The 230,686-nt window shown below is 38.1% G+C and carries 207 protein-coding genes and 9 tRNA genes (2 of these 216 cut by a window edge); 78 read left to right on the plus strand and 138 right to left on the minus strand.

All coding sequences use genetic code 11. From position 1 onward, the window contains the following. From rfbD to F960_RS15865, 4 genes are all read right to left on the minus strand, one after another. On the minus strand, positions 1–771 hold the 5' portion of the coding sequence (gene rfbD / locus F960_RS15850; protein WP_004867423.1) for a dTDP-4-dehydrorhamnose reductase. It extends 123 nt beyond the left edge of the window; 771 of the gene's 894 nt are visible here — the first part of the coding sequence; the start codon lies at positions 769–771; the stop codon falls past the left edge of the window. Positions 772–773: 2 nt separating this feature from the next. Beyond that, entirely contained in the window at positions 774–1,835 is a 1,062-nt protein-coding gene (gene rfbB, locus F960_RS15855; RefSeq protein WP_004867424.1) for a dTDP-glucose 4,6-dehydratase, read from the minus strand. A 240-nt stretch (positions 1,836–2,075) separates the two neighbouring features. Continuing rightward, the gene (locus F960_RS15860) at positions 2,076–3,116 is read right to left on the minus strand and encodes an ELM1/GtrOC1 family putative glycosyltransferase (RefSeq protein WP_004867427.1); all 1,041 of its coding nucleotides are present in this window, start codon (positions 3,114–3,116) and stop codon (positions 2,076–2,078) included. Between the two features lie 284 nt (positions 3,117–3,400). Further along, positions 3,401–4,069 carry an SGNH/GDSL hydrolase family protein gene (locus tag F960_RS15865; protein WP_004867430.1) on the minus strand — a complete coding sequence of 223 codons (669 nt, stop codon included), beginning with the start codon at positions 4,067–4,069 and terminating at the stop codon, positions 3,401–3,403. A 216-nt stretch (positions 4,070–4,285) separates the two neighbouring features. On the opposite strand from F960_RS15865, the gene F960_RS15870 reads away from it, so the two are divergent. Next, complete coding sequence (locus tag F960_RS15870) at positions 4,286–4,963, plus strand: hypothetical protein (protein WP_004867433.1); 678 nt, start codon at positions 4,286–4,288, stop codon at positions 4,961–4,963. Positions 4,964–5,012: 49 nt separating this feature from the next. On the opposite strand, the gene F960_RS15875 is transcribed toward F960_RS15870, so the two are convergent. From F960_RS15875 to F960_RS15910, 8 genes are all read right to left on the minus strand, one after another. Further along, complete coding sequence (locus F960_RS15875; protein ID WP_004867435.1) at positions 5,013–5,993, minus strand: glycosyltransferase family 4 protein; 981 nt, start codon at positions 5,991–5,993, stop codon at positions 5,013–5,015. Between the two features lie 2 nt (positions 5,994–5,995). Then, positions 5,996–6,805, minus strand: a complete 810-nt coding sequence (locus tag F960_RS15880; RefSeq protein ID WP_004867437.1) for a polysaccharide deacetylase family protein — start codon at positions 6,803–6,805, stop codon at positions 5,996–5,998. A 204-nt stretch (positions 6,806–7,009) separates the two neighbouring features. Continuing rightward, a complete protein-coding gene (locus tag F960_RS15885; protein ID WP_228134749.1) occupies positions 7,010–8,443 on the minus strand; it encodes a phosphoethanolamine transferase in 1,434 nt (477 codons plus the stop codon). 197 nt (positions 8,444–8,640) lie between these two features. Next, positions 8,641–9,525: an ELM1/GtrOC1 family putative glycosyltransferase gene (locus F960_RS15890; RefSeq protein ID WP_004867441.1), complete on the minus strand. Its 885-nt coding sequence runs from the start codon at positions 9,523–9,525 to the stop codon at positions 8,641–8,643. 81 nt (positions 9,526–9,606) lie between these two features. Further along, the gene (locus F960_RS15895) at positions 9,607–10,533 is read right to left on the minus strand and encodes a branched-chain amino acid transaminase (RefSeq protein WP_004867443.1); all 927 of its coding nucleotides are present in this window, start codon (positions 10,531–10,533) and stop codon (positions 9,607–9,609) included. A 27-nt stretch (positions 10,534–10,560) separates the two neighbouring features. Further along, positions 10,561–13,311, minus strand: a complete 2,751-nt coding sequence (gene glnE, locus F960_RS15900; protein ID WP_004867445.1) for a bifunctional [glutamate--ammonia ligase]-adenylyl-L-tyrosine phosphorylase/[glutamate--ammonia-ligase] adenylyltransferase — start codon at positions 13,309–13,311, stop codon at positions 10,561–10,563. A gap of 156 nt (positions 13,312–13,467) precedes the next feature. Next, positions 13,468–14,754, minus strand: coding sequence for a sensor histidine kinase (locus F960_RS15905; protein ID WP_004867447.1), 1,287 nt, complete (start codon positions 14,752–14,754; stop codon positions 13,468–13,470). A gap of 361 nt (positions 14,755–15,115) precedes the next feature. After that, a complete protein-coding gene (locus F960_RS15910) occupies positions 15,116–16,366 on the minus strand; it encodes a sensor histidine kinase (RefSeq protein WP_004867448.1) in 1,251 nt (416 codons plus the stop codon). Between the two features lie 828 nt (positions 16,367–17,194). On the opposite strand from F960_RS15910, the gene F960_RS15915 reads away from it, so the two are divergent. Continuing rightward, a complete protein-coding gene (locus F960_RS15915) occupies positions 17,195–19,432 on the plus strand; it encodes an NADP-dependent isocitrate dehydrogenase (protein ID WP_004867450.1) in 2,238 nt (745 codons plus the stop codon). Between the two features lie 247 nt (positions 19,433–19,679). Here F960_RS15915 and F960_RS15920 read toward each other — a convergent pair. Then, positions 19,680–19,766: transfer RNA gene (locus tag F960_RS15920), tRNA-Leu, on the minus strand. Positions 19,767–19,944: 178 nt separating this feature from the next. On the opposite strand from F960_RS15920, the gene queA reads away from it, so the two are divergent. The 5 genes from queA to secF all read left to right on the plus strand — a co-directional run bounded on the left by queA (position 19,945) and on the right by secF (position 25,838). Beyond that, entirely contained in the window at positions 19,945–20,979 is a 1,035-nt protein-coding gene (gene queA / locus F960_RS15925; RefSeq protein WP_004867452.1) for a tRNA preQ1(34) S-adenosylmethionine ribosyltransferase-isomerase QueA, read from the plus strand. Positions 20,980–21,375: 396 nt separating this feature from the next. Next, positions 21,376–22,506 carry a tRNA guanosine(34) transglycosylase Tgt gene (gene tgt, locus F960_RS15930; protein WP_004867455.1) on the plus strand — a complete coding sequence of 377 codons (1,131 nt, stop codon included), beginning with the start codon at positions 21,376–21,378 and terminating at the stop codon, positions 22,504–22,506. 100 nt (positions 22,507–22,606) lie between these two features. Beyond that, on the plus strand, positions 22,607–22,936 hold the full coding sequence (gene yajC / locus F960_RS15935) for a preprotein translocase subunit YajC (RefSeq protein WP_004867457.1): 330 nt from the start codon (positions 22,607–22,609) through the stop codon (positions 22,934–22,936). Between the two features lie 51 nt (positions 22,937–22,987). Beyond that, complete coding sequence (gene secD, locus F960_RS15940; protein WP_004867459.1) at positions 22,988–24,868, plus strand: protein translocase subunit SecD; 1,881 nt, start codon at positions 22,988–22,990, stop codon at positions 24,866–24,868. Positions 24,869–24,875: 7 nt separating this feature from the next. Then, positions 24,876–25,838: a protein translocase subunit SecF gene (secF, locus tag F960_RS15945; RefSeq protein WP_020846800.1), complete on the plus strand. Its 963-nt coding sequence runs from the start codon at positions 24,876–24,878 to the stop codon at positions 25,836–25,838. A 92-nt stretch (positions 25,839–25,930) separates the two neighbouring features. Here secF and F960_RS15950 read toward each other — a convergent pair whose 3' ends face one another. The 21 genes from F960_RS15950 to F960_RS16050 all read right to left on the minus strand — a co-directional run bounded on the left by F960_RS15950 (position 25,931) and on the right by F960_RS16050 (position 47,412). Further along, positions 25,931–26,575 (minus strand): 4'-phosphopantetheinyl transferase family protein, encoded by a 645-nt coding sequence (locus F960_RS15950; protein ID WP_004867463.1) that lies wholly within the window; start codon positions 26,573–26,575, stop codon positions 25,931–25,933. A gap of 82 nt (positions 26,576–26,657) precedes the next feature. Next, positions 26,658–28,067 (minus strand): ribosome biogenesis GTPase Der, encoded by a 1,410-nt coding sequence (gene der / locus F960_RS15955; protein WP_004867465.1) that lies wholly within the window; start codon positions 28,065–28,067, stop codon positions 26,658–26,660. A 195-nt stretch (positions 28,068–28,262) separates the two neighbouring features. Further along, positions 28,263–29,411, minus strand: coding sequence for an outer membrane protein assembly factor BamB (bamB, locus tag F960_RS15960; RefSeq protein ID WP_004867466.1), 1,149 nt, complete (start codon positions 29,409–29,411; stop codon positions 28,263–28,265). Beyond that, entirely contained in the window at positions 29,411–30,112 is a 702-nt protein-coding gene (locus F960_RS15965) for a YfgM family protein (protein ID WP_004867468.1), read from the minus strand. Before F960_RS15965 ends, bamB begins: the two co-directional genes overlap by 1 nt. 25 nt (positions 30,113–30,137) lie before the next feature. Beyond that, positions 30,138–31,427, minus strand: coding sequence for a histidine--tRNA ligase (gene hisS / locus F960_RS15970; RefSeq protein ID WP_004867470.1), 1,290 nt, complete (start codon positions 31,425–31,427; stop codon positions 30,138–30,140). Next, positions 31,424–32,539, minus strand: coding sequence for a flavodoxin-dependent (E)-4-hydroxy-3-methylbut-2-enyl-diphosphate synthase (ispG, locus tag F960_RS15975; RefSeq protein ID WP_004867472.1), 1,116 nt, complete (start codon positions 32,537–32,539; stop codon positions 31,424–31,426). Before ispG ends, hisS begins: the two co-directional genes overlap by 4 nt. Positions 32,540–32,561: 22 nt before the next feature. Beyond that, positions 32,562–33,356, minus strand: coding sequence for a helix-turn-helix domain-containing protein (locus tag F960_RS15980; RefSeq protein WP_004867473.1), 795 nt, complete (start codon positions 33,354–33,356; stop codon positions 32,562–32,564). Next, positions 33,347–34,159 carry a type IV pilus biogenesis/stability protein PilW gene (pilW, locus tag F960_RS15985; RefSeq protein ID WP_004867475.1) on the minus strand — a complete coding sequence of 271 codons (813 nt, stop codon included), beginning with the start codon at positions 34,157–34,159 and terminating at the stop codon, positions 33,347–33,349. The genes F960_RS15980 and pilW overlap by 10 nt, the downstream gene beginning before the upstream one ends. A 38-nt stretch (positions 34,160–34,197) precedes the next feature. Further along, entirely contained in the window at positions 34,198–35,430 is a 1,233-nt protein-coding gene (rlmN, locus tag F960_RS15990; RefSeq protein ID WP_004867477.1) for a dual-specificity RNA methyltransferase RlmN, read from the minus strand. A 123-nt stretch (positions 35,431–35,553) separates the two neighbouring features. Further along, the gene (ndk, locus tag F960_RS15995) at positions 35,554–35,985 is read right to left on the minus strand and encodes a nucleoside-diphosphate kinase (RefSeq protein WP_004867479.1); all 432 of its coding nucleotides are present in this window, start codon (positions 35,983–35,985) and stop codon (positions 35,554–35,556) included. A gap of 123 nt (positions 35,986–36,108) precedes the next feature. After that, positions 36,109–36,306, minus strand: coding sequence for a Fe-S cluster assembly protein IscX (gene iscX / locus F960_RS16000; protein WP_004867481.1), 198 nt, complete (start codon positions 36,304–36,306; stop codon positions 36,109–36,111). 177 nt (positions 36,307–36,483) lie between these two features. Continuing rightward, the gene (locus F960_RS16005; RefSeq protein WP_004867483.1) at positions 36,484–37,035 is read right to left on the minus strand and encodes a phosphatase PAP2 family protein; all 552 of its coding nucleotides are present in this window, start codon (positions 37,033–37,035) and stop codon (positions 36,484–36,486) included. Positions 37,036–37,054: 19 nt separating this feature from the next. Continuing rightward, positions 37,055–38,356, minus strand: coding sequence for a glycosyltransferase family 4 protein (locus F960_RS16010; protein ID WP_004867485.1), 1,302 nt, complete (start codon positions 38,354–38,356; stop codon positions 37,055–37,057). A 178-nt stretch (positions 38,357–38,534) separates the two neighbouring features. Further along, a complete protein-coding gene (locus tag F960_RS16015; RefSeq protein ID WP_004867489.1) occupies positions 38,535–39,347 on the minus strand; it encodes an XAC2610-related protein in 813 nt (270 codons plus the stop codon). A gap of 173 nt (positions 39,348–39,520) precedes the next feature. Next, a complete protein-coding gene (locus F960_RS16020; protein ID WP_004867492.1) occupies positions 39,521–39,931 on the minus strand; it encodes a hypothetical protein in 411 nt (136 codons plus the stop codon). A 14-nt stretch (positions 39,932–39,945) separates the two neighbouring features. Continuing rightward, on the minus strand, positions 39,946–42,228 hold the full coding sequence (locus F960_RS16025) for a fimbria/pilus outer membrane usher protein (RefSeq protein WP_004867495.1): 2,283 nt from the start codon (positions 42,226–42,228) through the stop codon (positions 39,946–39,948). A gap of 4 nt (positions 42,229–42,232) precedes the next feature. Next, positions 42,233–42,952 carry a fimbrial biogenesis chaperone gene (locus F960_RS16030; RefSeq protein WP_004867496.1) on the minus strand — a complete coding sequence of 240 codons (720 nt, stop codon included), beginning with the start codon at positions 42,950–42,952 and terminating at the stop codon, positions 42,233–42,235. A gap of 87 nt (positions 42,953–43,039) precedes the next feature. Next, positions 43,040–43,606, minus strand: a complete 567-nt coding sequence (locus F960_RS16035) for a hypothetical protein (RefSeq protein ID WP_004867500.1) — start codon at positions 43,604–43,606, stop codon at positions 43,040–43,042. A 467-nt stretch (positions 43,607–44,073) separates the two neighbouring features. Beyond that, the gene (gene ilvC / locus F960_RS16040; protein WP_004867502.1) at positions 44,074–45,090 is read right to left on the minus strand and encodes a ketol-acid reductoisomerase; all 1,017 of its coding nucleotides are present in this window, start codon (positions 45,088–45,090) and stop codon (positions 44,074–44,076) included. Between the two features lie 106 nt (positions 45,091–45,196). Beyond that, entirely contained in the window at positions 45,197–45,688 is a 492-nt protein-coding gene (gene ilvN, locus F960_RS16045) for an acetolactate synthase small subunit (RefSeq protein WP_004867506.1), read from the minus strand. Next, complete coding sequence (locus F960_RS16050) at positions 45,685–47,412, minus strand: acetolactate synthase 3 large subunit (RefSeq protein WP_020846802.1); 1,728 nt, start codon at positions 47,410–47,412, stop codon at positions 45,685–45,687. The genes ilvN and F960_RS16050 overlap by 4 nt, the downstream gene beginning before the upstream one ends. A gap of 553 nt (positions 47,413–47,965) precedes the next feature. Here F960_RS16050 and F960_RS21615 point away from each other — a divergent pair. The 7 genes from F960_RS21615 to F960_RS16085 all read left to right on the plus strand — a co-directional run bounded on the left by F960_RS21615 (position 47,966) and on the right by F960_RS16085 (position 57,813). Further along, on the plus strand, positions 47,966–48,379 hold the full coding sequence (locus F960_RS21615; RefSeq protein ID WP_004867512.1) for a DUF4124 domain-containing protein: 414 nt from the start codon (positions 47,966–47,968) through the stop codon (positions 48,377–48,379). 156 nt (positions 48,380–48,535) lie between these two features. Then, the gene (leuS, locus tag F960_RS16060) at positions 48,536–51,160 is read left to right on the plus strand and encodes a leucine--tRNA ligase (protein ID WP_004867513.1); all 2,625 of its coding nucleotides are present in this window, start codon (positions 48,536–48,538) and stop codon (positions 51,158–51,160) included. Between the two features lie 206 nt (positions 51,161–51,366). Further along, on the plus strand, positions 51,367–51,909 hold the full coding sequence (locus F960_RS16065; protein ID WP_004867515.1) for an LPS-assembly lipoprotein LptE: 543 nt from the start codon (positions 51,367–51,369) through the stop codon (positions 51,907–51,909). Between the two features lie 32 nt (positions 51,910–51,941). Beyond that, positions 51,942–52,931, plus strand: coding sequence for a DNA polymerase III subunit delta (gene holA, locus F960_RS16070; protein ID WP_004867517.1), 990 nt, complete (start codon positions 51,942–51,944; stop codon positions 52,929–52,931). Positions 52,932–53,046: 115 nt separating this feature from the next. Beyond that, a complete protein-coding gene (locus tag F960_RS16075) occupies positions 53,047–54,393 on the plus strand; it encodes a MacA family efflux pump subunit (protein WP_004867518.1) in 1,347 nt (448 codons plus the stop codon). A gap of 2 nt (positions 54,394–54,395) precedes the next feature. Then, a complete protein-coding gene (locus F960_RS16080) occupies positions 54,396–56,387 on the plus strand; it encodes a MacB family efflux pump subunit (protein ID WP_004867520.1) in 1,992 nt (663 codons plus the stop codon). Positions 56,388–56,397: 10 nt separating this feature from the next. Further along, positions 56,398–57,813: an efflux transporter outer membrane subunit gene (locus F960_RS16085; protein ID WP_004867522.1), complete on the plus strand. Its 1,416-nt coding sequence runs from the start codon at positions 56,398–56,400 to the stop codon at positions 57,811–57,813. Between the two features lie 307 nt (positions 57,814–58,120). On the opposite strand, the gene F960_RS16090 is transcribed toward F960_RS16085, so the two are convergent. The 5 genes from F960_RS16090 to orn all read right to left on the minus strand — a co-directional run bounded on the left by F960_RS16090 (position 58,121) and on the right by orn (position 62,130). Further along, positions 58,121–58,357, minus strand: coding sequence for a hypothetical protein (locus F960_RS16090; RefSeq protein WP_004867524.1), 237 nt, complete (start codon positions 58,355–58,357; stop codon positions 58,121–58,123). Between the two features lie 438 nt (positions 58,358–58,795). Beyond that, complete coding sequence (locus F960_RS16095) at positions 58,796–59,392, minus strand: hypothetical protein (RefSeq protein ID WP_004867527.1); 597 nt, start codon at positions 59,390–59,392, stop codon at positions 58,796–58,798. A 280-nt stretch (positions 59,393–59,672) separates the two neighbouring features. Continuing rightward, entirely contained in the window at positions 59,673–60,473 is an 801-nt protein-coding gene (locus F960_RS16100; RefSeq protein WP_004867530.1) for an enoyl-ACP reductase FabI, read from the minus strand. A gap of 145 nt (positions 60,474–60,618) precedes the next feature. Continuing rightward, positions 60,619–61,365 carry a Bax inhibitor-1/YccA family protein gene (locus F960_RS16105; protein WP_004867531.1) on the minus strand — a complete coding sequence of 249 codons (747 nt, stop codon included), beginning with the start codon at positions 61,363–61,365 and terminating at the stop codon, positions 60,619–60,621. Positions 61,366–61,569: 204 nt separating this feature from the next. Next, a complete protein-coding gene (gene orn, locus F960_RS16110) occupies positions 61,570–62,130 on the minus strand; it encodes an oligoribonuclease (RefSeq protein WP_035373467.1) in 561 nt (186 codons plus the stop codon). Positions 62,131–62,250: 120 nt separating this feature from the next. On the opposite strand from orn, the gene rsgA reads away from it, so the two are divergent. From rsgA to secB, 4 genes are all read left to right on the plus strand, one after another. Then, positions 62,251–63,312 carry a small ribosomal subunit biogenesis GTPase RsgA gene (rsgA, locus tag F960_RS16115; protein ID WP_004867535.1) on the plus strand — a complete coding sequence of 354 codons (1,062 nt, stop codon included), beginning with the start codon at positions 62,251–62,253 and terminating at the stop codon, positions 63,310–63,312. Between the two features lie 89 nt (positions 63,313–63,401). Continuing rightward, positions 63,402–63,809: a rhodanese-like domain-containing protein gene (locus F960_RS16120; protein WP_004867538.1), complete on the plus strand. Its 408-nt coding sequence runs from the start codon at positions 63,402–63,404 to the stop codon at positions 63,807–63,809. Between the two features lie 18 nt (positions 63,810–63,827). Then, positions 63,828–64,085, plus strand: a complete 258-nt coding sequence (gene grxC, locus F960_RS16125; protein WP_004867539.1) for a glutaredoxin 3 — start codon at positions 63,828–63,830, stop codon at positions 64,083–64,085. Between the two features lie 31 nt (positions 64,086–64,116). Next, on the plus strand, positions 64,117–64,575 hold the full coding sequence (secB, locus tag F960_RS16130; protein WP_004867541.1) for a protein-export chaperone SecB: 459 nt from the start codon (positions 64,117–64,119) through the stop codon (positions 64,573–64,575). Positions 64,576–64,641: 66 nt separating this feature from the next. Here the strand turns inward: secB and F960_RS16135 are convergent, their stop codons facing one another. The 4 genes from F960_RS16135 to coaBC form a co-directional block, all read right to left on the minus strand. Beyond that, entirely contained in the window at positions 64,642–65,028 is a 387-nt protein-coding gene (locus F960_RS16135) for a cytochrome b562 (RefSeq protein ID WP_004867544.1), read from the minus strand. A gap of 169 nt (positions 65,029–65,197) precedes the next feature. Then, positions 65,198–66,049, minus strand: coding sequence for a methylated-DNA--[protein]-cysteine S-methyltransferase (locus F960_RS16140; RefSeq protein WP_004867547.1), 852 nt, complete (start codon positions 66,047–66,049; stop codon positions 65,198–65,200). A gap of 145 nt (positions 66,050–66,194) precedes the next feature. After that, positions 66,195–66,584, minus strand: coding sequence for a cytochrome b562 (gene cybC / locus F960_RS16145; protein WP_004867549.1), 390 nt, complete (start codon positions 66,582–66,584; stop codon positions 66,195–66,197). A 153-nt stretch (positions 66,585–66,737) separates the two neighbouring features. Next, on the minus strand, positions 66,738–68,003 hold the full coding sequence (gene coaBC / locus F960_RS16150; protein WP_004867553.1) for a bifunctional phosphopantothenoylcysteine decarboxylase/phosphopantothenate--cysteine ligase CoaBC: 1,266 nt from the start codon (positions 68,001–68,003) through the stop codon (positions 66,738–66,740). A gap of 113 nt (positions 68,004–68,116) precedes the next feature. On the opposite strand from coaBC, the gene radC reads away from it, so the two are divergent. Together radC and F960_RS16160 are read left to right on the plus strand one after the other, a co-directional pair. After that, complete coding sequence (gene radC, locus F960_RS16155) at positions 68,117–68,806, plus strand: RadC family protein (protein WP_004867556.1); 690 nt, start codon at positions 68,117–68,119, stop codon at positions 68,804–68,806. 79 nt (positions 68,807–68,885) lie between these two features. Then, the gene (locus F960_RS16160) at positions 68,886–69,797 is read left to right on the plus strand and encodes a bestrophin family protein (RefSeq protein ID WP_004867559.1); all 912 of its coding nucleotides are present in this window, start codon (positions 68,886–68,888) and stop codon (positions 69,795–69,797) included. A gap of 121 nt (positions 69,798–69,918) precedes the next feature. On the opposite strand, the gene F960_RS16165 is transcribed toward F960_RS16160, so the two are convergent. Next, positions 69,919–71,571 carry an acyl-CoA dehydrogenase family protein gene (locus tag F960_RS16165; RefSeq protein WP_035373488.1) on the minus strand — a complete coding sequence of 551 codons (1,653 nt, stop codon included), beginning with the start codon at positions 71,569–71,571 and terminating at the stop codon, positions 69,919–69,921. 77 nt (positions 71,572–71,648) lie between these two features. On the opposite strand from F960_RS16165, the gene F960_RS16170 reads away from it, so the two are divergent. Continuing rightward, positions 71,649–72,266, plus strand: a complete 618-nt coding sequence (locus F960_RS16170) for a TetR/AcrR family transcriptional regulator (protein WP_035373470.1) — start codon at positions 71,649–71,651, stop codon at positions 72,264–72,266. A gap of 452 nt (positions 72,267–72,718) precedes the next feature. Beyond that, positions 72,719–73,348, plus strand: a complete 630-nt coding sequence (locus F960_RS16175; RefSeq protein WP_004867567.1) for an EcsC family protein — start codon at positions 72,719–72,721, stop codon at positions 73,346–73,348. 51 nt (positions 73,349–73,399) lie between these two features. Here F960_RS16175 and katG read toward each other — a convergent pair whose 3' ends face one another. The 9 genes from katG to hcaE all read right to left on the minus strand — a co-directional run bounded on the left by katG (position 73,400) and on the right by hcaE (position 83,644). Beyond that, the gene (katG, locus tag F960_RS16180) at positions 73,400–75,583 is read right to left on the minus strand and encodes a catalase/peroxidase HPI (RefSeq protein ID WP_004867569.1); all 2,184 of its coding nucleotides are present in this window, start codon (positions 75,581–75,583) and stop codon (positions 73,400–73,402) included. Between the two features lie 437 nt (positions 75,584–76,020). Beyond that, positions 76,021–77,025 (minus strand): MBL fold metallo-hydrolase, encoded by a 1,005-nt coding sequence (locus F960_RS16185; RefSeq protein WP_042072617.1) that lies wholly within the window; start codon positions 77,023–77,025, stop codon positions 76,021–76,023. Between the two features lie 131 nt (positions 77,026–77,156). Continuing rightward, on the minus strand, positions 77,157–78,095 hold the full coding sequence (locus F960_RS16190) for a cation diffusion facilitator family transporter (protein WP_004867573.1): 939 nt from the start codon (positions 78,093–78,095) through the stop codon (positions 77,157–77,159). Between the two features lie 264 nt (positions 78,096–78,359). After that, positions 78,360–79,583 (minus strand): 3-phenylpropionate/cinnamic acid dioxygenase ferredoxin--NAD(+) reductase subunit, encoded by a 1,224-nt coding sequence (gene hcaD / locus F960_RS16195; RefSeq protein ID WP_004867575.1) that lies wholly within the window; start codon positions 79,581–79,583, stop codon positions 78,360–78,362. A 10-nt stretch (positions 79,584–79,593) separates the two neighbouring features. Beyond that, positions 79,594–80,553, minus strand: a complete 960-nt coding sequence (locus F960_RS16200) for a 3-carboxyethylcatechol 2,3-dioxygenase (protein WP_004867578.1) — start codon at positions 80,551–80,553, stop codon at positions 79,594–79,596. Between the two features lie 67 nt (positions 80,554–80,620). Continuing rightward, entirely contained in the window at positions 80,621–81,436 is an 816-nt protein-coding gene (gene hcaB, locus F960_RS16205; RefSeq protein ID WP_004867580.1) for a 3-phenylpropionate-dihydrodiol/cinnamic acid-dihydrodiol dehydrogenase, read from the minus strand. A gap of 2 nt (positions 81,437–81,438) precedes the next feature. Further along, positions 81,439–81,762 (minus strand): 3-phenylpropionate/cinnamic acid dioxygenase ferredoxin subunit, encoded by a 324-nt coding sequence (gene hcaC, locus F960_RS16210; protein ID WP_004867582.1) that lies wholly within the window; start codon positions 81,760–81,762, stop codon positions 81,439–81,441. Next, positions 81,762–82,280: a 3-phenylpropionate/cinnamic acid dioxygenase subunit beta gene (hcaF, locus tag F960_RS16215; RefSeq protein WP_004867585.1), complete on the minus strand. Its 519-nt coding sequence runs from the start codon at positions 82,278–82,280 to the stop codon at positions 81,762–81,764. Before hcaF ends, hcaC begins: the two co-directional genes overlap by 1 nt. Beyond that, the gene (gene hcaE / locus F960_RS16220; RefSeq protein ID WP_004867589.1) at positions 82,277–83,644 is read right to left on the minus strand and encodes a 3-phenylpropionate/cinnamic acid dioxygenase subunit alpha; all 1,368 of its coding nucleotides are present in this window, start codon (positions 83,642–83,644) and stop codon (positions 82,277–82,279) included. The genes hcaF and hcaE overlap by 4 nt, the downstream gene beginning before the upstream one ends. 283 nt (positions 83,645–83,927) lie before the next feature. Between hcaE and hcaR the strand changes: the two genes are divergently transcribed. Together hcaR and F960_RS16230 are read left to right on the plus strand one after the other, a co-directional pair. Beyond that, on the plus strand, positions 83,928–84,833 hold the full coding sequence (gene hcaR / locus F960_RS16225) for a DNA-binding transcriptional regulator HcaR (RefSeq protein ID WP_004867592.1): 906 nt from the start codon (positions 83,928–83,930) through the stop codon (positions 84,831–84,833). A gap of 277 nt (positions 84,834–85,110) precedes the next feature. Further along, on the plus strand, positions 85,111–85,791 hold the full coding sequence (locus F960_RS16230) for a DUF1345 domain-containing protein (RefSeq protein WP_004867595.1): 681 nt from the start codon (positions 85,111–85,113) through the stop codon (positions 85,789–85,791). Positions 85,792–85,861: 70 nt separating this feature from the next. Here the strand turns inward: F960_RS16230 and F960_RS16235 are convergent, their stop codons facing one another. After that, positions 85,862–86,722, minus strand: coding sequence for an alpha/beta fold hydrolase (locus F960_RS16235; protein WP_035373494.1), 861 nt, complete (start codon positions 86,720–86,722; stop codon positions 85,862–85,864). Between the two features lie 272 nt (positions 86,723–86,994). Further along, positions 86,995–88,263, minus strand: coding sequence for an OprD family outer membrane porin (locus tag F960_RS16240; RefSeq protein WP_004867600.1), 1,269 nt, complete (start codon positions 88,261–88,263; stop codon positions 86,995–86,997). A 522-nt stretch (positions 88,264–88,785) separates the two neighbouring features. On the opposite strand from F960_RS16240, the gene F960_RS16245 reads away from it, so the two are divergent. Then, positions 88,786–89,334 carry a DUF2239 family protein gene (locus F960_RS16245; RefSeq protein ID WP_004867602.1) on the plus strand — a complete coding sequence of 183 codons (549 nt, stop codon included), beginning with the start codon at positions 88,786–88,788 and terminating at the stop codon, positions 89,332–89,334. Between the two features lie 54 nt (positions 89,335–89,388). Here F960_RS16245 and dmpG read toward each other — a convergent pair whose 3' ends face one another. The 4 genes from dmpG to F960_RS16265 form a co-directional block, all read right to left on the minus strand. Beyond that, positions 89,389–90,408 carry a 4-hydroxy-2-oxovalerate aldolase gene (gene dmpG / locus F960_RS16250; protein WP_004867605.1) on the minus strand — a complete coding sequence of 340 codons (1,020 nt, stop codon included), beginning with the start codon at positions 90,406–90,408 and terminating at the stop codon, positions 89,389–89,391. Between the two features lie 10 nt (positions 90,409–90,418). Beyond that, the gene (locus F960_RS16255; RefSeq protein ID WP_004867607.1) at positions 90,419–91,321 is read right to left on the minus strand and encodes an acetaldehyde dehydrogenase (acetylating); all 903 of its coding nucleotides are present in this window, start codon (positions 91,319–91,321) and stop codon (positions 90,419–90,421) included. Positions 91,322–91,347: 26 nt separating this feature from the next. Then, the gene (locus tag F960_RS16260) at positions 91,348–92,157 is read right to left on the minus strand and encodes a 2-keto-4-pentenoate hydratase (protein ID WP_004867609.1); all 810 of its coding nucleotides are present in this window, start codon (positions 92,155–92,157) and stop codon (positions 91,348–91,350) included. Between the two features lie 455 nt (positions 92,158–92,612). Then, a complete protein-coding gene (locus tag F960_RS16265) occupies positions 92,613–93,281 on the minus strand; it encodes an HAD-IA family hydrolase (protein ID WP_004867611.1) in 669 nt (222 codons plus the stop codon). A 178-nt stretch (positions 93,282–93,459) separates the two neighbouring features. Between F960_RS16265 and F960_RS16270 the strand changes: the two genes are divergently transcribed. Further along, positions 93,460–93,672 carry a hypothetical protein gene (locus F960_RS16270; RefSeq protein WP_004867614.1) on the plus strand — a complete coding sequence of 71 codons (213 nt, stop codon included), beginning with the start codon at positions 93,460–93,462 and terminating at the stop codon, positions 93,670–93,672. 216 nt (positions 93,673–93,888) lie between these two features. Here F960_RS16270 and F960_RS16275 read toward each other — a convergent pair whose 3' ends face one another. Further along, a complete protein-coding gene (locus F960_RS16275; protein ID WP_004867615.1) occupies positions 93,889–94,824 on the minus strand; it encodes an RluA family pseudouridine synthase in 936 nt (311 codons plus the stop codon). A gap of 828 nt (positions 94,825–95,652) precedes the next feature. Between F960_RS16275 and F960_RS16280 the strand changes: the two genes are divergently transcribed. The 4 genes from F960_RS16280 (at position 95,653) to F960_RS16295 (ending at position 101,520) form a co-directional block, all read left to right on the plus strand. Beyond that, complete coding sequence (locus F960_RS16280) at positions 95,653–99,060, plus strand: Rne/Rng family ribonuclease (protein ID WP_004867618.1); 3,408 nt, start codon at positions 95,653–95,655, stop codon at positions 99,058–99,060. Between the two features lie 187 nt (positions 99,061–99,247). Then, complete coding sequence (locus F960_RS16285; protein ID WP_004867622.1) at positions 99,248–101,089, plus strand: long-chain-acyl-CoA synthetase; 1,842 nt, start codon at positions 99,248–99,250, stop codon at positions 101,087–101,089. 130 nt (positions 101,090–101,219) lie between these two features. After that, positions 101,220–101,295: transfer RNA gene (locus tag F960_RS16290), tRNA-Lys, on the plus strand. Positions 101,296–101,444: 149 nt separating this feature from the next. Beyond that, positions 101,445–101,520, plus strand: a tRNA-Lys gene (locus tag F960_RS16295). A 167-nt stretch (positions 101,521–101,687) separates the two neighbouring features. Here F960_RS16295 and F960_RS16300 read toward each other — a convergent pair. From F960_RS16300 to F960_RS16345, 8 genes are all read right to left on the minus strand, one after another. Continuing rightward, on the minus strand, positions 101,688–103,166 hold the full coding sequence (locus F960_RS16300; RefSeq protein ID WP_035373473.1) for a surface lipoprotein assembly modifier: 1,479 nt from the start codon (positions 103,164–103,166) through the stop codon (positions 101,688–101,690). Between the two features lie 339 nt (positions 103,167–103,505). Further along, positions 103,506–104,231, minus strand: a complete 726-nt coding sequence (locus F960_RS16305; RefSeq protein ID WP_004867627.1) for a Slam-dependent surface lipoprotein — start codon at positions 104,229–104,231, stop codon at positions 103,506–103,508. Between the two features lie 382 nt (positions 104,232–104,613). Continuing rightward, on the minus strand, positions 104,614–107,862 hold the full coding sequence (locus tag F960_RS21620) for a TonB-dependent receptor (protein WP_004867632.1): 3,249 nt from the start codon (positions 107,860–107,862) through the stop codon (positions 104,614–104,616). Positions 107,863–107,937: 75 nt separating this feature from the next. Further along, complete coding sequence (locus tag F960_RS16320) at positions 107,938–108,822, minus strand: FecR family protein (protein WP_004867635.1); 885 nt, start codon at positions 108,820–108,822, stop codon at positions 107,938–107,940. Then, positions 108,800–109,366, minus strand: a complete 567-nt coding sequence (locus tag F960_RS16325; protein ID WP_004867636.1) for an RNA polymerase sigma factor — start codon at positions 109,364–109,366, stop codon at positions 108,800–108,802. The genes F960_RS16320 and F960_RS16325 overlap by 23 nt, the downstream gene beginning before the upstream one ends. A gap of 123 nt (positions 109,367–109,489) precedes the next feature. After that, the gene (locus tag F960_RS16330) at positions 109,490–109,909 is read right to left on the minus strand and encodes a YbaN family protein (RefSeq protein ID WP_020846809.1); all 420 of its coding nucleotides are present in this window, start codon (positions 109,907–109,909) and stop codon (positions 109,490–109,492) included. 30 nt (positions 109,910–109,939) lie between these two features. Next, positions 109,940–110,536: a biliverdin-producing heme oxygenase gene (locus tag F960_RS16335; RefSeq protein ID WP_004867643.1), complete on the minus strand. Its 597-nt coding sequence runs from the start codon at positions 110,534–110,536 to the stop codon at positions 109,940–109,942. A gap of 642 nt (positions 110,537–111,178) precedes the next feature. Then, complete coding sequence (locus F960_RS16345; protein ID WP_004867647.1) at positions 111,179–111,796, minus strand: hypothetical protein; 618 nt, start codon at positions 111,794–111,796, stop codon at positions 111,179–111,181. Between the two features lie 329 nt (positions 111,797–112,125). Here F960_RS16345 and F960_RS16350 point away from each other — a divergent pair, with 329 nt between their 5' ends. Next, positions 112,126–112,392, plus strand: a complete 267-nt coding sequence (locus tag F960_RS16350) for a PspC domain-containing protein (protein ID WP_004867650.1) — start codon at positions 112,126–112,128, stop codon at positions 112,390–112,392. Positions 112,393–112,548: 156 nt separating this feature from the next. Here the strand turns inward: F960_RS16350 and F960_RS16355 are convergent, their stop codons facing one another. Then, positions 112,549–113,652, minus strand: coding sequence for an HPP family protein (locus F960_RS16355; RefSeq protein ID WP_004867654.1), 1,104 nt, complete (start codon positions 113,650–113,652; stop codon positions 112,549–112,551). Between the two features lie 467 nt (positions 113,653–114,119). Between F960_RS16355 and F960_RS23045 the strand changes: the two genes are divergently transcribed. The 4 genes from F960_RS23045 (at position 114,120) to F960_RS16385 (ending at position 119,455) form a co-directional block, all read left to right on the plus strand. Beyond that, positions 114,120–114,353 (plus strand): hypothetical protein, encoded by a 234-nt coding sequence (locus tag F960_RS23045; RefSeq protein ID WP_020846810.1) that lies wholly within the window; start codon positions 114,120–114,122, stop codon positions 114,351–114,353. Positions 114,354–115,849: 1,496 nt separating this feature from the next. Beyond that, positions 115,850–116,836, plus strand: a complete 987-nt coding sequence (gene glyQ / locus F960_RS16375) for a glycine--tRNA ligase subunit alpha (RefSeq protein WP_004867665.1) — start codon at positions 115,850–115,852, stop codon at positions 116,834–116,836. Beyond that, a complete protein-coding gene (glyS, locus tag F960_RS16380) occupies positions 116,836–118,905 on the plus strand; it encodes a glycine--tRNA ligase subunit beta (protein ID WP_004867667.1) in 2,070 nt (689 codons plus the stop codon). Before glyQ ends, glyS begins: the two co-directional genes overlap by 1 nt. A 73-nt stretch (positions 118,906–118,978) precedes the next feature. Then, the gene (locus tag F960_RS16385; protein ID WP_004867670.1) at positions 118,979–119,455 is read left to right on the plus strand and encodes a hypothetical protein; all 477 of its coding nucleotides are present in this window, start codon (positions 118,979–118,981) and stop codon (positions 119,453–119,455) included. Between the two features lie 153 nt (positions 119,456–119,608). Here the strand turns inward: F960_RS16385 and F960_RS16390 are convergent, their stop codons facing one another. Then, positions 119,609–120,619, minus strand: a complete 1,011-nt coding sequence (locus F960_RS16390; protein WP_004857039.1) for an IS30 family transposase — start codon at positions 120,617–120,619, stop codon at positions 119,609–119,611. A 657-nt stretch (positions 120,620–121,276) separates the two neighbouring features. On the opposite strand from F960_RS16390, the gene F960_RS16395 reads away from it, so the two are divergent. The 3 genes from F960_RS16395 to F960_RS16405 all read left to right on the plus strand — a co-directional run bounded on the left by F960_RS16395 (position 121,277) and on the right by F960_RS16405 (position 123,895). Then, positions 121,277–122,110, plus strand: coding sequence for a hypothetical protein (locus tag F960_RS16395; protein ID WP_004867673.1), 834 nt, complete (start codon positions 121,277–121,279; stop codon positions 122,108–122,110). A gap of 523 nt (positions 122,111–122,633) precedes the next feature. After that, positions 122,634–123,017 (plus strand): hypothetical protein, encoded by a 384-nt coding sequence (locus tag F960_RS16400; RefSeq protein ID WP_004867677.1) that lies wholly within the window; start codon positions 122,634–122,636, stop codon positions 123,015–123,017. A 257-nt stretch (positions 123,018–123,274) separates the two neighbouring features. Then, complete coding sequence (locus tag F960_RS16405) at positions 123,275–123,895, plus strand: hypothetical protein (RefSeq protein ID WP_004867680.1); 621 nt, start codon at positions 123,275–123,277, stop codon at positions 123,893–123,895. Positions 123,896–123,974: 79 nt separating this feature from the next. On the opposite strand, the gene F960_RS16410 is transcribed toward F960_RS16405, so the two are convergent. Beyond that, positions 123,975–124,928, minus strand: coding sequence for a 2-hydroxyacid dehydrogenase (locus F960_RS16410; RefSeq protein WP_004867684.1), 954 nt, complete (start codon positions 124,926–124,928; stop codon positions 123,975–123,977). A 187-nt stretch (positions 124,929–125,115) separates the two neighbouring features. Here F960_RS16410 and F960_RS16415 point away from each other — a divergent pair, with 187 nt between their 5' ends. Both F960_RS16415 and F960_RS16420 read left to right on the plus strand, forming a co-directional pair. Continuing rightward, complete coding sequence (locus F960_RS16415) at positions 125,116–125,559, plus strand: hypothetical protein (RefSeq protein WP_004867686.1); 444 nt, start codon at positions 125,116–125,118, stop codon at positions 125,557–125,559. A gap of 46 nt (positions 125,560–125,605) precedes the next feature. Then, positions 125,606–126,001, plus strand: a complete 396-nt coding sequence (locus F960_RS16420) for a hypothetical protein (protein WP_154650777.1) — start codon at positions 125,606–125,608, stop codon at positions 125,999–126,001. Here the strand turns inward: F960_RS16420 and F960_RS16425 are convergent. Continuing rightward, positions 125,998–127,260: a hypothetical protein gene (locus F960_RS16425; RefSeq protein ID WP_035374258.1), complete on the minus strand. Its 1,263-nt coding sequence runs from the start codon at positions 127,258–127,260 to the stop codon at positions 125,998–126,000. The genes F960_RS16420 and F960_RS16425 overlap by 4 nt on opposite strands. Positions 127,261–127,538: 278 nt before the next feature. Here F960_RS16425 and F960_RS16430 point away from each other — a divergent pair, with 278 nt between their 5' ends. Both F960_RS16430 and F960_RS16435 read left to right on the plus strand, forming a co-directional pair. Further along, on the plus strand, positions 127,539–128,312 hold the full coding sequence (locus F960_RS16430) for a class I SAM-dependent methyltransferase (RefSeq protein ID WP_035374276.1): 774 nt from the start codon (positions 127,539–127,541) through the stop codon (positions 128,310–128,312). A 23-nt stretch (positions 128,313–128,335) separates the two neighbouring features. Beyond that, positions 128,336–128,866: a hypothetical protein gene (locus tag F960_RS16435; RefSeq protein WP_004867693.1), complete on the plus strand. Its 531-nt coding sequence runs from the start codon at positions 128,336–128,338 to the stop codon at positions 128,864–128,866. Positions 128,867–129,003: 137 nt separating this feature from the next. Here the strand turns inward: F960_RS16435 and F960_RS16440 are convergent, their stop codons facing one another. Both F960_RS16440 and F960_RS16445 read right to left on the minus strand, forming a co-directional pair. Continuing rightward, a complete protein-coding gene (locus tag F960_RS16440; protein ID WP_004867694.1) occupies positions 129,004–129,429 on the minus strand; it encodes a protease inhibitor I42 family protein in 426 nt (141 codons plus the stop codon). A 163-nt stretch (positions 129,430–129,592) separates the two neighbouring features. Further along, the gene (locus tag F960_RS16445) at positions 129,593–130,153 is read right to left on the minus strand and encodes a hypothetical protein (RefSeq protein WP_004867697.1); all 561 of its coding nucleotides are present in this window, start codon (positions 130,151–130,153) and stop codon (positions 129,593–129,595) included. Between the two features lie 231 nt (positions 130,154–130,384). On the opposite strand from F960_RS16445, the gene F960_RS16450 reads away from it, so the two are divergent. Beyond that, on the plus strand, positions 130,385–131,014 hold the full coding sequence (locus F960_RS16450) for a class I SAM-dependent methyltransferase (RefSeq protein WP_004867698.1): 630 nt from the start codon (positions 130,385–130,387) through the stop codon (positions 131,012–131,014). A gap of 76 nt (positions 131,015–131,090) precedes the next feature. On the opposite strand, the gene F960_RS16455 is transcribed toward F960_RS16450, so the two are convergent. Continuing rightward, on the minus strand, positions 131,091–131,558 hold the full coding sequence (locus F960_RS16455) for a Holliday junction resolvase-like protein (protein ID WP_004867701.1): 468 nt from the start codon (positions 131,556–131,558) through the stop codon (positions 131,091–131,093). 130 nt (positions 131,559–131,688) lie between these two features. Between F960_RS16455 and F960_RS16460 the strand changes: the two genes are divergently transcribed. The 3 genes from F960_RS16460 to sodC all read left to right on the plus strand — a co-directional run bounded on the left by F960_RS16460 (position 131,689) and on the right by sodC (position 134,233). Next, positions 131,689–132,333 (plus strand): ParA family protein, encoded by a 645-nt coding sequence (locus F960_RS16460; protein ID WP_004867703.1) that lies wholly within the window; start codon positions 131,689–131,691, stop codon positions 132,331–132,333. Positions 132,334–132,450: 117 nt separating this feature from the next. Continuing rightward, positions 132,451–133,575 carry an AI-2E family transporter gene (locus F960_RS16465; RefSeq protein WP_004867706.1) on the plus strand — a complete coding sequence of 375 codons (1,125 nt, stop codon included), beginning with the start codon at positions 132,451–132,453 and terminating at the stop codon, positions 133,573–133,575. A gap of 106 nt (positions 133,576–133,681) precedes the next feature. Continuing rightward, positions 133,682–134,233 (plus strand): superoxide dismutase family protein, encoded by a 552-nt coding sequence (sodC, locus tag F960_RS16470; protein WP_004867708.1) that lies wholly within the window; start codon positions 133,682–133,684, stop codon positions 134,231–134,233. Positions 134,234–134,339: 106 nt separating this feature from the next. Here the strand turns inward: sodC and F960_RS16475 are convergent, their stop codons facing one another. Then, positions 134,340–135,743, minus strand: coding sequence for a DUF2252 family protein (locus F960_RS16475; RefSeq protein ID WP_004867710.1), 1,404 nt, complete (start codon positions 135,741–135,743; stop codon positions 134,340–134,342). Between the two features lie 220 nt (positions 135,744–135,963). Between F960_RS16475 and yccS the strand changes: the two genes are divergently transcribed. Together yccS and F960_RS16485 are read left to right on the plus strand one after the other, a co-directional pair. Next, positions 135,964–138,114 (plus strand): YccS family putative transporter, encoded by a 2,151-nt coding sequence (gene yccS / locus F960_RS16480; protein WP_035374271.1) that lies wholly within the window; start codon positions 135,964–135,966, stop codon positions 138,112–138,114. 158 nt (positions 138,115–138,272) lie between these two features. After that, positions 138,273–138,557, plus strand: coding sequence for a DUF3817 domain-containing protein (locus F960_RS16485; RefSeq protein WP_004867716.1), 285 nt, complete (start codon positions 138,273–138,275; stop codon positions 138,555–138,557). Positions 138,558–138,682: 125 nt separating this feature from the next. Here F960_RS16485 and F960_RS16490 read toward each other — a convergent pair whose 3' ends face one another. Beyond that, positions 138,683–139,561: an EamA family transporter gene (locus tag F960_RS16490; protein WP_004867719.1), complete on the minus strand. Its 879-nt coding sequence runs from the start codon at positions 139,559–139,561 to the stop codon at positions 138,683–138,685. Between the two features lie 116 nt (positions 139,562–139,677). Beyond that, positions 139,678–140,910 (minus strand): phosphoglycerate dehydrogenase, encoded by a 1,233-nt coding sequence (gene serA / locus F960_RS16495; RefSeq protein ID WP_004867722.1) that lies wholly within the window; start codon positions 140,908–140,910, stop codon positions 139,678–139,680. A gap of 406 nt (positions 140,911–141,316) precedes the next feature. On the opposite strand from serA, the gene F960_RS16500 reads away from it, so the two are divergent. Together F960_RS16500 and F960_RS16505 are read left to right on the plus strand one after the other, a co-directional pair. Next, positions 141,317–142,726, plus strand: coding sequence for a D-2-hydroxyglutarate dehydrogenase (locus F960_RS16500; protein ID WP_004867727.1), 1,410 nt, complete (start codon positions 141,317–141,319; stop codon positions 142,724–142,726). 94 nt (positions 142,727–142,820) lie between these two features. Further along, on the plus strand, positions 142,821–143,195 hold the full coding sequence (locus F960_RS16505) for a hypothetical protein (protein ID WP_004867728.1): 375 nt from the start codon (positions 142,821–142,823) through the stop codon (positions 143,193–143,195). A 64-nt stretch (positions 143,196–143,259) separates the two neighbouring features. Here F960_RS16505 and F960_RS16510 read toward each other — a convergent pair whose 3' ends face one another. After that, positions 143,260–143,838: a hypothetical protein gene (locus F960_RS16510; protein WP_004867731.1), complete on the minus strand. Its 579-nt coding sequence runs from the start codon at positions 143,836–143,838 to the stop codon at positions 143,260–143,262. Between the two features lie 149 nt (positions 143,839–143,987). On the opposite strand from F960_RS16510, the gene F960_RS16515 reads away from it, so the two are divergent. Together F960_RS16515 and craA are read left to right on the plus strand one after the other, a co-directional pair. Next, positions 143,988–144,752: a nucleotidyltransferase domain-containing protein gene (locus F960_RS16515; RefSeq protein WP_004867734.1), complete on the plus strand. Its 765-nt coding sequence runs from the start codon at positions 143,988–143,990 to the stop codon at positions 144,750–144,752. A 241-nt stretch (positions 144,753–144,993) separates the two neighbouring features. Beyond that, positions 144,994–146,223 carry a chloramphenicol efflux MFS transporter CraA gene (gene craA / locus F960_RS16520; protein ID WP_004867736.1) on the plus strand — a complete coding sequence of 410 codons (1,230 nt, stop codon included), beginning with the start codon at positions 144,994–144,996 and terminating at the stop codon, positions 146,221–146,223. 112 nt (positions 146,224–146,335) lie between these two features. Here the strand turns inward: craA and F960_RS16525 are convergent, their stop codons facing one another. Next, entirely contained in the window at positions 146,336–147,772 is a 1,437-nt protein-coding gene (locus tag F960_RS16525; protein ID WP_004867739.1) for an SEL1-like repeat protein, read from the minus strand. A gap of 214 nt (positions 147,773–147,986) precedes the next feature. Here F960_RS16525 and F960_RS16530 point away from each other — a divergent pair, with 214 nt between their 5' ends. Beyond that, entirely contained in the window at positions 147,987–148,850 is an 864-nt protein-coding gene (locus F960_RS16530) for an EamA family transporter (RefSeq protein WP_004867742.1), read from the plus strand. A 99-nt stretch (positions 148,851–148,949) separates the two neighbouring features. Here the strand turns inward: F960_RS16530 and F960_RS16535 are convergent, their stop codons facing one another. Then, positions 148,950–149,765 carry a sulfite exporter TauE/SafE family protein gene (locus F960_RS16535; protein WP_004867744.1) on the minus strand — a complete coding sequence of 272 codons (816 nt, stop codon included), beginning with the start codon at positions 149,763–149,765 and terminating at the stop codon, positions 148,950–148,952. Between the two features lie 6 nt (positions 149,766–149,771). Further along, complete coding sequence (gene truB, locus F960_RS16540; protein ID WP_004867746.1) at positions 149,772–150,680, minus strand: tRNA pseudouridine(55) synthase TruB; 909 nt, start codon at positions 150,678–150,680, stop codon at positions 149,772–149,774. Positions 150,681–150,828: 148 nt separating this feature from the next. Here truB and F960_RS16545 point away from each other — a divergent pair, with 148 nt between their 5' ends. Further along, complete coding sequence (locus F960_RS16545; RefSeq protein ID WP_004867748.1) at positions 150,829–151,857, plus strand: lipase secretion chaperone; 1,029 nt, start codon at positions 150,829–150,831, stop codon at positions 151,855–151,857. A 128-nt stretch (positions 151,858–151,985) separates the two neighbouring features. After that, positions 151,986–152,957 carry an esterase/lipase family protein gene (locus F960_RS16550; protein ID WP_004867750.1) on the plus strand — a complete coding sequence of 324 codons (972 nt, stop codon included), beginning with the start codon at positions 151,986–151,988 and terminating at the stop codon, positions 152,955–152,957. A 73-nt stretch (positions 152,958–153,030) separates the two neighbouring features. On the opposite strand, the gene rplS is transcribed toward F960_RS16550, so the two are convergent. From rplS to F960_RS16595, 9 genes are all read right to left on the minus strand, one after another. After that, positions 153,031–153,405 carry a 50S ribosomal protein L19 gene (rplS, locus tag F960_RS16555; protein WP_004867752.1) on the minus strand — a complete coding sequence of 125 codons (375 nt, stop codon included), beginning with the start codon at positions 153,403–153,405 and terminating at the stop codon, positions 153,031–153,033. 143 nt (positions 153,406–153,548) lie between these two features. After that, positions 153,549–154,289, minus strand: a complete 741-nt coding sequence (gene trmD, locus F960_RS16560; protein ID WP_004867754.1) for a tRNA (guanosine(37)-N1)-methyltransferase TrmD — start codon at positions 154,287–154,289, stop codon at positions 153,549–153,551. A 42-nt stretch (positions 154,290–154,331) separates the two neighbouring features. Further along, the gene (gene rimM / locus F960_RS16565) at positions 154,332–154,880 is read right to left on the minus strand and encodes a ribosome maturation factor RimM (RefSeq protein ID WP_004867756.1); all 549 of its coding nucleotides are present in this window, start codon (positions 154,878–154,880) and stop codon (positions 154,332–154,334) included. Positions 154,881–154,908: 28 nt separating this feature from the next. Further along, the gene (gene rpsP / locus F960_RS16570) at positions 154,909–155,166 is read right to left on the minus strand and encodes a 30S ribosomal protein S16 (protein WP_004867757.1); all 258 of its coding nucleotides are present in this window, start codon (positions 155,164–155,166) and stop codon (positions 154,909–154,911) included. A gap of 145 nt (positions 155,167–155,311) precedes the next feature. Then, positions 155,312–155,764, minus strand: a complete 453-nt coding sequence (locus F960_RS16575) for a type IV pilin protein (RefSeq protein ID WP_004867758.1) — start codon at positions 155,762–155,764, stop codon at positions 155,312–155,314. Beyond that, the gene (locus F960_RS16580) at positions 155,758–156,213 is read right to left on the minus strand and encodes a type IV pilin protein (protein ID WP_004867762.1); all 456 of its coding nucleotides are present in this window, start codon (positions 156,211–156,213) and stop codon (positions 155,758–155,760) included. The genes F960_RS16575 and F960_RS16580 overlap by 7 nt, the downstream gene beginning before the upstream one ends. Before the next feature lie 9 nt (positions 156,214–156,222). Continuing rightward, a complete protein-coding gene (locus tag F960_RS16585; protein WP_004867766.1) occupies positions 156,223–159,996 on the minus strand; it encodes a PilC/PilY family type IV pilus protein in 3,774 nt (1,257 codons plus the stop codon). A gap of 13 nt (positions 159,997–160,009) precedes the next feature. Further along, positions 160,010–160,774 (minus strand): hypothetical protein, encoded by a 765-nt coding sequence (locus F960_RS16590; RefSeq protein ID WP_004867770.1) that lies wholly within the window; start codon positions 160,772–160,774, stop codon positions 160,010–160,012. Next, positions 160,764–161,630 (minus strand): PilW family protein, encoded by an 867-nt coding sequence (locus tag F960_RS16595; protein WP_004867772.1) that lies wholly within the window; start codon positions 161,628–161,630, stop codon positions 160,764–160,766. Before F960_RS16595 ends, F960_RS16590 begins: the two co-directional genes overlap by 11 nt. A gap of 88 nt (positions 161,631–161,718) precedes the next feature. Here F960_RS16595 and F960_RS16600 point away from each other — a divergent pair, with 88 nt between their 5' ends. Then, positions 161,719–162,465, plus strand: a complete 747-nt coding sequence (locus F960_RS16600; protein ID WP_004855273.1) for an IS5 family transposase — start codon at positions 161,719–161,721, stop codon at positions 162,463–162,465. Positions 162,466–162,521: 56 nt separating this feature from the next. Here F960_RS16600 and pilV read toward each other — a convergent pair whose 3' ends face one another. The 3 genes from pilV to ispH all read right to left on the minus strand — a co-directional run bounded on the left by pilV (position 162,522) and on the right by ispH (position 164,561). Then, entirely contained in the window at positions 162,522–163,028 is a 507-nt protein-coding gene (pilV, locus tag F960_RS16605) for a type IV pilus modification protein PilV (protein ID WP_004867774.1), read from the minus strand. Further along, complete coding sequence (locus F960_RS16610; RefSeq protein WP_020846498.1) at positions 163,029–163,448, minus strand: pilus assembly FimT family protein; 420 nt, start codon at positions 163,446–163,448, stop codon at positions 163,029–163,031. A gap of 162 nt (positions 163,449–163,610) precedes the next feature. Continuing rightward, positions 163,611–164,561 carry a 4-hydroxy-3-methylbut-2-enyl diphosphate reductase gene (gene ispH, locus F960_RS16615; protein ID WP_004867778.1) on the minus strand — a complete coding sequence of 317 codons (951 nt, stop codon included), beginning with the start codon at positions 164,559–164,561 and terminating at the stop codon, positions 163,611–163,613. 133 nt (positions 164,562–164,694) lie between these two features. Between ispH and gmk the strand changes: the two genes are divergently transcribed. The 6 genes from gmk to bfr all read left to right on the plus strand — a co-directional run bounded on the left by gmk (position 164,695) and on the right by bfr (position 169,603). Beyond that, the gene (gene gmk / locus F960_RS16620; protein ID WP_004867781.1) at positions 164,695–165,315 is read left to right on the plus strand and encodes a guanylate kinase; all 621 of its coding nucleotides are present in this window, start codon (positions 164,695–164,697) and stop codon (positions 165,313–165,315) included. Positions 165,316–165,447: 132 nt separating this feature from the next. Next, complete coding sequence (gene rpoZ / locus F960_RS16625) at positions 165,448–165,729, plus strand: DNA-directed RNA polymerase subunit omega (protein WP_004867784.1); 282 nt, start codon at positions 165,448–165,450, stop codon at positions 165,727–165,729. Positions 165,730–165,953: 224 nt separating this feature from the next. Further along, positions 165,954–168,059: a RelA/SpoT family protein gene (locus F960_RS16630; RefSeq protein ID WP_004867786.1), complete on the plus strand. Its 2,106-nt coding sequence runs from the start codon at positions 165,954–165,956 to the stop codon at positions 168,057–168,059. A 77-nt stretch (positions 168,060–168,136) separates the two neighbouring features. Next, on the plus strand, positions 168,137–168,523 hold the full coding sequence (gene ridA, locus F960_RS16635) for a deaminase RidA (RefSeq protein WP_004867788.1): 387 nt from the start codon (positions 168,137–168,139) through the stop codon (positions 168,521–168,523). Between the two features lie 167 nt (positions 168,524–168,690). Beyond that, positions 168,691–168,885: a bacterioferritin-associated ferredoxin gene (locus tag F960_RS16640; RefSeq protein ID WP_004867789.1), complete on the plus strand. Its 195-nt coding sequence runs from the start codon at positions 168,691–168,693 to the stop codon at positions 168,883–168,885. A 241-nt stretch (positions 168,886–169,126) separates the two neighbouring features. Continuing rightward, complete coding sequence (gene bfr / locus F960_RS16645; protein ID WP_004867790.1) at positions 169,127–169,603, plus strand: heteropolymeric bacterioferritin subunit Bfr; 477 nt, start codon at positions 169,127–169,129, stop codon at positions 169,601–169,603. A gap of 71 nt (positions 169,604–169,674) precedes the next feature. Here the strand turns inward: bfr and F960_RS16650 are convergent, their stop codons facing one another. The 16 genes from F960_RS16650 to tpiA all read right to left on the minus strand — a co-directional run bounded on the left by F960_RS16650 (position 169,675) and on the right by tpiA (position 182,911). After that, a complete protein-coding gene (locus tag F960_RS16650) occupies positions 169,675–171,312 on the minus strand; it encodes a PglL family O-oligosaccharyltransferase (protein WP_228134711.1) in 1,638 nt (545 codons plus the stop codon). A gap of 138 nt (positions 171,313–171,450) precedes the next feature. After that, complete coding sequence (locus tag F960_RS16655) at positions 171,451–171,939, minus strand: pilin (RefSeq protein ID WP_004867794.1); 489 nt, start codon at positions 171,937–171,939, stop codon at positions 171,451–171,453. Between the two features lie 180 nt (positions 171,940–172,119). Beyond that, positions 172,120–172,680: a TPM domain-containing protein gene (locus tag F960_RS16660; RefSeq protein WP_004867795.1), complete on the minus strand. Its 561-nt coding sequence runs from the start codon at positions 172,678–172,680 to the stop codon at positions 172,120–172,122. Next, positions 172,674–173,765, minus strand: a complete 1,092-nt coding sequence (locus F960_RS16665; RefSeq protein WP_020846499.1) for a TPM domain-containing protein — start codon at positions 173,763–173,765, stop codon at positions 172,674–172,676. The genes F960_RS16660 and F960_RS16665 overlap by 7 nt, the downstream gene beginning before the upstream one ends. Positions 173,766–173,795: 30 nt before the next feature. Then, positions 173,796–174,383 carry a LemA family protein gene (locus F960_RS16670; protein WP_004867803.1) on the minus strand — a complete coding sequence of 196 codons (588 nt, stop codon included), beginning with the start codon at positions 174,381–174,383 and terminating at the stop codon, positions 173,796–173,798. 61 nt (positions 174,384–174,444) lie between these two features. Continuing rightward, positions 174,445–175,305, minus strand: coding sequence for a tetratricopeptide repeat protein (locus F960_RS16675; protein ID WP_004867805.1), 861 nt, complete (start codon positions 175,303–175,305; stop codon positions 174,445–174,447). Positions 175,306–175,717: 412 nt separating this feature from the next. After that, positions 175,718–176,116: a ribosome-binding factor A gene (locus tag F960_RS16680; RefSeq protein ID WP_004867808.1), complete on the minus strand. Its 399-nt coding sequence runs from the start codon at positions 176,114–176,116 to the stop codon at positions 175,718–175,720. Beyond that, a complete protein-coding gene (infB, locus tag F960_RS16685; protein ID WP_004867811.1) occupies positions 176,116–178,821 on the minus strand; it encodes a translation initiation factor IF-2 in 2,706 nt (901 codons plus the stop codon). The genes F960_RS16680 and infB overlap by 1 nt, the downstream gene beginning before the upstream one ends. A gap of 10 nt (positions 178,822–178,831) precedes the next feature. Further along, on the minus strand, positions 178,832–180,316 hold the full coding sequence (gene nusA / locus F960_RS16690) for a transcription termination factor NusA (RefSeq protein WP_004867814.1): 1,485 nt from the start codon (positions 180,314–180,316) through the stop codon (positions 178,832–178,834). Between the two features lie 37 nt (positions 180,317–180,353). Next, positions 180,354–180,878, minus strand: a complete 525-nt coding sequence (gene rimP, locus F960_RS16695; protein ID WP_004867819.1) for a ribosome maturation factor RimP — start codon at positions 180,876–180,878, stop codon at positions 180,354–180,356. Positions 180,879–181,104: 226 nt separating this feature from the next. Continuing rightward, positions 181,105–181,181: transfer RNA gene (locus F960_RS16700), tRNA-Met, on the minus strand. A 95-nt stretch (positions 181,182–181,276) separates the two neighbouring features. Beyond that, positions 181,277–181,353: transfer RNA gene (locus F960_RS16705), tRNA-Met, on the minus strand. A 77-nt stretch (positions 181,354–181,430) separates the two neighbouring features. Further along, positions 181,431–181,507, minus strand: a tRNA-Met gene (locus F960_RS16710). A gap of 36 nt (positions 181,508–181,543) precedes the next feature. Then, positions 181,544–181,628: transfer RNA gene (locus F960_RS16715), tRNA-Leu, on the minus strand. Positions 181,629–181,681: 53 nt separating this feature from the next. Next, complete coding sequence (gene secG / locus F960_RS16720) at positions 181,682–182,107, minus strand: preprotein translocase subunit SecG (RefSeq protein ID WP_004867821.1); 426 nt, start codon at positions 182,105–182,107, stop codon at positions 181,682–181,684. 12 nt (positions 182,108–182,119) lie between these two features. Then, positions 182,120–182,911 carry a triose-phosphate isomerase gene (gene tpiA, locus F960_RS16725; RefSeq protein WP_004867825.1) on the minus strand — a complete coding sequence of 264 codons (792 nt, stop codon included), beginning with the start codon at positions 182,909–182,911 and terminating at the stop codon, positions 182,120–182,122. A 289-nt stretch (positions 182,912–183,200) separates the two neighbouring features. On the opposite strand from tpiA, the gene pilB reads away from it, so the two are divergent. The 4 genes from pilB to coaE all read left to right on the plus strand — a co-directional run bounded on the left by pilB (position 183,201) and on the right by coaE (position 187,742). Continuing rightward, positions 183,201–184,904: a type IV-A pilus assembly ATPase PilB gene (gene pilB / locus F960_RS16730; RefSeq protein WP_004867828.1), complete on the plus strand. Its 1,704-nt coding sequence runs from the start codon at positions 183,201–183,203 to the stop codon at positions 184,902–184,904. Positions 184,905–184,977: 73 nt separating this feature from the next. Next, positions 184,978–186,204 carry a type II secretion system F family protein gene (locus tag F960_RS16735; RefSeq protein ID WP_004867833.1) on the plus strand — a complete coding sequence of 409 codons (1,227 nt, stop codon included), beginning with the start codon at positions 184,978–184,980 and terminating at the stop codon, positions 186,202–186,204. A gap of 35 nt (positions 186,205–186,239) precedes the next feature. Then, complete coding sequence (locus tag F960_RS16740; protein ID WP_004867834.1) at positions 186,240–187,100, plus strand: prepilin peptidase; 861 nt, start codon at positions 186,240–186,242, stop codon at positions 187,098–187,100. A 21-nt stretch (positions 187,101–187,121) separates the two neighbouring features. Beyond that, positions 187,122–187,742: a dephospho-CoA kinase gene (gene coaE, locus F960_RS16745; RefSeq protein WP_004867837.1), complete on the plus strand. Its 621-nt coding sequence runs from the start codon at positions 187,122–187,124 to the stop codon at positions 187,740–187,742. A gap of 65 nt (positions 187,743–187,807) precedes the next feature. Here the strand turns inward: coaE and F960_RS16750 are convergent, their stop codons facing one another. The 4 genes from F960_RS16750 to F960_RS16765 all read right to left on the minus strand — a co-directional run bounded on the left by F960_RS16750 (position 187,808) and on the right by F960_RS16765 (position 191,481). After that, positions 187,808–188,734 (minus strand): DMT family transporter, encoded by a 927-nt coding sequence (locus tag F960_RS16750; RefSeq protein ID WP_004867840.1) that lies wholly within the window; start codon positions 188,732–188,734, stop codon positions 187,808–187,810. A gap of 55 nt (positions 188,735–188,789) precedes the next feature. Then, the gene (gene rlmB / locus F960_RS16755) at positions 188,790–189,539 is read right to left on the minus strand and encodes a 23S rRNA (guanosine(2251)-2'-O)-methyltransferase RlmB (RefSeq protein WP_004867843.1); all 750 of its coding nucleotides are present in this window, start codon (positions 189,537–189,539) and stop codon (positions 188,790–188,792) included. 171 nt (positions 189,540–189,710) lie between these two features. Beyond that, complete coding sequence (gene ppnP, locus F960_RS16760; protein WP_004867845.1) at positions 189,711–190,034, minus strand: pyrimidine/purine nucleoside phosphorylase; 324 nt, start codon at positions 190,032–190,034, stop codon at positions 189,711–189,713. A 133-nt stretch (positions 190,035–190,167) separates the two neighbouring features. Continuing rightward, a complete protein-coding gene (locus tag F960_RS16765) occupies positions 190,168–191,481 on the minus strand; it encodes a tetratricopeptide repeat protein (protein ID WP_004867847.1) in 1,314 nt (437 codons plus the stop codon). A 149-nt stretch (positions 191,482–191,630) separates the two neighbouring features. Here F960_RS16765 and recN point away from each other — a divergent pair, with 149 nt between their 5' ends. The 3 genes from recN (at position 191,631) to ruvX (ending at position 194,828) form a co-directional block, all read left to right on the plus strand. Next, positions 191,631–193,292, plus strand: a complete 1,662-nt coding sequence (recN, locus tag F960_RS16770; protein WP_004867849.1) for a DNA repair protein RecN — start codon at positions 191,631–191,633, stop codon at positions 193,290–193,292. 503 nt (positions 193,293–193,795) lie between these two features. Next, positions 193,796–194,350 (plus strand): YqgE/AlgH family protein, encoded by a 555-nt coding sequence (locus tag F960_RS16775; protein ID WP_004867851.1) that lies wholly within the window; start codon positions 193,796–193,798, stop codon positions 194,348–194,350. Between the two features lie 46 nt (positions 194,351–194,396). Continuing rightward, a complete protein-coding gene (ruvX, locus tag F960_RS16780) occupies positions 194,397–194,828 on the plus strand; it encodes a Holliday junction resolvase RuvX (RefSeq protein WP_004867853.1) in 432 nt (143 codons plus the stop codon). Positions 194,829–195,002: 174 nt separating this feature from the next. On the opposite strand, the gene F960_RS16785 is transcribed toward ruvX, so the two are convergent. Then, the gene (locus F960_RS16785; protein ID WP_004867856.1) at positions 195,003–196,883 is read right to left on the minus strand and encodes a potassium transporter Kup; all 1,881 of its coding nucleotides are present in this window, start codon (positions 196,881–196,883) and stop codon (positions 195,003–195,005) included. Positions 196,884–197,003: 120 nt separating this feature from the next. On the opposite strand from F960_RS16785, the gene F960_RS16790 reads away from it, so the two are divergent. Then, a tRNA-Ser gene (locus F960_RS16790) sits at positions 197,004–197,093 on the plus strand. Positions 197,094–197,637: 544 nt separating this feature from the next. Here F960_RS16790 and F960_RS16800 read toward each other — a convergent pair. From F960_RS16800 to F960_RS16835, 8 genes are read right to left on the minus strand one after another with little or no spacing between them, the layout of a single operon-like run. Further along, a complete protein-coding gene (locus F960_RS16800; protein WP_004867859.1) occupies positions 197,638–197,919 on the minus strand; it encodes a gamma-butyrobetaine hydroxylase-like domain-containing protein in 282 nt (93 codons plus the stop codon). Next, complete coding sequence (locus F960_RS16805; protein WP_004867860.1) at positions 197,909–198,901, minus strand: HEAT repeat domain-containing protein; 993 nt, start codon at positions 198,899–198,901, stop codon at positions 197,909–197,911. Before F960_RS16805 ends, F960_RS16800 begins: the two co-directional genes overlap by 11 nt. A 4-nt stretch (positions 198,902–198,905) precedes the next feature. Continuing rightward, positions 198,906–199,736: an ABC transporter ATP-binding protein gene (locus tag F960_RS16810; protein ID WP_004867862.1), complete on the minus strand. Its 831-nt coding sequence runs from the start codon at positions 199,734–199,736 to the stop codon at positions 198,906–198,908. Next, positions 199,736–200,584 carry an ABC transporter permease gene (locus tag F960_RS16815; RefSeq protein ID WP_004867863.1) on the minus strand — a complete coding sequence of 283 codons (849 nt, stop codon included), beginning with the start codon at positions 200,582–200,584 and terminating at the stop codon, positions 199,736–199,738. The genes F960_RS16810 and F960_RS16815 overlap by 1 nt, the downstream gene beginning before the upstream one ends. Before the next feature lie 47 nt (positions 200,585–200,631). Beyond that, the gene (locus tag F960_RS16820; protein ID WP_004867866.1) at positions 200,632–202,086 is read right to left on the minus strand and encodes an ABC transporter substrate-binding protein; all 1,455 of its coding nucleotides are present in this window, start codon (positions 202,084–202,086) and stop codon (positions 200,632–200,634) included. Positions 202,087–202,099: 13 nt separating this feature from the next. Further along, positions 202,100–202,345 carry a 4Fe-4S dicluster domain-containing protein gene (locus F960_RS16825; RefSeq protein ID WP_004867867.1) on the minus strand — a complete coding sequence of 82 codons (246 nt, stop codon included), beginning with the start codon at positions 202,343–202,345 and terminating at the stop codon, positions 202,100–202,102. Between the two features lie 33 nt (positions 202,346–202,378). Next, complete coding sequence (locus tag F960_RS16830) at positions 202,379–204,115, minus strand: fumarate reductase/succinate dehydrogenase flavoprotein subunit (protein WP_004867870.1); 1,737 nt, start codon at positions 204,113–204,115, stop codon at positions 202,379–202,381. Between the two features lie 16 nt (positions 204,116–204,131). Further along, positions 204,132–204,872: a GntR family transcriptional regulator gene (locus F960_RS16835; protein ID WP_004867871.1), complete on the minus strand. Its 741-nt coding sequence runs from the start codon at positions 204,870–204,872 to the stop codon at positions 204,132–204,134. Positions 204,873–205,303: 431 nt separating this feature from the next. On the opposite strand from F960_RS16835, the gene F960_RS16840 reads away from it, so the two are divergent. From F960_RS16840 to F960_RS16850, 3 genes are all read left to right on the plus strand, one after another. Continuing rightward, positions 205,304–205,531 carry a hypothetical protein gene (locus tag F960_RS16840; protein WP_004867873.1) on the plus strand — a complete coding sequence of 76 codons (228 nt, stop codon included), beginning with the start codon at positions 205,304–205,306 and terminating at the stop codon, positions 205,529–205,531. Between the two features lie 468 nt (positions 205,532–205,999). Next, positions 206,000–206,491, plus strand: coding sequence for a tetratricopeptide repeat protein (locus F960_RS16845; protein WP_004867874.1), 492 nt, complete (start codon positions 206,000–206,002; stop codon positions 206,489–206,491). A gap of 161 nt (positions 206,492–206,652) precedes the next feature. After that, positions 206,653–206,728, plus strand: a tRNA-Thr gene (locus tag F960_RS16850). 92 nt (positions 206,729–206,820) lie between these two features. Here the strand turns inward: F960_RS16850 and F960_RS16855 are convergent. From F960_RS16855 to F960_RS16865, 3 genes are all read right to left on the minus strand, one after another. After that, entirely contained in the window at positions 206,821–207,681 is an 861-nt protein-coding gene (locus tag F960_RS16855; RefSeq protein WP_004867879.1) for an SAM-dependent methyltransferase, read from the minus strand. A gap of 6 nt (positions 207,682–207,687) precedes the next feature. Further along, a complete protein-coding gene (locus F960_RS16860) occupies positions 207,688–208,986 on the minus strand; it encodes an FAD-dependent oxidoreductase (RefSeq protein WP_004867881.1) in 1,299 nt (432 codons plus the stop codon). Positions 208,987–209,405: 419 nt separating this feature from the next. Further along, positions 209,406–209,870, minus strand: a complete 465-nt coding sequence (locus F960_RS16865) for a hotdog fold domain-containing protein (RefSeq protein ID WP_004867882.1) — start codon at positions 209,868–209,870, stop codon at positions 209,406–209,408. Positions 209,871–210,046: 176 nt separating this feature from the next. Between F960_RS16865 and F960_RS16870 the strand changes: the two genes are divergently transcribed. Next, positions 210,047–210,670: a TetR/AcrR family transcriptional regulator gene (locus F960_RS16870; protein WP_035372913.1), complete on the plus strand. Its 624-nt coding sequence runs from the start codon at positions 210,047–210,049 to the stop codon at positions 210,668–210,670. A gap of 326 nt (positions 210,671–210,996) precedes the next feature. Here F960_RS16870 and F960_RS16875 read toward each other — a convergent pair whose 3' ends face one another. The 6 genes from F960_RS16875 to aptA form a co-directional block, all read right to left on the minus strand. Next, positions 210,997–211,869 carry a pirin family protein gene (locus tag F960_RS16875; protein WP_004867889.1) on the minus strand — a complete coding sequence of 291 codons (873 nt, stop codon included), beginning with the start codon at positions 211,867–211,869 and terminating at the stop codon, positions 210,997–210,999. 159 nt (positions 211,870–212,028) lie between these two features. Beyond that, on the minus strand, positions 212,029–212,592 hold the full coding sequence (ahpC, locus tag F960_RS16880; protein ID WP_004867890.1) for an alkyl hydroperoxide reductase subunit C: 564 nt from the start codon (positions 212,590–212,592) through the stop codon (positions 212,029–212,031). 152 nt (positions 212,593–212,744) lie between these two features. Further along, the gene (locus F960_RS16885; protein WP_035372915.1) at positions 212,745–214,694 is read right to left on the minus strand and encodes a lipase family alpha/beta hydrolase; all 1,950 of its coding nucleotides are present in this window, start codon (positions 214,692–214,694) and stop codon (positions 212,745–212,747) included. Positions 214,695–214,852: 158 nt separating this feature from the next. Beyond that, the gene (locus F960_RS16890; protein WP_004867896.1) at positions 214,853–216,244 is read right to left on the minus strand and encodes an amino acid permease; all 1,392 of its coding nucleotides are present in this window, start codon (positions 216,242–216,244) and stop codon (positions 214,853–214,855) included. A gap of 96 nt (positions 216,245–216,340) precedes the next feature. Next, positions 216,341–217,897 (minus strand): CoA-acylating methylmalonate-semialdehyde dehydrogenase, encoded by a 1,557-nt coding sequence (locus F960_RS16895; protein WP_004867900.1) that lies wholly within the window; start codon positions 217,895–217,897, stop codon positions 216,341–216,343. A 114-nt stretch (positions 217,898–218,011) separates the two neighbouring features. Further along, positions 218,012–219,388, minus strand: a complete 1,377-nt coding sequence (gene aptA / locus F960_RS16900; RefSeq protein WP_004867904.1) for an omega-aminotransferase AptA — start codon at positions 219,386–219,388, stop codon at positions 218,012–218,014. A 102-nt stretch (positions 219,389–219,490) separates the two neighbouring features. Between aptA and F960_RS16905 the strand changes: the two genes are divergently transcribed. Further along, the gene (locus F960_RS16905) at positions 219,491–220,405 is read left to right on the plus strand and encodes a LysR family transcriptional regulator (RefSeq protein WP_004867910.1); all 915 of its coding nucleotides are present in this window, start codon (positions 219,491–219,493) and stop codon (positions 220,403–220,405) included. Positions 220,406–220,484: 79 nt separating this feature from the next. Here the strand turns inward: F960_RS16905 and F960_RS16910 are convergent, their stop codons facing one another. From F960_RS16910 to F960_RS16925, 4 genes are all read right to left on the minus strand, one after another. Further along, a complete protein-coding gene (locus F960_RS16910) occupies positions 220,485–221,945 on the minus strand; it encodes a flavin-containing monooxygenase (protein WP_004867911.1) in 1,461 nt (486 codons plus the stop codon). 419 nt (positions 221,946–222,364) lie between these two features. Continuing rightward, entirely contained in the window at positions 222,365–222,955 is a 591-nt protein-coding gene (gene ssb, locus F960_RS16915) for a single-stranded DNA-binding protein (protein WP_004867914.1), read from the minus strand. A 51-nt stretch (positions 222,956–223,006) separates the two neighbouring features. Beyond that, a complete protein-coding gene (locus tag F960_RS16920) occupies positions 223,007–224,371 on the minus strand; it encodes an MFS transporter (protein ID WP_035372917.1) in 1,365 nt (454 codons plus the stop codon). Positions 224,372–224,593: 222 nt separating this feature from the next. Continuing rightward, complete coding sequence (locus tag F960_RS16925; protein WP_004867917.1) at positions 224,594–225,670, minus strand: DUF475 domain-containing protein; 1,077 nt, start codon at positions 225,668–225,670, stop codon at positions 224,594–224,596. A 227-nt stretch (positions 225,671–225,897) separates the two neighbouring features. On the opposite strand from F960_RS16925, the gene tenA reads away from it, so the two are divergent. Together tenA and F960_RS16935 are read left to right on the plus strand one after the other, a co-directional pair. Next, positions 225,898–226,569, plus strand: coding sequence for a thiaminase II (tenA, locus tag F960_RS16930; RefSeq protein ID WP_004867920.1), 672 nt, complete (start codon positions 225,898–225,900; stop codon positions 226,567–226,569). A 176-nt stretch (positions 226,570–226,745) separates the two neighbouring features. Next, a complete protein-coding gene (locus tag F960_RS16935; RefSeq protein ID WP_004867922.1) occupies positions 226,746–227,273 on the plus strand; it encodes a hypothetical protein in 528 nt (175 codons plus the stop codon). Between the two features lie 31 nt (positions 227,274–227,304). On the opposite strand, the gene F960_RS16940 is transcribed toward F960_RS16935, so the two are convergent. Both F960_RS16940 and F960_RS16945 read right to left on the minus strand, forming a co-directional pair. Beyond that, positions 227,305–227,646 (minus strand): GlpM family protein, encoded by a 342-nt coding sequence (locus F960_RS16940; RefSeq protein ID WP_004867924.1) that lies wholly within the window; start codon positions 227,644–227,646, stop codon positions 227,305–227,307. 91 nt (positions 227,647–227,737) lie between these two features. Beyond that, positions 227,738–228,100 carry a DUF1304 domain-containing protein gene (locus tag F960_RS16945; RefSeq protein WP_004867926.1) on the minus strand — a complete coding sequence of 121 codons (363 nt, stop codon included), beginning with the start codon at positions 228,098–228,100 and terminating at the stop codon, positions 227,738–227,740. Positions 228,101–228,350: 250 nt separating this feature from the next. On the opposite strand from F960_RS16945, the gene uvrA reads away from it, so the two are divergent. Then, positions 228,351–230,686 carry the 5' portion of an excinuclease ABC subunit UvrA gene (uvrA, locus tag F960_RS16950; protein ID WP_004867928.1) on the plus strand. Its footprint extends 496 nt past the window's final position, so the window shows 2,336 of its 2,832 coding nt (coding positions 1–2,336); it begins with the start codon at positions 228,351–228,353; its stop codon lies beyond the right edge, outside the window.

Genomic DNA, 230,686 nt, shown 5'->3' on the forward strand with positions numbered 1-230,686 from the left:
AGTTGGATATGCTGTAGTCGCGATTGGATGAACCTGCTTTAATGGAAATTCAGCGCCAATTAATCTTGCTTGCTCAAAAATATAACGCGCATATTCATACCAGGACACTGTCCCGCTTGCAACAAGATGATAAATACCTTGCTTATGATCATCTCGCATAACCTGAGCTATAGTATGTGCAGTAATATCGGCTATTAATTCAGCAGAAGTTGGAGCACCAATCTGATCATTAATAATAGACAATTCTTCTTTTTGTTGTGCCAAATTCAGCATCGTTTTTAAGAAATTTTTACCTTTGACTGCAAACACCCAAGATGTTCTGAAAATTAAATATTTACACCCCGACTGCTGTATAGAAGCTTCACCAAGCGCTTTTGTTTTACCATAAATATTTAATGGATCTATTTTATCCATTTCATGGAACGCTACATCACCTTGCCCATTGAAAACGTAATCCGTTGAATAATGAACAAATAATGCATTGATTTTATGACATGCCTGAGCAATATATTTAACGGCTTGATGATTAATTAAGTCTGCTTGTTCCTGCTCTTTTTCAGCCAAGTCCACTGCCGTAAATGCAGCTGCATTGATCACGACATCAGGAGAAATATCTAAAATAGACTGGTACACTTTTTCAGGATTACTTAAGTCTCCGCAGAATCCATCAACCTGACTTCGATCTAAGGCAATCACCTGCCCCAGTGGTGCTAAGGCTCTTTGAAGCTCCCAACCGACTTGCCCATTTTTTCCTAGCAATACAATTTTCATAATTAACCTTTATATTGCTGATTGAGCCAAGATTGATACTCACCACTTTTGATATGGTCAACCCATTCTTGATTATTTAAATACCATTCAACCGTCTTTCGAATCCCTGACTCAAAAGTCTCTAAAGGCTTCCAACCCAATTCATCATAAATCTTTGATGCATCAATGGCATATCTCAAATCATGACCGGGGCGATCCTTCACAAATGTAATTAAATTTTCATAGGACTGATGAGATTCTTGTGGTCTCAACTGATCCAAAATATGACAAATCGTTTTTACAACTTCAATATTTTGTTTTTCATTATGCCCACCAATATTATAAGTTTCCCCAACTTTTCCTTCAGTGACGACCTTATATAAAGCTCTCGCATGATCTTCAACATATAACCAATCACGGATTTGTTCACCTTTCCCGTAAATTGGCAATTCTTTACCATTTAGCGCATTTAAAATGACTAAAGGAATCAATTTTTCAGGAAAATGGAAAGGACCATAATTATTAGAACAATTTGTTACTATAGTTGGCATTCCATAGGTTCTATGCCATGCACGTACTAAATGATCGGAACTCGCTTTACTTGCTGAATAAGGAGAACTCGGAGCGTAAGAGGTATCTTCAGTAAATAAATCATCGGTTCCATCTAAGTCACCATATACTTCATCAGTCGAAATATGGTGAAAACGAAATGTTTCTTGACGATCTTTATTTAAATTTGACCAATAATGACGACTTGCTTCAAGTAACTGATATGTACCAACAATATTAGTTTCAATAAAAGCCCCAGGTCCCAAAATAGAACGATCAACATGTGACTCTGCAGCCAGATGCATAACAAAATCAGGCTGAAACTCTTCAAAAAGTTGATCCAAAGCAGCACGATCACAGATATCTGTTTGGCTAAACTTGTAACGTGAGTCTTGTGAAATTTCTTTTAATGATTCTAAATTTCCTGCATATGTCAATTTATCAACATTAAGCACTTCATTATTTGTATTCTCAATAATATTTCGAATCACTGCTGACCCGATAAAGCCAGCACCACCCGTAACAAGAAACTTCATATCCAAATGACTCAAAAAAAGGATTCTTCGACTATTATACTATAACGATGTTAATAGATACTTCACAGAAATAGTAAATATAATCAAATTATAATAAAAGAAAATTACACGCCCAAATAAACTAAATACAATCAGTATATTCAATAGTAATAAAACATCACACTCTGAGTAATACTTAACAATGACTAAATATATAAAATGATCGTCCTTAGTCGAATATCAACAATACACTTAAATATCTTATACATCTTTCAATCTATTTTCAAATAATTCATATAAGCTATTTGCATGATTTATATAGTTAAATTCTTTCAAATCATCAAATAAACTATCACCATCTACCAAGCCCATTCGCAACCATCCATTTGAAATTTTATCTTCATAAAAAAGCTTAAACTCATCATTCATATCAGTACTGTCAAACTTTGCAATAAACAAAGGTTTTCCTAACATCAAACTTTCACTTACCATGGAGGTAGAGTCAGGCGAACAAATCAGCATATTTGCAGCATACATTAAATCTTTAATTGGAGTTTTATCACCTTCCCCGACTAAAATCAGGTGAATATTCTTATATTGTTTTAATACATTCTTCAAAGATTGCTCAAAGTTTTTCGGCGTCCTTCTTGAAGTCGACACATAGAAAACATCAGCTGCAAACTGTTGTGCTAACTTTTCTAGCATAATAATCCATTCTTCTACAGAACCAATGCTGACATCATGTGAATTAGCACCGATCAGTACACACCAAACTCCTATATTTTGATCTAAACCTAGTCTTTCTCTTGCAAGCTTTTCATCTGTTGCCAAGTCAAAACTTAACAGCTTATTTGGTGCAATAGGATAATATATATAAGGTTTTTTTTCTGATTTGGTTTTATCAATTGTAAATACCACATCAAAAGCCGATTCTGGCATACCACGTAAAGAAGTTGCTATCACATTTTTTACATGGACACCGACAGATACTAGATAAGATTTTAATACGGCATTCGGCAATAAAGTATCACCTCCAGCAGATACAATATAGGCAATCTGATCAATGTCTAAATGCTCAAATTGTTCCACATCAAATAACTGGCCTAATAACCACTCTTTAGGAAATAAATTGAGGGAGAACTTAAATATAATTTTTTTAAATCTAGAAATCTCTTTTATTTTTATAAACTTAACATCAAAAACTTGATCTTTATTGAGGATTGTAGTTATTCCTAAAGACTGAGTTTCGTGTCCTGAACGACCATCGGTCAATATAATAATTTGTTTTTGATTGGTGTTCATTGGTCCCCTCTTAAGCAACTATGCAAAACTTGTCAGTTCACAGCATATAAGTTATTTATTTATCACAACTTAAATGCTGCTTTTAAAATCAAAGTTAACTAATCTTTGTTACGCATAATTTAAAAAACTAATTAGATAAAATCAATGAGATTTTTAACTCAATTTTTCATCTAAAAAGTTTTTAAGTTTTCTACTTAAATGGGGCAAGCTTAATCAATTTTGTTATTTTATATAAGTATTATTGTTTTATAATAATCTAACAATGAATAATATAATTAACCATTTTATATTGAGGTCATAGATTTTATTTTATCTAAACACTCGCCTGCAATTATATTTTGTCCTTGCTTAGATAAATGGGTTGAATCATCGTAATTTTTCTTCATATCTTTCTTTAAAATTTCATAATTTTTTACATGAAAAATACGTTTATTATCACTTAATTCTTCCAATATTTCATTGTATTCCATGATACGTTTTTCTCTGGTCATATCACGGTTTGGATAAGTATCTATCAATAGAATAATCTTTGCTTGACTCTTACTCAGCATATATTGCAAGTTTTTTCGATACTCGTCTTTAGGCACAACATTGATACTTCCAACCAATTTGTGCCATTTGAATTTTCTCGCAATTTTCTTAATTTTTTTAACGATTTTTCGAAAAAATTTACGGAAAGGGCTATCGGGATAATAAAGCACAAATGGTGAACCCTTAAACGTCAACCAAGAATCTACACCACCATATTGGATACTTAACACATCCGCATCTTTACAATTTTTTAAATCAAAAAATTGCATCCCTTCACGTGTACTGCACATCGTATAACCATAGTTTTCTAGGCTCCACCCCATACTTTCTGCAATTTGTTCAGGGTAGGCACAGCCCATATTGTTTACTTCTCCAATGGTGTTACATCCACCGAGAGCTACGTATCGAATATTCTTCGTCACAACAACCTCAACTTTAAAATAAATTCTTAAAAACTTAAAATCCAATTAATAAATTCTTAAATTTAACCACAAATGATATTGTTTTTAAATAATTAATGAATAAATATAGTAATAAAAATCAAAATATGAGAATTTTATAGTTTTTATTTCACTCAAATTTTTGCTAAATTGCTTATAATGCTATAATTATTTTCATAATTTTTTTGAGCCTTAACTATGAAAGAGATGTTTGGACTATCTTCGGAAACCTACCATGTTCACCAAGAAAGTTTAAAACACTTAGCGATCATAGATGTAGCACCACATTTGGATATTCAAAGCTTAGCGTGTGATGTCGTGGTATTGTTGGCTTGTGAACAAAATCAATATAAAGACAGTATCATTTATCTAAAAGAACCCAATATATTGAAACAAACACGCCTAAAAACCCGTTTTGCATTTCAAACCAATGGTTTTTTATTTGATTTTTTTGGCTCATTTATTAAAAAAGTACGTTCTACAAGACAAAATTTTAGTTCAGAAAACTATCGCATTTTACTCACAGATATTATTGATCATCAGCTAGAAAGAAATATTAAGACGCCAGAAACGGCTTATAATTGGACTAACCGTCGCTGGCGCTTAGATGAAGATAAACGTCAAGAACGCTACGATAAACTCTATCATTCATTTCAAGAAAATGGCTACGATTTCAATTACCCGATGCACATCATGCTATGTCGCTCTATGGGTGTAAAAGATAAATTAAATCAAGGACATCATCGCATTATGTTCTGTAAAATGCTCAACATAGATGAAGTCAGCACTAAATTTATTAGCTCTGCTTATATGCCACCCATTTTTCAAAGTTTTTTCAAAAAATTTATCCAGCTGATCCACTATAAGCAAGTCTAAGATATCTAACTTTTTGAATGAAGTTTCAACTTTATTCAATAAATATATTTTAAGATTTTAATCTTTGATACAGGCTTAGGGTATGCTCGATCATCTTGTTAAAGCTAAGTTTTTCTTGAGCTTGTGAAAAAGCCATTTCAAATTTCTGCTCTATCTTATTTTCACTTAAATAATCATGTATTAATTGATTTAAAGCTGGCACATCATGTGGTGCACAAATAAATTGTTGCGGAATAAACTCTGGCAAAACACCAACATCAGTACCGATAACAGGACGCTTTAGCAATAAAGCTTCACTTAAAGTATAAGGTCCACCTTCACGAAATGATGAAATAATTAAAGCTTCAGACTGGTTTATTTGCTCATGGATATGATCTGAATATCCATACAATTTCACACGATCATTCAACTGATATTGATCAATCAATTGCTGCAATTTTGACTTTTCCTCACCATCCCCAACGATTAACAATTCATGTGAAATATCTTTCCAGGCTTCAATCAACACATCAAAACCTTTCACTTCATTTAAACGCCCAATTGCAATAAATTTTCGATTTCTTAGCCACGGCTTTGCCTGTTCAGTTAATGTCACGCCATTGTGGATCACCGTCACTTTTTTGGGTAAATTGATCTCATCAGCTAAGCGTTGACTCACAACAATAATTTGGTCGAAAGCCAAATATGCATTGATATTACTTTTCAATCCATGCATCGTCACGACACTTGGAAAGTTGAAGTTTTTCAGCATGTTTTGTAAAAATTTTGCTGTTTTTGAAGCATGCGCATGCAAAACATCTGGTTGAGACTGCAAAATTTTCTGCTTTAATCTCATCTTTGTAAATGGATTATAGCGACTACCGCTAAGATCCATTTCAATAAAATTAACCTTAGAATCAACTTGATCACGATATCGTAAATGCGCAATTAAACTTACTTGATGATCCAAAGACAAACCATTACTCAGTTCAATCACATGCTTTTCCAAGCCACCATCTTCGGCACTTGCCATCACCATCGTTATGCGCATGCTTATCCCTCACGTTTGCCAAGTTTTAAACGGAGTTTGACAGCAAACATGCCATCTTTGCCACTTATTTTTATTCGTTGTAATTGCCAAAAATCAGGGGTTAAATCATCAATTCCCTCTTTTGTCGTTACGGCATTGCGATATCCTGCTTGTTTTGCCATCTCTACATCACGGTCAGAATAAATACCAAATGGATAAGCAAAACTGGTCACTTCTTGCGAAGTCATTTGCTCTAACTGCTGCTTAGACAGACTTAATTCCTCTAAACATTGTTGATCTGTCAATTTTGCCAAATTTGCATGGCTCATTGTATGAGAACCAATTTCGACCAGACCCGTATTTGCTAAAAAATGGACCTGCTCATCACTTAATTTAGCTTCGTGCATCAACTCACCACTATTATGATGTGCTTTTTTATAGGTTGACCAATCACGATCATGACGATCTACCACCACATAAATAGTTGCTTTTGCTTGGTATTTTTCTAAAATTGGATAAGCATTTTCCAGATTATCCAAGTAACCATCATCAAATGTAATCGCCACTGTTTTTTCTGGATGATTGCCCCAATTTTCACGTAATTCATGCATCGTAACAAAATGAAATCCCTGCTCTTTCATATATCGAATTTGCTTTTCAAATTCGGCAGGCTTCACTCTTAATTTATTAAATTTTGCCCCATCAATATGCTCACGAATCATGTGATACATCAATATTCGTGGACGTTTATAATCAATCGACGGCTTCCACCACGCATATTTATAACTAAACGCAATGAATAAAATAAGCAAAATGATAAATATATAAATCACGTGATTGACCTAATAAATTTTAAATACATGACTAGAAGTCTATGTTGCCACATGCATAAAATCTTTAAAAGTAAGGATTTGATGCTTTATCACAAGTCCTATCGTTAAATTGCATATTTATAAAATAGATCACCTCGCTTTTTACAGTGAGTTTGCACGTTTGAGCTAAAAAAATATGACAGGCTCGATTTTTGTTTACACAAATCATTCTCTTAATTCATTATATTTAAGATATTTATCCCAGTTAAACACCTGAACATCTCGATTGTTTCTAATTTTTTCTAAACTACGACCACTTTGTAAATACGGTGTTTCTATCCCCAAAATTGACGCATAAATATTGAGAAAATCATAAGCACTCACTGTTTTATACAAATAATGCTTACGTTTAGCATCACTGGTTAACTGGAAAAATGGAACTCTATAATTAGACTTGGTATCATTATCCACATAATAACTATCATCCGTTACTGTCATACCATGATCAGAAAAATAACTGATCGAAAAACTTCTGTTTTGTTTTTTTAATATTTTATAGCTTTGCTCTATAAAAGAATCTAGCTTATTAATACTTGATAAATAGCAGTTTATTGTCTCTGGATAATTACCATACTTTTTCGCTGAACCAAATAAACGATCGCAAGCTTGAGGATGTGAGCCCATCATATGAATAAAAATCACATTATTTTGATGACTATTTTTCTGTAAACTCTCTTCTAACAACGGAATTAATTCAAAATCATCAATATTTTTAGACTGATAACTTCCATGTTTCAGATAAACTTGCTGATCTGCATGAATGGCTATTTTTGAAATAGGGGTATCATTTTTCCCCATAAACCCCTGATTTGAAAGCCAAACAGTATTATATTGTGCTTGTTTCGCTAAACTAACGACATTCATCGCAATATTAATATCATCATTTTTTTGATCAACCATTGCCAAGGTTCTAGATAAACTTGTTACAGTATTCGGCGCAGTTGAAATATATTGATCAACAATAGTCAGTGGCATGCGGTCTAAAAATGGTGTCGTTTTCTCTTTAAAGCCATACAACGACAAATAATCTCGGTGCACACTTTCCCCAATGATAAAAATTTGATTTTTATATTTGGGATTTACATGATTTACTTTCCAATCTACTTTTTGGCTAAAATCCTTTAATAGATCTTGTTCTTCTTTTTTATATAAATAAGTTGCTTTTACGGTTTGGACTAAAAAAACATTAAATACATTAAAAATCAATAAAAAATATAGAAATTTATGCCTAAAATTCAACTTGAAACAAGTCTTATATTTAAAAATATAAAAATAGGTCAACCCCAATAAGAGCATTGAATAACCAATAAATTTATAATTAATATTTGATAAAAACTCTATTACTTCAGCATGATCTGTCTGGAATAGTGATGCAACAATTCCCAAAGACATATGCCCTTGTAAAAAGCCCGTTGAACTCGCAATATAACCACAGAAAAGCATAATCGTGGTAATAAAAAACCATTTTAATCGTATGGAATGGCTCTGCTGAATAAAAATTAAAAAAATGGTATTAATCACTAAACCGATTAAAAAATATAAGAATTCCTTCGCTTCAAATAAGGACTCCCAATACCCCAAACCAACCCCAAAACCCAAAGAAAGAAAAAATGGGAAAAAATATAATTTAAAAATAGACGTACACATGAATCAAGGAGAGTGCAAATTTGGCGCATTATTGCATACATTTTTTTGCTTTCCTACGCACCCTTTTTTGCATTATTTTAATTTTCACATGATTTAAAAACATTTAAAATCAATAAGTTTCACATTATTATTACTTAAATAAATATGATTTATAGCAACTGCTTAGCGATACGATCTGCTTCACGAAATAATGCAGCAGCTGGTAATTTTTCAATTTTGGTCGTATCCGAAACAAGATTTTGTTGAATAATATGATCTACTGATTCTGTAATCCTGTCATTTTTAATTCGATCAATTTTAATCACGCCAACACGGCATCCTGCTGTTAGTGCTTCAAAAATCATCGAAATACTATCTTCGGTTACCCAAACGGCTTCGGCCTTTTGCATCTCTTCGAAGATCCATCCTTGCGGGGTTTCCTCCACAGGAAAAATAGATAATTTATTTGCATATTCCTGTGATTTTAAACTTAATAAAAACGCATTCGGCGTGCGTCGTGAGGTCGTTAAAATGATTTCTGAACGTGTATTTTCGTATACAATTTTTTTAATCGCATCTAAAACTTTTTCATTATTCCACTGATGGCGCTTAGAAGAACCACCGAGTGCAATCAAAATTCGATTGGATTGATGACCCTGTTCATTAACAATTGGATTTAATGCACCTTTAGTTGTAATCACCTGCGCTGAAGCTTGAACATCATCATGTTCAGGAATAATGGCATAATCAAACCAAGAAAATGGAAAATTTGGCTTCATCAGGATTACAGTTTTTGCTTTGGAATATACTTTCCCTAAAAGTAGCACTCTTAACTGGGTATGACTTCCCACTCCAAAAATAAAATCTGGTGCTTGGCTAATACTTGAATTTGAATGCTTAAAAACACTGATTAAAAGGCTAAAAATATCCAACTTTTCAACTGAAACCTCCTCAAAAGTCACATCCTCTGCACTTTGTCTTTGCATTGCTTTATATAAGCCTAATGCTTGAGAACGATGTCCAGCTTTTCCATCACTCACATAGACAATGTGCATATATTTTCCTTTTAGAGCTTGATTTCAAAAATAAAAAAAAGGCGAAACATCAGCTTCGCCTTTTTATCTTAACCGATCAACTTATTTTACGTAAGTTAACCAATGAGCGTATTTAGGATCTTTACCTTGAACAGCATCAAAGAATGCTTTTTGAATTTTCTCAGTAATTGGACCACGACGACCTTCACCGATTTGACGATCATCGTATTCGCGGATTGGTGTCACTTCAGCAGCTGTACCTGTAAAGAATGCTTCATCACCGATGTAGAATTCGTCACGAGTAATACGGCGTTCAATCACTTCGATACCCAAGTCTTTTGCAATCGTAATCACAGTTTGACGAGTAATACCATCAAGAGCACCACCAGCAAGATCAGGTGTATGTAATGCGCCATCTTTAACTAAGAATACGTTTTCACCAGAACCTTGACATACAAAGCCTTGTGGATCCATGAGCATAGCTTCGTCATAACCCGCTTGTGCAACTTCTTGGTGAGCCAAGATTGACACAGTATAGTTACCTGATGCTTTTGCTTTACACATAGTCACGTTTGGATGATGGTGTGTAAATGATGAAGTTTTAACACGAATACCTTTTGCCATCGCGTCTTCACCAAGGTAAGCACCCCAGCCCCATGCAGCAACAGCAACACGAATCGTGTTATCAGTTGCAGCGATACCCAATTTTTCTGAACCGATAAAAATAATTGGACGTAAATAGCAAGATGCTAATTTATTTTCACGTACTACATCAATTTGAGCTTGCTCAATTGCTTTTTGATCAAATGGAACTTTCATTTGATAAATTTTTGCAGAGTTAAGCAAACGTTTTGTATGATCTTGGAGACGGAAAATCGCAGTTCCATTAGGAGTTTCATAGGCACGGACACCTTCAAAGACACCCATACTGTAATGTAATGTATGAGTTAAAACGTGAACTTTTGCTTCACGCCAGTCAACCAATTGTCCATCTTGCCAAATAAAACCATCACGATCAGCCAAGTTCATGGCACACACTCCAAATTTTTTACACAATTATTCACTTTCCAACGCGAAAGTCGCTGTTGGATCAATTAATCTTTGCCACAACTTGCAAACGACCTCTCGGGTATCGTGCCAATCCATAGCGTTGACTTGCATATTATGATTTGCAAGTGCTAATCGGTGGCTCTCGGCTCGTTCACTGAGATAAGCTTGAATCAATGCGGATACATCGTCGCTGGATAAGCAACCTGCTTTTTTGGCATCTTCAAGGATTCGTACATTGTCGGAATAATGGGCGAGATCAGGATTCGTCCCACTCCAGGCTAATACAACATACTGTGCCATAAATTCTATGTCAACGATACCACCTGCATCTTGTTTTAGGTGAAAAATTCCATGTTTTTTTTGTTCTTTAGATGAACCCAAGTGATCTTTCATCTTTTGACGCATATTTAAAACTTCTTGTCGTACTGTTTCTTCATCTCTTGGTAAAGTTAAAATACGGCAACGTAAAGATTCAAAAGTATCTCTTAAGGTCTGTTCACCTGCGATAGATCTCGCTCGAACCAAAGCTTGATGTTCCCAAACCCAAGCACTTTTGAGTTGATATTGTTCAAAGGCTTTTAAGCTTGTGACCAATAAGCCCGCTTCACCCGATGGACGCAAACGTGTATCTATTTCATACACTCGTCCATCTAAGGTTTGTGTGGTCATGAGTGACATAAATTTTTGTGCAACACGCATCGCAAATTCAAATCCGCTGATTGCTTTAGCACCATCGGTATCGGCTTGTTCATCCATATAATGAATAAAAACTAAATCCAAATCAGAACCATAGCCCAATTCAATTCCACCGACTTTGCCATACCCCACAACTGCAAATGCCATATGATCAAGTGAACAACGCTGACCATTGGCATCTAAAGGATAACCATTTTTCTTGGCAATCATTTGATAAGCAAGATGCAAAGTTGCTTTCACCGATACTTCAGCAATATCTGTTAGTGCATCAGACACTTTCATAAGTGGGCTTTCTGCCAACACATCACTCGCAGCGACGGCAAGCACATTGGATTTTTTAAATAATCGCAATACACGCATTTGATCTTCAACTTGATCAATTTCGATGCGAAGGAGCTGTTGGCGCAGTGAATCTTCAAGATCTTGACGTTTTGGCAATTCAAAATCCATAGATAAAAATTCATCTAAAAGGACTGGATAATGCGTCAATTCCTCACAAATCCAAGGGCTGACCGTTGCCATCTTAACCAAACGCTGTAAAGCACCTTTACTTTCGATCAACATGACTAAATACACAGTACGGCGCATCACCGATTCAACCAGAGGCATCAACCGAAGCAGTGCGATTTGCGGCTTGTCCGATTGTAAAATGGCTTCTATTAAATGTGGCCAAAACTCTTTTAAACGCTGAACTGCTTTGGCAGGCAATTTTTTAATAGCATGACCATGCCAAAACTCATGGATCAGATTTTTAGCGCCATCATCGAGCACTTCATCAAGTTGTTTTTCTAACTGACTAAAGCTTTCAGTTGGAGAATCTAAGCCTTTTTCTTTGATTAAATGTTCAAATTGGAAGGTTACTTTAGTGCGCTTTTCATTTAATACATCTAGAAATTTTTGCCAACTATCAAAGCCCAATGTATCCACAATACGCTGGCGCAAATCGTCTTCTGTCGGTAAAGATTGAGTTTGTTGATCATTTAAAGCCTGAATTGCATGTTCTACACGACGTAAAAACAAATAAGCATCTTCGAGATCTTCTACAGCTTGTTGATCCAACAAACCGACCTCACCTAAATGTTTTAAACTAATCAAACATTGACGGTCTTGTAACTCAAGTTTTGAACCACCATAAATCAACTGAAATACTTGTACGATAAATTCGACTTCACGAATTCCGCCTGCACCTAGCTTGATATCATCTGCGATATTACGACGTGCGACCTCACGTTCGATCATCGCTTTCATTTCACGCATTGCTTCAAAAGCAGTGTAATCGACATATTTTCGAAACACAAAAGGACGCGTCATTTCCAACAATTCTTCGCCTTGCTCATCGCCCGAAACAACTCGTGCTTTAATCCATGCATAACGCTCCCATTCACGTCCATGCTGGCTGAGATATTTCTCAAATGCGATATGGCTAATCGCTAGTGGTGAACCATCACCCCATGGACGAAGTCGCATATCTACCCGAAACACAAAACCATCTGCAGTAATATGTTCCAACAGATAAATGATTTTTTGTCCCCACAAAATACAAAATTGTTGAACATCAATGCATTTTCGACCATTGGTTTCACCTTGTTCATCAAAGGCAAAAATAAGATCAATATCACTGGATAAATTGAGTTCTTGAGCACCCAATTTACCCATAGCAATCACGATTAAATCTTGTAAATTTCCACTATAACCAATCGGTTCTCCATGCTTTGCAATCAGTGGAATACGTGCAAAATCTTTGGCCGCACAAATACATGCATCAGCAAAATCAGACAACTCGCGTGTCAAAGTGATAACGTCAGTTAATTGATTGGCATCTTGCCAAATCCAGCGAAACATCAAACGCGCACGTAAAATCCGTAGCAAACGCATCCACATGGATTCATCTGAAATATCCAATAAAACTTCATTGACTTGTTGCTGAATTTGCTCGGTCGAAAGCGACTCTAAAAATTGATCTTTTGCATAATCTTGTTCTAATAATTCTCGGTGTAATCCTAAAACTTGTTCTGCATACTGACTTGCACGTAATGTTTTTTGCAATTGTTCAGCGTTCATTGAAAAAAGCCTTAACTGATAAATCTTATAATTTTATTTATATCAGTTGGCGAGGAAATTGGGGAATATTTTTATCAAATAAAGAATAAAATAGAGCAACATCAAATAAAGCTCTATGCTAAAAAATCAGGTTACTTGATTTTATCAATGGCTTTTTTAAGTTTCGGTCTCGATACGTTCAGATTTTAGATTTAAATCCTTAGTCAACAAAACTTGATGTGTGGCATTTGCCTTAGGCAAAGAAACTTTAAACGTTGTGCCACAACCCTTTTTTGAACTCACAGAAATATGACCTTTATTCATATCGACAAAACGCTTACATAACACCAAGCCAAGCCCTGTACCGCGCTCACCGATCGTTCCTTTATAGCTGGCTTTAATCTGGGGTTCAAATACGCTTTTGATCTGCGCTTCATTCATCCCAAGCCCAGTGTCTTGAACTGTAATTTCTACACCTTGATCTGTCTGGCAAGCTGAAATGATAACTTTGCCAGTACCATCGGTCTTGGTAAATTTTAAAGCATTGGAAACCAAGTTTTGGATCACCGAAGTAATCATATTGATATCGGCGAATACGGTTAAATCCGCTGGAATTGTTTCAATTAATTCAATATTTTTCTTTACAGCCAAAGTATTTAATACATCATAAACGATCTGAGAAGCTTGCTTGACTTTAAAATTGATCGGGTGATAAACAAAACGACCGCCCTCTGCGATCGCCCAATTCAGCAAATTTTCCAATAAGTTATAAGTAGAATAAATCGTGTCATGCAAATAATCTGCGATATTTTGCAAACTTTCTGCATCTAAAGATTCACGTTCATGTGCCAAGACGTCAGAAAAACCAATTAATCCATGGAATGGTGCACGTAAATCATGTGCGATAATTTGAAAAAATTTAGTTTTACTATAATTTAAAGCACGTTGTTCTTCATATAACTCATAAAAATTTTCAGATTCAGAACGTCTTTGCAAAATAGAAATCAAACCAGAAGTCAGTTCTTCCAGTAAATCTTTTTTCTTTTGAGTAAACTCGTCATCACGATCGTCGAAAAATGTGACTTGACCAATAGACTCACCAGTATCCAGTTTAATATCAAAACATAATAATCGCTTATGTTCAGCCCCTAAATTATGCATATACAAAGATAATTTTCCATAATTTTCATGACTTTGATCAATCATCAAATGACCTTGAAAATATGGAGATAATTTTTTTCGATTCGCTGCAATATAGGCTATGAAATCACATTGCTCTGATGCAGACCAAAAATAAGGCTCATCATGAAATGAAAACATCGCATTATTGATATCTAAAATACCTCGAGCAACACGTAAATATCGCTCAATTTTATTATCTGTTGTATAAACCCCCAATAATAAAGAGAATTTGCAAGCACTGAGTTGGTCAGGCTGATCAATTGCTTTGAGTTGCGATCTCATTTCACCACTCCATTTTTTTGCTATAGCTTTATTGAGTTATTATTGCGGATAAACAGATAACCTAACCAATATAACAATATTAATATAAAAATAACATACTTTTACATGAAATATATTTTTTTAGAATTCAAATAATATGAAAAATACGAATTACAAATAAAAAACCACTTAACAAATTGATTTATATTTAAGTTTTTACTAAATATTGATTTTTAATTATTTAAATTAATTAAACAAATAAAATATTCACCATATAAATCAATGAAATTAATGAACAAGACAATTAAAATAATCTAAATATGAAAAGATAATCATAAAAACCGATTTATAAAAATATTTTTAAATAAACAAAATGAATGTTTTAAATCTCATAATCAGTATGCGTCGAAGCACTTGGCAAGGACACAATAAATGTTGTTCCTACACCAATTTCTGATTCAACATCAATTTTGCCATGATTTAAATCTAAAAAATGTTGGCATAAAACCAAGCCTAAACCTGTTCCCTTTTCCCCAGATGTGCCTTTTTGGCTGACTTTAATATTATGTTTAAATAAGTTTTTGACTTGTTGACCAGACATTCCCAAGCCACTATCACGAATCATAATTTCAATATGGTGATCATTTTGTCGAGCTTTAAGCTCAACAACACCAGTTCCATCAACATGCGTAAATTTAAGTGCATTTGACACTAAATTTTGAATCACCGAGGTCACCATATTTATGTCAGCAATCACATAAAATTGCTCAGAAATATCCAAACTGAGTTTGATATTTTTTTTGATAGCCAATGGATTTAAAATTTTATAAACGATCTCTAAAACCTGACTTAATCTAAAACGGATCGGATGGTAAACAAATTGCCCATCTTCAGCCATTGCCCAATTAAGTAAGTTTTCCAATAAATTATATGTGGACTGCGCTGTATCATGTAAATATTCACTTATTTGCAGCACATCTTTTTGCTCTAAGGTATCACTTTCCTCAGCCAAAACCTCAGAAAAACCCAGTAAGCCGTGAAATGGTGCTCGTAGATCATGTGCAATAATTTGGAAAAATTTTGTTTTACTTTTATTGATCGCAATTTGCTGTTCAAATTGTTCGCTCAGGATCGAATTTTCAAATTTTAAAGCGATAAACTTCACAATCTGCTGAATAAATTCAGCCACCAATGCAACATCTTGATCTTGAAAATATGTATTATTTTGATCAAAGAATGTGACTCGACCATAACTAAGACTATGTTTTTTTTGTCTTAAATCAAAAGATACGATACGACCATGATGTACACCTAATGTTTTTACATAATCTGAAAAATGCGTATAGTTTGGATTGCCTTGATCAATCACAAGTGTTTGTTCGAAAAAATTTTGTTGATCGATATATTTTGATTTTATTGATTTATGCATTGCATGAAATTGATCGGCATGGTCAAACCAAATATAAGGTTCATCATCAAAAGCTAATATTGCATTTTCAGTTTTTAATATACCCCGAGCCAGTTTTAAAAATCCCTCAAGCTCATTATCTGGGGTAAAAACATCGAGTAAAATCGCAGTGGGACAAGCACTGAGTTGTTCTGCATATTTAAGATCTATCAGATTCAATTTCATTACACACTCAATACAACTTTAATTTGTCCAAACCCAATGACTTATATTGTATTTTTGCCAAAGAAATGCGTTTAGAAGTTTATCAATTTTTCCCGTGTAAATAGCACTACACGACCCTTAGTGTATAGTAAAAAAATTACTTTAAAAAGAACTTAAATTTGCTGAAAATACATGATTAATCCTATTTTTGTCATTGTTATTTTTTCGCGGCTTGTTTATAACTGCCCTATAGTCGTTATATGCAAAAACAGCATGCATTTCGCTGTTTAGAATGATGACAAAGTTAGCTAGCATGCCCCTTATCATTCAGTGTAAGAAATACAATAATTATGGTAAAAATGAGTCCTATTCTCTAAAAATCGCCTGCCGAGTTTTAAAAAGAAATTTTCAGCATTTCCAAGTTTGGATAATTTATTTTCATGATACCCAACATGTCCTAGGAAATTGATACACCGTTTTGAAAATTATTCAGACTATTTTTTATACAAATTAAATCTCAAGAACCACCTTAATTAATTGATTCATATCAGTTATAAGGCATTTCTTTGTGAAATCAGCTTTTATTGAAGATTATGCCATTTACTCCTATTTCACAGTCGAGATATGCTGTGCAAAGTCGAAATTAAAGAAAATTTCACGTAGAATATTGACATTAGTGAACAATGCTGTTTTGTACAAATTGTCAGTAAAAGCATGATGAAAACATAGTGCTTTGGCTGTGGTGTAACAAGCACCAAAACTTTATATGTTTTATTTAAACAAACCGGTTCGCGGGACTGGGTCAAAAGTTCAGTCCCAACATAATCAATCTGAAGCAAGGGGCTACATATGGCTGGTGGAAAGTCAACTATCATCTACACTCTGACCGACGAGGCGCCATTGTTGGCGACTTATTCGTTACTACCGATCATTGAAACCTTTACTAAGCCTGCTGGCATCGAGATCGTCAAAAGTGACATTTCTGTAGCGGAACGTGTGCTTGCAGAATTTAACGACTATCTTAGCGACGAACAAAAAGTTCCAAACAACCTTGCAGAGCTTGGTCGTTTAACTCAAGATCCTGATACAAATATCATCAAACTTCCAAATATTAGTGCATCTGTAGGTCAGTTGACTGCTTGTATTAAAGAGCTTCAATCTAAAGGCTTTGCACTTCCTGATTATCCTGAAAATCCAACGACTGATGCTGAGAAAGAAATTAAAGCTCGTTATAGCAAATGTCTTGGTTCTGCAGTAAACCCTGTTCTTCGTGAAGGAAACTCTGATCGTCGTGCACCTGCTGCTGTAAAAAATTACGCGAAAAAACACCCACACTCTATGAACGAGTGGAAACAATGGTCGCAAACTCACGTTTCACACATGACTGAAGGTGACTTCTATCATGGTGAAAAATCAATGACGCTTGACCGCGCTCGCAATGTAAAAATGGAATTGATCACGAAAAGTGGTGAAACCATTGTTCTTAAACCAAAAGTTGCATTACAAGACGGCGAAATCATTGATTCAATGTTCATGAGCAAGAAAGCACTTTGTGATTTCTATGAAAAAGAACTTGAAGATTGCCGTGAAGCAGGAATTTTATTCTCATTGCACGTGAAAGCGACAATGATGAAAGTTTCTCACCCGATCGTATTTGGTCACTGTGTAAAAATTTACTATAAAGAAGCTTTTGAAAAACACGGTAAATTGTTTGATGAGCTAGGTATTAACATCAATAATGGTATGGCTGGTCTATACGAAAAAATTGAAACTTTACCGACTTCTTTACGTGAAGAAATCATCGAAGATTTACACGCGTGCCAAGAACACCGCCCTGCACTTGCAATGGTTGATTCTGCTAAAGGTATCACTAACTTCCATTCACCTAACGACATCATCGTTGACGCATCTATGCCTGCAATGATTCGTGGTGGCGGTAAAATGTGGGGTGCTGATGGTAAACAGTACGATTGTAAAGCGGTAATGCCTGAATCTACTTTCGCACGTATTTACCAAGAAATGATCAATTTCTGTAAATGGAATGGCAACTTCGATCCACGTACTATGGGCACTGTACCTAACGTTGGTTTGATGGCGCAAAAAGCTGAAGAATACGGTTCTCACGATAAAACTTTTGAAATCACAGAAGCGGGTATCGCAAACATCACTGACCTTGAAACAGGTGAAGTGTTGATGTCTCAAAACGTTGAGCAAGGCGATATTTGGCGTATGTGTCAAGTTAAAGATGCGCCGATCCGTGACTGGGTTAAACTTGCTGTAACTCGTGCACGTAACTCAGGTATGCCTGCAATCTTCTGGCTTGACCCGTACCGTCCACATGAAAATGAATTGATCAAAAAAGTTGAAAAATACTTGGAAGATCATGACACTGCTGGTTTAGATATCCAAATCATGTCACAAGTACGTGCGATGCGTTATACGCTTGAACGTGTTGCTCGTGGTCTAGATACAATTTCTGTAACTGGTAACATCTTACGTGATTACCTCACTGACTTGTTCCCAATCATGGAACTTGGTACTTCTGCGAAAATGCTTTCTATCGTTCCATTGATGGCAGGTGGCGGTATGTACGAAACTGGTGCAGGCGGTTCAGCACCTAAACACGTACAACAATTGGTTGAAGAAAACCACTTACGTTGGGATTCTCTTGGTGAATTCCTTGCGCTTGCAGTGTCTTTAGAAGAGCTTGGCATTAAAGAAAATAATGCTCATGCAAAACTTCTTGCAAAAACACTTGATCAAGCAACTGGCAAGTTACTCGACAATGACAAATCTCCATCACGTCGTACTGGCGAATTGGACAACCGTGGCAGCCACTTCTACCTAGCGATGTACTGGGCTGAAGCACTTGCAGCACAAGACGAAAATCAAGAATTGAAAGCTAAATTTGCTCCACTTGCAAAATCTTTAGCTGAAAATGAAGACAAAATCGTTTCTGAGCTTTCAGCTGTTCAAGGCCAATCAGTAGATATCGGTGGTTACTATGCTATTGATCCAGCAAAAGTAAGCGCGGTAATGCGTCCAAGTACTACTTTGAATGCAACACTTGATGCAGCAAATGCATAATATTCAATAATAAAAAAGCCAGCGTTCACGCTGGCTTTTTTATGTCTACTCTTTTTCTGTCTGTTATAAAATATGATTAAACTCAGCCCCAAAGTGAAAATAGCCCACTAATAATATTTTTATTTTACAAGTTTGAGTAAAACCACATTCGAGTCCACCCCTCGGACTCGAACTAAATTTCAGGCAATAAAAAACCCCAAGACTGAATGTGCTTGGGGTTTTTCACAGAATCTCATGATTCTTAATTTGGTCCCGAGGGTCGGACTCGAACCGACACGTCATCGCTGACAGTGGATTTTGAGTCCACCGCGTCTACCAATTTCACCACCTCGGGAAGTGATGTGGCTATAATAACGTTTTTGAAAATGATGTCAACGACAAGTTTTCACATTTGTTTATTTTTAAATCATAAAATGTTTTTTTGCTGTTTAAAGCATCAAAATCAGCCATAAAAATGAAAAAAGACTATACTAGCAAGCAATTTCAATCTGTACCTTTGATTTAAGCTTCTTATGCAACTCTCTGATTTTAACTTTGACCTCCCTGATGAACTCATCGCTCGTTACCCTCTTGAAACTCGTAGTGCATCGCGTTTATTGCATTTAAAAGCAGATGGACAGTACCAAGACCACCATTTCACCGATATTTTAGATATTTTTGAACCAGGTGATCTACTCGTGCTCAATGACACAAAAGTCATGAAGGCTCGCTTAAAAGGCAAACGAGCAACGGGTGGTGCTGTAGAGGTTTTGGTTGAACGTATTTTCGATCAGACGATTGCACATTGTCATATCAAGGCAAGTAATGCACCTAAAGCTGGCGCAGAGCTGTTCATCGGTCCTGACGAAGTTAAAGTTACTGTGACTGGCCGTCATGAAAATTTATTTGTGGTGGAATTTTCACAACCGATTTTAAATGTTTTGGATCAATATGGTCAGCTCCCTATCCCGCCTTACTTCAACCGAGAAGCTGAGGCAATTGATACTGAGCGTTATCAAACTGTATTTAATGATCCGACCAAGCTTGCCAGTGTCGCAGCTCCTACAGCCAGCTTGCACTTTGACCAAGATCTACTTCAAAAACTTGAACAAAAAGGCGTGCAAAAAACTTTTGTGACCTTGCATGTCGGTGCAGGGACTTTCCTTCCTGTACGTACCACAGATATTGAAAATCACATCATGCACAGTGAATGGTGTGAAGTATCAGAGCAAGCAGCGCAGTTGATTGCTGAAACCAAAGCTCGTGGCAATAAAGTCATTGCAGTCGGTACAACAGCAACTCGTGCAACAGAGAGTGCAGCGCAGGCTTGTGGTGGTAAAATTGGTGCATGGACTGGGGATACTCAAATCTTTATCTATCCTGGCTATCAATTTTGCGTGGTAGATCGTCTGATTACCAATTTCCATTTACCAGAATCTACTTTATTGATGTTGGTATCTGCACTTTCCAATCGTGACAATATTTTAAATGCTTATCATCATGCAGTTGCATCGAAATATCGCTTTTTCAGTTATGGCGATGCGATGCTTATCGATAAAGCATTGTAAAATATTAAAATACAAAAAATAACGATTGATTTATAAGTTTTTAAATGCGCCTGATCTTTTATTTTAGACAGGCGCATTTTTTATCATGTCACTACGGCTCGCTTGATTTGCATTTTCAAACGACACCCTGCCCATTTTATAGTTTCAAAAAATCTTGCAAACTTTGCATTTTTTAAGCATCTATTTTGCTAGAGATAAAGCAAATTTTGAGCATTCATCTGCTCACAAGTTTTTTGATTTTTAAATTGATAGAAAAACATGAATTTTTTGTATAAATGTCATTAAAAATTCGCTTAGAAATAATACAAGCCTAGCATTTAAGCCCATAATCAAGGAAAATAGAGCGCTTTAGCAACACATCAGCGAACTGTTTTTTCGCCTTGATTTGGATACTTTATGAAGTTTGAAAAACTGGGTCAGTCGGGTCGTGCCCGTCGTGGTCGTTTAACTTTAGAACACGGTGTCGTTGAAACACCTGTGTTTATGCCTGTCGGTACTTATGGTACGGTCAAAGGCATGCTCCCACGCGATATTGAAGAGATCAAAGCGCAAATTATTTTAGGTAATACTTTCCATCTTTATCTACGCCCAGGTCTTGAAGTCATCAAAGAACACGGTGGCTTACATGAGTTTATCAAATGGGATAAACCTATTTTGACTGATTCTGGTGGTTTCCAAGTCTTTAGTCTTGGTGCAATGCGTAAAATCAAAGAAGAAGGTGTGACTTTCCGTTCTCCGATTGATGGTTCAAAAGTTTTTTTATCTCCTGAAATTTCTATGGAAATCCAAAAAACTTTGAACTCAGATATCGTCATGATTTTTGATGAATGTACGCCATATCCTGCGACACATGAAGAAGCTGAAAAATCGATGCAGTTATCGCTTCGCTGGGCGAAACGTTGTAAGACTGCACATCATGACACCTTACAAAATAAAAATGCTTTATTTGGCATTATTCAAGGTGGCATGTATGAAGATTTACGTGATGTGTCATTGAAAGGTTTATTGGATATTGATTTTGATGGTTATGCCATCGGTGGATTATCTGTAGGTGAGCCAAAAGAGGAAATGATCAAAGTTCTTGATTATCTCCCAAATAAAATGCCACAAGACAAACCACGTTATTTGATGGGTGTTGGTAAACCAGAAGATATCGTTGAGGGCATCCGTCGTGGTGTCGATATGTTTGACTGTGTGATGCCTACACGAAATGCCAGAAATGGACATTATTTTGTGACTGACGGCTTGGTTCGTATCCGTAACAGTAGATACCGTCATGATCAAGGTCCGCTTGATCCACATTGTGATTGTTATACCTGTAAAAACTTTACTCGTGCTTATCTATTCCACTTGGAAAAGTGTGGCGAAATGCTTGCCTCGATGTTAGGCACCATTCATAACTTACGTTATTACCAACGCCTTACTGAAGATATTCGCGATGCATTAGACAATGGGACTTTTGATGACTTCGTTGCCGATTTTTATGGTCGCCGCGGGCTTGAAGTTCCAGCTTGTCCACAAGATTGAACTTTCAGCATTTGCGCTTCGCAAAAAGACAATGTAAATTGCTGATCATGTTTATAGAATTGTCAGAAATTGACTTAAATTTTTAGTTTAGGAAATTGTAATGAGCCTTTTTATTTCTAATGCGTATGCTGCGCCAGCGGCACAACAAGCACAAAGCCCGTATATGAGTATTTTAATGATCGTTGTTTTTATCGCGATCTTCTATTTTCTTATCTGGCGTCCTCAAGCAAAACGTGCGAAAGAACATCGTAGTTTGATCGATAGTTTAGGTGTAGGCAGTGAAGTTGTTTTTGCTGGTGGCTTAATGGGTCGTATTACAAAACTTGAAGGTGATTTTGCAGTCGTTGAACTTAACAAAGGTAATGTTGTTAAAATTCAACGTGCAAGTGTGATCTCAGTTTTGCCTGAAGGCACATTAGATAATCTTTAATCATAATGAGTCGTGCTTACAGCACGACTTTTCATTTTAAGAAGAAAGCGAATGCGTTACCCAGCATGGAAATATATACTGATCATCGTGGTTCTGATTATCAGTACATTATACGCACTGCCTAGTTTGTATCCAGATGAGCCTGCGGTTCAGATTTCTGGTGCCAAGGCAGGGACTCAAATTGATCAAAGCGTATTACAAAAAGCAGAGCAAATATTAAAAACTGACAATATTGCCACTCACGACAATACCTTTACCAATAATGCTGCCCTTCTTCGTGTAAGTTCATCTGACGCCCAGCTTAAAGCTCAAGACGCTTTACGCCGAGGTTTAGGTGATCAATATGTTGTTGCATTAAACCTTGCTCCAACAACACCAGAATGGTTGCAAAAAATTGGTGCTAAACCAATGAAACTTGGTTTGGACTTACGTGGTGGTGTTCACTTCTTGCTTGAAGTTGATATGGATAAAGCCATCGCTCAGCGTATGGAAACGTCTGCAACTGATATCCGTCGTGAACTTCGTGACAACAAAATCAATTTTAATAGTTTGTCATTGAACAATAATGCCATCACTATTCAATTTGCTAACAATAATGATCGTTCAGCTGCGATGGACTTTTTACGTCGTAATGGCAACGAATACATTCAGCAAGCGATTGCAACAACTGATGGCTCTACACTTCGTTTGACTTATAACGATACACGTAAACAAGAAATTCAATCTTATGCATTGAACCAAAACTTGACCACTTTACGTAATCGTATTAATGAACTTGGTGTTGCTGAAGCATTAGTACAAACCCAAGGTAGCAACCGTATCGTAGTTGAACTTCCGGGTGTGCAAGATACTGCTGAAGCAAAACGTGTCCTTGGTCGTACTGCGAACCTAGAATTCCGCTTAGTTGCAGATCAAAATGATCAATATGTGATTGGTCAACCAACACCTCCGGGAACTGAAGCCTTTGCTTTTGAATCTTTGGACAGTGGTCGCCAACTCTTGTTGAATCGTAACCGTATTTTGACAGGTGAACGTGTTCAAAATGCACAAAGTGGATTTGGCCAAGATACTGGTGGTGCTGAAGTTAATATTACTTTGGACAGCGCTGGTGGTAAGCTCATGGCAGATGCAACTCGTCATGCTGTGGGTAAACGTATGGCTGTTTTGTTTATTGAAAATAAACAAAAAATCAGCTATGTCACAGATCCAACTACTGGTGCAAAAACAGAAGTTCGCACACCATATACAGAATCTGTTGTAATCAATGCAGCAACCATTCAAGCTGTTTTAGGTTCTCAATTCCGTATTACAGGTCTTGCGTCGCCTCAAGAAGCTTCTGAGCTTGCATTGATGCTTCGTGCAGGTGCTTTAGCTGCGCCTATGTACTTTGTTGAAGAACGTGTGGTTGGTCCTAGCCTTGGTCAAGAAAACATTGATAAAGGTGTTTTATCGACTGTGGTTGGTTTCATCCTCGTTGCGATTTGGATGGTGGTATTCTTCCGCTTGTTTGGTCTGATTGCAGACTTTGCCCTTGTCGTAAACTTAGCCATGATTTTGACAGTTATGTCGTGGATCGGAGCATCTCTCACCTTGCCAGGTATTGCGGGTATCGTCATTACCATTGGTATGGCGGTCGATGCCAACGTTCTGATCTGTGAGCGAATACGGGAAGAAATAAAATGGGGCGCCTCGCCTAAGCAGGCGATTGTTGCAGGTTATGATCGAGCGTATAACACGATTTTCGACTCTAACTTAACCACATTCCTCGTTGCATTCATCTTGTTTGCGGTCGGTACAGGTCCAATCAAAGGCTTCGCTGTAACCTTGATGATCGGTATTGTTTGTTCGATGTTTACTGCAATTACAGTTACTCGTGCAATCGTACAGTTGATCTATGGCAAACGTCGTAACTTGAAAAAGTTGAGCATATAGGAGATCTATGATGACTGATGTGACTCAACCTAAAAAGAAATACGGTCGCCCAGATGACGAACGCATAATTGACTTTATGAAGATTGCCAAACCTGCGGCAATCATCTCTATATTGTTAACGATTGCAAGTATCTTCTTTATTGCAACCAAAGGTTTAAATCTAGGTCTAGATTTTACAGGTGGTATTTCTGCTGAAATTAACTACCAAAAACCAGCAGACCAAAAAGTAGTGACCGACACTTTAGCCAAAGCTGGTTTTAAAGATGCAGTGGTACAAACACTTGGTACAAATAAAGACTTACTGGTTCGTATGCCACCGCAAGATGTCAAAGTTGAAGATTTAAGTCGTACTTTGACTCAAGCCGTTCAATTGCCTAACAACACCGCTACCGTTCACAAAGTGGATTCTGTTGGTGGTCAAGTTGGTAATGAGCTTTACATTCGTTCAGCAGGTGCAGTGGCTTTAGCTCTGATTCTCATGCTGATCTATGTAACGATTCGCTTTGAATTTAAGCTTGCTGTGGGTGCTGTTCTATCGTTATTCCACGATATCATTGTGACTATTGGTATTTTTGCCATGATGCAATGGCCGTTTGACTTAACTGTATTTGCAGCGATTCTTGCATTACTTGGTTTCTCGTTAAACGATAATATCGTGGTATCGGATCGTATCCGTGAAAACTTCCGTAAAATCCGTGGTGCAACACCTCGTGAAGTCGTCGATATTTCTTTGACTGAAACTTTACGTCGTACTATCCACACCTCTGCAACCTTATTGCTTGTTGTATTGGCAATGATGTTCTTGGGTGGTGATGGCTTGCATTGGTTCTCGATCGCAATGTTTATCGGTGTATTTGTAGGAACTTACTCTTCTATTTATATTGGTACTGCATTTGCGCTTTGGCGTGGTCTGAACCGTCAAGACTTTATTGTTCAAGTTAAACCAGAATTTGAAGATGACATTCCATAATTTTTAGATTTCATTTTTAAATCAAAAAAGCCAGTAATCTCATTTACTGGCTTTTTTTTATGAATCAACTTTAAGAATCAATCCAATCTCAATTATCCCTGTACAATCTGAATCTTCGGAAATGCAAAACCTCGACAAGACAAGTCTGCTTGCCAAGCGACTGTAAGCATGGCATGTGGCAAAGTAAAATTTTGATAGGCAAAATGCCCAATCATTTGATGATCACACATTCCCCCATCTTGCTCAGGATGAATATGCGTATTTAGCTCATTTAAACTCAAACGAATACCAATGCCTGATGCTTTTAGCACCGCCTCTTTAGTCGTCCAAACTTTAAACCAATAATCCAACTCAAAATCGAGCGATTTCCAGTTATCCCATTCTTCGGGATGAAAAGCGTGTTTTGCCAAAGCTTCAAAACGCACTTTACGATCTAAATCTTCTATATCAACCCCTAAATCTCGGATTTTGTCACTGGTTGCTAGAGCATAGTGCTTTTGACTATGTGAATGGTTAAATGAAAATTGAGGAAAATCGGGTAAAAATGGCTTACCAAATTCAGTTTTGGCAAACTGATCTAAATCAATTGCTTGATCAAGAAATGTGGTTAATAGCTGATTGCGGTATTGGTATATAGCTTGCTTTTGTTGTTGAATATATTGCTTTCGATCAGTCGTCGCGATGCTTGGCACAATTTGCTCCAATGGGCTCACATCAACTCGAATGATTCTACTCACAGCGCATTATCCTGATATTTTCTATCATCATAAAATAAAAAAACCCAAAGATCACTTTGGGTTTTGCTTCGAGATTTAAAAATTAACGTTTAAATTTCTTTTCAGCTTTTTTGAACTTCTGTACATAACGACGTTTACGCGCAGCCACTCGCTCATCAACTTGAGTCTTACGACCTTCAAATGGGTTTTCAGAAGTTTTAAAGTCAATACGGACTGGCGTACCTTCAAGCTTATACACTTTACGGAAGACATTTTCCAAATAACGACGATAATCTGCAGGTGTTTTATCAACCTTATTACCATGAATAACAATCGTTGGTGGATTTTGTCCGCCCATATGCGCATAACGCATTTTGATACGACGACCGCTAATCATTGGTGGCTGATGGGCATCAGTTGCATCATTTAAAATCTGTGTCAATTTCGCAGGTGAAACTTTTAAATGAGATGAATCATAAGCACGGTGGATCGAAGGATAAAGCTCTCCAACACCTGTGCCATGTAAAGCTGAAATCAAATGGATACGAGCCCAAGGAATAAAGTCAAAACGACGTTCTACATCAAGCTTACATTGTTTACGATCGTATTCACTCATGTTATCCCATTTATTAATGGCAATAACCATGGCACGACCTGCTTCAAGTGCATAACCAATGAGATGCAAATCTTGCTCAACAATCCCTTCACGTGCATCAATTACTACCACAACAACATGCGCATCTTTCATTGCTTGTAGTGTTTTCACAACCGAGAATTTCTCGATCATTTCATCCACTTTACCTTTACGGCGCACACCTGCAGTATCAATCAAAGTATATTGACGACCATCGCGTTCAAATGGGATATAAATTGAGTCACGCGTTGTTCCAGGTTGGTCAAATGCCACGACACGATCTTCACCGAGCAAACGGTTGACCAAAGTCGATTTACCTACATTTGGACGACCAATAATTGCCAAACGCAAACCTGTTGCTTTGTCGTGCTCTTCTTCACTTTCATCTTCAGGAATATCTTCAAGAACATCCTCAAGCATTTGCTGTACGCCACGACCATGACTCGCAGCAACTTGCAATGGTTCACCCATGCCCAGTTTAAAAAATTCAACTAAAGCAGCTTCTGCGTGTACACCATCAACTTTGTTGGCAACCAAGAATACTTTTTTGCCTAAAGTACGCAATTCACGTGCAATTTGTTCATCGGATGCAAGCAAACCTGCACGCGCATCTACAACAAAAATAATAATATCGGCTTCATTAATCGCAGTTTTTGACTGCTCCGCCATATATGAATCAATACCACCTTCATTTTCGCCAATACCCCCAGTATCAACAACAATGAAAGATTTATTTTGGAATACAGCATCACCGTATTTTCGGTCACGAGTCAGCCCAGCAAAGTCTGCAACGAGCGCATCGCGGCTTTTGGTAATCTGGTTAAATAACGTCGATTTACCGACATTCGGACGTCCAATAAGGGCGATTACGGGTTTCATAGATTAACCTTAATTCAAGATCAGCCAGTTGGACTGGTCTGAACATCAGATAAATTGGAGGGAAAATGGGACAAAGCCCTTTGTCTTTCGACAATTCAAATAAAAAACACGGGGTATTGACGATTCAAACCCCGAGTCCTAAAAAATTTATTTGCTTAGTTTAACACAAGACTCAATAAATTTGCTGTATCAAGCTTAACGTTTCTGCCAGATCGTCATCGCACCTTTACTGGTCGCTGAATAAAGCTGAGCATCAACTACACGTAAAGTACGGACTTCACCACTTGATTTAGCTCGACCAAGCAATTTACCTGTATCTGGATCTACAAGATGTAAATAACCATCAAGATCACCAACGACTAAACTATTATCAAAGAATACTGGATTGCTGAGCTTGCGGTTAAGCAACTCTTCATTGCTCCAAACTTTTTGACCTGAAGCCAAGTCATATGCTTCAATCTTACCATCGCTTGTTGAAACAAATACTTTCCCTTCTGCAACTTCTGGTCCAACTAAGCTACTGGTATCTTCACTCCAAGCAACACGCTGTGAAGCCATATCAAGTACAGTCACCTGCCCTTGATAGCTCACGGTTACCACATATTGACCAGAAACAACGGGTTGACCATCAATATCAATCAAACGTTGTATATCAGAACGCCCATCCGATACTGCGACACGGCGTTGGAAACGCGGAATACCTGTCACGGTATCAATACCGTAAATATAAGCATTTGCACCTGCAACAAGTACGGTACGAGGATCAAGCGCTACAGGAGTTGCTTGTCCACGCAGACTAAGCTGCGGATCTGGCATCTTGTAAGTCCACGTTTGCTCACCAGAAGCAATATCATTGGCGAAAATAGTGCCATCATTTGCAACGGTAATCACACGATCATTTTGTACAAATGGAGCACTAATGATTGCACCTGAAAGTTGTGCAATCCATTTTTGCTGACCATTTTCTTGATCTAAAGCATATAAATGACCTTTTGCATCACCAACAAATAGCATGCCATTTGCAGCAGTAATCCCTGAAGTTAAGCCATGTTTATTGACTTTAACTTTCCAAAGACGTTGTTTGCCTTTATAGGCTTCAACTTCCCCTTTAGGATCAATAGCAAAAATAACACCATTTTCAGTATCTAAACGCAAACGGAGTGGATCAATTTTATTGGTTTGCGAAACATTGATCGAAAATACAGGTGCCAAACTTTGGCTCACTGCAATTTTTGGTAGTGGATTTGGCTTAACTTCTTTTTCTTTTGCTTTATGACTCGAACAACCTACTAAAGCAGTTGTTAAGATTGCAAGGGCAAAAGGTATTTTATATTTTCTATCCATCAAGATTCATCCACTTGAGTTTGTATAACTGGGCGTTCAAAATCAGGATCATCAACTAAAATGCCAACACTTTCGAGTTTAATTTGTAAAATTTGACGATCTTGTTTACGTTCTAGCACTGCGTTCCATGCACTTTGATATGCTTTTTTAGCATTTTCAATATCATTTTTAGCAACATAAGCATCACCTTTAGCTTCTTCCACAGTTGCTTTAAATGCGGGATCTGTAACTTCTGCCAAGGTTTTGAGTGCAGCATCATTTTTATTTTGCGCAAGCTCAGCATCTGCAAGACGGATTTTTACAAGAGATAACAAACCTTCATCTTTAATCGAAGAATTTGCTACTTTTTTCAAAGCATTCTCTGCTGCTGCATAATCACCTTTGTCATAAGCCAGTTTTGCAATCACAAATTGACTTTGGATCGCATGCACTGAGTCTGGTGATTTTTCAGTGATTTTGTTTGCTGTAGCAGAAAGCGAATTGAAGGCATTGGCATCTGTTCCTGCAGAACGTGCATCATCCATCAATTGCTGTACTTGAGCTGTATGCTTTTGCTCTTTTCCTGCACCGCGCTTCTGCCAGTACTGCCAACCGAAAAAGGCAATCAACGCGATTAAAATCCCCGTAATGATTGATGAACCATATTTCTTGGCGAAGGATTTTGCATTATCAAGTTGTTCAGTATCAGTTAATGAACTCATCTGATTGTCCTTTTCGATCTGCTAATTAGGCAAGTTTTTCTATTATAAATTTAACAATATCAGCTACAGCGACTTCGCTTTGATCTGCTGTTGCTAACTCTTTTACGCTTAGTCTTTGGGCTTCCCACTCACGTTCACCCAAAATTAACGCCAATAAAGCACCTGATTGGTCTGCTTTTTTCATTTGGCTTTTCATACTGCCTTGTGAACCTGTCTTTAAACGGATCGAACTATTTGCCGCTTCAAGTTGGTTGCGGATTTGTTCAGCAAGTACAAGTGCCTTACCTTGAGAGGCAGGATCAGCCAATAAGAATACTTCACAATCACGAACTGGCGTATTATCTTCTACTTGTTCAAGAAGTAAAAGTAGGCGTTCCATTCCCATTGCAAAACCAACAGCAGGAACAGATTGATCAGCCTTTCCTTTTAACTGACCAACCAAACCATCATAACGACCACCAGCACATACTGTACCTTGTGAACCCAAATGGGTTGTAGTCCATTCAAATACAGTTTTATTGTAATAATCTAAACCACGAACCAATTTTTGGTTAATCACAAATGAAATACCAGCATCAGTCAAATATTGTTGTAACTGATTGAAATGGCTTAAGCTATCTTCGCCTAAGAAATCATGCAATTTTGGTGCATTGACTAAAATTTCTTGGGTACGTGCATCTTTTGAATCCAAAATACGAAGCGGATTGGTTTCTAAACGACGTTGAGAATCTTCATCCAACTCATGCTTATGATCAGTTAAAAATTCAACCAATGCAGCACGATACTGTGCACGCTCGTCAGACTCACCTAGCGTATTTAACTCAAGTTGAACCTTGTCAGAAACACCCATGCGTTTCCACAAACGTGCAGTCATCATGATCAGTTCAGCATCTTGATCAGGCGTTGCTACACCAAAAGTTTCCACACCAAATTGATGGAACTGGCGATAACGACCTTTTTGTGGTTTTTCATAACGGAACATTGGACCGATATACCACACACGCGGTGTTGCACCACGAAGCAAGTTATGCTCAAGCATGGCACGTACGCACCCTGCTGTCCCTTCTGGGCGTAGAGTCAATGATTCTGGCGGATTACTTTTATCTAAAAAGGTATACATTTCCTTTTCAACGATATCAGTTGCATCACCAATCGAACGCTTAAACAAATGAGTCTGTTCAACAATCGGCAAACGAATCTGCTGATAACCATAAGCATCCATCAATGCTGACAAATGATGCTCAAGACGTCTCCACGCTGGCGTTTGCGTTGGGAGAATGTCATTAAAACCTTTGATTGCGACTATTGAACTCATGATGAACTACGAATGATCTCTTTAGATTTAGCTTCTTCAAGCTCTTTAACACGTTGACGAACCATTGTTTCGATTTCATCAACTAACTGATTGGTATCAATTAAATGGCTTTTTTCACCATTTCTATAAACCAGTGAACGAGGTGCAGCACCTACAACACCGATGTCAGCCTCTTTGGCTTCACCCGGTCCATTCACTTTACAACCAATGACTGATACATCCATTGGTGTACGAATATCTTCTAAACGCTCTTCTAGCGACTGCATGACCTTGATCACGTTAAATTCTTGGCGTGAACAACTTGGACAAGCAATAAAGTTAATCCCGTTAGAACGCAAACCTAAAGACTTGAGGATATCAAATCCAATTTTCACTTCATCTTCAGGTTCTGCTGCAAGCGAGATACGCATAGTATCGCCAATCCCTTCCATGAGCAATCCACCGAGTGCGATCGCAGATTTTACCGTACCTGTACGATAAATACCCGCTTCTGTTACACCTAAATGCAAAGGATTGTCAATTTCTTTGGACAATAAGCGATAAGCATCCATGGTTAAAAATACATTGGAAGCTTTAACCGATACTTTAAATTCGTGATAATCGAGACGATCCAAGATATCAATATGACGTAGAGCTGATTCAAGTAAAGCAGCGCCTGTAGGCTCACCATATTTCTTTTGTAAATCTTTTTCGAGCGAGCCAGCATTGACCCCTATACGCATCGAAATGTCATGATGTTTTGCCGCAGCAACCACTTCACGAATTTTAGCTTCAGAACCGATATTACCTGGGTTGATACGTAAACAATCCGCACCCAAATCTGCGACACGTAAAGCAATTTTATAATCAAAATGAATATCAGCAACCAACGGTACTTGTACACGCTTACGAATTTCACCAAACGCTTCTGCTGCTTCCATTGAAGGCACCGAAACACGCATGATATCCGCACCTGCATCCGCACAGCGTTGAATCTGCGCAACCGTTGCAGCCACATCACAAGTTTCAGTATTGGTCATACTCTGGATACTGATCGGAGCATCGCCACCAACATAAACTGAACCTACTCGAATCTTACGAGTAGGACGACGTTTAATCGGATTTTCTATCATTGTATCGCTCGACTATTCAATTTTAACGTGACAAACGGAATTCTGCTTTTCCATTGACTGTATACGGCGACAATGAAATCTGTTCATTGTTAAGACTTAATGACACTGCTTTAGCGTCATCAAGACGAATTTGGAATGGTGAGCTACCATGTAAAGTCAAGGTTGAATCTTGACGACCTGTTGCCAAAACTTTACCAGTACCATCTACGATTTTCACAGAAGTCGGTTGGTTAAAATTCAAGACCAATTGATCACCCGCTTCTGAAGATGCACCACCATCATTCATCGCCATGACTTGAACATCTGATTGTTGTGGTTTGGCATCCGTAGCTGCTGATTTTTTAGCAGACCATTTTTGGATTCCTGTTACCACCAAGAATAAAATCACCAAAACCGCCAAAGCGATCAAACCACGTTTTACCCATTTACGGTTACGTTCGCTATTTGATCCTGGCAATTTACCCATGATTTTAATTGGGGAGTTGTTTAATGCATGATTTGGCAATAAACCTGTATCATTTTGATAAATCTCATCAAAACGTTGAATCAAGATATTGGCATCGACATTGAGGTATTTCGCATATGAACGATAATAACCTTTAATAAATGTCGCTTCAGGCAAAGCTTTATAATCATCCTGTTCCAATGCATTCAGTGTTTTTAACTGAATTTTCAAATCCTTCGCAACAGATTCAATATCGCGGTTTTGTGAAACACGAATTTGTCGCAAGTACTCACCCGGACGTTGAACATTTCCTAAAGCATTAGGTGCTACGCTTGAACCAGTAGATTGCTGTGAATTAGGATTTACTTCCATACGGCCTCAGTTGTGTACTGTAATTTCATATAACGTTGATATTCTTGACTATCAGGGTACAAGGCTTTGAGTTGATTGGCCAAAACCTGCATTCCCATCTGATCACCATTGGCACGCGCTAAACGCATACCTAACCAGAGCGCTCTTGCACTTTGGTTATTTTGACCCACTGCTCGGACATATTGTTCATACAATTGTGTCGAAGCAGAAGTCTTTTTTTGTAGATAAAAAATATCTGACAACTCTAACATTGATACGATCGAATCGCGATTCACTTGTAAGGCTTGTTTGAATGATTTTTCAGCATTTGCAATATCAAACAACTTTAAATAAACCCGACCCATATTTTCATATGCTTTATATCGCTGATCATACCCTAAAGTAGCGCCAGCAATATTAAATTGGTTAATCGCCTCATTATAACGCTTTAGCTCATATAAATAAGTACCATAATTATTTCGAGCCTGCGCATTTTTTGAGTCTACAGCAATTGCACGCTTAAAATAAGTCTCCGCTTTTTCTAAATTTAGCTGACTACCCTCATGCTGCAACAATACGCCCATTAACATATTAGCTGTTGTATCTCTCGAATCAACCTCTAAAGCTTGATCTAACGCACGTTTTGCAGCATCAAAATCGCCAGAACGTATATATTCCGCGGCAAGCTGCGTTCTTACTTTGACAGATTTCTCTGGATCTTTTTGGCTGATCGAACCAGAGTGTGACGTTTGACAAGCCTGTAACACAACCCCAAGTATACAAACTGTAACCAAAACAGTAAGTTTTTGTGTCTGCTTCTTCAAAATATTACCCCCAAATAAACAGAGGTAGTTAAAAATTACTACCCTTCTGTACGAATAATCTCGCTTTTCTCAGCGATTTTCTTTTTCCATTGTTCAGCACGACGCGTACGGTCAGCAACCTGCCCAACCAATTGACCACATGCTGCATCAATATCATCACCACGTGTTTGACGAATCGTACACACAAATCCAGCATCAGATAAAGTTTTTTGAAATGCAATAATTCGGTTTCGACTAGAGCGACCGTAAGGTGCATGCGGAAACGGATTGAACGGAATCAAGTTAATTTTACTTGGTAAATTTTTTAATAATTTCAATAATTGCTGTGCATGTTCAGGATGATCGTTGACACCATCAAGCATGACATATTCGATTGTGACGTGTTTGCGTGAGCTTTCATTGCCATCTTTGCCGATATAACGCTGACAAGCTGCAATCAATTGTTCCAAAGGATATTTTTTATTGATCGGAACCAATTCATTTCGTAATTCATTATTTGGCGCATGTAAAGAAATCGCCAAGGCAACATCAATATCTTGAGCCAATTGATCAATTTTAGGAACGACGCCTGAAGTTGATAATGTGACACGGCGTTTAGACATGCCATAAGCAAAGTCATCTAACATAATCGACATTGAACTGAGCACTGCATCATAGTTAAGCAATGGTTCACCCATGCCCATCATGACCACATTGGTCACTGAGCGTTCACGCTCAATCACAGGCACATCTTCCATATAGGAAAGGTTTGCCATCCAAAGTTGACCGATAATCTCAGCTTGAGTCAAATCACGTTGAAAGCCTTGTTTACCTGTAGAACAAAATGAACAATCCAAGGCACAACCGACTTGTGACGAAATACACAAGGTTTTACGTGAACCTGTTTTGTCCTCAGCAGGAATCAATACGGTTTCAACCAATGATCCATCACCATCACCAACACGGAAGACCCACTTACGAGTACCGTCTTTTGAATAGTTACGGTGTACCACTTCTGGTGCTTTGATTTCACAAATTTGTTCTAGTTTCGCACGCAATTTCCCTGAAATATTGGTCATTTCAGCAAAATCAGTCACAAAAAATTGGTGTATCCATTTCATCACCTGTCCTGCACGGAATTTTTTTTCGCCCATTTCTTCGAAAAATTTTTCCATTTCAGCACGCGACATGCCGAGCAAATTCACTTTCTGAACTGCGTCCTGAGATGTAGATGATGGCGCTTTTGTATTTTCATCAATAGTCACAGATGAAATCACGGCTTCAGAACTCATGAGAATTACCTAAACAATGTCTGGGGGATAAATAGATTAGCTCACAATTTGAGCAAAAAAATATTGAGAGAATAAAAAAACCAGACAAGCATTATAACACTTATCTGGTTTTTAAACTGCCGATTAACGAGTACGTGGGCAGATTTCTGTTTGAGCGAAGAAGTAGTTAACTTCACGATCAGCAGATGCAACAGAGTCAGAACCGTGAGCAGCGTTTTCGTCGATGCTTACAGCGAAGTCTGCACGGATAGTACCAGGAGCAGCTTCTTTAGGGTTAGTAGCGCCCAAGATTTCACGGTGAGCAAGAACAGCGTTTTCGCCTTCAAGAACTGAAACTACAACTGGACCAGAAGTCATGAAAGATACTAAGTCAGCAAAGAAACCACGTTCTTTATGTTCAGCATAGAAGCCTTCAGCTTCAGCTTGAGACAAGTGTTTCATTTTAGTTGCAACGATTTTTAAACCAGCTTTTTCAAAACGAGCAAAAATATCACCGATGTGGTTTTTGCCTACAGCATCAGGTTTAACGATAGATAAAGTACGTTCAACAGCCATGATTGGCTCCTTTGAGTTTTTTAAAGGTAAAAAAATTTTGCGCATTATACCGATTTCATGCGGAACTATCAGCTTTGCAAATGTAAAAATTTTGACTTTTTGTCAGATTTTAACGATTTTTTATTAGAGTTCATCGATCCAAGCCATTTGAATGGCTTCTAGAAGACCTTCAGTTGACTTGGTTGGGTCATCGCTAAACTCAGGTAAAGCACAAATCCAAGCATGCATATCTGTAAAACGTACCCATTGTGGATCGACATCTGGATGCGCTTCAGAAAGCTCGATTGCAATATCAATAGTATCTGTCCAACGTAAACCCATAAGTCTTCCTAAACAATAAAAGGGAAAGCATTACTTTAGCAAAATTGCAGTTTTGTTTGAAGCACAATTGAGTTCATAGTGCGTAAAAGCCTTGATGGGTCTGCTTTTCATTGAAGCAATGCCAAAGCTCGTACTCAATGATTCTCCCCAAAGAGAGAAAGCTTTAATACCAAGCAATCACAAGGCTAGATCTAAAAATGGTGCAAAGGCAATGATACCACTGGCAACCGTTGCACCAATTACCGCACCTACAAGGACATCGGTCGGATAATGTAGCCCAAGCACCATTCTCGAAAGTGCAACCAAAACAGTAAATGGCACCATAATAATCAAGAGTATAGGTAGCATATAACCTAAGACAATGGTTGCCATTACCGCATGCAAGGTATGACCAGATGGAAAACTAAAATGATCCAATGGTCGCTCACCCAACACGATCACTTGATGAACTTGATAAGGTCGAGGACGTACTGTTTTGTGCTTCAAAAATTTGTAAATAGCTGTCCCGATAGAACCTGCCAAAATCACATATAAAATCTGTATCCCATAATCCAAACCATGCGCATACCACACTGCAAATAACATGGCATACCAAAATGGACCATCACCGAGGCGACTCACTATTTTAAAAAATAATGAGACTCTTTGTGAATGGGATAAGTGATTTAAATAAAGACAACCTTTCAGGTCTAAATCGAGTATTTTTATTTTTGCATTTTTAAAATTCATTTTTCTCTCCGAAAGCAATCTAAGTGACCATATATGTTTCCTGAACCACTTGGTATAACGCTTGTTCGAGTTGCTGAACTGGGTGTTGCCACCCAACTTTTTGTACAGCCTGCATTGCATCAGCTCCCATTTTTTTCAGTACTTTCAGTTCTGGGAGTTGATAAATAGCTTGCATAAATTGTGCCGTGTCACCTAGAGGACACAGCCATCCCATTTTTTCAGGAACGACATGTTGTTGAGCGCAGGCATAATCATAAGCAACGATGGGCAAACCACTGGCCATGGCTTCGAGGACCACATTTCCAAAGGTTTCTACCTGACTAGCAAATAAGAAAACATCTGCACTAGCATAGGCTTCAGCTAACTGTTGCCCTGTCAAATTGCCAGTAAAAACAACTTGATCTGCACCTTTTTTGTGTTGCAAACGATCTCGATCAGGACCATCTCCGACCAAGACCAGTTTGATTTTTTTAAATTGGCTTACTGGATTGAGGACATTTTGCATAGCGTAAAATGCGTCCATTAATACATCGACTTCTTTTTCAGGCGATAAACGTCCGACATAAAGCATGACTGTGGTATCTGCATCTACGCCCCATTTTTTTCTTAAACTTTCAGAGCGATGTTTGGCAGAAAAACGCTCTACATCAACACCGCGCCCAACCACCTGCATTGGACAATGAATCCCAAAATTGCGCAGTGCATCATAAGTGCCCTGACTTGGCACACAGGTCAATGCAGTATTGTTGTGGAACCAACGCAGATAACGTTGTACTGGTTTGACCATAAATGCCAAATCAAAATAACGACTAAAATCTTGAAATGGCGAATGAAAACCACTGGAAATTGGAATATTTTTAGATTTTGCCGCCTGCAATGCCGTCAGACCCAAAGGCCCTTCCGTGACTATATGTACAACATCTGGATCAAATGCGCCTAAGGCATTAGAAACTTTAAGATATTGAGGCCAGCCAAATTGCAAACTTGGATACTTAGGAATGGCTTGTGCATTGACCAAACATTCTCTATACGGACTAAAATCAACGCATGGCGCTTTTTGCGCCGGACGAACCAACAAAATTTTGTGTCCACGTCGCTGCAAGCCTTTACACAGTTGCATCAGAGATAAAGCCACGCCATTGATTTCTGGAGGCCAGGTTTCTGTCACGATGGCAATTTTAAGTCGAAGTCGAACTAATTCATTTAAATCATTCAATTTATTGTGAGAAATTTCACACTGTTTATTCTTTAAATAAAATTTAAATTGTTCTGGAAAATTAAGGTTTTTTTCTAATAATGGATCAATATAACGACTATTCACTCAGATCACCGTTCAGTGATTTTTATTAAATTTTAAAGGAATTTTCTTACATTTTTATGTTTATTCAATGACACTTTTTTGACAAAAAATATCGAAATAAAATTGATATATTCGATATTTTTCATCAATTTAAATAAAATTTATTATCGTTTTTTAAATCTACAATAAAGCCTAGACTTTAGGGCAAAGCTTTGAGTAAGCCATTCTCAACTTGATAAATTCGACCTTCACCAAAATTAATTTGCTGATTAACACCATCTAAATGTGCAAAACCTTTGATACGATCCAATTGTGGAGAGTGTTGAAATTGCTTGGTTTTAGGATTGTAAATCCAATAAATATAACGATTGTCTTCAACTTTTTGTTGGTTCGACGCATCACCTAAAACCAAATCAAAATAACCATCAAAGTTGATGTCTTTATAATCAACCGAGTAAGAAAAGGCTGAAAACCCATCGAGTTGTTGAACCTTTTGGTTATTCAGTTTATTGATGACATCCACACGTTGAATCAAAGTTGCATGCGTTTCAGGATCTGTTTTACCATAAAATTTAAAGATAAATGCAGGTTTATTTTCCACTTTAACAGCAGGTTCAAAATTTAGAAAAACTGAAGAATGCTGACTTTGATCAGCTAAAGTAGCCGTCATATAACCCGTATTTGCATTAAGATGTGCATCAATTTGATAGAGCCCATTTGCAGCATCACCCACTTCTGGATCAAATGACTTTAAGTTGATCTGATTGCCTTTTTGCAGCCCTTCAAAACTGACTCCCTTCTGAGTTTGAAGGTTGAAAAGTGTACCGTGCGGATTCCATTTTCCTGCATAAAGTGAAAGAAAATACTGACCATCTGTCGAGCGCAACATACGTTGCATACTGATTGTCACCGATGGAATCGGTTCAAGCACTGTGTCAGTTGGCGCAGCCAGACTCCCCTGAGCAAAGCCCAAACTCATGATGGATGCAAACATAAAGTATTTCAATTTCATCAGCGATCTCTTAACCGACTTTATGGCAAATGCCACTAATACGATCTAATTTATCATAAATTAAATCCAGCAGAGTCTATGCCCGAAAGAGCATTAAAAAAAGAGGCTTTCTAAAAAGAAAACCTCTTTGATTATTTTTCAATTATTTTGATGCCGTTATAAGTTCTGCCTGATTAAAAGTTAAGATTTACAAAAAGCAGATCACGATATTCGCCAGCAGGTACCCGAATATTTGGCGTATCCAACAACTCAACAATCACTGTAAATTTATTTCGTCCTGCTGAAATGGGACTCAAAGGGACATTCCACATATTGCTATTTGCCCCCAAAATACTCATTCGTGTTTTTAATGCATTATTTGACGAATCCGTCACAACACTATCCCCTTGTGGTGAACGTAAATTTAACGCGCTAAATTGAACGGTATAATTTTGCTCACAACTTACAATAAAAGACGTGGCTGATTGACCTCGAAAAGTTGCAGGCAAATGCATCACTGGCTCAGTAAAACTCCCCATCGTACAAGCGCTTGCAAAGCTCTGTGTACTCAAAATACTGAGCAACAAAATACTGAAATATTTCATTTTGCTCTCCTCAATTACTGACATAACAAATCAATCACCTGCTTTGCATCTGATGCAGGTCTTGATCTCAAATCCAACGAGGCATGACAGCTTTTATTTCCGGGCATTTTAATCAAAAGATCATATTTATCTTGTTTTAAACCATAGAGATAAACCTTAGCTTCGCCATCGATTGGATAATATTCTGGGTCATCACCAACATAGACCTCCGTTGCTCTTTCAAAGTGATGATTTTCTGCATCGTGTAAACGTACAATCGCCATTTGTGTGTGATAAACAGGAAAATCCACATAATATCCGCGCTGATTTAAAGTAATAATTCTTTTTTTCTCAACATCTACTTTTTCATCAAGTGGCAGCTGGTTTTGATTAAAGGAAATATCATAATTCACATAAGGAATAATATTATGTACAAACATATATCCCTTATCATTTGTTTTACCCACCAATGAAGACGTCCGATATATATCTATATCTTTATAATCCCCAACATTAACCACAGCGAAAGCATTATCCACATATTTAGTTGCAGCAACATGCTTACCTAACCAAACCAAAGCCCCTTCATAAGAAGCTTGGGTATTATGAAAACGATCATTGCGATCATGAGAAACCCTCAGATCACCATAATTACTTTTATAAACTCCATAACCACTATAAGAGAAATCACTATCGCGATTGGTCACACCTATACCATAATCTAGACCTGTTTGATAATTTGAATTTTTAACATAACTCATTCGATTGATTTCACTATTATTTCGAGATGCTGAAATACTTCGTCCTTTATCAAAATAATAGTTCATTGAAAGTAAAAAACCTGAGTTTGCGTTATTTTCTAGATCCTTATAATACCCAATATTATAAGAAAACTGCTTATTGACAATTTTTGAAAATGAAAGATTGAGAATACGATTTTTTGATACATTAAAATTTTGATTTGGATAATAATCTCGTTCCACATAATTAAGATACATATTATTAAAATAAGGGATCTCATATAACCCTATATAAACCAAAGTATCGCTCTTAACCCTTTGAGAACTTAGATCACCTAAACGCCTAAAATCCTGACTATAATATTGATTGCTAATACCAAATGAATATCGACCGATTTGATTACTCAATGAAGTATTCATATTGTAACCATTTTGACCTTTATACTGGCTTAAGGTATATGAATAATCTAAAAGTCCAAATCGAGATAATGCCTGAGTCCATAAAAAGCTATAATTTTTTGCTTCTTCACTATATGAAAGTGTCGTGCCTAATGTCGTTTTATCAGTAAGACCTCGACGATAATAGATACTTGAAAAAAACTCTCGATAATCATCATTTTGATCTGAATAGTTATAACGGATTTTACCTAAAGAAATGTTGTATTCATCAAGCTTAGGTTTAAGCAGACGGTTATTAATATAAACAGGAAAACTTTGAACAGTCCTATTTCCCAATATATCTTCCACGACAATTTGTGCAGTTCCGCCTTGCTGAATTGATGCACCCGACTGTATCGAGTAATTTCCAGGTAACACTTTTTGCCGATAGAGTTGCACCCCATTGATATACAAATCAACTGTAGAAGGTAAAGTTGCACTACCATTCAATGCTGGGACATTCCAATAGATAAAATCTGGTCTTTCAGTAAAGTTGGTGCCAAAGCTCAATCCACCAAACCGAAATGATGAAAGCTGTGTATTAAAAGTAGTAATGGTATCCCCGATCACTAAGCGTGAAAAATGATTCGGAAATTCAAAACTCAAGGACGTGTCCAGCCGTATTAGATGATCATCACTGGCTTTTTCTTTATAAAACAAGCCATTTTTAAACATCCAATAATCTTTAAAAATACCCAACTCTGTCATCGCATTGAACTGATGACTGCTATTATCTTGATTATAAAATGTATTGTAGTTAAGGAAACCACCAAAATTAGCCTTCACAGGCATTAACACCTGCGAGCCAAAGTTTTGATCATTAAAAAAATGTCCAGGTGCATTGATTTTAATTGCTTGCAAACCATCATCTTTTTCAGAACTAAATTCATTCCCCGAAACCAAGCAAAACTCTTTTTTGTCACTCCGATTTTTTAATGCCTCTTTTTTAATCCCCAAATGTTCAAGCACATTACATTCAACATAATTTTTACCGTCCTCTACAAACATCAAGCTATCTGTTTGACGATCCACCCCATTGATCCATAGATTCATCAATACAATATGCTGTTCCGCTTCTGCATACGCGATGATACATATAAAAAAACTACTAAGAGGAAAAACATCTTTGAGTTTTAACATCACACTAACCTCCTAATTGATATTCAAGAGGTATTCCATTTTTCATTTTATCTGTTTCAATAATGGCTTTATATCGTCTCAAATCACTCAAATTAATTTGACCTAGGTTAAAAACCCAGTTACTTCCTTTGAGTAAATATTTCATATCATTATTTTCAACAACCTTTTTACCATGATTATCTAAAATAGTAATTTTTAATATTTGAATATGTGATAGAGCATTGTTTTTAATATTCAAACTCAAGTGATTATTACTATACTGTGTAGTTATTTTAATATTTACACTATCCTGCTTCCCCAAAAAAAGTGGCAATGAGATATTAAATAAAAAATTCATAGTTGAAGCCTTTACTACAGGTGCAACTTCTTTAAATGTAATACGGTAAGTTTGTTCATCTGTGAGATTCATCGCACGAATAGGTTGAGTAAACCCGATACGGACGATTTGTTTTTTTCCGGGTAAAATAACAAAGTTTTTAGGGTTAATAATCAGATCATCACCAACATTTTCATATTGATCAATGCCATTTTCATCTTGTGTCCATTTTACCGCAGACATTTCAAATATTTTTTCTGTTTTAATATCTTTTGATTCCATGACCACAGTTACACTTCGTTGATTCATTTTTTCATCAAGATAAAGCTGTATCGGTGATATCTGCAATCCAGCAAAACTTAGATTTGAAAAAATAAGCAATAACGACACTAAAGCGAAATTTTTCATAATTCTGCCTGTTTCATTTTATTTAGAAGTTATTCATTAATAACGTAAGTGGGATAGTTTTTAAAAACTATCCCACTTAGTGATACTCTAGAAATAAACTGCAATATTATAATTTTCTTTATATGTTCCAGCCGGTTTAGAAATACCAACAGCAGTATTAGTGACAGAAACCGTATATTGAGAACCGGTAAAGGATCTAGGAATATTTTGATATTCCTGATTTAAATCATAATTCACGCCACCATTACCTGTTGTTGTAATATTGAGTGGAATACTAAAAATAGTCCCATTTTCTGAATATCGTGCATTACTATTATTATCAGTCGTCAGTTTCATTTTATACTGGGCATTCGATTTAACATTGAAAGTGCCTGTACCTGTTCCGCCATCAGCAAAAGTGATGTCATCTGTTTCGACCTGCAATTCACATAATGTTGGCACAGTCACATAAATTGGAATCTGACCGCTACATGTTTCTGTACCACGCCCAGAACCACAATTAGATCCCCCTGTTTGTGTTCCTCCCCCCTGATGGGCACCCCCCTGGTTATTGCTTCCACCTGGTTTTGCAGCAGATAAATCTTCTGCAAAAACCGCTGTTGAACTTGTTCCTAAAATCAATATAGAAAGCGCAGTTTTGATAAATTTAGACATAAGAATCCCCTTTTTTATGTTCATCATGATTATTTACGTGACATTTTCCCCATATAACTCAAAGATTAAATTTGAATTAATTTTAGCCACGAATTAATTATATCAACGATATGAGTGTTTTTTGATCGACTGACTTTTCACATAATGTTTCTTTTAAACTTACACACCGAATTAATTATATGTTTTAATAGTATTTATTAATTTTTTTTATTAATGATATTTTTGTCAATCACCAATTCTTGTGAATTTTACTTCTAAATTTTTTATTATATGTTTCAATAATTTATTATTTTTCACGGTTTTTTGAGATCAACAACTTTTACATTTCATTACACTTACTTTATTCAAGATTAACTGTTTGAAAAATTTAATCTTATTTTTTAGTATAAAAATATATTAATTATGTCAACTCCGACACAAAAAAGAAAACCCGCAAAATGCGGGTTTTCTTTTTCAAAAACTAAAAATTAGTTTTTAGTTTTATCAACGATTTTGTTCGCTTGGATCCAAGGCATCATCGCACGAAGTTTTTCACCTGTTACTTCGATACCGTGAGCAGCGTTTTGACGGCGACGAGCAGTCATAGATGGGTAGTTAAGCGCACCTTCTTGGATGAACATTTTTGCATATTCACCAGATTGGATACGTTTAAGTGCATTACGCATAGCTTCACGTGATTGTTCGTTGATTACTTCAACGCCAGTTACGTATTCGCCATATTCAGCATTGTTAGATACTGAATAGTTCATGTCCGCGATACCGCCTTCAAACATCAAATCAACGATCAATTTAAGTTCGTGTAAGCATTCGAAGTAAGCCATTTCTGGAGCATAACCAGCTTCAACAAGAGTTTCGAAGCCCATTTTAACCAATTCAACAGCACCACCACAAAGAACTGCTTGCTCACCGAATAAGTCAGTTTCAGTTTCTTCACGGAATGAAGTTTCGATGATACCTGTACGACCACCACCTACGCCAGAAGCGTAAGAAAGTGCTACGTTACGTGCATTACCAGAAGCATCTTGATGTACAGCGATAAGATCAGGAACACCTGAACCACGTTGGTATTCTGAACGAACTGTATGACCAGGAGCTTTAGGCGCAACCATAATTACGTCTAAATCTTTACGTGGAACAACTTGGTTATAAAGGATTGAAAAACCATGAGCAAATGCAAGTGTTGCACCTTCTTTGATGTTTGGCTCAATCACGTCACGGTAAAGTTGTGCTTGGAATTCATCTGGAGTCAAAATCATAACCAAGTCAGCTTGAGCTACAGCAGCAGGAACTTCAGCCACTTTAAGGCCAGAATTTTCTGCTTTTTTCCAAGATGCTGAGCTAGCACGTAAACCAACTGTTACGTCTACGCCAGAATCTTTAAGGTTTAATGCATGTGCATGACCTTGTGAACCGTAACCAATGATTGCTACTTTTTTGCCTTGGATGATAGATAAGTCACAATCTTTATCGTAAAAAATTTGCATTGTTGTCTCCGCTAAAATGCTTTTTTCTTTCGGAATGACTAAAATGTTTTTCTGTAAATTTTAGCCATTCCCCTCTATCAAAGTAGAGGTATGAAAGGTATGAAAATTAAATGGTTAAAACTTTTTCGCCACGGGCGATACCAGATACGCCAGAACGAACGACCTCTAGAATGGTGTTTTCAGCCAGAGCGTCAATAAAACCATCTATTTTCTCTGTTGTCCCTGCAATTTGAATTGTATACGTTGTTGGCGTTACATCAACAATTTGAGCACGGAATATATCTGATGTGCGTTTGATTTCAGCACGAGCAGAACCCAATGCTTTCACCTTGATTAACATCAATTCACGCTCAATATGTGCGCCTTCAGATAAATCTACAACCTTTACAACTTCAACAAGTTTATTGAGTTGCTTGGTAATTTGTTCAATCTTGTGTTCATTACCATATGTCGTCAAAGTCAGACGCGAAAGCGTAGGATCTTCAGTCGGTGCAACGTTTAAGGTTTCAATGTTATAACCACGTTGTGAAAACAACCCGACTAAACGAGAAAGCGCACCTGCTTCGTTTTCAACGAGTACAGAAATAATGTGTCTCATGAAGTACGCTCCCCTTTGCTTAACCACATATCCTGCATAGATTGACCTGCAATCAACATTGGATATACATGTTCTGTACGATCAACCATGACGTTGATAAATACACATTTATCGTTGATTGCCATAGCTTCAGCAAGCTTAGACTCAAGCTCATCAGCATGATCAATCTGGATACCTACGTGACCATAAGCTTCCATCAATTTTGCAAAATCCGGTAATGACTCTACATAAGAACTAGAATGACGACCTTCATAGTTCATATCTTGCCATTGTTTTACCATACCCAAAGCACGGTTGTTTAAGCATAGAATTTTTACATTTAAGCCATATTGCTTACATGTAGAAAGCTCTTGGATACACATCTGAATCGATGCTTCACCTGTAATACAAACCACTTGCTGATCTGGGAATGCAAGCTTCGCAGCCATTGCATAAGGCAAGCCCACACCCATCGTACCTAGACCACCAGAGTTGATCCATTGACGAGGACGCGTATATTTATAATAAAGCGCGCCAAACATTTGGTGCTGACCCACATCCGAAGTGATGATCGCTTGGCTATTGGTAATTTTATCTAAAGCTTCAACAACTTGTTGTGGCTTCATTACACCATTTTGACCTGCTTCATATTTCAAACCATGGACTTTGCGCCATTCATTGATTTGTGACCACCAAGCATCCAACGCTTCTGGGTTTGGTTTTGAAACATTCATTTGTTTCAATTGAACCAACATTTCTTGAAGAACAGGTTCAACCGCACCTACGATTGGAATGTGCGCCATGATGGTTTTTGAAATCGTTGCTGGATCGACATCAATATGAATCACTTTTGCATTTGGACAGAATTTTGCAGGATTGTTGGTTACACGGTCATCGAAACGTGCGCCAATTGCTAAAATCACATCCGCATTATGCATCGTCATATTGGCTTCATATGTACCATGCATACCCAACATACCGATAAATTGAGGGTCATTACCTGGGAAACCGCCCAAGCCCATCAATGTATTGGTTACTGGATAATTTAAAAGATGTGCAATTTCAGTTAATAATTCTGAAGCATTGCCTTGTACAACACCGCCACCCGTATAAATAATCGGACGTTTTGCATTTACAAGTTCTTCGATCGCTTTACGAATCTGACCAGAATGCCCACGATGAGGTGGTTGGTAAGAACGCATCTTCACTTTTTCTGGGTATTCGTAAGCAAATTTCTCTGCTGGATTGGTTGCATCTTTTGGAATATCAACAACAACTGGACCAGGACGACCACTAGAAGCGATATAAAATGCCTTTTTAATCACGGCAGGAATTTCGCTTGCGTGACGAATTTGGAAGCTGTGTTTTACGATTGGACGTGAAACACCGACCATATCTGTTTCTTGGAATGCATCTTCACCAATCAGATGCGAAGCAACCTGACCAGACAAAATCACCATTGGGATTGAGTCCATATATGCAGTTGCAATCGGAGTAACTGTATTGGTTGCACCAGGACCTGAAGTGACTAGCACGACGCCTGTTTTACCAGTGACGCGAGAATAGGCATCAGCCATATGACCAGCAGCTTGCTCGTGACGCACTAGATAATGATTAATTTTATCTTGTTTAAATAGCGCATCGTAAATATGGAGTACTGCGCCGCCTGGATATCCAAAAACATGTTCAACGCCTTCGTCCGCCAATGCGCGAACAAGCATTTCACCACCAGATAAAAGTTCCAACGTATTCACCCTATCTTTATATTCCACGACATTATGGGAGACATAATGCGTGCATTCATTCATTGATTGCGTGCTCTGTTATAGCACACATGCTCAGTAGTTTTGCAGCAATAATTAATTTTTTGATTACATAGCTGTTTAAGCTACATTAACAACGAAAGTATGTTGGGATAAACATACTTTAGTAAGGGGCATTTTCTCGGCTTAGAGAAAATGGTACTGCTCGCATCGCTATTTATTCGAAGGGTGATCGAATAAAAACAACAAAACTAAAACATGCATTTTTGTAGTAAAAAGCACTATTGTCAAGCATTAGTACACGCTTTTTATTGATTATTTAACAAACGATGTTTTTTTAAACCATTCCTTTTTTTTAATGCATTTATAAAAAATATTTCAATGACTTATAAATAAATAAATTTCAGTAAGAAATCCTTTCCTCGCCTGCAAATTTGGTTAAAATAAAATCATTCAATATTTTTGCTGTACGACGACGATTTTTTTCAATTTTGTTTCTATTTTTTAAATTTTTTTTTGTTTTTTGGGGTGTGTAATGCTGCAAAACCATTTTTCTGCTAAATATTCATTATCAATATTTTTTGTGATCTATTTCATATTTTGTTCAACTTCAAGTTTTGCAGAGGATTTTTATAAGTGGGTCGATGCCAACGGCTCTACACATTATACCCGCACCCCACCACCTAAAAATATTCGTCATAAAACGGTCGTGGAAACCTATGGCTGGAAAACACCAACCAATGCACCTTCACAAAGTCCTGTCCCTACAAATAATCAAACCTTCAATCATCCCGATGGCGCAATTGCACCTGAAACATCACAAAATAATCCTGCAACTCATCAAATGCCTGAACCTGCACTTGCACCTGCCACAACATTACCGAATACAGCCCCCGCTCCAAGCTCAAAAACATTCCCCCATACATCTGTTTCACCTGTCATGAATTGATCCAACAAATGACGAAAATATCCAGATAATTTCGCATTTTTTATCTTTCTACATTTTTTTGATAAATAAGCTCGTCGCAAAATTCACTTTTAGGTGTATTTTGCGCTATGCTGTAGGGCTAATTTTTTAACCATTGTTCTTATATACCTAAAGTTTATGACTACTCCTCACATTGACCCAGAATATCAAGCAAGTGCGATTGAGCCGACAGTCCAAAAAGACTGGGATGATCGCAAATCTTTTAAAGTTGCCGACACAGTTGAAGGTAAGCATCGTTATATCCTATCGATGTTCCCTTACCCAAGCGGCAAACTGCATATGGGTCATGTGCGTAACTACACCATTGGTGATGTAATCAGCCGTTTTTACCGTCTAAAAGGTGAATCAGTGTTGCAACCAATGGGTTGGGATGCGTTCGGTCTTCCTGCTGAAAATGCAGCGATTGCGCATAAAGTCGCTCCTGCAAAATGGACATTTGAAAATATCGCTTATATGCGTGACCAATTGAAAAAATTAGGTCTTTCTGTCGATTGGGATCGCGAACTTGCGACTTGCACACCTGAGTATTATCACTGGGAACAATGGTTATTCGTACAGCTGTATAAAAAAGGTCTGATCTATCGCAAGCTTTCTACTGTGAACTGGGATCCAGTTGACCAAACAGTACTTGCCAATGAACAAGTTGAAAATGGTCGTGGTTGGCGTTCAGGTGCATTGGTTGAAAAACGTGATATTCCAATGTACTACTTCCGCATCACTGATTATGCGCAAGAGTTATTGGATGATCTTGATACCTTAAAAGACGGTTGGCCACAACAAGTCTTGACCATGCAACGTAACTGGATTGGTCGTTCTCAAGGGATGGAAATCACTTTCCCTTCTGCAAATCCTGAAGTATATGCAGATGGTTTAACTGTATTTACAACACGTGCCGATACTTTGATGGGTGTGACTTATGTTGCTGTTGCAGCAGAACATCCTATGGCGCTTAAGGCTGCTGAAACCAATCCTGAACTTAAAGCATTTATCGAAGAATGCCGCATGGGTTCTGTGGCAGAAGCTGATCTTGCGACTGCCGAGAAAAAAGGCATGGCAACAGGTCTTTCTGTTAAGCATCCTGTAACGGGTCAAGAAGTTCCAGTTTGGATTGCAAACTACGTCTTGATGTCATACGGTTCAGGCGCAGTTATGGCGGTTCCTGCACATGATGAACGTGATTTCGAATTTGCCAACAAATACCATTTGCCAATCAAACAAGTGATTGATGCCAAGGGTGCTGACGATGCAGATTATGATGCGAGCCAATGGCAAGAATGGTACGGTTCTAAAGCGGGTAAATTGGTTAACTCAGCAGAGTTTGATGGCTTAGATTTACAAGGTGCCTATGATGCATTCTTGGCTAAACTTGAACCTCAATCTTTAGCAAATAGTAAAGTTCAATTCCGTTTACGTGACTGGGGTGTTTCTCGTCAACGTTACTGGGGTTGTCCAATTCCGATGATCAACTGTGAAAAATGTGGACAAGTTCCAGTTCCAGAAGATCAACTTCCAGTGATTTTACCAACTGATGTTGTGCCAGATGGCTCAGGCAATCCTTTAAATAAAATGCCTGAATTTTATCAAACCACTTGCCCATGCTGTGGTGGCGAAGCACGTCGTGAAACCGATACTTTAGACACTTTTGTAGAGTCTTCTTGGTATTACGCACGTTATGCATCACCTGATTTTACTGGCGGTATGGTACGTCCAGAAGCTGCTCAAAACTGGCTTCCAGTTGACCAATATATCGGTGGTGTAGAACACGCAATCTTGCATTTACTTTATGCACGTTTCTTCCACAAATTGATGCGTGATGAAGGTGTTGTTCAAGGCAATGAACCATTTAGCAACCTCCTTACTCAAGGTATGGTTTTAGCTGATACTTTCTACCGTGAAGAAACATCTGGCAAAAAAACTTGGTTTAACCCTGCTGATATTGACCTTGAACGTGATGAAAAAGGTCGCATCATTTCAGCGAAATACCAAGGCGATGGTCAAGAAGTCGTGATCGGTGGTCAAGAGAAAATGTCGAAATCGAAAAACAACGGTATCGATCCTCAAGCGATTATTGATCAATACGGCGCAGATACTGCACGTGTCTTTATGATGTTTGCTGCTCCACCAGATCAATCTTTAGAATGGTCTGATGCAGGTGTTGAGGGCTCTAACCGTTTCTTGAAACGTGTTTGGCGTTTGGCTTTTGCATACCTTGAAAAAGGCAATCAAACTGCACAAATCGACAAAGCTTCGCTTTCAAAAGAAGCGCAAGATTTACGTCGTAAAACACATGAAACCATTCAAAAAGTGGGTGATGACATTGAACGTCGTCATGCATTCAATACTGCAATTGCAGCATTGATGGAATTGCTCAATGCAACATCTAAGTTTGAAGCAAAATCTGACAATGACGCTGCTGTAGAACGTGAAGCGATTGTGACTTTATTGACTTTACTTGCTCCATTTGCACCACACGTAAGCCAAACTTTATTGGCTGAGTTTGGTCAAGATTTAACGCAAGTTCTATTCCCTGAAGTTGACGAATCTGCATTGACACGTAACACTCAAACAATCGTGGTACAGGTGAATGGTAAACTTCGTGGTAAATTAGAAGTTGCAGTCGATATCGCTAAAGATCAGTTACTTGCACAAGCGAAAGCTTTGCCAGAAGTTCAACAGTTCTTGACAGGTCCGACCAAGAAAGAAATCGTGGTACCAAACAAATTAGTTAACTTGGTGGTTTAAAAACCACAGCGTTACTTCTTTTTATGTAGAAGGTTGGGATGAGGAATCTTTTATCAAAGAACCTCTCCCTCGCCCCGCTTATCCAAGAGTGGGAACTAAAAGCCTACAAAGCGCGTTGTCAGCAACGCGCTTTATCTTTAAAATGGCAACATTAAAAATTATTCAATTTACTGATCGTTTCGAGTAAATATCCAAGAGGAATAAACATGCACTTAGTCCAACGTGTGGCTGCGGTTATTTTAACTTTAGGTTTAAGCGCAGGTTTAGTCGGTTGTGGTTTCCATCTTAAAGGAACAAATCCGACGGCGACCCCTCTGATTTATACAAAATTAAATTTGCAATTGCCACGCAATGCTGAAGATCTAGAAACCAAACTCAGTGTTTATTTGACTGCTGCTGGTGTGCAACTCAGCCACAATCCTGACGCTTATGTACTGCGTGTTCTCAACTATCAACCGATTCGTCACGAATTAAATGGTCAGTTGGTTGAAACATTGCTTCGTTTGACTGTGACTTTCCAAATTGAAGATCAGCAAGGCAATCCTGTGACTGAACCACGTACTTTGACCGCTTCTCGTAGTTATCAATATGACGTAGCAACAGTCAACACAGACGATCAGCAAAATGCTTATTTACAACAAATTTTGATTGACGATATCGCTCAACAGATTACTCGTCAGATTTCAGCAAACCGTTTACCTAAAGCGAAAATTAACGCTACTGTTCCAGTTACGCCACAAACTCGATAGTTTTTTAAATTTAGGTTAGTCATACTGCTCAAATGAAACTCGATTATTTACAAGCAATTAAACGTGTCGATGAAGCTCGTGGCGCATGGATTATGCATGGTCAAGAGCCTTTGCTTGAGCAGAATTTGTTGGATGCCTTTCGAAAAAGCTGGCAAAACCATTCAATTGAAAGACAACGTTATGATTTAAACAATGTCGGTGAATGGAAAAATGTTTTCAATGCCTTAAATAGTTTATCGCTATTTTCAGAGCATTTAGCCATCGAAGTTCATGGCAATATCAAACCTGATGCCAATGCGCTCAAACAACTCAAACAATATATTCAGCACAATGAACACAACTTGCTTTTGGTGATTATGCCAAAGCAAGATTCAAGCAGTTTAAAATCCAGTTTCTTTCAAACGGTTGAAGCCAATGGCGTGGTTGTACCGCTAACGGCTCATTATCCACAAGATCGACAACGGATTTTAAGTCTTGAAGCTGAAAAAATTGGTGTGCAATTACAACAAGACGCATGGACATGGCTTGAACAACACCATGAACACAATATGTTGGCAGCCAAAAATAGTTTGATGCGTGTTGCCGATACCTTTCCAGACTTAAGTAGCATCGGCATAGAACAATTAAAGGCGTGCCTTCAAGACCAATCACGCTATAGCACTTTTGATCTCAGTGATAGTTTGATTCAGGGCAATTTATCGCAGTCGATTAAAATTTTTCAATATCTGATCGAGTCTGGTGAGCCTTCTAGCCTGATTTTATGGACAATCAGTAAAGAAATGCGTTTGTTAATGCAGCTTTTTGAGCAACCACAAAATGCATTACAAATTGGTATTTGGAAAAACAAAGTGTCGAGCTATCAACAAGCACTGCGACGACTAAACCCACAACAATTTTTATCATGGCCTGCTCTACTTTTAAGAATTGATGCCTCAATCAAAGGCATGAGCAATGAAAATCCAAATCATCTAATACAGCAAGCCATTGCAGAACTCTGCGGAAAAACATTATTCTTAAGTTAAATTATCATTGTATAAAGTGAATATATAGAATAATTCTCATTTAGTTCACACTCTATCCTTATTTCAATTTTATACTTTGCCTATTATTCATCATCTGCTTGAACGAAAGACGATTATGCCAAAAATAAAACCTGCCAAAGCGATCATCATCGTTATTTGTATCGCGATTATTGCAGCCCTCAGTTGGCTGTTTTTAAAACCTAAAAAGGATCAACCGCAATATATTACCTCTGAAGTTACACGAGGTGATTTAGAAAATACCGTATTGGCAACAGGGACACTCGATGCAACCAAATTGGTGAGTGTCGGTGCTCAGGTATCTGGTCAGGTTAAAAAAATGTATGTTCAGCTGGGTGATGAAGTTAAACAAGGTCAGCTAATTGCACAAATTGATTCGATTACACAAGAAAATAGTTTAAAAACTGCCGAAGCCAATATCAAAAATCTGGAAGCGCAGCGCTTACAACAATTGGCAAATTTAAATGAAACATCATTAAATTATCAACGCCAAAAAAGTATGTATGCACAAGATGCCGCATCTAAAGCAGATTTAGATGCAGCTGAAGCAAACTACAAGACAGCTCAAGCACAAATTAAAGCGATTGAAGCGCAAATTGAGTCTGCAAAAGTCACTAAATCGACAGCTCAAACCAATATCGGCTATACCAAAATCGTTGCACCAACCGATGGTACGATTGTGGCAATCGTGACTGAAGAAGGTCAAACTGTAAACGCCAACCAAAGTGCGCCAACGATTGTTAAAATTGCAAAATTGCAAAATATGACGATCAAAGCACAGGTCAGTGAAGCAGATATTATGAAAGTTGAGAAAGGACAAAAAGTTTATTTCACAACTTTAGGTGATGAATCAAAACGTTATGCGACTTTACGTCAAATTGAGCCTGCTCCAGATTCAATTTCATCAGAATCAAGTACATCATCAAACTCTTCTAGTAGCAGCTCTTCAACAGCGATTTATTATAATGCCTTATTCGATGTACCAAATACTGACGGTAAATTGCGTATCGATATGACGGCTCAAGTCTATATCGTGCTTAATTCTGCTGAAAATGCTTTACTTGTTCCATCTTCGGCTATTTCAACTCGTCCTGCCAATGCAAGAAATAAATCTAACACTTCGAATGCAAACCAAGCAGCATCTACACCAAGAAGCTCAGAAAAAACCAATGCACCTCGTTTAGAACGCTTAAATCTAAGTGCTGAACAAAAACAACTTATTGAGCAAGGTAAAGCGAGTTTAGGTGTGGTTCGTGTTTTACAAGCAGATGGTTCAGCAGCCCCTAAACAAATTTTGATTGGCATCAATAACCGTGTAAATGCGCAAGTGTTAGCTGGCTTAAAACAAGGTGATCAAGTGGTGATTGCCGATAGTTCAGACACATCTGCTGCAACTGCAAATAGTGGTAATAAACGCCGTAATGGTCCACCAATGGGAATGTAAGCATGACGACTCAGCAAGCAATGCTAGAAGTCAGCAATCTGGTTCGAGAGTTCCCTGCTGGTGATAGCACTGTCCAAATTTTAAAAAACATTGATTTGACCATCTACGAAGGTGAATTGGTTGCCATCGTAGGTCAATCTGGTTCTGGTAAATCGACCCTAATGAATATCTTAGGCTGTCTCGATAAACCAACCAGTGGTAGCTATAAAGTCAATGGTCAAGAAACAGGTGAATTGGAACCCGATGATCTCGCCAAATTACGCCGGGAATACTTTGGTTTTATTTTCCAACGTTATCATTTGCTTGGCGATTTGACTGCCGATGGTAATGTCGAAGTTCCAGCAGTTTATGCAGGTGTTGCACCTGCAGAACGTAAACAACGTGCGACTGCACTGTTGACCGAACTTGGCTTGGGTTCTAAAACCCAAAACAGACCAAGCCAATTATCAGGTGGTCAACAACAACGTGTTTCGATCGCACGTGCTTTGATGAATGGTGGTGACGTTATTTTAGCCGATGAGCCAACAGGTGCACTCGACAAAAATAGCGGTGTTGAAGTGATGCGTATTTTACGTGAACTCAATACCGCAGGACATACCATTATCTTGGTGACACATGATATGAATGTTGCAAAAAATGCAACACGTATCATCGAAATCAGTGATGGCTCGATCATTAGTGACAAGCCAAACGTTCAAGCTGAATTGGTTACATCACAACCTGATCCTGATGCAGCTCCTGCGATTAGCACCAAACAAGAAAAAACCAAGTCTATTTCCAGATGGCGATCAACTCTGGACCGCTTAAATGAAGCATTCCGAATGGCATTGTTATCAATGAATGCGCATCGTATGCGAACATTCTTGACTATGCTTGGGATTATCATTGGTATTGCTTCCGTCGTTACAGTCGTAGCGCTAGGGAATGGCTCATCGCAACAGATCTTAAAAAATATTAGTAGTTTAGGTACCAATACCATTACAGTATTTCAGGGGCGTGGATTTGGTGATAACTCGAAAACAGCCAGTTTCAAAACCTTAGTTCCGAGTGATGCAGATGCTTTGGCAACTCAGCCCTATGTATCTGCCGTTAGTCCGATGGTCAGCACGTCTAAAACCATTCGCTATCAACAAAATGAAGCGAGTGCCACCATCAATGGGGTCGGCAACGATTATTTTGATGTTAAAGGTTTAGTTTTTAAAGATGGTCAATCATTTGACCAACAAAGTGTCAATGATCGAACTCAAGATGTTGTCATTGATACCAATACTAAAAAGCAGTTTTTTAGTGATACCAATCCAATTGGTCAAGTTGTACTTTTAGGCAGTGTTCCTGCTCGAATCATTGGCATCGTCGAACCACAAAACAGTGCAATGGGTTCTGATGATACTTTGAATGTTTATATGCCTTATACAACCGTTATGAGTCGTATGCTGGGTCAAGCCAATGTCCGAAATATTATTGTTCGTATCAATGATAAATATTCGACCAGTGCTGCTGAAAATGCTGTGGTGAACTTATTGACTTTACGTCATGGTCAACAAGATATTTTTACGATGAACAGTGACAGTATTCGTCAAACCATCGAAAAAACCACCAGTACCATGACCTTATTGGTTTCTGCTATTGCGGTGATTTCGCTTATCGTGGGCGGGATTGGCGTGATGAATATTATGTTGGTTTCTGTGACTGAACGTACTCAAGAAATCGGGGTGCGTATGGCCGTTGGTGCTCGTCAAAGTGATATTTTACAGCAATTTTTGATTGAAGCGATTTTGGTCTGTATCCTCGGCGGTATCTTGGGAGTGTTACTCTCACTCGGTATTGGACAGCTCATTGGCCATTTCGCCAAAGGTTCATTTGAAATGGCATATTCGACAACGTCTATTGTTGCCGCATTTGTATGTTCAACATTGATCGGAGTGGCATTTGGATTTATACCAGCACGAAATGCAGCACAGCTCGACCCAGTCGATGCACTTTCACGAGAATAAGGATCAGATTATGCAGAATCATTTTACAAAGCTATTTACTGCCCTGTTTCTTGGTAGCACTCTGGTGGGATGTGCGGCAGTGGTCAAAACACCTTATGAATCACCTAAAGTTATTACGCCAGCAAATTTTGCTTATGACAAATCAAAAGCAAATCAGCTGCATGCTGATCTCTATGCCGATCGTTGGTGGACGCTGTTTGGCGATCAACAACTGAATCAATTGGTTGATCAAGTTTTGGCACAAAACACAGATTTATCAGTTGCAGGGATCAATTTGCAACAAGCCCGTTTAAAAGCAGGCTTAGCAAGAGATCAACAATTGCCTCAAGTCAGTGCTGGTGCATCAACTGGGCATAGCATCAATCTAGGTTCAGGCAATGATGCCTCTAAAGGTGTTTCGCTCGATGCAGGTGTAAGTTATGAACTTGATCTGTTTGGTAAACTGGCTCGCCAAACAGATGCCGCAAAATGGGAAGCATTGGCAACTGAACAAGATTTGCAAGCAACAGGTCAAAGCCTGATTGGAACGACTGCACAGCTGTATTGGCAATTGGGTTATCTCAACGAACGCTACACGACAGCTGCGCAAAGCTTAGCAACATCACAAAAGCTGTATGATTTGGTTAAAACACAATATAAAGCTGGGGCTGTATCTGGACTCGATCTCACTCAAGCTGAACAATCTGTACAAAGCCAAAAAGCAACTTTAAGTCAAATTGATCAGCAACGTGTCGAAGCACGTACTGCTTTGGCGGTGCTATTGCAAATCCCAATTCAACAATTAAATATCCAAGAACCAAAACGTTTGCCCGATATTCGATTGCCGAATATAGATGCTGGATTACCTGCTGATATTTTGTCTCGTCGTCCAGATCTACAAGCATCTGAACTGCGTTTACGTGAAACATTGGCAAATAAAGATGCGACCAAAGCCAGTTATTATCCATCGATCAGTCTTACGGGTAGTTTAGGATCGAGTAGCACTTCACTGACTGAACTTGTAAAAAATCCAGCCTTAGCACTTGGTGCAAGTCTAAGTCTGCCATTTTTACAATACAATCAAATGCAAAAAAATCTGAAAATTAGTGACTTAGATTATCAAAAAGCCATTGTGCAATATCGTCAAACGCTTTATCAGGCTTTTGCTGATGTTGAAAATGCCTTATCTAATCGTACTGAGCTCGATAAGCAAGTCGCATTTCAAAAACGTAATCTTGAACTCGCTGAAAAGACTGAACACCTCAATCAAGTCCGCTATACAAACGGGGCTGTTGCTTTAAAAAACGTCTTGGATGCTCAAGAAACCACACGTAATGCTCGTTTGACTTTGATCCAAACCAAGCAAAATCAATACAAAGCTTATGTAACCTTGATGCAAGCATTGGGTGGAAGTCCGGTGAAGAATTTGCCAACTATTAATGATTAATCATTATTGTCTTGCTAGCCAAAATCTATTGGCTAGCAAGTATTAAGATATCTTTAGATCACATTTTTTAGTCTATTTTCTGTATATATTGAATTGTCCTTTACCACTCGCTACATCACAAACAGATTCAAAAATTACACCATTCTTAAGCTGATCAGTATTAATAACAATTTCATTATTATTTTTTTTGATATTAAATTAATATTTTTTCAAAATTTTAGCCTTATCTTTAATTATTAAAATTTCCCATACAATTCTAAAACCATAAAAACATCAATACAAAAATCATTATTAAAAAAAAACCAACCTATAAAAAAACTTGCCTTACTCTCTTCCCATTTAAATCATCCAAACCTTTATTTTTAAAAGAAACTCTCAAAACAGTCTTATAATGCACTGGGCTTTTTAAAATAAAATCCCCATAATCTTCTGCCATTTTATTTTTCAAAAAAAATTTATATAATGTAAAATGCAAAAGAATTAATGTAACAAAATACATAAATACAGAAAATAAAAAAAGCCCAGCATAAATATTATCAAGCATTTTGCACCTCAAAATTAAAAGTTATATAAATTAAACGGTATCACAAGTATATTTTTAGGATCAATTTTATACTGCACTCTTTTATCTTTATAAGCTATAGCATCAAAAAATTAGACTATAGAAAATAAAACAAACTTTATGAAAATGGATATTGTGTTACTAACATTCCCAAAAAAAATTCTCCATCACTAAAAAACCAATATAATAGACATTACATTTCATTAACTATCAAATATGAAATCTCACCTTAAAATCAAAAGTTAATAGTCATAATTATTTTTTTAGACCATCAAATTTATAAGCTTCTGCATCTCCTTGCCAAGGAATAATCTTTCCATCGTATGTAATTAGATCAAACTTCAAATAAACAGTTTTTCCTTCTTGAAAGCTAAAATTTTGTGTTTTACGTACAGAAGGACATCCAGAATTAAAATCAGACTATAGTTCAAAACTCTCTACTCCATTTTTAGATGAAAAAGGACGAGCTACATAAGATTCAAAATCCTCAGAATTCTGATTTTTATAAGATTTTACATTAATAAGATATTGCTTTGAATCTAGATTAGTTTTTAAATTAAATAAAATACTTGTACTCTGCTGAGTATTCCCATAAAGCAAGGAATAATTCTTATTATTTTTTATTGAAATTAATTGGGGTTTTTCAACCCACTTTAGTTTTTCAATATGTACAGGAGTATTTACTTCAACCAAATAGGTTCCTCCTTCTACATAACTTGGGATAACTGATGATTTTAATTCATAATTTTCATTTTTTAGTTTATTTTTTGGAGTGAGTTTTATTAATTTTTGATCACTGAGATATTCTAATAGCATTTTATTATCTTTATCATTTTTAGAATTTAAGGTTACAAATTTATCCTGAATATTATCTCCATATACTGGTGATATCCAAAAAACTGAATTTGGATATATCGCTTCTGTATGAAGAACACCATCACTGAGTGGCACTGCACAACTCATAGCCCAAACGTTTCCCCCAAAAACACATAGGCAAATAATGCTAAAATATTTCATCACTTTCTCTCTTTATAGAAAAATTTATTCTTTCATATATTCTAAAGCAAACACCTCTCATTTTATAAAAAATATAGAGCAGTTAAAATAACTTCGTGGTTTATAGAATCCCGCCTCTTACTATTCAAATCTTTTTTATATACAAGCCGATATATATCAAAGCCCGCAATAGCCGCAAATATCATTTATAATTTTGATTTTATAGATAAATTTATTTTCATATAAAGAAAAAATCGGCATATGAAATGCCGATTTTTAAAATATAAATGCCTAATAAAACTTAGTCATTCATCAATGAAGAACTCATACCTACAGTGTTGAAACCTGCATCTACATATAAGATTTCACCTGTGATCCCATTTGCCCAAGGTGAACAAAGGAACAATGCTGCATTACCTACATCTTCAATCGTTACATTACGTTTAAGAGGTGCAACTTGCTCATTTACATCAAGCATTTTACGGAAAGATTTAATCCCAGAAGCAGCCAAAGTACGGATTGGACCTGCTGAAATCGCATTTACACGGATACCTTCAGCACCAAGGCTTGATGCCAAATAACGCACGCCTGCTTCTAAAGACGCTTTAGCCATACCCATCACGTTGTAATTTGGCATTACACGTTCAGAACCTTGATAAGTCAATGTCAATAAACAGCCTTGGCGAGCTACAAGCAAAGGTTTTGCTGCACGAGCCATCGCAACAAAACTATAAGCACTGATGTCATGTGCAATTTTAAAGCCTTCACGATCTGTAACGTCTGTGAAGTCACCGTCTAAAGTATTTGCTGGCGCGAAACCGATAGAATGCACAACGCCATCCAAGCCATCCCAATGTTTTGCAAGTTCAGCAAATGCTTGATCAATATCAGCATCGTTTGCAACATCACAAGGAAAAACCAATTTAGAACCGAATTGTTCTGCAAAATCATCAACACGTTTTTTTAATTTTTCGTTTGGATAAGTAAAGGCAAGTTCAGCCCCTTCGCGATGTAAAGCTTGTGCAATACCAAATGCAATCGACAATTTACTAGCAATACCCGCGATTAAAAAGCGTTTACCCGCTAAAAGTCCTTGTGCCATGAATCTTTCACCTGAAAATAATTTTAAAGCATAATGCCAAGTCTTTAGACTTTAAGAAATTGCATAATGCGCCTTTTTTTGGTTGTTTGGTAAATTCATAAAAAAAAATCGCCTCAGAAGAGACGATTTTTGATGAGCATTCAGTTTAGTTACGAACCAAACCGATAATTCGAAGGAATGAAATATACATCCAAACCAAAGTCGCGAGTAAGGCAATACTACATAGCCATTCGAATGATTTTGGAGCACCTTGTGCAGCTGCATTTTCAATTAAATCGAAATCTAAAATCAGGTTCAATGAAGCTATTACAGCGATAAAAACAGCCAAGCCGATGCCAAGCCAGTTACTCTCAAAGATATATGGAATGCTTGAGCCAAATGCTAAACGCATGACTAACTGCACCACAAATACGAGACAAATCGCAATGGTCGCAGACATCACCACTGATTTAAATTTCTCAGTCGCGCGAATGATACGTGCGCGATATAAACCAAACATCACCAAAGAAGTGACAAAAGTTGCAATCAAAGCCTGAACAGGTGCGCCAGGATATTTAAATTGGAAAATCAGCGATACACCACCCAAAAATGCACCTTCAAATAATGCATAAGGAATTGCTAGTGTACGTGCCATTGTCGGTTTAAACGTAGCGATTAATGCCAATACAAAACCGCCAATACCGCCAACCAAAGCACCAATATTTGCCAAGGATAAAGCACCAGCAGGATTGCTTGCCAAAGACATTGCACAGTAAATAAAAAACGCAATACCCACGACAGCTGAAATGACCGTCAGCATGACAGATTTTTGTACTGCCCCTTGTACGGTCATCGGTTGGTTAAAATCACTATAGGTTTCAACCCGAGTCAAAATTGGATTATTACTTTGCATAAATAGCACTCTTTTATAATCTTAATTTATAGAAAAATAATAAATGGTTTCATTTTCAAATTGATGAATAATCTGCTTTATTTTGTAAGCATTGGTCATGCTAAGCTACAAAAACAGTTTAAAAAATGTTCTGTATTAACATAGCAAATTAATCAACATTAAAAAAGAGGTCATTTGACCTCTTAGATAACACGAAATAGTGGTCTATTCGTCATTATTCATAATAAAGAAATACTGACGGTAATATTTAAGTTCTGCAATCGAATCACGAATATCATCCATTGCCAAATGCGATGCATTTTTCTTTAATCCGCTCATGATTTCAGGACGCCAGCGTTTTGCAAGCTCTTTAACAGAGGATACATCGAGGTTACGATAATGGAAAAATTGTTCCATTTCAGGCATTAAACGATGTAAGAAACGGCGATCTTGGCAAATCGAGTTACCACACATTGGTGATGCTTTTGGATTAACCCATTTTTTTAAAAATTCGAGGGTTTGTTGTTCTGCATCACGTGCAGTCAATTTGCTACGACGAACGCGTTCAATCAAGCCAGATTGTCCATGTTGTTTGGTATTCCATTCATCCATGGCATTTAAGATCACATCTGATTGGTGCACCGCCAATACTGGACCTTCCGCTAAAATATTGAGGTTGTCATCCGTCACAATTGTAGCAACTTCAATAATTTGATCATTATCAGTATCAAGACCTGTCATTTCTAGGTCAATCCAAATTAAGCGGGTGTCAGGGGTGCTGCTCATATAGTGCAATCTTATTAGGCTGTAAAACATTAATAGTAGCAAATTTATTGCATCTCTGCTGTAATTCCTTGCCCCATCATGCTATTTTTGCCTTCCAAATCTAAGGTTTTTAGGATATGAATGGCTTTAATTCGTAAACGTCGTTTAACTGATCAACAAAAGCGACGTATAGAAAAACAGCATAAATCACGTCAAGAAGAACTTGACACTTCCAATGATTTAGAAGGTCTGGTTGTCCAGCATTATGGACGACAGCTCGAAGTACAAGCCCTAACTATTCCAAATCCTCACCCTGAAAAACCGATCGTTGCCACGGGTGAACCTGAACCTTTTTGGAAGCCGATTGAACTCGGAAGCGTTTGGCGTTGTCATACTCGTACCAATTTAGAATTATTGGTAACAGGTGATAAAGTCAAATGGCAAGCAGATCCCAATACAGGGCTTGGTATTATCACTGCTATACATCCTCGAACTTCCCTGTTAACCCGCCCAGACCGTTATCATAAAGTTAAACCTGTTGCAGCAAATGTCAGTCTGATTGTGATTGTTTTTGCGGTATTGCCTGAACCTGCACCAACATTGATCGACCGCTATTTGGTGGCTTGTAATGATGCCGATATTCCAGCACTTTTGGTTTTAAATAAAACAGATTTGCTCAAAGACGATGATGACCATTTACTGAAACTCGTTCAAGAATATCGAGATTTGGGTTATGAAGTCATGCTAACTCAGTCTGATGGTGATTTAACTGAGCTTAAACAACGTCTGGAAAATGAAACCGTCGCTTTTGTGGGGCAGTCTGGCGTAGGCAAAAGCTCACTAATTAATAGTATCGTTCCTGAAGCATTGCAAAAAACCAATATTATTTCTGAAAACTCAGCCTTGGGTCAGCACACGACGACTTCGACTCGTTTAATTAAAATTGGCGAAAATAGTGCGCTCATTGACTCTCCAGGGATCCGAGAGTTTGGTCTTTGGCATTTAGATTTAGAAAAAATTGATGCAGGTTTTCCTGAAATATCTGATGTGCTTGGACATTGCCAATATCGTAATTGCACACATACGCATGAGAAAAAATGTGCTTTGAAACAAGCAGTTGAAGAAAATAAAATTCTCGCTAGACGCTTAACAAGTTATCTGCGCTTGATTGATGAAATTACTGAGGCGCAACAAAAAAGTTAGTTTTTTGAATATTAGCCTTGAAGCAGTGATTTTGATCACCATATATATACGCTATACTTGAGGCAATTGTGATTGTAATTAGGTGACTTGTGGAACGTTGGTTTGAATTTATGGGGCATCACCCCTTCTTGTTTGGTATTTTAGGGGTTCTGATTGTATTGTTTTTCATTTTTGAAGGACAACGCAACGGCCGTAAAATTTCTCCACAATCGCTTGGTATTTTAGTGAAAGCTAAAAATGCGATGTTAATTGATTTACGTGATGCGAAAGATTTCCGCGAAGGTCATATCAGTGGAAGCCGTAATATCCCATACAGCCAGATTGCAAGTCATAAAGACGAGTTAAAAGCTGCTGAACGTCCAATCGTATTTATCTGTAATTTAGGTCAAGTCGCAGGTAGTGCATTACAACAAGTTGGACATTCTGATAGTTACCGTCTTGATGGTGGGATCAGCAATTGGAAAGCTCAAGGTTTACCATTAGTTAAAAGCAAATAAGCGTTAGGAGTTCGAGTTATGACAGCTGAAGTAACTGTATATTCAACCACTTTCTGTCCGTATTGTGTACGTGCAAAACAACTACTTGAACGTAAAGGCGTTGCATATAAGGAAGTTAATCTTTCTCAAGAAGCACCTGAAGTTCGTGTTGAACTTATGCAACGTACCAATCATCGAACTGTACCGCAAATTTTCATTAAAGATCAATTTATTGGCGGATTTGACCAACTCTATGCATTAGAGAAAGAAGGCAAACTCGACGACTTATTGGCATAATTTAACCCTCCTGAAATTTAAGGAAAATAAAATGAGTGAAGAACAACAAGTTCAACCACAACTTGCTTTAGAACGTATTTATACTAAAGATATTTCATTTGAAGTACCTGGGGCTAGCGTTTTTACTAAAGAGTGGGCGCCTGAACTCAATATCAATCTCTCTTCTGCTGCTGAGAAAATTGATGCAACACATTTTGAAGTGGCTTTAAAAGTTGTCGTTCAAGCACAAAATGCTGACGAAACTGCTTTTATCGTTGACGTCACTCAAGCTGGTATTTTCTTGATCGAAAATATCGAAGAAGAGCGTCTTCCATATATCCTTGGCGCATATTGCCCGAACATTTTGTTCCCATTCTTGCGTGAAGCGGTAAATGACCTTGTAACTAAAGGTAGCTTCCCTCAATTACTTCTTACTCCAATCAATTTTGATGCTGAGTTTGAAGCGAATATGCAACGTGCTCAAGAAGCTGCTGCTGAAGGTCAAGCTTAATTTAGCTTTACTATTGAAAGACCGCTTGATGCGGTCTTTTTTTTGCCTTTTTTAAAATAAATCAAATTATTTAAACTTCTTGTGCCCTTCTTTTTTGATCTCTTCCATTTTTTTGGCAAGTTTCTGTGCTTCATTAAACTTACCATCGAGCACCAATTGTCTTGCTAAATAAACTTGTTCTAATAACCTGTCTATTGTTGCACGATAAGCCAGAACTTTCGGATCATATTGGTTTAGTTGATTTAATTTTGGTGGAAGATTTACCCAACAATCAATTGTCGCATTTTTCATATGAAATAACGCAGTCAAAGCCTCATCTGCTGATTTGGCTTTTTTATATTCATTAAAATGCTGCTCAACATCTTCCATATCATAGAAACCAGCAAAACTATGTGCTGAAAATCCCAAATTGAGACTCAAAGACAGCACGATACAAGTCAATATTTTTTTCATCGTTTTAATTTTCAATTTTTAAAATCTTTTGCCTATGTCCTAATACCGGTCGCCTATTCAGCAACCTGAGCTATATATAATGCAAATCTACGGTTTTATAAAGTATTTTTTATTTTTAGGGCTATAGGCTATATTTTTTATTCAAGAATATATAGCAAACTGAGGACTTTTAAGCCTCTCGCTCATTATTTTCATAACACTGCACCCCTTCCCATCCAATGATCGCCGTTTTGCGTGCTTTGCCCCAATGATATTCACCAAAAATACCAGAGGACTGGATCACACGATGACACGGGATCAAAAATGCTACAGGGTTTGATCCTATCGCACCCCCTACTGCACGCGCAGCTTTAGGTTTGCCAATCTCTTGGGCAATTTCAGCATAAGTTGCTAACTGTCCCATGGGTATTTTCAGTAGGCTTTCCCAAACTTTAAGCTGGAAATCTGTACCCTTAAGATGCAATTTAATCTGTGATAATTCATCATGATTTGTTGAAAATATTTTTAGAGCATTGCGCTGCAATTCATCTGATTCTTCTACTAATACAGCATTTGGAAATCGTTCCATCAATGTTCCATAAGCATCTTTTCTATTTTCAATAAATGCCATAAAACAGATGCCTTTCGTGGTTGATGCGATAAGCATTTCTCCAAAAAATGTATGAGCAAATTGATAATTTATTCTTAGATGTTCGCCACCTTTTTTATACTCAGCGGGTGTCATACCTTCTATTTGTATAAACATCTCATGCAAACGACTGGAGCTTGAAAGTCCTGTCGCATGTGTTGTCTCTAGGATGCTATGTTTTTGTTTAAGTAGATTTTTGGCATATTGTAAACTGGTGTATTGCAAAAACTTTTTAGGACTAGTACCAACCCATTCACTAAATAGTTTTTGAAAATGTGTCGGACTCAAATGAATATGTGCAGCAACCTCATCCAAATTTGGTTGATCTTTAAAATGATTTTGGATGTATTCTATGGCTTGGGCAATACGCTCATATTGTAGATGCTTTTGCATTCCGTCATTCTCATCTTGCTATATCTCTACCTTAACAAGATGCTCTTCAAGATAAAATCCGAATCTTGTGTTTTCATTTTTATAAGGTTTCAAATAAAAAACCGCAATCAATGCGGTTTTAATATAATCAAACGATTAGAGTCAATTACTTATAAAGCTTATGACCTTGATCTCGAATCGCAAGTAGTTTTTTTCCTTCAAGTTTTGCTTGGTCTAATTTTCCTGCATTGACCAAAGCTTTGGTTTTATCAATTTGTGCAACCAAACTGTCTAACCCAGCTTTATAGCCTTTAACTTCAGGACTTGTATCCGCTTTTCCTATCAATTTCATCGGTGTTGATTTTTTTGAATCCAAACTCGCAGCACGCATTTGATCCAAAGCTTTATTTGCATCTTGAGCTGTTTTAGCATCATTAAATGCTTTGTAATTGGTTGCAATCGTCACCATGTTTTGCTCAAGATTGGCTGCCATTGTCACTGAACTGAGTGCAACCGAAGCAAAAATAGCACATGCTCCTAATGTTCTTTTTAACATAAATTTTCCCTTTGTTTGGCGAGTTTCACTTTCGATAAAAAGTGCTTGGCTAGATAGGATTTATAAATGAATAATATAAAAAAAAGCAACTTCTCGAGTTGCTTTTTCAAAGACGATTTGTATGAATTAATTTATCAAATTCAACGTAGAATCCTAGACTGGTTGCTGTTCTTGATTTATCGCATCCGAAATCGCTTCAACCAATTGTTGAGCGATATCTTGTTTCGATGCTTTTTCAAGCTCACGTTTTTCCATATGATATTGATCTGCAAAGAATACAATCATGGCATTTTCATCAGAAGCAAAACCAATATCAGCACGTGAAACGTCGTTACATGCAATCATATCCAGTTTTTTGGCAACCAATTTTCCAGCCGCATATTCTTCAATATTACGTGTTTCAGCAGCAAAGCCGACCATAAATGGACGTTTTTCTTGCTGTGCAATAGTTGCCACAATATCCGGGTTTTTGATCAATGAAACAGCTAACTCATCACCTGCTTTTTTGATTTTATGCTCTGCGACTTCTGCCACTCTATAGTCGGCAACCGCTGCTGTAGCAATGAAGATATCACAGCCTTTATCTAGCATTTGCATGCTTTCATCAAGCATTTGTATCGCTGAAGAGACTTTCAGGCGTTTTACCCCATTTGGCGTATCGAGTGATACAGGACCCGAAATCAAGGTCACTTTTGCACCGGCGGCATAGCATGCTGCTGCAAGTGCAAAGCCCATTTTCCCCGTACTATGATTTGAAATATAACGTACAGGGTCGATTGCTTCACGTGTCGGACCTGCTGTTATGACAACACGTTTACCCGCAAGCAAGCCAAATTTTTCAGCAATCGCACGTTGTTGTTTATGGAAATATTCCATAACTTGATAAGCCAAATCTTCAGGCTCTGGCATACGGCCAAGTCCAACATCGCCACAAGCCTGTGATCCTGATGCAGGCATGATCACATGTACGCCATCTTCTACCAAAGTTTTCAAGTTGCGCTGTGTTGCTGGTGCAGCCCACATTTGTTGATTGGTCGCAGGTGCCACCCAAACAGGTGCATTGGTTGCCAAATATAAGGTACTGAGTAAATCATCAGCCAAACCACATGCAAATTTTGCCAAAATATCGCAACTTGCAGGTGCAACCAACAGTAAATCAGCCCAACGTGCAAGCTCTATATGTCCCATACCTGATTCGGCTTCGGCATCTAACAATTCTGTATGCACAGGATGGCCAGACAAAGCTTGGAAAGTGAGTGGGGTAATAAATGCTTGTGCGCCACGTGTCATCACAACACGGACATCAAAACCAAAATCTTTTAATCGGCGAACCAAGATCGCACTTTTATATGCAGCGATACCACCAGTTACCGCGAGAATAATTTTTTTACTAGATGTCACACTGAGGTCAAAGCTCACAATCAAGTCACCTTTTTGTTGCAGTGGCGCTCACAATAGCATTAAATAATCGTTATCCCAAGCGTTCGCAAGGGAAATTTGAAAAGTAAAATAATTTTTATCTGTGAAATAAAATGCACAATTCTATAAAATTTTGGCCTGAAAATGAGCGCCCGAGAGAGCGACTATTAAGGCAAGGGGCAACGAGTCTTTCTGATGCAGAACTTTTGGCAATTTTTTTGCGATCGGGATCTCAACAACATTCAGCCGTTGAACTTTCTCGGCTTTTGATCAATCATTTTGGCGGACTCAATCCTATATTTGATGCAAGTCTTGATGATTTAAGTCAATTCCATGGTATCGGGCCGATCAAGTATTCTCAGCTTATGGCAGTCAAAGAGCTGGGCAGACGCTATTTGCAATATCATATTAACCAAAGCCAAGATTTGAGTAGTTCTGATCTCATTCAACAATATCTGCGATATGAAATGTTGGGTGAAAAACAAGAAGTCTTTGCTGTCCTGTGCTTAGATGCCGAACTCAGAAAAATTAGCTTTAAAAAACTGTTTTTTGGTTCCCTGAATTATTGTGATATTTCCATGAATCAACTGCTACGGTTTTGCTTAACCCAGCAAGCGATTCATATCGTGATCGTACACAATCATCCATTTGGCGAAGCAACACCCTCAGCACAAGATATGCAAATGACTCGTGACATTTACCGTGCTTGTCAACTGCTTGAAATGTGTTTATTGGATCATATGATCATCAGTAAAACCTGCTCTTATTCATTTGCGGAGCATGCTTTAATGGATAAACTTTAGTTGAAAATTAAAATGCGATTGACTTTATAATTTGAAACACTGAAGATCATCTCAAAAGATCATTTACGATTAGATTTACATGATAGTCCGGGAACCCAACGATACCATTAAACTGCTGTTTTCATGGCGCGGCACAATTTTACCTAAAGTTTTACCACCACTCGGTGTGGTTATGCTGATCTCAGCCATTGTCGGCGGGATAGAATATGCCGATATTTATCGTTTTCCCGAACTGCCTTTGGTTGGTTTCACCCTAATTGGGGTTGTGCTTTCGATATTTTTAGGCTTTAAAAATGGTGCATGTTATGACCGTTGGTGGGAAGCACGTAAGCTTTGGGGAAGTCTCATTGCAACTGCACGACACTATGATCGGGACTGCCGAATTTTACCGCAAGGTCGTCGTGAACGTGTGATCCAACATGTGATTGTATTTGCCAATGTTTTAAGAGATCGTTTAAGACATCAAACAGCAAATCCTATCGCATTGATTGAAACCAGTGGTATGAGCCAACAAGCGCTGACCCAACTTTATCAACATACCAATGCCCCGCAATACACCTTGAGTTTGATTCAATGGGAATTGATGCAAGCCCTTAAAGAAGGTGAAATTTCCGATATTATTTATACACAAATGAATAAATACGTCGTTGATTTGAGTATGGTGCAAACTGGCTGTGACCGTATTGCAACCACGCCCTTACCCTTTGCATATTCAGTTTTGCTCAATCGTACTGTTTATTTCTTCTGTTTTATGTTGCCGTTTAGCTTAGGTTCACTTTTGGGTCTAGCAACACCTTTACTCGTTGGGATTTTGGCTTATACCTTTTTAGGTTTAGATGCCCTAAGTTCAGAAATTGAAGAACCTTTTGGTACACAAAGCAATGACTTGCCTTTGGATGCAATGGTACGAACCATTGAAATTGAGTTACTCAGTACTTTGGGTAAACCAACGCCTCCACCGATTCAAGCGCATGACCACAATTTGCTATAACTTATTTTTAAATAAAATTTATAGCATAAAAATGATTCAAACATTTTTATGCTATTCAACAATAAAAAATCCACTGAAAAATGACAGTGGATTTTTTATTTAAAGCCTAATTTTCAATATCTCAAGCTGCATAAGCACGTTGTAAAAGCCGTTCAACATCCACTGATTTTGTATCTAACATTCCCACTACACGCCCATGAAATGCTGTATAACGCGTGTGAATAAATGCATCGGATACATAACTTGGCGCATATTGTTTCAATAAAATGGCTTGAGCTAAAATCACCAAACGACTCACCAAGCTACGCGCCATAAATTGCAAATCATCCGCACTCGATGCTGAAAATAACTTAAATAACTGCTGCAATTCATTTTGTAAAATTGGCTCGAGTGCAGCGACTTCTGCAAAGGATTGGAACAGCACTTCAATAGATTCTCTATCTCGTGAAATCGCACGTAAAACATCTAAACACATGACATTTCCAGAACCTTCCCAAATGGTATTGACAGGTGCTTCTTTAAAAATTCGTGCCAGAATGCCTGTTTCGACATAACCATTGCCACCAAATACTTCCATCATTTCCCCAGAGAGTTCGACTGTTCTTTTACAAATCCAGAATTTAGCTGCAGGTGTCATGATGCGTTTCCAAGCCACGGACAATGCATCATCCTGTTCATAACAATGCGCCAAATAAAAGGAGAGTTGTGTCGCGGCTTCTGACTCCAAAGCCAAATCACTGAGTACTGCCCGCATCAAAGGTTGTTCTGCCAAATTTTTACCGAAGGCTTTTCGTTGCCGAGTATAGGCAATACATTGCACTAAAGCTTGACGCAACATCGCACTCGAACCAACCGAACAAGTCAAACGCGTATAGTTCGCCATTTCAATAATCGTTGGAATCCCTCGCCCCGGTTCACCAATCATGATGCCCCACGCATTTTGAAACTCAACCTCAGAGCTTGAGTTACTTCGATTGCCGACTTTATCTTTTAAACGTTGCACATTCACGGCGTTTTTACTGCCATCTTGCAAAAATCTAGGCACAAAAAAACAAGCCAAACTCTCTTGTTCAGTTTTAGCCACCACCAAATGCGCATCACACATTGGCGCTGAAAAAAACCATTTATGCCCAGTGATCAAATATGCCTGCCCTCGGCCACTTTTCTCAACGGGCACAGCAAAAGTTTCATTGGCTCGGACATCTGATCCCCCTTGCTTTTCAGTCATTCCCATACCTAACCAAATCGACTTTTTCTGGGAAATCGGTAGATCACGCTCATCGTATTCACAAGAAAGGAGTTTTTCTCCTAATTGTTCCCACAAATGAGCTTCCCGCTGAATCAAAGGAATACTGCCTAAAGTCATCGCATTTGGACATAGGTTTCCACATTCAACCTGTCCGCTCAGATAAAAGCGTGCCGCCCAATCGACCCATTTTGATGGGCTCTTTGCTTCGATAAAAGGATGTGCATGTACTGCATATTGGCGGTTGAGTCCCATCCATTTGTGCCAAGCAGGATGAAATTCTAAATAATCAATGCGACGACCACGCGCGTCAAAACTATGTAGCTCTGGGGTATGTCGATTGGCGAGTTCTGCATATTCATAATATTGTTTAGATCCAATTCGCTCTCCAAAATCACGCAATTTTTGCTGGTCTTGGCTACCATATCTATTCAATATTTCATCTAATATTTGATCGCTTTCAAAAACATTATAATCTTGTAATTCATCGACTTGATTTGAGATCTGATGGGTTTGCCATGCATTCATTTTGATTTCCCAAGCTGTTGTTTTTTCCATTTCAGACCAGTATAAATGAATGTCTAGACCTTGATGTTCGGTTTTATATGAAGCAGCCAACCATACAAGTACGGCGTAAACCCCAGCAATCACGGGCAAAAATGACTCAAGATGCCCTGATTGATACTTTTGTTCGGCTTTTAAATGAAAAACCAGCCAATGCCATCACGATTCGGGAAATGACCGATATAGCAGGGATTGGGCTGGGTACTTTTTATGAATATTTTAGTAAAAAAGACGATCTCATCGCACTGATGATCCATCAACATGTCAAAAATAATGCTGAAACACTGAAAACTTATGCACAAAGCCAAACACAGTTATCCACAAAATTGAGTTGTCAGGACTATTTGGCTCAAGTGATCCATTTCCAGATCCTACAAGTTGAAGCACAACAACACTTATGGGCACAAACATTTTTATTGGAAAGGCAAATTTCAAGCATTGAAATTTATCAGAAAAGTTATGTGATGATGATTCAAATGTGGCAGAGTATTTTAGAGCCATATATTGACAATGAAACTGCGTTACAACGTCTAAGTTTGAATGTACAACGTATTTGCTACGGTTTTATCTCTCAGACTTTATTGATAGAACCTGAGTTTGCAGAATGGGAGGTTTTAGAAGAGGATATTTTGCTCGCATTAAAAGGTCTGCATTTATAATTACTTTTTAGCAGGCTTTCTTGTATGAGCAAAATAGAGCGATATACATCCCAAAATAAAAGGTACTAAAACAAATTTATAATCATCAAAGTGGTCAAAAACGCGTAAAGGATTATTACACCCTAGACTTGATCCCGTAGAAGACATGCACCCCATCCCACTCAAAAAAAGCCATATAAAAATAGCGATTAAAATTAGAATCGAACCTATGATTGTAAATAATATTTTCATCATCTCTAATCTGTAATTTAGGGTTTATTCACTTTGCAAAATAAGCATATCCTTGTTATTGCCTCACACTTGCTCTACTACGGTGACATAGCTTTTGCAAAACATAAATATCTAATGATATAAATATAAATTGCTAAATAAAAAATATTTCAAAATTTTATTAAAATTATATTATTTATATCTATAATAATATTATCACTTTATAAGCTAAAAATGTATTTATGACAAATAATTTAACAGAAAGTAAAATCATGGAAGTTCTGAACTGGTCGTATGAAAAAGCAGTCAATGGTGTTGCTGGACTCGATTCTGCTTACGATCTAGCTAGTGATTATATGAAAACCAATGACAATCTCTATAATCAAACAAATGCATTAATCAGATGGCAAAATACCAAAGCAGGAACCTCTGGATTTTTAACTGGATTAGGTGGAATTATTACTCTGCCAGTAGCTATTCCTGCAAATATCGCCAGTGTCATGTTTGTTCAAATTCGTATGATTGCTGCGATCGCTCATATGGGTGGGCATAATTTAAATGATGATCGAGTGAAATCGATTATATTTATTTGTTTAACAGGAAATGCTGCGAAAGATATCTTAAAAGATGTAGGTATTGTTGTAGGAAAAAAACTTGCTGAAAATGCAATTAAAAATATTAGTGGGAAAACAATCTATGCGATAAATAAAAAAGTTGGTTTTCGCCTATTAACTAAATTTGGTGAAAAAGGTGCAATTAATTTGGGCAAGGCTATTCCTCTATTTGGTGGAATCGTAGGTGCAACGTTTGATTCTGTCACAACGAATACTGTTGGAAATATTGCTAGGGACACATTCATCGTAAAAAAATAGTATCTATCAATAAAAAACCGCCCTTAGGCGGTTTTTTATATTTTAAATCAATTATTTCACATCAAAGCGATCGGCATTCATCACTTTATTCCACGCTGCAACAAAGTCATGTACAAATTTTTCTTTGTTGTCATCTTGCGCATATACTTCTGCATAAGAACGTAAAATTGAATTTGAACCAAAAACCAAATCCACACGTGTTGCAGTCCATTTCACTTGACCTGTTACACGATCGACGATGTTATACGAGTTTTTACCAGTCGGTTTCCATGTATTCGCCATGTCAGTCAAATTGACAAAGAAGTCATTGCTCAACACGCCTACTCGATCGGTAAACACACCATCTTTTGAATCAGCATAGTTAGCGCCAAGTACACGCATACCGCCAACCAACACCACCATTTCTGGTGCAGTTAAGCCCATCAATTGAGTGCGATCTAACAACATTTCTTCAGGTTGTACTGAATAATCTGCCTGTACGTAGTTGCGATAGCCATCATGTTTCGGCTCAAGATCTTCAAAAGAATAAACATCAGTTTGTTCTTGAGTTGCATCACCGCGTCCAGGTGTAAATGGAATACGTACATTCACACCAGCATCTTGTGCTGCTTTTTCAACGGCTGCTGTACCACCCAACACGATCAAATCAGCAATACTAACTTTTTTCACCAGCGTTGCTTGAATCTCTTCGAGTTTAGCTAAAACTGTTGCTAAACGTGCAGGCTCATTGCCTTCCCAATCTTTTTGTGGAGCAAGGCGAATACGCGCACCATTTGCACCTCCACGAAAGTCTGAACCACGATAAGTACGTGCACTATCCCATGCTGTAGTGATTAAGTCTGCAGAACTTAAACCGCTATTGAGCAATTTAACTTTTAGGCTAGCAATTTCAACATCAGATAAAGTGTAATCTACTGTTGGGATTGGATCTTGCCAGATCAAATCTTCTGCTGGAACATCAGCACCTAAATAACGTGATTTTGGACCTAAATCACGGTGAGTTAATTTAAACCATGCACGTGCAAAGACTTCTGCCAATTGATCAGGATTTTGATAGAAACGTTCAGCAATTTTACGGTATTCAGGGTCCACCTTAATGGCCATATCCGCATCTGTCATCATTGGATTACGACGTACATTTGGATTGTGGGCATCAACAGGTTTATCTTCTTCTTTGATGTTAATCGGTTCCCATTGTTTAGCTCCTGCTGGGCTTGTGGTTTTTTCCCATTCATAAGTAAACAATAAGTATAAATATTCGTTATCCCATTTGGTTGGGTGAGTTGTCCATGCACCTTCTAGACCACTGACCATGGTGTTGGGACCATTGCCTGTACCTTCTGGGTTATGCCAACCTAAGCCTTGGAATTCTACATCCGCACCTTCAACATCTTTACCGAGTTTTGCGGCATCGCCATTACCATGACATTTACCAACAGTATGTCCACCAATCGTCAATGCGACAGTTTCTTCATCGTCCATCGCCATACGGTCAAAGGTTACACGCATATCTTGTGCGGTACGTAGCGGATCTTGGACGCCATCGACCCCTTCTGGGTTGACATAGATGAGCCCCATCTGAACTGCTGCAAGTGGATTTTCCAGTGACTTACGATCTTGGTCATTTTCATAACGGTTTTTAGTTGCATCTAACCATTTGTTTTCTGAACCCCAATAAATATCTTTTTCAGGATGCCAAATATCTAGACGACCACCACCAAAACCAAACGTTTTCAGCCCTGCAACTTCATAAGACACTGTACCAGCCAAGACGATCAAATCGCCCCATGAGATTTTGTTGCCGTATTTTTTCTTGATTGGCCAAAGTAGGCGACGACCTTTATCGGTATTAACGTTATCAGGCCAACTGTTCAATGGCGCAAAACGTTGGTTACCTGTATTTGCGCCACCACGACCATCTTGCTTACGGTATGAACCTGCCAAATGCCAAGCAGTACGAACAAACATACCAATATAGCTACCATAATCTGATGGCCACCATTCTTGGCTACTATTGATCAATTCGCGGAGGTCTTGTTTGATGGCTTCAAGATCCAATGATTTAAATGCTTTGGCATAATCAAAGTCTGGATCCATAGGATTTGTTTTGTGGTCATGCTGAGAAAGAATGTCCAAATTTAGTGCATTTGGCCACCAATCATTTGAGCTGGCTACAGAAGTATTAGCACCCTCTTGATGAAATGGGCAACCTGAAGCTTGCTTATTGTTATCCATAAATTATTCTCCAAAAATCAAGTAATTTTTCACTTAAAATAGAACCGTTAATTCTTTACCTACTCTTCCAAAATAGCTGTTTTTGATGACAATCTAAAGCGGATTTAACAAATAGACATAATCGAATTAGCCAATCCAAATAAAAAATACGATCGTATTTACAACAAAATAGATTTATTCTTTTCAATTGTTATTGATAATTTAAAAACTTATCGACACATCCTTGTTTTATTGTCTACAAAATCGGATACATTTCACACTTTTCATGTATTTTCAATTTACAATTTCATAACAGGTTTCAATGATTTTGAGCCTTATTTTCCATCAAATAAAAAAAAATAGATGTAGTAATTTCAAATAACTACATCTATCCCATGTGTTTTATTTCACAGCCGATCTATTTCCATCAGCAATCAGTTTTGCTGATCAAAATAATCTTAAACAATCAAGCGTCGCCCTTCTCGCACGCAATAAAATGGGTTGAGTAATTTTGACTGTTTTTTCATGGTCAAGGTCAAATCATGCTCAGGTTGTTCTCGTGCCTCGTCCGTCAACTGGAAAGTCCGATAATGGATCGCCAATGAGCGTTTTGCATTGAGATCCAAGTGTGCTTGAAAAGCGTCCTGTGGATTCATGTGCATATAACGCATCAATTTTCTTGGCTCATAGGCTCCTATCGGTAACAATGCCACGCGTGGTGCACCTAAGCGTTGATGAATTTCTTTGAAATGTGAGGCATAGCCTGTATCCCCTGCAAAGAAACAATGCCCATGCTCAGAAATAATCGAAAATCCGCCCCAAAGCGCATAGTTTTGATCACGTAAACCACGTCCCGATCCATGCTGTGCTGGGGTATAAACCAGTTTTAGGTCATGTAACAATGCTGACTGCCACCAGTCCATTTCAATAACACGAAATTCTTTAGGCAAATAATAAGCATTGCCCAGTCCTGTATAGATCGGCATTTTAAATTTGTTGTGCAACCATCTTAAGCTTGCGATATCCATATGATCATAATGGTTATGACTTAATAAGACCGCATGGATTTCTGGCAAATCTTCGAGTGCTATGCCTGCAGGGCAAACGCGTTTCGGTCCTCGCCCTTGTTTCGGACTCACATGTTCTGCCCAAACAGGATCAGTCAAAAAGTTGTACGGTCCAATTTGCAACAATACCGTTGCATGCCCAACGAACCACACTTGCCAATCATTTTTATCAGCTTGAGGTCGATTTTGTGGCAACGCTTTTTTGACTGCAAAAAAGTCAGCATATTCTTTTTGCTTATCGACTTTCCAAGTATATGACTTGCGAAATAACAGCCATTTAAACAAATCATTACGACTTCTACCCTCTGGTTTTGGGGTCAAATTGGTAAAGCGTAAACCATTATGATTCGGGGTATGTGGCGTTATTTTAGGAGGTTTAGACCAAACATGGGACATACACTCTTCAGTCGGAATTTGAAAATGCAAAGTCTGATCTGGCAAAGGAAGTTGTTTTTCCTTTGCTTCGACCTGTTCAGTTTCTGCTGAGCTTTGTAGCTCTTGTTCATCGCGCATTTCTTTCGACATTACTACTCTAAACGTCCTTTCATTTTTTCTTGCCACACCTTTTGTGTTTGGGGCTTGATAAATAACGCCACAATCTCAGGATGGATTTGTTTAATTTTGGCTTCGATACGATTCACACAAGCCTCGATATCATCTGAAGTCAAATTGTCTTTAAACTCTAAACTCAATGACGCAATCACTTGATGTGCACCCATTTGTTCAGTCAAAACGCCATTTGCCGATTGCACAGCAAAATCATCTTGAGCGACCTGCAAAACATTATGTCTTAATTTAGGGTCTGCTGTTTCACCAAGTAATAATCCTTTAGTCTCTCTGGCTAATAAAAATGCAGATATTGCCAAAACAATCCCGATGAGGATAGATGCCACCCCATCCAAAATCGGCATGTGTAACATTTGTGCTAAGAAAATGCCGATCAATGCGATCAGCAAACCAATCAATGCGGCTGAATCTTCAAATAAAACAGTAAATGTAGTTGGATCTTTGCTGCGGCGAAATGCTTCAAAGTAGCCCAAACGCCCTTTGGTTTTCTTAAATGTTTTCAATGCCACAAACCATGAAGTTCCTTCACAAAGCATAGCAATGATCAAAACAATATAATTAACCATAGGCGAAGACATTTCTTCAGGCTGGCGAATATGTTGAATGCCCTGATAAATCGACACAATTGCACCTAAAGCAAAGACCAATAAGGCAACGATAAATGCCCAAAAATACAGTTCACGCCCATAGCCAAATGGATGCTTTGCATTTGCAGGTTGTTGTGATTTTTTTAAGCCGTGTAAAAGTAAGACTTCATTTAAAGTATCCACCACCGAGTGGATTGCTTCACTGAGCATTGCTGAACTGTTGGTTATATAAGCTGCAACAAACTTAACCAATGCAATCATCAGATTGCCTGCAAGTGCAGCATAGACAACCAGTTTGTTTGAATCCGCCATTCAATTTTGGTCCTGATATTTTATGATCAAAAACGTTCATTTATTTTTAATTTTGATCTCGTTCATTTTAACCAATCCGCCTTGCTCAGTTTTTTATTTTTTGTATGTTGATTGCATGTAGTTGTATAAATACTCGCCATTTAAAGCTTTTTATTTTTCATGGATTTTTATTTCTTTTAAATCAATGTTCCACATGAAACATTTAATAAATAAAAAGAGAGCATGTCGCTCTCTTTTTATTTTACTTTGATTTAAGTAAAAAAATTAAGCAATTTTTCGTAAATCTTGTGTCATATCTAAGTGTTTTTCTGCTTCAAAAGCAGTGTTTTTACTGATCATTTTTTTCAAATGGCGCATGTCTTTTGCTGCATTGACAGTAATACCTGCAACGATTTGATCATCATTGACACCAAACATCACAAATGAAGAATCTGCGCCTTGATCTACATCCATTTCACCACGGATATGCCAAGTTTGTGCAGCCATATCACCTACAAATTGGAAGTTGATATTCAATTGATCTGTCCAGAACCATGCTGGATTTGCTTTTGGATGTTCAACGCCCATGACATGTCGTGCAAAAATACCTGCTTGTAAGTTGGCATTTTCCCAAGTTTCGACACGGCGATAGACGCCATCGGCACGAAGCTGTGTTGCCACATCGCCTGCAGCATAAATATCGGCATTCGAGGTCTGGCAGTTTTCATTTACTTTTACCGCAAAATCCACATCTAAACTGGCTTCGATTGCAAGTTCAGCATTTGGAATAATGCCGATTCCATAAACCACAGCATCGGCAAATAACTGTTCACCATTTTCTAAAGTGATCAGTACTTCTTCACCGCGAAGTTCTGCATTTGCAACTTTTGTAGATAAGCGTACATCAATACCTTTGGCACGATGTTGTTCAAGTAAAAATTCACTTAATACTGTAGGTGAACAACGCCCCATCACCATTGGACCTTGTTCAATCACGGTCACTGAACAATCTTTAAAACGTGCTGATGACGCAAGCTCCAAACCAATCACACCACCACCAATCATGATGATGCGTTTCCCTGCTTGCAATACTGGAACAAGGGCTTGTGAATCTTCTAGATTACGTAAGGTATAAATATGTTTGCCCAAAGCATCCAAGTATGGCAAACGACGTGCAGCACCACCAGTTGCAAGTAACAACTTGTCGTAACTCAATCGCTCACCATTTGCCAATACGATGCTGTGATCTTCAGCATGGATTTTTTGCACAGCATTGCCACGAATCACATCAACATTGAGTTGTTGCAACTTTTCTGCTGATAAAATTTCAACTTTTGTGCTTTCTGGTTTTAGGATCACATCTTTGGATAATGGCGGACGCTCATAAGGCAGATGCGCTTCATCACCAACCAAGATGATTTTGCCTTCGTATTTGTTGGCACGAAGTTCTAAAATCGCGCTGGCACCTGCTTGACCAGCGCCAACGATAATGATGGTTTGAGCGCTCATATTTGATTCCTTAATCTTTCAATTCGGCAGATACAATGCCAAAACCCGCGATCCATTCACTAATCGCTTGATAGCAATGAATGGTCATGTCGTATTCACCTAACTCTGAAAATGCAGCAAATGCCGCCATCCAAGCACGTACTTCCTGACCACCACGACCACCTTCTTTGCGAATATCATCTTCGGTCATGGCTTCTAATGCTGCAAAATCAGCACGTTGAAATTTATCGAGTAAAGCCAAATCCCATTCAGGATTTAAAGGGACGGATACAGATTTGTCTCCAGCCGCTAAACGTTGACCGACTGAGATAATTTTTGCTTGGCGATTGGCACGAGATTCAGCTGTTGGATTGCGTCCACAAATCAAAAACTCTTCGACTTCTGGAGGTACTGAACCCATTTGTGGTGTCGGTGGATCATGTGACAATCCGCCTGTTCCCAAGACTAAAACGCGTTCATTTTCGAGGTTTAATGATTTGATAAATTGTCCAACTGCACGGCCCAAAGCAATGGTACGTTTAGTCGTTGGCATTGGAGCTGCCGCACCATTCACAAAAATAGGAATGGTCGGATAACGGTTTAATTGACCATTGCACAAAAAATGTAAAGGTTGAGTCACACCATGATCGGCTTGCATCCGATATGAATACGAAACATCCACACCTTCATCAAGCACTTTACGTACCAATGCGATCGCACGTGTTTCAGGAACTTGGATTTCACCGGGACCATAATCCCAATCCCCTGCCGCAGTTGCACGGATACCCACGCAAAAACTTGGCATAAGATCGTAAAAGAAACCATTAAAATGATCGGGACCAAATGAAATAATCAAGGTTGGATCATAGTCCTGAACTTGCTGAGCCAATTTTGCAAAAGTTTCACGCACTTTTAATTCTTGAGAATGGTCTTGCGGCGAAGCAAATTCCATTAAAGGGCTATGTGAAGCACAAATAAGTTTTACGGTCATGTTTGACTCCGAAACAAAGGCAGTGAGTCCTGCCTTATTAGTCCTTTACTTGAGAGATATTAGAGTCTTACTCGTCAAAAAATCCTGCACGAGGTTGACGTAAACCACGAATCCCGAGTCCACATTCAGCATTGATGAGTACACCTGTGAGTGGACGGTTATTTTGACGAGAAGCAAGCAATACATAAGAACCTGTCATATCTTCAGGCTCAGGTAAGAAGTTTAGAGGCATTCCCCTAGCGATTTTCTCAGGATCACGAGCATCGAGCAGACCAAGCTTTTCTTGACCCAATGATGCTGCACCTTTGATATTGACATTCATACCTGATGGAGCAACCGCATTCACTCGTACTTTAGGCGCAAGTTCATAGGCTAATTCTTTCATTACACCGACTCCTGCATGCTTAGATGCAGTGTAGATCGGGCCTCCGCCTGCTGAGTACAGTGCCGAATTAGACAAAGTAAATATGATAGAACCGTTAGAATCTATCAATGCATCCAATGCAGCTTTCGCACCTAAAATGAGTGATTTGGTATTGATTCCCATAATCTCATCAAAGGCTTTGTCCAGTTGCTCACCCGACATATTGACGATATCCGCATAATGGTCCCAGATTCCCGCATTACCAACGAAACAATCGAGTTTTCCAAAGCGTTCAACTGTGGCATTGACTGCACGAACATTGTCAGCAAAGTTTGCAACATCACCCGCAACAGTAACAATTTTGTCCCCGAAACGTTTGTTCAATGCATCGACTTTTTCTTGTGAGCGTTGCAATACGCCGACATGTGCGCCTTCTTCTAAAAAGCGCTCGACCAAAGCCAAACCCAGACCAGAACCACCACCTGTGATCAGTGCGACTTCACCTTCAAGCCATCCCATGCTCAAGCCTCCATTTGCACAAATAAAGCCCCATCTTCAACAACAACGGGGAAGGTTTGAATAGCATCTGTCGCAGGCAAGCAAAGGGCTTGACCTGTTTTCAAACAAAAACGTGCTGAATGAAGTGGACACTCTACTGTTCCATCATCTTCAAGATAACCTTCAGACATAGAAGCATTGCCATGTGAACAGCGATCATTCATCGCAAAGAACTCACCGCCATTATTGAACACTGCCAAAGCTTCAATACCGCCAACATTACAGTCAACTTTCAGTGCTTCGCCTTCGTCCAATTCATCAATTTGACATACAAATATTTTGTTCATTAGAAAAACACACTCAAGTTATGTGAGCTATAAGTCACTTGATCTAAAGTAATTTTGCGGTTAAAGATTTGCCAACCTAAGCCATCTTCAACTTTACGGATTTTGTCCAGACGCTTGCCCACATAAATGGTCACATCTTTTTCTTTTTGCGTACGGTAAAGCAAATAGGTAACGTGGACGTCATATTCCCCAGCATTTTCAGACGGTTCGACAATCACGTTACTCACCATATGTGTCGTTCTTGAAGGAGGTTCTTCAGCCCAAGCCATACCTGTTTCAAGACGAGCAACACGGCGTTCTAACAAATGTTTGTTATCGTTAAACACCCATGTTGTCGGTGGCTCAATAGAACGACGACGATCACGTGTTTGTGCATTTGGAGTGGTACGTAAGGTATAGGAAATATCTTCTGCAAATACATCTAACCATTCACGGAATTTCCAGTCATCAAGAAGTTTTGCTTCGCGATATAAAAACTGACTAATTTCGTGTTGTAGCTCTAGACTCACCAAACTCATTTCACAAGCTCCTTCTCATATACCTCAGCTGCTTTTTCCACGTCTTCCCATTTTTCATGGATCAATAAATCAGCCCAACGACGGTACATACCACGTGCTGCTGTTTCTGAGAAAATGTAGTTGGTAATCCCCGGAATACCATCTTCACGCACTTTTTCATTACCCAAGCCCATTTCCATAATGAGTTTGTTTTTACGTGCTTTGTAGCCGCGTAAAACTTTTTGAATCTCGATCCAGTTTTCAGAGTCATCTTGTTCCAAGAAACCTGCAGGACCAAAAGCACGTGTTGCAGAGCGTTCAAACGCTTCTTTTACATCTTGAGGTGCATCTGCATCCGCAATACAAAATGCCCAAACTTCAGTTTTGTTTGGTCCACGTGGATGCCAAACACGAAGTGTCGCTGTACCGTTTAACCACGAAAGTGTTGGGAACATCGTGTTATGCCCTGCCAAACGTAAAGCACGAATTTCGCCTAAACGCTCTTTCACTTCCTCATAAGTTTCACGGAAATAATTGGCAACTTCACCATCTACCCAAACGTTTGCATCTGGTTTTTCAGTGAAGAAGAAACCTGAACCATGACCACGTGAACCATATTGGATTGCATCTTTTGCAGTTTCCCAAACAGGACGTGAGGTTTGTGCTGCACCTAATTGTTTAGAAGCCTCATCATCTGGTTTTGCACCCAAAACTTGGATCGCTGAGGCATGTGAGAACAAGGCATGGTATTGGTCAGATGCAAACTGTTCAGCTGCAAATTTCCAGTTACACTCGATTTCCCATTTGTGAACACCACCGATGATTTGAGTACCACCCGGACGACGATCTAGTACACCATCCAAATACCAAGCGATATCGCCCATATATTCTGTTAAATCTGGTGTGGTTTCATCCCAGCATCCGAAAATCAAACCTTTATATGTTTCAACACGGTTGACTTCGATCAAGCCCCATTTTTCTTTGCAAGCACCTTGAGGGAAGGCACGATCTTCTAATGGAATATCTTTTAAAGAACCATCCGTACCATAAGACCAACCGTGGTATGGGCAAGTAAATGCACGTGTGTTACCACAGTCTGCAAAGCTGACACGCATTGAACGGTGACGGCATTGATTGAGTAATGCTTTGATTGAACCATCTTTTTGACGCACCACGATGATTGGATCTTCACCCATGTAGGTGTTGAAAAAATCACCCGCTTTTGGAATTTGGCTTTCATGACAAAGGAATAACCAAGTACGCCCAAATACTCGCTCAAGTTCGAGTTCGTATAAATCTGGGTCTGTGTAGATGGATGGCGAAATACGTCCATTTTGCGCATCGACTAAAGCATCGATTTCACGCACATCAATTTTTCCACTCATGAAAAGCTCTCCTGCGATAAACGTGGGGTCACACACGAATTGACTTCGCTTCACAAAATCATCGCTGTTCAGACAAGCTTTAGGGAAATATTTATTTTGTTTCAAATAAGAAGTTTTTTGAATTATTAGCAAAGTTTTTTTCTATATAGTAAAGAAGTACATGTTTTTCACTATCATTTATTTTCTAAATGACAGAATAATCTTCACGTAATTGTTGTTTATAGATTATACTTCGATAAAGTGTTTTAAGACATTTTTTGGATTAGTCTTTGGACGGTTATATATGGAATTACGCCACTTACGCTATTTTATCACGGTTGCAGAGGAACTAAATTTTAGTAAAGCTGCCTTGAAACTTTATACTGCACAGCCTTCTTTAAGCCAGCAAATCAAAGACTTAGAGGAAGATGTAGGCGTAAAACTGCTGAACCGCACCAAACGAAAAGTTGAACTGACCGAAGAAGGTGCTGTTTTTTTAGAGCAAGCTCGCCTGACTTTAGCCCAAGCAGACAAGGCTGTGGCTATGGCACGTCAAGTTTCTCAAGCGAAACAGCAATTATTGCGTATTGGCTTTGTACCAGTGGCTGAAATGAAGGTTTTCCCCTACGTTTTACCTAACCTACGCGTACAGAACCCTGATCTAAAAATTGAGCTTCTAAGCCTCAATAATGCCGAGCAAATGCGTTCTTTGAAAAAAGGCGAATTGGATATTTCCTTTACTCGAAATAACTTCCATAGCGAAGAAATTGAAAGTAAATTCGTGCTAAGAGAACCACTTATTTTTATCTTGCCTAAAGATCACCCTCTTGCTAAATACGAGCGAATTCCAGTAAAAGCACTAGATGGTATTGATTTTATTATTCCAGCAGCTGAACAATCGCTCACCTTGCATGACATTATTTTAGATTTTGCTAAAACCCAAAATATCGAGCTTAATGTTGTGCAAAAAGCTGACAATATCTTATTCAATATCAATTCGATAGGTATGGGTTTAGGCTGTACCATCTTGCCTGGGTATATTGCGCCTTTGACGATGAACAATACTGTTATTCGCCCTTTGGATGTCGAACTACCTTATCTTGATCTATATGTCAGTTATCGTAAAAATACCAGCTCTGTGGCGGTCGAGAAATTTATAGAGTTATTAACCAAAGTCTTTTATCTCGACTTCAATCGCGAAGACAATTAATCAAATTATAATCCCATAACGCTTTCTACGTATTTCGAAAAAAAATACTAGCAAAGCGTTATTGTGAAGTAATTCACTATATTTTTATTTTTAATCAATTATTTTTTTGTTTTTTCATCGTATATTATATTTTTCGGTGATTATTTGTTCAAACAGAATTCTAAAATTAAAGTTCATTTTCTCGCAATTTACTACAACTTAAGTCTAATCTTTTTAAGTTTCGCACTTTACAATCCAATGATGTACCCAAGCTAAAATGAATCATAAGGATAATAAAATGCCGATTCATACATTTAAACGTTTAAAAAATGGCGTGCGCTACCGCCCTCGTTTCTTCCTTGCCATCTTTGCTTCGAGTCTTATTTTCGTTTTACTGCAAATATTTACGACTTGGACATGGTCTACAGCACTGCTTTTAAGCTGGAATCTCAGTATCTTTGTCTATCTGGTCATGACCATGAGTTCATTATGGAACTCTGATCATGCACACATTTTACAGCGTGCAAAACAACAAGACCCAAGTAAATGGATCATTATTTTTCTGGTTTTTTGTTCGATTATCATGTGTTTAGTTGCCATTATCGTTGAGCTATTGCAACTCCCTAAAGAGCACTTTGCCAAGATTGGACATATTGTTTTGTCTATTCTTACGATTATTTCATCATGGTTGTTTATGCATAGTGTATTTGCGATTCATTATGCACATGATTTTTATATTGCTTTAGATACTCAGCATGAGGGCGGTTTAGATTTTCCAAAAACACAGTATCCCGTCTATCCAGATTTCTTATACTTTAGTTATATCATCGGTACTTCTGCTCAAACAGCAGATGTATCAATCACTTCTAAATCAATGAGAATAGTCAATACCTTACATTTATTGATCGCTTATGGATTTAATACAACCATTCTAGCGATCTGTATCAATGTGGCAGCCAGCTTTTTAACACCTCAATAAAACAATATTTCATTTAGGTAAAAAAAGGATGGCACATCGACCATCCTTTTTTAATCTAATCATTTATAGATTATTTTACGCCACGCGCAGTTAAATAATCTTTAATGACTGTATTGAATTCTTCAGCTTTTTCAACTTGTGACCAGTGACCACATTGACTGAAAATATGAGCATCAGCATGCGGAACAGTATTTAAAATATCCCATGAGCGCGATACGGGAATCACTACATCTTGCACACCATGAATCAACAATACTGGCACAGTAATGTCTTTCATTTTTTCAAAATCGAGTGGAAATTCGAAACGATCACGGTCACGCGCACCCACGACATCCATTAAACGATCTGAAGCATAGTCATTTTTTGCAGCTTCATAGCGTACTTTAACCAATTCATCTGTGATCAAATCTTTGTTTACCACAAACATAGAAAGCGTTTTTTTGATGCCTTCTTCGGTCAAAACTGGGTTTGCGTGTGCTTTCAATGCAGCCGTTTGTTTTGCACCACCTGTACCCATTGAAACAATACCCAATACACGTTCTGGATAATCAAGCACCATTTGAAATGCCAACCAACCACCAAGTGAGTTACCCACCAACCAAGTCTTTTCAATGCCTAAAGCATCTAAAGTACGTACCGCATGATCAACCCATGCACGAATCCCGTAGGCAGTATTGGGTGCAACAATACTTTGACCATAACCAATAGAATCAATCGCGATACAACGTGCTTGCTCACCGATTTGTGGCAAGTTCAGCCACCAGTTTGCTGCAGCCGAAACGCCTGTACCAGAGCCATGTAAAAACAGAATCGGTGTACCCTCACCCACTTCGTGATAATGCGTCAATTCACCTTCTGCAGTTTCAATCCATTTATCTTCCAAACCAAAAAAAGCATCAGTTTTATAATCTGGAATTTGCACAGTGCTCATACTTACTCCTCGTACAGCCAATTTTTCAAATTTCGATTCAATGAGATGAGATTTCATCCATTCTTAAACTCCATATTACCTGTGATTTGAGTTACAACTGATACAAATTTACGATGAAAAAGTATAAAAAAACGATTATTTAACATTATGTTTTTTATCTATTTTTCATTTTAATAATCCCGTATTTTTTATCAGGATATGGCTTATTGTCATAACAAAAAAGGTGACAAAATTTTGTCACCTTTATTTTATAATTCAAATGATCTTTTTGCTTAGAAATGATAGGTATAAGTCGTTGCAAGACGATTTTCAACCAAACTCGCGGCATTTACATTTTTATAGTTAGAATCCATATACATCCATTGGAATCCCAAACCTTTTAACTTCCCTTCGGGAACAGTGTAATTGAGCACGAATGTTGTTTCTGACTCACGCCCCTTATCTTTGCCTGCACCATTATTGACATCAAAACCACGGATATAAGAGAGGTCTGCTGTCAAACCTTTTAAACCTACATCTTTAAAATCATAACCATAAGAAACTTGCCAAGACTTTTCTTCTTTACGAATAAAACCTGCAATCGACCAGTTCACCAAATAAGGTTGTGGCACCCAACCTCCGAGTGTTGGCATTAAACCTGTTACGCCGCCATTTGGACCAAACATTTGTTGCCAGCCCAAACCAAAACTATGCGGACCTGTTTTTACTTTTGCTCCAATCGACAAGGCTTGGTTTTCGATATCGCCATATAGAGCATCACCTGATTTGCGATTATCAAAATAACGAACATGACTTAACAACCGAGTTTTATCGTTTAAATTGGTGTTATAACTCACACCCGCATAATTTTGCTGATAAATATCTTTTACATCGGCAAACCAATAACTTAGTCCTAGATCTTGAGTTGCTTGGTAGTCTACACCTGCGATATACATCCCATCAGCTTGCTGCTTTGGCGTAGCATGATCGACATTATTGTAGGGAAATAGGGTCAGCTCTTGATACTGATCTCCGTAGCGGGTATTGATACCATCAATATAAGCCAAGGTAATTTTTGTATTTTTTATCTCTTTTGATTCGAGCCATGCACCATCATAAGTCGTCAATAACTGACGAGATGGGTCATAAACCAAAACAGGTGAAATCGGCAATAACTCCCCTACTTTCAGCTCAGTCTTTGACACTTTCGCTTTTAGAGTCGCACCGATTTTAAAATTATCACGCTTTTGTTTGCCATCTTCAAAAGGCATCACCCAATCTGCGGTTCCCCGATCTGAACTGAGTCGCACAGCATATTGAGCCAAAACATCAATACCGACTTCTACTGGACCAATTTTTTCATAGCCAGATTTTGCATCTAAAGTTGCTGCCTGTGACCAACTCCCAAAATCAGGTTTAGCATCGTGATCATACTGACGATCAAGATAAAAATTCTTAAATTTGAGTTGCACTTGGCTATCGTCAATAAAATCTGCATAAGACGCTGTTGATCCAAAAACAAGCACAGAAGTTAAAGCTATCCATAAAGTTTGACGACGCATTGTCACATTTCCCACGATCAAAACAATGTATAGCGTCATCATGCAAAACTATATCTAGCAAAAAAATCCGACCACAGTCTTAAATCTTCCCGATAAAAATCACATAAAATTTAACTCGAAAATTGGCTATATTTTTTAGCTCTTTATTGAAGATTTATATTTTAACTTTCAATTATCACGCTATGATTTTGATCATGTATTTTCCCGCTCAAATACAATAAATAAAACCTGAAGCCTATGCACAAAGCGATGATTTAGTGCTTTTATGTTTTAATGATTTTATCTATCCAGTGCAAAGCAGATTTCATTTATAAGAAAAAGCGTTTAAGTGAAAGAAATTTTCTATATCTCTAAGTCATTCATCTTGGAACATATTTTTATATTGAGCAGACTCATCAAGTCGATGTTGTATAAATTTTGATTGATTTTTAATTTTACCCTGATAATATTGTTTTTACCCAGATGATATTATTTTACACATATAAAATAATTTCTGATTGTTTTACTTCAAAGGAGGAGATTATGCAAAAGCAAATCAGTGCATTTTTAGGGCAAAAGCTTTTAATCACAGCTTCAGTTGCAGAAGTCGCAACGTATTTAAAAACTCAAGTTACAACCGATGAACCGATTTTGATTTTTCAAGATCAAACAGGTAAGCAAATTGATTTAGATTTGACTGGTACTGTTCAAGATGTGGCAGATCGTTATGCTGAAGAGATGCCGACGAAAAAAGTCGGTCGTCCAAAATTAGGGGTGATTTCACGTGAAATTACCTTGCAACAAAAACATTGGGATTGGTTAGATCTACAAAGTTCAAGTGCTTCGGCAGTGCTTCGAAAATTGATTGATCATGAAATGAAAAATCATGCTTCCGAATACAACATCATGCTAGCAAAACAAGCAACAGATCGTTTTATGGCAGCAATGCTCGGAAATGAAAGTCATTTTGAGGAAGCCACTCGTGCCTTGTATCAAGACAATAAAGCTAAATTTATCAAGTTAATCGCCGATTTTCCTGAAGATTTAAAAGCACATGTTTTGCTTTTATCTCAAAATGCTTTTGTAGAATAAAAAATAGGTACGACATGTCGTACCTATTTTTTTTGATTTTGAATCAATCAGCAATTATGCATTTGCTTCTTTTACTTTAGACATGGTCAACGCCAAATCTTCAATCATATCTTCCTGACCGCCCACCGTACCACGGCGACCAAGTTCAAGTAAGATTTCACGTGCTGGTACACCATATTTTGCTTCTGCACGTTTGGCAAATAACAAGAATGATGAATATACGCCTGCATAGCCCAATGTCGCCGCATCACGATCTGCACGGATCGGTTGTTGCATCATTGGTACAATCAGGTCTTCGGCAATATCTTGAACTTTAAATAAGTCTACACCTGTTTCGATTTGCATACGATTTGCAACCGCAACAAAAAGCTCAAGCGGTGTATTACCTGCGCCTGCACCGAGTCCTGCAGATGCCAAATCCACACGTGCTGCACCCGCATCAACAGCTGCAACAGAGTTCGCTACACCCATACCCAAGTTATGGTGACCATGGAAACCAATTTCGATATCTTGGCTCAAATTTTGACGTAAAATACTAACGCGATCAGTTACATCCTGAGGCAGCATATAACCTGCTGAGTCAGTCACATAGATACAGTTTGCACCATATGACACCATTTTATTGGCTTCTTCGAGTAGCTTTTCAGGACTCGCCATGTGAGCCATCATCAAAAAGCCAACGGTGTCCATACCCAGTTTACGAGCAGCCTTAATATGCTGTTCAGAGACATCTGCTTCAGTTGAATGGGTTGCGACACGAATAGTTGCAACACCTGCATCATATGCCATTTTCAAATGATCAACTGTACCAATACCTGGAATTAACAGCGCAGACACTTTGGCTTGTTTGAGGTTTGGAATGACCGCTTTGAGATATTCTTCATCACTTGCTGCTGCAAAACCATAGTTGACTGAGTTCCCACCCAATCCATCACCATGTGTCACTTCGATCAACGGTACACCCGCATCATCTAGCGCAGTCGCAATCGCAACCATTTGCTCAGGTGTAGTCTGATGGCGCATCGGATGCATACCATCACGTAAAGTCATATCATTAATAATAATCTTAGACATGTGATGCTCCTTATGCTTCAACACTTTGATTTGCAAGCAAACGTTCTGCAAACATTTCCGCAGTACGTGCAGCTGCAGCAGTCATAATGTCAAGGTTTCCTGCATATTTTGGTAAATAATCGCCTAGACCTTCAACTTCAAGGAATATAGAAACACGATTTCCGTCAAATACTGGACCATTCACAAGTTTATAACCTGGTACATATTTTTGAACTTGTTCAATCATGGCATGCACAGATTTAGTAATCGCAGCTTGATCAGGCTCACCTTCAACCAAGCAATGCACTGTGTCACGCATCATGAGTGGTGGCTCAGCAGGATTGATAATAATGATCGCTTTACCTTGTTTTGCTCCGCCAACTTGTTCAATTGCGCCAGCAGTGGTACGAGTAAACTCATCAATATTTTTACGTGTGCCCGGTCCTACAGATTTAGTAGAAACAGTCGCAATAATTTCACCATAATTTACAGCTTGAACACGTGAAATCGCTGCAACCATAGGGATGGTTGCCTGACCACCACAAGTCACCATATTTACATTTGGCAATTTACCTTGTTCAAGTAATGCTTCAAGGTTGACTGGCGGTACACAAAATGGACCAATCGCAGCAGGTGTCAAATCGATCATTTGCACGCCAAGGTCATTGAGCTTACGGCTATTTTCAGCATGAACATAAGCTGAAGTTGCATCAAATGCGATTTGGATTTCGTCTTCTAGTACATGAGGAAGTAAACCATCCACGCCTTCCGAAGTGGTTTTCAAACCCATTTTCGCAGCACGTGCCAAACCTTCAGACGTTGGGTCGATCCCAACCATCCAAACAGGTTCTAATACGTCGCTACGTTGAAGTTTATAAAGCAAATCTGTACCGATGTTACCCGGACCAATCAATGCACATTTAATCTTTTTCATTAAAGTACTCTCTTTAAAATTCCGTTTTATTCAGCAGCAAAAGCAGCAACAACCGATCCAAAACCTTCGATTTCTACGGTAAATTCATCGCCTGCATGTGCAACAACCATAGGTCCAAGTGCACCCGTTAAAATAATGTCACCTGCTAAAAGTGGACGTCCGCGACGTACCATTTCATCCGCAAGCCAAATTGCAGCATTCAATGGATTTGACAGACATGCTTTACCCACGCCAGATGAAACAACTTCACCTGCACGAGTCATGGTCATTTTGCAATTTACAAGATCAAGATTTTCAAGTTTTACAGGACGTGAGCCGAGTACATAAGCCGCAGAAGATGCATTATCCGCAACAGTATCAATCAAGGAAATTTTCCAATTTTCGATACGACTATCAACCACTTCTACAGCAGGAAGCGCATAATCTGTTGCACTGATAATGTCAGCATAAGTATGTTTTTCTTTGGTTAAATCTGCTTTGATGACCAAAGCAATTTCCGCTTCAACTTTTGGCTGAATCAATAAACCTGCAGGAATGGCTTCACCATCACCATAAGCCATATCTGCAAACAACATTCCAAAATCAGGTTGATCCACCCCCAATTGAGCTTGCACTACTTTAGAAGTTAAGCCGATCTTACGCCCAACCAAACGACGCCCCTCAGCTAGCGCGCGTTTAGTATTTTCTTCTTGAACTGCATAAGCGGTATCTACGTCAGCACTTTCTGCGCCCAATTGTGGACGAACAGGTGCGATCGCAGTTTTAGATAATTCGGCATTGCGAAGTGCAAGTGCAACGGATTTAACACTTGTTTCAAAAACAGCAGAATTCGACATCAATGTTTCCTTAAACTGCAAAAAAATGGACTCAACTCAGCTTTTGCAATGATGCATAATTGAGTGAAGATTCAAGAGTTTTCTATACGATCAGATCAATCCTTACAGCGCTCTTGGCTGCATCTGATCTTCTGTGAAATACATCTACATTTATGAACAATTTAAGAATCAAGAAAATGCGGTTTTTATGCCAATACTTATTTTATTTTTTACAATAGTTAGAAGCTATAAATCTTTATTTACAATTCAAGCAATAAAAACAAAGCTTATAAATCAACAAGAAAGACAAGTAATTTACTAAGGTTTAATTTTTTTGGAAAATAAAAAAAGCCAAAGCTCTACGACTAAAAGCTAATACGAGGAGGAATGATCTCGGGCATCTTTAGCACCCTGTCGATTTTTAATCTGATTCAACGAAAAGGAAAAATGAAATCTCACTTTTCCTTTTATGCTGGTTAGGCTTCAACTTTTGCTTGCACTTGCTGATTTAAAAAATCATGAAGTTGAGCAACGTCATCTGCGATACTCAAAGGCTGATACTGATTTAAAATATTCACACTATGTACGCCATAACTCACGCCCACTCTCGGCATGACGATATTACGCGCCATTTCCAAATCATAAGAAGTATCGCCTACCATGATCGCATTTTCAGGGCGAACACCCGTGTAATCCAATATTTCAGCAAGCATCAATGGATCTGGCTTTGAGCGTGTTTCACTCGCTGCACGAGTTACATCAAAAAGTTCAACACTCGCAGTCTGGTTGAGCACTCGATCTAAGCCACGACGGCTTTTCCCTGTTGCAACTGCCAATTTCACATTTTGATTTTTTAAATCATGCAATAACTCGGATACGCCATCAAACCAAACATCTGTTTTAGAATGTTCAACATAATGATCACCGTAGCTTTTCAAAATCTGGGTATGTAATTCAGGAACTTGAGGAAATAAAACTTCGGCAACTTCAGGCAATCCCAATCCAATGATACTTTTCGCATTTTCACTTGTTAACGGCTGATCAAATGCTTTGGCAGCAAACATTAAGCTATCCACAATTTGACCGACAGAATCAAATAATGTGCCATCCCAATCAAAAATAATCAGTTCTACAGGTTTAGTCATAACAAGGGTTCAGCTTGGTTTAAAAGCTTATCAAGGGAAAATTGAATGGGGCTCAATTTAGCATAAAAATGTGACAGCTTGCATGCTGTAAATCAGATAATACAAATGAAGCACTAAAAGCTAAGTTTAAAATTTTTAAGGAACCTCACCCTAACCCTCTCCTAAAGGAGAGGGAATCATGTTCGGTGAGTTTAAAAAAATTGCTGAGGTGAAAGAGCTAAGCACTACCAAAAAGTCAAAAATTAACTATGAAATTAATATTGAAAGTCCCTTCTCCTGTTGGGAAAAGCTTAGGATGAGGGTGATTTTTCATATAAATCCTCTCCCTAGCCCTCTCCTAAAAGGAAAGGGAATCATGTTCAGTGAGTTTTTTAAAAAATTGCTGAGGTGAAAGAGATAAGCTCTATCAAAAAGTCAAAAATTAACCGTGAAATTAATATTGAAAGTCCCTTCTCCCTGAACAAAAATCAAAGCACTGCTTTGATCGCAGCGCAAGACGCAGTGAGGAAAAGCTTAGGATGAGGGTGGTTTTTCATATAAATCCACTCCCTCTTGCGGAACATGTCCCTCTCCTTTAAAAAGGAGAGGGAATTTAATTTTTAAATCATTACTTCGACAATGCTCTTAGCTGCGCCACCAAACTCTGCATATCTTCAGGTAATGGTGCTTCGATTACTGGAAAACCTGGGATCTCAAGTCGCATTGCATGCAAACACAAACGACGTGCTTCAGGACCTTTATATTCGGTTTGATGACCATATTTATCATCCCCAACCAAAGGATGTCCGATACTCAAACCATGCACACGGATCTGATGGGTACGACCCGAAAGTGGTGAAGCATGCACCAGAGTGGCATGACGAAAACGCTCAGCGACTACCCATTTGGTTTTCGATTCTTTACCTTCTTTTGAGACGCGTACACGGCGTTCACCATTTGATAATTCATAGCGCAATAAAGGCTGATCGATCAACTGATTGTCTAAACTAACTTGTCCTTTAACAATCGCAGCATAGGTTTTTTGGATTTTATGTTCACGTAATAAATCTTGTAATAATTTCAAAGTACTACGCTTTTTACTGATCATGACCAAACCAGAAGTATCACGGTCAATACGGTGAATCAGTTCCAGATATTTTTTGCCTGTAGCCGCTCGCAAAGCTTCAATCAAGCCATATGCCACGCCACTGCCACCATGCACAGCAATACCCGAAGGTTTATTGACGACCATCAAACCTTCATCTTCATATACCACACGACTCAGCAAACCTTGTGCAACTTTATCTGAAACAGGAACTGGTGATTCATCTTTTTGTTCAAAGCGAATCGGAGCAACTCGAATTTGATCACCAATAGCCAATTTTGTTTCAGCTTTAATTCGTTTTTTATTGACTCTGACTTGCCCTTCTCGAATTAAACGATAAATGCGGCTTTTTGGCACACCTTTGAGTCGACTAAATAAAAAATTATCAATTCGTTGACCCGCTTGATGCTCGTCCACTTCAAACCAAGTCACGCTTTGCCATTCTTGTGTAGAATTCATACAGCTAAAAACATCCTAAAATTTACGAAATTTGATTAAAAACTGATCACTTAGACTATGCTTTTCACAATAAACATGAGCTTAGCCCATAGGCAGATGATGCAAGGTTTGCTATAGTCAGCGTACGGATACCACCAAAATTGAGTGAAAATCTAGCCAGTTCAAAAATTATTGAAACTTCCAGCTATTTTTGCTATTCAAAATAAACTTGGAACGGTCCTAAAAGATATGCCGACGCCGAAGGCTTATTATATCGGCAAAAAAGATAAACTGTTGCGTTTAATTGTGCTTTTGCACATAAATCAGTTTGTTTAAAGAAATATGACGCCAACCCTAATGTTGGTTTTTAAACGTAAACTGATTCACGTCGATTTATCGTAACCGAGTGTATTTCAGGAAAGAAGTGTTTGAGGCATTGGAACTGAGCCATTTGTAAAGATACGATGATAATTCCGTATCAAGAAACTCCATCAGTATTGATGAGATGTTCTTAGAGCAATGTGCTAGTGAAAGTCATCATCCAATGCACCGCTTAGTATTCCAGTGAAAACACATTGGGACTTTGATTGATAAAATCAAAGCAGTCTTGGCAACATCCATAAGACGATCAACCCTGTGCCGTGACATTTAAGCGCTGTTGATATTTCGAATATATATCGCCAAATAAGTCGCAAATATAGCTTATTTGACTGGAAATATCCTTGGTACTTAGAACAGGTCCATAATTTCGAATGTGTTTCTCGAAATTTGCTGATTGAACCATTATAAGATGTTCGCTATCCCAGAAAAGCGATGGATAGATGTGGGTCACTATTAGGTGTTACACCCATGAAACGTATGTTGATTAATGCAACGCACGCCGAAGAAGTTCGCGTTGCACTTATCACTGGACATCGTCTTTACGACTTTGACTTAGAAAATCGCACTCGCGAACAAAAAAAAGCAAATATCTATAAAGGTCATGTGACCCGTGTAGAGCCTTCTTTAGAAGCTGTATTTGTTGAGTATGGTGCAGGCCGTCAAGGCTTCCTCTCTATGCGAGAAATTGCCAACTCATATTACAAAGCTGACCCTCGCCAAACTTCAAACATTCGCGAATTGATCACAGAAGGCACAGAACTTCTCGTTCAAGTTGAAAAAGAAGAGCGCGGCAATAAAGGCGCAGCACTTTCTACTTTTATTTCACTCGCAGGTCGTTATTTGGTTCTTATGCCAAACAACCCTAAAGGTGGCGGTATCAGTCGTCAAATTTCAGGTTCAGTTCGTGAAGAATTGAAAGAAATGTTGGCTTCTCTCAATGTTCCTCGTGGTATGAGCGTTATCGTGCGTACTGCTGGCATTGGTCGTAGCCAAGAAGAATTACAGCTCGATTTACAACATTTGTTAGATCTTTGGGCACAAATTCAAAGCACAGCAAATTCTGGTCCTTCTCCGATGCTTGTTCATCAAGAAGCCGGTGTTGTTACTCGTGCTATCCGTGATTATTTACGTGATGATGTTGCTGAGATCTTGATCGATAACGAGCAAGCGTATAACGAAGCTTATAACTTTGTTAAAGCGGTAATGCCTCGTCAACTCGACAAACTCAAAACCTATACTATTAATGAGCCTTTATTTGCTCACTTTGGTATCGAAAGCCAAATCCAAACTGCTTATGAACGTGAAGTTAAACTTCCTTCAGGTGGTTCGATCGTGATTGATCAAACAGAAGCTTTAGTGTCTATCGACATTAACTCTGCAAAATCAACTCGTGGTCACGATGTTGAAGAAACAGCTCTCAGCACAAACTTAGAAGCTGCTGAAGAAATTGCACGCCAACTTCGCTTACGTGATATTGGTGGTTTGGTTGTGATCGACTTTATCGACATGACCAAAGACCGCAACCAACGTATGGTTGAAGCAAAACTTCGTGAAGCAACTCAAAGCGATCGTGCACGTATCCAATTTGGTCAATTGTCACGTTTCGGTTTGATGGAAATGAGCCGTCAACGTTTACGTCCTTCATTAGAAGAAGCAACGGGTTATGTCTGCCCGCGTTGTCACGGTACTGGTATGGTTCGTGATTTACGTTCTCTTTCTCTTTCAATTATGCGTAAAGTTGAAGAGATTGCATTACGTGAACGTCATGGTGAAGTTCAAGTTGAAGTACCTGTAGAAATTGCAGCGTTCTTACTCAACGAAAAACGTCATAGCCTTGTTTACCTAGAACAAACTTCAAATGTTCGTGTGACTGTATTGCCACATCCACATTTAGAAACTCCACATTATGAAATTTCATACAACCCAGAAGGTTTCGCACCTACAAGCTATGAACGTACTGAAGCAACACGTTCAAGTGAAAAAGAATTGGGATATGAATCTTCAGAGTGGCATTTAGAAGAAGAACAGCATGCTCAGCAAAATGCTGCACCTGCTCAACAAGAACGTAATGGCAACAAGAAAAAGCCATTCAACCAAGCACAAAATGCACAGCAGCCTGCTCAACAAGCACCTGTGCAAGCTCAAGCGACTAAATCATCTAGTCCATGTGCATGGTTAGAAAACTTGTTTGTGCAAAAACAAGCACAAACAATTGATCAATCACGTAGCGCAAACAACGCTGCAGCCGCTATTGAACAAATGGTGAATGGTGGAGCTGTTAGTCGTGGTCAATTTGGTCAAGTGAACCAAGCGCCTGTAGCTCAACCGGTTGCTCAGCAAGATACCAATGCGTATCTATCTCAAGCACCTGCTAAACCAGAACGTGATTTTGCTGAAAAACATGCTGAAAAAGACGAACGTCCTCAGCAACGTAACAACAAGCAAAAACGCGGCAATAACAACAAGCACAAAGAGCAACGTGAACAACCTGTTGTAGAACAATCGAATCAAGTAATTGAAGAAGTTGTTCAAATGACTCGTCAAGAGCAACGCCAAGAACAGCGTGAGCAAAAACGTCAGCACAAAAATCGTCAACAACAAGAGCAACATGTTGAGGCGAAAGACGAGCAAGCTGTTCCACGTCGTGATCGCAACAACCAACAACGTCCACAACGCCCAAATCGCCAACGTGATCAAAGCGTATTGAACGAACCACAAAACCAAGCTGCTCCTGCTGCCGTTAGAGACGAAAAGCATGTTCAGATTGATGTGGTTGATGCACCTAAGCATGAAGTGATGACGACTGCTTTGGTGATCAATGTTGATCAAGCTCAAAGTGAAATTGTGGCATTGAACCCACATGCACCTGCTGAAGTTGCAAAACCAGTTGAAGCTGTTGCCAAAACTGAAGTTGCTGAGGAAAAACCTGTAGTTGCTACGCGTTCTGAAAAAGAAAATGTAGCTGAACCACAAGCCAAAGCAGAGCAAAATCAACCAGTAAAACGTGCAACTAACGATCCACGTCAGCGTCGTCGTGAACAACGTCAAGCACAAAAAGCGAAAGCTGAAGCACCTAAAATAGCACCATCACAAGTGCCTACTTTAGCAGCTTATACTGTAGGTAGCTTGATTCGTCATGTCTATGGTGAAGATTGCTCTGTTTTGATTGAACAATTTGGTTTAATTCCAACATTCAATCGTGCATTGCAAAAATTCACTGAAGAGTATGCAGCAACGATCGTGACTGAAACTTCTGTAGAACCTACAGAGAAAAAACCTGTTACGCGTGATGTTGAAGTCACTAAGGCAGAACCTGAAGCAGAACCTGCCGAAGTATTGCCATTAACTCCACCAAAAACAGAGTCAGAAAAACGTGTTGCAAACGATCCTCGTGAACGTCGTCGCTTAGCAAAACAAGCTGCTGAACAAGCTTTAGAGCAAGTTAAACAGTCGCATGTTGAAGCTGAACAAAAAGCAACAGAAACAGTATCTGCTCCAGAAACTGCACCTGTAGCTGAAACTGTTACGACAGAAGCTGAAGTACAAACTGCTCCTGCTGCTGAAGAAGCTCCTGCTATTCAAGCTGAGCCAGTTGAAGCTGCAACTGAACAGGTTCAAGCAGAAAAAGCTGAAGCGCCAAAAGCAAGTCGAAGCAAATCTGAAGCTAAACCCGTTGAAGCTGCTCAAGCTGAAACCGTAGCATCAGATGAAGCTCAGCAAGTTTTAGAGCTTGATGCTGACGCTAAAAATGCTGAAGTAGTTCCAAAAACAACGAAAAAGACTGAAAGCAAAGTGACAGAAGATACAGCAGAAAAACCTGCTCGCCCTCGTCGCCCTCGTGGACGTCCACCAAAAAAAGCAACTCCAGAAGCATAATTTGCATAAAATTACGCAATTAAAGAAAGCTCAGTCATTTCGGTGACTGGGCTTTTTTTGATATTTTGTGTCAGATTAGGTTGATTGCACTAGACTAATACCATTAAAAAGGACAAGTGTATATTTCGCTACATCTTTTGATGCGAATAATGACCGTATTGGATTACGAAAAATAAATAGGATACATATGACTCAAGCAGCAAAAGCCGATCTGATCCATATCTCTGATGTGGCAGCACGAATACCCAAATTTCTAAATAAAGTACCCAATCTTCTGACTGGGCTTAAACAAGCATATTTGAGAACACCCAACACCCCAGCGGGCTTAGGTCTGGCTTTTGAAAAAGCAGTCAAACGTAATCCTTTAGGGGATGCACTCTTATTTGAAGATCAGCGTTATAGCTATCAAGAACTCAATCAATGGGCAAACCAGATTGCACATTACTACTTATCTAAAGGGGTTAAAAAAGGTGATGTCATTGCTGTCATCATCGAAAACCGCTCCGAGCTTGTTGCGACGATTGTTGCATTAGCTAAAATCGGGGTGACCTCTGCTCTAGTCAATACTTCGCAAACAGGTAAAGTACTTACACATAGTGTCAATTTGGTTAAACCTGTAGCATTGATCGTGGGTGAAGAATGTCGTCAAGCAGTTGATGATATTCGCCAAGATTTAAATATTGATGAAAATCACTTCTATTGGTTTGCAGATCAAGCAACCCGTGAAAATGCAGGCACAGCACCACAGGGTTATCACAACCTTGCTGAAGTGATTTTATCTTTCCCAATGTTTAACGTTGCAACCACGCAAACTGTAAAAGGTAAAGATGGGCTCTTTTATATCTACACCTCAGGCACTACAGGTTTGCCTAAGGCTGTGATTTTCACCAATAGCCGCTGGACGCTCGCATACGGCACATATGGACACATCTTAGGTCTGAATGAAGATGATGTCATGTATGTCACTCTACCGCTCTACCACGCGACAGGAATGGTCGTATGCTGGTGTGGTGTGATTGCTGGTAGCTCTGCCCTTGCTATACGCCGAAAATACTCTACATCGGCATTCTGGGACGATGTACGCAAATACAAAGCCTCAGCGATCGGATATGTTGGCGAACTATGTCGTTATCTCATGGATGCACCTCCTTCAGAAAGTGATCGTGCTCACCGCGTCACCAAAATGATCGGAAATGGTATGCGCCCAAATATTTGGAGCAAATTTAAAGAGCGTTTCGGTATAGAAGAAGTTTTAGAGCTTTATGCATCAAGCGAAGGAAATGTTGGATTTAGCAATATTTTCAACTTTGACAATACTGTCGGCTTCTCACCTACTCCTTATGCCATTATCCAGTTCGATAAAGAAAAAAATGAACCCGTGCATGACAGCAAAGGTTTTTGTAAAAAAGTGGTCAAAGGTGATGTCGGTTTGTTGATAGGTAAAATTACCAGTCGCTCACCATTTGATGGCTATACAGATGAAAAAAACAATACGTCTGTGATCATGAAAGATGTCTTCAAAAAAGGTGATTCTTACTTTATTACAGGCGATTTAGTTCGTGATATTGGCTTTAGACACGCTCAGTTTGTCGATCGTTTGGGTGATACCTTCCGCTGGAAAGGTGAAAATGTATCAACAACAGAAGTCGAAAATATTTGTAGCGAATATCCAAAAATTGTTGAAGCCGTTGTTTATGGCGTCGAGATCCCAAATACCAATGGACGTGCAGGTATGGCAGCCATCACTTTACAAGATGGTGCTGAGCTGAATGATCAAGATTTAACAGATATGGTCACTAGCTTTAAGAAAGACCTACCGCCTTATGCCGTACCCGTGTTCTTACGTGTACAAAAAGTCGTCGAAACTACAGGTACATTTAAATATCAGAAAAATAAACTGAAAGAACAAGCCTTCGATCCGAACAAAACTAGCGATCGTTTGCTCGTTTTATTACCTGGTCAAAGTGCTTACTGTGATATTTCACCTGAAATATTTAGCAATATTGAAGCGTATAAATACCGTTTTTAAGCCCATTTTGTACATTTTTTGATTATAAAAACAAGATTTGCCGTATTTATAATCAAACGTAAGTAAATTTTGCAATTTTTACTTGCGCTCGTTTCAGATGTTGCTACAATACGCAACATCAAAACGAGATGGGTCGTTAGCTCAGTTGGTAGAGCAGTGGACTTTTAATCCATTGGTCCCGCGTTCGAGTCGCGGACGACCCACCAAGATTCTAAAAAAAGAGCCTGTCGTTTTGACAGGCTTTTTTTTATTTCCAAGACGCTCCTAAACTGTATTATGATCAGTACAGTACCTAATATGGTTTAGCCTCGCCTTTACGTTGTATGTTCTACTTTGAGTGGAACAGTATTGTTCAGGGTTGTTAGCTCAGTTGGTAGAGCAGTGGACTCTTAATCCATTGGTCGAGGGTTCGAGCCCCTCACGACCCACCAGATTTTTAAAATAAAACGATAAATCTCCGAATCACTTTTATACTCAAATTATTTTTAGTACCCATCACTCACGATACTTCTCCCCCACTCTGATATAGCACATATAGACGCTTATCGTGTGGTCTAAGACATACCTCCCTTTATCTAAGAGATATGTGAATATAAATTTAAAACCGATACTCGAGCCTTAAACTTACATTGTGTTTGTCGTAGCTATAGAGCCAATCAATATTACTCAGGTTGTTATTATATTGATAAGTCAAATTTGGAATCACACCATAAAATTGCCATCGAGGTGCTGACAGTACCACTGTATAGTTTTGTTCAAAATCATGACGGCGTTCACCGCCTAAAACTTGATTTTGTGTTGCATATTGACGCCATCGAAAAGAACTAAATGCTGTTGCATTAAAACCAGTATTCCATTGTTTGGAAAATCCAAAACGTATGCCTTGCTGTTGGTATTGATTAAAGATTTTTTCTTTGCTTCGATGATCCGTAAAATCCAGACCAGTAAAGACTGTCCAGTTCTGAGGTAATACTTTCCAGAAAGTGCTATAGACCGAACTTTCAAGACCACTTTGAGTCGAATATTTTGTATTGTTAATGTCTTTTATTTCTGTTTCTAATTTAAATGCTTTGTCATGTCCAAGAAAATGCATCCACTCTAAATGCCCGCCCCAAGCATTTGAAAATGTTTCATTGCTATAACGTCTATGCTCATAAACAGGGGCGACTAAGATTTGATTACGTTGATTTTGAAAGCTATACCCTGCATTTAGATTGAGTGTCATTTCATTAAAATCTTTATGCCCATCAAAAACACGGCCATAAGCAAAGGCTTTAAGTGCCAAGCCATGATTTTCTTGCAGTGACCATCGTTTACTCAAAGTTCCCTCATAATCAAAGGCTGTCGCATCAATTGGATCAGGTGTACCGCGTGTAATTTGTATCGGAATAATATTGCCATTTTGGTCTTTGCCAAATGTCGTCCAAGTTGTTGTTTTCTCGGTCGCACTATTGATATTGGTTGCATAACGTATACCCAAATTGATAGAACCCTGCCAAGCATCACGTTTTTTCAAACCATCTAGATATATATCAATCGCATGATGAATATTTAACAGCGTAGGATCGACTGTATCCCCCAATTGATGTTTAACTTGTTCAAAGAGCTGTTTAGCTTCATTATTTTTTTGTCTTTCGGTATAGAGTCGTGCCAACTCCAATTTGATCATCGCATTTTGCGGCTGTAAATCTAGTGCCTGTTTAAAATCATGCTCTGCTTGAGACAAGTTGCCTTGCACACGTTGCAAAGCACCTTGTGCAAAATAAACCAAAGAGGGATCATGATCGTTTAGTTTTAAATAATGTTCCAAATATATACTGGCTGCTTGCCATTGTTTTTGCATCACTGCAATGTATAAAGCTCGTCCAAGTTCATTGCTATTTTTCTTCACTTCTATTTTTTCGCCATCAATGACCATCGTCGGTAATTGATCTTGCTTTTGCTGTTGAAGCAAAGGTTGCTGCTGTTGTTTTTTTTGTTGTAATAATTCTTGATCCAATCGAAAACGTGTATCGTCATCTGCTGCATGAAGTATGGATGAACTCATCACTAGACAAATTAAACTTATTTTTTTCAAAACACACTACCCTTTTGGCTATGCAAAATAAAGAAAGACCTGCTTAATGCAAGTCTTTCGTTTAGGGTCTGTTGACATTTCAAATTGGTTGCGACGATGAGTATTTTTTAGGTGACATGAGGCGTAGATTGAGAAATTTAGTCATTTAAATGATCAAGCTACAACGAAATAGCATCAAAAAATACTCTCGTCCCGAAGGGTTGTGGCTAAAATGATCTCAGGCTTCGTTACGAAACTTGAAAATGGTCTCGCCATTCTCTGCATTTCGTGCCTTGCCTGCTCAATTTTAGCCAACAACGCAATTCAGTTATGAAATATCAACAGACCCTCATCTAAATCTTATTTTGAACCACCAAATGCAATGTCTTTTTTACTGTCAGCAAAGGTAGCAATACCCGCTAAATCTTGTTGATTATTGAAGAATTGCCCAGATACCTTACCAGCCGTTGCATTTAAGTTTGCACCTGACCACGAGGCATTATTACCATTAATTTTAGCATCACTCCCGATACTGGCTGTACCAAGATTGAAGGTATCAGTGCCATTGCTTAGGGAGCCTGTCAACGTACTCGTCGCAAAGTTTGCATTGTAGCTACCGGCATAATAATTACCGCCATTTAAGCCTGAAACGGTATAAGTTGCCGAACCTGTAGATGTAATACTGCTATCGGCATTATTGCCAATATAAAATACCGTATGTGTTGCAGGATCAGCCTGCTTGGTATAATTTCCTGCGCTGTCTTGACCCTCTTTCGCCCATTCACCAAAATAAATGTCTTTAGCACCTACTTGTTTAAAATCCCAGACACCTAAACCTTGATGTGAGCTAACAGGAATATCTGAACCTGCAAAATGATATACACCGTTTGCATTTGCGCCAAAAGCTTTTAAATGAGAGAAATCCATCGGTGCATTGCCAAAAGAACCCTGAACACCAACAGCTACAGCCGTATCTGAAAGGATTAAACCAAATGACTGACTCTTTTCTCCACCAATCGCAGCATGTGCAGAACCAATAACACCAAGAGTCGCAATCACAGCACAAGAGATTTGTTTAAGTTTCATGTTAGTACCTTTAAATATTTTTTAATTTTTAGATTTAAAAATTATTTTTAAATCAACTTATAAACATTATTATTTGATGCTTTCACATTTACTTGCTTGATTGTGAAATGGAAAGATCATGGATTAATGTTTATCGCAATATATGATAACGATAATCATTCTCATATATTGCTTAAATTAAAACTAATCTAATTATTTTAATTTAGCAAGCATTATTTATAATCAATTACAATTAAATATTTTAATCATATTTTTATTAATACACGCAAGCTCAGCTATTTTATACCCATAAAATAGCTGATTATATATTTAAGTTTTTACTCAATTTTATAATATAGCTTAAGCCAATAATATAAATATAAGCATTTAAAACATAATATAATTAAAACTTATAACTTAACCCCATTTTTAAAGTCCGCCCTGGTGCAGGCAATGCTGTACGGCTAATCGGATCGAGATAATACTGATTGGTAATATTCGTTCCAATCAAATCAAGAGATAAACTTTCATTATGTTGATAATGTGCATACGCATCTACCGTCCAAGTATCACGCCACTGTAAAGGCTGGTTAAACCATGAAATATCTTGGACATTTAAATAGGGATTATTAAATCCTTCAAAATAAGCGATCCGCGTGCCTAGCTCGAGTTTATTGTCAAATAATCGTGTGCCCAGCGTTAAATTGGCTTGATACTCAGGCAATGCCATATTGACTAAGTAACCCGTCTGAAAGCCATAATCAACGCAAGTTACTGCAGCACCAGAGTAAAGCATTGATTCTTTATTCGCGGTTAAGCCTGAGCTTTCATCACAAACTTTATTTTGCTTATTCCAGACTAGAGACAAGTCACCAAATATTTTTCCATTATCATAACGTGCAGCAAGTTCCCAACCTGCTATTTTTTGCTGATCGACATTGCTAAATCTTAAGCGATTATTTCGCTCTATAACATCATCTGTTTTATTATTAAAATAGGCGATTTTAATATCAGCAACGCCTTGTTTTATTTTTAACAAATCCACCATATTATAGACATAAGCAAGCTCCCAGTTATGGGCATGCTCAGGTTTTATATCATATCCAGATTGAGATGCTGAAAACCCCAGTGTAGTTTCAAATAAACTCGGTAAACGATATGCTTCATTATAGTTTACATAAAAACGATTGTTTTCATTTAACTGAATGGTCGCTGATAATGCAGGCGCCCAATTTTTATGGTCTTTTTTCTTTTTAACTTCACCATTTTCTACAATTTGATTTGAGTCAGACGTATATATCCCTGGGCGGTATTTATCATAATAAACACCATTACTAGGATTACGATCAACTAAATCTAACTCATCTATTTTAATGGTGCCATTTAAAAAAGGATTCGTGGCTGCTGTATATTTTCCATATTCATCTGGAGTCCAATACACCACTCGTTTATACGTATTCGGTTGACCAAGTTTATTTTTGGCATGGAAATCATTTACGCTAGCGAGTTGATTTCGTACTTCATCATCCAACATTTCTTGAGTGTAGTTATCTACGTGTACTGCATAGACGATTTTTTTGCCGACTTCCTTTGTATATGAACTTATGCCTTTTATATCTGGGTTATTCTTATTATTGTTTAAAAAATCATCAAATGACCAATATGAAACCGACTTAGCCCCCGCTGTTAAACTCAACCATGAAGTCGGTTGCCAATCAAAATTGAAATAATACTGGTTTTCTGAGCGGCGCCCTGCTCTTGGCAACATTCTAAAATTCACTTGTGATGAAGTCATATCATTGACGTATTCATCCTCAGTCGTGAGTTTTTCTTTGGTTATATCTGCCCCCACAGTCAAGTTTAAGTTATCCATTAAACCAAACTTGTTGGTAAAACTCGCACCTTTTCGTGTATTTTGTGATGAGGTATAAGCCGTGTCTCGTATGATAAAAGATTGCTTCGGATTGCGATCCGTACCATACATATTTGTATATACTTTACACAGCTTTTGATAGTTTTCCAGCTGGCTTGGGGTTAACAATGATTCATTAGGATGACAAAAGGTATAAACATTATCAAAACCACCCAAGACCGTATTTACAAATCCGCCCGAACTATAGGTTTTTGAATCCGTATCCGTCTGCCAAAGATTCATTTTCAAATTGAGCCAACGGCTATTTTCTGGATTGATTTTGTATTCTAGGCTATAGCTTTTTGTATCGACTTTACTCAATGGCCATTGTGGCAAACCATCCAAGGTATACCACCAAATACGCGATGGCATGATTTCACCATAAGTCGTACTTGAATCCCGATAAGTTAATTGTAGTGCTTGGTCATCGGTTGGTCGCCATGTCCCTTTGAGTAAATAGGATTCCATTTCATTTGAAGTGTTGCTGACTTCACTATTGGCATGAAAATATTTCGCCATGTTTGGAACCATGACATTGTTATTTTCTTTTATATTTTCATCCTCAAAAAAACTGATTCCCCTTTTCCCAGAAAAATAATTTCCGCGACTTCGATAAGCATAGGCTGCCAATAAGTCAAAACTATCTTGCTTGGTCGCCAATGCTATTCGATAAGCCTGATCTTGAAGGCTTAAAAAGTTTTTATCGGAACGATGCTTTGGATCAATAGAGGTCAAAGGATCTTCATAGACGTTGGTCCAGCCTGTTTTGCCTAATTGATCCATCACATCACGATAATCTTGACCTGCATAAGAAAGTGGGAGGCGTTCTTTTGTTGTATTATTCGCCCCTTCTATTTTTATTTCAGCGCCAAAGCTTTGCCCCGGCTTGATAATGTCATCAACTTCCAATGTCTTTGCTGAAACACCGCCCGCTATCCCCGTTTTAATATCACTATTGAGTGATGAACCTTTGACGACTTGAATTGAACTGATCAAGTTAGGATCAATATAGCTACGACTATTTGCCCCATTATAGCCACGCCACACTGTTAGAGACTGTTCTGTGCCATCAATCATCACAGGTACGCGTCCTTGTCCTTGCATGCCTCGTATGTTCGGATCTAAAGCGCCACTATTACGCGCATCGCCACTATAAACATTGGACATTCCCTTAAATAAATCAGACGGCGTTGTTCCTTTAAAACGCTCAATCAGATCTTTACCTGCATATACGCTCGAAAAGTTTTTGTTATATACATCCTCATATCCCTGAGTGTCACGATCAACCTCACTAAAGGCAGTGATTGGTTGTAGTTGAACCAAATCTGATTCTTGAGCAGTAACATCATGACTTGAAGAATCTACGGATTTTTGTGGTGCTGTGGCAGGTGAATTTTCAGCTTTCTTTTCGACAATGGCATAAACATTCCCTTGTTTTTGCACTGTTAAATTTGTGCCTTTCAGCATGGTATTTAATGCATATTCAACAGAAACATTGCCCTTGATCGCAGGTGCAATTTTATGGTTTAAAATCGGTCCTGCTGAGATGATTTCAACACCGCTTTGTTTTGCCAATTGTTGAATAGAAGATTGCAAAGGCTGACTCGGCAAATTCAATTCAACATTTTGAGCAAATAATTGGGTAGAATATAAAGTTGCAACGATCATCAGACTCAATGTTTTCTGTCTATATCTGATCTTTTGTTTGCTCGACTTTTCCCGCTGTAGATAAATCCCCATTTAACTCTCGCCTTTATAAATAATGATTCTCATTTACAAAGACGTTTGATGTAGGAAAAATGTAAACCTAAAAATTTATTTTTTTTCAATTTCCCAAATATTTTCAGACGATTTACTTACCTTCACCTCTGCGACATAAGGTAAAACCTGCATAAAGTTCTGATAATTTTCAGCCTTAAACTGCCCACTGATGGGTAATTTTTTAAGTGTAGGATCGGAAAGTTCAACCTTAAAATCGCTATAACGCTGAAAGTTTTCCAATGCATTAGATAAAGGCGTTTGATTGAAAATAATATGTCCTGTTTGCCAAGCTTGAACCATATCTAAATCGACATGCAGTATTGGGTTTAATTTTTCATTTTGATTACTTAATGACTGACCTTGCTTTAAGTGAATCATGCCTTTTTTGTCACCCAAAATCCCAACAGCAACTTCCCCTTGCAACACGCTAACAGAAGCATCTGCTGCAGAGAGCTTTTGCACATTAAAAATCGTACCAATATCAACGATATGCATCTTGCCGGCATTGACCTGAAAAGTCCGCTCAAAATAGCCCGAAAGTAAACCTTGAGCATGTGCGACATGAAAACTCGCCTCACCCTCTTGTAAAATGATGTCCCGACTACGTATTCTTTGTTGAACCAAGATTTTACTCTCAGTATTGAGCATGATCTGACTTCCATCAGATAATCTAATCGTCTTTTGTGCCCCACGTTCTGTAGTCACTGTATATTGTTGATAACTCGGATTCACGCTATACAATCCAAAACACATCGCGCAAATAGCAAAAAGCGCGCCGCCGATATATTTTTGCTTCAGCTTGCGTTGTTTAGCACGCTGTAAAATCGCATCCTTACTGGGAATATTCGGTAAAATATCATCTTCAAAACTTGCCAACATTTTTTGAATATCATTTAAATGTAGCGGTTGATTATTTTTATTGAGTTTTTTCGGATTCATAAGTGTCCTTTTCTTCTAAAAAAATACTGCTAAAGGACTGCAAAGCACGGGTAAAATGTTTGATTACCATCGTCCGTGAAATCCCCATTTGTTCAGCCGTATCCACTTGTGTCATGCCATAAAACTGGATCAATAAAAAAACATCCTGACAAGCAGGCGGTAGCTCATTGATCTGCTTTAAAATGAGCTGAGTATATTCTTGTCGAATAACACACAATTCTTGCTCCGAAAATGCTTTGTCCTCTTGCTCAGTGTTTTGCCATGCAACTTCAATTTCATCATGTTCGAGTACATCAAAATATTTTTGATAGTTTTTATCTTTGCGCAAATGATCTAAAGCAATATTGCTGCTCACTGTTTTTAAGAAAGCAATCGGATGGATCAAATTTATAAACTGTTCTGGGCGTTGAAATACCCGCAAATACGTTTCTTGCACCACATCTAAAGCAATTTGTCGATTGCCTATTTTACTACTGATATAATCCACGAGTTCATCATAGTGCTTCACAAGATTGCTGTTTTGGGAGAGTACAGAATCCTTCATCGCCTTCACCAGACAGATAAAAATGATTCTTATTATCATTTAAAATGTTTTTATTTTCAATTATCTTTTCATGTTCCTTTTCTTTTAAAAAATTAAGTTAATATCAATTCATAAACTCGTTTACTAAGCTTTCAACCACATCCAGAGTTGCACCATCAGCATAATCAAAATAATCACCGCCACAGCCCAAGGATGAGGCACTGTGAAAATTAAAATACACGCCGCAATACTCATACTCACTAAGGAGAATATTTTAACTTTACGCGGTAGTTTTCTCTCTTTTTGCCATTGCTCTAAAATAGGTGCAATGACACGATTATTTACAATCCATGCATGCATTCTCTTTGAACCTTTTGCAGCAAAAACAGCCGCTAAAAAGTAGAAATCAAATGCAGGTAATCCTGGTACAACTAGCCCAATCGTACCGAGGATTAAACAAAGCCAAGCTAAAAAAATACACATCCAACGAACAAAAATATTTTTTGCCAATTTATGTTCATTTAACGGTGTGGTCATTTTCATCTTAGACTCAGCTTGTTTCATAAAATTTCTACACAATGCGTGAATCGCACTTTATTTCAGTTCTTTTAATTGGCTTAATAACTCACCGAAACGATGAAATCCTTGCATTGCTCCTTCGATAATGAGCTGCTGGTCCTGCTGAGAAAAATTTGCATCATCTAGCGTTTGTTTAAAACGTTTCCATACAATTGCTCGTCCTTCAGGATATGCAGCCAGATTTCTTGCAGCAAAATCTGCGCTATAGCCAAATTTTTCTTGTGCTGCTTTAAATAAAAATGCCGCGCCAAGCGTTGATCCTTCAGATACATAAATCCAGCCTAAAGACTGAGGATATTGCACCGATTCTGTCGCAATCGTGCTCAGTGCAGGTTTGATTCCCAAATCCGCCAAATCTTGTAATGCCGCTTCTGAACGTCCACGAACATCTAAGTCAGGAATCAATTGTTGAACTTGTGAATCTTCATATAAATGTTCAACATCTTTTTGAAAATAGTATTGTGAGAGTGTGAACTGTCTATAATTATCTTTATTTTCAAAAACCTCAGCCTGTGCCATCAACTCTTCCATACGGTCATGCAAAAAAGCTGTTTCTTGCTTTAAACGTTGCATGAGACTTGTTTCCATGACTTTATCAGTTGCTGCATTCATCGCCTTTTCCTCTTTAATTGTGCTTTCTATATATGTAGACGTATAAGCAAAGCAAAATGTGCATCTTGCTCTGTAAAGAAATGTAAAACAGTATCATCGAATATTTGATTTTTTATAATGTGATCCAGAATCATATGGGATCAATTGGCAATAGGTCTTTCTCTTGCTTATGCGAAAGAGTTAGATACAATCATTGAGGATCATTTGATATCAAATGTATTTAAGGAAAATCAGCTGGAATAAGCAAATTTGCGAGGAAGAATAGAATGACCGCTAATATAAAAAAATAGAGTGATGTTTTTCTATTTACATTTTTACAGTATTTAATGATGTGAAAAATGGAAGGATTAATTAAAATCAATAGAGCGAACACTAAACTGAAAAGTGATACATACCCAACTATTAAGAATGCATACCATTGAAATGATTCAATTTGCATAAAAATTCCTTAGTTAATCAAACGATCAAGAAAACCTTTGTTATTTGAATCTAAAATTATTTTTCCATTTTTATACACTATATATTTGATAAACATAATTTTACTGTTTTAATTTTTCTTTTAAATCAAACATTTCCGATCAAAGAGATGTCTTTTAATCGCATCTCTTAAAATATACCTACACCATCCTTTTACTCAAAAGCCTAATCATCATATTTGGTCAAAGTATAAGAACGCTCAGGCGCGACATGCCCTGCGGCAAAGAAAGCGATATTCTCAGGAGAACCCCTTAAGATTTTTTCACGCTTCATTTGAATGGTTTGGTCATCTTTGACGTTGTAATAGAAATTTACACCCTCAGCACGATGCACAATAATCTCATTGGTTTCAGCATTATATTCCCAAGTATCTTGATGGTTATAATCAGAAACTACAGGTGCTTCTGCGCCTGAAATATCATTGCTCACTCGTCCAAAATACACAAAGGTGCGATATGCAGATCCATCAGGTAGCAGATTGATAATAAATTCTGCATTACCATCTTTACACTTTGCAAATAAATCATAGCAACTCATCTGGGTGTGATAACGCCCTGCATAACGACGATCAAGCACTTTGACCACTTTGACTTCATTGGTCGCTGTCGCAGGCAAAGTCGCTTGGCCAGCAACATCACGTAGCTTAACCCCATCTTCGGGATTAGATGTACTTGTTGCAGCAACATTCTGATTTGCTTTATTTGACATATCATCGCTACAAGCACCAAGTGCAAATACAATGAACGCGCCTAGAATGAGAGAATAAATAGGAGAATTACGCATCGAAGCTAATAGATAACCTAAGAACGAAAATTAATTCAAAAAATGCAAAATTTTAAAAATCTGAGTTTGCATAATTTTTTACTATGATAGTATTTTTTATACTAAGCACATAATTTTCCTCAGCTCTTTTTACAAAAGTATAAAAAAAATACATGTTTTGATATCATGAATAAATCGTGTAGGCTTTTTTACATGGGCTCAACAAAATGCTTTTTTACACGGCTTTTATTTTCCCAAAAAAGCACTATATATTCATTATGAGTGAATTAATTTGAACTCGATGAATGTGAATTTTCACTTTTTATTATTGGTTTTTTAAGGAGACCTCAATGACCAAATCAGGTTTATATCGTTCTAACCGACAACATATGATCGCCGGTGTTATGGGCGGTATTGCTGAACATTTTGGTTGGAATGCAAACTTACTTCGTCTGATCTTCGTGATTGTTTCATGTATGAGTGCGGCTTTTCCTGGGATCTTGGTGTATTTAATTTTATGGTTCGTTATGCCAAAAAGAGAAAATTCTCCTCTTGATGCGCCTTATAACGATCAACGCCCGATGCGTACTGTAAATCAAGATCAATATCATCACTAAAATGTGCCAAACGATGATCATTTAGAGATCAAAATACGTTTAGCTTTGATGATTGATAAAAATTTCTCCCCGTTCCTAAAGCAAAAAAAGCGATGAATATCATCATTCATCGCTTTATATTTTTCAAAGTATTATCAATACATACCGCTCTAAAGCTTAGAGTTGTATGGCCACACTTAATTGTTTCTGTAAAACCGCAATCATATCTGCCCGACTGATGATACCAACCAATTTTCCATCATCAATCACAGGGATATAATTGAATGATTTTTCTACAAAATATGGCACCAAATCCTGAATCGGCTGTGTAGGCCGAACGGTTACAACTTTCAAATTCATAATCTGTTTGATTTGATGTTGCCATTGCACGCCATGCTCTGCCCGTTTAAACCATTCGACTACATCATAAAGTGCAAGCGTTCCCACCAATTTATCTTGTGTATCAACTACAGGCAAACTCATCAAATTGACCGCCTTAAATTTGTCTAATGCCTGATGAATATCATCTTGTTCATTTAAACAAATCACATCTTTGGTCATGATGTCTTGGCACAGATAACTGGTGCTCGTGCGAGCATTGGCTTTTTCCTGCGCTTCTAAAATGATTTTTTGCAGGTCATATTCACTAATATCTAATAATTCAGTGTGTTGCTCTAATACTTCATGAATATCTTTGGGTTGAATCGTGACTTTTTGCGTTGGTGTAGGATCTTTGGAGCGTTGATTGATTTGTGCCACTTGGGGGTATTGTTTTCCTAGCATACGGTTAAACAATATCGCGCAGCCTAGCAATAGAACCGAATTTAAAAGCACTGGATAAAATATAAAATGATAACCAAGCTGATGTACCGCATCCCCTCCTAAAACAGCTGTAATCGCGACAGCACCACTTGGTGGATGGAGTGAATCTGTAGTCATCATCAAAAATATCGACAATGCGACAGCCAAGCTAAATGCTTCGGTCAAATTAGGTATATACAAAGCACAAGTCACACCAATAATGCCAGCAATAATATTGCCAACGATCATGTTCCAAGGCTGTGCCAAAGGACTCGCAGGAACTGCAAATAACAATACTGATGAAGCCCCCATCGGAGCGATATACCAAGCATTGAAGCCGCCTAGCGCATACCAACTCATCAACGATGAAATCACCAGACCAAGTAATGCACCTAGACCACAGAGCAAGCGCTCTTTTAGAGGTAAAACTTTAAAATTGGGTTTGAGTATATTGAGCCATTGAAGGGGTGTATCAGACACAATTTTCCTTTGCTTTGAAGCATAAAATTGTGTGAATTATACCTTTATGTTGGTATAAGATGCATTGATTATATATCTTTTATTGATGAGTTTTTTTGTTTGATTTTCTTTTTTTAATTTGTATATTCATTAAGCTATTTAGCATGTTTTTTATATGTCTATCAAAGCCAGAACTCGTACCGAAGATAGCCAAATTCTTTGAGGGGTTAGATATTCTCTAGAATGTATCTGGATCTTATCGATTCATTTGATAGTCATTTTTATACAATGACTTGGCTTGCTTGTGAAAACTATCAACCACCATAGTGTTAATACCGTCTAAATTTATTTCTTAAATTTTCGATCTACGCATTGACCATAAATATCATAAATTTAGGTTTACCTATAAAGATTTGTTGCAATCAATAGGCTAGGAATCATTAGAATTTTCAAGTATGGTTCGCTCATTATCTATTCGAATTATAAAAATGAAACTTCAATATAGCAAAGAACATATCTTTAAGGGATTGTTGCTTGCACCACTTCCTTTGTTATTGTTTTCAGCTATTGTTTTTATTATCGCCAATCATCAATTTAGTTTGTACGAAATCGCTGTTGCCTTCTTCGGACACAGTCTGGCTTATATCGCATATTGTATTTTAACGATTCCTTTCTCTTTTGTGATTTCACTCTTTCTTATTCAAATGCACTCAACTTACTAACAATTTGTATTTTTTCAATGTTATTTTCAACACTGTTCTTTTTACTACTCGGTTGGGCACATACTGGCAATATTACAGTGCAATGGTGGGAATCTTTTTACAATCCTTTATCCATTTGCATAACTTTAATTCCAGGGATTTGTTATTGGTTTTTTTTGAAAAAATTAACAGGCAAATAAATTGCCCGTTTAAGCCTGAATATATTTAAAACTTGGTTTATCCAATAAAATTAGCTTAAAATATCACGATAACATACTAAATTATAATCATTTTAAATTTTAACTTTGGATTTTAAAGCGCATTCATTTTGGGGAATGAACAATGTTTCAAATCATCTTCCGTGATTTAAAAAATACAAATATAGATATTGTAAAAAACCTATTATTGGCTCCAGTTGGGGCAATGATTATTATTATTCATGTCGTGATGCTTTGGGCAATATTTCAAATCTTGCTTGGACTGATTTTAAGTTTAATTTTCACATTCTTTAGTTTTAGCTTGATCATATTTGCTGTATATCTCATTTTTATTTTCCCTTTTCTGTTATTTATTCAATTGATTTTAAATCATTTTAAGATTTTTAGTCTCTTTAGCATTGCTCTCTGCTGTATCGCTTTAACTCTTGCTTTCGCCTATATCACGTTTAGTCTATCTGACAATCTTGAAAAAAGCTTTCAAACCAACCTATTTTTGATCTCATTTTTTTCTGTCCCTACAGCAATTGCAAATGGATATCTCGCTTATCAGGCTTATTTAAAGCAAGAAAGCAGGCAAATCAGATCATTCATAAGAAATAGAAAATATTAGTTCATCCAAACTGACTGAGACTTATCTTTTTTCATGCTATTTTTATTTATATCTCTAACTTATTTATTGATTAAGATATTCAAATTCCCCTATTCTAAAGATCAATTTAAAACAATAAACAAGTCTATAAATGCTCACTCAATTCCTCCAACTTTTCAGAAACCTAAAAAAACATCTGAATGTTTCGATAGAGGATATTAGCCACAATTTACTGCTTGCTCCCCTCTATACTGCACTTGTTGCATATCCGCTGCTATGTGCTTACTTTTTTTTCATCATTGAATATCCTACAACTGAATTATTTAAACTGATTGTCTCCGTTCTACTATTTTTAGTCATTGTCTTTTTAGTCTATTTAACTTTTGTTTATGTATTTGCACATCTATCTCAAACCTTTTTATTACGTAAAAAATGTCTCAATTTTTATACAACGCTAGCAAGTGCTTTTGTGATTCTTGCGCTGTATTCAACTCTATTGACATGGAACCTATCTGACATAGGTCTATCTGTTCTTTTTTTTAGTTTGTTCGCAGTTCCTATTGTGATCACTTATTGGGTTTTACTTTTTAGAGCACATCAAAAAAACTCAAAATGAACTGGGCACAATTTTATTGACTAACCTTTGCCACACTCCCCCAAAATCCTTATACTTAGAAGCAATTTTTTCTAATACTTATAGTGGATGCTGCATGAGTCGCGCCATATCGCATATTGATACATTCCAAGGCTTAATTCTTGCCTTACAAAACTACTGGGCTGAACAAGGTTGCGTCGTGTTACAACCTTACGATATGGAGATGGGTGCAGGGACATTCCACACTGCAACTTTCCTACGTGCGCTCGGGCCTGAAACATGGAACGCAGCTTATGTGCAACCATCACGTCGCCCTAAAGATGGTCGTTATGGTGAAAATCCAAACCGTTTACAACACTATTACCAGTTCCAAGTAGTCCTTAAACCAAACCCAGACAATATCCAACAGCTTTATTTAGATTCATTAAAAGCCATTGGTATTGATCCTTTGGTACATGATATCCGTTTTGTAGAAGACAACTGGGAATCACCTACCCTTGGCGCTTGGGGCTTAGGTTGGGAAGTTTGGCTCAATGGTATGGAAGTGACACAGTTCACCTATTTCCAACAAGTCGGTGGTGTTGAATGTTACCCAGTGACTGGTGAAATCACATACGGCTTAGAGCGTTTGGCAATGTATCTACAAGGCGTAGATTCTGTTTACGATCTTGTTTGGACCAAAGGTCAGTTTGGTACAGTGACTTATGGTGATGTGTTCCATCAAAATGAAGTTGAACAATCAACGTATAACTTTGAATACGCAAATGTTGAAAAAATGTTTGAGCTATTTGATTTTTATGAAGTTGAAGCCAACCGTTTAATCGAAGCAAAACTTCCTCTTCCAGCTTATGAGCAAGTAATTAAAGCATCTCATGCCTTTAACTTACTTGATGCACGTGGTGCGATTTCAGTAACTGAACGTCAGCGTTATATTTTACGTGTACGTACTTTGGCACGTTCTATTGCACAAAGTTATGTTCATGCTCGTGCGGAACTTGGTTTCCCTATGGCTGAACCACATTTACGTGATGAAGTATTGGCACAGCTTAAAGCTCAGGCGGAAAGCGATGCTGCAAAAAATGCAAAAGAGGAGAATAAATAATGTCTAAACATACAGTTTTATTCGAACTCGGTTGTGAAGAATTACCACCTAAAAGCCTAAAAAACTTACGTGATGCATTAAAAACAGAAACTGTAAAAGGCTTAAATGATGCAGGTCTTGCATTTGATAGCGTTGAAGCTTATGCAGCTCCACGTCGTTTAGCATTAAAAATAATCAATGTTGATGGCGCACAAGCAGACACTCAAAAACGCTTCGACGGCCCTGCTGTTCAAGCTGCTTATGATAGCGAAGGCAAACCAACTAAAGCACTTGAAGGCTTTATGCGTGGTCAAGGCATTACTGTAGATCAAGTTTCTACTTTCCAAGCGGGTAAAGTTGAAAAAGTTTGTTATTTAAAAGATGTGAAAGGTCAAAGCCTAGATGCTTTACTTCCACAAATTTTGCAACATGCTTTAGATAACTTGCCGATTGCAAAACGTATGCGTTCTGCAGCAAGCCGCACTGAGTTTGTACGTCCAGTAAAATGGGTAGTCTTGTTAAAAGATGATCAAATCATCAATGCAACGATTCAAGATCATCAAGCTGGCAATGTGACTTATGGTCATCGTTTCCATGCGCCTGAAGCAATTACGCTAAATACTGCAAATGACTATTTAGATGCATTGCGTAAAGCCCATGTGATTGCTGATTTTGAAGAGCGTCAAGCGATTATTGATCAACAAGTTAAAGCTTTGGCTGATGAAGTTAATGCGACTGCGATCGTACCAAGTGATTTACGTGATGAAGTAACCGCATTGGTTGAATGGCCTGTTGCGCTTCGTGCAAGCTTTGAAGAGCGTTTCTTAGCGGTGCCTCAAGAAGCATTGATCACAACTATGCAAGACAACCAAAAGTACTTCTGCTTGGTTGATAGCAACAACAAACTACAACCGTATTTCATTACCGTTTCAAATATTGAGTCTAAAGATCCAACTCAAATTATCGAAGGTAATGAAAAAGTCGTTCGTCCACGTTTGTCAGATGCAGAGTTTTTCTTTTTGCAAGATCAAAAACAACCGCTTGCATCTCGTAAAGAAAAATTGGCAAATATGGTGTTCCAAGCTGAACTCGGTACACTTTGGGATAAATCAACACGTATTGCTAAACTTGCAGTTGCATTATCACCAATCACAGGTGCAAATGCTGCTGATGCTGAAAAAGCTGCCCTGCTTGCAAAATGTGATTTGACCTCTGAGCTTGTCGGGGAATTCCCTGAACTTCAAGGGATCGCAGGGACTTATTATGCTCGCCTTGAGGGTGAGAATCATGAAGTTTCTGAAGCACTAGGCGAACAATATTTACCTAAATTTGCGGGTGATGTTTTACCACAAACCAAAACAGGTACAACGATTGCGCTCGCTGACCGTTTAGATACTTTGGTGGGTATTTTTGGTATTGGTCAAGCACCTACAGGTTCTAAAGATCCATTTGCATTACGTCGTTCTGCGATTGGTATCTTGCGTTTAGTCACTGAAAATGACCTTGATGTTTCAATTGAACAATTAATTGATCTAGCATTGGGTGCTTATGGTGACGTGATCAAAGATCATGACAAAACTCGTGCTGACGCAGTTGCCTTCCTTGAAGGTCGTTACCGTGCAAAATATGAAGACCAAGGCGTTGCAGTTGACGTGATTCAAGCAGTTCAAGCACTTTCTCCAAAATCACCAGTGGATTTTGATAAACGTGTAAATGCTGTTAATCATTTCCGTGACTTGTCTGAAGCTGCTGCACTTGCTGCTGCAAACAAACGTGTTGCCAATATCTTGGCTAAAGAAGCAACTCCAACAGGTGATGTTGTAGAAGCGAACTTGGTTGAAGATGCTGAAAAAGCGCTTTATGCAGAAATTAAAGCAGTGAAACCTGTCATCGAGCCTTTATTGGCTGCTAAAGACTATACAGCTGCTCTATCTCAACTTGCTGCGCTTCGTGCACCAATCGATGCATTCTTTGATAATGTCATGGTGATGGCTGATGATGCTGAATTGAAAGCAAACCGTTTACGTTTGTTGGCTCAAATTCGTGCATTATTTACCAGTATTGCGGATATTTCAGTATTGCAGCACTAAGCTAAAGATTTGAAATAAAGTCAAAACCCTGCTAGAAATAGTGGGGTTTTTTATATGAAAATTTAGATGAATAATGACAAATAAAACACCTATTAAAAACTTTTATAAAATCGATGTTTATCTTGTACTTTGCCACACTGTGCTACTCGCACTCAGTTTTGCATTGTGGAAAATTTATCCTCATATACAAACCAAACCCGATATGAGTGGTCTATTCTTCATGATCATTTCAGTACTAGGCGGAATCATCGGGTTAATTGTTTTGGCAGTCAGCCTACCTCGTTTAGATCGAACTTTACGCCATCCCATTTTATACAAATTGTTTTTTGCGTTTATATATTGGATTTCTAGCTCGGTTATCTTGGTCTGTGTCGGTATCAGTAAGTTTTTCTTCAATAATCCATTGGTTTTAATCGTTTTTATTGTAATCTTTTTTAGCAGCCTCTATCTCTCTATCATACGTGTTGCGGATATGCGCAAAAAAGATTGGCTCATCTTGATTGGAATTTTAGCTGCTTTTATTGTCATATTTTTCTTACCAAAACTTTAATGCTTGGCTTAAATAATCATTTACTCAACATTATATTTTGATGGTGACATGGACGCTTACCTTTATCGTGAATAACAACAATTGATGATGTTAAATTGTACAAAGAGTATTTTAGGAGATAACAATGTTTCGATATTTTAAGGTAGGGTGGATTCAAACATGAGGTGCGACAGTTTTAAAACATTTGTGATAATCAGTTAGTCTCGAAAACTCCTCTAATGGCGTCAACCAGTTTAATGCTTTTCTTGGTCGTGTATTTAATGACATGGCAACTTGATTTAAATAATTTTGATCAGCTTGGTTTAAATCAATTCCTTTCGGTAAATACTGCCGTATAAGACCATTCATATTTTCAATTGTACCTTTTTGCCACGGTGAATGTGGATCACAAAAATATACATCTATATCCAACTCCTCCTCCAATTGCTTATGTTGAGCCATTTCTCGTCCTCGGTCATAAGTCAGGGTTTGTCTCAGCTCAGGTGGCAGGTAAGCCATTGCTTCGGTCAAGGCTGTACGTACAGATTCTGCCTTAGCATCAGGTAAAACTGCTAGTAAACAGAGTCGTGTATTACGTTCAATCAAAGTTGCTACTGCGCTTTTATTATCTTTTCCTTTGATCAAATCAGCTTCCCAATGACCTGGTATTTTTCTTTCCAAGACCTCTAATGGACGCTCATGAATTGTTTTTATATCCTGTAAAATACTATCTTTCTGTGGCAGGTTTTCAGTTTTTCTTTTCTTATTTTCCCGACGTAAACAAGATAATAACTCCTTTTTAAGTTCACCTTTGGGTAAAGCTCTGATTGTTGAATAGATTGTGGTATGGCTAATATTCATCTCTTTATCATCTGATTGTCGTTTGAGCCACTTAGAAATTTGTACAGGCGACCATAAACATTTTATGGCTTCTACAATAAATTTCCATAGTAAGGAATCCAAATAAATTTTTGTATGACCGCGCCTGCGTCGTTGCTGCGAAAATTCAATCGCTTGTTCAGCACTATATTGATGAACAGAACCGCAATTTTTATTTAATTCACGAGAAATTGTACTGTGATGTCGGTTAATTTGTTTAGCAAATTTTCGAGCAGAAAAATTGGGTTTGTTAAACTCTAGCATTAGTGCAGTTCGTTCAACTATTGTTAAATGTATGTATGACAATATGACACTCCTTTATACCTATATTAGGTTGGGGGTGTCGCACTTCAAGTTTTAGTCTGCCTAGATATATTGATCATTTCCATTCAAGTGATGCTATTTTTACTCTCTATTATTTTGATGAGAAATTACCCTGTCACTTCATACGACAACAGTATGATGGGAATCGTCTTTTTCCCACAAATCATAATTATGGCAATTCTCTCAATTCCTTTTGTTATTTTCATTTTCAAAAAAACCAAATCGAGATTAATATTTAAAATAAAATATTCACTTTCAATATATTATATTTTTATAAGTACAATCATCAGCTTCAACATTTGGAATACGGAACTATTCTATTCCAAACAAATATTTTTCATACTTGGTTTGATTATTTATATACCGAGTTTTTATTTTTCAAATAAATATACAAAAAAACAAACAAAACATAATAATAATGGAAACAGTATTTTAATTTTATCCAATTTATAACACCCGTATTAATCAAATAAATATAATGAAACTTATTCTTTATTTTATGAATTTCTCAACTAACCTATATCAATAAAATTCGATAAAAAATGAATAAAATATGAATTTTTTGTAGCGTTTTTATTATAAGATTTATTTTTTAAAAAATTATTTACTGAAACTTTATCCATCTAGGATTATTTTTAAATGCTTAAAACATTTCTCTCATTAACAACAACTGTCATTTTTTTAACTGGGTGTGCAACAACAAAATCTATGCAATATCCTGTTTCGGGCAGTAGTAGCACAGTATCCGTTTCTTCTGAACAAATCTCAAGCATGACTGAATCAGGTGGAGGTGATCATTTTATTAACAATAGCCAAATCACTGTAGGCGATGCCAGCCGTGCACTGAACAACCCTGCATCAAATATGTTTGGACTCATTGGCGTTGGGGTTGCTACCGCAATCGATAAACGAAACAATGCCTCAGCGATAGAAAAAAGTAGTCTCAATCAAGCGATAAAGTTTGATCAATTGGTACATCAAAAAATTCAAAATGCACTCAGTTCAAATCAGATAGATCCATCTCTGAAAGTTTTAGCTATAAATCAGATTTCAGATATTAAAGTGACGCCTTATTCTCGAATTTCTTTTATCAATAAGCCTGATGTTTCTGTTGCATTTTCACTTAAAGCCCAGTTTAAAAATGCAGCAGATAATAATGCAAATACCAAGCGTATTTATCATTATGTGAAAGAAAAAAAAGCAACTTTGTCTGAATGGGATAACAATCAAAATGCCATGTATTTAAAAGATGCTGATACTGCTTTTACTGCACTGGCTAAAGTTTTGGTTTTGGATATGCAACATCAAATCAATATCGACAAACTCAGTGAAAGCAAGCAGAAAACATGTAAAGTTTCTGGCCAACTGAATCACTATTATTATATAGAATCACCCGATGATCTTTGCATTGGTGTATTTCAAACAAATAAAGGCGTGTCATCTCCATATTTTGTTTTTGTAGTTGAACAATAATTTGTATCTTAAATAAAAGCCTATTCTATTTAGAAAATAGCTCTCAATAGAATAGGTTGATAATTTCGATCAATTTAAAAATTTAATACACTGACTTTTATAAAATTTTAGCTTACATCCAAATAAAACCACTCAACTACTCAACATAAAATGATACCAATAAAATAGATCTCTCTTATAAATTAAAAATATACAATCATTAATTATTTTTAAAGTTAATATAGGAAGTCCCTTCTCACTTTGGGAGAAGGTTAGGATGAGGGTAAATTTCTAATAGAATCCTCCCCCTCTTGCAGAACATATTCTTCATCCTTTAAAAACAGAAGGAGCTACACTGTAAAAAATAAATAATTCTATAATTCAATTTATAAAAGCGATCTAGATTGATCATTTTTAAATAACATGGCATAACAGCTTATACAGCTTTTTTATTTTAATTTACCAATAAAAACCAAATAAACCTTTGTTACATCAATAAATTAACTATAATTTATTGAATTTCATTCATTAAAAGTTAAGCGATATGAAACTTCAAATAATCCTAAGTATACTCACGGGTCTCACCCTCAGCGCTTGCTCAACTACACCCAAAAACCCAGATGCCCCAGTCGTGTTAGAACAACACAAAAACATCCAAGCCGAGCCGACGACTAAACACAACCTTGCGCGTTTGATCAAACAACGTGATAACTGCGTGATCGAATTTACAGGCAACTTTTCGACAGGCAAAGCCACAGAACACTGGATCTTTAAAGGCGATCAACTCATTTCAGCATTTTCAAATGTCGATGCTGATGTAGAAAACAAACAAACAGTTTTTGATATCGCAAGTGCTGAAAGACAGGCAAATTTTGCTTCACTGGCAAAGAATTTTAAACAGCGCAATCTAGATCAATGTAAAAATTAAAGAAATAGATTCAACAATTCATTTCCTTTGGATTGTTGAATCTTCATATATTTGAAAGCGTATTTATTACCCAGTATTAACTGAATCATCAAATATATTTTAAACAAATCTTTCACAACTTCATCACAACTGTTTCACTATTGTAGATTGCTGTATCAGTTTTATCTCAAAGCCACATTAAACTCAAATTGACCATTAATATGGGCTCATATCATAATGCAACAAATTCCCTTAACAATTTAGGGACATAGGTCAATATGAACAAAATGAAATATACGCTTGCCAGTGGTCTACTCCTCTGTTCTGTATCAATTTATGCAGAAACAACACCAACTGTAAAAACACCACCACCTTATGGGGACAATCCCAATATTTTCGTTGTTTTGGGACACAAAACTAAAGTTGCCGTACAAAACACAGCCAATAAAGTTGGTGCGGCGACTGAACATGGTATTCAAAAAATAAAACCTAAAGTCGAAAATTCATGGGATGAAACCAAGACTTATTCAGCAGAACAAGCTGAAATTGCCAAAGAAAATACCATCAAAGCCAAAGACAAGGCTGTGGAAAAAATAATCAATGTAAAAGATTCGGTCATTGGAGTGAATGGTGGAACTGTACCGATTGAACAAGGACAATTAAGCCAATCCAATTATCCTGCTCAGCCAAACAGCGTAGCTCCAATCATCTCAAACAATCCAGTAAGCTCTCCAAATCAAGCCAATAGCGACTCATCTGGGCAGATTACCTCTACTTCTATTGCGACTCCACAAGCAAGCAGTCAAGTTGCTACGCCAACTCAAGCAGCACCTGAAATCAATACATCCAAAGACAACCCTGTAGGTGGAGCTGATCAGGAAAATGATTATCCGCATTAAGTTATTTTATCTTTGACATAGTTTTGCAAAAGCCTACGCCTGTAGGCTTTCGTTCTTTTAGATGATTAGGGTCTGTTGATTAATTGACTTGTCTAATAATTTTTCCAGCAATAAATCCCTGAACATTTTCTAGCATTTGATTGACGATTCTCTGCCTAGCATCCACACTTCCCCATGCACTGTGTGGTGTGATGATCAAATTAGGGATCGTTGGATCAAGCAAAATATTACCATTTTTGGGTGGTTCTACTGTCAACACATCCATTGCTGCTCCTGCAATCTGACGATCAAGCAATGCATTTTTTAATGCTGCCTCATTGACAACCCCACCACGCGCGCAGTTGATCAAAAATGCAGAATTCTTCATTAAATTAAATTCTTTTTCACCTATTAAATCACGTGTTTCTTCCGTTAAAGGACAATGTAGGCTTAGAAAATCGACCTGTGTCAGCAATTCATGAAAAGGAACTCGTGAAGCGTCGCTTGGTCGATTTGGCAATGCTGCAACCAATACCTTCATGCCAAAAGCTTCTGCCAGTTTTGCGACAGCTTGCCCCAATTCGCCATAGCCAACGATTCCCAAGGTTTTACCTGAAAGCTCTACGATTGGATAACCGAGCATGCAAAAAATCGGAGACTGATTCCACTGCCCTTGTTGTACAGCACGATCATATTTCAACAACGATGTCGCCAATGCCAACATCAAACTCATCGTATGTTGAGCTACTGCTGCTGTGCCATAACCTTGGCAATTGCATGCCACTACACCCTTTTCTTTGGCTTTAATCAGATCAACATTGTTGGTTCCTGTCGCCGAAATTAAGATCAATTTCAAGTTTTGACACTGTTCTATCGTATTTGAGTCGATCACAACCTTATTACTAATGATCACATCCGCATCTTTTACACGTTCAAGAACCTGCTCTGGAGTACTCATTGGATAAAGGATCAGCTCAGCAAAAACTTCATCTAATTGACTAAAATCTAAATCATTTTTATCTAGAGCTTGGTAATCCAAATACACCGCTTTCATATTATTTCCTTAAATTGAACCGTATTAAACAAGCGAAAGCCAAAGTCTTACTATTTGTTATTTATCATTAAATTTCAAGCAGACCCTAATATATTTTTGATTAAATTATTTGAATATTAACTCTATTTCAGGTATTTATATCTCACTTTATAAATTTATAAACCAATCATTTTTGGATAATGTTCAAATGAAAAATATAATTTTAGCACCCATGCTTTGTCTCAGTAGTTTAACTTTTTTAACAAATTCCTATGCTGGAGAGGAGCCACTTTATGGTTATTACATTAGCAGTATCCCCAATTATGCAACCGATGAAAATGACGATAATGATTCAGGTCTGTATAGAACAAAACAGGGCTGTCGTATCGTAACCGATAGTATGGCCGTACTCTATCGTACAACACAGTTTTGGGATTTTGATCAAAATAGTTTGAAAACTTCAAAAGTAACGAATCATTTTTATGCGACATATGACTATACTGATGAAGATTTTCAAGAACTCAAAAAGCAAAAAATAAGTTTGGAAAAAAGCATACAACTCGATGTCAAAAATCCCAAAATCCTGCAACAGTTTAAAGACCTAAAAGCTAGATTTAATGCTGCAGATTTTCAAAAATGCTATCCCAAATGATCGAGATTGAATGATGAAAGCCAGACTGTTCAAGCATCTCATTCTTTTGTTTTTTATCATAAATTTTAGTACTGCTCACGCAACAGACAATGCTGAACTGGTTTTACAATCTCTTGCCAATGTAGAGCAATATCATTCAGACGAAGGTAATCAATTTGTATTATCTAAGAACAAACATGGCTGCAAAATTGAAGCTCGTTTTTATTTGTCCAATCATCAAATTCTGACTAGCTATATTTTCAATCAAAAAGGGATCGTATCGGCAGCAGAAAGAACTTACCAATACAAATATGAAAAGGGAGAAGAAGGCTCTTTAGCGCATATCACCGATATTTATCTATCTGGTACTGTCTATTTAGATCCTGCCGATCCAAAAACTCAGCAGGAACTAAATGATTTTAAAGCGTTATTTCCAATAACAGAAATAAAAAAATGTCTTTAAGCCAAGATAAATTTTACATTATCTTCAAAAGAATCATAATCAAATTTACAGGTTCCAAATAAGTCAGAACCCAGATTTAGATTTTTATAAGATAAAATGTAAAACTCAGGATATTTCTTGGTAATGATCGGACTCATATCCAAAGATAAGGCATCATTTTGTTTGAAAAGTTTAATCACTTGGCGATCATTCATTGCCAAGAAATAGTCCTCTTTATTTAGATCAATAAAGGTCAAACCTGTTGCCTTAACTTGAATAGCGCAAAGATACTTGCTATTGATATCAATCACTTGCTGACTATAGCTTTCGATTTTTTGGGTGATCACATTAAATACTAGAAAATTACCAAAATAATCCTGCAACTGCTCTTTCTTTTCTATTGGAAAATTCACAGAAATTCCGAGCTTCATCAAATCCTGTTCATCTACCCGTTTATTAGTGAGCAAGATACGAGTAATCATTTGCTTCAGATTATTATCAAAAAAACTGCCATCAAGTTGCAGATCAGTACTTTTTAAAATCTTGCCCAGCGCTTCATTGTGCGTTCCCAGCAAACGAGCGATGACATTTCGATAGTAAAATTTATTATTTTTCTTCACTTCCCGCATTTGCTTATAAAAATAAGTTTGATCAAATGGATGGCGAATAAAATCGTTGAGCAAAGCTGAACTTGCTAAAACTGAAATCGCATCATGCCCCGAATAAGGCAGATTCAAAGTATGTAAATGGGGAATCAGTGGCTTTATTTTAAGGTAATTTTCACGATCATTTTCAAAGTAAGGATCATAGACAATGATGTATTCACATTCACTTGAAATATCCTCAGATTTTATATGCATATCTCGGTTAAGTTCTACATCATAAAAATCGCTATAACGGCGATCTTCAACATCTTCAGGATCAATTGAATATTGCGGCACAAAGGCAACAGCGCGTGTCATTTTCAACAATTTTGCATATTTAACAACAGCATAGCCACCCATCGACCCCCCATAGCCCACAATCGATGAGTATTGTTCTAAATAGGGTTTGAGTACTTCAAAAAGTGCCAACATACTTGATTCAGGATACCAAGATTTTTGTTTTGGCATGATTCCAATCACGTTAAAATCATACTTACTTAATGATTTTTCGGCATTAATTGAAGTCCCTTTGGCACGAGTAATCAAATCCCCAAATGACAGCACCAATGTTTCGGATGATCCTTGTAAATATATCGCTCGAATTTGTTCATCTTCAAAAATGATTTTTTTTTCCATCGAAACACCGAAAAGTTGGGGAATAGCACAATTGCACTCAAAAAATGAGTTGTCATGCAAAGAAGTATGCAAGCCTAAGTGCCCTATTTTAGCTGTGCCACACAGATAAAAAAGTACATAATCTTCCACATTTACATAAATTGTTACTTTCAGGTTGCTTTTTTACCAAAATTCACATTTCAGACATAAAAATAGTCGTCAATGTGAATGAAAATGCTTGTCATTTATATGTTTTAGCCCAATGATAAAAGATATATTTCTTCAAAATGTATGAAAATATGCCAAATAATATTCATCATGCTGCACAGCAAGGCTTTAGTTCTGCTGCTGAACTTTATCAACAAACCCGCCCAAGTTATCCACAAGAGATAAAAAATTGGCTAGAAAGCGACCTTAAAATTAATAAAAATTCTACTGTTATTGATTTAGGTTCAGGTACTGGAAAATTTTTACCTTATCTCATTGCGCAAGGTTCAGAGGTCATTGCTGTAGAGCCTGTCACTGAAATGTTAGAGCAACTCAGAAAAAAATATCCTTCGGTCAAATCGGTACAAGCCAGTAGCGAGCAGCTTCCTTTCCACTCTGAATCAATCGATGCTGTACTTTGTGCACAATCTTTTCATTGGTTTGCAAATATCGAAACACTCAATGAAATTCATCAGGTACTAAAACCCAAAGGGCATCTGGGACTGATCTGGAATCAGCGTGATGTAGAAATCGATTGGGTTAAAGCACTAGCCGATTATATCGCTCAATTTGAAGGTGATACCCCGCGATACCATAGTGATCAATGGAAAAAAGTTTTTGAAAATCAGTTCTTATTTGAACTAACCGATGTCAAAGTTTACTCGCAGCTTCAAAAAGGAACTGTGGAAAATGTGGTATCGAATCGTCTGTTATCGACCAGTTTTATCGCGGCTATGTCTCAAGAAAAACAGCTTGAAATGAAGCAAAATTTTGAAAAAATTGTATTTGATTTTACAGGGAAAACTGCACAAGATGAGATAGAATTTCCTTATATTACTTATGCTTACCATTTTCATAAAATTTAAAAAGTTTTTAGAGGAAAATTAAAATGTCTTTTCATGTGAAATCAAACGCTTTGATCTTGGCGATATCATCTTGTTTAGTATTGAGTGCCTGTCAAAAACAACAGGAAACTAAGGAGACGACAACCGAAAATAAATCCGAAATCGAAAAGCAAATTGAGCAGCAACCCACTAAAAAATTTGCCAATACGCCAAATGATGGGAAAGATATTGCAACTTTGATCGATTTTCAGGAACGTTTTTCCAACATGAGTGATGAGATGGAAAATGAACTGATGACCATGCAAAAAGAAGGCAATTTAACACCCGAATTTGAAATTGAACGCCGCAAAGATGTCATCAACTCCGCATTTTCTATGCTTAAAGCTTTAGATCTTAAAACTGAACAAGGGCGTTATATTCAAGGTTTGTTATATCAATATTGGGAAGGTCAGCAGACGGTATTAAAACAACGTCAAGCTCAGCCGAATGCATCTTATGTAAACTCGTCATTAGACCAATATCTCCAAGCACAAAAACAATTACAGCAATGGAAAGCATCACAACCAAGGTCATAAATCGAGACTTTGAAATGATTTAAACCCTTCAACTTGAAGGGTTTAAATGTGAGAAATCTACATAAGGTTCAACACATAATGAGTTGATCAGATCCAAATCAAATAATCATCTGTGATGTAGCAATCAAATTATGCGCTTATGAAATTCGAACATGGCATTGCCAAATATTGTCTGTTTCACGTGAACTATTTGCTTGACGTACAGAAGCTAAATCAATAATTTCATAGCCAGCTTTCAATGCGGTAAAACGAAAAATACGCTCACCCTCTGCATTCAGTTCTTGCTTACCTTCTGATTTAATCTCTGCTTTGGCCGTATAAATTTCTTCAGTTGTAAACAATTTAGTCGGTTGCATGGTCTGCCACTGAAAGCCTGTAGATGGGTTTTCAGGTGCTCGAAACACCAATGTTTCACCAGATTTCATTACCAAAGTACTTGGACATTTGCGCTTGAGATTATATTCGTGAGTTTTTGCCAAACCCGAATTGTTTGAGTTATGGCATGCAGTCAAAATAAAACTTAACCCCAAAATAAAAGCTGAAATGGACACTATCTTTTTCATTAAATACTTTCTCTTCACTTATCGGCTTGCCCGTATTTCAAAAGGACATCATGTCCACACTGACACATTATTTATAGGTTCAGTTGAAATAGAAACAAGCCATTCTTCAGCTTAAATATTGGACAAATATAGCATTTAAATTTGACCAGACAAAATATGCTTTTTAAATATTTTGCTTTTCGACCCATGAGATAGAATCGACTTGAATCAATTTACAAGCACCATCACCATAGCCATCCCAACCGATCGCAGAAGTCCAAACTAAATTTTTGTCTTTAATTTCGACCATATTTCCACTAATTCGTACCAAATCACCACGTTTAACTTTTTTGATCTCTTTGGCTACTTCTGGATTTCCAGGAATGATATGCATATTGGAAACCAGTTGCATCGCCAATTTGGGTGGTACAGGTGGGCGTGCCATTTGCCAATTGAGATAACGATCATATTGGCTAAATTGAATTTGACTGGCAATCTCAGGGGCTGTAAATAAGCCACGAGTCACTGCGTAATCAATCGGAGAAAACTTCGCTTGCTCATCATTATTGTAGGTTTTTGAACCTAAAATACGAAAATCACCCTGAAATGGTGCAAGTACTGAAATACTTTGTTCTTTAGCGGCAGGCGCTAAACCATTGGCAATATTATATTCAACAGATTGAGAGGCTTGCACATGCATTGTGCTCAGCGCAATTAACATACTGAAGATAAAACGCTTTTTCATAGAATTATCCCCTTTTCACCATCAAAAACATAAAACTTCTATCGCTGTATCATATATAACAGAAATAGATTCAAAGTTAAGCTTTGGTAACAATATTGGACAGTTTCGTCATTATTTTGTCTTGGATTTATGCGTTCTTCTGGCAAAATTTTATCCAGACGATGAGCTGTCGACAGCTTCTTATTATTCACATAATATTTAAATCAATAAATCAAAGTAGAAAACTTAAAAATGATCTATAAATTTTATCAGCAGCATATTTTTCCACATTTATTGAATCAGCTTATGCAGACGCCAAGCTTTATGCAGAGCCGTCAAATCCTACTTGGAAATATTCAAGGCCAAGTCTTGGAAATAGGTTTTGGTACAGGCATCAATTTAGATTTTTATCAACATATTGAACATTTATATGCTTTAGAGCCGAATGCTGAAGTCTTCCATTTGGCAGCTGAACGCATCGCCAAAGCCTCGTTTAAAGTTCAGCATATCCAAGCCAGTGCTGAAAAATTACCATTTCCAGATCAAAGTCTAGAGCATATTGTCAGTACTTGGACCATGTGTAGTATTGCCAATATTGAGCAGGCATTAAGTGAAATTTATCGGGTTTTAAAGCCAACAGGTGTATTACATTTAGTTGAACATGTGCAATATCATGACAATGAAAATTTGAAACGCTTACAAAATATTTTGACACCAGTGCAAAAAATTATCGCGGATGGCTGCCATCTCAACCGAAATATTGAACAATTGCTCCACGATGCCAAGTTTAGCTTTTTAGACAAACAATATTTTGATGCTGAAAAACTACCTAAAGTCGGACGGCGTATGTTTATGGCGACCGCACAAAAAATGCTAGATTAAAAATACTAGAAAGCCATGCTAAAAATATGATCTGTAAACCAAGAGAAATGCTTTAAAAATCTCTCTAGCACATTTTTCAATCTTGGAAATCTATACGAATCGTTTCAAATCGCACCCGCCCTTCTGCCAAGGCTTGAGCAATGGCTTGCTGTCCCTTCGTCAAACGTGCTCCGCCACTTTTAATATCAATTAGAACCACTTCAATATCTTCTGCCAAACCATCGCCATCACGGAAATCGGTATAACCATCAAACACCACATAATCAATAGGATCGCCTAAAAACTTTGCATCACTCGGTAGATATCGAAATTCGGGCATAATCGGTGCAAGCTGCTCCGCCATTTTACCTTTGAGCACTGCACGACTGGTATTTACACTACGTTTTTGTGCATGTGCCAAAGCTTGTTGGTGCTCAAGTTCAAGCTCAGCAATATACTGCTCATACTCAGCTTTGATTTTGCCATTTCGTGTACTACTCAATACGATTGTGGTTAAAACGATGCCGATACAAGCACCGATTAACATAGCCATCCATACGGACATGCTGCTTTCCTAAATTTTTCATTTTGCACAATTTAATACAAGCTTTAGACTTTTGTCATTAGTCATCAACATTTCTCAAAAAAATGCTAATCTAAGCTAACGCGATTACCCATTTAAAAAGCTGGTTAGGATGAAAACAATACTGATTGCCAATCAAAAAGGTGGATGTGGAAAAACAATTACAGCAATTACGCTTGCCTCGGCACTCGCAGTCAAAGGCTATAAGGTTGCACTTGCCGATGCCGACAATCAGAAATCAGCTTTACAGTGGCTTAAACAGCGACCTGAAAATGCAGCCCCGATTCAAAGTCTGGATTGGCGTCATGAGAAATCTATTGGTGATGCTCCCAAAAACTTAGATTATCTGATTATCGATGCACCGGGTGCTTTGAATGGTGAACATGCTGAACAATTGATCAGTGAATGTCATGCCATCATTACCCCGCTTCAACCTTCTTTTTTTGATATCGACAGTACCCGTCGTTTTCTCAAACATATTCAAGATATTAAACGTATTAAAAAAGGTAAAGTTGACGTTTTATTACTGGCAAACCGCGTTAAAGCGCATAGTTCAAGTGCAAAAGACATTCAACAGTTTTTTGAGAAAGTCGAACAACAACCTGTGGCTTGGATTTCTGAACGTAGCGCCTATGGTCAATTGGCAATGCAAGGTTTGAGTATTTTCGATAAAACTCAGAAAAATTATATTTTAATGCAACAACAATGGCAGCCGATTTTAGATGCAATCATTGATGATCCGTCAAATTGGTTCTAATTTTTACTGTTTAGCCGATAAAATTTAAAAAAAGAAAAAAAGCTCAGAGCATTGTCTGAGCTTTTTTTTAGGTTAATATGAAGTTCATAGCCATTTTGATTATTTTTTGAGATTTTCGTGCAAGATTTTAATTTATCAATACAACGTATTTTATTATTTGGGCTATTGCTGATCTTAGTCTATTTAGGTTTTGACGTACTTAAATACTTTATCGTACCTGTGCTATGGGCATGTATTATTGCCTATATGACTTGGCCACTCTATAAACGAATTTTAAGTTTTTGTGGCGAACAGCGTTCTACTTTAAGTGCTACATTGATGACCTTATTACTGATTTTAGTCGTCGGTATCCCTTTTACTTTTGCAATCTTCCTTTTACAACAAGAAGGACGAAATCTCTATTTCGATCTACAAAAACAACTGCTTTCTGGGCACCTCAACGTTCCTGAATTTATTGGAAAATTACCGTTTATTGGTCAAGAAGTGGCTCGTATTGTTCAAGATATCAACGAGAATCCTCGTAGTCTGTCCCAGTCAATCGGGATGTGGATACAAGGGCATCTCAATTATGGCAAATTTGTTCTCAATGAAATCAGTAAAAACCTCATTAAACTGTGTTTTGCTGTCATGTCGTTGTTTTTCTTCTATCGTGATGGTCGTGTGATCTTGCACCAAGTGAGCAAAGCCTTAGAAAAGATCATTGGACCACGTATTCATCATTATCTCGATACGATTTCAGAAACAACGCGTGCTGTGGTTTATGGAATTGGTCTAACAGCTGTGGCTCAAGCGATTTTGGCAGGTTTGAGTTATTTCGTTGCTGGTGTGCCCAATCCGATGGTACTCACCATTGCAACGTTCATACTGGCGTTGATTCCGTTCGGAACTCCTGTTGCCTATACCGCGGTTTCAGTTTGGCTTCTTTCAAAAGGTTTGATGATCGAAGCAATCGGTGTATTTGCATGGGGTGTTTGTATCGTTAGTACCTCGGACAATGTTATTCGTCCTTTGGTCATTTCAGGCTCAACACAGATTCCATTCCTCTTGATCATGTTTGGTGTATTAGGTGGCTTGGCAAGTTTTGGATTTGTTGGCTTGTTTATCGGTCCCGTTATTTTGGCGATCCTATTGGCTATTTGGCGTGAATGGTTACATGAGACTATAGAACCGACTCAAATGCCAAAAGGCACACTCGCTTATGACATTGATGACCCCAAAGATCCGCCAAAAAATGTCGATTAATGGTCTTGGTTAATAAACTTATACATTCAAATACTTAAATTTTATTGCGTGACATCTATAGCTTTGCTTGAATAAACACTACAAGACAAATCTAGGATGCTGCGCAATGTCATCTTTTTTTAAGATTTCTGCATTATGTGCACTTATTGCTACTTTTAGCGTTGGTTGTGCTTCACATACTCCGAGCAAAAATACCCAAGCTGATCAAACCATTACAATGAATTTAGTTTCTGAGCAAGGCATTGGACAAGAAATTGGAACGGTTGCATTTAAAGATTCACCGCAAGGCTTGATGATAAAAACTCAATTATCTAATCTCCCATCTGGTTTTCACGGTTTTCATATTCATGAAAAAGGCTCCTGTGAACCTGCTGAAAAGGATGGAAAAATGACAGCTGCTTTAGCTGCTGGAGGACATTTCAACCCTGACAATGTGGCTCATCACGGTACGCCAAACGATGGTCATAAAGGTGATTTACCTGTTTTAAATGTTGATGCAAATGGCAATGCCAACACAACCATGCTGGCACCACGTTTAAAACTCTCTGACATACAGGGTTTGGCGATCATGATCCATGCAGGTGGTGATAATTATTCTGACTATCCAAAACCTCTAGGCGGTGGTGGTGCTCGTATTGCCTGTGGTGTGATTCACTAAACGAAGTACTCACTACGTAAATAAAAAAATCCCAAATCAATTTGGGATTTTTTATGGTTCAAGATTATTTTCTAGTAACAGTCATCTAGCTAAAGACAACTGCAAACTAAGCACTTTTCTTGCTCTGCTTGGTAGACTTTTCAACTACTTTCTTTTGGCTTTTAGGCTTTTGTTTTGGCACGACATCTTTTGCCAAATTCTGCACGTGTTCTTTTAAAGCTACGACTTGCTGATCTTTTTGCAGCTTTGTATTTTTAGATTTTACAATTTCTTCAGGTGCTTTTTGTTGTTTGCGCTGATGGCTCAAGGCATAACGACGACAATGCTCCAAATAACCTGCCTCGTGTACGCTTACCAGTTCAACAATGCTACGCCACAACCAAAATGGCGCATCGATCGTTTTAGCTTCAGTTTTTTTCAACAAACTTAACCATGATTTACGTGTCTTTTCATCCATTTGTCGTACATGAGCACGCCCCACGACATAAGCCAAATAAAATGCTAAATCTTTAGCTTCATCGGCATCCATTCCTTCGATTTCTAACTTAAGATCTTGCGGTAAAAGTTCACGGACGATCACTGATTTATCCATAAACTTCGTTGCACGCATACGTTTGCCCAAATACGGCGATAAATGTCGCGCGCCTTCTACAACTCGTACAGCATTATCCTTCGGCATTTCCGCATCTGAATAACGTGGTGCCAATGCAGTCGTGCCCTCTTTTAAATCCATCAGGCAAAAACCTTCGCCATCGACGACACGATCATCAAAATCTAAAAGCACTGCATAACGTAAACGCCCCAAAGAACTACAGCCTTTCACCCAATATGCAGCATCCAAAACCGTCACATGACTTGATGAATCTCGATGTTTCAGCATGGTCGCGAGTTCGGTCATATCCTGTTTTTCAAACATCGATTTGATTTCTTTAATTTCAGTTTTGTTTAATGGCCAAAACTTCTTATTTAATGTGATTTTCGGCTTTAAACCCTCCAAGCGTTCTTCTGCCAAGCTTTGCCAAGTTCTACGCATCGCTTCTTTCATCACACTATGAATCAATTTTGGACGAACAAAATCTTCAGTTGGACGACCTTTGGTTTCCAATGCATGCACATAACCAGCATAAAGAGATTCAATCATTTCAGCCGTGACAATCCCCGGTAGATCAGAACTTCTAACCGCAGTCGCCAAAGACAGTCCCAAACGGATAATGTCATTTGCAGGATTGCCGATCACCGTTTGATCTAGATCACGTATTTCGATTTCAATATCGCCATTTTCATTGGCAATCGGTCCCAAATTGCCTGTATGACAATCACCGCAAATCCAAATCGCAGGTCCTTGGGGAATAGAACTTATATCTGCATTTTCTAGCCATTCATAATATTTGGCAGTATTTCCACGGACATAACGATGAATGGACTTCGCCATTTTTAGATTTCTACGCTCATCCAACTCAGCCTTTCTATGTGCGGGTTGTTTAATTTCTGAAGTTGGTTTTTTTGTCATTTTTTAAAGTCCAAGCTTTTTGATCTATTGTTATATTTTGCACATAGTGAGATTAAAATTACATGAACTGTTGTATAACAAATGTTGTATTTTTCACGATCAAATGACTTAAATAACCAATAAGTTTATCTGAAAATTTCACATCCATTTTCCTATAATATTTGACAGTTTGTATAAAAAAGCTCAGGCTATAGATCACGCTAAAATCATCTTAAAAAAAGTGAACAGTCTAAAATTATTGTTTCAGCACTTTAAAATAAACTCTATTTTTATATATTGTTTTCAGATATTTATCGTATTAACAGGTACAACCTTAGGTCTATACTCTTTAGGCTTACAACAACTTATTGTCCCTGTCACTTTGGGTGCTATTGCAACTGCTTTAACTGATTTTGACGATCGCTTAAGTATCCGTCTACGCAATCTATTTTTTGTTTGTGTCCTATTTTTTAGTGTCAGTACCATTTTAGAGTTTTTATATCCCTATAAGCTTCTGTTTATCCTATATTTATCACTGTCTAGTGCAGCGTTTATCTTGATGGGTGCTTTGGGACAGCGTTATGCAACGATCTCTTTTGGCACAATCTTACTCTCTATTTACACCATGTTTGGCTTAGGTGAGCCACATGTTTGGTACTTTCAACCGACTTATTTCGTGGTAGGTGCGCTGTGGTATGGTCTAAGTTCTATTGTTTTTTATCTACTCAAACCGACCCAAGCCGTTCAAGACAATTTATACAATAGTTTTACTGCAATATCTGAAATGTTGATGTGTAAAGCACGACTTTTTGATCCTGATAATTCAGACAATGTCGAACAGCTTTTATATGACTTATCCATTAAAAATAGCCAAGTTGTCCAATGTTTAAATAGTTCTAAAGCCTCGCTTTTGACACGTCTAAAAGCATCTCGAGCCAATAAAAATACCATTTATGGACTCAACTTATACTTTCTCGCCCAAGATATACATGAGCAGGCAACATCTAATTATCTACATTATGAGCAAGTACAGCGTAATTTTAGTCGTACAGATTTGATCTATCGCATTCAAAAAAATATTCGAATGCATGCTGTGGCTTGCCAAAAACTAGCTGAATCTGTGCTCAATCGTGAAAATTTTCAAATTGATCCAAACCACCAATATGTCTTAGATCAATTACAAAGTTCTATGCAGGATTGGATTGCGCAAAACCCCAACAATAGGGAAGTTAAAAACTTATTGTTGATTTTACGCAATCTCAAAAATCTACAAGAACAATTTGAAAATCTAAGCATTGAGCAACAACAATATCGTCAAAACTATCAACAACATCAGGACAATCTCAACCTACTTGATGATGATATACACGGTTTTGCCGATTTTTGGCTCAAAATAAAACAACATCTCAGTCCTAAATCTGCCCTATTCAGACATGCAGTCAGGATTGGCTTTGTCTTTGCTGTGGGTTATGCGATCTCACTTTTACCTTTTGCCAAAAATGGTTATTGGATCTTATTGACCAGTTTATTTGTTTGCCAAATCAGCTATTTTGCAACCAAAAGTCGTTTAAAGTTGCGGACTTTAGGTACTGTACTTGGCGTTGTATTAGGGATTCCAATTCTCTATTTCGTACCGAGTGTCGTCGGACAATTGGTGCTTACCATTGTTTTTGGTGTGTACTTTTTCTATCTGCGCTCTAAAAAATATGCCATGGCAACTCTGATGGCGACCTTAATGGTTTTATTGATTTTTAACTTGAAAGGTGCAGGTTATGCGATCATTTTACCGCGTATTATCGACACTATTTTAGGTTGTTTCATAGCTTGGTTTGCAGTGAGTTTCATCTGGCCAGATTGGGATTTCCGCAATATTTCCAACAACATTAAAAAAAGCAGTCAAGCAACACTAGATTATTTTGATGCAATCGTCGAGCAATACTTACATGGACGTAATAACAGTATTGATTATCGAAAAGCTCGCCGAGCAGCGCACAATGCGCAAATTGAACTTTCCAGTATGATTTCGAGTTTGAGTACAGAACCTAATCCAAATCAAGAACTTGTACATCATGCTTTTCGCTATCTGGTGTATAGCCATAGCCAGTTAAGCTATATCTCTGCGCTGGGAAGCCATCGTGCAGAAATACATGATCAACAAATCATTGATTTATTACTTTGGTGCAAACAAACATTGACCGATGTTCTGATTGAGCAAAAAGACATAGATGAAGAACAAATACAAATGAAATTGTCTGAAATTATGCTTCTCAGCGAACAAGAAACGCTATCAGATGAGCTGTTATTGACGCTGAAGCAAATCAGTCTATTACTTGAAACATTACCTGAATTATTAAATTTAAAATCCATTTTATTAGGTTTAGAAATTAAGTAATCAATACAGTAAAACGCAAATAGTTTAGCGCTATTTATCGTTTTAGCCGTTTTACTTTAAATCTTCACTGAATGTTTCAAAACCGATATTTTTATTCTATTTTTCATTTAATTAGGATATTATCGAGATTAATTCTCATTTTAATTTATGTAAAAGCCATGAATGTTAAGACTTTGCGTATAGTTGGATTTTTGGAAGGGATTTCGTTTTTACTTTTATTATTTGTTGCCATGCCATTGAAATATATTTGGGACAATCCAATCTGGGTTAAGCATGTGGGTATGGGGCATGGTGTATTATTTATTGCATTTGTAGCACTTTTATATTGGGTTTGCCAAAAAATGAAATGGTCAAATCGCTTATTTATCATGGGATTAATTGCATCAATCCTACCTTTTGGTCCTTTTATTTTTGATCGAAAAATCAAGCAATTCGAATCTTAATTCAACATCGAGATACATGGATCAATGTCGTATATATAACGACCTTTTTCTTTTTCTAACTAAGACTTCAAACTCAGTCTTCTAATTTTGCTTTCTAGTTTGGTTTTCTAGTTCGATTTTTTAGTTTAGTTTTCCAATTTATTTTTCGCTCGATTGGTCGTCACAGTACAGCCAATCGAAGCAGCGATAATCACAGATAAAGCCAACCACTGCGTCCAAAGTAGTTTTTCACCTAAAAATACAAAGCCTGAAAGTGCTGCAATCGCAGGCTCTAAACTGGTCAATGTACCAAAAACCAAAGGCGTTAAACTGCGTAGTGCCATCATTTCCAAAGAAAACGGTAAAGCACTTGCCAACACAGCCAAAGCAATAAAATAAACAAAATTTGAAGGTTCAAAAACAGCGAAAGGCATGCCTGCATAGATCGCAATCGGGATCAAACACAACATCCCGATAAACATCCCGAGACAAACGGTGTGATTGCCTGAAATTCCTGTCGGTTTTTGCCCTGAAATGATATACATCGCCCAACATGCACCCGCCCCGAGCGCATACGCAATACCAATTGGATCAAGGCTTTGAGCCGCTTGATCAAAGGGAAATAATAAAAACATACCCAAGATCGCAAGCCCAACCCAAACAAAATCAAATTTTTGTCTGGCATGAAAAAGCGCAACGCTAAGTGGGCCGATAAACTCAAATGAAACGGCGATTCCCAATGGCAATCTAGCGATAGACAGATAAAATAAAGCATTCATCCCTGCCAAAGCGATCCCATAAGTGGCAACTGATTTCCAATTGACCGACTTAAAATCGACGCGCCAAATTTTAAAAAATACCGCCAAAATTAGTGATCCTAAAAGCAGACGCATTACTGAAACGGTCAAAACTGGAAATTGACCGAACAATATTTTTGCCAAGGAGCCACTACTTTGCATACTGATCATTGCGATAAACAAAAAGATCAGTGCTTGTAGATGTGGAGTATTTTTAAAATTCAGCATAGAGACTAAATTTACTTTTTATTTCAATATATAGCGGAATAATGAAGATCAAGTGACGAGGATACTTCCAATAAAAAACCACAAGCCGAAGCCTGTGGTTCTGATTCTAAATTAAATTAGAATAAAACGCGTACGCGAATTGTACCTTCAACGTCATGAAGCATATCAAGTGCTTCATGAGAAGCAGCAGCATCTACGTCCATAACCAAGTAACCAACATCACCTTTAGTCATCAATGATTGACCAGAAATGTTGATACCGTGTTCAGCGAACAAGGTGTTAATTTTTGATAATACACCTGGAACGTTTTTATGGATGTGAAGTAAACGGTGTTTACCTTCAGTCAATGGAAGTGCGATTTCTGGGAAATTCACTGCAGATAAAGTCATACCTTTATCAGAATATGCAACAAATTTTTCAGCAACTTCAAGACCAATGTTGGCTTGCGCTTCCATAGTCGAACCACCAACGTGTGGAGTCAAAATCACGTTATCTAAGCCACGAAGTGGAGAAACGAATTCTTCGCCATTTGCTTTTGGTTCTTTAGGGAATACGTCTACAGCTGCGCCTGCGATGTGACCAGATTTGATCGCATCAGCCAAGTCTTCGATCACAACACATGTACCACGTGCTGCATTTAAGAAGATTGCACCTTCTTTCATTTTCGCAAACTGGTCTTTAGCAAAGAAGTTACGAGTAGAAGGAACGTCAGGAACATGCAGTGTTACGACGTCAGCATTAGCAAGTAATTCGTCTAAAGAACCGACTTGACGTGCATTACCCATAGGAAGTTTAGTGACTGCATCATAATAAATAACGTGCATACCTAAACTTTCAGCAAGTACAGAAAGTTGCGAACCGATTGAGCCGTAACCCACGATACCTAGTGTTTTACCACGAGTTTCAAACGAACCTACAGCAGATTTGTTCCAACCACCGCGGTGAGTTGAAGCTGATTTTGCAGGTACGCCACGAAGTAAAAGAATAGTCTCAGCAAGTACCAATTCAGCGACTGAACGAGTATTTGAGTATGGTGCGTTAAATACAGGAATACCACGTACCATTGCTGCATCAAGGTTGACTTGGTTTGTACCAATACAGAAACAACCTACTGCGATGAGTTTGTTCGCAGCTTCAAAGACTTCTTCAGTTAATTGCGTACGGGAACGAATACCAATGAAGTGCGCATCTTTAACGGCTTCTTTTAGGGCTTCGCCTTCAAGTGCAGTTTTGCGAAAATCAATATTGGTGTATCCAGCAGCATTTAGAGTGTCGATAGCGTTTTGGTGTACGCCTTCTAACAACAAGAAACGAATTTTATCTTTAGGTAGTGAAAGATGTTGGCTCATTACGGCTCCGCTACAAAGGCCAAATTTAGTCGCAGTATGATACCATAGACACAGGTCTATAGAAATTTCGTTTATGACTTTAAAAGTGGATATTTTATCTACACAGGGAATTATCAGGGTAAAACAGGCTTTTTTTGCACAACTTTTGCAAAAATATTCAGTTAAATAGACTTTATTTTTATGAAATGTAATGAGTGAAGATCTATTCTGTGCTTTATCGTGATCTATCTTAAGGGTAAAATGTCGCTTAATTAGTCGCTAAATGATGAAAAAATGAATTATTTTCATCTTTTCAAAAAATTGCATCTTCAAGTTTTATTTTAAATATTTATTTTCAATAAAAGCTTGGAAATACAGCGCTATAACCGCCAAATCACTTGTTAAATCTCGCTAGGTCCGCACAACGATGAATGCTCCAGTAACGATAGCACCTGAATTATTGACCCAATTGACTCAAATTGTAGGTGAAAACCGCATTAAAACTGATGCTGATAGCTTAGAAAATTGGGGAAAAGATCATACTAAACATTTTGATCCAAACCCGTCAGTCATCGTTTTTCCGTCTTCAACTGAACAAGTTCAGTCCATCGTAAAATTGGCAAATCAATTTAACGTAGCCGTTACTCCGTCGGGCGGTCGTACTGGCTTATCTGCTGGTGCTGTTGCTGCCAATGGTGAAATTGTTGTTAGTTTCGACAAGATGAACCAAATTTTAGAATTTTTCCCAGCAGATCGCATGGTTCGTATCCAAGCAGGTGTTGTGACTGAACAGTTGCAAAACTATGCTGCTGATCAGGGTATGTATTATCCAGTTGATTTTGCATCATCAGGTTCTTCTCAAATGGGCGGGAATATCGGGACAAATGCTGGTGGGATCAAAGTAATCAAATACGGTATGACACGTAATTGGGTACTTGGTTTAACAGTCGTGACAGGTAAAGGTGATGTGCTACGTTTAAACAAAGGCATGATCAAAAATGCCACTGGTTATGCGATGCAGCATTTATTTATCGGCGGTGAAGGTACTTTAGGTTTGGTGACAGAAGCTGAAATCAAACTTGAACGTGAACCACATGATTTACAAGTGATGGTACTCGGTGTACCTGATTTTGATGCGATCATGCCTGTATTACACGCATTCCAAAAGAAAATTGATTTGACTGCTTTTGAGTTCTTCGGTGAACTTGCAATGCAAAAAGTGATTGATCGTGGTCACGTGCAACGTCCATTTGAAACAGAGTGCCCTTTCTATGTTTTACTTGAGTTTGAAGCACCTTATGAGCCAATCATGGATGCTGCAATGGAAATCTTTGAGCATTGCATGGAACAAGGCTGGGTACTTGATGGTGTGATGAGCCAAAGCTTAGAACAAGTGCATAGCTTATGGCGTTTACGTGAAGATATTTCTGAAACGATCGCACCATTTACACCATACAAAAACGATATCTCGGTTCTAATCACTCACGTTCCTGCATTTATTAAAGAAATTGATGCGATCGTGGCTGAAAATTATCCTGACTTTGAAATTTGCTGGTTCGGTCATATCGGTGATGGCAATTTGCATTTAAACATTTTAAAACCTGCAAACTTATCTAAAGATGAATTCTTTGATAAATGCCAGCATGTCAACAAATATGTCTTTGAAACTGTTGAAAAATATGATGGTTCTATCTCAGCAGAGCATGGTGTAGGTATGACCAAAAAACCATATTTGGGTTATACACGCAGTGCAGAAGAGATCGAATATATGAAAGCTTTGAAAAAAGTGTTCGATCCAAATGGCATCATGAATCCTGGTAAATTATTCGATTTATAAATCATTTAGCTGTTTAGCTACACAGTTAATATAGTGTAAATTGTTAAGGCATAGCATCATATGGCTATGCCTTAATCATTTGGGGAATAACTTAATGAAACACATATGGATAATTTCAGCTCTATGCCTAAGCGCATTTTCAGGCTGTGCGACAACAAAAAATTTAGTAAATAAAGTTGGCGGTGGAAACTCCGATACTCCCCTTGCCCAAGTGTTAAATGAACGTAGTGATTTAAAACGTAATCTTTCGACTGTTGAACTACGTCAATATTTTAACCGTGTGGAAAATCCAACGGTCGCCGAAGTTAAATTGACAGAAACCAATTTGCTTGATGATTCAGTGCGTTCAATCCGTACTGTTTATAGCTTTAAAAATGTAGATGGTCACTGGCAACGTGTCAATACTCAAAAAGAATATCAATGTATGCGTGGCAATACTAAATCTTTCCAAAAAGCGAAATGCTCTTGATCCTGATTAAAAATCAACATTTAAAATCTCCCCTCAATTATCTTAATAGAGGGGAGTGATTCAATTATTCTCCGATAAAAAATGCCAATTCTAGTGCTCTAAATGGAGAAATTTGATATCCAATACTCTTAGTCATTAGTTGAAAGAAAATATCGAAATTTGTTTCATCAATTAAGTTTTGGATGAGCTGTAAATATTCAAGATAAAGTGCAGGTTGTTCAAGTTTATATTTATATGGTTTTTCATGATATAAAAATTGAAAAACTCGACTATCCCATATGGCATATTGCTCAGGATTAATGAAATGTAATAATTTTGAAGTTCCAACTAGTGAGTTATTAAAAGTTTTTTTTAAGATCCAAAGTTCTGTTTCTTTTATTAAAATTCCTTTTTTTACGTTATTTAAAATTCTTAATATATCTTCAGCATTTTTTAATTCAATTGTTTTTAAAATAGTTGGCATCCATGAATATGTAAAACTAATTCCGATGACAATATTTTCAAGTGTAATTATTTCATTATTCTTAAAATATTCAATAAAGTATGGATAGGATAAAAGGTAATTGGATTGATTCTTATAACTATTTTTCTTAGCGATTCTTATGATTTGATCTAAAATTTCTTGGTTTGAACTAACAGGCATAACGATTGCTATATTCTATAAATCATCCATATATTTTAGTTCATATTAGCCATAAATACATAAATTGAGAAAAAAGTATTAAAAAATGAAAAATTATTATATGTTCATAGGAATAGAATTATATTGTAAATAAGAGCCTCGTTATATCAATGGATATTAAACAAGAAATCCAAAATTTATTTGAAAATAGAGATGAACGTCCACTGTTTTATATCGAAAGTGGCAGTCGTTTATGGGGCATGGCAAGTCCAGACAGTGACTATGATGTCAGAGGTTTTCATCTCCCGTCTAAAGCCCAATACTATGATTATCGAAAGCACCGCGATTTGATTGAAATCATGGATGGGGATTTTGACTTTGTATCTTTCGATTTAGACAAAATGTTTGGCTTACTTGCTAAAAGCAATCCAACCGTTTTGGAATGGGTTCGTGCTCATATTGTCTATTTCAATGAATTTCCAGAGTGGGACAAATTTCGAGATGATTTACTGCAACGTATAGACTATAAGGCATTGTATTATCATTATTTATCTCTTGCCAAAGGTGGCATGAATATAATGCAAACTGCGGATAATTTCACATATAAAAAAGTGTTCTATTCAATTCGAGGATTGATGTCGGCAGAGTTAGCAACACAACGAATCATGCCTGAATTACTCATCACAGATTTATTCGCACAAATCAGCCCAAATGATCCTTTACGACATTGGGCTGAAGATTATTTAGAAATTAAGAAGCAAAAAAAGGAAAAGGCTCAACTCCCTGAGTTAGAACAAGTTCGAATTTTAAAGTTACTGACGGATAAAATCGAAGCACTTAATTTATGTGCTATTGAACACACCAATGAGATCGAAAAACTACAGCAATATTTAACCGAATATAGTTTTAATCTAAAACAATATTTTTACGGTTAACAAATCCCCAGCCTTTTGTTAAAATACGCCCACGAACCGAGTGGGTGTACTCTGTTTAGTTTTCATTCTCACGTTTTATAAACGCATCTTTTAGACACTTTGTGAATACAGTGTTTCCAAGTCGCTAAAACCTTAGCGCAATCACAATTTAAATATTTAACACAGTGCTTGTCATTGGGCTTAAGTTTATTTATTTCAAAATAAGCGGGCTTTCAGCACTTCAATAAAAAGTAGTTACACAATGCAAAAAGTTCAAACAACTGCATTAAATCGTTCTACCTTAATGTTTCCGCTGGCCTTAGTGCTCTATGAGTTTGCGGTATATATAGGCAACGATTTAGTTCAACCCGCAATGCTTGCCATCACCAAAGACTTCAATGTCAGTACGGATTGGGCACCCTCTTCCATGTCATTTTATTTATTGGGTGGGGCTTGTGTGGCATGGTTACTCGGACCATTATCAGACAGACTTGGTCGTAAAAAAGTCTTGCTTGCAGGCGTGATGTTTTTTGTCGTTTGCTGTTTGGCGATCTTATTCACACAAAATATCCAACAATTTATCGGACTACGCTTTTTACAAGGCATGGGATTATCGGTCATTTCCGCTGTGGGTTATGCTGCAATCCAAGAAAGCTTTGAAGAACGAGATGCGATCAAAGTCATGGCTCTGATGGCAAATATCTCATTGCTTGCACCTCTGCTCGGTCCCGTTCTTGGTGCATTTTTAATTGATCATGTGTCATGGCATTGGGGATTTATTAGCATTGCCTTTTTGGCATTTTTAAGCTGGTTTGGTTTAAAAAGTAAAATGCCTGAGCAAAAAGTGAGTATTCCAAAACAGCCGATCAGTTATATTTTAGATGACTTTAAAGTTGTGTTTAAAAACAAACGCTTTTTAGGTTTAACCCTGTCATTGCCTTTGATTGCTATGCCTTTAATGCTGTGGATCGCACTTTCTCCTGTCATGTTGATTGAAGACTTAGGGCTTAGCAGTATGCAATATGGCTTGGCGCAATTCCCTGTTTTAGGTGGATTGATACTCGGTAATATTGTTTTGATTAAAATCATTGACCGTTATCCATTGGGAAAAACCACAATGATCGGACTACCGATTATGTTGATGGGTACTATTATTTTACTACTCGGTGCAATTTGGCAGCAGTATTTGATCCTTTGCTTGATCTTAGGAATGAGTTTGGTCAGCTTTGGTGAAGGGATTAGTTTCTCTGTACTTTACCGCTTTACCTTGATGTCCTCTGAGGTATCTAAAGGTACAGTCGCTGCGAGTGTTTCTATGCTCATGATGTTTGCTTTCTTTATTATTATTGAAGCATCGCGTGAATTGTTTATTCATTTTCATATTTGGGCTTATGTCCTGACATGTTTTGTATTGATCGCCTTATGGTTTAGTTTCCCTCGAATGGAATTGAAAAAAATCATGCAAGAACGTAAGGCAAGAGGCGAGTTTTAAACAAGGAAGATCCAAATGCACATCAAAAAAGGTAAAACTGGGCAATATGCCCAGTTTTTTATTCTCTATCTTCAGGATTGAATGAAAATACGCATTTCAAATTTCGTGTATTTTAACTTTCAATCGCTGCTGCTTCGATGTGCTGATGTTCTTTGGCTAAATTGAGATATTTCAAAGCTGTTTTTTTACTTTTCTTCACGCCTGTACCATTGCTATATGCTTGATACAATTCAAAATATGCATCGACATCGCCCAAACCTGCAGCTTCTTTCAGATAATCAATCACCATTTGCCAATCTACTTCGCCAGCCAAACCATTCTTATGATGTTGTGCGAGTAAATAGTAAGCTCTAGGTACAGCTTGATCTTTAGCCTTGTGTAACCACTCAAGCGCTTGTTGCATTTGGTCGCGTTTTTGCTCTAAAACATACATACACAACATGGCTTGAGCATGCCCTTTTTCGGCAGAAGAACTTAATAACAGATGATGTGATTCGTGCTCGATCGGGAAAGTCATCGACAATTCAAACTCTGCATCAGGATTGTACTTTTGTGCCGCTTGATCCAACCAATACAAACCTAAATCTGAATTTTTCTCAGTTCCCAAACCATAGCGATAACATTGAGCCAAAGAAAATTGTGCTTCAGAATGCCCCTGCGTCGCAGCTTGAGTGAGTAAATTAAATGAATCTCGTGCAGCTTTTTGTCTTTTTACCTCATCTTCAATAAGATCAATATCTTGCAGGATTTCGATTGCAGCCAAATAAGCTGCTTCGATATGCCCAAATTCCGCAGCTTTCAGTAAAAATTCATGTGCGATTTCTCGTGAACCATTCGCAGATTGTTGTTCAATAATGGCACGGACAAAACAACCAAATGGACTATTTTGTTCTTGAGAAGCTTGGGCATATTTAAAAGCTTTTTCTTCATCGCCTGATTTTATATAGCTATATGCCAAAATTGCACAAATAAAACTATCGTCATTCGCCAATGCTTCAAGTGCAGACTGCACCTGTTTTTGTGGGAAAATATCTGATTCGACCAGATATTTTAGGCTTTCTTGATGTTTGTTTTTTACATAACTATCAATCAATGTTTGCAATGAATCTTCTGCATGATTTTGTTTGATCAAACTCAAAATTGCATCAGGATGCTTGAGCTCTATTGCTCGTTTTAGATGCTCATCCGCCTTCTGTAAATTGACTACACCTTTGCTCTCTTCTTGATAAAGCTGAGCCAACATCCATTCAGCATTTGCATCATTCGACTGACAAGCAAGCTCAAAAAACTTCACCGCTAACGTGCTATTTTGATCAACATAGTGACCGTTTAGATACCAAACACCAAGCAAATAACTTGCAGGAGCATAAGCTTGATTTGAGGCATCAACCAGCTTATTGACCCGTTGCTGAGCCTCATCTCGATCACGTGCTATTGCCTGCTGTTCTACCGCAATAACCCATTGATAAATCGCTTCTGGATGGGTAAGCCCTAACAAATCACGCTCGATATTTTCAGCATTTATTTTATCTGATGTATTCAACAACATCTTATATTCCTAAAGTTTTACATATACTTTTAATCAATATTTATCTTACCCCATTATTTTAAAATTATATAAAAATATAATCTTTTTATTGTGATTGTTTCTGCTAAGCCTATCTGAGTTTTTCAGGTATTTGAAATACGATTAACTTTGATTTTACACAGCAAAGGTCTCTACAAAAATGTTAAGATGTTAAAAAATTCAATCCTTGGTCTATATGCAAAACTCCCAACTTCTTGCGGTGATGTTCATGGTTTTATCCATGATCGCCTATCAGATTAGCGCGTCTTTTGCGAAACAATTATTTGAAGTTTTAGACCCTTTAACGGTTGTAACATTGCGACTTTGCTTTGCCTCGATCATCATTTTTGTGATGTTCAGATCATGGAAAATCATTAAACGATTGCCCGATCTCAAATGGAAAGATCTACTCCTCTATAGCGGTTCAGTCTGTTTGATGAATGTATTGTTCTATTCTTCACTGGGGCTTTTACCTCAAGGCATCGCTGTAGGTATTGAATTTTTAGGACCATTGACCCTCGCACTACTCTCAATTCAACAAAAGTCAGATTATCTTTGGGTGGTTTTAGCGATCTTTGGTATCGCCTTAATGGTGCCTTGGCATGATGCGGCAGGACACAATTTTTCTTATCTCGGTGCATTTTTTGCTTTAGCTGCGGGAGCGTGTTGGGCACTGTATATCTATTATGGTCAGCGCGTCGTTCGTCAAAATATCGGCTTACATGCCTTGACCATAGCGATTGCCCTTTCTGCAATGGTACTTCTGCCAATCACCGCGATCCGAAATCCTACTCAATTATTTGACACACAATATTGGATCTATGGGATTTTGATTGCGCTCCTCGCTACTGCGATTCCTTATGCCTTAGATTTAATGGCACTTAAACGTTTAAGCAAATTGAGTTACGGGACATTATCAAGCTTATCTCCTGCGATCGGTGCGATTGCAGGCATGGTTTTATTGAAAGAGCATATCACGGTATTTCAGGTGATTGCCTTGGTATGCATCATGCTCGCGTCGATCGGCGTGACGCTACGCTCAAGCAAATCTATTGATTGAAAATATAAATGTTCTTAGGCTGATACAAAAAAGGATGGCTCATGCCATCTTTTTTATTGAGTCTGTTTTATTTGATCAATGATGTGAAATAGATCTAGACTAACTTCCAGTAAAGATTTGATAAGCCAGTTTTACGATCAACACGCTCACCAAAATCAAGAAAATAATGCGGATAAAACCACTACCGTATTTTAAAGCCATTTTCACGCCAACCAATGAGCCTGCAACGTTAGAAACAGCCATCGTCAAACCCAGTGCAAATAGCACATGACCTGTTGGAATAAAGAAACTTAAAGCTGCAAAATTGGTCATAAAATTACCAATTTTAGATAATGCAGAAGCATTGATAAAATCAACTTTCAAATAGCGGATAAAGTAAAAAATGAAAAAACTGCCCGTTCCCGGTCCAAAAATCCCATCATAAAAACCAATGAGTAGACCGCCTACGCCTGCGAGAAAGAGTATTTTAGGCGTAATGCTTTGCTGAAAATGCACTTGACCAAATTGCTTTTTGGTAAAGGTATAAATCGCAATCACGATCAGCATAAACAGTACAAAAGGTCGCAGTACTGATGGAGGAATCATCGAAACACATGCTGCACCACCAAATGAGCTGATAAATGCAGTTACCCCGATGACAGCAAGCAATTTCCATTGGATTTTGACTTGACGCATATAGGACACAGCAGCCGATGCTGTACCACAAATTGAGGCTAATTTATTGGTACCAAACACTGTTGCTGTAGAGAAATGAGGTAATGCGCCCATCAGTGCAGGAATCTGTATTAGCCCACCACCACCAACAGCAGCATCAATAGCACCTGCGCAAAAGGCAAAGAAAACCAAACTGAGAATGGTATGCGCTTCTAGTCCAAAGACAGAATTGACCAAACTCAGTATTGAATGCATATCCATACATCATTACTCTAAATTAAGAACACGTTTCGGAATCAAACGCTTTTTATCTGAAATTTCCGCCAAACCAAGACATTTTTCACCATCAAAAACCAACACTTGAGCTTCAGCAGGATGCTCTATATTGCTTTCCATACCACGTGAAAAATATTCAGCGCGCCCTTCTGGTACTTGGACTTGAGTAAAATGTTCAACGGGAGAATAAACTGCTAAAAGTAAAGCTTCTCGTTCTTGTTCTGTTAAGCTTTCCAAATACTCAATAGTATATTCAGGAATAATATCAAAATGCCCTGTTTGGATTCTGTGTAACATTGTTAAATGCCCGCCACAACCCAAAGCCTGTCCAATATCTTCACCCAAAACTCGAATATAAGTTCCTTTCGAACAAGTCACATCAAGGGTTATTGAGTTTTCATTAAAATCAAGCAATTGCAAAGCATAAATCGTGATCGGGCGAGCCTCACGTTCAACCTCAATACCTTTACGAGCCAATTCATATAATGGTCTGCCTTGTTTTTTCAGGGCAGAATACATCGGTGGAACTTGCTCAATATCACCACGAAACTGTGCTAAAACCTGCTCGATTTTATCTTTATCGAGTACAGGCACATCTCTTTTTTCGAGTATCTCGCCTTCAACATCACCTGTAGCTGTCGTTTCACCCAGCTTGACAGTGGTTTGATAGCGTTTAGTCGAATCCAGTAGATAATGTGAAAACTTGGTCGCTTCACCCAAACAAATAGGTAATAAACCACTTGCAAGAGGATCTAGCGCACCAGTATGCCCGGCTTTATTTGCTCGATATAACCAACGCACTTTTTGCAAAGCTGCGTTTGAACTCAAACCTAAGGGTTTATTCAACAAAAAAACGCCACTTATGTTGCGGCGCTTAATCTTTTGATTTTGGGTAGGCATGTCAAATATTCAACAGTGTTCTATATTCTAGAGCTGCATTTTACCAAATTTAATCATCAGTTTTTACAATTTTTCTCTTTGAAAATAGCTTTTAATCACCGATGATTTTGCCATTCAATAAAAATAATAGTTTTAGGAATCATTCAATATGCAAGGGATGCAAAAAAAATATATCTGGCTTATTTGCAGTCTAGTGATTGCCAGTATTTTAGCACTAGTTTATTGGTTAAAACCTGATTCATCCACACCCACTCAATCCAATATGCAAAGTAGCCAAACTGCAAATATTGAATCATTTAGCACACAAAAAATTTCAGCACAGGCACAATCATTCGCTTCAAAAAGTCAGCAAGACACTCAGGTCAACTGTCAAATTCGATCTGATGCATCCAAGCACTTAATCGTCAATGAACAAACCAAAGATTGTTTTGAATATTTCCTCACCCAATATGGCGAGAAAAATATTGAACAAATCAAAGCCGATTTTTTAAAATTTGTTCAATCCAATTATGAAAATCCCTTAAATGCTGAGCTTGATGATCTTTGGCAACGTTATCTCAAATACCGTAATGATCTAGGTCATTTACAAGCGAGCCAAGTCGAGCAAAATGATGCACTGTACTACCGAAAAATATTTAGCAAAATAAACGATTTAAAGAAGAAATATTTTTCAGCTGTCGAAATTGCGGGGCTCTTTGGTAATGAGGATCTCTATAACAATTACACACTCAATCGCATGGATATTTTGGCTGACAAAAATCTAAATGCAGCAGAAAAAGCCAGTAAACTCAAACAGCTTTCGGATGGATTACCACAAGATTGGCAAGAGAATTTAAAACAAATCAATCAACTCGATGACTTAAGAAAATTAACCGCAGAACTCAAAGCTAAAGGTGCCTCGGCACAAGAGATTCACGATATGCGTACTCAACTTATTGGACCTGAGGCAACACAACGCTTCGAAAATTTAGACGCACAGCGCAGTGATTGGTCAAACCGTGTCAATCAATTTTTATCAGCACGAGATAACATTATGCAAAGTAGTATGAGTGATTCAGCTAAACAAAGTGCGATCAGTCAACTTCGCAATCAACAATTTAACCCACAAGAATCTTTACGGATCCAAACTTTTGAAAATGTTCACGATCAAGGAGGAAAATTACCGTTTGCTCAATAAGCTGTTTTAAATGGTATTTTAAAATCCCGATAAAAAGGGAAATCACCTTTAAAACAAAGATATAAAATATAATCACTTACAGAAATAACTGTAAAACACACATCGAAAAACAAAAAGAGTAATCCAGTATGAAAAAGAAAATCAGTTTACTAGGGCTAAGTTTAATCTGCGGATTAACGGCTATAAATGCACAAGCATCAGGGCTCCAGAAAGTCAACGCAAGCTATGTCAGTTCAGACTATGCAAAAACCAAATATCCGATCGTGTTTAACCACGGAATGTTTGGTTTTTCTCGCTTGGGTACATCAAGTCTGGGGGTCGATTATTTTTACCAAGTGCTCCCAGATCTCGCTCGTAACGGAGCAAATGTTTATGCGACGCAGGTTTCCCCTCTTGAATCAACTGAGGTTCGAGGCGAACAACTTTTACAACAAGTCGACGAAGTATTGGCTTTAACTGGTGCTCCAAAAGTCAATCTCATCGGTCACAGTCATGGTGGACCCACGATTCGCTATATTGAAATCGTTGCACCAAACAAAGTTGCATCCTTGACTGCTGTCGCAGGAACAATCAAAGGTTCAAAAGTTGCAGATGATATTTTAAATAACAAAGCTGCCAACCTAGTATTGACCATTGTTGGACAATATCTGGTTGCACCTTTGGAAACACTTTTAGAAGGCAATCCAAATCTGCCAAACAACTTAAATCGTTCATTGCAAAGTATTAGTGAAAAAGGTTCGACAGAATTTAATGCGAAATATCCGAGTGCAGCAATTCCAACCGATTGCGGTAATGGACAAAAAGTAACAAGTAACGGGGTTTATCATTATTCTTGGACGGGAACAGCACAAATTACCAATATATTAGATATTGCTGATTCGGCGATTTCCCAACTTGCGCCATTATCTTATAAAAACTCTGATAATGATGGCTTAGTGAGTCGTTGCAATACTCATCTTGGACAAGTGATTCGTGATAATTATTATCAAAGCCACTTAGATGAAGTGAACCAAGTTTTAGGACTAAAAGGATTATTTGCACCCAATCCAGTCGATTTGTTCCGTCAACATGCCAACCGCTTAAAACTTGAGGGCTTATAATCTCAAATACTTTTATATTTGCACAAAAAAATGCGCTAAAAAGCGCATTTTTTTTAAATCACTACAACTCGAATTAAGCTTGAGCTTTACGAGCTGGTAATTTTTCACGAATACGTGCAGCTTTACCAGACAATTCGCGTAGGTAGTAAAGTTTAGCACGACGAACGTCACCACGACGTTTCACTTCGATTTTAGCAACGATTGGTGAATGTGTTTGGAAAACACGTTCAACACCAACACCGCTAGAAATTTTACGTACAGTGAAAGCAGAGTTCAAACCACGGTTTTTCTTCGCGATTACAACACCTTCAAATGCTTGAAGACGCTCACGGTCACCCTCTTTTACTTTAACTTGAACAATTACTGTATCACCTGGTGCAAAAGCAGGAATATCAGATTTTAACTGTGCATTTTCAACAGCTTGAACTAAAGGATGTTTACCACTCATTGAGGGAATCTCCATGTGCGGGACAGAAGAGGTCTGTGCTACCGCTGGGGATAGAGGCTAAATCGCATATCGACCCGTTTATCTTTCCCTTTATTGCCGAAAACTCGAATCAATAAAGAGCCTGAAATGAATACTTAAATAGTTTAAGTATCTAAATTTTTTAGCCATTTCTTTTGCTGCTTGGTCAACTCAACTTTTTCTACCAACTCAGGTCGGCGTTCTAAAGTTCGTTGATAACGCTGCAAAAACCGCCATTTTTCAATATTGGCATGATGTCCCGATTTTAAGACTTCAGGAACATCCAAACCTTCAAAATGGTCTGGCTTGGTATATTGTGGGCAATCTAACAGACCATCCACAAATGAATCTTGCACGGCGGATTGTTCATCTGACATCACATTCGGAAGTCTCCGAATAATACTATCCAATAAGACCATCGCAGGAAGTTCTCCACCTGATAAAACGTAATCTCCAATTGACCATTCTTGATCAACATATTTTTGGATCAAACGCTCATCAACCCCTTCATAACGACCACAAAGTACAATCAATCCATCATATTGGACAAATGCTTGTACTGCGGGTTCATTTAAGGTTTTTCCTTGAGGTGACATATACACCACAGGAGCATGAACACAACCTGCTTGCGCTGCAAGCTCTTTGGCATGGTTGATTGCTTTGCTTAACGGCTCTGCCATCATCACCATGCCCGGACCACCACCAAATGGACGTTCATCCACTCTTTTATAGTTGCCCGTCGCAAAATCTCGTGGATTGATACAAGTGACTTGTACAATGTCACGCTTTTCCGCGCGTCCGCTAATCCCGTAGGCTTTGATCGCTTCAAACATTTCAGGAAAAAGCGTAATGACTGCAAAAAACATCGCAGACTCCTCTATTTTCCCGCTGCGTTAATCCAAAAAGGATTAATAATCTACGCCCCAATTTACGTAAATACGACCAGCTTCAAGATCAACGCGCTGTACCACATCTTTATGCCATGGAATCATACGCTCTTCGCCATCGATGCTATCGCTCGTTGCACGAACGACCATGACATCATTAGCACCTGTCTCAAACAGTTCATGGATTTGACCGAGATTAACTTCTTGTTCATCTTCATTTAAGCCTAACACTGTTAAGCCTTTTAAATCTGACCAGTAAAACTCATCCACGTCTGCCTTAGGCAGTTGAGCTTTTGAAATCCAAATATTAGCACCAACTAAGTTATCCGCTGCAGTACGATCACTCACACCTTTAAGCGCAACAACCAAGCCTTTGCCATGTGGTTTCCAGCGTTTCACATCTACAATTTGCCAACCTGCTTTGGTCTCAATGTACCAAGGCAAGTAGTCAAATATATTGCTCATAGGTTCTGTATTGGAATAGACCCAGAGCCACCCATTTAATCCATATGCTGAACGTAACTGTCCAATCTGAATACGATCTTCGGGTACATTCTGTGTTGGTGTCATGGGCTACCTACGCTAATTAAATCAATAATTAAGCAGTAGCTGCAGCTTTTTTAGCTTGAGCAGCTAAAGAAGCAACACGTTCAGACGGTTGAGCGCCTTGAGCAACCCAATGAGCAAAACGATCAGCATCTAAACGAAGTTTTTCTGCTTGACCTTTAGCTGTAGGGTTAAAGAAACCAATACGTTCGATGAAACGACCGTCACGCGCATTGCGGCTATCAGTTACGATAACTTGATAGAACGGACGTTTTTTAGCACCACCGCGTGCTAGACGAATTACGACCATGATACAACCTTATAGTTTTTACGGATTATCCTTGTACCGACCATCGATACAGCTCAAACCCCTTTCATAGAGGGCAGTATTTTACGTTATCTTTGCTATGAAAGAAAGATCAAAATTTAAGTTATCTGTATTTTGGATTTTAAATTTATTTACCGTCCCAGTTTGAGGTCGTTGTGAGGGTGCAAAGACGATTTTCAGCCCAACATTTTTGACCTTTACTATTCATCAACAAACTTCCATCTTTGGCTTGGGTCGTACCTGCGATCGGTGTTGCGATCAATTGCCAACTTTCGCTATTGAGCTGGTTATTTTCATCTAAAGGAGATAGGCTCAAAGTATACAAAGCTGTACCGCGCACAGGATAACGGCTTTGCAGATCAAAGTCTGAAGCTTGAGCTCCGATCACACTAAAATGTGCAACTTTATAACGTTGAATATTGTGGACGATATCTTGCATGGTCACTTTCATTTCCACACGCTTGGTTTTTCTGACCTGATTTTGATAAGACGGATAGGCAATCGCAAGTAATATGCTGATGATACAAATCACAATCATCACTTCTATTAAATTAAAGCCAGTGCATTTATTACTTACCATGGCTCGCTCCCTGCTCCGCAATTTGAAAAGCTAAGCTCAGTTGCATCTAGGTTTTTGCACTTTATACCCGTACTGGTCATGAGAAATTTATAATTTCTAATATCATCAGTACTGGCTTTAATCACCCAATTGCGCCCGATCGCACCTTGATCTGTAAGTTTTTTGGAAACATCATCTCCATCAACGATGCTCAAATCGTACTTTTGTTTGGCAACTTGGATAATTTCATTTTCTGTATAGTTAAAACCTTGATAATTAAAATTTCGCGCCTTATGTCGATCCAGTTGCAAAGCGATATCCTGCACAGCCTGTTCAGCTTTAGATGCCCATGATTTACGGATAAAGTACTGATAAGACGGGATAGCAATCGTCAGTAAAATACTCATCATCACGATTACGATCATTAACTCAATAAGCGTAAAACCTTTGTTTGAAAATAATATTTTCATGACTTCACCTTATTGAGTGCGCTCATACCAACGCAGTACCCGAACCTTTAAAGCGGTTTTAGGTGAATCAGTCCAAATCGAATTTTTTGTCGATATGTCCGTATTTGTCACTAAACTTCGACTTAGAGCATCCTCAGCTAATGGACCAACGCTTCCGCCAACCATTCCCGAACCCAAACTGAGTCGATAATCACTCGCAGCACCTGAACCACACTGCCCAAATGGCATACAAAACAGAGTCATAAAACTACCGCCTGCGACCCCAGCGCCGCATTGATCTGTCGTTCCAGAAGCACTGGCATCAAATGTATTCACATACATCCGATAATTCATCACAATTGGACTATCAGTGACTTTTTCAGTCTGAATACGACTCTTTTTGAATGGGTAATACCAACCCGCATTATTTTCAAAGGTTGAATAGACTGAGTTTTTTGAAAAGCGATTGTTATCATCTAAAAGATATAGATAGGCATTTGAATCATTCAGCCCACGAATTGAAATATCATGACTAAGCAACTGATCATTTTGATTTTTATAATTATTATCAACAACATCAAATAAGTCTGATCGCACGACATCTTTATCATAAATGTTGTAGATTGCATCATCTAAATAACTAGAATCACTCGCATAATCCGCCAATGGTTTACTACGATTTCCACTTCCGATTGAAATCACTGCCACAATTTTGCCATTTTCACTATAGGTCGAAAATGCAGGAGCTTCATAAAACCGTGGACTATTTGCAGATTTATTTAAATTTAAAAGCCGGACTGGTTTTTTGGAAAATAAATTCGCATTATTTTTTCCTGCTGTATTGTTCAGATCAACTCGCCAGACTTGCCCTCCCAAATCTCCAAAATATAAATGATCGACCAAACCATCGGCATTACGATCCACTGTCTTGATTTGGCTCACCACACTATATTTTAGATCTTCATGATAGCTGCTCAAATTACTTGCGACATTTGCACTGGCAGTCCAGAGCAATTCACCTGTTTCAGCATCAAACATATATACACCAGCGCCGATTTTTGAACGCTGCTGATAGTCTTCATATTCATAGCCTTTATATTTATCAGTCGCATTTTTACTGGCATCAGTTCCGTCACCTTCAGCATCATAACCACCGCCTACAAACATCACTCGTTTTTTATAACCTTTCCAGTTAACCCACGCGATGGTGGGTTTTGACCAACTTTGCCCCATACAGCCGATTAAATTTGAACTTGAACATGACCCTTTTGGAATGATTTGAAATTTGAGTTTCGGTGCATCGATATCAGATAGATCAAGTGCATAGTAACTTTTACCTCCCATGCGTAGACCACCATAGAGGACTTGACGACCTTCTTGTTCGTATAAACCTTTACCCACAGTAACGGCATCATTTGGAGCTAAAACATATTCTGTATCTGCAACCCACGGCGCATCAACGCCATAAAATAAATGACTCACGCCGCCCGAACTCAACTCAGGACGTACAAAAGCCAGTTTTTGGTTCTCGACCATTTCATTTGGCACAAAAGCTAATTTTTCGACACCGCTATCCGCATCAACCACATGCAGTAGACCTTGAGTTGTGCCAAACACCACGTAGTTTTGACGGTTGGAATAAACTGAATCTTTAACTTTGGCATAATTGGTGATCAATAAAGGTGAAGAATGCATCACTGCACCTATCTGTCGAAGTTCACTGGCTTGCTGCAACGTGGTTTTATTTATGTTTTCCGGGTGAGTTGCATCAACATCAAAGCCAAGTAAAGAAACAAAATAACCTCGACTTGGATCTTGGTTATTGCTGTCAATCAAGTCTGATAAAGACAATTTAACCAGACGATTACCGTTATAATTGTCAGATGACTTGGTAATATCTCGATTGCTATACAGGATACGATTTGCAGTTGAATCAGATCGATAACCTAAAGCCAATTTATCAACAACGCCCCCCAATAAACTACTCGGTCTTTGATCTTGGCTCGCAACTGAGCTCAATGCCCATAAATCATGAGCGCTATCTAAACTGCCAATACTATTTAAATTATATTTTTTTAGATTGCCAAGCCAAAGTTGATAAACATCATTGGGTTTGGGTTGAAACTGCGGATAATAAGATACGTTTTCCAATTTGGTTTGATTGAGTGGGTCATTTGCGATCGTAACTTTACCCGTGGTTAAAGGTTTTACTTCCGTATTTAGCTCTCCCAAAAAGCTATTTACACTATCCACAATATCTTGAGAATTTGAACCCGAATACCAACCGCCTTGACCATATATACCCCAAAGAAAGGTATTTTTAATATTTTCATTTAAATTGCTAATAGAGTTTATTTTATTAATATTTTGTCGAATTGTTTCTGTTTCATTTTTTGTCCCATCAATATTTCTCACAACATCATAAGCCAAATTATTGGTCACTTGAAAACTACGTCCAAAACCGACGACTGCTGTTTTTATAGCTAAACCTGTGGGGTTTGTTTGATTACTACTCGTAGTCCCGTTGATATTTTTCCCCAACAAAAGCTGAGACATATCACTGATACAAGACCAACCTGTAATACCTCCAGTTTCCTTAAATAATGTACCTGAACATGATAAAGCCGAAGCATAAGAATTGCCTAAAGCCTGTCTCATTAACGAGCCAGCAAAATGGCTACTAGAACTATTCGGCAGACCATCAGTTAATACATAAATCCCTTGCCCACTACACTCTTTCTGTCCACTTTCCACAATTCCAGTAAGTGGCGAATAATATGAGGTAGGACTGGTCTTTTTTGCATCTAATGCAGAATAGCTAAATCCACTATAACCATTTGTTGAAATTTGAGAATAAAACGTTCCTTTATAACCTGCATCTGGTCCTTCTACATTCGCTGTTCCAGGAGTTAAACCCTGCACCATTGATGAAGCGTAACCCGCATAATTTATCCCCCAATCGGCACAACTTGTACCATTCCACTGCACACAAATATGGTAATTCGAATTATTATTTTGCACGAACGTATATGGATAGCTTTTTTGATCCACAGAATCAATTGTGGTTGTTCCCAATAAATATGATGCAACTTCAGCATAAGCATTTGCGGTAGGTGTACCACCACTCACACTCATGCTTGCAATTGCATTCAATAATGCTTGTCTTTGGCTGAGTACCCCACTCAATTTTTCACTTAGCGCCCTTGCAGGTATAACAATATGTCCTGTACGACCATTGCCATTACTCGAAAAAACAGCTAAACCAATAAATTTATCTTCGGAAATCTCGCTTACGCCCTTCGCACTATTTCCCTGTAATAAATCAAATAACCCATCTTTTAATTTAGTTATTCGATCATAACAACGATATCCACCTGAGACTTGTTCACAATTGTTCTTTACCAAAGTATTAGAAGAAGCACTTGCAGTAGTGACATAGCAAAAATTCCTCGAATATGATGGCGAGGTCGTTGAAGCAATAAAATAAGCGGTATTATTTTGAAATGACGACAGTCCCAACCCATTGATTGGTGATGTTGTTTGCGATGCTGTGCCACAACTGGTTAACCCATAATCATCAGAATAACTCGAACCACTGGCTGTTAAAGCTGAACCCATACTCCCAGATAAATCAAGCATCAACATCAAGGTCGTACGAGCTGCACTTGCAGATTTATAAATTTCAATATCGCTGGCATCAACGCTTGTAGACATTCCCCCTGTATAAGAAATAATGGCTGAAATGCAGACTGCCAAATATCTTCTTTTAGCATGATGACTATTCTTTTTTATTAGATTATTCACTATATTAGCCCCATTATATAAAATCCTGACTTAACATATATTCAGTGGTATAAGTCGCAAAAGGTACATTTAAATTAGTTAAACAAGTGGTTAAACTTTTTTGAGAATTTTCTAAATACACTGAAGAATTGTTTAAACATTGGTTGATTTGACTCGTGCTTGCTCGACTGAGCGTAGGCATCAATGAAACTGCATTTATTATAATTTTTGAATCAGGCATCAATTTTGAACTTGCACTATCCGTACCTCGAGTTTGTCCCGCAAAAGGCATGTCATTATTTACTATGGTTTCTTCTGGGCTGATCACTGAAATCTGTGTCATTACGACTTTACGCCCACTAGTAAAATCATTTTCCCGATCCAGTTGGCATACGCCTTGTTGCGCTTGAGTCGACAAAGATGAACTAAAGCTCGGTGTAGTTGAACTATCAGCAAATTGTTGATCCTCACCTTTGAGGCTAAAAGTTCCGAAATGCAGTAGATCAAAAAATTCTTTTTGCGTGCCCTTATAACAAAACAGCATTTCATCACCGCGATATTTCCCAGTGATCAGCCCCAACATGCCAGTTACATCTAACAATTGCGGATCTTTTCTTACCTTTTCTTCAAATTTAAAATGTGCTGAATCCGAATTTTGCAACAAAAGTTGCTGTGCCTGACCATTGGTGGCGACATTTAAAGAAACTAGACTTTGACGAATGGCGAGCGTGCCAATGATCGTGACCATCAACAAAACCAACATGACCATGAGCAATGTATGGCCTTGATTATTTTTCATTAACATCTTGCTCCCGATCCCCCAATCCATTTCGCAAAGCCACGTGCTGTGTAATCACCTGTCGGATATATCGGGTTGAATTTGTATTTGAGTTCACTTTTACGGTCTTATCTAAAACCTTGTATTGATCCAAATTGTTGTTATTTTTATATGCCCCAACTGAACTTGGTGACCGTGCCAGCACTCCTATCGAAACTGCCACGATTCGAGGTTTTACGCTTTGGGCATTGTAAGTGGCGATATCCATGAAACGTGTTTGTTGACTGAGATTAACCACTTCTAAAAGCACTCGAAAATACTCAACGCGTTTCATAATGACTTGGCTATTAAGCCCCAAACCGTCCATTTTTTTATTTTCGATATAACGTCCTGCATCGCAAACCAGAGCCAACTTACTCGGTTCAGTACTTTCAGCATTGCTATCTTCACGTAAAAAATAACGCTGAATCACCATACTGCCATCAGGCTTTATCTCACTACCTTCACAGTCAACGCCTGCTACAACAGGCTTATATTGGATGACCAAAACATCACTTTTTAGACTTGAACCGCTGCCTTCCGTCACCGCAGAAGGTCCTGTCACCGATTTACTGAGATAGTCACTACTCAAACCATCCTGCACAGGTACATTGGCTTGACTAATGACGACTCCTCCAAGATTAAGGGTGTCATTGATTGAAGAACGGGGATTATTGAGATTGGCAAAACGGATATCATGCACAATATAGTTCAAACCAAAATTTGCGTTATCTTGCAGATCGGAACTGCCTTGTTGCATCAAATAACTTTTATGCCCTGTGATAAATATAATAAGTGCAGCAGAAAGAATGATTAGACCTAAAGCAATCGAAAGCATGAGTTCTAATAGGGTCTGTTGACATTTGTTGCCTAAAAAAATAGCGAGATAGTAAAATTAAATCGCCAAACCCAATTTTACCCCCGCTATGCCTCGTACAATGCTGAATGATCAACACTGGTCTAAGTTACTTTCTATTTTCCGTCACTTTAATATTTATCTCAAACTAAATTTAAGAAATTTTATCGAAGCTATTCTATTTCGTATCAGAACAGGTTGTCCTTGGAGAGATTTACCTCAAGAATTTGGTAAGCCAAACTCTATCTTTAAGAAATACAATCGTTGGTCTAAAAATGATAAGTTTATGAATATTTTTAAATTATTTAGTAAACATGCTGATAAAGAATGGATATTTATTGATGGTAGCCACGTACGGGCACACCAGCATTCTTCAGGTATTAATAATCAAGATATTTCCAAAAGTATCGGTGGTAATAGTTCAAAAATACATTTAGCAGTTGATTCTAATGGTAATCCCATTGAGTTTATTATTTCAGATGGAACTTCCCATGATATTAAGATAGCCCCTGATCTGGTATCAAAATTAGATTTAACTGAATCAGAAATATTATGTGCTGATAAAGGTTATGACTCAGACAACTTCAGGACTCAAATTGAGCAAACAAAAACTAAGTCAAATATTCCTAGAAAATCAAACACTAAGTCTAACAATGATCATATGGATTGGCATATCTATAAAATCAGGCACTTAGTTGAGAATTCATTCTGTAGGTTAAAACAATTTAGAGGAATTTCAACTCGATATGACAAGCTAAAGCGTAATTATCAAAGTGCTGTCGCTCTTGCTTGTATATTTATTTGGTTACCATTGTAGGTTAAGTTCCATACTGCAAATGTCAACACACCCTAAGGTAAATCCTTTGTTATTCATCAATATGCCTCCATGATCAAACAAGTTGAATTTGTCTGATACTTACTTCCATCCGTACAATCTTGTAACTCACTACCATCAGTTGCACTGGTTTCACCCCAAGCGACATAAATGCACTTACGTTCATTTTCATTGCCATTACAAGGCAACATATTGATGCTCATCGCAAAACTTTTGGCACTGGCAACGACTTGAGAGGCATCAAAAACTGCCAATTGACTTGCATCACAATAATTTTGATAACAACTTGTAGAAGCCACATTTTGAGATTTTGCAACAACAATGAGTTTGGGATATGAACTCAATTGACTCGGGTTGACACGCATTCTTTCAGCCAAATCACGGGCTAAATTCATCGCAATAACTCTGTTTCCTCCTTCACTGTTGGCTTCAATGGCTCTATATTGCAACGCCAAAAAACCCAATACCCCAACAGCCAAGATAACCAGTGCAATCAATACCTCAACCAGTCCTACACCGTGTTGTTTTTTGAGAGAAATGAACATTTAGCATGTCCCCTCTTGAATAGATTCGATCACACCAATACGACTTATCATGATTATTTTGGAGCTTGCATCAGCCGAATCAAATGCACAGATTTTAAATATACGATCCCCTTCGCTCACTAGACCGGTCATTTCAAAATGAATATCCGAACCTGTTTTAAGTTTGGCTTTACCAATGGGTTGCCAATTGAAAATTTCATTGCTGTCTGGAGCTGATGAATTGAGCTTAACGGTGACCGCATGACGTTCCAAAATAGCCGTAGAACGAGCTTGATTTAAGGTCAAAACCAGCAATCTAGTACTTTTTTCTAGATTCTTTTTTTGTATGATCTGATTGAACGAGGGCGCAGCCAAGGCGACCAAAATCCCCACGATCGAGATTGTCACGATCAGTTCAATCAGGGTAAACCCCCGCCCCATATGCATTGCCCCATCTACATATTTAAAATCAATATAAATTCCCCAATTTATATTTTTATCTTAGATATTATTTTTACAGAACCAATACAATTGAGATAAAAGGCATAAAAAAACAGATAGTCGGAAAGCGACTATCTGTTTTTTTTATAAATCAGATTTTTATTAGACTTGATTCACAAAAATACGTAATTCTTTTGGTAGGCTAAAGGTAATATTTTCTTCGCGACCATCCAATTCTTGCGGTGCTTGTGCACCCCAATCACGTAAACGTTGGATTACTTGCTTAATCAATATTTCAGGTGCAGATGCACCAGCCGTTACCCCGATTTTGCTCACACCCTCAAACCATTTTTGGTCGAGTTCATCGGCATTGTCTACCAAATAAGCATGTTTCCCCATGCGTTCAGCCAGTTCTCTTAAACGATTTGAGTTTGAAGAATTCGGTGAACCAACTACCAACACCACATCACATTGCGATGCCAAATCACGTACCGCATCTTGGCGGTTCTGTGTCGCATAACAAATGTCATCTTTACGAGGACCTTGAATATTTGGGAATTTTTCACGTAAGGCATCGATCACTTTTGCAGTGTCATCAATCGATAAGGTGGTTTGGGTGACAAAAGCTACTTTTTCAGGGTTACGAATATCTAGTGAAGCAACATCTTCTTCATCTTCAACCAAATAAATCTCACCACCATTTTTCTTGTCATATTGTCCCATTGTCCCTTCAACTTCAGGATGACCTTCATGACCAATCAAAATCGCTTCTGTACCTTCACGGGCATATTTGGTGACTTCAATATGAACTTTGGTAACCAATGGACAAGTTGCATCAAAAACTTTTAAGCCACGGCGTTCTGCTTCTTGTTGAACGGCTTTAGATACACCGTGCGCACTAAAAATAACGATATTATCATCAGGGACTTCGTCTAGCTCATCAACAAAAATTGCACCACGCTGACGAAGATCATCCACAACAAATTTATTGTGAACAACTTCATGACGAACATAAATTGGAGGATTGAAACACTCTAGTGCTCGATTGACGATCGCAATTGCTCGGTCTACACCTGCACAAAATCCTCGGGGATTGGCCAACACAATTTCCATAAGACCCTCAATACTGACTCAGCTATTAACAACTTTAAAATAAAAAATGCAAACAAATTGCGTGTAGCTATTTTGTTTGAATCTCGTCTGCTCTAAAATAGAGAAGATATTTTATCATATCAGGAAAAATATCATGTCGGGTCTATTGTTTGTCGTTTCTGCTGCATCAGGAACGGGCAAAACATCTTTAGTTAAAGCGTTGCTTGAACGTGTAAGCAATTTGCATGTTTCAGTTTCTCATACGACCCGTGGTCAACGCCCTGGCGAACTCAATGGCGTACATTATCACTTTACATCAAAAGATGATTTTCTAGGCCAAGTCAATGAAGGCGGTTTCATTGAATATGCTGAAGTTTTTGGCAATTATTATGGGACGTCACAAGCCACTGTTCGTGAACAACTCGCCAAAGGACATGACGTTTTACTTGAAATTGACTGGCAAGGTGCTGAACAAGTTCGTAAACTTTTCCCAGAATCAAAACAAATCTTTATTCTTCCTCCAACTCAATTTGATTTGCGTCAACGCCTATCCAATCGTGGCACAGATTCAGTTGAAGTGATTGAGCATCGTTTAAGCTGTGCTGTTGAAGATATGCAACAATATGTCAACTTTGATTACATTATTATCAATGATGATTTCAATAAAGCGTTGCATGAACTCGAAGCTGTAGTAAATGCCAATCGTTTGACTTTAGCGCAACAAGCCAATCGCCACAAAGATTTGATTCAAAAATTAATCACACCACAATCGTAAAGAAAAATGCGGGTTTGCTTAGGATTGATATGGATAATCTTAAGATTGGTGTGGATAAAACTTGAGTCTCATGCGAAAGCATTTTATACTTCGCAGTCTATTTAAAAAATTTGTATTCAAACGAGAATTCTTATGGCACGCGTAACCGTTGAAGATTGTTTAGACCATGTAGACAACCGCTTTGAGCTTGTACTAGTGGCAAGCAAACGTGCGCGTCAGCTCGCTCGTCAAGGTATTGAGCCTACAGTTGAATGGGACAATGACAAACCTACAGTTGTTGCTTTACGTGAAATTGCAGCTGGTCATGTGACTAAAGATATCTTGAAACAACGTGATCAAGATTATCAAACTTCAAGCCTTGATCTTGCACTTTCTGCAAACAATTTGAATCTAGAAGGTTTTTCTTTCCAATAAGATCAATTTTCTAAAAAAAGCCTAGTTAAAAAAACTAGGCTTTTTTTATTGGGTTTTTATTGCTTTTTTATTGAGAATTATTCGACATAGCATCGACAAAACCCAAAATATTTGTTAAAAAAAATAATAATTCTCTCGTCTATAAATTGACAAGCAAGTCAATATGCTTTTCATTATAGGGGGTAGGAAATAAGTTCCGTTTTTTGTATCAGGATAGGTGTTATATGCCAGGCTCCGATGTCAGCCAAGCCAAACGACAACTCAATATTATTATCGACGCATATTTAAAACCAAATGACGTTGAGAGTGTTCTTGCGGCCTGTGATTATGCTGATATTGCACATTCAGGTGTAACACGCAAAAGTGGTGAGCCGTACATTTTACACCCAATTGCGGTGAGTTGTATTTTGGCGCATATGCGTTTGGATGCTGATACTTTAAAAGCAGCGTTATTGCATGACGTGATCGAAGATACCGAGTTTTCTAAAGATGACATCACTGAAAAATTTGGCAAAGTCGTTGCTGAGTTGGTTGATGGTGTCACCAAGCTTAGCCATTCAAGCGATAAAGAATACAATAAAGCCGCAACTTTTAGAAAAATCTTGCAAGCGACTTTACAAGACCCTCGTGTCATTATTATTAAACTCGCTGATCGTTATCACAATATGACTACTTTGGGTGCGCTACGCCCTGATAAGCGTGCGCGTATTGCCCAAGAAACCTTTGATATTTTTGTTCCGATGGCGCGCCTCGTGGGAATGAATGAAATGGCGGATAACCTTGAACATCTGTGCTATCAAAACCTTGATCTTGATATGTATAACAATGTTCAGGAAAACCTCCTGATTACCAAACCCGAACGATGTAAATATCAAACCATTTGGGAACAAAATCTCGCTGACTTGCTCAATACCTATAGTATTCAGGGTCGTATTAAAAAGAAAAATAATAATATTGAACTACTTAGACACTTTGTTAAAAATGAAATCGACTTACAAGAACTCACGCATAGCCATGCTTTCGAAATTATTTTACAAAGCATTGCTGACTGTGACCGTCTAGTCGAAGCATTACGTGAAAATTTCAAAGTTTTGCATTTTGAAGATCATATTCGTCGCCCATTGCCTGGTGGCAACCAATCGTTGATGATTCGCTTAAAAGGTGAAAAAACCACATTATCACTTACGATCCAAACTGAATTGATGCGTAAAGCAGCACGTTTTGGTGTGGTTCTGGGTGAAAATGCACCTCAGGCATGTCGTTCTGCAATCCAAGCATCGATGAAAAATTTAAACATTCTGATCGGTGGGGATTGTGCAAAAACCACATTTAATGATTTGCTTGATTATTTGCATCAAGAAAAGATTTGGGTCTATACCCCACATGGTCAATTGCATGAGCTTCCTCAGGGTGCGACTGCTGTAGACTTTGCTTATTCGGCTAGTTTATTTTTAGGTAATCATGCTGTAGGTGCCAAGATTAATGGTGATATCAAACCATTATCTACACCGCTTGTGAGTGGACAAGTGGTTGAAGTGATTACTGATGTATTGGCTACACCAAATCCTGACTGGCTCAGTTTTGTAAATACACAAAAAGCTCGCCGTTCGATTCAAAATATTCTCAAAGAACAAGATCCTGAAGAACAACGTCTGGTCGGTCAACAAGCCCTTAACCGTGCTTTAAAATTGTTCAATCGCTCAGTTAAAGATTTGTCTGAGGAGGATTGGACCGATTTACTGCAGTGGCGACATATAGAAAATAAAGAAACCCTGTATGAGCAAATCGCTGTAGGTGATTTATTACCCCAGTTGGTTGCCAATCATCTTTATGCACAAGATCAAGCGGACGATACACCAAGTTCTGACCGTTTAATCCAAGGTACAGATGGTGTCGATGTAAAATATGCGCATTGCTGTAATCCTGTTTTAGGTGATCCAATCCAAGGACATCTATCTCGTCGAGGATTGATCGTACACCGCGCACGTTGCCACAATCTCATGCACGAGCAACATATGCATCCTGAAAATATCATGGCACTGCATTGGACCTCCGAAGATGAAGATGATGTTAACTTCTCTGCTTATCTCAGTATCGACATGTTGCTCAGTGATGAACAAATTTCTGAGTTGATTTACCTATGCCGTAAATCAAAAACAGGGGTTGAATCTGTACGTGCTCACGAAGATAAAACCTATGTCAATATCGTGGTAAACAACCGTAATCAAATTGCCCAAATCATCCGTGAACTACGTATGCATTTTGGCTTCCCACGTATTACACGTCTGGCGATGCCTCTTGCCATCAATGAAGTATCTAAAGCTTGTTAATCAGATAAACCGATGATGGCTTTCACGAACAGCAGTCATGGTCTATGATGAAATGAGATCAAATAAAGGAGAAAACGATGTCCCGCCAAGTCATTCATACTGAAAATGCCCCTGCTGCTATCGGAACTTATTCACAAGCGATTTTAGTAGGCGATACACTTTATCTTTCAGGGCAAATTGGTTTAGATCCATACAGTATGGAATTGGTTGAAGGAATCGAAGCTCAAATCCGCCGTGTTTTTGACAATATTAAAGCGGTTTGTGAAGCAGCAGGTGGTTCACTTGCAGATTTTGCAAAACTCAATATCTTCCTAACTGACTTATCACATTTCCAGCTGGTCAACCAAATTATGGGTGAATATTTCGCTCAACCTTATCCAGCACGTGCTGCACTAGGTGTTGCAAGCTTACCTAAAGGTGCTTTGGTTGAAATGGATGGTATCGTCATCATCAATCAAGCTTAAATTCTAAATATTTGATTTTATAAATATTTTAAATACCACCGATCAGGTGGTATTTTTTTATTCAAAAAGCCAATCAACATAAATGAGTTTTTAAATGAATTTCATTGACAAACAAGAATAATTATCAATAATATCTCTTATCGCATTTAACTTTGTGGTTAATTCTCATGTACGTTTGCTTATGTCGCGGTATTACCGATCAGGATATCAAAGACGCTGTTGCTAATGGCGCAGAAAGCTATCGTGAAATTCGTGATATGCTCGATCTCGGGACCTGCTGTGGACGCTGTGCACCCGAAGCTCGTGGTATTATCAATGAAGAATTAGCTGAAATTGCAGCACGAATTTCTGTTGCTGCATAAACAAAGTACTCAAAACAATACTGTTTTTAGATGGCCTTATGACCATCCTCCTCCCCCGCTTGACTCAAGGCGGGTTATTTTTTTCTAAAATTTTTATTAAATCGTTTTTCTATTGTATTTGATTGCGATTTTCATTTGCCGTTCTATAAATTACTCGTAAGATTTTCAGGACTTGTTTAAGATAGGCTTATACATTGTCTTTTTGCGATTTAAAGACAAGCAATTAAATGGAGCGTGCAAAATGAAAGGCAATCGTGAAGTCATCAATCAACTTAATCAGGTGCTTTATCACCATTTAACTGCAATTAATCAGTATTTTTTGCATTCACGTATGTTTAATGACTGGGGAATTGAAAATTTGGGTTCTGCTGAGTACAAAGAATCAATTCGTCAAATGAAACATGCAGATAAAATTATTGAACGTATTTTATTTTTAGAGGGCTTACCAAATCTACAACATTTAGGGAAATTGTATATTGGTCAGCATACTGTTGAAGTTCTAAACTGTGATGTGCGCAAAGTAAAAGAAAATATCGAAGCTGAAAAAGCCTTGATTGCACTTGCTGAAGAAAAACTCGACTACGTGACTCGTGATCTTGTTCGCGATATTTTAGAACATGAAGAAGAATATTGGGATTGGCTCACTACCCAACTTGATCTCACTGAAACTGTAGGCATCGAAAATTATATTCAAAGCCAAATTGGTGACAATGACTAAAAAATGCACGACATTTCCAAGTCAAAAAAAGTCCCTCAATCGAGGGACTTTTTTACGACCATATAAAGATACTACTTTGCAGCCGATTGTGCTGGTGCAAGCAACTCCTCAATTGTGATGGTCTGTCCATATAGATGCTGCAAAATCCACAATTGTTGTTGTGCTTCTTGAATCTTGCCATTATATGCCAAGAGTTTTGCATAACGTTTCAGATCATAAGAAGAAGCATTATTTTGCACCATCGGTTTAAGCTCAGCCAATTTCTCATCAGAAACATGACTCATCGGATCTAGCTCAACCCATTCGATACGATTTTTAAACTGGGTCAACAAAATAATTGGCTTATCTAAGCTCGAATCTTCTTGCTTGATTAGCTTATTTTGAACAGCGCCGACATCATAAAGTTGTTGGCGATACACATCAAAATCCCAGCAAACAATAGCAACGATAACAACGCCAGTGGCAACTCCACCACGCAATATCCACGGCTTCAATGTCAAAGCAGGTAAATACTTATACTGAGCTTGGATGATTCCCAATAAAAAGCCCATAGGCAATAAGAAATAAGCGTAATGGATCGGATACTCTAGCATGGCATGAATCAAGATCGCACAAACCATCAAACTGGCAATAATCGAGATATTATCTTTTACCCCGCGATTTAGCCAAAACAACCACAGCACAAAATATGCAATGATGAGCAATGCGATAATGACTCCATTCCATACGGTCAAATCTAAAATGAGATTATGCGCACTCTTGATCCATTCATGATTTGGAAATTGCTGATACACAGTCATTTGCGCCAAACTGGTTTGATTCCAGCCATAACCAAACCATGGCTGTTCAGCAATGGCATACAACATCTGATGCCACATATCTAAACGTAGATAGCCTGAAGTTGCACGCTCTACCGCACTACTGGTCTGCACCATATCTTGTTTAGACAATAGCTCCACATAGCTGGTCAGCATTGGTAAAATCGCAATACAGACAGCAAATACACCCACCCAAAGCAACATTTTAGGGAGAGTTAAGCGTTTATTCTGTCTAAACTGTTTAATCGCCCAGTAAATCAAGCTAAATAAACACACGACCCAAGCTGTTCTTGATTGGGTCAACGCAATGCTAAAAATGATCAACAATGAAGATGGAATCAAGATCCATAACGAAGCTTTTCGAGTTTCATACAGATATAAGCCAGCAAATAAACCAATGCTTAAAAATGTAGCGAGATTATTCGGTTGACCAAAATTGGCATATGGACGATTGCCAACGAACCGCATCACTAAATTTGCAATAGGTGCATAATCAAGCCATTGTATGATGGCCATAATGCCTGAAATAACGGCTGTCACCAACATTGCCAAAGAAAAAACACTAAAGGTTTTTTCTCTATTGAGTTCACTATTTGCTAAGTTATAGGCTGCAATGATCATCAAAAAGAACATCAATAGATACGATGAACACAGCAAGGCATTACCAAAATCAATCACTAAGCCACAAGCCCACTGAATCATTGGAATCAGAACAATTAGAAATCCAAAATATTGTGCTTTAGGGATCTTAAATGGCGCTCTAAAAAAAGCAGCTAAAAGTGCCAATCCAGAAGCAAAAGTCAGTACGTCCCCATAGAAAATAGCCCATGGTTTGTAGTGAATCGGCAATAGATAAGCAAGGCAAAGTAAAAGCAGTGAGATTAGAAGCATGAATGCTTTCATAATACGTTGTGTTGTCCCAATTTCATGGGATGAATTATAAGCTGAATCTTGTAGAGTTTGTATTTTTAAAAATGATAAAAGGTTAGGCTAACCTCACCCCTTATCATCAATTATTATTAAAAAAGATTAACGGCAAGAAGCTGGTAAATATTTAGCCTCAATACCATCTGTACCTGTAGCGCTTGAGCATTTCCAGGCTTTAACTGATTTTTCAGTTCCACTTACAAAATCATCAGCCACCATAGGGACTTCCATTTTGTCATCACTATATGGTGTTAATTCTAGTTTAACTTTCGCCCCTAACTGATTAATATTTTGTGTAGTAACAGTAATAACTCCTGATGTTGAAGTATTGATTACTTTGACATATTTAGATAATGCATTAGCACTTGCTTCTCCACACCCAAACCCATCTTTAACAGGAGCTTTATTCAATCCAGTTTGCGAAGCTTCTGTGATTACAGTTCTACAAGTTGACGCTGCAAGAATCCCCTCTGAAACTTTTGCACGTGCTGTATAATCCTGATAAGCAGGCAAAGCAAGCGCTGCTAAAATTCCAATAATCGCAACCACGATTAATAACTCAATCAAAGTAAAACCCTTTTGAGTTTGCATAAATTTCCCCTACAAAATGTAAAAATGATTAAAAAACGCATTTCTCTATTGCAGGAAGCATGCCACCTATAATTATTATTATTTTTCAAAAAGTTATAGTTTACTTATTATTTTTTATAGCGCCTAAAAAGTAAAAAAGTGACAAATTTCGTCACTTTTTTACCTATTTTATAAATTCGATTAGTTAAGAATAATCGGACTATTTTCCAGTTCATTTTCGAGATCACGCTGCTGACCATCATAATAATCAGATAAAATCTCACCAATCTCAGCAACACCGTCGATCAAAGCTTTTCTATAGTTTTTATTCGCAAGCTCGGAACTGATATGGAGACAGATTTGATCCCATTGTTGTTGAGCTGTGGCTTGATCAATGCCTCGATCTATCACGATTTCAACATTTTTTTCACATAAGTTGAGATAGAGTAATATTCCACTATTAAACTCCGTATCCCACACACCAAGCTCAGCAAAAAGTTGCTGTGCGCGTAGACGCGTATTGTGATAATAAGCTGTAGAACACGGAATATGACCTTCGATCACCACTTGAATTTCGCCAACATGACCAAATTCAGCTTGTTTCACTGCTTCAGCAATCGCCATCTGATCAGCTTTGGAAAAATAACGCTTTGAAGCAGGCATATAGAAAAAATGCTTAAACCATCGTCCTAAACTCGGTTGTACTGTTTCATTGAGTTTTGGCTCAGTAATAATTTCCGTTGTATCTGTAGTACTTACCATGATCCTGATGCGCCTCCTCCGCCAAAGCTTCCGCCACCACCACTATAGCCTCCGCCGCCACCGAAGCCACCTCCTCGACCACCGCCACCACGTCCTCCTCCAGAGAGAAACATTTGAAATATCAATTGAGCAATCGATGTGATCAAGAGGAAAAATACGCCTACACCCATGATCAGACTCATCACAATTCCTGAGCCATAAATCAATCCTGCGGCACAGGCTGCTACACCTGCGGTTGCTGCACTGATTCGATTTCCCACAATAAACGATGCAAAAATTCCCACGATTAAAATAATCGCAACAGTAGTCAGTGTATTTTCTTTAGCTTGCTGTTCATGTAGGGCTTGTTCTTGTCTCTCTTTTAGCTCCTGTGCTGCTTTTTGGGCAACTTCAGGATCTTGGTTGAGGATATTACTGATTTCTGTAATACCTGCTTGAATGCCTTGAGTATATTGATTTTGTTTAAAATATGGTGTGATCTGATTTCGTATAATTCGACTCAACACCACATCTGGCAATACACCTTCTAAACCATAGCCACTCAAAATTTGAATTTTATGGTCATTTACAGCAATCGCCATCAACAAACCATTGTCTTGTGCTTTTGAGCCGAGTTTCCAAGCTTGTGCAACTCGCATTGCATAATCAAAAATATCTTCTTGACCTGTTGTCGGCACGATGATTACACCAATCTGCGCTTTTCCTTGATCATGCAATGCTTTAATTTGTTGAGATAAAGCTTGTTTATCTTGTGGATTTAACAAATTTGCCTGATCAATAATCGGTTCGTTCAGTGTAGGTAATTGGCGTTCAGTCTGCCCTTCCTGCATATCATTTGCGACTGCATCTGATGCAGGACTTGCACTTTGTTGCGCAGGTGTAGATTGCTTGCTTTGCGCATTATTTTGTTGCTGATTTTTGATGATTTTATTCATCACAATCGCATCTTCTGTTTCTTGTTCCTGATCGACTGCTGTCGCGGTTTGGCTATAACTCAGGCTTGAGCAAAAGCCGAGCACAACCAAAGACATGATCGAAAATATCCTGATCATGTCGGAAACAAAAGATGGTTTTTTTTCTGGCATATCCACACCTATCGCTTTGTTTTGAACAAATTAGAAACTTACGGTTGGTGCTTTATTTGATCCAGCGTCTGCACTAAAGTTTGGTTTAGTTTTCATGCCAATCACTTTAGCAGTCATAGCTTGAGGGAACTGACGTACATAAGTGTTGTAGTCTTGAACCGTTGTAATATAACGATTACGCGCAACTGCGATACGGTTTTCTGTACCTTCTAATTGTGCTTGCAAGTCTTTAAATTGTTCATTGGCTTTTAGATCTGGATAATTTTCTGTCACTGCCAAGAGACGAGATAAAGCACCTGTCATTTGTGATTGAGCTTGTTGATATTTTTTAAACAATTCTGGATCATTCAAAACTTCTTTATCTACTTTTAAGCCTGCAACATTGGCACGAGCTTCTGTGACTTCGGTCAATACTTTTTCTTCATGCGTTGCATAACCTTTCACCACATTGACTAGGTTCGGCACCAAATCAGCACGACGTTGGTATTGGTTTTCCACCTCAGACCATGATGCTGTCACAGCCTCATCTTTTTGTTGTAGCGTATTATAACCACAACCTGTAAATGTTAATGTGCTAGCCAAAGTCAGCGCAACTAAACCTTTCTTGATCATATTCATTTATTTAGACCTCAAGTATTTCTTTGTATTTGTTCAGATAAAAACATTCTATACAGAATTTTTAGACCTTTTGTTTAATTTCTGATATTAAATGCGAAAATAAATTTGAAATCCCTCTCGCAATTTGGATTGTAAATGATTTAAATTTATACCATTTTGAATATTGAAGATAATCTTTGCGCTCGTGGATAAGCTTCGGATTTTGGTAGTTTAAATCTCCTGCCATATCATATAAAAAGATCGGCGTATCCTGTTCATTGCTATATTGAACCACTTCAATATTTGCCATATTGAACACAATTTGAGCTGATATTGGATCCTTGTTCACAAATTTAAGTCGTTGATCCATTTGGATTTTACTGTGTTCTAATACTTGATCAAGATCATATTTTTTCTGATTAAAGCTAATTTTTTCAATATGTGCAATAGGTGCCGCTTTTTTTCCAAAATCTAAACCTAAAACATCATGATTTTTCAACCAATCTGGCTGTTTCTGTATGGCTAGTTCTGCATCTAAAATTTTGATATGGATCCATTCACTGCCATGATGAATATTTGGATCACGTTTTAAACCTTGTAAAATCCAATATTTTGCTTTTTCGATTTGCCCATCCAACTCATAAGCCGTTCCTAAATTTGCCGCAGTTTTTGCCAAATTGGGGTGCTGTTTTTCCAGTTGCGTTAACAGTTGAATGGCTTTTTTATATTGTCCATCATAGATCAAAATGACTGCATAATCATTTTGTTGCGCTACAGTTTTATATGGTTTTTTTAGATTTTCAGCCAATTTTGCCTTGATCTCCTCTTTGCTTAGACCTCGCCCTAATTCAAAAGCATAAGTATTGATACAGGCAAAAACTGACGGGCTACTTAAAGAAAGAATGGAAAATAAAATCAAAGCTTTATGTGATAATTTTGTCATTGTATTGATTGTAATAAAATATAATATGCAATTTAAGCACATTTTTTAATCAATAGATACGGCTGATATTTTTAAAAAAATAATATGTTCTAGGGAGTTAATTTAAATTGATTCATATCTTATGTTATTTTTGGATCTAAATATTGAGAGTCTATTCAGGATTTTGAATCGATATCGTCAAATGCTTCAATTTAATATCTTGTCTTTGGCTTTTAATGTTTTAACGAAATCGGGATGACACGATTCATCTGTGAATAAGTTGCAGTGGATAAGTCAAAAGTTATCCACAATTTCACCTTAAAATATTAAAGTCTTGGGTAAAAACATAAAACTATATAAGAGCCATACATAAAAGCTATTCATAAAATCATGCATAAAAAAAGCTGTCCTAAGACAGCTTTTTTATAGAGATTTACTCTTCGTCTTGTTTTTGCTCAGGCAAATCTTTGACTGCCTCAGCAATCAGACCAAACATATAGTTACCATAGGCATTGGTTTTGTCATAGTGGAAACGCAAACGAGGCGTTACACGTGTTTTGATACGACGACCCAATTCTTGACGCAAGAAACCCGCTGCCTTGTTGAGGACATCTAGAGTTTCTTTGTGCGCTTCTTCATTTTGGTCGTTATCTAACTCACGTCCCATTACTGTGACATAAACATCGGCATAACCTAGGTCTGGGCTGACTTTCACGCCAGAGATGGTCACAAGACCACCTAGGCGCGGATCTTTAAGCTCCTGACGAATAAGCTCTGACAACTCACGTTGTACGCTATCCCCCATACGCTTAAGACGCTGACTACCCGCCATTAAAGACTCCGTTTAACTTCTTGAACATCATAAACTTCGATCTTATCGAGTTCTTTGATGTCGTTATAACCTTTAACCGCAAGACCACATTCCATACCAGCACGAACTTCTTCAACTACTTCTTTATAGCGACGAAGTGATTCAAGCTCACCTTGGAATACAACCACGTCATCACGAAGGACACGGATTGGTTTATTACGGTGAATTACACCTTCCATTACCATACAGCCGGCTGCTGCGCCAAACTTACTAGAACGGAAGACTTCACGTACTTGAGCCACACCAAGAATTGTTTCACGATGTTCTGGCGCAAGTTTACCGCTCATTGCATTTTTAACATCATCGATCAATTCATAGATGATGCTGTAGTAACGAATGTCGATACCGTCTTGGTCAGATTTTTGACGCGCTGTAGCATCCGCACGAACGTTAAAGCCTAACAATACACCATCAGAAGATTCTGCAAGTGTTACGTCAGATTCTGTGATCGCACCAACACCTGAACCAATGATACGTACTTTTACTTCATCAGTAGAAAGATCGTTCAATGCAACAGTTAATGCTTCCAAAGTACCACGTACGTCTGTTTTGAGGACAATATTGACTGCTGGGATATCTTTTTTACCCATAGAAGCCATAATGTTTTCAAGACGCATCGCACTTTGACGTTCAAGACGTTTTTGGCGTTCGCGATCAGCACGTGCATCAGCAACTTCACGGGCTTTTTTCTCGTCATTTACAACAAGAACTTCATCACCCGCCATTGGCGCATCTGGAAGACCTAAAATTTCAACTGGAATTGAAGGACCTGCAGACTTGATACGCTTACCATTTTCATCAGACATCGCACGTACGCGGCCATGTGATGAACCAGCAAGTACAAGATCACCGATATGTAATGTACCGTTTTGTACCAAGATAGAAGTAACTGCACCACGACCTTTGTCGATACGTGATTCGATTACAACACCTTGTGCCGCACCTTCTGTAGATGCTTTAAGCTCTAACATTTCAGCTTGGATAGAGATCAAATCAAGTAATTCATCAATCCCAGCACCAGAATGTGCTGAAACCATTGCTACAGGTACATCACCGCCCCATTGTTCAGGAACGATTTGTTTTGCAGTCAATTCATTCAATACGCGATCTGGATCAGCAGATTCTTTATCCATTTTGTTGATTGCAACAATAATTGGAGTACCCGCTGCACGTGCGTGATCGATTGCTTCTGCTGTTTGTGGCATTACACCATCATCAGCAGCAACAACAAGCACTACGATATCAGTCGCTTTTGCACCACGTGAACGCATTGCAGTAAATGCTGCGTGTCCTGGTGTGTCTAGGAATGTAATAATGCCTTTGTCAGTTTTCACATGGTAAGCACCGATATGCTGTGTGATACCACCAGCCTCGCCTGCTGCCACTTTTGAACGACGAATGCGGTCAAGAAGTGATGTTTTACCATGGTCAACGTGACCCATGATAGTTACAACTGGTGGACGAGTTGTTTGCTCACCACGTGCTTCTTCAGCTGCTTCAAGCAAGTTATCTTCTGCTTGAGTTTCTGAAACAAGTACTGGATTGTGACCCATTTCTTCAACAACAAGTGCTGCTGTGTCTTGGTCAATCGCTTGGTTTTGAGTAACAAGTTCACCCATTTTCATTAAGGTTTTGATTACTTCACGAACCTTAACTGCCATTTTTTGTGCCAAATCAGCAACAACAATGGTTTCACCAATTTCAACATCATAAATTTGTTTTTTAACTGGTTTTTCAAAGCCATGCTTGTTTGCTTGGCTAGTTTTCAAACCGCGTTTGTGTGGGTTATGGCTGAAAGATTGCTCTTCTTGACCACGACGACCGCCTTTCTTCTGACCACGAGTATCTTTAGTACCGCCGCCACGTTTGATTTCACGGTCTTCTTTCGCAAATGAATCTTCGTAAGCCTGACCAACCAAACCAGCTGCAAGCGGAGAATCATCTACAACACGAATCGTTGTAGTCGTCTCATCGCTTGAGTATTTAGATGCCATTTTACGCATTTGCTCAAGCGTACGTTGTTGCGCTTCTTCAGCTGCTTTACGACGCGCTGCTTCTTCTGTAGCTTTAAGCTGTGCAGTTTGAGCTTCACGTGCTTTTTTCTGCTCAGCTGTTTCAGCAGGTTTAGCAACTTTGACAATTGGTTTGTTGGTTGATTTACGTTTTACAACCACTTCAGCTTTAGGAGATGCCGAAGCAACTTCTTTTTTATGTTGAGCCGCACGCATTGCGTCTAAAGTTGCTTTCGCTTTGCTTTCAGACTCATCACGATGTTTACGCTCAGCATCTTCACGTGATTTTTCATGAGCACGTTCTTTTGCTTGAGCTTCTGCTTTAGCTAATGCTTCAGCTTTGATTTGTTCAGGATCTGGTTTTGCAAAAGTATGCTTTTTGCGAACCTCGACATTAATCGTCTTTGGCTTTCCTGATGTACTTGCCACTTTGGCTGTACTCGTTGTTTTACGTTTCAACGTGATTTTTCCTGCATGACCTAAGTCTTGACCATGTGATTTTTTCAAATGGTTGACAAGGGTATCTTGCTGTTGAGTCGTGATTTTGTCATCAGCTTTGTTTTGCGGCAAACCTGCTTCTTTCACTTGTTCTAGAAGCTTTTCAACTGAAAGTCCTACGTTGACTGCTAACTCTTGAATTGACTTATCCGTCATGTATTACCTCCTAGTTAAACCATGATTCACGCGCTTTCATAATGAGCTGACCTGCTTTTTCAGCACCTAAACCTTCGATATCAGAAATATCGTCAGTCGCTTGGTCTGCTAAATCGTCAACAGTGACCACACCACGAGCGGCTAATAAATAAGCGATCTCTTTCGTCATTCCTTCCATTTCTAGAAGTTCAGCACTTGGATCTTGAATATTTTCTTGCTGTTTAAGCGCATCCGCCAAAGCAGCTTCTTTTGCACGACTTTGCAACAATTCTACTAAGTCTGAATCCAATTCGATTTCGTCGAAAGTTTCAGCAGGAACATAAGCAATCTCTTCAAGAGAAGTAAAGCCCATTTCCACGAGTGCCATTGCTAAGTCTTCTTCAATATCTAGACGCGAAACAAACATATCTAGGTATTGTTGTGCTTCGTTTTGTTGACGAGCACGGTATTCATCTTCAAGCATCATGTCGAGTTTATAACCCGTCAATTCTGATGCTAAACGTACGTTTTGACCTTGAGAACCAATCGCACGTGCAAGTTGATCACTTGTTGCAAAGATAATGTCAGCAGTATGTGCATCTTCATCGATCACGATACCTGATACATCAGCAGGCTCTAAAGCACTTGCGATATATTGTGCTGGATCATCAGACCATACAACAACATCAATACGCTCACCATTTAACTCAGATTGAACTGCTTGGATACGTGTACCACGCATACCAATACAAGCACCGACTGGATCAATACGATGATCGTTTGTTTTCACAGCAATTTTAGCACGAACACCCGGTTGACGTGCAGCTGCTTTAATCTCAATGATTTCTTCAGAAATTTCTGGAATTTCTTTTTTCATCAATGCGATCAACATTTCAGGTTTCGCACGTGACAATAACAATTGTGCACCACGACCTTCTTTGTTGACATTGTATAAAATAGCATTCATACGTTGTTTAGGACGTAGAATTTCTTTAGGAATCATTTCTTCACGAGCAAGATATGCTTCAGCATTATCACCTAAGTCGATAATAAAGCCATCTTTAGTTTGTTTTTTCACTTCACCGTAGATGAGTTCACCGACTTTAGATTCGTATGCTTCAGCAACCAATGCACGTTCTGCTTCACGAATTTTTTGTACGATCACTTGTTTTGCGATTTGTGCAGCAATACGACCAAACTCGATCGAAGGTACTTCTAATTCGCGAATATCGCCGATAGACCATTTTGCAGGATCTACATCTGAAATGGCGTCTTGGCAAGCAGGCATTTCGTGATCTTCATCTGCAACAACTTCCCATTGACGGAAAGTGCTGTATTCACCAGTTTTGCGATCGATCTCTACACGAAGCTGTGCTTCTTCAGAATTTGTGCCTTCGTAGAATTTTTTCTTCGTTGCAGCTACAAGTGCTTGCTCAAGCGCTTCGAAGATCGCTTCACGACTAACACCTTTTTCATTACTAACCGTTTCTGCGACGGTAAGAATTTCACGGCCCATAAGTCACCTACTTTTTCAAATTCTTATTAATTAAAATTTAGTCCTGAAAGATCAAGTTTGCTTTATCAATATTGTTACTATCAATATCAAGCACTTGTTGCTTTTCAACTTCAACTTGAATCATTTCATTTTCAAGATCAACTGAAACAAGTTTAGCTTGGAACTTACGACGGTTATCGACTGCTGCAATCAAACGAAGGGCAACTTGTTGACCAATATACGCTTGCATTTGTTTGAGTTCAAAAAACGGACGATCCCAACCTGGTGAAGATACTTCTAAAGCATATTCGCCTGAAATTGGATCATGGACATCTAGAATAGCACCAACTTGTTGAGTCACGCGCACACAATCTTGTACACCAATACCACGACCCAACTCTACTTCACCGTCTTCATTCATGATCGGCTCAGCATTTGCTTCAACATCTTTGTCGATATAGATACGCAATAAAGAGCGCTTACCTTGAGGTAAAAATTCTAATCCCCAAAGTTCTACATCACATGCTTGCACTGCAGGAACGATTAAATCATGGAGTGCTTGTGTTTTACTTGATAGCTTCATTTACTCTCGTCATTTTCGTGCGATTAAACCAGACTAAGGCTGATTTTGACCCATACACGCTATAGTAGTAGTGAAACATGACACTTTAACTTTTCGCCGTATACGGCTCATATCGACACTACACGATAGCCAATAAAAAAGGGCGTAAATCGCCCCTATATTACACAGAAAACCGTAGCCCACTGTGCAAAAAGACCCACCTATTTGTGAGCCTTTTTAAGAAACTTGGTAGCGGGAGCTGGATTTGAACCAACGACCTTCGGGTTATGAGCCCGACGAGCTACCAGACTGCTCCATCCCGCATCAACGTTGCAAAATTATATCCGAAGTAGCAAAAAAATTCAATTAAACTTTTCAACTTTCTTCGTTTTGATTCGTATTGCAAATCGAATCAAAATTGGTAGCGGGAGCTGGATTTGAACCAACGACCTTCGGGTTATGAGCCCGACGAGCTACCAGACTGCTCCATCCCGCACCGATATCACATTTAAAAGGCAATTTAATAATATGAGGTTTAATAAATTGATTTGATTAAGTTGTGTCTTAATCAAATGGTAGCGGGAGCTGGATTTGAACCAACGACCTTCGGGTTATGAGCCCGACGAGCTACCAGACTGCTCCATCCCGCATCAAAGCTGCTTGCATCCAACAATCTGGTTCATTGTTGGTGCGGAAGGGGGGACTTGAACCCCCACGCCCGAAAGCACTACCACCTCAAGGTAGCGTGTCTACCAATTCCACCACCACCGCAGCAGTGTCGCATTCTAGTAGCTTCATTGCTAAATTGAAAGCTTTAATTTCAATTATTGCGCAGATTTCGGTGCGGTTGGCGAAGAATCAGTCGAATTAGGCTGAACTGGCGCATTATTTTGTTGCGCTGGTGCACTATTGATCGGCTGTAAAGGTGCTCCGTTGTTTGGTTGTAACGGCGCGCCATTATTTGTAGGAGCTGGTGCAGTTTGTGTTTGCGGTACTTGCAAGCTATAAGCATCAGTTGTTGCTTTTTTTGCAAAGATCGCCAAAGTTAAACTGGTAATAAAAAATAATGCAGTCAATATTGCAGTCACACGAGTTAAAAAGCTCGCTGATCCTGACGCACCAAATACAGTCGCAGCACCGCCACCACCAAATGATGCACCTGCATCAGCACCTTTCCCGTGTTGTACCAGAATAAGTCCAATCATTAAGACGGCTAAGATGATATGTACGACCAGCACAAAAGTTTGCATGCTGAACTCCTATTATTTTGTATTTGCAAATGCTTCGGCGATCTTATAGAACGACTCAGCATTTAAAGATGCACCACCAACCAGTGCACCATTGATATCTGGACAGTTTGCTAAATCTGCAGCATTTTCAGGTTTTACACTACCGCCATATAAAATAGCAATACTTGCACCCAAAGCTGTAATTTGGCTTAAACCTTCGCGAATTTTTGCATGCATCATTTGTGCATCTTCAGGCGACGCTGTTTTACCTGTGCCAATTGCCCAAATTGGTTCATAAGCAATGACTATATTGCGCCAGTCATCTGCTTTTACAACCGCAGTAATATCACAAATTTGTTGCAATACCACTTGTTCAGCTTGTCCAGCTTCACGTTGTTCTAGGCTTTCACCTACACAATAAATCACGGTTAAACCAGCATTCAAAGCATTTTGTACTTTTGCTTTAAGCACTTCAGTTGTATCACCCAAGATCTCACGACGCTCAGAATGACCAACCAAGACATATTCTATTGAACTATCTTTTAATAATTCTGCACTGACTTCGCCAGTATAAGCCCCTGTTCCTGCAAAACGTGAAAGATCTTGAGCTACAGTCAAAATCGAACGATTTGCATCAGCCAATTGCTGTTGAACATGTTGCAAAGCAATAGAAATAGGTGCGACACCAATCTGGCATTGCTCTTCTAAAATTGGATTTTGTTGCAAAAGTTGTTTGAATTCTTCAATCAGTTGTTGGGCATTAGATTGCACAGGGTTCATTTTCCAGTTGCCGACAACCCAAGGTTTAATAGTCGAACCCGACATAGTCTAAATAACCTATTTTCAAAAATGCGGTCATTCTACACGGAAAATGCACAGCTTTATAATAAAATTATTGTCTTTCATATTCACTTTTGTCATTTTGTCGATAGGCAATCTAAAATAATCATAAAAATTTTCTATCAAAATCTCGAATAAATCACTGTTTCATTTCATAAATGCTGAACAGCAAAGATTTGCCAAGTGGCTTTTTATGCATATAACCGTATAATTTCATCAATAAATAATCATAATTTTTTTAGTTAATTTTTTAATATTTGATTTGGGGAAATCTGTGCAAACAGCAGTGATTAAACTATCGGGTTTTTCTCACCGATTGGTTGAGCAGGGTCATCTCTCACAACAAGAAATGCAAAACGCATTTCTACAGTCCAAAGCGTCTAATCAAGATGTGGTTTCTTATCTGGTTGAACATTATCGTATTAAATCTTTAATCATTGCTGAAGCGATTGCACAAGACTTTGGCATGCCCCTACTCGATTTGGATGCTTTTGATCCTCAACATTTTCCAAAAGACATCATTGATCAACAATTATTTGTAAAAAATCAGGTGATCCCGTTATTGCAACGAGGCAATGTCCTCTTTGTTGCTATCAGCAATCCAACCAATCTGGATGCAATTGATGCAATACGCTTTAACAGCAAGCTTAATGTGCATCCCATTATCGTCGAACAACATAAATTGCTTCGGGTATTGGAGCAATATTTTAGTCCCAACCATGCTTTAGATTTTATTGAAGAAGACTTTGATATTGACATCGTTCAAGCCCAAGATGATCGTGAAATCGAGGAAGAAGAAACTTCGGCTGAAGAAGCCCCGATCGTCAAATATGTCAATAAATTATTGATTGATGCTATCCGCATGGGCGCTTCAGATTTACATTTTGAGCCTTATGAAAAAGTCTATCGGGTACGTTATCGTATCGATGGGATCTTGAGGCAAATCGTCAGTCCCCCTTTGCAACTGGCTAAACGACTGGCTGCACGTCTAAAAGTCATGGCACAGATGGATATTTCTGAAAAACGTGTGCCTCAAGATGGGCGAATCAAGCTAAAACTTTCCAAAACAAAATCGATTGATTTTCGGGTGAACTCTCTTCCGACGATTTATGGTGAAAAAATTGCGCTGCGGATTTTGGATTCTTCTAGTGCAAATATCAATATTGATGCACTGGGTTTTGAAGATGAGCAGAAAACAGCTTTTCTCAATGCACTAAATAGACCGCAAGGTATGTTGCTCATTACAGGTCCTACAGGCTCAGGCAAAACGGTTTCACTCTATACTGGGTTAAATATTTTAAATACAGAAAGCTATAATATTTCAACAGTTGAAGACCCTGTCGAAATCAATCTTGATGGAATCAACCAAGTCAATGTCAATCAAAAAGTCGGTCTGACCTTTGCCAATGCACTCAAATCATTTTTACGTCAGGACCCTGACATTATCATGGTTGGCGAAATTCGAGATCTCGAAACTGCTGAAATCGCGATTAAAGCAGCGCAAACAGGTCATATGGTGATGTCTACACTACATACCAACAGCGCCTCAGAAACACTGACTCGTTTGCGTAATATGGGCATTCCTTCTTTCAATATTGCAACTTCAATCAATATGGTCATTGCCCAACGCTTGGTGCGACGCTTATGTGTGGAATGTAAAACGGCAATTGAAATCCCTGCACATAGCTTGTTGGAAATGGGCTTTTTGCCACAAGACCTCACACCACAATTTAAAATCTATAAACCTGTGGGTTGCCGTGAATGTCGTGAGGGCTACAAAGGACGAATCGGGATTTATGAAATCATTTCAATCACGCCCGAAATTTCCAAAATGATCATGCAAGATGCCAATGCGATACAGCTTGCTGAAGTGGCAAAAAAATTAGGTTTTGACAATTTACGACGTTCGGGTTTGAAAAAAGTTTTACAAGGGGAAACATCGCTACAAGAAATCAATCGCGTCACCAATAACGATTAAAGATTTAACGTTTTTTTTAGATTCAGAGTTTTTAGATTTAAAGTTTTAAGCATTTGTGTTTTGGGGTTGAGTTATGGCGAAGAAAAAAATAGAAAGCACCCTATCATTTAGTTATGAAGGTGTGGACCGTAAAGGCGTAAAAATTAAAGGTGATATTCCCGCAAAAAATATTGCCTTAGCCAAAGTTTCTTTACGCAAACAAGGCATTGTAGTCAGTCATATTAAAGAAAAACGCAAAGATATTTTAGGGCAGCTTTTTAAACGCGGGATAAGCTCACTCGATATCACGATTTTTACTCGGCAGCTCGCGACTATGATGCGTGCTGGCGTACCTTTAGTCCAAGGGCTTGATATCGTCTCTGAGGGATTAGACAATCAAAGCATGCGTAATGTTGTAGCTGGGATCAAAAGTGAAGTCGAAAATGGCAATACTTTTGCTGGTGGTTTACGCAAATTCCCTCAATATTTCGACCAGTTATTTTGTTCTTTGGTTGAATCAGGTGAGCAATCTGGCTCTTTAGATACCATGTTAGAACGTGTTGCAACTTATAAAGAAAAAAGTGAGCAACTTAAAATGAAAATTAAAAAAGCATTGAAATATCCTATTTTTGTCATCATTGTGGCAATTGCCGTAACCATACTACTGATGATTAAAGTTGTGCCTGTATTTCAGGATATTTTTACTTCTTTTGGGCAAGAATTACCCTTGTTTACTCAAATGGTGGTTTCCATGTCTGTTTGGATGCAAAACTACTGGATTGCAGTGGTTTTGATGATGATCATGATGGTGATTGCTTTTGTTCAATCTAAGAAACGGAGTAAAAAATTTCGTGATTATTTAGATAAATTGTCACTAAAGCTACCGATCTTCGGTGATCTAATTTATAAAGCAATTATTGCCCGATTTAGTCGAACGCTATCGACGACTTTTGCTGCAGGTGTACCCTTGATCGATGCGTTGCAATCTACAGCCGGTGCAACCAATAATGTGATTTTTGAAAATGCTGTATTAAAAATCAAAGAAAATGTTTCAACAGGGCAACAACTCAATTTTGCCATGCGATTGACCAACCGCTTTCCAACAATGGCGATTCAGATGGTTGCGATCGGTGAAGAGTCTGGTGCATTGGATGCTATGTTAGAAAAGGTTGCCAATTATTATGAAGATGAGGTCGACCATGCTGTAGATGGTTTAACTTCGCTACTAGAACCGTTGATCATGGTCATTTTAGGGATATTGGTCGGAGGTTTAGTCATTGCGATGTATTTACCGATCTTTAAAATGGGTTCTATTTTCTAAAAAACATAACACTGAGAAATGGCTGCAATTTAAACATGTATGAACTGATCGAATATCTCACCAATACGCCAATCGCCTTATATTTATGTATAGGCATCTTGAGTTTATGTATTGGGAGTTTTTTAAATGTCGTGATTTACCGGCTTCCATTGATCCTAGAACAAGAATGGACTGAAGAATGTCATGCGTACTTACATCCTGAACAAACGCCACCAGAACAAAAAAAGCTCAGTTTAAGTTTTCCTCCATCAAACTGTCCAAGTTGTCACAGTCCTATACGTTGGTATCAAAATATCCCGCTCATCAGTTGGTTATGTCTAAAAGGGAAATGTGCGAACTGTCAAAATAAGATTAGCTTGCGCTACCCTCTCATCGAGCTACTCACTGTAGTCTGTTCTCTCGCCGTGGTTTATGTTTTTGGTGCAAGCTTGCAAATGGTCTTTGCACTAATTTTCACTTGGATCTTGATCGCGCTCACCTTTATTGATTTTGACACACAACTTCTCCCTGATCGCTTGACCTTCCCCTTGGCTGGCTTAGGTCTTGTCGTCAATGCTTATGCGATTTTTGTAACACCTCGCTCAGCCATTTTAGGTTATGTGATCGGATTTTTATGCTTATGGATCGTGTATTACCTATTTAAAGTGCTGACCAAAAAAGAAGGCATGGGCTATGGTGATTTCAAACTACTTGCGGCTTTGGGAGCATGGACAGGTCCCTTGATGTTGCCATTAATTGTGTTAGTTTCTTCACTGTTTGGCGCAATTATTGGTATTATTTTGCTTAAACGTACAAAACAGAATCAACCCTTTGCATTTGGTCCTTATCTTGCGATTGCAGGTTGGATCAGCCTACTCTGGGGAGATCAGATCATGAAAATGTATTTGGGCTATTAAGCCCCTGCACAAGGAAGAATGATGACATTTATTCTCGGTTTAACAGGTGGTATCGGTAGTGGTAAATCCGCAGCCAGTCAATGGTTTGAAAATCAAGGAATACAAGTTGTTGATGCCGATATTGTTGCCCGAGAAATCGTGCAAAAAGGTCAACCCGCTTTAGATCAAATTCAACAAAGTTTTGGCGACTGGGTTTTGTTGGACAATGGTGAACTGAATCGTGCCGCGCTTAGAGAGCATATTTTCAAAGATCCAACTGCAAGACAAAGCCTTGAAGCGATTACCCACCCTGCGATTCGAAGCTCGATCATTCAACAACTCAATGCAGCACAAAGCCCCTATTCAATCTTGGTTTCACCGCTTTTATTTGAAACCAATCAGCACCAATTGACTCATCACAACTTATTGATTGATGCATCAGAAGATTTGCAAATCATGCGTGCTGCCGAACGAGATGGACAGTCTGTTGAGCAAATCCAAAAAATTATCGCTGCACAAATGCCTCGATCTGAAAAGCACAAGTTTGCGGATGATATCGTGCTCAATGATGGGCAATTAGTCCACTTATATGACAAATTAGAACCCCTGCATCAGCATTATTTGCAAAAAGCGCAGCAATATCAAAAATCAGCTCAGCCTTAAAATAAAAATGTCGCTCAAGTAAATTGAGCGACATTTTCATGATCAAGCTTGGATCAATGCTCAGATTAAGACTTAGACATTTTCTCTTTTTGTTGATCTAAATGTGTTTGCAATGGATCTTTGTGCCCTAACCAACGCCAAGGTTGTAATGCTCCAATTCCCATACCGATCAAGCCACAAATGATCGCAGGGCTAAGAGGCTCACCTAGCATAGGAACAGCGATAATCGCTGCAATAAACGGCGCAAGTGTCACGATACTGCCTGTTTTAAATGCGCCCAATCGCTTAATGGCTTCAACATAAGCCAATGTCGCAACCATCACCACAAATATGCCATGAAATATCGTTTGAATCGTTAAATGAACAACCGAAGCATCACTTAAATGTTTTGGAATGAACAAGATATAAATCGGCACATAGATGATCGCTGACCAGATTGCAACACCCGCCATCGAATGCCATGCGGAAAGTTTCCAGTTTTTCAACAAAACTGTAAAAATTCCCCACCAAATCGCACTTAAGAAAAACAGCAAGTCACCAAAACCAAAAGCAACACCTGTGGCTTGGTACATCAAATAACTCATCAGGGCGATGGCAGATAGCATAATGATCAAACTGATCCATGTATGCTTATCAAAAGGCTGTTTGAATAATACAAAAGCAGCGACGGCGGTACAGAGTGGAATACAGCCATTTAAGAAAATTGCTGCATGTGCGGCTGGCACATAATGAAATGCACTGTAGGAGGTTAGGCAGTAGATAACACCACCTATCATTGCCAAGATAAAAGGCTCTTTTTTCCACAAAAAAGCAGTATCTTTTTTATAGATCAAAATCGGCATCAAAATACAAAATGCAAGTGCGAAACGTAGCGCTGTGATGTCGTAAGGGCTGATATGCCACAGCGCATTTAAACGAGAGGTTATTGTAAACCCCCCCCAAATACACATGGTAATGAGGATATACAAATAACCTTGGGATCGGGGGGACATAAGCGAACTTCTTTGAACTCGATCTTGTTAAAACTTAAGAATGCAACCTTAAAGCTTAATCCGCTTGACGTTGTCGGCACGCTTCATATAAAGCCATACCTGTCGCAACACTGACATTTAAACTTTGCAGGTTGCCTGACATCGGGATAAAAACTTTTTGATCACACTGAGACTGGGTGATTGGACGTAAACCTGTATCTTCAGCACCCATGACGATTGCAATTGAACCAGTCAAATCACATTGTTGCAAAGGCAAAGCATTTTCATCCAGCATGGTTCCAATCACACGCACATTGTGGCTTTCTTTGATATTGCCTAATGTACGAGCCAAATTGGTGACTTGGATAAACTTCACTTTTTCCGCACCGCCTGCTGCAACTTTACGTGCAGTCGGTGTCAAACTAGCTGAGCGGTCACGTGGTACGATCACGGCTTGCACACCCATTGCAGCTGCTGTACGAATACATGCGCCAAGATTGTGTGGGTCTGTGACATGATCCAATGCCAAGAGAAATGCATTCGGATTTTGATCCAAAAGCGTTTCCAAATCTTTTTCATTTAAACTTGGATGAGGGCGTACTGCTGCCACTACACCTTGGTGAAATGGCAAACCTGCCAACTTTTCCAAAGTATCACGACTGGCTTTTTGAATACTGATCCCAAACGGTTCAGCCAACTCAAAAATACGTTGTAAACGTTGGTCTTCACGCCCTTTTAAAGCAAATAGGGTCAAAACACGTTCTGGTTCAAGCTCAAGCAATGACTCTACAGAATGAACGCCATAATAATATTCTGGTTTAGCCATGAACAACCTCAACTTAAAGACTTAAACGTGGAAATGAAACTTTGAAATGAAAACAGCAACAAACAAAAAATCCTGCAAAGCCGACTTTACAGGATTGATCTGAGCTGAGATATTTTAACCGATTTTACAGAAAATATCTTGGCTATTCTTCTGACTGTTTAGGAGGCTAACTTAACCTTCTAAATGGCACACATAATCAAGCACATCATCTGTTTCGATTTTAAACTTGCTATTGCCAGGTACATAGAAAGATTGTCCCGCACGGAACAACTCACTTTCAGCGCTATCAGCAATGAAAACACGACATTCACCTGAAATAATTTCCATACGTTCAGGAACATGTGTTTCAAAAGTTAAAGCTTCTTCACTAGGCAAAATGACACCTAAAGTTTTTTTGGTACCGTCTTCAAATTGAACCGTATGGCTAATACATAATCCGCCAAAATAGACATTTGATTTTTTTATCACTGATACATGATCAAACTGTGATGACATGCGTATTCTCCAGATAATGCGCACTAAATATAATTTTGATTGGTGTAGCTTCCGCTTACATTTCCAAAGACTTGCCAACACAAGCACTCTGAAATGCCAACAAACTCTAGTTTAATTGTGCTTGTTCAACTAATCAATCAGAGTTTATATATGGATAAATGGTGACTGTCCAATCTTTAGATTCAATTTTTCGTGCATAACGTCTAGGAATATCCACTTCTATTATTCTTGAAGCTAGAACATCTGCATCGTAACTACACACAACTTTTGCATGTTCATCCAACAATTCCCATTTCACTTTAGTCGCAGTCGGATGTTTGACTTGCACACCGATCGCAGATGAACCTTCATTCATTCCGATGTGAAATTGGGATAAATTTTCAAAATCAGTTTGCTTGCTATGGCTTGGGAATGGTTGCCCCGCTTTTTCAAAGCCTTGACTGTCATGTGCCATCACACTTTGTGCAATCGTTGGATAAACACAATAACGAAGATAATGCTGATCCATAACTCGATTGTTCAGAAAGCGCCCCGTCTGAATATACTGACGGATATGTTGTTCTATCCCTTTAAATACACCCTGTGCACCGCCCCACATCCCTGCCAAAATCAATTCGGTATGAGAATAAAAATCACGCATGGTATGGAACCATTTACCACTTTTTAGCCATTCATCCACAGCGGCTTTTTCACGATAGGATACCAAGGAGTCTGCATCTCGAATCAAAAAGTGCTTCACCTCAGGATCATCCATCACAAAGAATCTCCAAAATAAGCCTGAAATCTCTTTTTGCTTCTCTGTGACGAGTACTACTTGTGCACCCTTTTCCTCAAGGCGTTGGCGAATATGCTCTGGTACAGATTGGTCGACGTAAAAACGGCAGGTCCATTCCGGATAGATTTCTTTGCACAAATCCACATTGATCAAAGACGTTTCGCAGTAGCGAGGCAATCCACCAAATAAAGAATAAGCAATAATATTGCGATTAGGATCGGTTGGATCAAACGCAGGAGCTGCATTTGAAATGGTGGCAACCACAGGCTCGTTTTGAACTTGCTGAATTTTGGTTTCAATGGCTAATGCACCATATTTTCGAGTTTCTTCTGCATTTTCCAAAAAATGACATACTTCTGCCATACCATCATAAATATTGGTATCGACATTGGCACCACTTTGCTTAATCGCCTTGAGATAATGTTGATAGGCTGCATCATATTTATGCAAACGAAGCTCTGTGAAAGCGAGATCCATGAGTACAGCCTGATTATTCGGTACAATTTGAAATGCCTCCGAAATCACAGCATAAGCGGTTGCATAATCCCCGACTGAAATTTTGGCACGAAAAGTTTTTGAAAGCTGCTCTAGTTTTTTATTTAACGCGGCAATATTTTGAGTTTTTTGTTGCCTTTTTATCGGTGGTTTTGGCAAAGGTAATTTCATTTTCATGATAAAATTGGTATAGAATGAGTAAATTAACCCTATCATAAAATAAATCGCTACTTGTGACAAAAACAAAACTTGACTATGTTTAGGTTTATCTTGTTTAGATTTAACTTGTCCTATACATTTAACTGCTCGCAGCTTTGGATGCGTTTATGCTGACTCATTTAACTCTCATCAATTTTGCTTTAGCTGATCATCTTGCTCTGGATATTGAACAAGGATTTAATGTACTTACTGGTGAAACAGGTGCAGGAAAATCTTTATTACTCGATGCACTTTCGGCATGTTTGGGTGAACGTACAGATACCAATTATGTTCGTTTTGGTACAGAAAAAGCTGATGTAACAGCGATCTTTAGCTATCAAGAAAATAGCCCCGAAGCAAAATGGCTACAAGCGCATGAACTAGATGACGAGTCAGGTGAAATCCATTTACGTCGAGTGATCTTTGCTACAGGACGCAGTAAGGCATGGATCAATGGTCGTCCAAGCAGTTTGTCCGAGTTAAAAGAGATCGGACGCTTATTGGTACAACTCTACAGTCAGCATAGCCAACAACAACTCCTCGAACCACCTTATCCAAAACATTGGCTGGACCACTACAGCAATTTTTACCAACCTGCCCAAGATGTACGAGATGCTTATAGCACTTGGCAAAAAAATATACGCCAACATCAAGCAGCCTTAGATGCGCAAGCCACACGCCTACAACGTATCGAAACACTCGAATTGCAACTCGAAGAATTAGAAGAAGTGGTGCAAATCGATTATAAAGAAATCGAACAAGAATTTGATCGCTTAAGCCATCACGAACATATCATGCAGGATTGTGCTTATAGTGTTGATGTATTAGATGAATCTGAACAAAATATTTCCCAAGAGATTTCATCTATTATTCGTCGTCTTGAGTCACATGCTGGACGCAGTGATCAACTTTCTGAAATCTACAACTCTATGCTCAATGCGCAAAGTGAAATTGAGGATGCCACAGCAAATCTAAGACAGTTTATAGATCGTCAAAGCTTTGATCCTGAACGTATGGAAGCACTCAATTCTCAACTCGAAGTCTTCCATCGTTTGGCACGAAAATATCGTACTCAACCCGAACAACTCAAAGTTGAACACGAAAATTGGCAACAAGAACTAGAAAAACTACATCAGCTTGAAGATCCAGAAACATTGGCAGAACAAGTTGAAGTTTCACATCTAGTATTTTTAGAAAAAGCACAGCATCTAGATCAAATTCGACGTGATGCAGCGACGCCTTTGGCAAAACAATTGACCGAACAAGTCAAACAACTTGCACTGCCAGAAGCCTACTTTGAGTTTAAGTTTGAACCTTTGGAACAACCATCAAGTGAGGGTTTAAGCTCAATTCAGCTATTGTTTACAGCCAATAAAGGGATACCAGCACAACCTTTAGCACGTGTTGCCTCAGGGGGTGAACTTTCGCGAATCGCCTTAGTCATGCAAGTGATGAATGCTGAAAAAACTGAAGCTGAAGTCTTAGTATTTGACGAAATTGATGTCGGGATCAGCGGTGGTACTGCTGAAATCGTTGGTCGCCTACTTGCTGGCTTAGCCGAGCATGTACAAATTTTATGTATCACTCATCAAGCCCAAGTCGCTGCCCAATCCGATCAGCATTTATTAGTTAAAAAACTGCAAACAGATCCTGCAAGCTCGACCATTATAGAGCTAGAAGAAACTGACCGTATCCAAGAGCTTGCCCGAATGACAGGCGGTGTAGAAATTAACGAAACAACACTGCAACATGCAAAACAATTGCGTCAATTAAAGTTCCAAGTGCATTAGGGTCTGTTGACATTTCACAACTGAATTGCGTTGTTGGCTAAAATTGAGCAGGCAAGGCACGAAATGCAGAGAATGACGAGACCATTTTCAAATTTCGTAACGATGCCTGAGATAATTTTAGCTACAACCCTGAGCAAGAACAAAGCACTGCTTTGTTCGCAGCGCAAGGCGAAGCGAAAGGACGAGAGTATTTAAATGCTGACCTTATTTTGAGAATAAGAAACTATTTTATAGATACCACTTGTGGGTATATTTAAATCAAACAATTACTCTATAGCCGACAATATTAAAAACCCTCAAAACCGAATTTTAAAAAATGCCTGCTTATTTAAAATAAACATACATATAACAAAACCTTATAATTATTTTGTAGATATATTTTGTATCCATTGAAAAAGTAAGTTATGGTGAAATAAATATATGGAATTTTATTCTAAATCATGCACTTTATAGATAAATAAAGTGATTTTAAAAAAGCAAAAGCGAATAGGAGAATCATTTAGGTGACCAAACAATATTTGACACATCGTTGCCTTATTGCGCCGCCTGAAATGAATGATGATATTTTTGCCAATACGGTGATCTATCTTGCAAGACATGATGAGGATGGCGCTCAAGGTATTATTATCAATCGTCCTGCGGGTTTACAAATTAAAGAACTTTTAAATGATCTAGAAATTGATGCAGACAATGTGCATCCACATGAAGTGTTATTGGGTGGCCCTTTACGTCCAGAAGCGGGTTTTGTGTTGCATACAGGGCAACCGACTTGGCATTCATCGATTGCTGTAGGTGAAAATGTCTGTATCACCACAAGCAAAGATATTTTAGATGCCATTGCCCATAATGAAGGTGTTGGACGCTATCAAATCGCTCTCGGCTATGCGAGCTGGGGCAAAAATCAACTCGAAGATGAAATTTCACGTGGTGATTGGCTGATTTGTGATGCGGACATGGACCTTATTTTCAATCTACCTTATTTAGACCGCTGGGATGCGGCCTACAAAAAAATCGGTGTTGACCGCAACTGGTTATCTTCAGAAATTGGACATGCCTAGACGGGCTTTGTAAAATACTAGGCAGAATTTTACAGTAAATATTTTAATGACTTCACAACTCATCATGGCATTTGATTTTGGCACTCAAAAAATGGGAATGGCTGTTGGACAATCCCTCATTGAGAGTGCCAATCCACTGGCTTTATTTCCAATGAAAGATGGCATTCCAAATTGGGATGAATTGCATAAAATTATCAAACAGCACCAGCCCACTCTATTTTTGGTTGGTTTGCCTCTCAATATGGATGAAACTGAATCTGAACTTTCTGCACGGGCACGAAAGTTTGCTAGACGTTTGCGCCATCAAACCAATATCGAAACGTGGATGGTCGATGAGCGTTTAACAACGCGTGCTGCACGAGATGAGCTTGATGGCTACCATCAGCAAGGTCGTGCTAAAAATATCGCAGCAGATAGTATGGCAGCCTGTTTATTTATCGAAAGTTGGTATCGCAATCCTGAAGGTTTAAAACCTTAGGTCAGTTTTGATTTTAAAATGAATATTTATTTTGACCTAAGACTCCGTCACGTCAGGCAACAATTTGATCTTCTATTTCAACTCAATTTAGCATACTGCGTAACACTAGAACCTAAAATAAAAAAGCCAAGACATTAATCTTGGCTTTTCTTGATCAAATAAAATGATTCAACATCAAATCTCAATCTGACTTCCCATTTCAACCACACGGTTAGGTGGAATTTGATAAAAATCACTCACTGGACTGGTATTTCGTTGCATTGAAATAAACAGTTTTTCACGCCACGGTGACATACCATCACCCACCGTATGAATCAAACGATCCCGTGAAATAAAGAAGCTCATTTGCATCATATCGAAATCTTGGCTGAGTTGTTTATAAGCCAATTCGAGTGCTTGAGGGATATTCGGCTGATCTTTAAAGCCATAATAAACAAAAATTCGTTGGAAGCGATCATCCAGCACTTCAACTCTCACTCGCTCCTGATCTGGTACAAAAGGCACATCTCGGGTAATCACTGTGACTAAGATATTGCGCTCATGCAGCACTTTATTGTGTTTAATATTGTGCAACATCGCATGTGGCACCATATTTGGCGTGCCTGTCAGGAAAATAGCCTCACCTGGTACAAAAATCGTTTCATCACTTAAGCTGACACTTTTAATAAATAGCTCAAGTGGCAAAGCATCCTTTTCCAAACGATTAAAGACAATTTCTCGCCCTGTTCGCCATGTCATTAACACTGTAAAGACAATCACACCAATGAGCATCGGCACCCAGCCTCCTGAGAATATTTTCAAGGAGGTTGAGGCAATAAAAATCAAATCAATCAATAAAAATGGAATCGCAAATAATGCCACTTTCCACTTTTTCCAACGCCAAAAACCGTAAGCCAAGAAAGTGATCAAGATGGTATCGCACAGCATGGTCATGGTTACTGCCACACCATAAGCATTGGCCAAGTTTGCACTGGTTTGGAAAATCAAAATGAGCAATAAAATCGAAACATATAAAATCCAGTTAATAAACGGAATATAAATCTGACCTTGCTCGACATCCGAAGTATGATGCACCGTTAATCGTGGCAAATAGCGTAGTTGGATCGCCTGATTTGCCATAGAAAATACGCCAGAGATCACCGCTTGAGAAGCAATAACTGCTGCCATCGTCGCCAGTGCAATCACAGGATACAACGCCCATTGCGGAACCAATAAGAAAAATGGGTTTTCAATCGCATTTGGATTACGCAATAACAAGGCACCTTGCCCAGCATAATTTAAAACCAAACACGGCAATACGATAAAGAACCACGCCATCCGTATCGGCAAACGTCCAAAATGCCCCATATCTGCATAAAGTGCTTCACCACCCGTCACCGTTAAAATCACAGCACCCATGGTAAAAAAAGCCACTAAAGGCTGATGAAAAATAAAATTGATCGCCCAATGCGGACTGATCATGGTCAAGACGTAAGGCGTTTGGCTAATACTATGTATGCCGATCAAACCGATCGATATAAACCAAGTCAGTGTGATTGGACCAAAAAATTTGCCCATCGTCCCCGTACCATGTCTTTGTATCAGGAATAATGCCGTCAAAATACCGATCGCTAAAGGCATAATCCATTTATTAAACATCGGTGTTGCAATACTTAAACCCTCAATGGCTGAGAGTACTGAAATCGCTGGAGTAATAATGCCGTCACCAAAAAAAAGTGATGCACCAATAAAGCCAATGGCTATCAGAAATATTTTTTTATTATCAGCTATGCGTGTCGAGCGTAGGTTCAATGCCAGTAATGACATGATCCCACCTTCTCCATTGTTATCTGCACGCATAATAATCGTGACATATTTGAAGCTAATGGTCAGCATCAAACACCAAAATATCAGCGATAAAATACCCAGTACAGTTGTTTCTGTAATCGCAATATGTGCTTCCAAGAAACACTGACGAAGTGCGTATAAGGGACTTGTTCCAATGTCTCCAAACACAACCCCTAGTGCAGCTAGGGTAATCGCAGGCAATGCGGCTTTTTTTGCAGTACTTTGCATATTTCGTCTTCAATTTAGACAGTATTTTTGCGCAATAGTATCACTGTGTGAATTCTTTTGCTCTATTTGTATTGTTTCTTCTTGGCTTTTTCTCACTTTTTCGCTATTATCGCCGCGCATGGTGAGGTGTCCGAGTGGCTGAAGGAGCACGCCTGGAAAGTGTGTATACGTTTGCGCGTATCGAGGGTTCGAATCCCTCTCTCACCGCCAAGATATAAATAATTAAACTTATAAATTAAAAAAGGCTTAAATCTAAAGGGTTTAGGCTTTTTTTTGTATTTGATTCTATCAACTTTAAAAAAACACAAGCTGTAAAACTATAATATTATTTTTCATAAGCTTAACTCACGATTTGAACACCTTTCATATATTTTAATTGCAAAATAAAAATGTAATTTTAACCAATAAAATACAGCTATAAGAATAAAAACAAGCATGAAAATACTAAAACTAAATTTAGTTACAACATTAAAAACCATATAAATTGATAAAGAAATCATGGTGATCAGAAAAAAAATAATAAAACCGCCATAAATTTTTTTAATAATCATTCTTTTTCTGAGTGCTCGACGATACTTTTGTGCATATGATAAATGATATAAATTAAATAATTTCATAGTAATAAAATATCAAAATCTTTACTGTATTATTCATCACTTATTTAACCATTCAAAAGAAAAAATAATTCTATATAAGTCATAAAACATGATGTAATCCATTGATGGGAAAATAATTTCCCATCCTAAATCAATCACTAAGACATATTCTTTATATAAATCCAAGGAAATATACCTTTATCATGTCCATCACTAAAACAAATTTGTGCTCCATAACCCTGACTATTTAGTTCCACAACATGAACATGTTCGACCAACGTTACAGGCAATTTTTTGATTTTATTATAGCGACAAAAAGCGCATGGGCATGATTGTCGAAGTTGATCATGACTCAATGTAACCGTTTTTTCATTTTCCCAAACAAAATGGATCAAATTGTGTTCTGTATCAAACTGGATATCCGATGGCTTAACTTGCATAAACGAGTCCTCGAATTTGACTCAGTCCAATCCGTACAGCTTTTCGCACTTCAGGGTCTGGATCATCGGCATGTATTTGCAGTAAATGTTCTGCTTGCTCCCCTCCAATCTCCCCTAAAGCCAAAGCGACCTCTTTGCGTAAATTGCTAATTTCATAATTGAGATTTTGAGCCAGCCCAGCGAGTGATTCTTTGGATTTTAACAGCCCTAAACTACGAACCACCGCGATTCTCACTTGCCAGTATGGATCATCTAGCAGTGCGATCAAATTTGATTCAAGTAAGCTTAATTTTAATTTTCCAATCGTTGAAGCAGCCTCAACTCTTAATTGCCAATCATCTGATTTTAAGCCATGAGCTAATGCTTCATTCACTTTATCATTGCTTTGTTTAGAATATGCCAAACCACCGATTGCGATACGGCGTGTTTCTAAATCTGGATCAGATTGTGCAATCTGACTTAAACTTTCAATAGCTTGTTCTTGTTGTAACCAACTTAATGTGCTTACAGCTTCACGTCTAACTAAAACATCTGGATGATAAATATGTTTTTCAATCTGTTGATAAAATTGAAGATCTCGTAAAGGTTTCAATGCTTTTAAAATTGCAATCTTGACTAGACTTTCATCTTTTGAAAGATAATCTACAAGGACTGCTGCTGATGGTATTTGCTTCACTTCGCTTAAACTTTGTGTAGCTGCTGCGATAACATCCAAATCCGAGTCAGATAAGGCATTGGCTAAAGTTTGAAGTGTTGCAACATCCTCCCATCCCTCAAGCCTTTTGGCAGCCTCAATCCTTACGAGAGCAGATGGATCACTAGCTAAAGCATAATGTAGCCACGGCAATAATTCCTCTCGCTCTTCATCTGCGATATTCATTAAAGTAATGAAACGTCTTTTTTCATCATTTTGATTCAATTGATCTAAAAAATCTAAATCATCTTCGTCTAAATCATTCAATTCTGGGTAATGAAAATGCATTGTATTATCCCTCGCTAGCTACTTTTTTGGGTATACCTAATGGATTTAGGCGACTCATATCTTCTAAAATTTCTCGTTGTAGCGCATGCATACAATGTTTTTTTAATTGGGTAAATTCGGCTGTGGTTACGATATCAATATCTCTGGGTCTCGGAAAATTCAGTGAAATTTCTTCAATAATCCGACCTGGACGATGACTCATAATCAAAACACGATCAGCAAGAAATAAGGCCTCATCAATATCATGAGTAATAAACAGAACCGTTGTCTGTATATCTTGCCAAATTTCAAGTAACAGTTGCTGCATTCGGATACGGGTTTGCGCATCCAGAGCACCGAATGGTTCATCCATCAACAACACTTTGGGTTGATTTACCAAAACTCTGGCAATCTCTACACGTTGTTGCATTCCTCCTGACAATTCTGCTGGAAATTTATTTTCAAAACCCTTCAATCCAACCAAGTTAATCATCTGTTGTGCTTGTTTTAAACGCTCTGATTGCGCTATTCCTTTCATTTTCAAACCGAAAGCAACATTTTCAATAACACTTTTCCACGGAAATAAAGTGTGATGTTGGAAAACTAATCCTCGATCTGGATGCGGAGCTGAAATAGCTTCTGCATCGACCGTTAATTCTCCAGATGAAAATTCTAAATGTCCTGCCAATGCCCCAAGTAATGTTGATTTCCCACAACCAGAAGGGCCAAGTAAGCAGACGAACTCTCCTGGTCGGATGTGCATATTGACTTGATGAAGTGCTTGAAACTTTTGTTGCCCCTGCCCTAAATGTAAAGACAAATTGCTAATTTCTATTTCACCCTGTTGATTTGCCATTAGGATTTCCTCAACTGATACCAAGGCGTAAATTTCTTGCCGACCCAACGAACCAAAGCACTGCTCAACATGCCCAATCCACCGATTAAAAGCATACCCACCACAATGCTGCTATAGTTTTGTAAGGTAAAAGATTCCCAAGTGAAATAACCAATTCCGAGCTGCCCCGATATCATTTCAGCTGTCACTAAACAAAACCAACATGTACCCATTCCTATCGATAAACCAGTAGTGATATTTGGCAATGCACCCGGAATAACCACTTCTCTTAAAATAGATATTTCCGAAGCACCGAGGCTTTTTGCCGAAGCGATCAGTCGTGGATCAATCGCTTCCACACCATGAACGGTATTCAATAAAATTGGAAATAAAGCGCCAATAAAGGTAATAAAAATCATCGAAGCTTCAGAGGATGGAAAAATTAAAATAGCTAAGGGAATCCAAGCCACTGCTGGGATCGGCCTCAATACTTCAAGCGGTGCCAATAAAAATGTAGAAACTCGCTTATATTGCCCGATCAATAACCCAAGCCCAACGCCGACAAAACCAGCCAAAGCAAAACCAACCAATACCCGTAAAATGCTGGCTCGCAAGTGAGCCATCGCAATTGGGAGTTGAAAAAACTGCACAATGGCTTGTACGACCTCAATGGGTGTCGGCACATTACTAAAATTGACAATCCCCAAATTGATTTTAAATTGGGTCAGTGCTTGCCAAAGCAACAAACACAGCAATATTGATAAAGTACCCGAAAGTACTTTCTTCAAATTCTTACTTTTAAATACATTCCACCGCAATGAAAAGACAGGATGCAAAGTCTTTTCATTATTTTCAATGACACTTCCCATAATGCTTTTCCTTATTCTTGGCAATTATGTTAGACCACACATTTTCTTTATTTGACGAGTTGCTGAGCGGCATTGAAATCATAGACTTTTCCAGCATGTGACTTGGCCCATTGTTCTGCATCATTTTTGAGTAAAAATGCTTGGATTTGTCCAGTCTTATCAGTTGCAAACCACGCCAAATTTGAGAGTAGTTTTATATCCGACTGAAAATCTTGACTATAAACAACTCTGGTTTGCTTACCCGCTTGCTTTATTTTCTTTAGATCTTGAAATGCATGCTCAGCAGTTTCATAGCTACGTACTTTATCCTCACCCTTAACCCATATTTGAGTCACATGTTTAAAAGTTTGGATTGGCTTCCCTGTGAATGCATCATTTGCAACAAGTGGCGATTTGCCATAATTATTGAGAGATTTTGAATAATCCAGATGAGACGCTGTAAAGGCTTCTTTGATATATTGATCTGTAATAAAATGATTTACATCAATTTTTCCATCATTTTTACCCAACATCTTAAGCGTATCTACTGCCGTCTGGGTCGCTTGACGATATTCGGGCTTCCAAGTTAAATCACGGGTCTGCAAGCCTAATGGACCATGAAATAAATATACAACTTCAGCGGGAATACCTGTTTTGTCAGCGATCAATTGACTATATTTTTCAGGTTCTTTTTGGATCAGTTGATCTGCTTCAATGGTTGCTTGCAGATAAGCTTTTACGACTTCAGGATGTTTCTCCGCATAATCTTTACTTACGATTGAACCATGAAATGTCGGCGCTTTGGCTTGAGAACCATCATAGATTTTTCGGGCAATGCCTTGATATGCAAATAACTCACCAAAAGGAACAAAATCAGCATGGGCTGCAATTTTATTGCTCTTTAATGCAGGACCAGCAACCTCAGGTGCTTGAGCGATAATCTTAATATCCTTATCTAGCGTCCACCCTTGTTCTTTCACTACACGTAATAACAAGCCATGCGCTGTCGATGCAAAAGGAACAGAAATCGTCTGACCTTTTAACTCAGCAATCGAATTTATTTTTGAATCTTTAGGCACTACTATCGCATTACCACTTCCTGTTGTACTTCCAGAAAGAGGATTTAAAAATAAACTCTGCTTTCCAGCTTTCTGAAATGCCACAAGATTATTTACTGCTGGAAAATCTGCCATTGCGCCAATATCTAAACGATCAGCAACCATTTCACTCGTTAATGGTGCACCTGAAGTAAAGTTTTTCCATTGAATGTCATATTTAACATTTTTGTATTGTCCATCTTTAGGCAAATATTTATCCAGTAGGTTTAACTCACGAATCAATAAACCACCCGTAGCGCAGTTGATCGTCGTATCTTGCGTACCGATTGCAACACGCACTGTTTTAGCATCCGTAGTCGATGCCGTTTTGTCTGCATTTTTACTGTCGCACCCAGTCATCACGCCTGCAAACGCCAAGCCAATAAATGTCGTCAGTAATGTTTTTTTATGAGGAAATTGGGACATGATGAATCTCATTTTATTTTAATAAATAAGGAATGTTGACTTGAATTGCATCTGTTGGACAATCCGTCTCACAAGGCATGCAATACCAGCATTCATCAAACTGCATAAAAGCTTTGTTGGTTTCTGGGTCGATTGCCAATAAATCCATAGGACAAACATCAACACATACCGTACAACCTTTATCCGCAATACATTTATCTTCATCAACTAAAACTGGAGCAACTGTACGATGCGAAACTTCTTTAAAAATTAGAGCCATAATATTATTTCCGGATATTTGAATGACGAATATTTAATCCGCGAGTGTAAGGGTTTGTTTTTGAACACGAAGTTCGTTATATGAGTTTTGTTCAGATTTTTCGATCTCGATGACATAGGGTTCGATCGGCTTTTTAAAACTCACCATATTTCCCTGTTCATCTTTTTTCAAATGAGCATGGCAGAACCAATCTGCATTATTTTTTTCTGGAAAATCAGCACGGTAGTGATATAAGCCCCAACGGCTTTCAGTACGATATAAAGATGCTCTTGCCGCCATTTCTGCACAATCTCGAATCACAGAGACTTCTGCTGCACGCATCAATTCATGTGGATTTGATGCTGATATTTGAGCAATATCCCGTTTGATTTCTTCGAAACGGCGTAAGCCGATTTCCATTTTTTGACGTGTTTTGGGTGGCTGCAAATAATCATTCACAAAGCGACGCAACTTATATTCCACTTGGTCAGATGGCAAGCCTTCTTTACGATTTAATGGCGCAAAAATGCGTTCACGCTCTTGATCAATTTCAGCCTGATTCAAGACTGAATCATTGACTTCTGCGACATATTGAGCTGAGTTTTCGCCTGCAAACCAACCATAAGTAAATGCACCCAACATATAATTATGCGGAACAGCAGCCATATCTCCTGCACTATATAAACCTTTAACTGAGGTTTCCGCTTTTTCGTTGACCCAAACACCAGAAGCACTATGACCACTACAAAAACCAATTTCAGAGATATGCATTTCCACCATATCCGAACGATAATTGGTACCGCGGCCCTCATGAAAACGCCCACGGCTTGGACGCTCATTGGTATGTAAAATTTCTTCAATGGTTTGAATGGTTTCTTCAGCTAAATGATCAACTTTTAAAAATACGGGACCATTACCACTTTCAAGTTCTTGGTAAAACTCCCACATCATCTGACCACTCCAGTAGTCACATTCAATAAAACGCTCGCCTTTGCTATTTGCGGTATAACCACCCAATGGCCCTGTTACATAAGCACATGCTGGACCGTTATAATCTTTAATTAATGGATTAATCTGAAAGCATTCTAAATTGGAAAGTTCTGCCCCAGCATGGTAAGCCATTGCATAGCCATCCCCTGCATTGGTTGGATTTTCATAAGTTCCCATCAGATAACCTGATGAAGGTAAGCCTAAGCGTCCTGCAGCTCCGCAACATAAAATGGCAGCTTTGGTTTTAATCACATAAAAATCACCACTTCGGCAATCAAAACCAAGAACACCATTGATTGCGCCATTTTCATCTTTAAGCAATTTGGTCGTTACGATTCGATTATTAATTTTGACCTGAGCACGCTTCATTTGACGATAAAGGACTTTCTTCACATCATGTCCTTCTGGCATCGGCAGTACATATGCTCCCATATGGTGAACTTTCTTTACTGCGAACTCACCAGTCTCATCTTTTTCAAACTTAATTCCCCACTGATCAAGCTGCTGAATCGTTTCAAAGCTATGTTTGGCATATGCATAAATCGTGTTTTGATTTACTACGCCATCGTTGGCTATGGTAATTTCCTTGGTATATTGCTCAGGAGTCGCATAACCAGGAATGACGGCATTGTTTAAACCATCCATTCCCATGGAAATCGCACCACTACGTTTAACGTTGGCTTTTTCAATTAATAAAACTTTCAAATCAGGATTTGCTTTTTTTGCTTTTATAGCCGCCATCGGTCCAGCTGTACCACCACCAATAACGACAATGTCATATTCCAAATATTTAGTTTCCATTATATTTTTCCTTTTTTTAACGAAAAATTCGTAATTGATATTGGAAACTTTCACCTGAGAAATACAAATACTCGTAGTCAATCGGATGCTTATTTGCATCATGCGTAAGTCGTTCGACTCTTAAAATTGGAGTATTGATATCGAGTGAAAGAAGTTGTGCTAACTCATCATCAGCTTGAATGGCATCAATATTTAAATCGGCATAACCAAGAGGGATATCTAATTCTTTTTCGATGACTGTAAAAATATCGCTTATGCGCAAATCAACTTGTTTTTCCAATAATTTTAAGCCGATTTCTTGAGGTAAATAAGTTAACTCGTAAGATACAGGCTCATTATTCAACAAGCGCACTCGCTTAATTTCGGTGACTTGACTACGAACAGCCAATTTTAATTTTGAAGCAACTTTAAGCGGTGCTTCAATAAAATCAATTGATAAAACTTCATTTAAAATATGGTGCCCTGTAGAAGACATCGCCTCTGCAAAACCTTGTAATTGCGTAATATTTTGATAAGCCTTAGGTTTGCTGACAAATGTCCCTTTACCATGCACCTTAAAAATAAGTCCTTCTAAAGAAAGTTTATGTAATGCTTGGCGAATCGTAATCCGACTCACAGAAAATAATTCCGAAAGCTCATTTTCAGAGGGTAACTGGCTCAAAGCAGGATATTCACCAGACTGTATTCGTTGTTGCAACAGCTCTTTCACTTGCTCATTTAACGGTGATACATTTGGTTTACTGATCTGTTCAGACATCGCATTCAACTTGTTATAACAACTTGAGCAAATAGTAGATTATATTTTTTTAATTCTTAAATATGATGTTGTGATTTATTTATGAAAAATTACGAGATTAGCTTTAATTTTTAATATAAATTTAATAAAAATCAATAAATTAAAATAATGAAAATTAAAGTATATCCTTCTTAAAATGTTCAAATCTATGCTAAAATATCAACAATATCCAATAATCTCTCTCAGCATTACTGGATAAATTTCAATCAAAATAGGACTGCTAAACATTCATTATTCACAGTTCAAAACGTTTATTTTTTAAACAATGAAATAAAAAAATACAATTTATTTATCACATAGATGCAATATTTATGTTTTAACATGAAAGTGCGGTAACCACGCAAAAGAAAAAGCACGTTGTACACATAGAAATCTGCTATTCGGGAGCGATAATGAATAACAGCATGAATTATGTAAAACAAATCAAGAATGCTAAACGTGGTGGATATACACCAACTATTGCCAAAGACATCAACCGACACAAAGTACAAAAAGCCATACAGCTTATCAACGAATGGAGACGGCTCGCCAACGAACTCAAACCACAAATGCAAATGGAGATGGCTTTAACTTTAGAAGAATGTGCTCAAGACCTAGATCAAATTTTGAGGAGCAAATAATGATAGAAAAATTAAAAACAAGCCCTGAAAAACCCATACCAGTAAAGGACGTTATCCCTACCTTAAATTAAACACTCGCAGTCAGCGATCAATATAAAAATGGCTCAACTTACTCTTGAGCCATTTTTTATTTATACTAAATAAAGATATTTAATATTTTAAATAGATTAAAATATATACTTTAAATTTTCAAAACCAAGCCAAACCGACTTAAAAATATAATACTGGCAATGATTAATTTTACTAAAACCATGATAATATTATTTAGTATAATTTAAATATTAGTTTTTTTTGATTTAATATTCTATAAAATATATTGCTAAATAAATCATAAAATTAGAAGAATACAAACGTAATTAAGCCCAAATCAATAAAAATATTTTCGATTTTATTCACTGCTAACTATTTACATTAATTCTCATTTTATATATAAATATGTTAACCAGTTAACATTATAGAAGAATTAATATGAAAAAAATCACATTATTTATTTGTAGTATTGGCTTAGCATGTTCAACTTTAACTCAAGCTGCAAATAACCAAACAACGGATCGCGATGACTGCCAATCGGCTGCTTGGTACAGTTTAGCAGCTGAACGTGGTGATGCTACAGCGCAGTACAAGCTTGGAATGATGTATTTTAACGGTGATGAAGTCAAAACTGACTACAAAAAAGCCTTTGCCTTGCTGAACTCTGCTGCAGCTCAAAACAATGCTCAAGCTCAATACCATTTGGCAACAGCTTATGAAATGGGGATCGGTACTCAAGCAAATTCGCAAACTGCTTTCAATTGGTATCTTAAAGCTGCAAACCTAGGTAATGCTAAAGCTCAATATAAAGTTGCAGATATGTACCAAACAGGTCAAGGTGTAGCTCAAGATCACGCTATTGCTCAAGTTTGGTATCAAAAAGCGGCAAACCAAGGTAACACCTTAGCGCAAAGTGCGCTTAATCGTTAAGTTGAAAATGTTTTAAAAGCTTTGAAGTTGTTTATTTATAAGGAAGTTGAGTGAAATGTGCGCATTTAACTTCCCTTTTTTTATAAAGTGCTTAAATATTTTCAACTGCTTATTTTTTCGCTTGCAATCTAAAAAAAACTCTGTAGAATTCACGCAACAACGCCGACATAGCTCAGTTGGTAGAGCAACTGACTTGTAATCAGTAGGTCCACAGTTCGAATCCGTGTGTCGGCACCATTTTTATTCTTATAATACGTTGTTAGCTTTTTTCTTTATTTCTATACAATCTTCAATTCATTCCACATATCATTTAATTTAAATTTTATGATCTAAGCTTTTGCATTTTTGGCAGTCATTTTCACATAACGCACCACACCATCTTGATAGAGTTTATGGCATAGTTTTGCTGTCATTGTTATTTTCAAAATATCTAAGAAATTTTGCTTAGCGCTAGTCCAAGCCCCACTCTGTTTTTTCAGCGCTATATATTTTGAAAATCCTAAAAATACCTCTTCAGATAAATCCTCTATCTCTATATCTTTGAAATGATGTTGTCTTAAAATTTCTTCTGTACGTGTTTTCGAGTAGATATGCAAAGCATCAACATCCGCACCTTTTAATAATAAACGATATTTTTCTTTTTGAACGGTCGACAAATATCGCCATTTTTCTGAAAATATTAAAAAATGGAAAGCCACTCGCCCATCGTTGGTAAGCACTGTTTGCAGATTGTCTAAAAAATGGTGCAAATTACTATGATATGCAGCATCTATGCATAGCACTGCATCAAATTTTTCTGTGAATGGGATATCAGCTAAATTTAGAAATGACTCGCAATAAACATCTACGCTCTGTGGCATATTGTGTTTGATTTTTTTAACGCATTCAGCCTGAAGTTCAACACCAGAAAGCTGTTTTAAAGCATAGTACTGTTTGAAAAAGTTCAAACTCGCACCTTGTCCACACCCCAGATCTAGAACACGATCTTGACTATTTAACTGTATGGAATCAGCAAGTTGCTTCGCCAAAGCTTTGCATGCCTGTACATAGGCATCTGATTTTTGCAGTGTGGTGTCAGACCACAAGCCCAAATTACTCCAAGCGAGTAAGCCATCATCCCCTAACAGTTTTGCATTGATTGCATATTTATGTTTTGGAAGTTGTTGCTTTATCGCTTGAAGCCATTTCATTTTGCATTAGTAACCGAGTTCAGGGGCAACCTCAACTTTAGGTTTTAAATCTTTAAATGGCAATGGTGCGCCAAAAATTTCCGCAATATGCATTGCACTGGTCACAGCCGATTCTAAAATAGGTAGGCCATCACAAGACCATGAACCACAATAGAACACTTTACGATTTGCGGCTTTATGACGCTCTTGGATCTCTTTATTTAAGGCTACAGTTTTTAAATCAACGACAGCACGAGTCAATTTAACACTAGCAATCACTTTTTTAGGATCAATCGCGGTCACAGGACGCCAAGTTTGGAAGACTGGTGTTTTACCAACCAAGCTCGGTTCAATTGAGTTAAGCCAAACCGTAAACTGTTGTTTGGTAAATTGGCGATCCATCATATAGCTCAAAACACTCCAATCTTTACGATTTGGAGGCATGACTGTTGGATCGGTATGCATGACCAATTCACCATCTTCAAATCTAAATTGTTTGAGTAGTGCAATATCTTCTGCAAACTGTTCTGGATTTAAAAATTCTTCAAGTTTTGTTGTTGGCGTTGCTACAACAACTTTATCAAAGAGAAATGATTCACCTTCGATATTTTTAACCAAGACTTGATCACCTTGTTCTTCAACCAAAGTGATTTTTGAACTGCTGTGGAGTTCGATACCTTCAATCAATTTATCGACTAATGCTGGTGTTCCGCCTTGTAAACGTAGCAATGCATCTCCATCAGTCAATTGTTTTAAAAAGACTAATAATGGTTTTGCCGGCCACTCACCCATGGTTTTTGGATCACAAGTACAGATGGTATAGAGCACATTCATGACTACGCCATGCCAAAATACTTCTTCGATTTCATTATTATTGATAAATTCAGCAAGGGTAATATCTTGATTTTTTGATTTAAAAAATTGATGTATCGCTGTTTTTAACTGCAACATTCCCTTAACCAAGCGCCAACCGTATTGCTTAATGCCTTTACGGTTATTGATAATCGGGAAATTGCCGATACGAGTACGAGAAGTTGTTAACCAAGTTTCGGTCTTATCTTCAAATAACCAACTACACGCCATAAAAGTACGTACTGGAAAAGTTTTTATCCCCAAATGTGTTGCCAAACTTAAGGTATTTTTCCAGAGTTGCTGATTCATGACACGCAAAGGTGCATCAATCAACCCACCTTCAAACGCTATACTGTGACTATCCATACCCCGACCAGGTAAGGCTTCAAAAATTGTGATGTTATGACCCGCATCCTTCAAAATTCTTGCGGTAGCCAGCCCAGCCATGCCACTACCGATCACTGCTATATTCAAAGTTATTATCCGTAAGTTGACCCATTTTTTTTATTATGAAGCAAGAAAAGGGAAAAGCTGGTATTAAAAAGTTCCAGTTTTATTATTTTTTTCTTGGGTAGATTTCAGCAAAACTGTAGGTTTAGGACTAAAACAACAAAAGATACCTAAAAATAGAGAAATGAAGCTCTTTTAGCTTTTGAAATAACAAGAATTTTTTATATTTTTAAATATTCTCTTTTAAAATAAAGACTATATTTTAATCAAAAAGTAAAAATATAGGTTTACAAAGCCCATTTTTGTGATTATGATACGCCCATAAAAACGAGAACTGCATCACATAAACACAATTAAAATAATAAATAATACATACTATAAAGTATTCAAAGGGTCTTCGTTGTGTGGGATGAAGACCCTTTTATTTTCTCTCAATGCGCTTGTTATTTTTTCAAAGACACCCACATATTGATGATCGCTCTAAATACAATTTCATTATTTGTATCAAAAACTTCAACTTTGACAGGATAATCACCCGATTGCTGCCAATCAAAGTCTTCTCTCTCAGGTGTTGCAATCGCCACTAAGTCTGTATTGGCTTTTTTGAGATATTCAACCTGCATCCCTTTTGGAATCCAACGGTGAGTTGATGGCACAGTCACTTCTGTCATCGTACCACCAGCAAGCTCTGCCATATTGCACATCGCAATCGCATGTACTGTTCCGATATGATTTTGCACAGCACGTTTTTTGGCAATTTTAACGGCGCAATAGTTTGCTTTTAACTCATCAAATACTGGAGAAATGCTGGAAAAATACGGTGCTTTTAAACAAATCATTCGTGAAAAAGCCCATTTTCCTGCGGGTTTAGTGGACATGCTTTGCCAGAGTTTGAGTGCATTTGCCATTCTTTTTTTCCTTTCATTTTTTGATTAAAGTTGATCTGGATCAGATCAAACTATATTTAAATGATAAAACAGAATATAATTCTGTAAAGGAATATTATTCTGTTTTATATACTAGGCAGTCATCCTGAAATACTTTCCTCTGTAAATCTCAGTACTTTTATACTTTTCAAAGGGGCATTATGAGCAATCAAGCTTTGTTAGAACGAATTTTTTCAGGACGACGTGCGCTTTTGAAAAGGACGATTCTGCTCGATGCTTTGCAGTGTTTTATGGAACATGGCATTGAAAATACGACGATTGAAATGATTAGACAAAAATCAGATAGCAGTGTCGGTGCGATTTATCATCATTTCAAAAATAAAGATGGCATCGTCGCGGCACTATTTTTTGCAGCACAAGATGATCTCAATCAACTACGTCAGCAATATTTAAATGAAATAGAACAAGATCATTCACTTGATTTTAAAAGTATCATTTCAGGTGTGATTTTTAGTTATGCCGACTGGGTAACGCAGCATCCTGATTTTGCTCGCTTTCAATTTTCCGCACATTTCAATGTCAGTCATGGAGTGCATCAAAGTGAACTCAAGCAAAAAAGCCAAGATCAAATCAAAATATTATTGAGCAAAATCAAAAAAATAGATCAGGATTTACCCCATTATCCTACCGAATTGTATGCATCGCTCGTGATTGGCCCTACTGAAAATTATTGTCGTGCTTGGCTCTCAAATAAAGTTCAGACCTCACCCCATGAGTATCGTCATTTTCTAGCCGAAGCAGCATTGAAGTCTTTGATCTAATTATTTACTGATGTTACGCAACCAATGCTCATCAATATTTCGAATTTTTAAATCATACAGCCACTTCTTCCTATGATGATTTAGATCTCTTTGCGTAGGCAAGTAACTTTACTTTTAAGAGATTAAAAGTAACAAAAATCTCTGTTGGACTGAGTGGATATCCATATCCACCAGTCCAACGGTCGGCATCCTGCCTTAAGTCATGATAGTAAAACTCAATAAGATTTAAATGTTGAATTGCTTTTTGTTTCGAGCTTAATATTTTTAAGTAAAAAAACCTGCTACTGATAGCAGGTTTTTTTATTGCTTAAATCAACATTCAAAGTCTAGGCAACTGGAATTTCACCAAATTTCCCAGTATTGAAATCATGAAACGCCTGTATGATTTCTTCTTTGCTATTCATCACAAATGGACCGTAGCCTTGGATCGGTTCATTGAGTGGTTTACCCGTCAAAATCAAAAAGCGTGCATCTTCGCTTGCAGTCAATTTAATCGTAGATTCTCCATCTTTTGCAAATATTGCAATCGAATGATCTTTGACTTGTTGCTCATCATTGACCAGCAACCCACCATCCAATACCACCAGCAAAGTCGTATGGTCAACAGGTACGTGAAAATAGCTTTCATGATCCGCTTTCAACTCTGCATCCCAGACATTGATCGGGCTAAAAGTTGCAGCTGGACCTTGATGATCATGGTATTGACCTGCAATCACACGCACATGTCCTGCATCATTTTCAAGCTCAATCAAAGGGATATCTTTGGCTTCTAAGGCTTGATATTTAGGTGGTGTCATTTTGTCACTTGCTGGCAAGTTGACCCAAAGTTGCACCATTTCAAACAATCCGCCTTGTTCAGCAAATGCTTTAGAATGAAACTCTTCATGCACTAAACCACTGCCTGCAGTCATCCATTGCACATCACCTGTTTTGATGGTACCACCACCGCCACTAGAGTCTTTATGTGTTACTTCACCTTTATAGGCAATGGTCACGGTTTCAAAACCACGGTGTGGATGGGAACCAACACCCTGTTGTGCTGTAGTTGCATCAAAATGATAAGGTGCAGCATAGTCCAAAAGTAAAAATGGGCTAATGGTTTGACCTAAACGATCATAGGAGAATAAGTTTTTTACAGGAAAACCATCCCCCACCCAATGCATATTTTGGTTGCGGTAAACGCCTACAACTTTTTTCATTTCAACTCTCCTATCTCTAGGAATCTATTTGAGGGCAGTTTAAGACTTTTAAATGCCTTTTAAGAGCGAACAAATGGCACGCATTATTCTATTTGCAGAACGATAAAAACCAAGACCGAAGTCTTGGTTTTTAAAATTATTTTTGATGGAAAATAATACTTAGATTTTACCGATCAAATCAATTGAAGGTGCAAGTGTTGCTTCGCCTTCTTTCCATTTAGCAGGACAAACTTCACCTGGGTGTGTATGAACATATTGTGCTGCTTTCACTTTACGAAGAAGCTCAGATGCATCACGACCTACGCCACCTGCATTGATTTCAATGATTTGAATTTTACCATCTGGATCAATCACAAATGTACCACGATCAGCTAAACCTTCTGCTTCAATCAACACTTCAAAGTTTTTCGCCAAAGTCCACGTTGGGTCGCCAACCATTGCGTATTGGATTTTTTTGATCTCATCAGAGCTATCGTGCCAAGCTTTATGGGTAAAATGGGTATCTGTTGATACTGAATAAATTTCTACGCCCAATTTTTGGAATTCAGCATAGTGATCAGCCAAATCGCCTAATTCTGTTGGACAAACAAAAGTAAAATCGGCAGGATAGAAAAATACAACTGACCATTTACCTTGGAAATCTTTTTCAGAAACTTCGACAAATTCACCATTTTTATATGCTGTTGCATTAAACGCTTTAACTTTAGTATTGATTAAACTCATTTAAAAATTCCTCTAAATTCAGTTCACTAGGATTGCTTAGTTAGTAAATTTAGAATACTCAATTTTTTAAAATCGGTAAAACAGTTAATTTAAATACAATTAATCTATTTTTTAGATTAAATATCTTTTTAGACTCCAGATCAAAATACCATTCATTCAACCAATGCCAGATTTGCCCTTAAAATACGGCGCAACTCCAAAACAGCTTCAGGTTTTTCCTGAATAGAATGTCCACCACGAATAATCTTTTCAGATACAGCGCCATCCAAATGCGAACTGCTATAAGGCACGATACCATCCGAGGTCTTTTCAGCTTGATCTGTCATTTTTTTATTACCCATAATCGAGTAATACTTGATGGACTGAACGGGCATAATCTTTGAGGTCAACTGCATAAATTTGGAATGATCGCTCAGGTCACCCGGACCGTTATAAATCAAACCGTTTTTAAACTGTTGATAATTTGACTTTAAATTTGTATCCACTGAATTTAAAAATGTTGCCGGTAACTTGATCAAACGCTTAGCGATAAACTGAGTAAACCATAGATTGGCATACGGTGTGCCCCGCTGCGGCGCAGAAATAAATACAGCTCGGTCAAATTGCGTCAAAGGTTTAAAAACAAATCGCTGCCGAATAATCGGATACTGTTCAAATTGGCGACGTTGTTGCTCGCTCATCATACTGACGGCTTGCTCAGTCACATCAGCATCACTCACCAATAAACGACTGATCACTCCACCCATACTATGTCCAATCAAAACCGCATCATGAGCTGAATTTGTGTTCGGAATGACTTCACTAAAGGCATGTTTGAGTAATTCATAAATCTGAAATCGACTTTCCAAGATCGGCATATTGGTCGAGTAAAAGACTTGCCATACTTGATAATGATCACGTAATTCTTTATCCCCCATTATATTATTGGTCAGTGAAACCCAAGCTTCAGGACTACTACCAAGCCCGTGAATCATCACGATAATTTTCTTATTGGGTTGATACGGCTCAAGCATAAATAAATGAGGCATGACCAAACGCTGTTCTCGGTTAAACAAACTCCAATACCCAGCTTCGCCGATTTTATTTTCAGCTAACCAAAGTCCGAACGGCGCTGAATAATTTGCAGTAATTTTATATTTTTTTTGATTGATCTCAGTACTTTGATATTGATATGGATCAATCAATTTGATTTGAAGATCCGCACCATTCAAGATACTTTCTGCACTCGCATAGATCTCAGTAGGTTCAATCACTGCGCTAACAGGTAAATATCTGGCTTCATGAATATGTGATTTTGCGTTTTTCTGATAATACGTTTCAGGATCTAAAATAAACTTCGCATCATCATCTGCAGCTTGGACTGATTTAACAACGACAAATTCTGAGCCTATACCTTCTTGACGGTTGATGGTATAAAAACCTGAAAAGCCCATAATATAGGTGGATTGGATTCGATCAATCGCTACATTTTTCAAATCAGTATATTGTTTAAAATCCAAATTAAATATTTGATTATTTAAATGAAAATTATCAGGAAATTTATCAAAATGTTGCTGAACAAATATATTGGTCATGAACTTGGATAATGCAACATTATAAAATAAGCGCACTTGCATCTGGCGCTGATCAAACAATCGTGATTCTGGGCTTTGCTCAGTTTTAAACAGATAAACATAGCTATAGCGCAAGCTTTTATTCAGCATCTCAAGTTGCTGGCTTAAACATGAATTATTGAGATTGGCTTGGTGTTTCGGAGCATTTAAACATTCACGGTTATTTTCAAGTAAAAATGCTTTGGCTAAATAAATCTCACTGATCGAAGCATAGGCCTGATCTGTTTCAATCGAAGGATGTTTAAGGATTGTACTGGCACACTGCTCTGGTTTATCTAGACAATAATCAGGACTTAAATCGAGTAAATACAAGCTACTTAATGTCGCTTCACTAAATTTATGTTGCGTTAAAAAACTCGCTGATTTTTGTGAAAGAGATGTGCTCATCTGATTTTCTTTAAGATGCACGATTTGGCATCCTGAAAGTAAACTCAGCATGATAAAAAAAAGTGTGAATAGTCTGATTTTTTTTGGATAAATTCCCTGCATTTCTTCGATCTTTTTATGTTTCTGCTAAATTCTACTTTTTCTATATTAAAATTTAAATGTGTTTTTAGAAATCTTGATGTATTGAAGTTTTCGACATGTTTCTTTGACTTAAGCAAGCTTGTAGTGCTTCCGTTGCTTCCACAAGCTTGCTTGTTTTTTTAATCCAAATTCATCGCCACAGATTGGCTGGTTTTGCGTTTTCTGGTCACGATCAGACTACAGAAAACCACCAGCAATGTTACGCCTAATGACAATGCCGTTTCATAGCTATAAGCAGGTGACAAGAACATATAAATCAATACGCTCATGATCACTAAAATAACGAACCAAGTGAGCCATGGAAATAGCCACATTTTAAATGGAACTTGAGCACCACTTTTTTCCAATTGCCCTCTTAAACGTAGTTGAGAAAAAGCAATCACCAAATAAACCAAGAGTGCAATTGAACCTGTTGTAGAAAGTAAGAAACCAAAAACTTTACCAGGAACGAGATAGTTTACCGCACAGCACACCAGACCAATCGCAGCTGAGGCAAATACAGCTACTGCGGGTACACCAGAGGCATTGATTTTAACAACTGATTTAGGTGCTTCTCGACGTGAACCCAAAGCAAATAACATACGAGACGAGGTATAGAGTGCTGCATTCATACAACTTGCAACAGCGATAAAGACCACTGAATCAATGATGAGTTTAGATTGAGGTACATTTAAGCTAACCAAGACATATTGGAAAGTTCCCAGTTTTTGTAAGTCAGGAGAACGCCAATCGACCAAAGCAACTGCGAGGAAAATAGATACAACAAAGAATAAAATAATACGATACAGCACGAGATTGGTCGCACGTTTAATTTTTTCTTCTGGATTTTTTGACTCAGCTGCTGCAATAGATAAGATTTCGATCCCAAAAAATGAAAATGCTGAAATCAAAATCGCAGACAATACGCCACCCATACCATGAGGCATAAAGCCGCCATTTGAAATCAAATTGCCTACACCGCTCACATCTTTAGCTAAAGGCCAAAAACCAAATATAGCCAATGCACCAATACCAATAAAGATCACGATCGCCAAAACTTTGATCAATGAGAACCAGAACTCAAACTCACCGAAACTTTTGGTACTAAAGAAGTTAGCAAGACTCAAAAGAATAATAAAAGCAAAAGCAAAGATGGCACTTGATACTTGAGGAAACCAAGCATGTAAAATTTCTGCACCCGCAATTGCTTCAATTGGGATCACCAACACCCAAAACCACCAATACAGCCAACCGATCGTAAAACCCGCCCAAGGTCCTATCGCCTTACGTGCATATGTAGAAAAAGAACCCGTATCAGGCTGCGCAACTGCCATTTCCCCAAGCATGCGCATCACTAAAAAAACAATCACGCTGGTAATCATATATGCAAGTACAGCAGCAGGACCTGCTTTTGCAATTGCCGCTGAAGACCCAACGAATAAACCCGCGCCAATAACCCCACCAATACTGATCATGGTGATATGTCGATTGGACAATCCCTCACCTAATTTTGCTGTTTTATTGCTATTCATACATTAATTCCTTTTTAATGACTTATAAGACAAAAATAAACATCTCCAATCTCTAAAAAATAAAAAGGGAGAACTTGTGTTCACCCTTTATCTACATCAGTTCAAAGTAGGCATCGCAAATTGTTTAGCTTCACGGACTTGAGCCGCTGGCCAGCGCTGAGTCACGGTTTTACGTCGTGTATAAAAACGTGCACCATCAGGACCATATGCATATAAGTCACCAAATAACGAACGTTTCCATCCACCGAAGCTATGATACGCCACTGGAACAGGAAGTGGGACATTGACACCGACCATACCCACTTGAATATTGTCAGTGAAATAGCGTGCTGCTTCACCATCTCGTGTATAGATGCATGTGCCATTACCATATTCATGATCATTGATCAGTTGCATCGCTTCTTGCATGGTCTCTACACGGATGACTTGTAATACTGGACCAAAAATTTCTTGTTGGTAACTGGTCATATTTGCTTGTACGTTATCAATCAGCGTTGGACCAACAAAGAAACCATTTTCAAAGCCTTTCGGACGGGCATCCCGACCATCTACAACGATTTTCGCCCCTTGCTGTTCAGCACTTTGGATATAGGCCTGAACTTTATCTTTATGCGCTTGGCTAATCAGCGGACCAAAATCATTACTACTATCTGCATAATTGCCAAATTGGAGTTGTTGCATTTCTTGTTTCAGCTTTGCAATCACCACGTCAGCAACTTCATCGCCAATAGCTACCGCAACGGATAGCGCCATACAACGCTCACCAGAAGAACCAAAAGCAGCACCCAAGAGTGAATTTACGACATTATCAATATCTGCATCTGGCATGATAATGGCGTGATTTTTCGCACCACCGAGCGCTTGGCAACGTTTGCCTTTCGATGTCGCTGTACTATAGATATACTCTGCGATTGGGGTTGATCCGACAAAACTCACAGCTTGAATTTTTGGATGATGGAGCAATGCATCGACCGCTTCTTTGTCGCCATTGACCACGTTGAAAACACCATCAGGCAATCCTGCTTGTTTGAGCAATTCTGCTAAATATAATGCGGCAGATGGCGCTTTTTCTGATGGTTTTAAAATGAAGCAATTACCGCAGACGATCGCCATTGGAAACATCCAAAGTGGCACCATCGCTGGGAAGTTAAATGGCGTAATGCCTGCAACCACACCTAACGGTTGAAACTCGCTCCACGAATCAATGTCGGGTCCAACATTTTTAGAAAATTCACCTTTTAAAAACTCAGGCGCTCCGCAAGCATATTCCACATTTTCAATACCACGCTGCAATTCACCTTTTGCATCATGACTGATTTTGCCGTGTTCCTGCCCAATTAACTCACAGATTTTATCGGCATTTTCTTCAAGTAATTGTTTGAACTTAAACATGACACGTGCACGTTTAATCACAGGTGTATTGCGCCATTCTGGAAATGCTTCTGTAGCAACTTGCACGGCGTAATTGACCGTTTCAGTATCCGCAATCATCACTTCTTTGCTTTTACTACCGACTGCTGGATTATATACAGGCTGTGTTTTACTCCCTTTGGCGACGATATTGCCCTGAATAAAATGCCCCAACACCTGTATAGCACTATCCGTTTCTGTTTCTACATAGCCATCTTGGCTAAAATTTTCAATATTATTCATCTACTTCCCTATTATTGATTCTCATCAATTCAATTTGATTCAAATTCCTATAAAATTTACAAATTATTCAACCATTTAAAAATAAACTGTTTTAAAAACCAACTATTTAAAGAATCAATTCACTTGATAAAGTGCATCACCCACAGCATTCATCAAACGTTCCAAGTCCGCTTCTGTCGTGTTGAACATCGGTCCGAACTGCAAAGTATCGCCACCAAATCGAGTATAGAAACCTGCTTTCCAAAGTTTCATACCTGCTTCAAAACCACGGATCGTCGGATCTCCATCTCTAGGCGCTAACTGAACAGCACCGATCAATCCACAATTTCGGATATCTACGATATGTGGTGCACCTTTTAAACCATGCAACAATTTTTCAAATGCTGGTGCGAGTGCCGCCGAACGTTCAATTAGATCTTGATTTTCCAGTACATCCAAAGTTGCTAATGCAGCCGCACACGCCACAGGATGCGCAGAATAAGTGTAGCCATGACTAAATTCAACTGCATGTTCAGGCAATTCTTGTTGCATAAATGCTTGGTAAATTTCACGACTTGCAACTACGCCACCAAGTGGAATCGCACCATTGGTAATTTGTTTAGCAAAATTTAAAATGTCTGGTGTGACATCAAAATATTCTGCCGCAGTCCATTTACCCATACGACCAAAGCCAGTGATCACTTCATCAAAAATCAGCAAAATATCATGTTGATCACAAATTTCTCTGAGACGTTTTAAATAGCCAGTTGGTGGTGCAATACACCCTGCAGAACCAGACACTGGCTCAACGATCACCGCTGCAATATTTGAAGCATCATGCAGTTCAATCAATTTCAACATTTCATCTGCAAGTTCGATGCCACCAGTTTCCGCACAGCCCTTGGTAAAGCTTAGATTTGGCTGCAAAGTATGCGGTAAATGGTCGACATCCATCAGTTGACCAAACATTTTACGGTTACCACCAATACCGCCCAAACTCGTACCCGCAACGTTTACACCATGATAACCACGTGCACGACCAATCAATTTGGTTTTGCTTGGCTTACCTTTGATTCGCCAATAGGCACGCGCCATTTTGATTGCAGTATCAGCAGACTCAGAACCTGAATCGGTAAAAAATACGTGCTGAAGACTTTTTGGCATACGTTGTACGATTTTTTCAGCCAATTGAAATGAAAGTGGATGAGCAAATTGGAACGCTGGTGAATAGTCTAATTTTGACAATTGTTGACTCACCGCTTGCTGGATTTCAGGCAAAGTATGTCCTGCCCCACAGGTCCATAAACCCGAAAGAGAGTCATACACTTGACGTCCATGCTGGTCGATTAAATGAGTACCTTTTGCCCCGACAATAATTCTCGGATCTTTTTGAAAGTTACGATTTGCAGAAAACGGCATCCAATGCGCTTGATAGTTTAGATTCAATTCCGCGTTTGATGATGCTGTTTCAGATGCATAATCTGCACCATTCATAGTGTCTGTATCAAACATATTTTGACCTTCTTGTTTTGAGCTTATTATTTGAGTGTACATATCAGAATAGTTTTGTTAAATTCAAATTAACTTTTGTTTAGATTTAAAATAACAAACCTAATGAAACCTAAAAAATTAAATCAAGTGACTGATTTTGATATAAAACTTCTAAAAATATTTAAAACCGTTTGCGATTGTCATAGCTTTAGTTCTGCAGAAAGTATTTTAGGCATCAGTCGTTCTGCAATCAGCTTACATATGAGTGATCTAGAAAATCGCTTAGGTGTGAGGCTATGTCAGCGTGGTCGTGCGGGTTTTGCTTTGACCGATGAAGGACGGGAAATTTTAGAATATATCAAGGTTCTAACCGCCTCGATTGAGGACTTTAGATCCAAGATCAATCAAATGCATAATCACCTAAAAGGTGATTTCAATATTGGCATCATCAACAACCTTGTGACCATGTCGACGGCTTATATCACCAACACTTTGGCTCAGCTTGCACAAGAAAACTCAGAAGTTGTCATCAATATCAGTATGAGCACCGTCTCAGATATCGAATGTCGTGTATTGGATAATCGCTTACATGCGGGTGCTATTCCTCAGGTAACGCCTTTACCGGGACTAGACTATTATCATTTGTATGACGAAAATTCATTTCTATACTGCGGTCAAAATCACCCACTCTTTGAACATCTTGAAGACATCAGTTTAAAAGATCTAAAAAAATGGAATGCTGTGTTGCCAAACTATGTGATCACACCAGAAGCGAGTAAGCTCCATCAATTATTGGATTGTTCAGCGACAGCAAGTGACCGTGAAGGAATCGCATTTTTGATTCTGACTGGAAAATTTGTCGGCTTTCTCCCAGACCATTATGCGAGAAAATGGGTCAGTGATGGCATGATGCGACCGATTTTCCAAGATGATCTAAAATATAGCACCCCGATTTGCCTGATCACACGTAAAAGTAAAAACCCGAATAATATTTTAAAGACATTTATGGGCATACTGGAGCTTGTGAAAAATCGTTAGGATACAACACCCAATGCGTCCCATTAGGTGCGTATTTGAAATGCTCTAACTATTTTCACTCTAAGAAATAAAGCAAATTCTAGGCATAAAACTGATGATCTCTGGCTTTGAAATGATTGGCTTTTAAGTAATAAACAAAACTAAAACCGGGATACATCGCGACAATATGACCGCTTTTATTTTTATACCAACTATTGCAACCACCTGTCTGCCACACTGTTTTCTTCATTTCTTTATGAATCATCGTGGTATATTTATCTTCAGCCTTTTCAGTAACTTCAATCGCTTTAGAGCCCTGTTTAAGCGTCGCCTCTATCGCTTTCATAATATAATTCATCTGTGATTCGATGATGAAAATGGCAGACGTATGCCCAATCCCAGTATTCGGTCCGATGATCATAAAAAAGTTAGGAAAATCGGGAACTGTTGTTCCCAAATATGCCCGAGGAAAATCACTCCATTTTTCAGCTAAAGCTTGTTTGTTTTTACCAATAATCGGATAAGAAATTGGACCATCCGTTGCATCATAACCTGTTGAATAAATGATTAAATCCAAATCAATATGCTGAGCTTGAGTGGTATTGATCCCCTTTGCATCAATCGAAGCAATACTTGAATCTTGGCTATGTAAAGTCACATGATCTTGGCACATAGCAGGATACAAAGTATTGGAAATAATGATCCTTTTACAGCCAATCGTATAATCAGGTGTGACTGCCGCCCGTAACTTTGGATCTTTGATTTGTTGCTTTATAAATTTTTTGGCTTCTCGTTGAGCAATCAGATTCAATGCCAATTTTGAATATTTAAAACCAATTAACCGTGTTTCAAGTTGCCAGTAAATCGCTGTCCGCAATGCTTTATGAATATATTTATTTCCAATCATTTTTTGCTGAATAGGACTAAATTTATAATCTGGTCGCGGTAAAACCCAATGTGGTGTACGCTGAAAAATATGTAGCTCTGCCACATCATCCGCTATCGTTGGAATCACCTGAGCTGCACTTGCTCCACTGCCAATCACCGCTACTTTTTTGCCTTTATAATCATAGCTGTGATCCCAATCATTGGTATGAAAGCTTTTACCTTTGAAGCGATCTTTCCCTTTAAAATCAGGAATCACTGGTGTACTCAATGGACCAGAAGCATTAATTAAAAATTGCCCATAAAAAGTTTCACCATTTTCTGTATCAACAACCCAATGGTGCTGTTCTGCGTCCCATTCAACTTTTGTGACATTGCAATTGGTATGTGTCTTATCACGCAATTTATATTTATCAATCACATGATTTGTATAAATTTCCAACTCCTTTTGATCTGCAAACATTTGACTCCATGCATAGGGTTCATGGGAGATCGAATACAAAGGTGATTGCACATCAACTGCTGCCCCAGGATAACTATTTTGGCACCATGTCCCGCCAACAAAATTACGGCGTTCAAGAATAATGAAATCTGACAGCCCCTTTTTTAACAAATTAATCGCAGCACACTGCCCACCAAAACCACTGCCAATAATGATTGTTTGATTTATTTTCATATGACAACTCCATTGAGTTTGTTTATTTATACTTAACTCATCATTTCTAGTTGGATGAAAAGATGTATCAGGCTTATCGATTTACGATCACCTTAAACACCACCGATATAAACCATACAAAAAGTATGTGTTTTATTTGTAAACTCAATAAAGCACAGATGTATTGCAATTGATGTCAGTATTTGTCGGACAATATGGATTTATTTTGATTATTCTGACCAAAGAAAATATCGAATTTATTTTAAGTGATGGGATTGGGTAGGACTAACTTTAGAGAAGTACAGCTAAACAATAGATAAATCTATACGCTCAATACAAATCACGATTAATAAATTTCAAAAATAAAAAAACCTGATAAAAATCAGGTTTTTCTTAATAAATACAACAATCAAATATTGTACAAATTACTTATATAAACATCAGAACGGTAAATCATCATCTAAATCAGCAGGTGCTTGTGCAGGTGCCGCAGCAGGCTGAGGTTTAGGTGATTGGAAACCTTGGTTCACATTGTTTCCGCTATTACCATAATTTGATTGATTTTGGTTCGCATTGTTATAGCCACCACCAGCATTATTTTGGTTGTTATAACCGCCACCTTGCTGCTGATTATTGTTGAAACGTGGTTGGTTATAACCGCCATTATCTTGGTTAAAACCTTGCTCACCTTGTTGACGGTTTGAATCGAGCATTTGCATTTGTTCACCACGAATCTCAGTGGTATAACGCTCTTGACCATTTTGATCAGTCCATTGACGTGTACGCAATGAACCTTCGATATAAACTTTTGAACCTTTACGCAAATATTGCTGTGCAATTTCACCTAAGCGGTTATGCAAAACGATACGATGCCATTCTGTTTGTTCTTTACGTTCACCCGAATTTTTATCCATCCACGATTCACTAGTCGCAATCGAGAATTGAGTTAAAGAACCCCCGTTAGGAAAGGTCTTAGTTTCTGGGTCACGACCTAAAGTACCAACTAAAATTACTTTATTTACACCACGCATTAGATGTCATCTTCCTATTCATTTCTATGTTTTACTTTATAAGAGTTATGTTCAAATGGCTACCTCTTTGCCTAACAAGTGCGTTAAATGTTGTCGTGCAGCATCATCAATTTGCTGTTTATCGACTTTTACATAGACAACTTGTTGTTCTGGCATTACCACTACTTCTTCAATACCACGGATTGCGAGGAGTTGAGAAGTCCAATCATCGGTTTGTTTATCTTCTGGTAAATGAAGCACAATGGATGATAAATAACGTGGTTGAGCTAAACCAAAACTTATGAGCAGCCAAATTATAGCAATAGCCGCCAAAACACTCCAACCTATTGCAGTATTATTTAACATTAATAATTGACCGCCTAAGGTTCCGCCAAAAAATGCTCCTAAGAATTGTCCACTGGCATTTACGCCCATTGCAGTTGCTTTAGACTGAATTGGAGCAGACTTTGACAACCACGAAGGCAATAATGCTTCCATGACATTGAAGGCGATAAAAAATAGACCTAATCCAGTCAGTAAAATATATTTTGATTCATATCCAAAAATCAGGATCAATAATCCAATAATTATTCCAAAAATTGCAGTGAGGAAAATCCCACGCATTTTTCTATATTTTTCAGCCAAGATAATGCTTGGAAATGCAAAAAACAAACTTATGAGTAATAATGGCAGGTATACGATACCATGCTTTGATAATGGAATTCCAGCAAACTCAATGAGTTGTGATGGAACATAGACAAACATCGCAGTTAAAAGTAGATGTAATGCAAAAACTGAGACATGTAAGCGATTTAGATCACCCATTTTCAAAACTTGCTTCAACTGGTTGAGATAACCTTGCTTAAAGTTTTGATGATGGCGTGTCGTTTTAGGGACTAAAAATAAGGTCAATATCGCAAGTAACCCCATCAAAGTTGTCACCCAAAATAAACCTGAAATGCCAACCAAACTGGTGAGCCACGGTCCCAAACTAAAGGCAACAACAAAAGACAAGCCGATACTCATCCCCATCATTGCCATGGCTTTGCTACGTTGTTCCTCTCGGGTCACATCGGCAAGTAATGCCATAACCACAGCAGAAACTGCGCCTGCACCTGCAATCGCTCGACCAATGATCACGCCATAAATCGTTTCCGACATCGCAGCAACAGCACCACCAATCGCAAAAAGCAGTAGACCTAAAACAATCAGAGGCTTACGGCTAAAGCGATCAGCCCAAAGACTAAAAGGGATCTGTAATAATGCTTGACTTAAGCCATACACCCCTACAGCCAGACCAATCAACGCTGGTGTTGCATATTGATATGACTGCCCTGCTACTGAAAAAACAGGAATAATCATGAACAAGCCCAACATGCGGAGTGCAAAAATACTGCTTAAAGCAAAAGTTGAGCGACGTTCTAAAGCATTCATCATATCAATAGGCTTTTATAAATAGGGTCAAGGTATAGATTTCTCACATAATCTCATATTGAAGCATCTTTGTGGGAAACTTACACCTAAAAATTTACGCATAAAAAAAGACGTAAAACGGTATGAAAGTTTTACGTCTGTTATTTTAACCAATTTTCTTAAAAATCCATTAGGACTCGTAGAAATTTAAAATGCAAAAACTTAAAATCAGGATCAGAGCAAAGTTTATTGTTCTTGGTGTTTACTATATTGAATCGATGCAATCACCGCCCAAACGATAAATGCCACGCCAATCAAACCTGTAACAACTTCTGGCACATGTAAACCTGTACCACTTGCAATCATGATAAATGCTAAAGCACCAATCGCATAATGCGCACCATGTTCTAAATAGATATAAGCATCTAAAGTGCCTTTTTCGACCAAATAGATCGTCATTGAACGGACAAACATCGCACCGATAGCAAGACCGAGCATGATGATCACAACATCTGAAGTAATCGCAAATGCACCAATAACACCATCAAAACTAAACGATGCATCTAAAACTTCTAGATAAATAAATCCACCAATACCCGCTTTGATTATTCCTGAAGAAGCGCCAGAAGAATCATGACCAACAGCATTTCCATCTTCATCAATCTCAGGTTCACCGCCTAACAAATGACTCAAGACCTGCACACCGATATAAATCACGATCCCCCAAATACCTGCAATCGTTACCACGAGACGTTTTGCTTCTTCGACATTTGCAGCCATCACTAAAAGTGCAATCAACGCAATAAATACAGACATCGCAGGGACGTTAGCCAAATGTGCTAAACGTTTTTCAAGCCATTTAAACCAATGAGTATCTTTACCTTCATCCAAAAAGAAGTTTAAAAATACTAATAGTAAGAACGATCCACCAAATGCTGCAATTTCAGCATGATGCGCGATCAGTCTTTCTGAATATTGTTTTGGATCATTCAAAGCCATTTTCACTACTTCTGCCATACCCATATCAGCAGTAAAAGCAACGATCACGATTGGGAAGATTAAACGCATACCAAAAACAGCAATCAAAATACCTACAGTTAAGAAAATCATTTTCCAAAAATGATCCCAATTTCGTAGAACTGAAGCGTTGACGACCGCATTATCAAATGAGAGAGAAACCTCCATTACTGCTAAAATCGCGGTAATGGTCAATGCTGAAAGCATGGTTGAAATTCCAGCTTCTGGCCCATGGGTATAGCCCCAATAAGCAGAAATCGCCAGACAGATAATTGTAAAAATAATAGAGAAACCGAAATGTTTCATGACTCAACCTGTTGCTGAATATTTATGTATATTGATTTAAAAATGAGGTAAAAAAAGCACAATTTAATGCGATTGATACGGTGGCGTAATTATGACTCTTTTTATCAACTTTCCATAGCTTCTTTTATATGCGATTTTAAAGTTCTTTTAAATATTAAAATTGCAGTTCTCTTGTTATAGTCTAGCCTCCCCAATCACGTTTGATCATTGACTCAAAGGATATTGAGATGAGTTTTTCCCAAGATGTTTGGAAGCGCAATTTTGACCTCTACCAAAAGACTTTAAATCATCCATTTAATCAGGAACTTGCTCAGGGAACGCTTGATCAGCAAGCGTTTAGTCACTATGTGATTCAAGATGCGCATTATTTATTGGCTTATGGCCGTGCGCTTGCAGTCTGTGCAGCCAAAGCCTTTGAAGCTGATGATGTTATCCAGTTTGCTGAAGGGGCAAAAGTTGCCATCGTGGTTGAGCGTAGCTTACATGATGGTTTTATGCAGGATTTTGGTATTAGTAAAGCTGAGTTTGAAAATACACCTCTAACGCTAGCTTGCCACCACTACACCTCATTTTTGACTGCAACAGCTTGGTCTGAAAGTTATCCTGTCATTTTGGCAGCACTTTTACCGTGTTTCTGGATTTATGCTGAAGTTGGTAATGATATCGTCAGCAATTCTGCTGAAAATAATCCGTATCAGGCATGGGTTGATACTTATTCTGGCGAAGAGTTCCACACCGCAGTTAAAAATGTGATTGCAACCATTGATCGAGTAGCCGAGCGTTGTGATGCCGATACCATTGAAAAGATGCATCAGGCTTATCGTCGTGGTGCTGAATTGGAATGGTTATTTTGGGATAGTGCTTATAAAAAGAATGGTTGGTCAGGCTTAGATGCTTAAGCCTATTTTAGGAATTTAAATCCCCCTAAATCCCCCTAAATCCCCCTAAATCCCCCTAAATCCCCCTTTTTCAAAGGGGGACTAGCGCGGAATAAGTATACAAGTACAACTCTGTTTAGTTTTTCACCTTAAAATGGGTTAGCATTAAGTCATAAATTGAATTAAATACGACCAAAATGATAAATAAAATTTCTCTCGCCATTATTATTTGTATATTTACTTGTACTACTTTTGCTCAAGAATCTGAAACTTCAATAAATTCGAAAGCAGAAACGAGCATTCAAGATCCAAATCAACTGAACAGTAATAAAAAACAAGATATTTTGAACGATATACTTCAAATTCAGGATGTTTTAGAAGAACTTGTTCCTCAAATGGAAAAAATACAACAACATATACATGCATATTCCCCAAAATCTGATCAACAAAATAACTTTATGTCTAATGAAAGAATAAAACTCAATCAATCTATAGACATAAATTCCAAAAAACTGACTGAAATTTCCATCAAAAGTGATGAAGGACGAGTCTATCTAAAACAAGTTCAAGAGCTTTTAACATTATTGAAAGAATTAGATGATTTTTCGTATTCAGATAAAAAATATAACGCAATAAAGAAAGAATATTCAGAAAAAATTAAACAACATAAAAATTATCAACAATATCTCAAAACTAAATTAGGTTTAGTCGATTCGGATAAATAATATAACGATTTAGTGATGTACAGGTCAAATCTCAATGCTGAAACATCTGCCATCCATAAATCAATCCAGCTGCCGCAATCACCCAGCACACTGTCGCCAAACTCAAACAAGATAAAACTGACATTTTTGTCGCAAGCAAATACACCGCTAACAAATAAACAAAATAGGGAATCAATGACCATAAGCCAAACAAAGCAGTTTTCTGCAAAGCTTCTGCGCCTTGCTGTTGAAACACGATGACATGGGCAATCAATGCAAAAGTTGGGAAAAGTGGCACCAATCCTGCGATATAAAATGCCTTACTTTTAGACAAAATCGCAATCAAAAGAACAACTGCTGCACCTAAAGTACATTTTAAAAATAATGACAGCATTGCTCTTCCATAACTCAAAAATTTTGGAAGAAGTTTACTCCATGCTTATTGGACTGCAACTTTAATTTTCGATTTAATCTATAAACGTGTATTAGTAAAATGGAAAAATATACACCGCAATAAGCGCAAGCAAGGCTGGTATTGCCTGAATATACAAAATCTTTTTACTGGCAGTTTTTGCTCCATAAACCCCAGCAATAACCACACAAAGCAAAAAGAACGTTGCCAGTTGAACCGCAAAATACGGTGCAGCAAATAAAGACCAAATTAGCCCAGCAGCCAAGAAACCATTATAAAGTCCCTGATTTTGTGCCAAAACTTTCGTAAGTTGTGCTTTTTCTGGTGTATTGCCAAATGCTTTTAAGCCTTGAGGTTTATCCCAAAGGAACATTTCCAATACCAAAAAGTAGATATGTAATAACGCAATAATGGCAATTAAAACTTTAGCGATCATGCTGAATTTCCCTTTCTTTTTCTTTCATTTGGAATCTTGTGAGCTTAACTATTTTAGATCTATTTAACTATTATTTCACATTGATTGATTTAACTTGCAGAAAATCTTTTATATCAATAAAGTCTATCATTTTTAAAACATTTTAATTCATCCGACACAAATTGACGTTTAAAATTAAATTTTACAGCTTGAAGATGATGAAACCGCTATCATATATAGCTTTCAATTTGCACAATTCCGAGATAGTTTTATGAGTCAAAGTCATATCCGTATTCGAGGCGCACGTACCCATAACTTAAAAAATGTGTCACTCGATATTCCACGCGACAAATTTGTGGTGATCACGGGACTTTCAGGCTCAGGTAAATCTTCTCTTGCCTTCGATACCTTGTATGCCGAAGGTCAGCGTCGTTATGTTGAATCACTTTCTGCCTATGCTCGTCAGTTCCTATCGCAAATGGAAAAACCAGAAGTTGATTCAATTGAAGGTTTGAGTCCTGCCATTGCGATTGAACAAAAATCAACAAGCCATAACCCGCGTTCTACCGTAGGGACCATTACCGAGATTTACGATTATCTGCGTTTGCTTTATGCACGTGTCGGTACACCGTATTGTCCTGAACATGATTTGCCAATGGTTGCGCAAACTGTTTCGGAAATGGTTGATGCAGTCAAATCACTAGAAGAAGGCACTGCCCTCATGCTTCTCGCGCCTGTGGTACGAGAACGTAAAGGTGAATACACCAATCTATTTGAACAATTGCAAAGTCAAGGTTTTGTTCGTGCTCGTGTTGATGGTGAAATCGTTGAAATTGATACACCACCAGAACTGGATAAAAAGAAAAAACATACCATCGAAGTTGTGGTTGACCGTTTTAAAGTCCGTGATGATCTAGGCAATCGTATTGCTGAAAGTTTTGAAACTGCACTCCGTTTAGGCGGCGATATTGCAATTCTTTCATGGATGAAGAATGAACAGCCTGACCGTGTATTTTCAGCAAAGCATTCTTGTCCAGAATGTGATCGTGCAGTCGCTGAATTAGAACCTCGTCTATTTTCATTCAACAACCCATTTGGCGCATGTCCAGTTTGTGATGGTTTAGGTACACGTAGCCATTTTAGTGCAGATAAACTGATTCCAAATAACGAACTTTCTGTCAGTGAAGGTGCGATTCGTGGTTGGGATCGTCAACGTCCTTATTACTACAGCATGATTCAAAAAGTGGCTGATCATTATGGTCTATCACTGGAAACGCCTTGGAATGAACTTGATGCTGACACCAAAAAGAAATTTTTATACGGTACAGGCAAAGAGAAAATTGATCTCAGCTATATCGATGAGCGTGGTCGTAAGCACAACCGCGTACAACCTTTTGAGGGAATTTTGCCTCATTTAGAACGTCGTTATCGTGAAACTGAAAGTAATTATGTTCGTGATGATTTATCACAATACTTATCCAACGCTGCTTGTGATGCCTGCGGTGGCTCACGTTTAAATGAAATTTCCCGACATGTTCGTGTCAAAGATAAAACCATCGCGCAAATCACCAAAATGTCGATTGGAGATGCTGAAGATTATTATCAATCTTTAAGCCTTGAAGGGGCCAAAGGTGAAATTGCCGATAAAATTTTCAAAGAAATTCGTGAACGCTTACATTTCCTCGTTTCAGTGGGTTTGAATTATTTAAGTCTGTCTCGTTCTGCTGAAACCCTATCTGGTGGTGAAGCACAGCGTATCCGTCTCGCTTCACAAATTGGTGCAGGTTTGATGGGCGTGATGTATGTGCTCGATGAACCATCAATTGGTTTGCATCAACGTGATAATGATCGACTTTTGGAAACCTTGGTTCGTTTGCGTGACTTAGGAAATACCGTTTTAGTCGTCGAACATGACGAAGATGCGATTCGTGCAGCCGATCATATTATTGATATCGGTCCTGGTGCAGGTGTACATGGCGGTCATGTGATTGCAGAAGGAACCTATGATGAGCTTGCCAAAAATGAAAATTCTCTCACAGGGAAATATTTATCAGGTAAGTTAAAAATCGAAGTACCGAAGCAACGAGTTAAACCACCGAAGCCTGAAGAGCAAATCAAGCTGATGGGTGCTGCAGGGCACAACCTGAAAAATGTCGACTTGACGATTCCACTCGGTATCATGACGTGTGTGACTGGCGTTTCGGGTTCAGGTAAATCAACATTGATTAACCGTACTTTACTGCCTTTGGCTGCAACCCAACTGAATGGTGCAACCACACTCACTGCCGAAAAGTTTGATTCTATTGATGGTTTGCAGTTCCTCGATAAAGTCGTCGATATTGATCAAAGTCCGATTGGTCGTACACCGCGCTCTAACCCTGCAACCTATACAGGTTTATTTACCCCGATTCGTGAGCTATTTGCACAAACGCCTGAAGCAAAAGCACGTGGCTATGCCGCTGGTCGTTTCTCATTTAACGTCAAAGGTGGTCGCTGTGAAGCCTGCGAAGGTGACGGTATGATCAAAGTGGCAATGCACTTCTTACCTGATATGTATGTGCCTTGTGATAACTGTCATGGTAAACGCTATAACCGTGAAACTTTAGA

This window comes from Acinetobacter gerneri DSM 14967 = CIP 107464 = MTCC 9824, from assembly GCF_000368565.1.
Taxonomy (GTDB): domain Bacteria; phylum Pseudomonadota; class Gammaproteobacteria; order Pseudomonadales; family Moraxellaceae; genus Acinetobacter; species Acinetobacter gerneri.

Coding starts and splice junctions, on each gene's coding strand:
- rfbB (WP_004867424.1), bottom strand. CDS start 1,835: ATGAAGTTTCTTGTTACGGGTGGTGCTGGCTTTATCGGGTCAGCAGTG.
- F960_RS15860 (WP_004867427.1), bottom strand. CDS start 3,116: ATGAACACCAATCAAAAACAAATTATTATATTGACCGATGGTCGTTCA.
- F960_RS15870 (WP_004867433.1), top strand. CDS start 4,286: ATGAAAGAGATGTTTGGACTATCTTCGGAAACCTACCATGTTCACCAA.
- F960_RS15875 (WP_004867435.1), bottom strand. CDS start 5,993: ATGCGCATAACGATGGTGATGGCAAGTGCCGAAGATGGTGGCTTGGAA.
- F960_RS15890 (WP_004867441.1), bottom strand. CDS start 9,525: ATGCACATTGTCTATGTGAGTGATGGAAAAGCTGGACATCGTTCTCAA.
- F960_RS15895 (WP_004867443.1), bottom strand. CDS start 10,533: ATGAACTTGGCTGATCGTGATGGTTTTATTTGGCAAGATGGACAATTG.
- glnE (WP_004867445.1), bottom strand. CDS start 13,311: ATGAACGCTGAACAATTGCAAAAAACATTACGTGCAAGTCAGTATGCA.
- F960_RS15905 (WP_004867447.1), bottom strand. CDS start 14,754: ATGAGATCGCAACTCAAAGCAATTGATCAGCCTGACCAACTCAGTGCT.
- F960_RS15910 (WP_004867448.1), bottom strand. CDS start 16,366: ATGAAATTGAATCTGATAGATCTTAAATATGCAGAACAACTCAGTGCT.
- F960_RS15915 (WP_004867450.1), top strand. CDS start 17,195: ATGGCTGGTGGAAAGTCAACTATCATCTACACTCTGACCGACGAGGCG.
- queA (WP_004867452.1), top strand. CDS start 19,945: ATGCAACTCTCTGATTTTAACTTTGACCTCCCTGATGAACTCATCGCT.
- tgt (WP_004867455.1), top strand. CDS start 21,376: ATGAAGTTTGAAAAACTGGGTCAGTCGGGTCGTGCCCGTCGTGGTCGT.
- yajC (WP_004867457.1), top strand. CDS start 22,607: ATGAGCCTTTTTATTTCTAATGCGTATGCTGCGCCAGCGGCACAACAA.
- secD (WP_004867459.1), top strand. CDS start 22,988: ATGCGTTACCCAGCATGGAAATATATACTGATCATCGTGGTTCTGATT.
- secF (WP_020846800.1), top strand. CDS start 24,876: ATGATGACTGATGTGACTCAACCTAAAAAGAAATACGGTCGCCCAGAT.
- der (WP_004867465.1), bottom strand. CDS start 28,067: ATGAAACCCGTAATCGCCCTTATTGGACGTCCGAATGTCGGTAAATCG.
- bamB (WP_004867466.1), bottom strand. CDS start 29,411: ATGGATAGAAAATATAAAATACCTTTTGCCCTTGCAATCTTAACAACT.
- F960_RS15965 (WP_004867468.1), bottom strand. CDS start 30,112: ATGAGTTCATTAACTGATACTGAACAACTTGATAATGCAAAATCCTTC.
- hisS (WP_004867470.1), bottom strand. CDS start 31,427: ATGAGTTCAATAGTCGCAATCAAAGGTTTTAATGACATTCTCCCAACG.
- ispG (WP_004867472.1), bottom strand. CDS start 32,539: ATGATAGAAAATCCGATTAAACGTCGTCCTACTCGTAAGATTCGAGTA.
- F960_RS15980 (WP_004867473.1), bottom strand. CDS start 33,356: ATGGAAGTAAATCCTAATTCACAGCAATCTACTGGTTCAAGCGTAGCA.
- rlmN (WP_004867477.1), bottom strand. CDS start 35,430: ATGAGTTCTGAAGCCGTGATTTCATCTGTGACTATTGATGAAAATACA.
- ndk (WP_004867479.1), bottom strand. CDS start 35,985: ATGGCTGTTGAACGTACTTTATCTATCGTTAAACCTGATGCTGTAGGC.
- iscX (WP_004867481.1), bottom strand. CDS start 36,306: ATGGGTTTACGTTGGACAGATACTATTGATATTGCAATCGAGCTTTCT.
- F960_RS16005 (WP_004867483.1), bottom strand. CDS start 37,035: ATGAATTTTAAAAATGCAAAAATAAAAATACTCGATTTAGACCTGAAA.
- F960_RS16015 (WP_004867489.1), bottom strand. CDS start 39,347: ATGAAATTGAAATACTTTATGTTTGCATCCATCATGAGTTTGGGCTTT.
- F960_RS16020 (WP_004867492.1), bottom strand. CDS start 39,931: ATGAAATATTTCAGTATTTTGTTGCTCAGTATTTTGAGTACACAGAGC.
- F960_RS16025 (WP_004867495.1), bottom strand. CDS start 42,228: ATGTTAAAACTCAAAGATGTTTTTCCTCTTAGTAGTTTTTTTATATGT.
- F960_RS16030 (WP_004867496.1), bottom strand. CDS start 42,952: ATGAAAAATTTCGCTTTAGTGTCGTTATTGCTTATTTTTTCAAATCTA.
- F960_RS16035 (WP_004867500.1), bottom strand. CDS start 43,606: ATGTCTAAATTTATCAAAACTGCGCTTTCTATATTGATTTTAGGAACA.
- ilvC (WP_004867502.1), bottom strand. CDS start 45,090: ATGCAAATTTTTTACGATAAAGATTGTGACTTATCTATCATCCAAGGC.
- ilvN (WP_004867506.1), bottom strand. CDS start 45,688: ATGAGACACATTATTTCTGTACTCGTTGAAAACGAAGCAGGTGCGCTT.
- F960_RS21615 (WP_004867512.1), top strand. CDS start 47,966: ATGCTGCAAAACCATTTTTCTGCTAAATATTCATTATCAATATTTTTT.
- leuS (WP_004867513.1), top strand. CDS start 48,536: ATGACTACTCCTCACATTGACCCAGAATATCAAGCAAGTGCGATTGAG.
- F960_RS16065 (WP_004867515.1), top strand. CDS start 51,367: ATGCACTTAGTCCAACGTGTGGCTGCGGTTATTTTAACTTTAGGTTTA.
- holA (WP_004867517.1), top strand. CDS start 51,942: ATGAAACTCGATTATTTACAAGCAATTAAACGTGTCGATGAAGCTCGT.
- F960_RS16075 (WP_004867518.1), top strand. CDS start 53,047: ATGCCAAAAATAAAACCTGCCAAAGCGATCATCATCGTTATTTGTATC.
- F960_RS16080 (WP_004867520.1), top strand. CDS start 54,396: ATGACGACTCAGCAAGCAATGCTAGAAGTCAGCAATCTGGTTCGAGAG.
- F960_RS16085 (WP_004867522.1), top strand. CDS start 56,398: ATGCAGAATCATTTTACAAAGCTATTTACTGCCCTGTTTCTTGGTAGC.
- F960_RS16090 (WP_004867524.1), bottom strand. CDS start 58,357: ATGCTTGATAATATTTATGCTGGGCTTTTTTTATTTTCTGTATTTATG.
- F960_RS16095 (WP_004867527.1), bottom strand. CDS start 59,392: ATGAAATATTTTAGCATTATTTGCCTATGTGTTTTTGGGGGAAACGTT.
- F960_RS16100 (WP_004867530.1), bottom strand. CDS start 60,473: ATGGCACAAGGACTTTTAGCGGGTAAACGCTTTTTAATCGCGGGTATT.
- F960_RS16105 (WP_004867531.1), bottom strand. CDS start 61,365: ATGCAAAGTAATAATCCAATTTTGACTCGGGTTGAAACCTATAGTGAT.
- orn (WP_035373467.1), bottom strand. CDS start 62,130: ATGAGCAGCACCCCTGACACCCGCTTAATTTGGATTGACCTAGAAATG.
- rsgA (WP_004867535.1), top strand. CDS start 62,251: ATGGCTTTAATTCGTAAACGTCGTTTAACTGATCAACAAAAGCGACGT.
- grxC (WP_004867539.1), top strand. CDS start 63,828: ATGACAGCTGAAGTAACTGTATATTCAACCACTTTCTGTCCGTATTGT.
- secB (WP_004867541.1), top strand. CDS start 64,117: ATGAGTGAAGAACAACAAGTTCAACCACAACTTGCTTTAGAACGTATT.
- F960_RS16135 (WP_004867544.1), bottom strand. CDS start 65,028: ATGAAAAAAATATTGACTTGTATCGTGCTGTCTTTGAGTCTCAATTTG.
- F960_RS16140 (WP_004867547.1), bottom strand. CDS start 66,049: ATGCAAAAGCATCTACAATATGAGCGTATTGCCCAAGCCATAGAATAC.
- cybC (WP_004867549.1), bottom strand. CDS start 66,584: ATGTTAAAAAGAACATTAGGAGCATGTGCTATTTTTGCTTCGGTTGCA.
- radC (WP_004867556.1), top strand. CDS start 68,117: ATGCACAATTCTATAAAATTTTGGCCTGAAAATGAGCGCCCGAGAGAG.
- F960_RS16160 (WP_004867559.1), top strand. CDS start 68,886: ATGATAGTCCGGGAACCCAACGATACCATTAAACTGCTGTTTTCATGG.
- F960_RS16165 (WP_035373488.1), bottom strand. CDS start 71,571: ATGAATGCATGGCAAACCCATCAGATCTCAAATCAAGTCGATGAATTA.
- F960_RS16170 (WP_035373470.1), top strand. CDS start 71,649: ATGAAGCAGCCAACCATACAAGTACGGCGTAAACCCCAGCAATCACGG.
- F960_RS16175 (WP_004867567.1), top strand. CDS start 72,719: ATGACAAATAATTTAACAGAAAGTAAAATCATGGAAGTTCTGAACTGG.
- katG (WP_004867569.1), bottom strand. CDS start 75,583: ATGGATAACAATAAGCAAGCTTCAGGTTGCCCATTTCATCAAGAGGGT.
- F960_RS16185 (WP_042072617.1), bottom strand. CDS start 77,025: ATGTCCCATGTTTGGTCTAAACCTCCTAAAATAACGCCACATACCCCG.
- F960_RS16190 (WP_004867573.1), bottom strand. CDS start 78,095: ATGGCGGATTCAAACAAACTGGTTGTCTATGCTGCACTTGCAGGCAAT.
- hcaD (WP_004867575.1), bottom strand. CDS start 79,583: ATGAGCGCTCAAACCATCATTATCGTTGGCGCTGGTCAAGCAGGTGCC.
- F960_RS16200 (WP_004867578.1), bottom strand. CDS start 80,553: ATGACCGTAAAACTTATTTGTGCTTCACATAGCCCTTTAATGGAATTT.
- hcaB (WP_004867580.1), bottom strand. CDS start 81,436: ATGGGATGGCTTGAAGGTGAAGTCGCACTGATCACAGGTGGTGGTTCT.
- hcaC (WP_004867582.1), bottom strand. CDS start 81,762: ATGAACAAAATATTTGTATGTCAAATTGATGAATTGGACGAAGGCGAA.
- hcaF (WP_004867585.1), bottom strand. CDS start 82,280: ATGAGTTTGGTGAGTCTAGAGCTACAACACGAAATTAGTCAGTTTTTA.
- hcaE (WP_004867589.1), bottom strand. CDS start 83,644: ATGAGTGGAAAAATTGATGTGCGTGAAATCGATGCTTTAGTCGATGCG.
- hcaR (WP_004867592.1), top strand. CDS start 83,928: ATGGAATTACGCCACTTACGCTATTTTATCACGGTTGCAGAGGAACTA.
- F960_RS16230 (WP_004867595.1), top strand. CDS start 85,111: ATGCCGATTCATACATTTAAACGTTTAAAAAATGGCGTGCGCTACCGC.
- F960_RS16235 (WP_035373494.1), bottom strand. CDS start 86,722: ATGAGCACTGTGCAAATTCCAGATTATAAAACTGATGCTTTTTTTGGT.
- F960_RS16240 (WP_004867600.1), bottom strand. CDS start 88,263: ATGCGTCGTCAAACTTTATGGATAGCTTTAACTTCTGTGCTTGTTTTT.
- F960_RS16245 (WP_004867602.1), top strand. CDS start 88,786: ATGCAAAAGCAAATCAGTGCATTTTTAGGGCAAAAGCTTTTAATCACA.
- dmpG (WP_004867605.1), bottom strand. CDS start 90,408: ATGTCTAAGATTATTATTAATGATATGACTTTACGTGATGGTATGCAT.
- F960_RS16255 (WP_004867607.1), bottom strand. CDS start 91,321: ATGAAAAAGATTAAATGTGCATTGATTGGTCCGGGTAACATCGGTACA.
- F960_RS16260 (WP_004867609.1), bottom strand. CDS start 92,157: ATGTCGAATTCTGCTGTTTTTGAAACAAGTGTTAAATCCGTTGCACTT.
- F960_RS16265 (WP_004867611.1), bottom strand. CDS start 93,281: ATGACTAAACCTGTAGAACTGATTATTTTTGATTGGGATGGCACATTA.
- F960_RS16270 (WP_004867614.1), top strand. CDS start 93,460: ATGTTCGGTGAGTTTAAAAAAATTGCTGAGGTGAAAGAGCTAAGCACT.
- F960_RS16275 (WP_004867615.1), bottom strand. CDS start 94,824: ATGAATTCTACACAAGAATGGCAAAGCGTGACTTGGTTTGAAGTGGAC.
- F960_RS16280 (WP_004867618.1), top strand. CDS start 95,653: ATGAAACGTATGTTGATTAATGCAACGCACGCCGAAGAAGTTCGCGTT.
- F960_RS16285 (WP_004867622.1), top strand. CDS start 99,248: ATGACTCAAGCAGCAAAAGCCGATCTGATCCATATCTCTGATGTGGCA.
- F960_RS16305 (WP_004867627.1), bottom strand. CDS start 104,231: ATGAAACTTAAACAAATCTCTTGTGCTGTGATTGCGACTCTTGGTGTT.
- F960_RS21620 (WP_004867632.1), bottom strand. CDS start 107,862: ATGGGGATTTATCTACAGCGGGAAAAGTCGAGCAAACAAAAGATCAGA.
- F960_RS16320 (WP_004867635.1), bottom strand. CDS start 108,822: ATGAATCCGAAAAAACTCAATAAAAATAATCAACCGCTACATTTAAAT.
- F960_RS16325 (WP_004867636.1), bottom strand. CDS start 109,366: ATGAAGGATTCTGTACTCTCCCAAAACAGCAATCTTGTGAAGCACTAT.
- F960_RS16330 (WP_020846809.1), bottom strand. CDS start 109,909: ATGAAACAAGCTGAGTCTAAGATGAAAATGACCACACCGTTAAATGAA.
- F960_RS16335 (WP_004867643.1), bottom strand. CDS start 110,536: ATGAATGCAGCAACTGATAAAGTCATGGAAACAAGTCTCATGCAACGT.
- F960_RS16345 (WP_004867647.1), bottom strand. CDS start 111,796: ATGCGTAATTCTCCTATTTATTCTCTCATTCTAGGCGCGTTCATTGTA.
- F960_RS16350 (WP_004867650.1), top strand. CDS start 112,126: ATGACCAAATCAGGTTTATATCGTTCTAACCGACAACATATGATCGCC.
- F960_RS23045 (WP_020846810.1), top strand. CDS start 114,120: ATGAAACTTCAATATAGCAAAGAACATATCTTTAAGGGATTGTTGCTT.
- glyQ (WP_004867665.1), top strand. CDS start 115,850: ATGAGTCGCGCCATATCGCATATTGATACATTCCAAGGCTTAATTCTT.
- glyS (WP_004867667.1), top strand. CDS start 116,836: ATGTCTAAACATACAGTTTTATTCGAACTCGGTTGTGAAGAATTACCA.
- F960_RS16385 (WP_004867670.1), top strand. CDS start 118,979: ATGACAAATAAAACACCTATTAAAAACTTTTATAAAATCGATGTTTAT.
- F960_RS16395 (WP_004867673.1), top strand. CDS start 121,277: ATGCTTAAAACATTTCTCTCATTAACAACAACTGTCATTTTTTTAACT.
- F960_RS16400 (WP_004867677.1), top strand. CDS start 122,634: ATGAAACTTCAAATAATCCTAAGTATACTCACGGGTCTCACCCTCAGC.
- F960_RS16405 (WP_004867680.1), top strand. CDS start 123,275: ATGAACAAAATGAAATATACGCTTGCCAGTGGTCTACTCCTCTGTTCT.
- F960_RS16410 (WP_004867684.1), bottom strand. CDS start 124,928: ATGAAAGCGGTGTATTTGGATTACCAAGCTCTAGATAAAAATGATTTA.
- F960_RS16415 (WP_004867686.1), top strand. CDS start 125,116: ATGAAAAATATAATTTTAGCACCCATGCTTTGTCTCAGTAGTTTAACT.
- F960_RS16425 (WP_035374258.1), bottom strand. CDS start 127,260: ATGGAAAAAAAAATCATTTTTGAAGATGAACAAATTCGAGCGATATAT.
- F960_RS16430 (WP_035374276.1), top strand. CDS start 127,539: ATGCCAAATAATATTCATCATGCTGCACAGCAAGGCTTTAGTTCTGCT.
- F960_RS16435 (WP_004867693.1), top strand. CDS start 128,336: ATGTCTTTTCATGTGAAATCAAACGCTTTGATCTTGGCGATATCATCT.
- F960_RS16440 (WP_004867694.1), bottom strand. CDS start 129,429: ATGAAAAAGATAGTGTCCATTTCAGCTTTTATTTTGGGGTTAAGTTTT.
- F960_RS16445 (WP_004867697.1), bottom strand. CDS start 130,153: ATGAAAAAGCGTTTTATCTTCAGTATGTTAATTGCGCTGAGCACAATG.
- F960_RS16450 (WP_004867698.1), top strand. CDS start 130,385: ATGATCTATAAATTTTATCAGCAGCATATTTTTCCACATTTATTGAAT.
- F960_RS16455 (WP_004867701.1), bottom strand. CDS start 131,558: ATGTCCGTATGGATGGCTATGTTAATCGGTGCTTGTATCGGCATCGTT.
- F960_RS16460 (WP_004867703.1), top strand. CDS start 131,689: ATGAAAACAATACTGATTGCCAATCAAAAAGGTGGATGTGGAAAAACA.
- sodC (WP_004867708.1), top strand. CDS start 133,682: ATGTCATCTTTTTTTAAGATTTCTGCATTATGTGCACTTATTGCTACT.
- F960_RS16475 (WP_004867710.1), bottom strand. CDS start 135,743: ATGACAAAAAAACCAACTTCAGAAATTAAACAACCCGCACATAGAAAG.
- F960_RS16485 (WP_004867716.1), top strand. CDS start 138,273: ATGAATGTTAAGACTTTGCGTATAGTTGGATTTTTGGAAGGGATTTCG.
- F960_RS16490 (WP_004867719.1), bottom strand. CDS start 139,561: ATGCTGAATTTTAAAAATACTCCACATCTACAAGCACTGATCTTTTTG.
- serA (WP_004867722.1), bottom strand. CDS start 140,910: ATGAGCCAACATCTTTCACTACCTAAAGATAAAATTCGTTTCTTGTTG.
- F960_RS16500 (WP_004867727.1), top strand. CDS start 141,317: ATGAATGCTCCAGTAACGATAGCACCTGAATTATTGACCCAATTGACT.
- F960_RS16505 (WP_004867728.1), top strand. CDS start 142,821: ATGAAACACATATGGATAATTTCAGCTCTATGCCTAAGCGCATTTTCA.
- F960_RS16510 (WP_004867731.1), bottom strand. CDS start 143,838: ATGCCTGTTAGTTCAAACCAAGAAATTTTAGATCAAATCATAAGAATC.
- F960_RS16515 (WP_004867734.1), top strand. CDS start 143,988: ATGGATATTAAACAAGAAATCCAAAATTTATTTGAAAATAGAGATGAA.
- craA (WP_004867736.1), top strand. CDS start 144,994: ATGCAAAAAGTTCAAACAACTGCATTAAATCGTTCTACCTTAATGTTT.
- F960_RS16525 (WP_004867739.1), bottom strand. CDS start 147,772: ATGTTGTTGAATACATCAGATAAAATAAATGCTGAAAATATCGAGCGT.
- F960_RS16530 (WP_004867742.1), top strand. CDS start 147,987: ATGCAAAACTCCCAACTTCTTGCGGTGATGTTCATGGTTTTATCCATG.
- F960_RS16535 (WP_004867744.1), bottom strand. CDS start 149,765: ATGGATATGCATTCAATACTGAGTTTGGTCAATTCTGTCTTTGGACTA.
- truB (WP_004867746.1), bottom strand. CDS start 150,680: ATGCCTACCCAAAATCAAAAGATTAAGCGCCGCAACATAAGTGGCGTT.
- F960_RS16545 (WP_004867748.1), top strand. CDS start 150,829: ATGCAAGGGATGCAAAAAAAATATATCTGGCTTATTTGCAGTCTAGTG.
- F960_RS16550 (WP_004867750.1), top strand. CDS start 151,986: ATGAAAAAGAAAATCAGTTTACTAGGGCTAAGTTTAATCTGCGGATTA.
- rplS (WP_004867752.1), bottom strand. CDS start 153,405: ATGAGTGGTAAACATCCTTTAGTTCAAGCTGTTGAAAATGCACAGTTA.
- trmD (WP_004867754.1), bottom strand. CDS start 154,289: ATGTTTTTTGCAGTCATTACGCTTTTTCCTGAAATGTTTGAAGCGATC.
- rimM (WP_004867756.1), bottom strand. CDS start 154,880: ATGACACCAACACAGAATGTACCCGAAGATCGTATTCAGATTGGACAG.
- rpsP (WP_004867757.1), bottom strand. CDS start 155,166: ATGGTCGTAATTCGTCTAGCACGCGGTGGTGCTAAAAAACGTCCGTTC.
- F960_RS16575 (WP_004867758.1), bottom strand. CDS start 155,764: ATGGTAAGTAATAAATGCACTGGCTTTAATTTAATAGAAGTGATGATT.
- F960_RS16580 (WP_004867762.1), bottom strand. CDS start 156,213: ATGAAAATATTATTTTCAAACAAAGGTTTTACGCTTATTGAGTTAATG.
- F960_RS16590 (WP_004867770.1), bottom strand. CDS start 160,774: ATGAAAAATAATCAAGGCCATACATTGCTCATGGTCATGTTGGTTTTG.
- F960_RS16595 (WP_004867772.1), bottom strand. CDS start 161,630: ATGCTTTCGATTGCTTTAGGTCTAATCATTCTTTCTGCTGCACTTATT.
- F960_RS16600 (WP_004855273.1), top strand. CDS start 161,719: ATGCCTCGTACAATGCTGAATGATCAACACTGGTCTAAGTTACTTTCT.
- pilV (WP_004867774.1), bottom strand. CDS start 163,028: ATGTTCATTTCTCTCAAAAAACAACACGGTGTAGGACTGGTTGAGGTA.
- F960_RS16610 (WP_020846498.1), bottom strand. CDS start 163,448: ATGGGGCGGGGGTTTACCCTGATTGAACTGATCGTGACAATCTCGATC.
- ispH (WP_004867778.1), bottom strand. CDS start 164,561: ATGGAAATTGTGTTGGCCAATCCCCGAGGATTTTGTGCAGGTGTAGAC.
- gmk (WP_004867781.1), top strand. CDS start 164,695: ATGTCGGGTCTATTGTTTGTCGTTTCTGCTGCATCAGGAACGGGCAAA.
- rpoZ (WP_004867784.1), top strand. CDS start 165,448: ATGGCACGCGTAACCGTTGAAGATTGTTTAGACCATGTAGACAACCGC.
- F960_RS16630 (WP_004867786.1), top strand. CDS start 165,954: ATGCCAGGCTCCGATGTCAGCCAAGCCAAACGACAACTCAATATTATT.
- ridA (WP_004867788.1), top strand. CDS start 168,137: ATGTCCCGCCAAGTCATTCATACTGAAAATGCCCCTGCTGCTATCGGA.
- F960_RS16640 (WP_004867789.1), top strand. CDS start 168,691: ATGTACGTTTGCTTATGTCGCGGTATTACCGATCAGGATATCAAAGAC.
- bfr (WP_004867790.1), top strand. CDS start 169,127: ATGAAAGGCAATCGTGAAGTCATCAATCAACTTAATCAGGTGCTTTAT.
- F960_RS16650 (WP_228134711.1), bottom strand. CDS start 171,312: ATGCTTCTAATCTCACTGCTTTTACTTTGCCTTGCTTATCTATTGCCG.
- F960_RS16655 (WP_004867794.1), bottom strand. CDS start 171,939: ATGCAAACTCAAAAGGGTTTTACTTTGATTGAGTTATTAATCGTGGTT.
- F960_RS16660 (WP_004867795.1), bottom strand. CDS start 172,680: ATGGTAAGTACTACAGATACAACGGAAATTATTACTGAGCCAAAACTC.
- F960_RS16665 (WP_020846499.1), bottom strand. CDS start 173,765: ATGCCAGAAAAAAAACCATCTTTTGTTTCCGACATGATCAGGATATTT.
- F960_RS16670 (WP_004867803.1), bottom strand. CDS start 174,383: ATGAATATGATCAAGAAAGGTTTAGTTGCGCTGACTTTGGCTAGCACA.
- F960_RS16675 (WP_004867805.1), bottom strand. CDS start 175,305: ATGACAAAATTATCACATAAAGCTTTGATTTTATTTTCCATTCTTTCT.
- F960_RS16680 (WP_004867808.1), bottom strand. CDS start 176,116: ATGGCGGGTAGTCAGCGTCTTAAGCGTATGGGGGATAGCGTACAACGT.
- infB (WP_004867811.1), bottom strand. CDS start 178,821: ATGACGGATAAGTCAATTCAAGAGTTAGCAGTCAACGTAGGACTTTCA.
- nusA (WP_004867814.1), bottom strand. CDS start 180,316: ATGGGCCGTGAAATTCTTACCGTCGCAGAAACGGTTAGTAATGAAAAA.
- rimP (WP_004867819.1), bottom strand. CDS start 180,878: ATGAAGCTATCAAGTAAAACACAAGCACTCCATGATTTAATCGTTCCT.
- secG (WP_004867821.1), bottom strand. CDS start 182,107: ATGCAAACTTTTGTGCTGGTCGTACATATCATCTTAGCCGTCTTAATG.
- tpiA (WP_004867825.1), bottom strand. CDS start 182,911: ATGTCGGGTTCGACTATTAAACCTTGGGTTGTCGGCAACTGGAAAATG.
- F960_RS16735 (WP_004867833.1), top strand. CDS start 184,978: ATGGCGAAGAAAAAAATAGAAAGCACCCTATCATTTAGTTATGAAGGT.
- F960_RS16740 (WP_004867834.1), top strand. CDS start 186,240: ATGTATGAACTGATCGAATATCTCACCAATACGCCAATCGCCTTATAT.
- coaE (WP_004867837.1), top strand. CDS start 187,122: ATGACATTTATTCTCGGTTTAACAGGTGGTATCGGTAGTGGTAAATCC.
- F960_RS16750 (WP_004867840.1), bottom strand. CDS start 188,734: ATGTCCCCCCGATCCCAAGGTTATTTGTATATCCTCATTACCATGTGT.
- rlmB (WP_004867843.1), bottom strand. CDS start 189,539: ATGGCTAAACCAGAATATTATTATGGCGTTCATTCTGTAGAGTCATTG.
- ppnP (WP_004867845.1), bottom strand. CDS start 190,034: ATGTCATCACAGTTTGATCATGTATCAGTGATAAAAAAATCAAATGTC.
- F960_RS16765 (WP_004867847.1), bottom strand. CDS start 191,481: ATGAAAATGAAATTACCTTTGCCAAAACCACCGATAAAAAGGCAACAA.
- recN (WP_004867849.1), top strand. CDS start 191,631: ATGCTGACTCATTTAACTCTCATCAATTTTGCTTTAGCTGATCATCTT.
- ruvX (WP_004867853.1), top strand. CDS start 194,397: ATGACTTCACAACTCATCATGGCATTTGATTTTGGCACTCAAAAAATG.
- F960_RS16785 (WP_004867856.1), bottom strand. CDS start 196,883: ATGCAAAGTACTGCAAAAAAAGCCGCATTGCCTGCGATTACCCTAGCT.
- F960_RS16800 (WP_004867859.1), bottom strand. CDS start 197,919: ATGCAAGTTAAGCCATCGGATATCCAGTTTGATACAGAACACAATTTG.
- F960_RS16805 (WP_004867860.1), bottom strand. CDS start 198,901: ATGCATTTTCATTACCCAGAATTGAATGATTTAGACGAAGATGATTTA.
- F960_RS16810 (WP_004867862.1), bottom strand. CDS start 199,736: ATGGCAAATCAACAGGGTGAAATAGAAATTAGCAATTTGTCTTTACAT.
- F960_RS16815 (WP_004867863.1), bottom strand. CDS start 200,584: ATGGGAAGTGTCATTGAAAATAATGAAAAGACTTTGCATCCTGTCTTT.
- F960_RS16820 (WP_004867866.1), bottom strand. CDS start 202,086: ATGTCCCAATTTCCTCATAAAAAAACATTACTGACGACATTTATTGGC.
- F960_RS16825 (WP_004867867.1), bottom strand. CDS start 202,345: ATGGCTCTAATTTTTAAAGAAGTTTCGCATCGTACAGTTGCTCCAGTT.
- F960_RS16830 (WP_004867870.1), bottom strand. CDS start 204,115: ATGGAAACTAAATATTTGGAATATGACATTGTCGTTATTGGTGGTGGT.
- F960_RS16835 (WP_004867871.1), bottom strand. CDS start 204,872: ATGTCTGAACAGATCAGTAAACCAAATGTATCACCGTTAAATGAGCAA.
- F960_RS16840 (WP_004867873.1), top strand. CDS start 205,304: ATGAATAACAGCATGAATTATGTAAAACAAATCAAGAATGCTAAACGT.
- F960_RS16845 (WP_004867874.1), top strand. CDS start 206,000: ATGAAAAAAATCACATTATTTATTTGTAGTATTGGCTTAGCATGTTCA.
- F960_RS16855 (WP_004867879.1), bottom strand. CDS start 207,681: ATGAAATGGCTTCAAGCGATAAAGCAACAACTTCCAAAACATAAATAT.
- F960_RS16865 (WP_004867882.1), bottom strand. CDS start 209,870: ATGGCAAATGCACTCAAACTCTGGCAAAGCATGTCCACTAAACCCGCA.
- F960_RS16875 (WP_004867889.1), bottom strand. CDS start 211,869: ATGAAAAAAGTTGTAGGCGTTTACCGCAACCAAAATATGCATTGGGTG.
- ahpC (WP_004867890.1), bottom strand. CDS start 212,592: ATGAGTTTAATCAATACTAAAGTTAAAGCGTTTAATGCAACAGCATAT.
- F960_RS16885 (WP_035372915.1), bottom strand. CDS start 214,694: ATGCAGGGAATTTATCCAAAAAAAATCAGACTATTCACACTTTTTTTT.
- F960_RS16890 (WP_004867896.1), bottom strand. CDS start 216,244: ATGAATAGCAATAAAACAGCAAAATTAGGTGAGGGATTGTCCAATCGA.
- F960_RS16895 (WP_004867900.1), bottom strand. CDS start 217,897: ATGAATAATATTGAAAATTTTAGCCAAGATGGCTATGTAGAAACAGAA.
- aptA (WP_004867904.1), bottom strand. CDS start 219,388: ATGTTTGATACAGACACTATGAATGGTGCAGATTATGCATCTGAAACA.
- F960_RS16905 (WP_004867910.1), top strand. CDS start 219,491: ATGAAACCTAAAAAATTAAATCAAGTGACTGATTTTGATATAAAACTT.
- F960_RS16910 (WP_004867911.1), bottom strand. CDS start 221,945: ATGAAAATAAATCAAACAATCATTATTGGCAGTGGTTTTGGTGGGCAG.
- ssb (WP_004867914.1), bottom strand. CDS start 222,955: ATGCGTGGTGTAAATAAAGTAATTTTAGTTGGTACTTTAGGTCGTGAC.
- F960_RS16920 (WP_035372917.1), bottom strand. CDS start 224,371: ATGATGAATGCTTTAGAACGTCGCTCAACTTTTGCTTTAAGCAGTATT.
- F960_RS16925 (WP_004867917.1), bottom strand. CDS start 225,670: ATGAAACATTTCGGTTTCTCTATTATTTTTACAATTATCTGTCTGGCG.
- tenA (WP_004867920.1), top strand. CDS start 225,898: ATGAGTTTTTCCCAAGATGTTTGGAAGCGCAATTTTGACCTCTACCAA.
- F960_RS16935 (WP_004867922.1), top strand. CDS start 226,746: ATGATAAATAAAATTTCTCTCGCCATTATTATTTGTATATTTACTTGT.
- F960_RS16940 (WP_004867924.1), bottom strand. CDS start 227,646: ATGCTGTCATTATTTTTAAAATGTACTTTAGGTGCAGCAGTTGTTCTT.
- F960_RS16945 (WP_004867926.1), bottom strand. CDS start 228,100: ATGATCGCTAAAGTTTTAATTGCCATTATTGCGTTATTACATATCTAC.